This window comes from Pseudomonas fluorescens (assembly GCF_900636825.1).
Taxonomy (GTDB): Bacteria; Pseudomonadota; Gammaproteobacteria; order Pseudomonadales; family Pseudomonadaceae; genus Aquipseudomonas; species Aquipseudomonas fluorescens_BG.
Map to the genome: position 1 here is coordinate 5,122,843 of NZ_LR134318.1, position 230,686 is coordinate 5,353,528.

The window sequence follows — 230,686 nt, forward strand, 5'->3', positions numbered from 1 at the left end:
TGCAGCCGAGCAAGGCGTACGCCACCACCAGCGCCGCGCCGCAGAACAGCGTGAACGGCGTCAGCCAGTCCAGTGAGCCGCCGGCAAATTGCCGGTTGACCACCGGCAGACCATCGATGAATGCACCGAGCGCCACGCCTTGAAAGAATGTCGCGGCGACCGAGCCACCGATGAACGCCTTGTCCCACAAGTGGCGTTTTTCATCCTTGGCCTTGAAGCGGAACTCGAAGGCCACACCGCGAAAGATCAGGCCCATCAGCATGAAGATCAGCGGCAGGTACAACGCCGAGAGCACCACCGAATAAGCCAGCGGGAAAGCACCGAACAAGGCCGCGCCCCCCAGCACCAGCCAGGTTTCGTTGCCGTCCCAGACCGGGGCGACGGTGTTCATCATCACGTCGCGGTCGACTTTGCCGGGAACGAACGGAAAAAGAATCCCGATCCCCAGATCGAAGCCGTCCATGACCACATACATCATGATGCCGAAGATGATAATCACGGCCCAGATCAGCGGAAGATCAATACCCATGAGTTAAATCTCCTTGGTCAAGCGAGTGTTGTCTTCGTGCTCGCCCTCGGCCGGATCGTCGGCCGCGGACAACGGACGTGCCGGTGTACGTTTCTTGCCTGGACCACCGCTCGGCGTTTGCGTGCCTTCGCTGATCTTCGGCCCTTTGCGCACCAGGCGCATCATGTACCCGAGCCCTGCACCGAACAGCGCGAAGTACACCACCACGAACATGATCAGGGTGATGCTCATCTGCATGAAGCTGTGGTTGGAAGACGCGTCCGCGGTGCGCATCAGCCCGTAAACCACCCAAGGCTGACGGCCGATTTCGGTAGTGAACCAACCGGCGAGAATCGCGATCAGCCCGGACGGCCCCATCCACAACGCCAAGTGCAGGAACGCTCGCGAGGTGTACAGCGCGTCACGCTTGCGCAGCCACAGGCTCCACAAACCGGTGAAGATCATCAGGAAACCCAGGCCGACCATGATCCGGAAGGACCAGAACACGATGGTCGAATTCGGCCGGTCTTCAGGCGGGAACTCCTTGAGCGCCGGCACTTGCTTGTCCAGCGAGTGAGTGAGGATCAGGCTGCCCAAGTACGGAATTTCCACGGCGAACTTGGTGCGCTCTTCTTTCATGTCCGGCCAGCCGAACAGGATCAGCGGCGTCGCTTCGTCGCCATGGTTTTCCCAATGGCCTTCAATCGCAGCGATCTTGGCCGGCTGATGCTTGAGTGTATTGAGACCGTGAAAGTCGCCGATGACCGCCTGGATCGGCGCGACAATCAGCGCCATCCACATTGCCATCGACAGCATGGTGCGGATGGCCGGGTTGTCTTTGCCGCGCAGCAAGTGCCACGCCGCCGAAGAGCCGACGAAGAATGCCGTCGCGACGAACGCGGCCGTGGCCATGTGCATCAGCCGATACGGGAACGACGGGTTGAAGATGATCGCCAGCCAATCAGTAGGAATCACCTGACCGTTAACGATTTCGAAGCCCTGTGGCGTCTGCATCCAGCTGTTGGAGGCGAGAATCCAGAAAGTCGAAATCAGCGTACCGATCGCCACCATCACCGTGGAAAAGAAATGCAGACCGCGTCCGACCTTGTTCCAGCCGAACAGCATCACGCCAAGGAAACCGGCCTCGAGGAAGAACGCTGTGAGCACTTCATAGGTCAGCAGCGGCCCGGTGACAGCGCCGGCGAAGTCGGAGAAACGGCTCCAGTTGGTACCGAACTGATACGCCATGACCAAGCCGGATACCACGCCCATGCCGAAGTTGACGGCAAAGATCTTCGACCAGAAATGATAGAGGTCACGGTAGGTGTCGTTACGGGTTTTCAGCCACAGGCCTTCGAGTACCGCCAGGTAACTCGCCAGGCCGATGGTAATGGCCGGGAACAGGATGTGGAACGAGATAGTGAACGCGAACTGAATTCGGGCGAGATCGAGAGCCTCTAAACCGAACATATGGCTTCCTCTGTCAGGTAATACGGGTGGCGGACCCGGAGGCCTGCACCACTGCCCCCACGGATATGGAGTGCGGCGAATTCGGATTCGTTCTTTTTTTACAACCATCGCAACGCAGGGAGTCTGGCCAAATGGCCGTCAGATCAGTTCCGGTAAAGGCTTTGATCTGGATCAAGCAACGTTGAAAGAGTAGTCCCATTTTTACCGATGAACTGCGTGGTCGTTTGCCGCGTGACAAGTTGCCTCATAGCTCAAAGAGCGCTGTGGCGCACGTCCCTGTGGCGAGGGAGCTTGCTCCCGCTAGACGGAGGAGTCGTTTTAAAACCTCCCGCCTCGGTCAAGCGGGGAGCGCTTCGCACTCCAGCGGGAGCAAGCTCCCTCGCCACAGTATTGAGACGCGCATGGATCGTTGCCTGGCTGACTGAAATTTTTGTCATAGCAATTTCCTGTTACAGACTGGTGATAATCTTCCGGTTTCCTCGCCCAAGACCTGCCTTCAGATGCCCAATCAAGAGCCCCTGCTGTTACGTCACCACCGCCCCTTCCTCGCGTTCTGGATGGCCCGAATCTTTACCGCCAGCGGATTCCAGATGCTCACCGTGGCGATTGGCTGGAATCTCTACCAACTGACCGGCAACGTTCTCGATCTGGGGCTGGTGGGTCTGGTGGAGTTCGCGCCACGTGTGCTGTTCATGCTGCACACCGGACACGTCGCCGACCGCTATGACCGGCGCCGAGTCGCGGCGATCTGCCAATCGCTGCAGGCGTTGATCGCACTGGCCCTGGCGATCGGCAGCGCCACCGACCACGTCACCCGCGAGATGATTTTCATCCTCGCGTTCCTGCTCGGCGCGGCGCGTTCATTCGAAATGCCGACCACTCAGGCATTGTTGCCAAGCATCGTTCCCAGCGCGCTGTTTCCGCGTGCCGTCGCCGCCGCGCAATCAGCGCAGCAGTCAGCAACCATCGTCGCTCCGGCGCTCGGCGGCTTGCTCTATGCATTTGGCAGCGTCTGGGTTTACGGCCCGACAGTGCTCCTTTATGTGATCGCCTGCACGCTGATGCTCAACCTGCCTGCGCGTCAAACGCCGCTGAACAAAGGCAAAGCCACGCTGGACTCGCTGCTCGCCGGGATTCGCTTCATCCGCAGCCGCCCGGACATTCTCGGGGCGATTTCGCTGGACCTGTTTGCAGTGCTGCTCGGCGGCGCCACGGCGCTGCTGCCGGTGTTTGCCAAGGATATTCTGCTCACTGGCCCATGGGGACTGGGGCTGTTGCGCTCGGCGCCGGCCGTCGGAGCATTATTAATGTCACTGTTTCTCGCCCGTTTCGCCGTTGAACGCAACGTCGGCCGAGTGATGTTTACGGCCGTCGGCATCTTCGGCGTCGCTACCATCGCGTTCGGTCTGTCGACCTCGTTCTGGTTCTCGCTGGCGGTGCTGGTGGTCCTCGGTGCGGCGGACATGATCAGCATGGTCATCCGCGCGTCCTTCGTACAACTGGAAACTCCAGACGAAATGCGCGGCCGGGTCAGCGCCGTGAACGGCCTGTTCATCGGCGCCTCGAACCAGCTGGGCGAATTCGAATCCGGCGTCACTGCGCACTGGTTCGGCACCGTGCCAGCAGTGGTCATGGGCGGAATTGGCACGCTGGTCGTAACCGGAACGTGGATCAAATTGTTCCCGACCCTCGCGAATCGGGATCGGATGCATGTGCCGGTGGAAGAGAAGGTCTGAAACTCGTCACGAATACAGCTCTCCCGCCATTCGTGTCCGCAACGCCTTCCCGCCAAGTTGCTCGACCAGGGTCAAGGCAAAATCCAACGCTGCGCCCGAGCCTTGGGCAGTGATGCAGTTGCCATCGATTACCACCGGTTGATCGACAAACGTACAGCCGGACAATTGGTGGCTGGCGCTGGGCAGGCAGGTCATGCGCCGTTGGCGCAAGACGCCCGACGCTTGCAGGGCGATTGCCGGGGATTCGGCGATGCCAGCGAACAGACGCCCGGCGCTGGCTTGATCCTTGAGCAGTTGTTGCAGCGGCTGGTGCGCCGCCAGGTGTTGTGAACCGACGGCGCCGCCGGGCAGCACGATCAGGTCGAAGGCCTGCGCCAGCACGTCGACCAGCATGCCGTCGGCGGTCAAACGCGTGCCGCGGGCGCAAGTGAGCATGCGGCGGCCTTCGATGCTGGCGGCGACGACCTCAATGCCGGCGCGGCGCAGCACGTCGATCAGGGTCACGCTTTGCAAGTCATCGATGCCCTCGGCGAGGGTAATCAGGGCTCTAGAGGTCATGGGCGTTTTCCGCTGAGTGATACTTCAAGCGTAGTCAGCTTCACCCGAATCGCGCAGCGCCAGCCGTTACTTGATGTAAAGCTGCGTCGAAAGCGTATTGCGCGGGGCGGTCATCGAAGTGTTGCTGAAGCTGAAAGTACCTTCCTGCTTGCCCGCCAGATCGAAGGTATAAAGAGACCCGACGGTTTTGCTGCCAGGCGTGCATTCGGTGAGATTGCCGTTATCAAACGCACACACCGGCGCTCGAGTGCCATTCACTTCGAAGCCATCCAGGGCTGCGCGCGGCTGGTTCTGGCCATAGCCGACTTCCAGCACATAGACCCTGATGCTCGGTCCACTGTGATTGCACTGGGTTTGCGGCTGGTTATCGGCGATGTCTTCCAGGCCGCAGGACGGCGACTGCACTTTGATGACCTTCACTTGAGTCAACGGCGGCGCCGACGCCGCCAACGCAGGGAGCGCCGCCATCGACGCTGCGATCAATCCGAAAACTTTCATCCCACCGTTGCGCATGCGTGCCCACTCCGAAAAATCAGCGCGCAGTATGGCGCAGTTGGCGCTGGCGCAAAACTTCGCCGACGATCGATACCAACATCCGCCAAATTCCTCACGCGGCTGGTATGATGCGCGGCTTTTTCCGACCCACGACAATTTTCCAGGCGCTTGCGACGGTCTGTGCTTTGCTGTTGAGGTCGATACATTCACGGCGCCACGCGCGCCACGGGGAGCAGACATGCTGGAAAGGCTGTTTCAACTCAAGGCACACAACACCAACGTGCGCACCGAAATTCTCGCGGGCGTCACGACGTTTTTGGCCATGGCCTACATTCTGTTCGTCAACCCGAGCATTCTCGGTGAGACCGGCATGGACAAGGGCGCAGTGTTTGTCGCGACCTGTCTGGCTGCCGCGATCGGCTCAACGATCATGGGACTGATCGCCAACTACCCGATTGCCCTCGCGCCCGGCATGGGTTTGAACGCCTTTTTCACCTACACCGTGGTGCTGCACATGGGCCACACCTGGCAAGTGGCGCTGGGTGCGGTGTTTATTTCGGCGGTGTGCTTTTTCCTGCTGTCGATCTTCCGCATTCGTGAATGGATCATCAACAGCATCCCGCTACCGCTGCGCTCGGCGATTGCTGCCGGTATCGGTCTGTTTCTCGCGCTGATCGCCTTGCACAATGCCGGGATCGTGGTGAGCAACCCGGCGACCATGGTCGGCCTCGGCGACCTGAAAGCGCCGGCACCTATTCTCGCCACACTTGGTTTCGCGCTGATCGTCGCGCTGGAAGCCTTGAAAGTACGCGGCGCGGTGCTGATCGGCATTCTGGCGGTGACCATCATTTCCATTGCCTTGGGTTTCACCCCGTTCGGCGGCATTACCTCGATGCCACCTTCGCTGGCCCCGACCTTCATGCAGCTCGATATTAAAGGTGCGCTCGACATCGGTCTGGTGAGTGTGATTTTCGCTTTCCTGTTCGTCGACCTGTTCGACAATTCCGGCACCCTGATTGGCGTTGCCAAGCGCGCCGGGCTGATGGGCAAGGATGGCCACATGCCGAAAATGGGCCGCGCATTGATTGCCGACAGCACCGCAGCCATGGCCGGTTCGCTGCTGGGCACCTCGACCACCACCAGCTACATCGAATCCGCTGCTGGCGTCAGTGCCGGCGGCCGTACCGGTCTGACGGCAATTGTCGTGGCCATCCTGTTCCTGCTGGCGTTGTTTTTCTCGCCACTGGCGGCCAGCGTTCCGGCGTTCGCCACCGCGCCCGCATTGCTGTTCGTCGCGGTGTTGATGACGTCGGGCCTGGCGGAAATAGACTGGGACGACATCACCGTCGCCGCGCCGGTCGTGGTAACCACACTGGCGATGCCATTCACGTATTCGATCGCCAACGGCATCGCGTTCGGCTTCATTGCCTGGACCGCCATCAAGCTGCTGTCCGGCCGCGCCCGTGAGCTGAACCCGGCACTGGTGATTCTGTCGATTCTGTTTGTGATCAAGTTGGGTTGGTTCAACGCATGACTTTCGATTCCCAGGCTTACGCCGAGCAACTCGAAGCCAAGGTCACGCGCTTGCGTGATCTGCTGGCGCCGTTCGATGCACCGCAGCCGAGCGTATTCGACTCGCCGCTGCAGAACTTCCGTCTGCGTGCCGAATTCCGCCTGTGGCGCGAGGGCGGCGATCGGCATTACGCGATGTTCGCTCAGGATGACAAGCGCACGCCGATTCTGATCGAAGAATTTCCGATCGCCAGCCTGCGCATCAATCAATTGATGCCGCAGCTGAAGGCGGCATGGCAGGCCAGTTCGGCGCTGAGCCACAAGCTGTTTCAAGTCGAATTCCTGACCACATTGTCGGGCGACGCCATGATCACCCTGTGCTATCACCGGCCGCTGGACGAGCACTGGCATGCAGCGGCTGCGAAACTGGCAGCGGACCTCGGCGTCAGCATCATCGGTCGCTCGAAGGGCAAGCGCGAAGTACTCGGTCTCGATTACGTGGTTGAGAAGCTCGAAGTCGGCGGTCGCACATTCAGCTATCGCCAGCCGGAAGGCGCATTCACCCAGCCGAACGGCACGGTGAACCAGAAGATGTTGAACTGGGCGTACGAAGCGCTGGGCGATCGCAGCGATGATCTGCTTGAGCTGTATTGCGGCAACGGCAACTTCACCCTGCCCCTCGCTACCCGCGTGCGCAAAGTGCTGGCCACCGAAATCAGCAAGACCTCGGTCAACGCGGCATTGAGCAACCTCAGCGAAAACGCGGTGGATAACGTCACGCTGGTATGTTTGTCGGCCGAAGAGCTGACCGAAGCGCTCAACGAAGTGCGCCCGTTCCGTCGCCTGCAAGGCATCGACCTGAAGAGCTACGAATTCGGCAGCGTTTTCGTCGACCCGCCACGCGCGGGCATGGATCCCGACACCTGCGAGCTGACCCGCCGCTTCGACAATATCCTCTACATTTCCTGCAATCCGGAAACCCTCGCGGCGAACATCGCCCAATTGCACGACACGCACCGCATCACGAAGTGCGCGTTGTTCGATCAGTTTCCGTGGACCCATCACATGGAATCGGGTGTGTTGCTGAGCCGGCGATGAGTGCATAGCTCCGATACGAAAAAGCCGTCGCGATTGACGGCTTTTTTGTGGGTGCTCGAATAGATCGTCCGAACGCGGCCCGAACCTGCGGCAGCTCCTACAGGGAAACGCATTCTCATGTAGGAGCTGCCGCAGGCTGCGATCTTTTACTCTGTGCGATTACCGAACATAAAACGCCCGCGCCATTTTTGTTCAATTGACCATGGTAACCATCTAGTACATTTTATCTCCACAGGCTGAAACACTCGGCCAAAGCCAAAAACAATAAGTGGAGTTACCCCTCATGCCCCCTATCGTTCTGGTGCTCAACGGCCCGAACCTGAACCTGCTCGGCACCCGCGAGCCGGCGACTTATGGTCACGAAACCCTGGCCGATATTTCTGCGTTGTGCGGTCGCGCTGCCGAGGAATTCGGCCTGGCGGTAGAGTTTCGCCAGACCAACCACGAAGGCGAACTGCTCGACTGGATCCACGCCGCACGCGGTCGTTGCGCCGGCATCGTGATCAATCCGGCGGCGTGGACGCACACGTCGGTGGCGATTCGTGATGCGCTGGTGGCCAGTGAGTTGCCGGTGATCGAAGTGCACCTGTCCAACGTCCACGCCCGCGAGGCCTTCCGTCATCACTCGTTTGTCTCGGCGATTGCCACGGCAGTGATGTGCGGGTTCGGCAGCCATGGCTATCGCCTCGCACTGGAACATTTTGCGCAGCGGCTGAAGGGGTGATTCGTATGGCTCGCTCCAAAGTAATACTCGCCGGGCTGATCGGCGCTGGCATCCAGGCTTCACGCACGCCGGCGCTGCATGAACACGAAGGCGATGCCCAGGGCATGCGTTACCTGTATCGATTGATCGATCTCGATCAACTGAAGCTGGACCCCACCGCCCTGCCCGATCTGCTACTGGCCGCGGAGCGGATGAACTACACCGGCCTGAACATCACGTTCCCATGCAAACAGGCAATCATTCCGCTGCTCGATGAACTGTCACCGGAAGCCGAAGGCATCGGCGCGGTGAACACCGTGGTATTGAAGGACGGCAAACGCGTCGGCCACAACACCGACTGCCTGGGTTTTGCCGAAGGTTTTCGCCGTGGCCTGAAGGATGCAGCCCGCGAGCGCGTGGTCCAGATGGGCGCCGGCGGCGCAGGCGCGGCAGTGGCCCACGCGTTGTTGAGCGAAGGCGTACGGCAATTGACGATTTTCGATGTCGACCGCGAGCGCGCTGAGAGTCTGGCAAACAATCTCAATCAGCATTTCGGTCATGGCCGCGCAATGGCCGGGCGGGATTTGCCGGGCGCCATGAATCAGGCTGATGGGCTGGTCAACACCACACCAATGGGCATGGCCAAACTACCGGGGATGCCGGTGCCGGTCGAGTTGTTGCGCAAGGAGTTGTGGGTGGCGGAGATTGTGTACTTTCCGCTGGAAACCGAGCTGTTGCGTAACGCGCGGGCATTGGGTTGCCGGACGCTGGACGGCGGCAACATGGCAGTGTTCCAGGCGGTGAAGGCATTTGAATTATTCAGTGGCGTAGCGCCGGATGCACAGCGGATGCTCGCGCATTTTCAGAGCATGAATGGTTAAGAGCCAAAGATCGCAGCCTGCGGCAGCTCCTACAAGAGAGCTGTGCAGGAGCTGCCGAAGGCTGCGATCTTTGGAATGTCAGGCCTGCAGGTAACGCAACACTGACTCGCAAATCATCTCGCGATGCCGTTCCTTGATGCTTTCGTCCGGCAGATCGATCTGGAAAATCTCGCCGAATGTGTGCCGGTTCGACACGCGGTAGAAGCAGAACGAGCTGATCAACAAATGCACGTCCAGCGCATCAAGCCCCGAACGGAACACACCTTCTTCAGCACCACGACGCAAGATCTCGCCAAGTGAATCGAGGATGGTGTTGTTCATCGCCTTGATTGCATCGGAACGCTTGACGAATTCGGCGTTATGGATGTTTTCGATACAGACGATGCGCACGAAATCGACGTTGCGATCGTGGTGATCGAACGTGAATTCGACCAGCCGCCGAATCGCCACCACCGGCGTCAGTTCGGCCAGATGCAGACGATTCTCGGTGTTGCGAATATCACCGTAGAGCTTCTCCAGCACCTCGACGTACAACTGCTCCTTGCTGCCGAAGTAGTAATAGATCATGCGCTTGGACGTGTGGATGCGCTCAGCGATCGCGTCGACGCGCGCACCCGACAGACCTTGCTGGACGAACTCTACGATCGCCTCCTGCAAGATGTTCTCGCGGGTTTTTTCCGGGTTGTTCTTGCGACTCTTGCGCGGCTCAGCGGCGGAAACTTCAGTCGCTGCAGGAAGTTCTGAATTCATCGTCATTGCGGGCTCACGGCCATCACTGCACAGGCGGCGATTATGGGCCGCGCAGCACAGTGAAGGAAGCTGCTCAGCCCGTGTTTAATCGCGCGTTTACGAATTTCCTACAACTTCGCCTGGCGCACTGCGCCGCTGCGTGATTTGGCCATCGCAGCCAAACGCACCGCCACGTTGGCCGCGCCGTAACCGGCATAGCCGTTCTTGCGCTGGATGATCTCGAAGAAGAACCGCCCTTCGAACGGCTCGGTGTACACGTGAAACAGCTCGCCACCCTGCGCATCACGGTCGTAGAGCACGTTGTAATACGCCAATTCGCTGAGGAACTCATCGTCAAAATCGAAACGCGCGGCAAGGTCGTCGTAATAGTTGAGCGGAATGTCCAGCAGCGGTACGCCGGCCTCCTTGGCGCGACTGACTTCGGCGAATATGTCATCACAATCGAAGGCGATGTGATGCACTCCCGAGCCACGATAACTCGACAACGCATGGGAAATCGCGGTGTTGCGGTTCTCGGAGATATTCAGCGGCAGGCGGATCGAACTGTCGCGGCTGCGCAGTGCGCGACTCTTCACCAGACCGTATGGGTCAGGCAGCACCACTTCGTCATCGGCCTCGAAATCCAGCAGGCTTTTATAGAACAGCACCCAACTGTCGAGGCTGTCGGCCGGCAGCGCCATGGCCATGTGGTCGATGCGTTTGAGGCCGCCACGGGCCGGCGCATCCGCCAGCAGATTGAAATCGGTGCCGTAGACATCGGCCTGCTCATCGACCAGATAAATCAGGCTGCCGTCGGGTGCGCGCACGGCTGCCAGTTCCAGTTCGTTGGGTCCGACCAATCCGCGATACGGTTGACCTTTATAAGCAACTGCGCGGGCCAGCGCGCTGGCACTGTCCTTGACCCGCACAGCCGTGGCGCACAGCGACGGGCCGTGAGCCTCGAAAAAACTGTGCGCAAATGAATACGGTTCGGAATTGAGGATCAGGTTGATATCACCCTGACGCAGCAAGCTCACGCTCTTGGAACGATGCTGCCCAGCCTTGACGAAGCCTAGTCGCTCCAGCCAGTTCGAGAGTTTGGCACCGAGACTTTCATCAACGGCAAACTCGAGAAATTCAACGCCGTTGTATTCGCTGGCCTTCGGTGTTTCGAAGAGGATTTCGCGATTGGCCACAGGCTGGGTTTCCTGCTCCAGACGCTGGCGCGTCTTTTCCTCCAGATACAGCAGCGAACGCAAACCGTCAGCCGCATTCGCCCGGGGTGGCGCGGCGCGGAAACCGTCGTTAAAGATCTCCAGCGACAGCGGCCCGGTATAACCGCTCTGGATGATCGGTGCGAGGAAGCCCGGCAAATCGAACTCGCCCTGCCCCGGGAAGCAGCGGAAGTGCCGACTCCACTCCAGCACATCCATCTGCAGAATCGGCGCGTCGGCCATTTGCACGAAGAAGATCTTGTCGCCGGGAATCTCAGCGATCGCACGGGGATCGCCTTTCAATGACAGGGTATGAAAGCTGTCGAGCAGCACGCCCAGGCTCGGATGATCAGCCTGGCGCACGATGTCCCAGACCTGTTGATAAGTGTTCACGTGCCGGCCCCACGCCAGCGCTTCGTAGCCAATGCGCAAGCCGCGCGCACCGGCGCGTTCGGCCAGCAGGCGCAGATCATCGACTAGAATTTGTTGATCGCCGACGCTGTCCGCCGAAGCGTTGCTGCAGACCAGCACCAGGTCGGTGCCCAGTTCCTGCATCAGATCGAACTTGCGCTCGGCGCGCTCAAGATTGCGCGCGAGGCGATCACGGCGGCAGCCTTCGAAATCGCGGAACGGCTGGAACAGGGTGATGGCGATCCCGAGATCGGCGCACATCTGTTTAATTTCTCGCGGGCTGCCGTCGTAGTACAGGAGGTCATTTTCGAAAATCTCCACCCCGTCGAACCCGGCGGCGGCAATGGCTTCGAGCTTTTCCGGCAGGGTGCCGCTCAAGGAAACGGTGGCGATGGAACGCTGCATGATGAACTCCCGGACTGCGCCGCTTTAGTGTAGGAGCTGCCGAAGGCTGCGATCTCTTGATCTTGAAAAACAAAGATCGCAGCCTGCGGCAGCTCCTACACGGGATGGGTTTTTATAGTGAGGAAATTATTGGCTGCATCGAACGCGGCAGCAATTTAAAGTGTACTACCCGGTTAGTTTTGCGTGCGATTATCGAACACAATGGCGGTTTGGCGAATTGACGATTTTTCGTCCACTGCCCAACATCGACCGCACATTGAGTCCGGATCTGAACCACCGGTCGCAGCGTGCAATAAAAAAAGCACACCAAATAACAAATCCAAAAACGGGTGGAACACATGATTCCTTCACAGACTTCCCGCATGGCTCCGGCCATGAGCACTGCCACGGGTGGCATCGGCGCCAAGATCCGCGGCGCCATGGCTGTTGGCAAGACCCGTTGGGGCATGCTGGCGCTGGTGTTTTTCGCCACAACCCTGAACTACATCGACCGCGCCGCCCTCGGCGTCATGCAGCCCATCCTCGCCAAGGAAATGAGCTGGACGGCGATGGATTACGCCAACATCAATTTCTGGTTTCAGGTCGGCTACGCGATCGGTTTCGTCCTGCAAGGACGCTTGATCGACCGGGTCGGCGTCAAACGCGTGTTCTTCTGCGCCGTGCTGCTGTGGAGCCTGGCCACCGGCGCCCACGGTCTGGCGACATCGGCGGTCGGTTTCATGGCTTGCCGGTTCATCCTCGGCCTGACCGAAGCGGCGAATTACCCGGCCTGCGTGAAAACCACGCGCCTGTGGTTCCCGGCCGGTGAACGCGCGGTCGCCACCGGCATCTTCAACGCCGGCACCAACGTCGGCGCCATGTTCACGCCAATGCTGCTGCCGCTGGTGCTGCACGTGTGGGGATGGCAGGCAGCGTTCCTGTGCATGTCGGCGCTGGGCGGGATCTGGCTGCTGTTCTGGGGCTTGAAGTATTTCAACCCGGAAGACCACCCGACCGTCAAACAATCGGAGCTCGACTACATCCAGCAGGAAGTCGAACCGGAACAGGCCCGCGTGCCGTTCTCGAAAATCCTGCGGATGCGCGGCACCTGGGCCTTTGCCCTCGCCTACTCGCTGACCGCGCCGGTGTTCTGGTTCTACCTGTACTGGCTGCCGCCGTTCCTCAATCAGCAATACAACCTGGGCATCAATGTCACTCAGATGGGTATCCCGCTGATCATCATCTACGTCACGGCTGACTTCGGCAGTGTCGGTGGCGGGATTCTGTCTTCGTTCCTGATCGGTCGCGGGATGAATTCGATCAAGGCGCGGCTGCTGTCGATGTTCCTGTTCGCCTGCTGCATCATCGGCGTGGTCATGGCTGCTGGCTCGGCCAATCTGTGGGTCGCCGTTGCTGCAATTTCCCTGGCCATCGGTGCGCATCAGGCGTGGACCGCGAACATCTGGAGCCTGGTGATGGATTACACGCCCAAACACATGATGAGCACGGTGTTCGGTTTCGGCGGTATGTGCGCGGCGATCGGCGGGATGTTCATGACCCAGATCGTCGGCCATATCCTGACCGTCACCAACAACAACTACACCGTGTTGTTCACCCTGATTCCGGCGATGTATTTCCTCGCGCTGACCTGGATGTACTTCATGGCTCCGCGCAAGATTCCGACTGTTACTGAATAATCTGCCCCCACAACCGTATGTGGGAACTGCCAACACGCCAGTTCCCACATGCGTTCCCCGACTTTATAAATCCACGAATCAACAAACTATAGACATCAACGCGTCTATCAAAAAAAGTTTGTACCTAACCATTAGACAACTATCACGCCGCACCTCAACAACTTGCACTTACACATTAGTACGCCAGCGCCATCACCTTTGAGTTATTCATATATATGGCGACTTCGCCAATTACTCAAAGGAGCAACACTCATGTTATGGAATAAAGCCAAACCGAGCGATAACGTTAGCGACGAGCGAAAAAACAAAGGTGTCTACAATGCGACCGGCGCCGCTCTGGCCGGCGGGCTGACGCTGTCGCTGCTTGCCGCGCTGGGTGTTAAATGGAACGACAAGCAACCCAACGAACAACAAACCATTGAGGCAGTTCAAGAACACGCCGCTGCGCTTGAATCGTTGAAAATGAAAGACCCGCACCGGATTTTCGTTCAGCAAATACTTGGCAGCACGGAAGCGACGTGGAGCAAAACCTTCGAATTTAATAACCTGGAATATATCCCCCCCAAGTTAATCCTGATTGATGAGCCAACTTCCACGCCTTGTGGCACCACCAACGACTTGGCATATTGCCCGCCGAATCAGACAATCTATATAAATCTGTCGCGACTTGGGAGTATAGGAAAACAGGGTGGCACGTCTTCAGAGCCTAGCGATTTTGCCCAAGCCTTTGTCATCGCCCATGAAGTCGGCCACCATGTTCAGAATCTGCTCGGTACGACCAAAGAGGTTGACGACGCAGAGCAATCAGGACAAGACGTCAAGGGCAGGAATGGGATACGGGTGCGTAAGGAGCTGCAGGCCGATTGCTTTGCCGGAGTCTGGGCGCGCAATGCAGAAGCTCATATCAAATGGCTGGAGCCCACTGATCTTGGGGAAGCAGTAAAAGCCGCTCGACTCTTGGGTAATGACGCGACCCACGGCACCGGAGAACAGCGCAGCAGATGGTTCATGAAGGCCTTCAACGCAGGCGCATCCAACGCCTGCGACACCTTCGGGGCACAAGCACTTTAACCTGGGCCGTTTGCTGACCACGTCCTGGTCATTTGTCACCAGACGAAACGTGACCTCAGCGGCGGCTCTGCTGCCACGCTGCCGCCAGACCGCTGCAACAGATCACTGCGATGCCGATGATGGTCAACAGGCTCGGCGTGTGATTAAACAGCAACCAGCCCAACAACCCCGCAAAAACAATCTGGCAATAGCCGAACGGCGCCAACAGCGCTGGTGCGGCATGGCGAAAAGCCTGGGTCAGAAACAGGTGGGCGGTCATCCCGCAACTGCCCAGCGCGAGCATCAGCCCGACGTGAGTCAGCGTCGGCACCTGCCAGAAGAACGGCACCAGCGCACTCATCACCAGCGTATTGCACAACCCGGCGAAAAAATTACTGGTGGTCGGGCTGTCGACGTTCGCCAGCTTGCGCGTCAGCAACTGGTAGAAACAGAAAAACAGCGCGGAACAAAATGGCAACAAAACTGCCGGGGTAAACAACTCCCCGCCCGGGTGGACGATGATCAGCACGCCGATGAAGCCGCAGATCACCGCGATCCATTGGCCACGTGTCACCCGCTCCTTGAGCAGCGGCACCGACAATGCCGTCACCAGCACCGGCGCAAGAAAGTTGACCGCCGTGGCTTCTGCCAACGGGATGTACAGCAGCGCCGTGGTGAAAAACAAGCTGGTGCCGAGCAGGCAAAGCGCGCGGGCCAACTGCCACAACGGCCGCTTGGTCCGCAGGACGCGCAAGCCCGATTTCGGCAGGAAAATCCCCGCCATCAGCAGCGTGTGCACCACATAACGCGCCCAAACCACCATCATGATCGGATAAAAACCAGAGAGATATTTCGACAGTGCGTCGTGACTGGAGAACAGGAAGGTTGCCACGACAATCAGCAAGATCCCCTTGAAGGGTTGATTGACACCGGAGAGCGGAGTGCTGACGGTCATCGGATTTCCTTGTGTTGCCAAAAAAGAACAAAAATCGTCGCGGGCAAGCCTCGATCCGGGTGTGCTTTAGAATGGACTCTCCGGCAATAATTTAGAACCCGGTTCCAGAATCATAAAAGCCCTGCATAACAAAACCGTGCGAACACCGCCCATTTTATCGACAACAAAAATCCTGTAGGAGCTGCCGAAGGCTGCGATCTTTTGATTCTTATTAGAAGCAAGATCTAAAGATCGCAGCCTTCGGCAGCTCCTACAGTGGATTGGGGTGAATCAGATGAATAGCTCGGAAGCCAGACTTGCCGCTGATAATTCGTCGGCGAACTCAAGCAACAATGGCGCCAGCTCATGCAGGCGCGCCCCCGGCATTCGCGCACTCGGCCCGGCAATACTGAGTACCCCGATCACCCGGCCATCGGCAGGATGTTTTACCACTGCGGCGATCGCCGACGTTCCCACCGCCGAGCTTTCTTCGACACAGGCATAACCTTGTTCACGCGCGAGGCGCAGGCGTTCAAGCAGTTCGATATTGGTGCGCGGCGCATTGGGCCCGATGCCCACCGGCACTTCCGCCGCCTGACGCTCGACCAGAGACAACGCTTCGGCGTCGCTCATGCACGCCAGCCACGCATGCCCGGAGGCGGTGTAGAACAGCGGCGCATCGCGGCCCATGTCGGGGTCATAACGCAGACCGGTGCGCGCGCCCTGCGCCTTGGCGATCCAGGTCTGGCGGTCGCCATCGATCACGCCCAGGCGCACCAGCTCGCCGGTTTCCTCAGCCAGCCGATCAAGCACCGGCTGCACGATATCCGCGCCGCTGCTCGACAAATACTGAAAGCCCATCGCGACCAGTTTGGTCGACAAGTGATAGCGCAAGGTCTCCGGGTTCTGGCGCACGTAACCCAGCCGCACAAGCTCGGCGAGCAGGCGATGGGTCGCGCTTTTCGGGATCTGCAGTTGTTCGGCCAGGGTCTGCAGCGGCAGCCCGCGCGGATCACTGGTGAGGGTTTCCAGCACGCTGAAAACCCGTTCGATTTGACTGCCGGCCATGGACGCATTCCAGAAAGGTTTCAGCGATTCTAGAAGACATCCTTTGCAAAGCAAAATCTGGAACTGCCTTAAAGATCCACAGCCGTGTCTGCCGCAAGACAACTGCCGAACCCATTGGCGACGCAGCGCTATAGTCCGGGGCAACCGCGTGGTTCAATGCCCGCCCGGTGATCGAACTGTCACGCCCATGCAAGTGTCTGACGACCGGACTGGCGCCGCATCCCCGCACCAGCAACACTCATCACCACGCTGCTCCTAACCGGTAAAAACGAGGATTCCCACATGCTATGGAAAAAAGGCCGACGCAGTGACAACGTCGTCGATGCACGTGGTGATGACGCCGGTGGCGGCGGCATGCGCTTCGGCGGTGGCAAGGGATTGAGCCTGGGCGCGATCCTGTTGATCGTCGGCATCGGCTGGATCACCGGGCAGGACCCGATGCAGATCCTCGGCCAGCTCACCGGGCAAATGGAACAATCGGCACCGACCTCGCAAACCCGTCAGGCGCCGCCCGCGAACGATGAGCAGGCGGAATTCGTTCGCTCTATCCTGGGCGACACCGAAGACACCTGGGGCGCAATTTTCCAGCAGGCCGGGCGTCAATATAAAGACCCGACGCTGGTGCTGTTCAGCAACCGGGTCAATTCCGCCTGCGGTCTGGCGACCTCGGCAACCGGCCCGTTCTATTGCCCGGCGGACCAGAAAGTCTATCTCGACATGGCGTTCTTTCAGGAAATGGCCCAGCGCTTCAGAGCGGCCGGCGACTTCGCCCAGGCTTACGTGATTGCGCACGAAGTCGGCCACCACGTACAGACGCTGCTCGGCGTCTCGGCGAAAATCCAGGCAGCCCGCCAGCAGGGTCGGCAGATGGAAGGTGACGGTGGCTTGCTGGTGCGCCAGGAATTGCAGGCCGACTGCCTGGCCGGCGTCTGGGCCTATAGCGCGCAAAAGCGTCTGAACTGGCTGGAACCGGGTGATATTGAAGAGGCCTTGAACGCAGCCAACGCCATCGGTGATGATCGCCTGCAACAACAGGGTCAGGGCCGGGTCGTTCCGGACTCGTTTACCCACGGTACGTCGGCGCAAAGGGTGCGCTGGTTCAAAACCGGATTCGCGCAGGGCCAGGTCGGCCAGTGCGACACCTTCGCGGCGAAAAATCTGTAAATGCATAAATGGCTTTTGGCGTTACTGATCGTTGGCAGCACCGCGCACGCCGCAGGTGTCGATGCGATCAGCCCCGGTCGTTTGCAACTCAAGGCCGGGGAAATGGCGGTGGGTATTGGCCCCGCGCCAGAAAAAATCGAGCGCGTGCTGATCGTCGTTCATGGCCGGTTGCGCAACTCGGAAACCTATCGCAAAAGCGCCGAGAGCGCCGCCGAATTAGCCGGACAAAGCGCGCACACCCTGGTGATTGCGCCGCAGTTCCTCAATGAAAGCGATGTCGCGCTGTACTCGCTCCCCGCCACGGTGCTGCGCTGGCAAGGCGACGAGTGGATGGGCGGCGGCTTATCCACAGGGCCGAATCCGTTGAGTTCCTACGCCGCGCTCGATGAGATCGTCGCGCGGATCAGTGATCGCAAACAGTTTCCGGACGTGAAGCAGATCGTAATGTTCGGCCATTCCGGCGGCGGTCAGGTGGTGCAGCGTTACGCCCTGCTCGCCAAGGATCAGCCGGCGCTGAAAGCCAATGGCATTCGCCTGCGCTACGTGGTGGCGAATCCGTCGTCATACGCCTATTTCAATGAACAACGGCCCGTGGCGTTCGATCACGCCAAATGTGTGGGATTCAATCGCTGGAAATACGGCATGGCCGATCTGCCGGTGTACGCCGGGGGGCAGACACCGTTGCAGCTTGAGAGCAGTTACGTTAAGCGCGAGGTGATTTATCTGCTCGGCCAGCAGGACATTGATCCGCAGCATCCGGCGCTCGATAAAGGCTGTGAAGCCGAGGCTCAAGGCGCGTATCGCCTGGAGCGTGGGAAGTTTTACTTCGGCTATTTACTGCGCCGGCATCCGGAAGGGGTGAATCAGCGGCTGGTGGAAGTGCCCGGGGTTGGGCATGAAGGCGACGGGATGCTGACCTCGGCAGAGGGCCAAAAGGTTTTGTTTTATTAGACACAAGCAAAAGATCGCAGCCTGCGGCAGCTCCTACACAGGACTATGGTAGGAGCTGCCGCAGGCTGCGATCTTTTGCTGTTAATCCGAGAGTATCCGCCGTAATTCGACACAATCGCGCGCGTGCCAATCGGTCAACTCCGGCCACGGGTTGTCCGGCAGATTCACCAGCACCGTCCGCGCCCCCGCCGCTCGCCCGCAATCCAGATCAAAGCGGTAGTCGCCGACCATCACCATGTCACTGGCGGATACCTGCCAGGCTTCTGCCAGTTTGAGCAAGCCGCCCGGATGCGGTTTGGGCGGTGCTTCATCGCGACCCAGTATGTCCTCGACCGCAAAGCAGTCAGCCAGGCCAATCGCCTCCAGCGTGACATGCGCCAATTCCCGCGCGTTGCGGGTCAGGATGCCGAGGCGATAACCGCGCGCGTGCAGATTGCGCACCAGTTCCACCGCTCCACTGGCCGGCGTGGAACCCAGCGCCAGATCTCGCTCATGCTCCAGCAGCCAGGCATGTTTGGCCGCCGCTTCATCCGCCGGCAACGCAGCGAGATGGGTGAGAATGTCGTCCTCCGGCGGAATCGCCAGCGCCACGCGAATCGCCGCAAAATCATGCACGGCGACAGTCAGCGTGCCGTCCATGTCGAATACCCAGTGCCGCACATCCTTGAGGCTCATGCCCAATCCTTGCGATGGCGAATCAAACCTTCCTGGGTCACCGAGGCAACCAGTTGCCCGGCGCGGTTGTACACGCTGCCGCGGGAGAAGCCCCGCGAATTGCCGGCCCACGGGCTGTCCATCGCGTAGAGCAACCAGTCATCGGCGCGCAGATCATTGTGGAACCACAACGCGTGATCGAGGCTGGCGACCTGCATGTCTTTCTGCCAGACCGATTTGCCGTGAGGCAGCATCGAAGTGGTCAGCAGGCCGAAGTCGGACGCGTAGGCCAGCAAGTATTTGTGCAAGGCCGGTATATCGGCCAACGCACCGTCAGCGCGGAACCAAACGTATTTCACCGGATCGGCAGGTTGCGGGTTGTACGGATCTTTTTCGGTAACCGGGCGTACTTCGATCGGTTTCGGGCACAGCAGTTTTTCGCGCATGTGTTCCGGAATCAGATGCGCACGTTGCTGCGTCAATTCCAGTTCCGATGGCAGATTTTCCGGGCCGACCACCACTGGCATCTGGCTCTGATGTTCAAAGCCTGCTTCGTCGTACTGGAACGAAGCGCTGCAGGTGAAAATCGGATGACCCTTCTGGATCGCCGTGACGCGGCGGGTGCTGAAACTGCCGCCATCGCGCACCCGGTCAACCGAGTACACCACCGGCAACTTCGCGTCACCCGGCCGCAGGAAATAACCGTGCATGGAATGCACATGACGCGCCTCTTCCACCGTCTGACTGGCCGCCGACAGCGACTGGCCAAGCACCTGACCGCCGAACAACTGACGGAAACCCAGATCCTGGCTGCGGCCGCGGAACAGGTTTTCTTCAATTGGTTCCAGGGTCAGCAGGTCGACCAGATCTTCCAACACTTGGCTCATTCAGACTTTCCTCACATAAAGCTGTGCCGCGCAGTCTGGCTGCGGCGCACGATTCTGTTTTTGGCACGGGCCAATACGATGGCGGCCATTGTAAACGTCCGTGCCGGCTTATCCATGCAAGGTTTGCAACCATTGTTCGCGGCTGATGCGGTACAGCACATGTCTTCTCAGCGGGTGATCGACGGCAAGTCTGGGATGATCGAAATCATCTGCCGGATCGTGATGCATGCCGATTGCCTGCATGACTTTTTCCGAAGGCAAATTGGATTGCGCAGTAAACGAGACGATTTCCTGCAACGCCAACTGATCAAAGCCGCAACGCAGAGCCGTCCACGCCGCTTCACTGGCGTAGCCAAAGCCCCAATGTTCGCGGGCCAGACGCCAGCCGATTTCCACCGCCGGGGTGAACGGCGCATCGAAGCCGACCACGCCGAGCCCGGTAAACCCGATGAATTCGCCGGTGTCCTTGCGCTCCAGCGCCCACAAACCAAAACCGTGCTCGGCGAAATGCCCGCGCACGCGACCGATCACCGACGCGCTTTCCAAACGGCTCAAGGTCGCCGGAAAGTAGCGCATCACCTGCGGATCGGCGCACATCGCCGCAAATGCCGGCAAATCTTCGTCCTGCCACTGACGCATCAGCAACCGTGCGCTTTGCAGTTCCAGTATCGGCTCCATCGTGCCCCTCCATTTCCATGCCGCCAGTCTACATCGCTGGTAGGATCGTCGATTCTTTCCGACAGTTCCTGCCTGAATTCGCCATGCCCTTACCGCTGATCTACCACGAAGACTACAGCCCCGAATTTCCAGCGGATCACCGCTTCCCGATGGACAAGTTTCGTCTGCTGCGCGATCACCTCATTGACAGCGGCCTGACCCGCGATGCCGATCTGCTGCGACCCGAGATCTGCCCCAACGATATCCTCGCCCTCGCTCATGACCGCCGCTATATCGAACGCTACATGAGCGGCGAGTTGTCGCGCGAAGACCAGCGGCGTCTTGGTCTGCCATGGAATGAGGCACTGGCGCGACGCACGGTGCGCGCGGTCGGCGGTTCGATTCTGGCAGCCGAGAAAGCCCTCGAACACGGCTTGGCCTGTCACTTGGCCGGTGGCACGCACCATGCGCATTACGATTATCCGGCGGGGTTCTGCATCTTCAATGACCTGGCGATCATCAGCCAATACCTGCTGCAAAGCGGCCGCGTGAATCGCGTGCTGATCTTCGATTGTGACGTGCATCAGGGCGACGGCACCGCGCGGATTCTGCATGACACGCCGGAGGCCATTACCGTTTCCCTGCACTGCGAGAAAAATTTTCCCGCACGCAAGGCGCAAAGTGACTGGGACATCCCGCTGCCGAAGGGCATGGGCGATGTCGGTTATTTGCAGGTGGTCGATGACACACTCAATTATCTGCTGCCGCTGTATCAACCGGATCTGGTGCTGTACGACGCCGGTGTCGACGTGCACAAGGACGACGCCCTCGGTTATCTGCAATTGACCGACGAAGGCGTCGCCGCGCGCGATGAACGGGTCATGCGCCACTGTGTGGGCCGCGATATTCCGGTGGTCGGGGTGATTGGCGGCGGCTACAGCAAGGACCGTCACGCCCTCGCCCGCCGCCACGGCATTCTTCATCACAGCGCGCAGCGGGTGTGGGATTCACACGGCTGTCACTGAAACATGCTGCGTTATCCACAATTCCAGTGGAACTGCCTCTGGATAAACCGTAGGAGCCGCCGAAGGCTACGATCTTTTGATCTTGCGGTAAAATCCACGGCAAAGATCGCAGCCTTCGGCAGCTCCTACCAAGGGCTCGGCTGTTAGAATGCGCGGCTTGTCCCGCCATACCGCAGCGCATGCCCATGACCCAGAATTCCGCTCCCGCCAACACCCACGTCGCCATCATCGGCGCAGGCCCTGCCGGCCTGATGGCCGCTGAAGTGCTGAGCCAGGCCGGAATCCGCGTCGATCTTTACGACGGCATGCCCTCTGTAGGCCGCAAGTTTTTGCTGGCCGGGGTCGGCGGCATGAACATCACCCATTCCGAAGCCTACCCGGCGTTTCTCTCTCGTTACGCTGAACGCGCCCCGCAAATCGCCCCGCTCCTGCGTGCGTTCGATGCCGATGCGTTGTGCCAATGGATTCACGAACTCGGCATCGAGACCTTCATCGGCAGTTCCGGCCGCGTGTTCCCCACCGACATGAAAGCCGCCCCGCTGTTGCGCGCATGGCTCAAGCGATTGCGCGACAGCGGCGTGGTTATCCACACCCGCCATCGCTGGCTCGGCTGGGATGCACACGGCGCTCTACGCATCGCCAGCCCGGAAGGGGAAATAACCGTCAGCCCCGACGCCACATTGCTCGCCCTCGGCGGCGGCAGTTGGTCGCGCCTGGGCTCGGATGGTGCGTGGATGTTGCCGCTGGAGCAGCGCGGCGTGGATCTGGCGCCACTGCAGCCGAGCAATTGCGGCTTCGAGGTGCAAGGCTGGAGCGAATTGATGGTGAGCAAATTTGCCGGTGCGCCGCTGAAAAACATCGCCATCGGTTTGAACGACGATGTTCCACGTTTGGGTGAGTGCATCATTACTGCAACAGGAATCGAAGGCAGTCTGATCTATGCACTGTCAGCGCCGATTCGCGAGGCGATCAATCGATACGGTGCCGCGGTCGTTCACATTGATCTCCTGCCCGGCCGACCTGTGGATAAGTTGCAGGCGGCACTGAGCAAACCACGCGGCTCGCGTTCGATGGCCAAGCATCTGCACAGTCAGGTGGGCATTGATGGCGTTAAAGCGGCGTTATTACGCGAGCTGACCGATGCCGAGACATTTGCCGATCCGGCACTGCTGGCCCGAGCGATCAAAGCGCTGCCGTTGACTCTGGTGAAAACCCGGCCACTGGATGAGGCGATCAGCAGCGCCGGCGGCGTGAGGTTCGAAGCGATGGATGAGCGTTTGATGCTCAAGGCGCTGCCCGGGGTTTTCTGCGCGGGAGAAATGCTTGATTGGGAAGCGCCGACGGGCGGCTATTTGCTGACCGGATGTTTCGCCAGCGGCCGGGCGGCGGGGTTGGGGATGCTGCAATGGCTCAAACACAAAACCCTGTAGGAGCGGACGAGGCTGCGATCTTTTGATCTTCAAAAAAAATCAAAAGATCGCAGCGTTCCGCAGCTCCTACGGGGAAACGCATTCCCAATGTGGGAGCGAGCCTGCTCGCGAAGGCGCCATTACAGACGCCACATCAAATCAAGGTTTGCGTTTACGCGGCCCCGTGTTGAACACCGGGACTTTGCGCACTGGCTTGATCGATGGCTCCGGCGCCTGTGTTTCGCCGCTGTCCACCCACTTGCCGAGATTGCGCTTGCCGCCACCGCCCGAGGTTTTCGGCTTCTTCGGTTTCTTCGGCTTCTTGATCACCTGACCGCTGGCATCGGTGTCCGGCACTCGGTGTTCAGGCTCGAAGTCCGGCTCATTCTCGCGCTTCAGCGTCTGGCGCGTGAGCATCTCGATGGCCGACAGCATGTTCACCTCATCGGCACACACCAGCGAAATCGCCTCGCCGGTGGCGCCCGCGCGCCCGGTCCGGCCGATGCGGTGAATGTAATCCTCGGCGACGATCGGCAAATCGAAATTGACTACCAGCGGCAGGTCTTCGATATCCAGACCACGGGCGGCAACGTCGGTCGCCACCAGAATCTGCACTTCGCTGAGTTTGAAACGATCCAGCGCACGCTGACGGGTCGCTTGTGGCTTGTCGCCATGAATGCCATCGGCATTCACACCCAGGCCCTGAAGTTTTTCAACCAGCGCATCGACACCGTTGCGGGTCTTGGCGAATACCAGCACTTGCTTCCACTTGTTCTTGCGCATCAGGTGCACGAACAGTTCGGCCTTGCGCTTCTTGTCCACCGTGACGATCCATTGCTTGACGGTGTTGGCAGCGACGTTGCGCGGGCTGACTTCGACGCTCAAAGGATCATTGAGCATCTGCCCGGCAAGCAGGCGAATGTCATCGGAAAAGGTCGCGGAAAACAACAGCGTCTGGCGCTTTTTCGGCAGCATGCGGTAAATGTTCGCCAGTTCTTCGGAGAAGCCCAGGTCGAGCATGCGATCGGCTTCATCCAGCACCAGCGTTTGCAGCTGATTGAGTTTCAGCGCGTTCTGGCGGAACAGGTCGATCAAACGACCGGGCGTGGCAACAAGCACATCGACGCCGCCGCGCAGCTTCATCATCTGCGGGTTGATGCTGACACCGCCGTACACCGCATAAGTGCGCAGCGGCAGGTTTTCCGCGTACTGGCGCACGGCTTCGTGGACCTGCTCGGCCAGTTCGCGAGTCGGCACCAGAATCAGCGCACGCGCCGAGTTGGCGCTGACTTTCGGCCCTTCCATGGCCAGCAACTGCAACAGCGGCAAGGCGAAACCAGCGGTCTTGCCGGTGCCGGTCTGGGCCGCTGCCATCAGGTCGCGACCGGCCAGCACCGCCGGAATGGCTTGCGCCTGAACCGGCGTCGGGGTCTGGTAGCCGAGCGTCTCGAGGGAGCGCAGCAAGGGTTCGATCAGGCCAAGGGTGGCGAAAGTCATGGGAGTACCGTAGGAAAAAATGACGCGGGGATGCAATGCCGCGCAGTTTACCCTAATTCGTACGCGCTTCCGTGGGAACGGCTTTCGCCTCTTCGACCGGAAGCTGCGCCGGCCGGCGCCACTGCGGCAGGCTGATCAGCAGCACGGCGCTGATGATCACCAGCATCGCCAGTGCTTCTTCGATGCCGATGGTCTCGCCGACAAACACCACGCCCAGCAGCACCGCCACCGCGGGATTGACGTAGGCATAGCTGGTCGCCGCCGCCGGGCGCACATGCTTGAGCAGATACATATAGGAATTGAAGGCGATGATCGAGCCAAAGAAAATCAGATAGGCCAGCGCCAGCCACCCTTCGAGCGGCGGCATCGCTTGCAGGTGCTCGCCGCTCAGCGCACTGCCGAGCAGCAAGACCACGCCGCCAACAAGCATTTCTAGCGCGCTGGCCATCGCTCCCGCCGGCAATGGCAGGTATTTGCTCCACACCGAGCCGAACGCCCAGCTCGCCGCCGCGAAAATCAGCAACATCGCACCGAGCGGGCTCGATTGCAGGTTGGAACCCATGTTCAGCATGGCGATGCCGATAATCCCCAGCGCGACACCGGCCCATTCGAGACGGGTATTACGCGCGCCCCAGAAATAGCCGAACAACAAGGTGAACAGTGGCACCGTCGCCACCGCCAGCGCAGCGACACCCGAGGCTACGCCGGTGTGCTCGGCCAAGCTGACCGCGCCATTCCCAAAACTGAGCAGCAGAATGCCGACCAGCCCCGCCGCTTTCCACTGCGCCCAGGTCGGCGCCGGAGCCCCGCGCCAGCGCAGCCAGGCGTACATCAGGCTGCCAGCAATGACAAAGCGAACTCCGGCCAGCAACAGCGGCGGCCAATACTCCACACCGATGCGAATCACCAGATAGGTAGATCCCCAAATCACGTACAACGCAAAAAACGCGGCGATCAACGGCAGGGAAAAACGGCGCAAGGCAGGCATGGGCAGCTCGACAGTCAGATTTCTGTGGACGGCTTATTCTAGAAAGGCTGTCACGCAAAAATAAGTTACAAAACCTGTTTATCGCGCCGGTACACTTTTGAAAATCAGCCTTGAACAAATGTGGGAGCCAGCCCTGCTGGCGATTGCGGTGTGTCAGCCAATATATCCATCGACTGGTACTCCATGATCGCGAGCAGGCTCACTCCCACCAAGGTTCATTGTTTTGCCACAGATCAGCGATAACGCTGCAAATGCTCACCCACTTTGGCGGCGGGGACTTTCTGCAACTTGCACAGCAGGTCGTGATTCAACTCGCGCACCCCATGCTTACCCCGCAGCTCATCCGCCAGATGCGCCATCAGGTTGGCCGCCATCTCGGCATCGGCCATGGCCCGGTGAGCCTGGCCGGTGTGCGGCAGGCGTGCAAAGGATGTGAGCGTGCCGAGCTTGTGATTCGGCGCCGCTGGCATCAGCCGTCGCGCCAGCAGTAGCGAACAGGCAAAGTTCTGCAGACGTGTACGTTTGATCCGGCCCAGTTCGAAATCCCAGAACTTCTGGTCGAACGAGGCGTTATGCGCGAGCAATGGCGTGCAGCCGACGAATTCGTTGACCTCTTCCATCACCCGCTCGGCCGGCGGCGCGGTGCGCAGCATGGCGTTGCTGATGCCGGTCAGTTGCTCGATGAACGCGGGGACGCGCACGCCGGCGTTCATCAGGCTTTGGTAACGTTCGACGATGCGGCCGTTTTCCAGCATCACCACGGCGATTTCCGTGGCGCGGCAACTGCTGTTCGGCGACAGGCCGGTGGTTTCAAAGTCGATGACTGCAATGCGTTCCAAACCGGTTCAACTCCGTACAAATCAATTGTTCAGCTTAATTCTTCAGTAGCAGCGCGCCTTCAATCGGCACATAACGGCTGGCAGCGCGAATCAGCGAATTGGCGGTGAGGCCGGGCACTCCATAAGCGACCGCTTGTACGCCGTGTTTGCTGATGATGCGTTCGAGCAGCATGTCGAAATCACCGTCGCCAGAGGCCAGGACAATTTCGTCGACGTGATCGGCGGCGTCCATGATATCCAGTGTGATACCCACATCCCAATCGCCCTTGGCCGAGCCGTCACTGCGTTGGATATAGGGCTTGAGCTTCACCGTGAACCCGAGATTGCGCAGGATCTGCTGGAACTGCTGCTGCTTGCTGTCGCCACGGTCGATCGCGTAGGCATAGGCCTCGACGATCTGCCCCTCCTTGCTGATGTCCGCCCACAACGCTGCGTAATTGAAGTGGCAACCATAGGCCTGACGCACGGTGTAGTAGAGGTTCTGCACATCGGCGAACACTGCGATTTTTTTCACCGGAGTTCCTGTGAGCGCGCAAGCGCACGAAGCGGGATCAGGCGATCAGGCCCGAAAAAGACGCTCAGTATGCCAGTAAAAAGCAGTATGGCGAGGGAGCAGGCGCCCTCGCCATAACGTCGATGCTGACCATTGGTCAGACGAAGGAGTCGTCGTCATCGAAGAACGATGAGTTCTCACTGCTATAGTCGGTGTCGGTAAATCCGCCTTGATCGTTGCCATAAGTGTCGTTGCCGGCAAGATGCTCATCGCCCCAGCCGTTGTTGCTCTGGTCTGCAACTTGCGCCGGTTCTTCTTTGATCACCTCGACGATTTCTTCCGGCTGCTGGTTGTGATGGAACAGGCTGCCGATGCCCTGCGCCAGCATCACGCCACCGGCCACACCTGCGGCGGTTTTCAGCGCGCCACCCAGGAAGCTGTTGCCCGCCGCCGGGGCCGCTTGCTGCGCATAGTTGGGCGGCGCAGCACCAAAGTTCTGCTGCGGCGCGGGCGCGTTGAAGTTCTGCTGCGGTGCCGGTTCACGCCAGCCGCCGGTGGATGCCGGCGCCGCGCTCTGGCTCGATGCCGGGCGCGAGCTGCCACCACCAAAGATGCTCGACAGAAAACCACCGCCACCGCTCGCTGCGGGTGCGCCGCTTTGCGCCTTGGCCGCTTGCAATTCGGCCTGCAGGCGCTGGACTTGCTGGGTCAGTTGCTTGTTCTGTTCGTCGAGGCTTTTGAGCGCGGCCTCTTGCACCAGAATCGCCTGGGTCATGAAATAACCCGCCGCCGGTTGGCGTGCCAGGTGTTCCTTGATCCGCGTCTCGGCCTGCGCGTCGCGCGGGGCTGCCTCCGTTTCGGCCTGTTGCAGCCGGGAAAACAGTCCGTCGATCAGGGTTTGCTCTTCGCTGTTCATGGCGACCTCGTAGATTGCCGGGGAAAAACATTGCCCTCGCCCACAGTGGACAAGGTGCTCTCGTGTAATGGAGACGGTGACAGGATGTTTCAACGACCTTTACCGAATGTTTACGTTTGTGTCGGGGCCAGCGTCATCGGTTAAAGTGAGCCACTGTTTTCAAACTGCGATACCAACTGATGAATGCCTTCGAAGTGCTGCGCGACTCTCTGTATTTTTTCAAACGCCATTTGGTCAGCATCGTGCAGTTGTGCCTGCCTCTGGTGATCTTCGAAGCCGTGCTGCTGCAACTGGTCGATCAGAACAGCGATCCGGACAGTTTTTCCTCCGTCAGCGTGATCGTCGGCCTGCTGGTGTATCCGCTATATACCGCCGCGCTGATCCTGTTTCTTGACGCCCGCACCCGTGGCGAGGCGCCGCGAACCCTTGATCTGCTGGCAATGTCGGCGCGGCTGTGGCCGCGTTTCGCCTTGCTGACCGCGCTCAATACGCTACTGATCCTGCTCGGTCTGTCGCTGTATTTCCTGCCCGGTCTAATGCTGATGGTGATGCTCGCGTTCGGCGAATACCTGCTGGTACTGCGTGGCCTCGGGCCTTTGCAGGCGATGAAGGAAAGCCTGCGGCTGACCCGCGGGCATTTCTGGCGGATCCTGCTGTGCATTTTGTGTGTGATGACGCCGTTATGGCTGCTCAAAGGCGCGACGCTGGCGGCGTATCCAGAGCCGCAGAACCCGGTGATCGCCGTGTTGATCGACAGCGCTCACAGCTTCCTGCAACTGTTCACCAGTGTGGTCCTGTTCCGGCTTTTCATGCTCATCAGCGAATCGCCTGACAAACGTGACAGAGCGGTCTGACACGGCAGCGCTTGGGCTTCGCGTCTGCCGTCAGGTATGCTCGGAGCCACTTTTTGTAACGCTATAAGTCGAGCCATGACCCGCCTACTGCGCTACACCGTTGTGCTTTTGCTGCTCGCCATCGCCCTGATCGGCGTGTTGATCTACAGCCTGACCTGGCGCCCCGACGCGCGCGAAACCTTGCCGGTCAGTTGCACCGGCACGCCGCCGACGCTGATGCCGGGTCAGGCGCTGAAAGTCATGACCTGGAACGTGCAATATCTCGCCGGCAAACGGTATGTGTTCTGGAATGACCTGGCCCAGGGTGAAGACGAGGCACCAACGGCGGAAGACATGGCCTTCAGCCTCGACGAAGTGGCGCGGGTGATCCGCGATGAGCAGCCCGATGTGGTGCTATTGCAGGAACTGGACGACGGCGCCAAGGCCAGCGACTACCAGAACCAGCTCAAATTGTTGCAGGAACGGGTCGCCGATCTTTATCCGTGCAGCGCCAGCGCGTTCGACTGGAAAGCCGAGTTCGTCCCCGATCCGCATATTTTCGGCAGTGTCGGCCAGCAACTGGCGACGCTCAGCCGCTACCGCATCGAACACGCTGAACGTCTGCAGCTGCCGGCGGCGCCCGGCAACATCATCACTCGTCAGTTCCAGCGCAAAGACGCGTTGCTAGCGACCAAACTGCCGCTCAGCGACGGCGGTCAACTCACCGTGTTCAACACTCATCTGCAGCGCCCGCGCCAACCGGATGAGACCTTGCAGGCGCAGGTGGCTGCGGTCGCCAAGGTCCTCGATAAATACGAAAGCCAGGGCCTGCCGTGGTTGATCGGCGGTGACTTCAATCTGCTGCCGCTGGGCCAATATCGGCGTTTGCCGGCCGAACGGCGTACGCCCTATGCCGCCGACAGCGAGCTGCATCTGCTGTGGGACAAATACCCGATGATCCCGACCAACAACGAGGCCAGCGGCATCGACCGCGCGCAGTGGCTGACCCACTACCCCAACGATCCCGGCCTCAATGGTCCGGATCGCACGGTCGACTATCTGTTCCACAGCCCGAAGATCAAAAGGCTGCAAGCGCGGGTGCGACAGGACGATACCCTGCGCATCTCCGACCATCTGCCGGTGATCGCCCGCTTCCTCCTGCCCGCCGCTCCCTGATCAATACGGCTCCCACGGGAATCTGATTTGCTCATGCCGGTGCGGACGGCGATCTTCAGGTACCGCGCGGCTTGGCCCGTGCGGTGGCCTCGGCGACCAGTGGATCGTCCGGCCAGTAATGTTTCGGATAGCGCCCCTTCAGATCCTTTTTCACCTCGGCGTAAGTGCTGCGCCAGAAGTTCGCCAGATCCTGCGTGACCTGCACTGGCCGCCGCGCCGGTGACAGCAAATGCAGCTTGACCACTTGGCGCCCGCCAGCAATTCGCGGCGTATCCGCCCACCCGAACAGCTCTTGCAAACGCACGGCGAGAATCGGTGGATATTCGCTGTAATCCAGACGGATCGACGACCCCGACGGCACGCTCAGATGATGCGGCGCCAGTTCATCGAGCTTTTGCGGCAACGGCCATGGCAGCAGATTGCGAACGATGCTCGACAGGTCAAGATTGGCGAAATGACTCAGTCGCGAGACTTTGCCCAGATAGGGCATCAGCCAATCTTCGAGGGTGTTGAGCAGCGTTGCGTCGCTGACATCCGGCCACTGGCTTTCAGCTTGCGACGCCAATTCCAACTGCCGCAACAGCGCCACCCGTGCCTGCCACTGGCGCAGTTCCGGCGTCCACGGCAGCAGCTCCAGGCCTTTGCGTCGCACCAGATTGACCAGCGCCTGACTGCGAGCATTGTCGTCGAGGCCGGTCAACGGTTCACGGCTGATGATCAGCTCGCCGACCTTGCGCTGACGTTCGGCGCGCAGCACGCCTTCGCGCTCGTCCCAGTCCAGTTGATCGACGCTGCGCACTTGTTCGGCAAGTACCGAATCGAACAGCGCCGGGTCAAAATCCGCCGCCAGATAAATCCGCTCTTCACGCTGGCCCTGACGACTGCCGAGATCAGCGATGACGATCCACGGCTCTTTCATCAGGCTGTCGGCCTCAGCGAACAGCGCTGCACGACCGTTGGCCAGGCGATATTCAGCGCCACCGGCGCGGCGTTGTTGTGCGACCCGGTCCGGATAGGCCAGCGCCAACAGGGCACCGAGCCAACGCGGATGCTCGGGATCGCTGACCGGTTCGCTCGCCTTGCCGCGAAGATAACCGCGGTATTGCCGCGCCAGTTGCCGGGCGCGCTGCACGCCGCCCTGCGCACCACGGGCGGCGCGCTCTGTGCCGGAGAGCAGGGCCAGGCGACTGTGCAGATCGGCGCCGGCGCCACGCAAAATGTCGCGTTCACCGAGCAGCGCAGCGACGTCGCACGCCATGTTCGCCAGGCCCAGCGCCTGACCGCGCAGCAATAGATGACCGATGCGCGGATGCGCCGGCAATTCGGCCATGGCCTGACCGTGAGCAGTCAGCGCTTCGCCTTCCAGCGCGCCGAGGCGCTGCAACAAATCCTGCGCCTGGGCATAAGCCGCCGCTGGCGGAATATCAAGCCAGACCAGTTCACCCGGCGTTACGCCCCAACGCCCCAGTTGCAGGGCGAGGCTGGCGAGGTCTGCCGAGAGTATTTCCGCACTGCCATAAGCAGCCAATTGCTCGTGCTGATCCTGCGACCACAGGCGATAACAAACACCCGGCTCCAGTCGCCCGGCCCGGCCCGCCCGCTGGGTGGCACTGGCCTTGGAAATTCGTTGAGTGTCGAGCCGCGTCATGCCGCTGCCGGGGTCGAAACGCGGCACCCGCGCCAGCCCGGCGTCGATCACCACGCGCACGCCGTTGATGGTCAGACTGGTCTCGGCGATGTTGGTCGCCAGCACCACTTTGCGCTGACCGGACGGCGGCGGATCAATCGCCGCGCGTTGTGCGTTGAGGTCGAGTTCGCCGTGCAACGGACACAGCAACACATCGCTGCGCTCGCCGATGGCATCGGACAGTTGTTGATGCACGCGACGGATTTCCGCCTGTCCCGGCAGGAACACCAGCAGGCTACCGGTTTCATCGTGCAGCGCTTCGAGTACCGTTTGCGTGACACGTTGGTCGATATATTCGCCGGGCTGAAACGGCCGCCCCCAGCGCATCGTCACGGGATACATGCGGCCTTCGCTGCGCAGGATTGGCGCGTCGTCGAGCAGGCCAGCCAGACGTTCGCCCTCCAGCGTCGCCGACATCAGCAAAATCTTCAGCGGCTGTTCAGCGCGAAACAGCTCGCGACCGTTCAGACTGAGCGCCAGCGCCAGATCAGCATCGAGGCTGCGTTCGTGGAATTCATCGAAGATCAGCAAGCCCACGCCTTCCAGCGCCGGGTCGTCCTGCAAGCGCCGGGTGAGAATGCCTTCGGTGACCACTTCGATACGTGTGTTGGGGCCGACCTTGCTGTCGAGGCGGATACGGTAACCGACGGTTTCACCGACCTGCTCGCCCAGCTCGCTGGCCAGGCGCTCCGCCGCTGCCCGCGCGGCCAGGCGGCGCGGCTCGAGCATCAGAATGGTCTGCCCGGCCAGCCACGCTTCGTTGAGCAAGGCCAAGGGCACGCGGGTGGTCTTGCCCGCGCCGGGCGGTGCTTCGAGCACGGCTTCATCGCGTGACGCGAGGGCTTCACGCAGGGCGGGTAAAACATCGTCGATCGGCAAAGAAATCATGCTGGCTCCCAAACAGAGGGGCGAGTATAACGGCGAACTGCCGGGCGTTTGTCAGGGTCTTAATTGCAGATGACGACGCTTCGTTTTCAATGAGACTCAGGAGATTTTGCATGCGCTTACCTTTTCGCCTGATCGGCGGTGTTCTGGTCGCGACCCTGCTCACGCAGATCACGGCGTGCGGTTCGATTTTCTATCCGGACCGTCGCGGTCAGATCGACGGCAAGATCGACCCGGCGGTTGCCGCGCTCGACGCCGTCGGCTTGCTGTTCTACATCATTCCCGGCCTGATCGCGTTTGCCGTCGACTTCGCCACTGGCGCGATCTATTTCGAACCGGGTCACACCGCGCAGATCGATCCGGCCAAGCTCCAGCAAGCCATTGGCGCTGACGGTCAGGTTGATAATCAAAAGTTGCAAACGATTCTTGAAAGCGAACTGGGCAAAGCTGCCGTTGAAATAAATAAGGCGCTGGATGACCCGCGCCTGATTCAGCATAAGGGCAGCACTCAGCAACTGGCGATGTTCGGTCTGCAACCGGCCGCCTGAACAAGGATTTTCAATGACCGCTAACACCGAACATGCGCGCCTGTTACGGCTGGCGACCCGCGCCTCGGTAGCGGTGGCGTGCACGCTGATCGTCGCCAAAGCCATCGCCTGGTGGCTGGGCGGCTCGGTGAGCATGCTCGCCGGCCTTACCGATTCGGCGCTGGATGGCGTCACCTCGATGCTCAATCTGCTGGCGGTGCATTACGCGTTGCGCCCGGCCGATGACGATCATCGTTATGGCCACGGCAAGGCGGAATCGCTGGCGGGCATGGCGCAGGCATTGTTCATCGGTGGCAGCGCGGTGTTGATCGCGTTGCAGGCGTATGAGCGGCTCCACGATCCACAACCTCTTGGAGCACCCTGGCTGAGCATCGGCGTGATCGTCTTCTCGCTGCTGCTGACTGCGGCATTGCTGATGCTGCAACATAGGGTGATCAAACAGACCGGTTCCAATGCGGTGCGCGCCGACTCGCTGCACTACCGCTCGGACATGCTGCTCAATGGCAGCATTCTGGTTGCGCTGATTCTGGCCGGGCTGGGTTTTGCGCAACTGGACGCGTGGTTCGGCCTGGGAATCGCCGCTTACATTCTGTGGAGTGCGATCCAGATCGCCCGGGAAAGCTTTTCGGTATTGATGGATGAAGAACTGCCGACCGACGTCAGCCAGCACATGCTCGAGTTGGCGTGCAGCGTGCCCGGCGTATTGGGCGCGCATGACCTGCGCACGCGCATCTCGGGCAATCACTGGTTTGTGCAGTTGCATCTGGAGCTGCCTGGCGAACTGACCCTGTCGGTGGCCCATGGCATCAGCGATCAGGCCGCCGATGCCATTCACAAAGCCTACCCGCGAGCCGAAGTGCTGGTGCACGCTGACCCGGTAAAAGCAGCTACAAGTCGCGAGCCTCAAGCTTCAAGCTTGTAACTCAAAACTCGCAGCTCGCCGCTGCTTTTATCTGACCTGATAACCGCGGCTGCTCAGGCAGTTGCCCTGAGCCTGTCGATACGACTGAACCACTTCGGGCGCTGGTTGATAAGTCGCGGTGCGCGGGTCGAAACCGCTTTGCTGCACGGCGTATTGGTAGCACTGATAACCGTCCTGCTGCACCTGTTCCGGCGACTGACCGTTGGCCGGATAGGCTTCAACGTCATAGCCCTGAGCTTGCGGCTGCGGCTGTTGCTGAACTGGCGGCTCGACCACGACGTAATCCTGCGTCGCCTCTTGATAGGCGTAATAAGAGCCGGCAGCGAGGAACAACAGCGAGCCACCGATCCAAACTTCACGAGCATAATCGGGCAAATACTGAATGCGAATCCCCCGCGGCGGCTGCACGACGATGTAGCGCGGGCCTTGCGGGCGATACCAGTAGCCGCCGGAGTAAAAATAATCCTGCCCGCGGTAAGGCACGCGATAGTCGCGATCCGGGAAGCGGTCGATCACATGGCCCGGACGATATTGCGGGCCGGGGCCCCAGCCGTTGCCGTGGCCGTCCGGACGTCCCGGCCAGCGATTGTCATCGGGACGGTGCTGCGTCTGCCATTGCTGATTGTGGTAACCATTTTGCGGACGCTCGTCACGGTAATAGCCCTGACGCGGTTCCTGGGTCTGGTGCACGGTGTCGGGTCGTGGCTGGATCGGTAGGCTGTTGGCCGGCAGTTGCGGCGGCGGTGGCGGCTGGCGCACCGGATTGGGATTATAGGCAGGGCGATTCTGATCACGATCCCGCGACCGGCCATTGTCATTGTCGTTGTGTTCGAACTGACGGCTGTTGTCGCCACGAATGATCTCGTTGTTTTGCGGACCCCGGCCACCGCCATCGGGGCCACGATTGTGCGGCTCATCGGCAAGCGCTTGCGCGCTGATACTTGCACACAGCAAACCAACACCGGCCAGACGCCAGATGCGCGACTTCATGCTTTTCCTCACTGAGGCCTGTTGATAAGAGCGGCCTGTCACTAAGACCGGAAGCCATACGTCCGGTTCTGCAACAGGTTATCAGTCGCGCGACTTATTTATTGAGATCGCCAGATGAAATTGCGAGCAAGAAAAAAGGGAGACCCGTCGGCCTCCCTTCTAGAGAACTTCGTCCTGGCTCGACGCTTTTGACGTCGGCTCACCTCACGCCGTCTTCTGGACAGTGTGCAGCTCGGGGGCCGGCTCAGCCCCGGTGGGGGTGGCGGCCGCGGCAGGCCGGATTGGGCGGGCCGCGTGGACTGTGTTACCGAGCAGTGATTCTGGTGATAAGAATAGGCCTGAGACCGCGACAGAGGATTGCGAAGATTGCTGAAATAAACACCACTTGCGCAATTTTTAACCCTGGATAGATAATCCGCCGCAATAGTTACAATAAAGGACTGACTGATGAGCAAACTCGACCGTTACGACCTGAGTATTTTGGCGGAATTGCAGCGCGACGCCCGCATCTCCAACCAGGAGCTGGCCGAGCGCATCGGTCTGTCGCCCTCGCCTTGCTCGCGCCGGGTCAAGCAATTGGAAGACGATGGCTATATATCGCGGCAGGTGGCATTGCTTGATCGCAAGATGCTTGGCCTGAGCCTGACAGCGTATGTCCTGATCGGCATGGATCGGCACACACCAGAGCGTTTCGAGAACTTCGAAGCGGCAATTCGCACGCTGCCGCAGGTGTTGGAATGCAGTCTGGTGACGGGGGTGGATGCGGACTATCAGTTGAAGGTGGTGGTGCCTGATATGGACCACTATCAGAAATTGCTGCTGGGGCATCTGACCCGGATCGAAGGGGTCACCAGTGTCCGCTCGAGTTTTGTGCTGAATCAGGTTCTAAACAGCACCGAACTCCCCCTCACCCATCTGCGCAGCTGAACATCGCCCCCCTGTAGGAGCTGCCGAAGGCTGCGATCTTTTGATTCTGTTTTTAAGAGATCAAGATCAAAAGATCGCAGCCTTCGGCAGCTCCTGCACAACGCGTGGCACACCGACTCAGGTCAATGCCTCGCATTGCGCCGCTGGCGTATACTCGCCGCGCCCTTTTAGTCGCGCGCGCGTCGGAGATAGCCAATGGATCCAGCATTACTTGAAGAGTGGATGATGACCGGTCTGGTCAGCATCCTGATCATTTTCATGGGCTTCATCGTCTGGGATCTGGCGAAGAAGTCCAAGGCGGGGCGTTTCGGCTCGTTCATTCTGTTCTTCGTGCTGGGGCTGGGCGTGGCCGCGTTCATCATCAAGAGTGTGGTGATCGGCCTGATCGAATCCGGCGCTTTATAGGCGCGCCGGCACTTCCTGCCACTGGCCCTGATCAAGCCCGTCGATCGTCCAGTCGCCGATCCTGACACGCACCAGACGCAACGTCGGCAGCCCGACGGCCGCGGTCATGCGGCGTACCTGCCGGTTACGCCCTTCGCGAATCACCAGTTCCAGCCAGCTCGTCGGCACGCTTTTGCGAAAGCGCACCGGCGGATTGCGTGGCCACAATTGCGGCTCATCCAGGTGCCGCGCTTCAGCGGGCAAGGTCATGCCGTCATTCAGTTCGACGCCGTCGCGCAGGCGCTGCAATTGTTCGGCAGTCGGCTCGCCTTCCACCTGCACCCAATACGTTTTCGCCAGTTTGTGTTTCGGATCGGCAATGCGCGCTTGCAGTTGGCCGTCGTTGGTCAACAGCAGCAAGCCTTCGCTATCGCGATCAAGGCGTCCGGCCGGATAAATGCCCGGCACATCGATGTAATCCTTGAGCGTCGCCCGCCCTTCGCCGTCGCTGAATTGCGTCAGCACATCGAACGGTTTGTTGAACAGAATGAGTTTCGGCTCGGCCGGCGGCGCTTTCGCGACACGGCGTGGGGACGAAGATTGCGGCTTCACACCGGGACGGCGCGAAGGGGGACGCGGGGGACGAGACATGGCGGAAGGAACATCTAACGGTCAGGGCTGACAATGCTAGTAGCCTGACCGTTAAATGACCATCAACAAATCAACGGAACGGCGGCTCGTCGAAGCTGCGCAGTTTGCGCGAGTGCAGCGAATTGAGTTCGGTGCGCAGCAGATCCACTGCCTCGATGCCGATCTTCAAGTGCTGGCTGACCGCGCGCTCGTAGAAGGCGTTGGCCGAGCCCGGCAGCTTGATTTCACTGTGCAGCGGTTTGTCGGATACGCAGAGCAACGTGCCGTACGGCACCCGCAAGCGATAACCCTGCGCGGCAATCGTGCCGCTTTCCATGTCCACTGCCACCGCGCGCGACAGGTTGATCAACGGCCGTTCCTGGGCCCAGCGCAGTTCCCAGTTACGGTCGTCGTAGGTCAACACGGTGCCGGTGCGCAGACGTTTTTTCAGGTCATCGCCCTTCTCGCCAGTGACATTCGCCGCCGCCTGTTGCAGCGCCAGCTGCACTTCGGCCAGTGCGGGGATCGGAATGTTCGGCGGCACCACGCGGTCAAGGATGCCATCGCGACGCATGTAGGCGTGAGCCAGCACGTAATCGCCGATGGTTTGCGACTGACGCAAGCCACCGCAGTGACCGATCATCAGCCAGCAGTGCGGGCGCAAAACGGCCAGGTGATCGGTAATGTTCTTCGCGTTGGAGGGGCCGACGCCAATATTCACCAGCGTCACACCGTGCCCGTCATTGGCGATCAGGTGATAGGCCGGCATCTGATAACGGTGCCAGACCACCCCGGCGGCAATCGCCGAGGCTTCGCCGTGATCCATGCTCTTTTCGATGATCACGTTGCCCGGCAACACCATGCGCACGAAACGCGGGTCGCGGCGCAACTGCTCCAGGCCATGCACGATGAACTGGTCGACGTAGCGGTGGTAGTTGGTCAGCAGAATCCACGGCTGCACATGACGCCAGTCGCTACCGGTGTAATGCACCAGACGGCGCAGGGAGAAATCCACGCGCGCGGCGTCGAACAGCGCCAGCGGCAGCGGATCGGTGTTTTCCCAATCGTAGAGACCGTCGGCGATGCCATCGGTGGCGGCGGACAGGTCGGTACTCGGGAACACTCGCGCCAGCACGGCGGCGGTGACGCCGGAACCGGCCAGCTCATCGCCCTGCTCGACTACGTATGGGTAAGGAATGTTCTGCTGGCTGACGCCGACTTCAACGGTCACGGTGAAGTCGTGCATCAACGGCGTCAGTTGCTCGAGCAGGTATTTGCGAAACGCCGCCGGGTGGGTGACGGTGACGCTGTAAGTGCCGGGCAGTTGCACCTTGGCATACGCGCGGGTGGTTTGCGGGACTTCACCCTGGCAGTGATAGGTCAGTCGCAGTTCGGGATAACGAAACAGAGCACGCTGCGCTGCGTCAGGTTCGACGCGATCCTTGAGGTAACGCTTGAGCGCCGAATTCAGCGCAGTGGTGGCCCGCTCATGCAGCTCGGCCAGACGATCCACGGCTTGTTCGGCGGTTTGAACAACGATAAACGCTTCGGTCACGATCAGCTTCCTGTGTTCTGACTTGCAGAGCTTCATCTTGCCTGCATCGTGAGCGCACGGGAACAGTGGCATGTTGGCAACCGCACAATATCTGCATCACCTGCGATCCCTGTAGGAGCTGCCGAAGGCTGCGATCTTTTGATCTGATAAACAGCAAGATCAAAAGATCGCAGCCTTCGGCAGCTCCTACACGGGATTTGTGAGAGGGTCAGAAACCTTGCGGGGTTGAGCGGGCGACGAGGGCTTCAATGTCGAGGCCGCGCGGCAACGCACCGTAGACTCGCCCGCCACCGCTCAGACGGCTGGCAATGAACGCGTCACTGACTGCCGAGTTGCCTGCTTCCAGCAATAGTCTGGCCTGCAAACCGAGAGCAATATCTTCGGTCAACTGCCGCGCCCGATATTGAATGTCGCCGGTGTCCTTGAACTGCGCCTGCAACCGTTGAATATGTGCGGCCAAACGCTTGTCGCCATGGCCATCACCCAATTCGCTGAACAGCACATCCAGCACGCCAGGCTCTTTAGACAGTGCGCGCAGCACATCGAGACACTGCACATTGCCCGAACCTTCCCACGTCGAGTTGACCGGCGCTTCGCGGTACAGGCGCGGCAAAATGCTGTCCTCGACATAGCCGGCGCCGCCCATGCATTCGGCGGCTTCGTTGATCATTCCCGGTGCGCGCTTGCAGATCCAGTATTTGCCCACCGCTGTCACCAACCTGGCAAACTGCGCTTCATGCCGATCATTTAGGTGATCCAGCGCCTTGCCCATGCGCAGACTCAGGGCCAACGCGGCTTCGCTTTCCAACGCCAGATCGGCCAATACGTTTTGCATCAACGGCTGCTCGCTGAGCAGTTTGCCGCCGACCTTGCGGTGCGCGCAGTGGTGGCTGGCCTGGGTCAGCGCCTGGCGCATCAGCGCGCTGGAACCGACCATGCAATCGAAGCGGGTCATCGCGACCATCTCGATAATCGTCGGCACGCCGCGCCCTTCTTCGCCGACCATCCACGCCAGCGCGCCGCGGAACTCCACTTCGCTGGAGGCGTTGGACTGGTTGCCGAGCTTGTTTTTCAGGCGCTGGATGTAGAACTGATTGCGTGTGTCATCCGGGCGATGGCGCGGCAGCAGAAAGCAGCTCAAGCCCTTGTCGGTCTGCGCCAGGGTGAGAAAGGCATCGCACATCGGCGCCGAACAGAACCACTTGTGCCCAACCAGCTCATAAGCCTGACCGGGGCCACTGGCGCCGACCGGATAAGCCTTGGTGGTGTTGGCGCGCACGTCGGTGCCGCCCTGCTTCTCGGTCATGGCCATGCCGATGGTCACGCCAGCCTTGTGCGCCATGCCGACGTTGCGCGGATCGTACTGAGTGGCGAGGACTTTCGGCAGCCACTGTTCGGCCAACTCCGGCTGCAAACGCAGGGCTGGCACGCTGGCGAACGTCATCGTCAGCGGACAACCGCTACCGGCCTCGGCCTGGCTGTGCAGATAGGTCATCGACGCGCGGGCAACATGCGCGCCGTCCTGCGGTTGTGCCCACGGCAGCGAAGTCAGGCCGTGTTCGATCGCGGTGCGCATCAGCTCGTGATAAGCCGGGTGAAACTCGACCAGATCGATGCGATGGCCATAGCGGTCGTGGCTGGCGAACGTCGGTTTGTTCTGGTTGGCGAGAAACCCCTCCTCCATCAACGGCCCACCGGCCAAAGCCCCGTAAGCATCAATTCGCGACTCGGCCCAACCGGCACCAAAGCGCCGCGACCATTCCTGCAGCGGCAAGTCGATGCGGTACAGGTTGGTGCCGTCCAGTGACGGTGGCTGGTTACTGACTTCGTGGGTTTCGGCGAACTGATGCAGGTTCATGACGGGGCTCCTTGAATCAACCGGAGAACCAGTTAAGCACCGGCCCACGGTTGATCAAAGTGTCATAGGCGCCGATTTTGCGGCGCTTTTACCCTATCAGCAGGCGAGGACTCGCCGTTCCAGCGCGGACTGAAGATCTTCGAATTTCACTGGCTTGTTCAGATAATCAACGGCGATGCCAGGGGCGCCGAGCTCTCGATCGCCGGTCAACGCCAGCATGAACACTGGCAGATTGGCGCACCCCGGCAACGCGTGGATCTGGCAACACAGCGACGCACCTTCATGGCTCGGCAGCTGGCAATCGATCAGCACCGCGTCAACGGTTTCTCGGCACAGACAGTCAAGCGCCGCCGCGCCGTTGTCAGCGGTGCGCACGCGGAACCCCAGTTTGAGCAACATGCCGCGCATCACCAGTTGATTGACGCTGTTGTCGTCCACCAGCAACACCGTGCAATCCTGCGGTGCGCGCGCGATGTCACGGCTCGGCGCCGGGCCGGGCGCAGTTTCAGTAGCCGGCAGTTCGAACTCGACATCGAGCTGGAAACGACTGCCATGCCCCGGCTCTGAGCGATGGGTCAGTTTGCCGCCGAGCAATTCCACCAACTGTCGGCAAATCGCCAGGCCCACGCCCAGACCGCCGTACTCGCGCGTCATCGAACCGTCGAGCTGGAAGAACCGCTGATACATCGTCGCTTCGCCAAGATCGGTAAAGCCGATGCCGGTGTCGATCACTGCAAAGGACAGCGCCAGCCGATTGCCGGTCGACGGTTTGCCGGTGACGCGCAAAGCGAGGCCGCCGACGCGAGTGAATTTGATCGCGTTGTCGAGCAGGCATTCCAGACATTGCGCGAGTTTGCCGCTGTCGCCGTACAAGCGATCCGGCAGGGTTGGCAGCACGTCGACCTTGAAGTCCAGCGACTTGCTCGCCGCGTTGCCGTCGAACTGCACGCGTAACGCCTCGACCACCGCCCGCAGGCTGAAACTGCCCGGCGCGTCCTTGAGCTTGCCGGCCTGCAGTTCGGTGAGGGTGAGAATGCCATTGACCATGCGCATCATGTCGCGGGCGGAACCGGCGGCGGTCTGGTGGTACTGCTCCAGTTCGGGATCCAGCTCGACGGTCTGCATCAGCTCCAGAGAACCGATCACACCGTTCATGGGCGTGCGCAATTCATGGGTCAGGGTCGCGAGGAACTCGTCTTTGAGTTTGTTGCTGTGCGCCAATTGCTGGTTGAGCACCTCGAGTTTCTGCCCGGCATCGTAGAGCGTCTGCGCCTGCTGTTCGCGCATCGCATTGATGCGGTCGGCCAGCGCCAGCGACAACAGCGCCACTTCAATCGCCGAACCGATCTGGCTGGCGTACATGGTCAGGAACACGTTCGGCAACAGGCCCAGCACCATCAGCGTATTGACGATGCCGCCGAGCAAGAACGCCGACCAGGCAATGATGAAATAACGCGCGACGCGCAAGCCGCGCCACCAGGCCTGAATCCCGGCGGCAAAAATCACCACGGTGAAGGTCAGGGCGAGCGTCGTCGCCAGGCGCAGGGCCAGGGCGTAACTGGTCATCAGCGACAGGCCGATCACCAGCGCACTGAACACGATCAGGCCGATCAGCAAACGATCCAGCCAGCGGCTGTGGGTTTTCGTCTGCAGGAAACTACGGGCGAACTGGCTGCCGAACAGGCCGGCGCAACCGATGAAAAACGGCGTTGCGGCGTTGGCCCACCACGGGTTGTCGGGCCAGAAATATTCAACTGCCGCACCGTTGACCGACAGTTGATAAAGGCCGAACGAGCCAATGTAAAAGATGTAATAGAGGTAGCTGGTGTCGCGCACGCTCAGATAGATGAACAGGTTGTAGACCAGCATCCCCAACAACACGCCGTAGATGATGCCGAGCACATACAGGCGCACGGGTTGATCTTCAAGGTACGCGGTACTCGACCATAAGGTCACCGGTGCCTGGATCGAGCCTTGACTGGCCAGACGCAGGTAGATGGTTTGTCGTTGGTCCGGGTCGAAGGGCAGATCGAACAAGTAGTTGTTCTGGCGGATTTCGCGGCTGGCGAACGGCCAGGCATCGCCGGTCTGGCGGGCGAGGCGGTAATTGCCGTCGGCATCGGCCAGGTACAGGTCGAGATGATCGAGCGGCGGGTACGCGAGTTCCAGCAGCCAGGTGCGCTGGGCGGCGGGATTGCTCGGGCGATAATGCAGGTCGATCTTCAGCCAGAACGCCGAGCGTGAATAACCGGCATTCAGCGTGGCTTTATCGTGAGCCTGGAAGTGACCTGCGGCGGCTTGCGCACGTACATCGGCAATGCTCGCCTGACCGCTCGGGTCTTCGAACACTTGCAGCGATCGGCCCAGCGGCAGGCTCTGAGTGAATTCGTCGAACTCGACGGCGCTCGCCATGAGGGGCAAGCAGAACAGCAACATCAGCAAATAGCGCATTGAAGCCCCAGCGTGGCTCGTCCGGTTGTGTCAGGAAGCCCCCCATTCCTTTTGAGTAGACGTAAACCGGTATTACCTGTGATTGTTTGGATCCAGCCTAGCATAGCCGTTGATGGCCATTGAGCACCATGGAAATTTTTCCTACAAGGGCTCTAGAACGGGCGTTCCAGAGCAAAGCACCGAGCTAGAGCTGTTGGATCGGTCAGGTTGGGCTTTTGTGGCGAGGGAGCTTGCTCCCGCTGGGCTGCGAAGCGGTCCCATTCGTTTTATAACGCCCACACTACACGTACAGGTCTTGCGACTGCTGCGCAGCCGAGCGGGAGCAAGCCCCCTCGCCACAAGGATAGGCGCAGTGTCGGACAATCTTCTGGTTAACGCTTTCAGGACTGAACCCGCAAATCAGCTTTGGTGGTAAGCTCGCGCACCATGAATATCTACAGCTCCCGCCCCGTTGTCCTCTGTCTCTCCGGCCACGACCCCAGTGGTGGCGCCGGCTTGCAGGCAGATATCGAAGCCCTGCTCGCGCAGGGTTGCCATGCGGCTCCGGCCGTCACCGCCCTGACCGTGCAAGACACCGTCAACGTCACCGATTTCCGCGTCCTCGACCGTGAGTGGGTGTTGGCTCAGGCCAACGCCGTGCTCAACGACTCCGAAGTCGCAGCGGTGAAACTGGGCATGCTCGGTTCGCTGGAGATGGTCGACACTGTTGTCGAACTGCTGTCCGCGCACCCGCATTTGCCGGTGGTCTGCGACCCGGTGCTGCGCGCCGGTGGCGGCGGACGCCTGGGCAAAGATGAAGTCGGTTATGCGATGCGCGAGCGTTTGCTGCCATTGTCGATCATCGCCACCCCTAACCTGCCTGAAGCACGCATTCTCGCTGAACTGCCCGAAGGCACCGCGGACGAGTGCGCGGAAAAACTCCTGCCTTTCGTCAAGAACCTGCTGATCACCGGCGGCCATGGCGACGAAACTGAAATCCACAACCGCGTGTACAGCCGCGATGGTCTGCGTGAAACCTTTATCTGTCAGCGTCTGCCGGGTAGCTATCACGGCTCCGGTTGCACACTGGCCAGCGCTTTGGCCGGGCGTCTGGCACAAGGTGAACACTTGGCCAGCGCGGTGCGCAGTGCATTGGATTACACCTGGCGCACCCTGCGCGATGCCGAACAACTGGGCAAAGGCCAGTTTGTTCCGCGTCGCCTGCCGCTGGATTTCTGCTCGTAACGTCGTGAGGTCTGCCCGATGAAACTACGTGGCCTGTATGCCATTACCGACAGCGAACTGCTGGCCGGCAAGTTTCTGTCTTATGTGGAGGCGGCGCTGGAAGGCGGCGTCACCCTGCTGCAATACCGCGACAAAAGCAGCGATGAGGCCCGCCGTCTGCGCGAGGCCGAAGCGCTGCGCAACCTGTGCGAGCGCTATAGAACGCAGTTGATCATCAACGATGACGCCGAACTGGCCGCACGCCTCAACGTTGGCGTGCATCTGGGGCAGACGGACGGCCCGTTGTCGCCGACCCGCGCCCTGCTCGGCTCGAAAGCGATCATCGGCTCCACCTGCCATGCGCAAGTCACCCTCGCCGAACAAGCCGCCAGAGAAGGCGCGAGCTACGTCGCTTTCGGCCGCTTCTTCAATTCCAATACCAAGCCCGGCGCGCCGACGTGCAGTCTGGATCTGCTCGACGAAGCCAGGCAAAAGCTGCACTTGCCGATCTGCGCGATTGGCGGCATTACCCTCGATAACGCCGCACCACTGGTGGCCCATGGGGTCGATCTGCTCGCGGTGGTCCACGGCTTGTTTGGTGCCGACAGCACCGCCGAAGTGACCCGCCGCGCCCGCGCGTTCAACGAATTGTTCAAATCCTGAAGATTGAGAGCCCGATCATGTCTCGTTCCGAAACCCTGTTTGCCAACGCCCAGAAACACATTCCCGGTGGCGTGAACTCGCCAGTGCGCGCGTTCAAGAGCGTTGGCGGCACGCCGCTGTTTTTCAAGCACGCCGAAGGCGCCTACGTCACTGACGAAGACGACAAGCGTTATGTCGATTACGTGGGTTCGTGGGGCCCGATGATCCTCGGCCATAGCCATCCTGACGTGCTGGATGCCGTGCGCAATCAATTGCAACACGGCCTGTCGTACGGCGCGCCGACCGCGATGGAAACCGAGATGGCCGATCTGGTCTGCTCGCTGGTGCCATCGATGGACATGGTGCGCATGGTCAGCTCCGGGACCGAAGCGACCATGAGTGCGATCCGTCTGGCCCGTGGTTACACCGGCCGCGACAGCATCATCAAATTCGAAGGCTGCTACCACGGCCACTCCGACAGTCTGCTGGTCAAGGCCGGTTCGGGCGCCCTGACCCAAGGCGTACCGAGTTCGGCCGGTGTGCCAGCGGCGTTCGCCAAACACACGCTGACGTTGCCGTTCAACGACATCGACGCGGTCGAACAGATGCTCGCCGAAGTGGGTCAGGACGTGGCGTGCATCATTGTTGAACCGGTGGCCGGCAACATGAACTGCGTGCCGCCGGCGCCTGGCTTCCTCGAAGGCTTGCGTTCGCTGTGCGACAAACATGGCGTGGTGTTGATTTTCGACGAAGTGATGACCGGTTTCCGCGTCGCCCTCGGCGGTGCCCAGGCTCACTACGGGGTCAATCCTGACCTGACCACGTTCGGCAAGATCATCGGCGGCGGCATGCCGGTCGGCTGTTTCGGCGGCAAGCGCGAGATCATGCAGCGCATCGCGCCGCTGGGCCCGGTGTATCAGGCCGGCACGCTCTCGGGTAACCCGCTGGCCATGGCCGCTGGCTTGACCACCCTGCGCCTGATCAGCCGTCCGGGTTTCCACGCCGAGCTGACCGACTACACCACCCGCCTGCTCGACGGTCTGCAACAACGCGCCGATGCCGCGGGCATTCCGTTCGTGACCACTCAGGCGGGCGGCATGTTCGGTCTGTACTTCAGCGGCGCCGACGACATCGTCACTTTCGACGATGTGATGGCCAGCGACGCTGCGTTGTTCGGGCGCTTCTTCCACTTGATGCTGGAAGGTGGCGTGTACCTGGCACCGAGCGCTTTCGAAGCAGGTTTCACCTCGATCGCCCACGGTGATGCCGAGTTGAAATTGACGCTGGACGCTGCCGAGCGCGCCTTCGCTGCATTGAAGTAATCGCCCCACCGCTGACGTTGGCTATCGCCAGCGTCAGCATTCGCCTATATTCCCGCGGTTTTTCCCACGCATTCGCCAAAATCCTGCGCAAAGTGGGCGCTATATTCCCCGCGCAGCAGAAAAACGAGTAAAGACTTTGTAAGGTTGGCCCTGCTTATTTCATAATGCGCGCTTATTGGATCCCTCGACGGGTCCGCGTGCCCTTCAGAGGTAAGTCGATTCCCATGAACCGCACCGGCCGCATCCTTGCCTTGGGCTGCCTGTTGCTCCTTCAGCCCCTGCTCGCGCATGCACAAGCAGGCGGCAACTCGTTGTTGATCCCGGCGATGGGTCGTTGCACCCTCAATACTCAGCCGCAAGACGTCACGCAGGCACTGGCCGCCTGCCAGAAAGCGGCGGACGAAGGGGATGCGCAAGCGCAATACGAGTTGGGTGAGTTCTACTACGACGGCAAGAATGCGCCGCGCGACCTCAATCAAGCCCTGAGCTATTTCGAAAAAGCCTCGCTGCAAGGCCATGCGCAGGCGCAATTCAAACTCGGCACGATGTTCTTCCACGGCGAAGGCGTACAAGCCAATAATATTCAGGCGTACATCGTGCTGAAGATGGCCGCGGTCAACGGCGCCGAAGACGCACTGGACACCGCCGACGAAGTCTCCGAGACGATGTCCCGCGAAGACCTCGAAACCGCGACTCAAGTGCTCGGGCAGATTTTCCGCAAATACTTGATGGAACTGCAGAGCGCCGATGGGCGTACGCCGTTCTCGCCACTGCCCTGATTGCTTGTAGCGATGGGCGCGAATCGGTCTTGAGGCTTACTTCTCAGGCATCGGCATCGGGAACGGCATCACATTGCCGACCGCGCCGCGGGCTTCGCTGATTTTTGGTGTACCCAGACGTTCCACTTCGTCGATACGCACAATCGAGTGCATCGGCACAAAGCTGCGCACCACGCCTTCGAACTGCGCCTTGAGCTTTTCTTCGCTCGGATCAACGACCATTTGCGTGCGCTCGCCAAAGACGAATTCTTCCACTTCCAGGAAACCCCACAGATCACTTTGATAGATCTGCTTGGCGTACATTTCGAACACCTGTCCCTGGTTGAGGAAAATCACCTTGTAGATTGGAGCTTCGCGTTTGGTCATGGCGGGCGGATAACATCGGGGTAAAAATGAGGGCGCGAACTATAGCATAGCCATCGGACGCGCAGCGGTAGGAACCTGAGGGCTTGTTCCCTATAATGCGCGGTTCTTTGAATCACGTGATGACTCTATTCCATGGCCAAGAAGCTCTATATCGAAACCCACGGTTGCCAGATGAACGAGTACGACAGCTCGCGCATGGTCGATCTGCTGGGCGAACATCAGGCCCTGGAAGTCACCGCCCGCGCCGAAGATGCCGACGTGATTCTGCTCAATACCTGCTCGATCCGCGAGCGGGCCCAGGATCGCGTGTATTCGCAACTGGGTCGCTGGCGCGAACTGAAACTGGCCAACCCGGAAATGGTGATTGCCGTCGGCGGTTGCGTCGCCAGTCAGGAAGGCGCGGCGATCCGTGATCGCGCGCCGTACGTCGACGTAGTCTTCGGCCCGCAGACCCTGCACCGCCTGCCGGAAATGATCGACGCCGCACGCATCACCAGGCTGCCGCAAGTTGACGTCTCGTTTCCGGAAATCGAAAAGTTCGACCACTTGCCTGAACCGCGCATCGACGGCCCGAGCGCGTACGTGTCGGTAATGGAAGGTTGCAGCAAGTACTGCACGTTCTGCGTGGTGCCTTATACCCGCGGCGAAGAAGTCAGCCGGCCATTCGACGACGTGATCGCCGAAGTCATCCATCTCGCCGAAAACGGCGTGCGTGAAGTGACCTTGCTCGGGCAGAACGTCAACGGCTATCGCGGCACCACCCACGACGGTCGCCTCGCGGATCTGGCGGAATTGATCCGCGTCGTGGCGGCAATCGATGGCATCGACCGCATTCGCTACACCACTTCGCACCCGCTGGAATTCTCGGACAGCCTGATCCAGGCTCACGCCGACGTCCCGGAACTGGTCAAGCACCTGCATTTGCCGGTGCAATCGGGTTCTGACCGAATTCTCGCAGCGATGAAGCGCAACCACACGGCGCTCGAGTACAAATCCAAGCTGCGCAAACTGCGCGCCGCGGTGCCGGGGATCTGCATCAGCTCGGACTTCATTGTCGGCTTCCCCGGCGAGACCGAGAAAGACTTCGAACAGACCATGAAGCTGATTGCCGACGTCGGCTTCGACTTCTCCTACTCGTTCGTCTACAGCCAGCGCCCGGGCACCCCGGCCGCGGACCTTGCCGACGACACGCCGGAAGAATTGAAAAAAGAGCGACTGAACGCGCTGCAACATCGCTTGAATCAGCAGGGATTCGAGATCAGCCGACAAATGGTCGGTTCGATCCAGCGCATCCTCGTCACCGATTACTCGAAGAAAGACCCTGGCGAACTGCAGGGGCGCACCGAGAACAACCGTATCGTCAATTTCCGCTGCGACAATCCAACGCTGATCGGCCAGTTCGCCGACGTGCACATCGATGCGGCGCAACCGCACTCGCTGCGTGGCTCGCTGATTCAATAAATGAAAAGATCGCAGCCTTCGGCAGCTCCTACAAGTTCACTTTCCGCTGTAGGAGCTGCCGAAGGCTGCGATCTTGACGGTCACGACGTCAGGAATATTTAAGAGCTTTCGCACCCACGCCTCTGGCGTTATCCTTGATTTCATCTCAATTGCCCCAGGGCGGCTAAATACGACCTTGAACGCACCCATAGAACCACATCGTTTTATCCTCGAGCCGTTTGAGGCTCGCCGCTTCGCCAATCTGTGCGGGCAATTCGACGAGCATCTGCGCTTGATCGAACAGCGCCTGGCCATCGAGATCCGCAATCGCGGAAACCAGTTCGAGCTGATCGGCGACCCCAAACTCACCACGTCTGCGGAAAACCTGCTGCGCCGCCTGTACCGGGAAACCAAAGGTACCGAGCTGTCGCCGGACATGGTCCACCTGTTCCTGCAGGAATCGGCTGGCGAAGACCTCGACAACCCCGCCCCCGCCGAACCAACCGTAGCCCTGCGCACGAAAAAAGGCATGATTCGCCCACGCGGCTTGAATCAGCAGCGCTACGTGAAGGAAATCCTCGGCAACGACATCAACTTCGGCATCGGTCCGGCCGGTACCGGCAAGACCTACCTGGCCGTGGCATGTGCGGTCGATGCCCTTGAGCGCGAGCAGATCCGCCGCATCCTGCTGGTGCGTCCAGCGGTTGAAGCGGGTGAGAAACTCGGCTTTCTGCCAGGCGACTTGTCACAGAAGATCGACCCGTACCTGCGCCCGCTGTACGACGCGCTGTACGAGATGCTCGGCTTCGAATATGTGGCCAAGCTGATCGAACGTCAGGTGATCGAAGTTGCGCCACTGGCCTACATGCGCGGGCGCACACTGAACAACAGCTTCATCATTCTCGACGAAAGCCAGAACACTACCGTCGAACAGATGAAGATGTTCCTCACGCGGATCGGTTTTGGCTCCACTGCGGTGATCACCGGTGACATCACGCAGGTCGACCTGCCGCGTGGCACCAAGTCCGGTTTGCACCATGTGATCGAAGTGCTCAAAGACGTGCCGGGCATCAGCTTCACGCATTTCCAGCCCAAAGACGTGGTGCGCCATCCTTTGGTGCAGCGGATTGTCGAAGCGTACGAGCGCTTTGAAAGCCGCGCCGATGCACCCAAGGATACCCCGCGCGATGCTTGAGCTAGACCTGCAGGTTGCTACCGAAGCGTCCGCGCCCGCTGAGGCCGATTTTCGCCGGTGGTGTGAACTGGCGCTGCGCCAACGCACCGCCGATTCGGAAATGACCATTCGACTGGTCGACGAAGAAGAAGGCCGCGAGCTGAATCACACCTGGCGCCACAAGGATTACGCGACTAACGTCCTGTCATTCCCCGCCGAAGTGCCCGATGAGTTTCTCGATATCCCATTGCTCGGCGATCTGGTGATCTGCGTGGCCGTGGTTGAGCGCGAAGCCGCCGAACAAGGCAAGGAACTAAAGGCCCACTGGGCACATCTGGTCATTCACGGCTGCTTGCATCTGCTCGGTTATGACCATATAGATGACGACGAAGCCGAGGAAATGGAAGCGCTGGAACGCGAGTTGCTTGCCGAACTGGGCTATCCCGATCCGTACGCGGACGACGACACCGAACCATCCCCTATCGTTACAACAAAGGATTCAGAGTAATCGCTATGAGCGAAGATCGATCGAGCAACGGGCAGAAGTCATGGCTGGGTAAACTGACCCAGGCTTTTGCCCACGAGCCGAAGAACCGTCAGGAGCTCCTCGAGCTGCTGCGTGATGCACATCAGAACAAACTGCTGGACAGCGAAGCGCTGGCCATCGTCGAAGGCGCCATTCAGGTGGCTGACCTGCAAGTACGCGACATCATGGTGCCGCGTTCGCAGATGATCAGCATCAAGGCAACCCAGACACCCCGTGAATTCCTCCCGGCCGTGGTCGATTCGGCCCACTCGCGCTATCCGGTCATCGGCGAAAGCCATGACGACGTCATGGGCGTGCTGCTGGCCAAGGATCTGCTGCCGCTGATCCTCAAGGAGAACGGCGACAGCTTCAACATCAAGGATCTGCTGCGCCCGGCCACGTTCGTGCCGGAGTCCAAGCGCCTGAACGTATTGCTGCGTGAGTTCCGCGCCAACCATAACCACATGGCCATCGTCATCGACGAATACGGCGGTGTGGCCGGCCTGGTGACCATTGAAGACGTGCTGGAACAGATCGTTGGCGACATCGAAGACGAGCACGACGTCGAAGAAGACAGCTACATCAAGCCGCTGCCAAGTGGCGACTTCCTGATCAAGGCGCTGACGCCGATCGAGAACTTCAACGAGTTCTTCGACAGCGAATTTTCCGACGACGAGTTCGATACTGTCGGCGGTCTGGTGATGAGCGCGTTCGGGCACTTGCCAAAGCGCAACGAAATCACTGAAATCGGCGCCTATCGTTTCCGCATCCTGAACGCCGACAGCCGTCGGATTCACTTGCTGCGACTGACACCTATCGCCCGGTAAATTTAAGGACTGAAATGCGCTGGACAACCCGCCCCGGCTGGCCCGGTAACCTGCTGGCCGTGGCGGCCGGTGCAATCACCACGTTCGCTCTGGCACCTTTCAACATCTGGCCGCTGGCTTTGCTGGCGGTCGGCTTGTTCTATGCCGGTTTGCGTGAGCTGAGTCCGCGCCAGGCGCTGGGCCGTGGCTGGTGTTTCGGTTTCGGGCTGTTTGGCGCCGGCACCAGCTGGATCTATTACAGCATTCATCACTTCGGCGGCGCTTCGGTGCTGCTGGCCGGTTTCCTGATGCTGCTGTTTACCGCAGCAATTGCCTGGTTCTTTGCCCTGCCCGCGTGGCTCTGGGCGCGCTGGTTGCGCCGCAACGAAGCGCCGCTGGCCGATGCCCTCGCCTTCGCCGCGCTGTGGGTCGCGCAGGAAATGTTTCGCGGCTGGTTCCTCACCGGGTTCCCTTGGCTGTATTCCGGTTACAGCCAGCTCGACGGCCCGTTGGCCGGGCTCGCCCCGGTCGGCGGTATGTGGCTGGTCTCGTTCGTGCTCGCGTTGACCGCTGCGCTGATCTACAACGCGCCGCGCCTTTTGCAAACACGCCGCACAGGTTTTGTCGTCGCCGGCCTGGTGCTGTTGATCGGGCCGTGGGCGGCGGGTATCGCGCTCAAGGGCCACGCCTGGACCAGCCCTTCGGGCGCGCCGCTGAGCGTGGCGGCGATTCAGGGCAACGTTGCGCAAAGCATGAAATGGGATCCGGCCGAACTCAACGCGCAGCTCGCGTTGTACCGCGATTTGAGTTTCCGTTCCAAACCGGTCGATCTGCTGATCTGGCCGGAAACTGCCGTGCCGGTGCTCAAGGAGTCCGCCGAAGGTTACCTGCGCATGATGGGCAACTTCGCTGCCGAGCGTAAATCGGCGCTGATCACCGGCGTGCCGATCCGCCAGACCGTGCATCAGGAACGGCGCTTCTTCAACGGCATTACCGTGGTCGGCGAAGGCGATGGGACTTATCTCAAGCAGAAACTGGTGCCATTCGGCGAATACGTGCCGCTGCAGGACATCCTGCGCGGATTGATCGCGTTCTTCGACTTGCCGATGTCCGACTTCGCCCGAGGCCCCGCCGATCAGGCACTGCTGCAAGCCAAGGGTTATCAGATTGCGCCGTTCATCTGCTACGAGGTGGTGTATCCCGACTTCGCCGCCGGTCTGTCGGCGCGCAGTGATTTGCTGCTGACGATCAGTAACGACACTTGGTTCGGCACCTCGATTGGCCCGCTGCAGCATCTGCAAATGGCGCAGATGCGTGCGCTTGAAGCCGGTCGCTGGATGATTCGCGCGACCAACAACGGCGTCACCGGGCTGATCAACCCCTATGGGCAGATTACCGAGCAGATTCCGCAATTCGAACAGGGGGTCTTGTACGGTGAGGTGGTGCCGATGCACAACCTGACGCCGTATCTGCAATGGCGTTCGTGGCCGCTGATGATTGTCTGCTTGCTGCTGTTTGGCTGGGCGCTGATGGCGAGCCGGATGTCGAAAACCCTTTAGAAGCAAAAGATCGCAGCCTTCGGCAGCTCCTACACGGCGAATCTGTAGGAGCTGCCGCAGGCTCCGATCTTTTGATCTTCAACGGTAAAACAGCGAATACCCCACCTGCCCCACCGCTTCATTGAGCAATTGCCCGCTCTGCCAGATGGATTTGAACTCCGGCAACCAGCCACCAAACGGTCTCGCATTATCAGTGCCCAAAAAGCCCACCGGCGCCGGCACCACTTCTAACCCCGCCTGCTGAAAACTCCAGACCGAGCGCGGCATGTGCCACGCCTGCGTTACCACGACGACGCGTTTGATCCCCTGCGGCAACAATATATCGGCGCTGAATTTGGCGTTTTCCCACGTGGTCCGGCTCTCGCCTTCCTGCCAGCGCACCATCACGCCGAAATCGTCGCGCAATGAATCCGCCATCAGCTTGGCCTCGGTCGGCGGCGTGCCGTAATGCAGGCCTCCGCTGGTCAGAATCGGCAAGCCGGAAGCCTTCGCCAGTCGCGCTGCGTATCGCTGACGCTCAAGGCCTACGCCGGTAGGCTGATCATCGCCCCACGCCAGATCTCCGCGTTCGCGCCCCGAGCCCAGCACCACAATTGCGTCGGCGCGTTGTGCCAGCGTCGCCCATTCCTCGCGGGCCAGCGGCGCCTCGCGCTCCAGAGCCTTGGCGCTCCATTGCACGACCACCGGCAAGCTCATCAGCCAGAACCCGCCCAGGCCCACGGCAAAACACACGCGGGCCAGGCGCGGCCGCGAACGGCGCAGCCACCATGCGGCCAGCAACAGCAGCAAAAGAATGCCCGGCGGCAATAAAAGTTGTTTGATGAAATATCGAAAGGGCATCGGGCATCTCCACAGATGCCCGAAGCCTAAGAGTGTTAATCAAGGGTTACAACCAATAGGCGGGATCCTGTTGAAAAAGATCCGGTTCATGACCTGCCATGCGTTACTTGGCCTGCACAGAGCGGAACTTGCCGGTGTCTCTGCGCGGCGCCTTGTCCTTGAGCCAGATGACCTTGGCCGAATGCGCTGCATCGAGCTGCTTCACGGCTTGTGACAGGCAGCCCTGCGTTTCACGTTCACTGCGATCCAGATAGGCCTTGACCAGTTTGAACTCGGCGGGGCTCAAGCCACGCAATTCCAGTTCCAGGGGGCGCTCGTCGCGCAGCCGGTCAGCGGTTTTTACAGCGTCCAGAGCCATGCCCAGACGATCGATCAACCTTTCGTACAACTCGGGTTTAGTCACGTTTTTTTTCCGTTGCTCCACCATCCCTCACCTCATTGAAGATAAGACCCACTCCCCAATAAGAGCTTAGCTTCGCTGCACAAACCGGCGATACGCCGCGACCAACGGCCCCCCATGCATATATTGCGGCGTATGTAGCTGTAATCAGGGTTTCCCTAGGCCAAGCGCGGTCATGTATGCTACGGCGCTTCCTGTAATTCCACTTCCAGCTCGTCCGGGCCACCCCGGAACCTGCGTTGAAGAGGATTAGGCCACCCCTATCCAGTACAAAAGTAGCCATGCACGAACAATATCAGCCCCGTGAAATCGAAGCCGCCGCCCAGTCGTTCTGGGACGAGCAAAAGTCCTTTGAAGTCAGTGAACAGCCAGGCAAGGAAACCTACTACTGCCTGTCGATGTTCCCTTACCCCAGCGGCAAGCTACACATGGGGCACGTGCGTAACTACACCATCGGCGACGTGATCTCCCGCTACCAGCGCATGCAAGGCAAGAATGTTCTGCAACCGATGGGTTGGGACGCTTTCGGCATGCCGGCGGAAAACGCCGCGATGAAGAACAACGTGGCTCCGGCGAAGTGGACCTACGAAAACATCGCCTACATGAAGTCGCAATTGCGCAGCCTTGGGCTGGCAGTCGACTGGTCGCGTGAAGTCACGACTTGCAAGCCGGATTACTACCGCTGGGAACAATGGCTGTTCACTCGCCTGTTCGAAAAAGGCGTGATCTACAAGAAAAGCGGCACCGTGAACTGGGATCCGGTCGATCAGACCGTTCTGGCCAACGAGCAGGTGATCGATGGTCGCGGCTGGCGCTCCGGCGCGCTGATCGAAAAGCGCGAAATCCCGATGTATTACTTCAAGATCACCGCCTACGCGGATGAGCTGCTGGAGAGCCTCGACGAGCTGACTGGCTGGCCTGAGCAGGTCAAGACCATGCAGCGCAACTGGATCGGCAAGTCTCGTGGCATGGAAGTGCAGTTCCCGTACAACGTCGATTCGATCGGCGAAGCCGGCACCCTTAAGGTCTTCACCACCCGTCCGGACACCCTGATGGGCGCGACCTATGTCGCCGTCGCGGCCGAACATCCGCTGGCCACCCTCGCCGCGAAAAACAACCCTGAGTTGCAAGCGTTCATCGCTGAATGCAAAGGCGGCAGCGTCGCTGAAGCTGACGTCGCCACGCAAGAGAAGAAAGGCCTGCCAACCGGCCTGTTCGTCGAGCACCCGTTGACCGGTGAAAAACTGCCGGTGTGGGTCGCCAACTACGTGCTGATGCATTACGGCGACGGCGCGGTAATGGCTGTGCCAGCCCACGATGAGCGCGATTTCGAATTCGCCCACAAGTACAACCTGCCGGTGAAATCGGTGGTGCGCACCAGTTCCGGCGAGACCAACCCGGCCCCGTGGCAAGATGCCTACGGCGAGCACGGCACGCTGATCAACTCCGGCGAGTTCGACGGCCTCGACTTCGCCGGCGCGTTCGACGCCATGGAAGTAGCCCTGATCAAGAAAGAGTTCGGCGCTTCGCGCACCCAGTTCCGCCTGCGCGACTGGGGCATCAGCCGCCAGCGCTACTGGGGCTGCCCGATCCCGATCATCCACTGCGATACCTGCGGTGACGTGCCGGTACCGGAAGATCAACTGCCCGTGGTTTTGCCGGAAGACGTGGTGCCGGACGGCGCCGGTTCGCCATTGGCACGCATGCCCGAATTCTACGAATGCAGCTGCCCGAAATGCGGCGCGCCGGCCAAGCGTGAAACCGACACCATGGACACCTTCGTCGAGTCGTCTTGGTATTACGCCCGCTACGCCTCGCCGCACTTCACCGGCGGCCTGGTGGAAAAATCCGCAGCCGACCATTGGTTGCCGGTAGATCAGTACATCGGCGGTATCGAACACGCCATTCTGCACCTGCTGTATGCGCGCTTCTTCCACAAGTTGATGCGCGACGAAGGCCTGGTCAGCTCGAACGAGCCGTTCAAGAACCTGCTGACCCAAGGCATGGTGATTGCTGAGACCTACTATCGCCGCGAAGCCAACGGTGCCTACACCTGGTTCAACCCGGCGGACGTGGAACTGGAGCGCGACAGCAAAGCCAAGGTGATCAGTGCCAAGCTGAAGACCGATGGTTTGCCGGTGGAAATCGGCGGCACCGAAAAAATGGCCAAGTCGAAGAACAACGGCGTCGATCCACAGTCGATGATCGATCAGTTCGGCGCTGATACCTGCCGCCTGTTCATGATGTTCGCTTCGCCACCTGACATGAGCGCTGAATGGTCGGACTCCGGCGTCGAGGGCTCGCACCGCTTCCTCAAGCGCGTCTGGCGCCTGGCGCAAGCCCACGTTACCCAAAGCTTGCCGGGGAAACTGGACATCGCCGCGTTGACCGACGCGCAAAAAGCCGTGCGCCGTGCGATTCATCTGGCGATCAAACAGGCGAGCCACGACGTCGGCCAAAACCACAAATTCAACACAGCCATTGCCCAAGTGATGACGCTGATGAATGTGCTCGAAAAAGCCGCCCAAGGCACCGAACAGGACCGCGCATTGCTGCACGAAGGTCTGGAAGCGGTGACCTTGCTGTTGGCGCCGATCACCCCGCACATCAGCCACGAATTGTGGAAGCAGTTGGGCCACGCCGATGCGGTGATCGACGCTGGCTGGCCGGCGGTGGACGAAAGTGCGCTGGTGCAAGACAGCCTGACACTGGTCATCCAGGTCAATGGCAAGTTGCGTGGTCAGATCGAAATGCCGGCCAGCGCGACCCGCGAGGAAATCGAAGCCGCCGCCCGCGTCAACGAAAACGTACTGCGTTTCGTCGACGGCCTGACTATTCGCAAAGTGATCGTGGTGCCGGGCAAACTGGTCAACATCGTCGCCAGCTAAATTGGATTGGGCGTCAGGTCTGCCTGGCGCCCTGTAAAAACCTTTCGGGCCGCAAGGCCGGCCCACATGGTTTCAAGGGGAGCAACACAATGATCAAACGCAATCTGCTGGTGATGGGCCTCGCTGTTCTGCTGAGCGCCTGCGGTTTCCAGCTGCGCGGCACCGGCACCACCGAACTGACGATCAAGGAACTCGACCTGAGCGCCCGCAATGCCTACGGCGAGACCGTCACGCAACTGCGCCAGGTGCTTGAGTCCAGCGGCGTCAAGGTCTACAGCGGTGCGCCGTACAAACTGTTTCTGGCTGACGAGCAGGAAAGCCAGCGCATCCTCAGCTACGCCGGCGCTGGTCGTACGGGTGAATACCAGGTCAACACTGTCCTGAGCTATGACATTCGTGGCGAAAACAATCTGCCGCTGCTGAGCGACAAGCTCGAAGTGCAGAAGGTGTTCATTCACGACGGCAACAACCTTGTCGGCTCCGATCAAGAAGCCAACGACGCCCGTCGCGAAACCCGTCGTGAGCTGGTTCAACGCATGATGCTGCGCCTGCAGCAACTGACGCCGGGCCAACTGCAGCAGCTGCAGGAAGCGGCCAATGCCCGCGCCAAGGCTGACGCCGACGCGCTGGAAGCGGCGCAAAAAGCTGAAGCGGAAACCCCGCGTCAGTCCCCGCTCGAAGTGCCACAGCAGTAAGACGTTCGGGGCGCTCCGGCGCCCCGTTCGGTATTCCTTATGAAGCTCGCTCCCGCCCAACTCACCAAACACCTGCAAGGTGCCCTCGGCCCGGTCTACATCATCAGTGGCGATGACCCACTGTTATGTCAGGAAGCGGCCGATGCAATCCGCAGCGCTGCTCGCCAGCAGGGTTTTGACGAACGCCAGGTTTTCGCCGCCGACGCCAATTTCGATTGGGGCACGCTGTTGCAGGCCGGCGCGAGCATGTCGTTGTTCGCGGAAAAACGTCTGCTGGAATTGCGTCTGCCCTCGGGCAAGCCGGGTGACAAAGGCGCCGCCGCGTTCATCGAATACTGCTCGCGCCCCGCGGAAGATACGGTGCTGCTGATCAGCCTGCCCAAGCTCGATGGCAGCGCGCAGAAAACCAAGTGGGGCAAGGCCCTGGTCGAAGGCCAGCACACTCAGTTCATCCAGATCTGGCCAGTGGATGCCAACCAGCTGCCGAGCTGGATTCGTCAACGTCTGTCGCAGGCCGGGTTGTCGGCCAGCCAGGACGCCGTCGAACTGATCGCCGCCCGCGTTGAGGGCAACTTGCTCGCTGCCGCGCAGGAGATCGAAAAGCTCAAGCTGATGGCCGAAGGTGGCCAGATCACCGTTGAAACCGTGCAGGCGGCCGTTGCCGACAGTGCGCGTTTTGATGTGTTCGGGCTGACCGACGCGGTACTCAACGGTGAACCCGCCCACGCCTTGCGCATGCTCGAAGGTCTGCGCGGCGAAGGGGTGGAACCGCCAGTGATTCTCTGGGCCCTGGCGCGGGAGTTGCGCCTGCTGGCCAACATCTCGTTGCAGTACAGCCAGGGCACGCCGCTGGACAAGTGCTTCAGTCAGGCGAAACCGCCGGTCTGGGACAAGCGCAAACCACTGATGAGCAAAGCCCTGCAACGCTACTCGGCGCAACGCTGGGCGCAATTGTTGCTCGAAGCCCAGCGCATCGATGCGCAGATCAAAGGCCAGGCGGCGGGCTCGCCGTGGATGAGCCTGAGTCGACTGGCGTTGTTGATGGCTGGCCAGCGTCTTTCTCTGCCTGCCGAATAACATCAAAAGATCGCAGCGTGCCGCAGCTCCTACACCGATCCCTGTAGGAGCTGCGGCACGCTGCGATCCTTTGATCTTGTTTTCCTACAAACACTGCCCATATTTGTCCTATAGACAGATACACAACATCGGCAGATTATTGCCCCGCAAAATTCACTCACTCGAGAGAACCCTCATGAGCAAAAAACCAGCGAAGCATGGTCCAAACAAGGCCAAATCCATCGTCGCCCAACCCTTGTTCCGCAGTCGTCAGGAACGACCAAACAAGGGCAAAGGCAGCTACCGCCGCGAAGCCTTCCAGTCTGACAGCTGGGAGGCTTCTTACTTTCTGGCTGCCTGAAGCACAGCACCCCCCGGTCATGTTAAGGTCTGCACCTGATCCGCATCCCCTGGAACCGTGCATGCCCTTTAGTCTTTCCCGTCGTTGGCCAGTTCGCCAACTGATCGCTGCCTCCAGCTTCATTCTGCTTGTCGCCTGCGCGGAAAAACCGACCGCCGCCGACGCGCAACCCCTTCAAGCCGCCCCTGTCGCCACGGCCCCAGCGATCATCCCGCCGGTAGTGCCGTCCGCAGACCCTCTCGATATCCAGCCCACGCAGACCTTCGCCGAATGGCAGGCGGGTTTCCGCAAGGATGCGCTGGCCGCCGGAATCCGCGCAGACCTGTTTGACCAGGCCTTCGCCAACGTCAGCTTTGATGCCAGTGTGATTCGCGCCGACCGCAGTCAGCCGGAATTTTCCCGCCCGGTGTGGGAATACCTCGATGGCGCGCTGTCGCCGTTGCGGGTGCGTAAAGGCCAGGCATTGATCAATCAGTACGCCGACATTCTGCAAAGCATCGAGCAGCGATATGGCGTCGATCGCCAAGCGCTGGTGTCGGTTTGGGGCATGGAAAGCAACTTTGGCCAGTTCCAGGGCAGCAAGTCGGTGATCAATTCACTGGCCACTCTGGCCTATGAAGGGCGGCGTCCTGGCTTTGCCCATGCACAACTGATCGCTGCCCTGCAGATCCTGCAACAGGGCGATATCACGCCGGAGAAAATGCTCGGTTCCTGGGCTGGTGCCATGGGCCAGACGCAGTTCATTCCGACCACTTACAACACCCACGCAGTGGACTTTGACGGTGACGGTCGACGCGATATCTGGGGCAGCCCGGCCGATGCGCTCGCATCCACTGCGCATTATTTGCAAAGCTCTGGCTGGCAGCGCGGCCAGCCGTGGGGCTTTGAAGTGCAACTGCCCGGCAGCTTCGATTACACGCTGGCTGACGGCGCAATTCGCAAGAGCGTTGCCGAATGGCGGCAACTGGGCGTGATCATGCCGAACGGCGGTCAAGTCCCGGCGGGCTCGGAGCAATTGTCTGCTGCCCTGCTGCTACCCGCGGGTTATCGCGGGCCGGCCTTCCTGATCCTCGATAACTTCCGGGCGATTCTCAAGTACAACAATTCGTCGTCGTATGCGTTGGCGGTGAGCCTGTTGTCGGAGCGCTTCAGCGGCGCGGGCATGATCGGCGGGACCTGGCCGAAGGACGACTTGCCGCTGAGTCGCACCGAGCGCATTGAGTTGCAAAGCTTGCTCAGCCAGCGCAATTACGACGCGGGCACGGCAGACGGCATTATCGGCGCCAACACACGCAAGGCGATCCGCAGCGCGCAGCAGGCGCTGGGCTGGCCGGCGGATGGGTATCCGACGCACAAGTTGCTGGAAAGCCTGCGCTCGCAATAAAGCCAAAATCAAAAGATCGCAGCGTGCCGCAGCGCCTACATGTATCCGGTGTAGGAGCTGCGGCACGCTGCGATCTTTTTTGTTTTATCGGGTTACCACATCCTGCTCCAGCATCAGCTCCTGCTTCCCGGCATCCAGCCGCACCAGCGCGCCCAGAGGCAGCGTCAGGTTCGGATCGCAATGGCCACTGCGCCAGCCGGACACCACCGGGATCCGCAACGGCTCGAATGTCTGCTTGAGCAAGCGGTTCAGCGCAGCCACATCCACGCCCGCAATATCCCCTACCAACACCCCACGCAATTTGGCCAGCTTGCCGGCCAGACGCATTTGGGTCAGCAGGCGATCGATGCGATACAGCGGCTCGTTGATGTCTTCGATAAACAGAATCACCCCTTCGACATCAATCTCATACGGCGTACCCAAGGTCGCGGCGATCATTGCCAGGTTTCCGCCGAGCAATCGCCCGTGAGCGATGCCGGGCTCAACCGTGGTCAAGGGATAAGCCACCGGATGGCTCAGCACACTCCCCGTCTTCAATTGTCCGCGCAGCATGGCGAAGAACGAGGTGACAGTCGGCGGCTCTTTGTCGCCGAGCAAATCGGCATTGAGCAACGGGCCATGAAAAGTCACGAACCCGGCGTAACGGCTGATCGCCAAGTGCAACGCCGTGATGTCGCTGTAACCGACAAACGGCTTGGCATTGCGGCTCAGCAAGTCATAGTCGATGCGGTCCAGTAATCGCGGCGTGCCGTAGCCACCGCGCAGGCAAATGATCGCATCGACTTCGGGATCGGCGAACGCCGCATGCAGATCGCGCAGACGTACCTCGTCACTGCCAGCCAGATAACCATTGGCTTCGTAGACACCGGGAAACACTTTCAACCGATAGCCCCGGCCGCGCATCCATTGCATCGCCTTGTCGGTGTCCAGGGAACCGGGGCCGGCGGGTGCTATGACGCCGATCAGCCCTTCCGAGGGCAGCGCGGGCACGGCTCGGTGCGGACAAAGTGTGTGGGTGGGTCGAACGGTCATCCTTGGATCTCCCTGTGAGTCATGCGCACACAGTAGTCAGGAACGCGGGTAAACAGAAGAGGTCGGCTACACCGCATTCAGCAGGAAAAATCTGCATCGAATGTAAGACGGGCAAAAAAATGCCCACCGGGCGCTAAATCCTCGGCGGGCATTTTTTATCCAGCGCTGAATCAGGAACCCAGCAGCTCAGCCTTGACGAGCTTCGCCTGCTCATCGGCATGGTACGAAGAACGCACCAAAGGGCCGGAAGCGACGTTTTTGAAGCCCATCTTGTAACCTTCTTCGGCGAACCAGGCGAAGGTGTCCGGGTGCACGAAACGCTGCACCGGCAAGTGGCTGCGCGACGGTTGCAGGTATTGACCGAGGGTCAGCATGTCGATGTCGTGTTCGCGCATGCGCTTCATGACTTCGATGACTTCCTCGTCGGTCTCGCCCAGACCCAGCATCAGACCGGATTTGGTCGGAATGTGCGGCATCATCTGCTTGAAACGTTGCAGCAGGGTCAGCGACCACTGGTAATCCGAACCCGGACGCGCAGCCTTGTACAAGCGCGGTACGGTTTCCAGGTTGTGGTTGAACACATCCGGCGGCTCGGCCGCGGTGATTTCCAAGGCGATGTCCATGCGGCCGCGGTAATCCGGAACCAGGGTTTCCAGCTGCACGTTCGGCGACAGTTTGCGGATTTCACGGATGCAGTCGGCAAAGTGCTGAGCACCGCCGTCACGCAGGTCGTCGCGGTCAACCGAAGTAATCACCACGTACTTGAGCTTCAGGTCGGCGATGGCAATGGCCAGGCTTTCCGGCTCATTGACGTCCAGTGGCTTCGGACGACCGTGGCCGACGTCGCAGAACGGGCAGCGACGGGTGCAGATGTCGCCCATGATCATGAAGGTGGCGGTGCCGCCGGAGAAGCATTCACCCAGGTTCGGGCAGGACGCTTCTTCGCAGACACTGTGCAGCTTGTGTTTGCGCAACAGGCTCTTGATCCGGTCGACTTCCGGCGACACCGGGATGCGTACGCGAATCCAGTCGGGTTTCTTCGGCAGCTCGGTAGTGGGGATGATCTTGACCGGGATGCGTGCAACCTTCTCGGCGCCGCGCAGCTTGACGCCGGCTTCGACCTTGGGACGCGGGGCCGGGCGCTCGGTCACGTCGAGCGTCGGGATCATGGTTTGCACTGCATCAGTAGTCATATCAGTCGATTCCGCCCGTAAGGGTCGTCTGCTCAGCATAGTCGAGGTGTTTGACGAGCTGCGCGCGCAGCCGGGCACTTACCTCGGCAAATTCAATCGATCCTGCGTGATCGCTCAGCTGGGTCATCGCCAGCCCGGCATAGCCGCAGGGATTAATCCGTCGAAACGGTTCCAGGTTCATATCCACGTTCAGGGCCAGGCCATGAAAGGAACAACCGTGGCGAATGCGCAAACCCAGAGAAGCGATTTTTGCTCCATCGACGTAAACGCCGGGAGCGTCTGGCTTGGCGGCGGCGGTAACGCCGTAGCTGGCCAGCAGTTCAATCAGGCAGGCTTCCATGCGGCTGACCAGATCGCGCACGCCGAAACCCAGCTTGCGCACATCCAGCAACAGGTAGGCCACCAGTTGGCCGGGGCCATGATAAGTCACTTGGCCGCCGCGATCGACCTGCACCACCGGAATATCGCCTGGCAACAGCAGATGTTCGGCCTTGCCGGCCTGGCCCTGAGTGAACACCGGCGGGTGCTCGACGAGCCAGATTTCATCGGCTGCAGCGCTGCCGCGTTCGTTGGTAAAGCGTTGCATGGCATGCCAGACCGGCTCGTAAGCCATCTGGCCAAGCTCGCGAAAGCCCAGCGTGCCGTGCATCACAACACCATGTGCACGAAGCCGGTCGCCCGCAGTTCGCTGTTGATGTTGTACAGCTGATCCTGATCGGTGGCGACGATGTGCAGCTGAATGGTGGTGTACTTGCCAGTGCTGCTTTGACGCTCGTCGATGCGCTCATCGTTGATGGTCGCGTGTTTCTTGACGATTTCAATGATCTGGTCTTTGCGACCGACGCCCGTATCGCTGATCACCTTGACGGGATAATCCGTTACAGGGAATTCGATCTTCGGCGCCTTTACTTCGGTATCGGTCATGGCGTAACGGCCTCTTAAGCCGTGGTAACGCACATGGCCCCGCACCGGATCGGGGCGGGGCCATGCAGGTCAACACTAAATCAGTTGAACAAGCCGTAGAAGAATAGACGGATGCTATCCCACATGCGGCGGAAGATACCACCCTCCTCGACGCCATCCAGAGCGATCAGGTCAGCGCTGTGCACAACCTTGTCTTCCAGTTTGACTTCGACTTTACCGATCACGTCGCCCTTGGCGATTGGCGCAACCAGTTGCGGGTTCATGGTCATGCTCGCAGCAAGTTTTTTCAGCTGGCCTTTCGGCAGAGTCATGGTCAGGTCTTGCGCCAGGCCGGCCTTGACTTGATTGGTGGTGCCTTTCCAGACCGGGGCCTGCGCCAGCTCGGTGCCCTTCTGATAGAAGGTCTGGGTTTCGAAGAAGCGGAAACCGTAGGTCAGCAGCTTCTGGGTTTCAGCGGCGCGGGCCACTTCGCTGTTGGTGCCGAACACCACCGCGATCAGGCGCTGGCCGTCACGGACAGCGGAAGACACCATGCAGTAACCGGCTTCGTCGGTGTGACCGGTTTTCAGACCGTCAACGGTCTTGTCGCGCCACAGCAGCAGGTTGCGGTTAGGCTGTTTGATGCCGTTCCAGAAGAATTCCTTCTGCGAGTAGATCGCATAGTGAGCAGGGTCTTCGTGGATGATCGCACGGGCCAGAATCGCCATGTCATGGGCCGACGAGTAGTGCTCAGGGTTTGGCAGACCGGTCGGGTTCATGAAGTGGGTGTTGGTCATGCCCAGTTCGGTGACGGTCTTGTTCATCAGGTCGGCGAACGCGTCTTCGCTGCCGGCGATGTGTTCGGACAGGGCGACGCTGGCGTCGTTACCGGACTGAATGATAATGCCGTGCAGCAGATCGCTGACAGTGACCTGCGAGCCGACCTTGATGAACATCCGCGAACCGCCGGTGCGCCAGGCGTTTTCGCTGACGGTCACCGGATCGTTTTCACCGATCTGGCCACGACGGATTTCCAGAGTCGCGATGTAAGCGGTCATCAGCTTGGTCAGGCTGGCCGGTGGCAGGCGCTGATCGCCGTTGTTTTCGACCAGCACGTTGCCGCTGCTGGCATCCATCAGCACGTAGGCTTTGGCGGCCAGTTGTGGTGGCGACGGCATCATCTCGGCCGCAAAGGCGGCTGGCGAGAGGAGCAGCGGGACTAGCAGACACAGGCGTTTGGCAAAGGTGGTGATGTTCATCCGTCTCTCGAAATCGCTAATGGAAACTTGCCCGAAGGCAAAACTTATTCAGACAGCCTTCTAACGGGCCATCGCGGGTTCAGTTGCTCACTCCAGTCACCCTTGCCGGGCTTTTGTTCTTCGACGAGCCAACAACCTGGTTCACCCCCCAATCGCTGGTGAACCGTCAATCAAGGTCTACGTGTTACTTACTCGGTTACAACGCTCGGCGAGCCAAGGTTGGCCAGACGCACGCTGTTCTGCACCTGGGCGATTTCACCCGGCGAGCCGATCGGCCCCAGGCGAACCCGGTGCAGGGTCTGCTGATTGCGCACGATCGAGCTGATGAACACCGGAGCGCTCACCATCCCGCTGAGCTTCGACCTCAGCAGTTCTGCAGCGTCCGGGTTGGCGAACGCGCCCACCTGCAGATACTGGCCAGACGCTGGTGCAGAAGCGTTTTTTTTTGCATCGATCTGCACCGGCACGACGGCCGCGGCGTGTTGCTGCGGCGGCGGCGTCCATTGCTCGACGGTGCCGGCCGACGCCGTGATCACCGGAGCGCTATTTTGCGCTACTTGCGGCTCGTTGAGCATCAGCGGCGCCGGACGCCCCTTGGCCGCCCACCACTGCTGCGGATCAATGCCTTCGACCTTGACCCGCGCGGTGCCGGTTTCGGCATAGCCGAGTTTTTTTGCCGCAGCGTATGACAAATCGATGATGCGATCGGAGTAGAACGGCCCACGGTCGTTGACCCGCAGGATCACAGTCTTGTTGTTGTCCAGGTTGGTCACCCGAACGTAACTCGGCAGTGGCAAGGTCTTGTGCGCGGCACTCATGCCATACAAATCGTAGACCTCGCCATTGGCGGTGTTCTGGCCATGGAATTTGGTCCCGTACCAGGACGCCGTGCCGGATGCGACATAGGTCTTGGATTCCTGCAACGGGAAATAAGTCTTGCCCAGCACCGTGTACGGGTTGGCCTTGTAGGCTCCGGTGTGCAGGGTCGGCGTGGCGTCAGGGATACGCGACACATCGACGTCCCACCACGGCGCGCCATCTTTGTGGGCGCGATTGATGTCCAGGCCCGGCTGCGCGCGCACAGCGGTCGAGGAAGTCTTCTGGGTCGGCGAACGGCTGGTGGAGCAACTGGCGACCAGCACTGCCAACGCAGCGAATGCCACCAGCTTCAGGGGTTTACTGTTAGGCAATGCCTGCATTACTTGACGCCCCGTGCTTGTACCAGCTGTTCAGACAGTTGATGTACGGCCATGGCGTACATCACGCTGCGGTTATAACGCGTGATTGCGTAAAAATTCTTCAGGCCCATCCAGTATTCAGGGCCGTTGTCGCCTTCGAGGCGAAATGCCGTAACCGGCATATCATCGCGCAGCGCATCATGACTTGACCAGCCCAGCGCCCGCAACTCTCCCGCCGTCTTAACCGGTTCGATGCCAGTGGTCAAACCCTCATCGACCTGCTCGCCACGCACATCGGCGCGACTGACCACCGGTTCGCCGGCGACCCAGCCGTGCTGTTTGAAATAGCTCGCAACGCTGCCGATCGCATCGTCCGGGTTGTTCCAGATATTGATGTGACCGTCACCGTCGAAATCCACCGCATAGGCGCGAAAGCTGCTCGGCATGAATTGCGGCAAGCCCATCGCCCCGGCATACGAACCCTTGAGGGTCAACGGATCGACCTGCTCTTCGCGGGCGAGCAAGAGGAACTCACGCAGCTCCTTGCGGAAAAATTCGGCACGCGGAGGATAGTCGAAACCCAGCGTGGACAATGCATCGATCACCCGGTAATTACCGGTATTACGTCCGAAAAAGGTTTCGACGCCGATGATCGACACAATGACTTGTGCCGGTACGCCGTATTCCTGCTCGGCACGGGCCAGTGTCGCCTCGTGCTGACGCCAGAAATCCACCCCGCGAGCGATGCGCGCGTCAGTGATGAACATCGGGCGATATTCTTTCCACTGCTTCACGCGTTCGGCGGGCCGGGAAATGGCATCGAGTATCGCCTGCTTGCGTTCAGCCTCGCGAAACACCGCCATCAATTGTTCGCCGGCGAAACCGTAGTCGCGGGTCATTTCACCGACGAACTCGGCCACCTGGGGTGAGCCTTCGTATTCGCCGGCCAGCGCTTCCTGCATGCTGCCCAGGAGGCCCATCAGGCCTACCACTGGCGCGCATCGAGTCGCCCAGCCACGCATTACTTGCATTGCACTCTTCACCTTATTCAAACCTGTGCGATCCACTTGCGATGGGTATGGATCGACATCAAAACCCCAAACGCTGACAGCAGCGTCACCAGCGAAGTTCCTCCGTAGCTAATGAACGGCAACGGCACCCCTACGACCGGTAACAGGCCACTGACCATACCGATGTTGACGAAAACGTAAACAAAAAACGTCATGGTCAAGGCACCGGCGAGCAATTTGCCGAACAGCGTTTGCGCCTGAGCGGTGATCACCAGGCCCCGGCCAATCAAGAGGAGGTAGATCAGCAACAAGGCGCAGATGCCCACTAGGCCGAACTCTTCGCCGAGCACGGCAATGATGAAGTCGGTGTGGCTTTCCGGGAGAAAGTCCAGGTGCGACTGGGTGCCAAGCAGCCAGCCTTTGCCGAAAACGCCGCCGGAACCGATTGCGGCTTTCGACTGGATGATGTTCCAGCCCGTGCCGAGCGGATCGCTTTCCGGATCGAGAAAAGTCAACACGCGCTGCTTCTGGTAGTCGTGCATGACGAAGAACCACATGGCCACCGACACCGGCACGGCCGCCGCCAGCACGCTGACGATCCAGCGCCAGCGCAGCCCGCCCATGAACAGGACGAAGGCGCCACCGGCGAGGATCAGCAATGAGGTACCGAGATCCGGCTGACGCACGATCAGAATGAACGGCACGCCAATCAACATCAGGCTGATGCCGACGTGCTTGAGTTGTGGCGGCAAGGTGCGTTTGGATAAGTACCAGGCGATCGTCGCCGGCATCAGGATCTTCATGAATTCCGAGGGCTGGAAGCGGATCACCCCGGGTATGTTGATCCAGCGCGTGGCGCCCATGGCGTTGTGGCCCATGATGTCGACGACGATCAGCAGCACCACCCCTATTACATAACCGAGCGGCACCCACCGTGCCATGAAGCGCGGTTCGAGCTGGGCGATGACAATCATCGCCACCAGGCCAATACCGAACGACGTGGCCTGCTTGCCGAGCAGATCCCAGCTTTTGCCGCTGGCCGAATACAGCACGAACAGGCTGCCGGCAGCGAGAATCAGCAGCAGGATCAACAGCGGGCCATCGATGTGCAGTCTTTGCAGCAACGTCGCGCGGCGACGCATCACATCCTCACTGGAGAGCATGCGATCAAAATTATTCATCACGGGCCGTAGCCTCCGCAGTGATAGGGCTGGCGTATTCGGCCTTCAGCCGTCCCTCCGGATCGAGTAGCCAGGCGTCCATGACCTGACGCACCACCGGCGCGGCGACACCGGAACCGGATTCACCGTTCTCGACCATCACCGACACGACGATTTTCGGGTCGTCGGCCGGGGCGAAGCCTACGAACAAGGCGTGGTCGCGGTGACGCTCCTGAACCTTGGAGCGGTCGTATTTCTCGCCCTGCTTGATCGCCACCACCTGCGCCGTACCGGATTTGCCAGCGATGCGGTATTGCGCGCCGATCGCCGCTTTGCGCGCGGTTCCGCGGGCGCCGTGCATCACTTGCTGCATGCCATGGTTGACCTTGGTCCAGTCGGACGGATCGCGCAGAACAATGTTCGGCATCGGATTTTCGTCGACCGGCTTCACGCCTTCGAGGGATTTGGCCAGGTGCGGCCGATTCCATACGCCTTTGTTGGCAACCAGAGCCGTGGCCTGGGCCAGTTGCAGCGGCGTCGATTGCATGTAGCCCTGGCCGATCCCGAGGATCAGGGTTTCGCCAGGGAACCACGCCTGTTTGCGCGTCGCCCGCTTCCATTCGCGGGACGGCATCAGGCCCGGGGATTCTTCGAACATATCCAGCGAGACCTTCTGGCCGATGCCGAATTTGTTCATGTAGGCCGACAGCCGATCGATGCCAAGCTTGTGCGCCAGGTCATAGAAGTAGGTGTCGTTGGAACGCATGATCGCCGTGTCGAGGTCGACGAAGCCGTCACCTGTGCGGTTCCAGTTCCGGTACTTGTGATCGTAGTTGGGCAGCATGTAGTAGCCCGGGTCGAACACTCGGCTGGAGGCCGTGACCACGCCCGAATCCAGACCGGCAATTGCCACCGCCGGTTTGATCGTCGAACCCGGCGGATACAGCCCGCGCAGTACGCGGTTGAACAGCGGCCGGTCGATGGAATCGCGCAATTCGGCGTAGGCCTTGAAGCTGATACCGGTGACGAACAGGTTCGGGTCGAAGCTCGGCTGACTGACCATCGCCAGCACTTCGCCGGTCTTCGGATCGAGCGCCACCACCGCGCCGCGCCGCCCGCCAAGCGCGGCCTCGGCGGCTTCCTGCAACTTGATGTCCAGACTGAGAACGATGTCCTTGCCGGGAATCGGATCGGTGCGCTTGAGCACGCGCAACACGCGTCCACGGGCGTTGGTCTCGACTTCCTCGTAACCGACCTGACCGTGCAATTCCGGCTCGTAGAAACGCTCGATGCCGGTTTTGCCGATGTGGTGGGTGCCGCTGTAGTTGACCGGATCGAGGCTCTTGAGCTCCTTCTCGTTGATCCGCCCCATGTAACCGACCGAGTGCGCAAAATGCGCGCCTTGCGGGTAGTGACGAACCAGCTGCGCGACCACCTCCACGCCGGGCAGACGGAACTGGTTCACGGCAATGCGGGCGATCTGCTCTTCGCTCAACTCGAACAGGATCGGCACTGGCTCGAAAGGCCGGCGCCCCTGACGCATGCGCTTCTCGAAGATCACCCGGTCCTCGGGCGTCAGCTCCAGCACTTCGACGATAACGTCGAGCACCTGCTGCCAGTCGCCGGAACGCTCGCGGGTCATGCTCAGGCTGAAGCTGGGACGGTTATCCGCCACGACCACGCCGTTGCGGTCGAAAATCAGCCCGCGCGTCGGCGGAATCGGCTGCACGTGGACGCGGTTGTTCTCGGACAGGGTCGAGTGGTACTCGTACTGAATCACCTGCAAGTAATACAGCCGCGCGATCAGCACGCCGATCAGCATCACGATCACAATCGCACCGAACACGACGCGGCTGCGCACCAGACGTGCGTCCTTTTCGTGGTCCTTGATGCGGATCGGCTGAGACATGAGGGCTGGATTACTTGTGGTAAGGGTGACCGGACAGCACGGTCCAGGCACGATACAACTGTTCGCCGATCAGGATTCGCACCAGCGGGTGCGGCAAGGTCAGCGGCGACAACGACCAGCGCTGGTCGGCGCGGGCACACACTTCCGGCGCCAGCCCTTCCGGGCCACCGACCATGAAGTTGACCGTACGCGAATCAAGACGCCAGCGGTCGAGCTCGACCGCCAGCTGTTCGGTACTCCAGGGTTTGCCGTGGACTTCCAGCGTGACGATCCGCTCGTTCGGCCCGACCTTGGCCAGCATGGCTTCGCCTTCCTGGCGGATGAATCGGGCCACGTCGGCATTCTTGCCACGGGTATTGAGCGGTATTTCCACCAGTTCCAGCGCCAGCTCGGACGGAAGACGCTTGGCATACTCATGCCAGCCTTCTTCCACCCACTTGGGCATGCGTGAACCGACGGCGATCAGGCGCAGTCGCACAGCAATCCCTTACAGCTGGTCTTTGTTGAGCTTGGTGAAATGCTCGTGGGTGTTTTCCGGGCTGTGGTGTTTGGCATCTGCCGCACGGCTTTGCTCGGCACCGGCCCACAGACGTTCCAGATCGTAGAACTGACGGGCCGAGGCCGTCATCATGTGCACGATCACCAGATCAAGGTCGAGCAGCACCCAGTCGCTGTCGCCCTTGCCTTCTTCGCCGAGCGGCTTGGCGCCCTGCTTCTTAACTTCTTCGCGAACCTTGTCGAGCATTGCGTTGATCTGGCGGTTGGAGGTACCGGTGGCGATGATCATGTAGTCAGTGATGCTTTGCTTGTCGCGAACATCAATGACCTGGATGTCCTGGGCCTTGACGTCTTCCAGGGCTGCCTTGGCCAGTTCGACCAGTTGCGCGCCGGTGAGCGGCTCGTTGGTGTTGACCGGCTCCGGCAGCGGCGCGCTCTTGAACGTGCCTTTGCGCTTTACTTTGGTTTGGTCTTTGTCAGTCATATAAAACTCGTTTTGCTCATGTATTCGGCGGCTTGGGGATACGTGGATTCGTATCAGTGAAGCACGCCTTGTTCAGTTCGACGCACGGTACAGACCGTGCGCATCGATGTAGGCCAGGACCGCGTCGGGCACCAGGAAACGTACCGACTTACCGCTGGCCAGCAGTTGACGGATCTGGGTGGCGGAAACCGCGAGCGGTGTCTGCCAGACGAATGCAATCTGTCCGCTCGGCCCCTTCAGGGCCAGCGGGTCGCTCACCGAACGCGCTGCCAGCAGGTTGCGCAAGGCATCCGGCGGTTCGCTGTCGGCGTCCGGGCGCTGTAGCACCAGGATATGGCAATGCTGGAGCAACTCTTCCCAGCGATGCCAAGTGGGCAGGCCGCAAAATGCGTCCCAGCCCAAAAGCAGAAAAACCTGGGTATCTGCGGCCAGTTCGGCGCGCATCAACTCCAGGGTATCAATGGTGTAAGACGGCTTGTCCCGCTGCAATTCGCGGGCGTCCACCACCAGCGGCGGCACTCCGGCCACCGCGCACTCGACCATCGCCAGCCGATCCTGCGCCGACACTTGCGGCGTGCCGCGATGCGGTGGCCGCGCGCTCGGCGTCAGTCGCAGCTCATCGAGCGCCAGCGCTTCGGCGACTTCCAGCGCGCCACGCAGATGGCCGATATGCACCGGGTCGAACGTGCCGCCCAACACGCCAATGCGTTGCGGACGGGACTCGCTGTCGGTGTGCGGCGCTATCAGGTCGAGGTCGCTCAAGTCAAACCGTCGCCTGGCCGCGCAACTGGCCATCGCCGACCACGATGTACTTCTCGCAGGTCAGCCCTTCAAGCCCCACCGGGCCGCGGGCGTGCAGCTTATCAGTAGAAATGCCGATCTCGGCACCCAAACCGTATTCAAATCCGTCGGCAAAGCATGTCGGCGTGTTGATCATCACCGAGGCCGAGTCGACTTCCGCGACAAAGCGCCGGGTGTCGGCGAGGTTTTCGCTGACGATCGAGTCGGTGTGATGAGAGCCATAATGGTTGATGTGTTCGATAGCCTGATCCAGCCCGTCGACCACGCGGATCGACAGAATCGGCGCCAGATACTCGGTGCTCCAGTCGTCCTCCGTGGCCGCGACGGCGTCGATGATCGCCCGGGTACGCTCGCAGCCACGCAGCTCGACGCCTTTCTCGCGGAACCGGGCAGCCATGGCCGGGAGGAAAACCTTTGCCACCGCTTGATCGACCAGCAACGTTTCCATCGCGCCGCAGATGCCGTAGCGATAGGTCTTGGCGTTGAAGGCAATCCGCTCGGCCTTCGGCAGATCGGCGTCTGCGCTAACGTACACGTGACAGATGCCGTCCAGATGTTTGATCACCGGTACGCGGGCGTCGCGGCTGATGCGCTCGATCAGACCACGGCCACCGCGCGGGACAATCACGTCGATGTATTCAGGCATGGTGATCATCGCACCGACGGCGGCACGGTCGGTGGTTTCGACTACTTGCACCACGGCGGCGGGCAACTCGGCTTCGGCCAGACCGCGCTGAATGCATGCGGCAATCGCGCGATTGGAATGAATCGCCTCGGAGCCACCGCGCAGGATCGTCGCATTGCCCGACTTCAGGCACAGACTTGCCGCATCGATGGTCACATTCGGACGGGATTCATAGATGATTCCGATCACGCCCAGCGGCACGCGCATCTTGCCGACCTGAATGCCCGACGGACGGAAACTCATGTCGCGGATCGAACCGACCGGATCAGGCAATGCAGCCACCTGACGCAAGCCGACGATCATGCCGTCGATACGCGCCGGAGTCAGTTCCAGACGCTCCAGCAAAGCCGGCTCAAGGCCATTGGCGCGACCGTTGGCCAGATCCTGTTCATTGGCTGCGGCGAGCTCGGCACGTGCAGCGTCCAGAGCATTGGCAGCAGCCTGCAACGCGCGATTCTTCTGCGCAGTGCTGGCACGGCCGATGACCCGGGAGGCTTCACGGGCGGCGCGACCCAATCGGGTCATGTAGTCAAGAACGGACTCAGTCATGGTCTGCTGGGGTCTTGGCAAAGAGGAAAGCGGCAGATTATAGCTGTCGCGTCCCGCGACTAACAGCGGTGACGGGCGGATGGTCGAAATCAGCTGCGATTGGCCATCGTTCAGCCGTAATTAAGCTCAGCGTTGGTATCATCACGGCCTCTTGAGCCTGGATAAACCTTGCCCATCATGACCAACGTGCCTCTTCATTCGACCCCTGCGCGCCTGCCCGTGGGCCTGCCGGACAGTTTTTTCGAGCGTGACGCCCAGGTCCTGGCCAAGGATCTGCTCGGCAAAGTCATCCGCCACCGGGTCGGCGAGCTGTGGCTGAGCGCGCGAATCATCGAAACCGAAGCGTATTACTTTGCCGAGAAAGGCAGTCACGCCTCGCTTGGCTACACAGAAAAACGTAAGGCTTTGTTTCTGGATGGCGGGCACATTTATATGTATTACGCCCGTGGCGGCGATTCGCTGAACTTCAGCGCGCAGGGTCCGGGCAATGCCGTGCTGATCAAATCGGCTTATCCATGGGTCGATGAAGTCAGCGGCCCGGCGAGCCTTGCGCAGATGCTGCTGAACAATCCCGATGCTCAGGGGCGGCCGCGGCCGACGCAAAAGTTGTGCGCCGGGCAAACGTTATTGTGCAAAGCGCTGGGTTTGAAAGTTCCGATGTGGGATGCCAAACGTTTCGATCATGAATTGCTGTTGGTGGAGGACACAGGGCCGGCGCCCGCGCACATCATTCAAACTACTCGGCTGGGCATTCCCCTCGGTCGGGACGAACATCTGCTGTACCGCTTCGTCGACGCCGCGTATGCACAATGGTGCACGCGGAACCCGCTGCGACGGGGTCAGGTCGAAGGCCGGGATTATCTCCTTCTGTAAATTCTTACTCCTGTAGGAGCTGCCGCAGGCTGCGATCTTTTGATTCTGCTTTAAAGAAACAAGATCAAAACATCGCAGCCTGCGGCAGCTCCTGCACAGGGCTCATCATTGGTTTGGAGTTTTTGGTATGGGCCCATGGCTCGATAGCGTGACCGGTTGGCTGGCAGCCAATCCGCAGTGGCTGGCCGCAGCGGTGTTCATCGTCGCGTGCGTGGAATGTCTGGCAATCGCCGGGCTGATCGTGCCGGGCACGGTGCTGCTGTTTGCCGTGGCGGTTCTGGCCGGCAGCGGCGCATTGTCATTGAGCGAAACCTTGCTGCTGGGTTTCCTTGGCGGCATCCTCGGCGATCTGATTTCGTACTTTCTCGGCCGACATTTCCATCAGAACATCCGCCGCCTGCCCGGTTTGCGCCATCACCCGGAATGGATGGCCGGCGCGGAAAGCTATTTCCAGCGTTACGGCATCGCCAGCCTGCTGGTGGGGCGCTTCATTGGCCCGTTGCGGCCGATGCTGCCGATGGTCGCCGGCATGTGCGACATGCCCTTCCCGCGTTTTGCCGCGGTCAGCCTGTTGGCCGCCGCGGGCTGGAGCCTGGCCTATCTGCTGCCGGGCTGGGCGACCGGCGCGGCGTTTCGCCTGCCATTGCCGGAGGGGTTCTGGCTGGAGGCCGGGATCGTCGCCGCCAGCATTGCAGTGATGGTCGGCTTGAGCGTCAACAGCAGCGTACGCCGCCATCGTCGCGCGACGATCTGGATCAGCAGCATGAGCCTGTTGATCCTGATCGGTCTGTTCATCGGCTACCCCTACCTGACCGCGCTGGACAAAGGGGTGATGGCCCTGGTGCAGGAACATCGCCAGCCGGCGCTGGATGAAATCGCCGTGACGCTGACCCTCATTGGCGAATTCCGCATCATGCTGCTCTTCAGCGCTCTGCTTGTGCTGCTCCTGCTGCTGTGCAAGCAGTGGCGCCAGGCAGCGTTCGCGTGCGCCACGCTGCTGGTCACCGCGATGGCGAATACCACCACCAAATATTTCTTCGCCCGGGTGCGACCGGAAGTTCTTACCGAACCGCTGACCAGTTACAGCATGCCCAGCGGCCATGCTTCCGGCGCCTTCGCGCTGTTTCTGACGCTGGCGGTACTGGCCGGGCGCGGGCAACCGCCACGCATGCGTCTGACCTGGCTGCTGATCGGCTGCATTCCGGCGCTGGCGATTGCATTGTCGCGGGTCTACCTTGGCGCGCACTGGCCGACCGACGTGTTGGCCGGGGCGATGCTCGCCGCGTGTGTCTGCGCCGCAAGCCTGTGGCTCAGCCAACGCCAGACGCCCCTCAATGCCATGCCAGTGAAAGTCTGGTGGCTGGTACTGCCGGTTCTCGTCGCGCTGTTCAGTTTCTTTGTGTTGCGCCACTTGCCGCATGTGATGACGCGATACGCTTATTGAACACGCTTTTGGCAGCGGCGTTCACCCGTGTGGGCGGCGCCGTCACGCGCTGCCATCTGCGGCTTTCTGTACGATTTTCACAACAAATTTCCTGATTTCATTTTTGTGTATGTAGTCGCCTTTTGCGTTATCGACGGCACTGAAAGTCGGCGTTTCCAGGGTTTTACTCAGAAACAGACACTCTCCCGTGCGCTTGCTCCTCAAGCGAGCGTAAAAAATGCTCGCTCCGATCGGCAGATTAACGAGCGCATCATTATCCTGGTGCAGTAATTTGAAATAGTCAGGCGCAGTGTCTTGGGCAACATATAACTCGCCAGTGCGCTCATCGACATTCAAATGCCAGCCATTATAAATACCCTCTGCGCTGACTTTGATAATGTATTCACTTCCAACCGGATTGAAACGCAACAATAACGCTTTGTCATCATCATGATCAGCCAATGTCACCAACGTTGAAATCGCTGGATCAGCCAAGTGCGCCTCAATATCAAGCCTCTGTCCAAGTGTCAGACGAGAAAACTTCTTTCTCGCTCTGAGGCGTTGTTCGTTCAACACCAAAGCACGCCCTTGCAGATACAACTTCGCGGTAAATTCATGAACTATTGTGGACATACGAAACCTGCGTTCTGGTTAATCTGATTTCGCCAAAATGGTTGCTCAAACCGCTACAACCGACAGAGGCGCCACCGCAGGGATCCCCGAGCTATCTTTGCCGGCGAGCTTCACGCGTTTGCGCTTGCGTCGCTCCAGCACGGCCAGATCCGCACATTCACTGGCTTTACGCACATGGCGCTCGTCGTTACTGTCGCCACTGGCGAACTTCATCATGAACTTACTGACAATATCATCCCAAAAAGCCCATTCATCCTCATATAAAGTCATCGCTAATTCCTTTTTACAATCAAGTTTGTTCTGTTGGCGCAGGCCACACTACAGTCGCCCTCACAAAGAAAACAACTATTGCTCGTCGCTCCATTCATACAAAAATTGACAACACAACTGGCAAAACAAAAACGGCGGAACAACACCGCATGCACATGCGACATTAGCCAACACCATTTCCGCCATAACACTCACGGATGAGAGCGCTAAATTGTCAAAGCCATTTATTCAACGCCACGCACAGACTGATCCCAATGACCCGGTACGGATCACCGATTCAGAACCTGACGACTTGTCCGGCGACAGCGAGGGCGCTGTCACGGATATTGCGGACGCCACCGTCAAACCGGTTTTGACTGCAAAGACCCCGAGCCTTGAAGACCTCGACAGCCTGTTCGGCCCCCTGCGATTCGGCGAGTGTACGGTGACGCGCAAAGAACTCGTCGCCATGGGCGCGACCCTTGATGGCAAGGAAATCACCGCGGCCAACACTTACGTTGCGAGCCCCGACCAAAGCTTTATCGACGCACTTGAATTTGATCCCGCCAGGGTCAAACAGCGCCTGATGTCAGTGGCAAGCGCAGACGCCGAACTTGTCGCAAGTTTGCTGTACGAGGTCGCCACCCACCGGTCAGCTGACGCCGCAACCTTGTTTTCCCCAGCCAAAGAAGGCTCTTTGGATGTGGGCATGGACAGGATCGGGAAAAGATTGAGCTCGGTGCAGCGCCTGGAAATAACTCACTCACCTCTGTCCGAGCAACTTCCAGACTGGGTGGACCAGGCCAAGAGCCGCACCATGAATGTAGTGGGCGTCGGCATGCAACTGTATGGCCTCTACAGCGCTTATCGAGGCGCGATTGAAGCACTCAAGCAAGGTGATCTCGGCGAGGTGGGGATCAACCTCGGCGGGGCCGGCGCGGAAATCACGTCGATCGGGGTCGAGTACGCGTTGGTCAAAACCGGCGAGCAAATGATCCGTCAGGGTTCGCAGAATCTGGACCTGTTCAGCAAAACCTCTTCGGGCAAGTGGCTGGCACGCAGCGCCGGGCTGGTCGCAGCGGCGCTGACCCTGCCCTTTGATATCTACACGGCTATCAAGTCATTTAACGACGCGGCCAAAACGGAAGGGAAAAAAGCTCAGGATCTGTACGTGACTGGCGGCCTGAGCGTGGCGAGTGGCGGCATCTCGCTCGCCTTGGGGATCGCCGCCCTGATGGGCCTCAAGTTTGCAGGTCCCATCGGCCTCGTGGCAGCGGGGCTGATGATTGCCGGCGCGACCATTTATCAAGCGGTTCGGGTGGTGGATGATATCGATGACTACATCGAACTGACGGTTGGCGAACGTTGGCGCGCGGGGTGGCTGGCGTTCTGGAGCATGGAGCAGGACGCTGAACTGATGGACCGTTTCAACGCAGCCAAAACCTACAGCGATTATGAAAAACTGCTCAAGAAGAGAAGCCTGGGCTGGCTGAAAAAAGAGTTCAAGGAACGCTTCGAAGCGGTCTACATCGGCCGCTTCGATGTAACGACCCAGCAAAGGGAAATTCACCGACTCGAATGGGCCGAAGGCGAGAAACCCTTTGATACTGTGAACAAGCCGATCATCAAGGAAACTGACGACATACTTTCCGCCTGGGATGGCCTGCCGGATGACAACGACCGCGTGGTGTCGGACCAGCGCGATGCGAAAAAAGGCGTGTTCTGGCAGCTCGGAGATGGCAATGATCTGATCATGGGTGTGGGGGACCAGCCCAACCACTTCAGCCTCGGTGCGGGGAAAAAGTACCTGACCGGCGGCAACAAGGACGACGCGTTTGTGTTCCAGTCCGCCGCCCAGACGCTACAGGCCGCATACAAAGAGGAACCCGGAACTCTGAAAGGAGGGCAAGGGACTGATCTGCTGTGGTTGCAGGGCAAGCACCAACACATTGATCACGGCGCCAATCCCACGCCCTATCTCGGTTATTCGATCGACCTTGCACAACAGAAAATCGAATTGATCCCCACCGACAGCACCACCAAACCGGTGTTGTTCGCGAATATCGAATCCATCGAAAAAGTCGAAACACTGGCCGGCGCGCAGAACAAAGTGATTGGTAGCGAGCAAGCGGATGTGATTGCGGCGAACGGCGACGACGGGGTCGACGCGGGCGCCGGCAACGACCATATCAGCCTGCGTGGCAATCACGTTGCAGCCGTTGGCGGCGCCGGTCTCGACACCTATCACCTGCACAAGGCAAGCCGGCGGATTTCCATCGCTGAAGACGGCAAGGATGAAAGCATCGTGTATCTGGGGGTGCCCATGGAGTTCGTGCAGCGCTGGACAGTTCAGGGCGAAACCCTGGTGATCCACTCATTGCGCGACCATCAACGCGCCTCGCCCCAACGGGAAGTGATCATCAAGAATGTTTACCAAACCCTCGGCAAACAACGTTCGTTGCACAACGCCAAGTGGGTATTCATTACTGCGGATGGCTATTACCTGCAGCCTGATTGGCCGACGGAAATCACTGGCACCGCGGATGTCACGCTCAAAGTGCTGGTCATCGTACCCGGTACCGCAAAAGCCGCGCCCGTCCTGCTCAACGGCAGCCGTACCGTTGAGCATGGCGCCCCGGAGACCTTCTATTGTCTGGATCGTGGAACGAAGCCCCGTCAGTTGCGCATCAATCAATCCGCTCAGGAACGACAGTGCACAATTTTCGCTGACTTCGACAGCAGCGAGATCAAAGCAGTCGAAGCCTCTTACACAGTGAGCGTGAAAAAAGGCATCAACACCGTCCTCGACTACAAGAGCCTTTCCTTCAAGTTAACGTTCGCCGAGGGGCTGTTATTCATCCATGAACCAATGGTGCAAGCCGCGCAGAACCCAGCGGACATGGGCGGCGGAATCATGGCATCGGGTTGGAAACTGCTCTGTGATATCACCCTGGTAATGCGCGACGGCGTGTCCTACTCCCTGGACTTCCCTCGTACCAACGTTCGCGAAGACGCGCGCAATCCCGGATACAGACTCATTCAGAGCCTTGGCTCACTGCGTCCGCGAGGGGGACGTTATATCTGCGCCAAACCCGTCACTACGCGATACGAACTGAAAGCAACAGCGCAAAGAATCGATCTGGCCGCGAGCGAATATCGCTCGATCCTGCATTTCGAAGGGCGCTCGAATACTTACGATCTTTACCCCTCGAAAAATGTTTCGCTGCAACTGTCTACCCATGAAGGCAGCGCAGCGTCTTCAACCTGGAACATCTACACGCAAAACGTCGATGAACGAATTTATCGCCAGGAAATTGCGCTCAACAAGAATCTATTGGAAATCGGCAGCGTTCATGTGCAGCTTCCAGATAGCGAAAACCCCGAACTTCCACTCGAAACGCTATACGTGATGCTTACTTCCGGCGTCACTTACAAAATCCATACGCTGTTCAACTGGATCGAACTGTTTGCCATCGACGCCTCGGCTTACGCGTCGGTCGCCGATGTCATTGCAGAGATTCAACAACACAAAAAATTCGAGTCGAATCAGGTATTCGAAGACACCAGAGTCCTGATTCAGAACATCCAAATGCAGTCCTCGACAGTGGGCGACATTTATTACATTGCCGATACCGATACCTGGGAGCTGGACAGCGATCCTGCTCAAATCATAAACACCGACGACCTGATGATTACGCCCAGATCAAACGCAGATTCGACTGAGATCGATCTGAAACCTGTCAAGGAATGACAACATGCGCCAGAAAACGAACAGCTCTCCCCCGAGAGTCGACATCCTGGATCCTCAAACACCGCGGATACCTGACGCCGAAGTGCCGCTGTTTCGACTGCCGGACATTCTGCCCGTCACAGCGGTTCAGAAGCTGGACACCGGCCCCGCTAAGCCCGTGGAATCGAGCGGCCAGCGCGGCGATGAACGCGGCGTAATTTCCGCCGTGGCCATCACCGACTCTGCCGTAATCACCGGCATCGGCGCGTCCCCAGCGACGGTGCACGGGTTGACCGACTACTTGCTCAAACCCGCCATGCTGCGCGGCATGCAGCCCGCTGACCCGGAGGGCTTCCGCTATGTGGTCGGACGCAAGTTTGCCGATGTGAAAGGCATTGGCACGGTGCACATCGAGTTCGACGCCAGCATCAACGCTCATCGGGCCAGCGACCTCTATAAACGGTTGCCGCCAGGGGTGGTGCTGTTCAAAAACCCGGGTGAAGCAACGTGGAGCCCGATTCCGGTGGTGCAGCACGCCAACCCGTTGAAACGGCCGCTGACACCCGAGGGCGAGGCCTCGACCGGCTCGCCAGCGAAACGACCGGTATCTGTCCCCGAGCCAGTGCCCGAGCCGCCTGTCAACGCGATCGAGGCACACGGTCTATTACTCGACGGTCCGTTCAAATCGCTGTATCCCGAACAAACCCCAGAAGAGCGGGCAGAACGCCTACGCGGCTTCAATCTGTCGCCCCGCCAACACGCCCGATTGCTGACTGACCTGAGCGCTCACCTGCAACTTCCAGCATGGCTCGAAACCCACAGGCTGCAGTCCATCGACCCAGACCATCCCGCGCGATTCGAGCACATGCGCAAGGACATCGAGCCGCTGCTCATTGCCTTGAGAAACGACAAGCATTGGGATAACGCTGACATCCAAAACAGTGTCAGCCGAGAGTTTTATGAGGCGTTCCTAAGCAGCGTCGGTTATTTGCGCAATACCCACGGCAACCTCTACCGCACGGATATCCCAGGGGTTTTCCGCGCCGATGACCGCACGCCGTTCGAACTTGCGCTGGACGGCAGAATACTGCCGCGCATGAAGCATCCCAAGGGCGCGACAACTGACATCCCGATCAGCAGCACGGTGAGCCTGAAATTGCTCAGCGATTACAACACCGCTCCCGATCCGGAATACCTTTTGTATAACACCCAGCATGATCGGCGTCCCGGCAGGCGACCTGACGAAATGGACGACACTGAGGTTGACGCGTCGTTCGATGATGACAGTCCCTATGAAACCATCCGCCACGAACAGAAACTCGTCTTCAACTACGCGATCGACACCCGCGGGATGGAAGTTGTGCTGAACGAAGAGAATCGTTACTTCAATCGCCATGACAGGCAGCAAGGCGCTTGGCTGCCGGATGACTCGCTTGAAGCGCATGTTTCCGTTGCCAAGGATCGGGGCATCGACAGCGCGCGCCTATGGCTGCTCGATTCCAGTCTCACTCGGGCGGCAAAAATAGATGACCTTGCCGAGATGGCCGGTGATCAGGCGCAATCGATCACCGACCGCACCCACGCCGGGGCGCGCAACATGGACGAGTACGATCGGTTGATCAGCGCCGCCGCCAGCGCGGGCAAACCCGTTCTGCAACTTGCCGGTGAGGCATTTTCCAACGATATCGCCTGGCCCCGGTAACGGCTGCCAGCCTTATCAGGTGAACAACTCGCCCTGCAGTTCGTCGAGCAGCGCCTGGATCGCATCAAGGCGCTGCTGCGGATCGTCGAGTTGCAGCAGGTCGATCTTGTCTTCCTCGGCAAACGGCAGCAGGTACGCCAACTGGTTCGCCAGCGACTGTTGGCCTGCTGCGTCGGTGCCCATGTTCAACGCCTCGACCATCGGGTGTTCGGCCAAGGCCTTGAGCAGCGCGACCAGATCAGCATCTTCTTCCTGCAGCGGTTGTTCGGGTTCGTCATCGAGCCAGTCGACCTCAGCGACCAGCAACTGATCGCGCTGCACTTCGGTGCGCAGCACCTCAAAGCGGCGCCCGCCCTGCACGCGGATTCCCAGCAAACCGTTGTCCTGTTGCTGAAAATCGGTGATCCGCGCTTCGCAGCCCACCAGTGCAAAACCTTCCGGCGCCACCCCGACTTCGCTGCCCTCGAGGATGCACACCACACCGAAACCGACGCCCTGTTTCATGCAGCGGCCGATCATGTCGAGGTAGCGTGCTTCGAAGATCTGCAAGTCGAGGTTGCAGCCGGGAAACAGCACTGTGTTCAGCGGGAAAAGCGGCAGACTCATAGACATTTCCTTACACCACCATCGACACCGCCAACGGCAGGAACACCGCCGTGGCCACGCCCATCAGACTCATTGCCAGCGCGGCAAACGCGCCGCACTCATCGTTTTCCTGCATCGCCACGGCCGTGCCAACTGCGTGGGCGGTCATGCCCAACGCCATGCCGCGCGCTTCGGGGCTGTGCACGCCGAGGCGGGTCAACAGCGCCGGACCGAAGATCGCCCCGATCACCCCGGTGATCAGCACGAACACCGCTGCCAGCGCCGCTACTCCACCGATCTGCTCGGCCACCAGCATCGCAATCGGCGAGGTCACCGACTTCGGCGCCATGGTCATCAGAATCATGTGATCGGCACCAAACCACCAGCCCAGCGCCACACCCATTCCGGTTGCGACCACCCCGCCTATCACCAGCGTAGTAAAAATCGGCCAGAACAATTGACGGATGCGTCGCAGATTCAAGTAAAGCGGCACCGCCAACGCGACCGTGGCCGGGCCGAGCAGGATGCTGAGGATCTCGGTGCTTTTGCGGTATTCGGCGTACGTCAGGCCACAACCGAGCAACACACCAATCACCAACAACATGGAGACCAGCACCGGTTGCAGAAAGATCCAGCGGGTTTTCTCGAATGCCGCCAGCACCAGTTGATAGGCGCCAAGGGTGATGCCAATGCCGAACAGCGGATGATGAATCACCGACGCCCACGCACCTTGCCAGTCGAACAGCATCAGGATTCCTCCGACCGAGGCGCATGGCGCTTGATCAGACGCTGCATCAGCACCCCCGCAAAGGCCATCGACAGGATCAGCGACAGCACCAGCGCGCCGACGATCGCCCAGAAATCCGCGGCGATCGCTGTCGCGTAAACCATCACGCCCACCGCCGGCGGCACCAGCAGCAGCGGCAGATAACGCAGCAGACTGCCCGCCGCCTGGTTCAGCGGTTCCCCGACCTCACCGCGCACGATCAGGAAGACCAGCAACAGCAGCAAGCCGACAATCGGCCCCGGCAGTATGGGCAACAGCAAATGGTTGAGCGCCGTGCCGAGCAATTGAAACAGCACTAGCAGGGTCAGGCCACGTAGCAACATCCGACATCTCCGTCTTGTATTTCACCCAGCAGGGGCCCGGCATTATAAGCATGCCTGCGCTATGGATCGGCATTCGCCAAAAGCATGGTCGGTTGACCGGAGCAAATCGCCATGATGATCTACAGTGGTTCGCAGGGCGGTCAAACCCGCCACCAGAAAAACTATAAAACCGATGAACCCAAGGAGAGTCTCAATGCCCTATGTTCCCGTTGCAGAGCTCAAAGATTATGTCGGCAAGGAACTCGGACGTTCCGAATGGCTCACCATCGATCAAGAGCGCATCAACCTGTTCGCTGAAGCCACCGGTGATTTTCAGTTCATTCACGTCGATCCGGTCAAAGCCGCGCAAACGCCGTTTGGCAGCACGATTGCCCATGGTTTTCTGTCGCTGTCGCTGATGCCGAAACTGATGGAAGACATCCTCGTGCTGCCGGAAGGCGTGAAGATGGTCGTCAACTATGGCCTGGACAGCGTGCGTTTCATCCAGCCGGTGAAGGTCAATTCGAAGGTTCGCCTCAAGGTCGACCTCGGCGAAGTGACCGAGAAAAAACCCGGTCAATGGCTGCTCAAAGCCACCGCAACGCTGGAGATAGAAGGCTCGGACAAACCCGCCTATATCGCCGAGCCGCTGTCGCTCTGCTTCGTCTGATCGTTCTGGATGCGAAGCAGCGCACGCTGTTTCGCGTCACGTCTCTATATATGCGACGCATAGCTGCGGCATACTCGGTCGCCTAATTGCCCGGATCCCGCTATGCGCTCAATCGCTCGTCTTGCACCCCTTGCCCTGACCCTGATGCTCACCGCTTGCGGCGACGGCGAATCGCTGTTGCCGCCGGATGCGCGCCTGCCGGACGGCGGACGCTATCGCGGGGAACTGGTCGATGGTTTGCTGCAAGGTCAGGGCCGCGTCGACTACCCCAATGGCAGTTGGTATGCCGGGCAGTTCGACAAGGGCCAATGGCACGGGCAAGGCGAATGGCATGGCAGCAACGGCGAGGTTTATCGCGGCCAGTTCCAGCAAGGCCTGTTCGAAGGCCAAGGCAGCCTGACCACCAGCGCCAGCAGTTACACCGGCGGTTTCAAGCAGGGCCGACGCGACGGTGAAGGCACTCTGAAAGAAAACGGCATGACCTATCGCGGCGAATTCAAGGCTGACCAGTATTCCGGGCTCGGCCGTCTGGAAATGGACGACGGCAGCTCTTATCAAGGCCAGTTCGCCCATGGCAAACCCAACGGCGAAGGCCAGCGCGGCGATGCCAGCGGCAATTCTTTCAGCGGCCACTTCGTCAACGGTCAGCTGGAAGGCAACGGCACCTTCAGCAGCGCCGATGGCGACATCTATGTCGGCGGTTTCAAGAACAATCAACTGCACGGCAAGGGCCGCTACGAAAACGCTGACGGCGACGTCTGGCTTGGCCAGTTCAAAGAAGGCGCGCTGACCGGCAAGGGCGAACTGATCGGCGCCGACGGCAGCCATTTCGTTGGCACGTTCAGCGACTGGCGCTTCAGCGGTCAGGGTCGCTTGAACCTGGCCGATGGCAGCTTCTATGTTGGCGGTTTCGACAACGACAGTTACTCCGGACCCGGCACGCTGGTGTTGACCGACGGTAGCGTGATGAGCGGCAGCTGGATCAACGGCCAGCGCGTGCGCGATGCCGACGGCAAGTTATTGCCCGACACTCTCGAAATCGGCTTGCTCGCCCAAGGTCGCTTGCTCGACGACGCATTGGCGGCGATCCCCGCTTCGACTCCGGCGGTCGAGCTGTACACCCTGACCCTCGGTGGTGACGGCAAGCAAAGCGTGTTTCTGCGCGAATCTGATTTCGTCGCCAATATGCTCCATACACGCTTCGGCGCCCACGGCCAGATTCGCCTGGTCAACCACCGCGATCATCTCGGCGACCGGCCGATGGCTACCCGCGAGAACCTGCGCCGCGCCGCGCAAACTCTCGCCGAACGCAGCGGCCCGGAAGATTTGCTGTTCATCTACCTGACCAGCCACGGCACCGCCGAACACGAACTGGTACTCGATCAGCCGCGCATGGAACTGGCCGACCTACCGGCAGACGAACTTGCCGCCGTGCTGGCGCCGCTGAAGAACCGCGACAAGATCATCGTCATTTCCGCCTGCTATTCCGGCGGCTTCCTGCCCGTTTTGAAAGACGAACGTACGCTGATCATGACCGCCTCGCGGGCGGATCGGGTGTCGTTCGGCTGTTCGGAAGAAGCCAACTTCACTTACTTCGGCGATGCGCTGTTCGCTCAGGCGCTGAACCAGACCGACGATCTCGAGCAAGCCTTCAAGCTGGCCAAGGCCACCGTCGCCGAACGCGAACTCGCCGACGGTTTCGAAGCTTCCGAGCCGCAGATCTGGGCGCCGAAAACCGTGCTCTCACACTGGCAGCTGCTGCGTAAACAGCAAGCCCGAAAAGCATTGCAAAGCACCGCATTGAACGACGGGGCGACAAAAGGCAACTAAGCTGAACAGTATCAAGGGAGAGACACTATGTACTTGACGCCTCAGCACGTATTGCTTGCCGGAGCCACCGGATTGACCGGTGAACATCTGCTCGACCGTTTGCTCAATGAGCCAACGATTACCCGTGTCCTCGCCCCTTCGCGCCGGCCGCTGGCCGAGCATCCGCATCTGGAAAACCCGGTCGGCGACCCGCAGGTGTTTCTGCCGCAGCTCAGCGGTCGGGTCGATATCGCCTACTGCTGCCTCGGCACCACGATCAAGCAGGCAGGTTCCGAAGAAGCGTTTCGTGCGGTGGACCTGGACATGGTCGTGGCGTTCGCCAAGCGTGCGCGGGAAATGGGCGCACGGCACCTGATCGTGATCAGTGCGATTGGCGCCGACCCGAAATCGTCGGTTTTCTACAACCGGGTCAAAGGCGAAATGGAACAGGCCCTGCGCGCGCAGGACTGGCCACAACTGACCATCTGCCGGCCTTCGCTGTTGTTGGGCGAGCGCATCGAACCGCGGCTGGCCGAGCAACTGGCCGGGCCGTTATCGAAGCTGATTCCCGGCAAATACCGCGGCATCGAAGCCTGCCAGTTGGCTCGGGCGATGTGGCGGCTGGCGCTGGAAGAACAGGATGGCGTGCGGGTGATCGAGTCGGACGAGCTGAGGAAGTTGGGCAAATAATCTTGCGGTGGCTGGGCTGGCCTCTTCGCGGGCAAGCCCGCTCCCACAGTGTTCGTCTGCGACCATAGTTTTGTGAACGACATAGAAATCTGTGGGAGCGTGGCTTGCCCGCGAATGGAGTGCGCAGCACTCCCCTACAATCCACCGGTCGCCTGAAAACTCACGCCAATCACCGTGAGCAAAGACAGCGGCAACAACAGCGTATCAAGCAATGCACTGGCAGGCAGATCCACGCCCGGATAGCGCGGCGCTTCGGCACCGAACCGATCCATCGCGCAACAGCCGCCATTCAACGCATACAGGTCCAGCCGCGTTCCCGAATACACCACCGGTGCGCCCGGCTTCGCCGCGTCCAGTGTCCGCGCCGTGGCGCACCCGGCCAATATCACCATCAGGCCCAGCAACAGCAGCTTATTCATCGCTGCTCAGGTGATGCTCGCCCCAGCGCGGCAACATGTCCTGCGGGATGCCCAACAGATTGAGGATCCGCGCAACGACGAAGTCGATCAGATCATCGATGGTCTGCGGCTGATGATAAAAGCCTGGCGACGCCGGCAGGATCGTCACGCCCATGTTCGACAACTTGAGCATGTGTTCCAGGTGAATGCTCGAATACGGCGCTTCGCGCGGCACCAGAATCAACTGACGGCGCTCCTTCAGCGTGACGTCGGCGGCGCGCTCGATCAGGTTGTTGCAGGCCCCCGTCGCGATCGCCGACAGCGTGCCGGTGGAACACGGCACCACCACCATCGCCGCTGGCGCGCCCGAGCCGGAAGCCACCGGCGACATCCAGTCTTCCTTGCCGTACACACGAATCTGCCCGGCGGCCGCGCCGGTATATTCGGTGAGGAACGCCTGCATCATCTGCGGCTTGGGCGGCAGCGTTACATCGGTCTCGGTGGCCATCACCAATTGCGCAGCCTTGGAGATGAGAAAGTGCACTTCGCGATCTTCACGCACCAGGCAATCGAGCAGGCGCAAGCCGTATTGCGCGCCGGACGCGCCGGTCATCGCCAGCGTGATGCGTTCCGGGCCATTGCTGTCGAAACGAGTACTCATTGCAGCGCCTCGGCGAGTTTGCCGTGCAGGCCGCCAAAGCCGCCGTTGCTCATGATCACTACGTGAGTGCCGGGCTGCGCCTGGCTTTTCACGCGCTCGATAATGCCTTCCAGCGAATCGCTGACAATCGACGGCACTGTGCACAATGCAGCAGTCGCGCCAAGGTCCCAGCCAAGGTTTGCCGGGGCATACCAGATGACCTGGTCGGCATCGACCACGCTGTCTGGCAAACCATCACGGTGCGCGCCGAGCTTCATCGAATTGGAGCGCGGTTCGATGATCGCGATCAGTGGCGCATCGCCGATGCGTTTGCGCAAGCCATCGAGGGTGGTGGCGATGGCAGTCGGGTGGTGGGCGAAGTCGTCGTAAATGGTAATGCCGCGTACTTCAGCGACTTTCTCCATGCGGCGCTTGACGTTCTTGAACGCGCTCAGACCGGCGATGCCCATCGACGGCACCACGCCGACGTGACGCGCAGCGGCCAGAGCAGCCAAGGCGTTGGCGACGTTGTGCTGACCCGTCAACTCCCACTCGACGGTGCCTTGCGCCACGCCTTCGAACATCACTTCAAACGCCGAACCGTCCTCGCTGAGCAATTTGACCTGCCACTGACCGCCGGCACCGGTGGTTTGCACCGGTGTCCAGCAACCCATCTCGATGACGCGCTGCAACGCCGGTTCGGTAGTCGGATGGATGACCAGGCCTTCGCTCGGGATGGTGCGCACCAAATGATGGAACTGACGTTCGATCGCTGGCAGATCGGGGAAGATGTCCGCGTGATCGAACTCAAGGTTGTTGAGGATCGCGGTACGCGGGCGGTAGTGGACGAATTTCGAGCGTTTGTCGAAGAATGCACTGTCGTACTCGTCGGCTTCGATCACGAAGAACGGCGTGTCGCCCAAGCGCGCAGACACCGAGAAGTTCTGCGGCACGCCGCCGATCAGGAACCCCGGGCTCATGCCGGCGTGTTCCAGCACCCAGGCGAGCATGCTGCTGGTGGTGGTTTTACCGTGCGTACCGGCCACCGCCAACACCCAGCGACCTTGCAGCACGTGGTCAGCCAGCCACTGCGGGCCGGAAACGTACGGCAAGCCTTTGTTCAGTACATATTCCACCGCCGGGTTGCCACGGGACATGGCATTGCCGATCACCACCAGATCAGGTGCCGGATCGAGCTGCGCCGGGTCATAACCCTGTGTCAGCTGAATGCCCTGAGCTTCGAGCTGCGTGCTCATCGGCGGGTAGACGTTGGCGTCGGAGCCGGTCACGTGATGGCCCAGCTCTTTGGCCAACACCGCCATCGAGCCCATGAAAGTCCCGCAGATACCCAGAATATGAATGTGCATAGTCGACCTCGTAAAACATGGCCGCAGGTTAGCGTAGGGCGGGGGAAATGGCACTCTTTAGCTGACTCGAATACTCCCGGTCCATCAACTGTAGGAGCTGACGAGTGCAACGAGGCTGCGATCATTTGATCTTATAAAGAACAAGATCAAAAGATCGCAGCCTGCGGCAGCTCCTACAGGGGAATTCATGCGATTCGGGCGATCCCGTGTTTGCGCAGCTTTCTGTACAGCGTATTGCGGCTGACGCCGAGCTGCTGCGCTGTGTGGGTCATATGCCAGCGCGTCTGCTCAAGCGCATTGAGCAATGCGAGGCGCTCGGCGTCGTCCAGAGGCTGGGCGGCAATCTGCGCAGGCGTAACCGCCGGCCGCACCTGCCGAATCATCGCTGGCAAATCCTCAATTCTCACCCGCCCGTCATCACACAATGCGGCCAGCGTACGCAGGACATTGCGCAACTGCCGCACATTTCCCGGCCAGTTGAACGCCAACAACGCCTGCCACGCCTTCTCTTCGATCAGGATCGTTGCACCGCCGGCCTCCTCAGCCAAAAGAAAATCCAGCAACTGCGATTTATCACTGCGCTCACGCAACGCCGGCAACGCCACTTCCAACCCATTCAAGCGGTAATACAAATCCTCACGGAAGCTGCCGCTCTCGACCCGCTCCAGCAAATTGCGGTGGGTGGCACTGATGATGCGCACGTTGACCGCTTCGGGCTCACCCCCAATCGGCACCACCTGCCGGTCCTCCAACACCCGCAGCAAGCGCGTCTGCAGCGCCAGCGGCATGTCGCCGATTTCATCGAGAAACAGCGTGCCGCCATCGGCCTGCTGCAACTTGCCGCGCATGCCGTCCTTGCGCGCGCCGGTAAAACTGCCACCGCGATAGCCGAACAATTCACTTTCGATCAGGCTTTCCGGAATCGCTGCGCAATTGAGCGCAACGAACGCTTTGCCGGCGCGCTGGCTGGCCTGATGCACAGCCTTGGCGAACGCCTCTTTGCCCGAGCCGGTTTCGCCATTGATCAACAGCGGCACGTCGCGCTCGAACACGCGCAGGGCTTTGCGGAACTCGGCCTGCAATGCTTCATCACCGAGGCAGATGCCAGACAGGCCCGGCGTAGGCGTTGCGCTCGACGCTGGAATAATCGCTGTCGGCTTGCGCGTTTCGCCGCGCAACACGGCAAACAAATGCCGGCCATCACGGGTGCGCAACGGCCAACTGGCGCTGGCATTGGCGCTGGCACGACCCAGCAATTCGTCAAGCGAGCAATCGAAGAACGTCTCTACCGGTTTACCCAGCAAGCCGCCACGAATATGCCCCAGCAGATTCAGCGCACTCTGGTTGACCGCGCTGATCCGCCCTTCGCCGTCAAATGCCAGCAATCCCTCGCTGAACAAGCCGACGGACTCGGCCTGCAGATGAAAACGCAGCAACCATTGATTATCGAAACAGCGCAGGAAGTAGCAGCTTTCGATCATCTTCGCCGACAGATTGACCAGCGCCATGGTGTGAAACTGGCTCTGCCGCGAAACCTCGGGGCGCGCCGAGGACACATCGAGTACGGCGAGCAATTCGCCATGCGGATCGAACACTGGGCTTGCCGAGCAGGTCAGCCCGGTATGGCGACCGCGGAAGTGTTCTTCCTGATGAATCGTCAGCGCCTGGCGCTCGACCAGACAGGTGCCGATGCCGTTGGTGCCTTCGCAGGCTTCGCTCCAGTCGGCGCCGAGCCAGAGCCCGGCGCGTTCGAAAATCTTCCGTTCCGCGGGCGCGGTGACGCAATTGAGGATCACCCCGCGCGCGTCAGTCAGCAGCACCGCGTGGCCGGCGCCAGAGAGTTGTTGATGCAGGCTGCTCATTTCGGTGCCGGCGATTTGCAGCACCTGTTGCAGACGCTCGCGGCTTTCCAGCACGCGGCCGTGTTCAAGCACGGTCGGCGCCATCGTCACTGACGGGTCGAGGTGATAGTCCTCAAGGCAACGCAGCCAGGAACGCGCGATCGACGGATCGGCACCAGGACCGTGCAGGTGCGGTTTGCCCTGAGTGACGGTGAGAACCTGGCGGGCATGGCGACTCAAGTGGTTGTCGTGCATTTCTTATTGTTCTCCCCGAAAGGTCGACGCAAACCTGTGTAGGAGCTGCCGCAGGCTCGGGCCGCGATCGGACGATCTTTTGATCTTGATTTTGATCTTGAAAAACAAAATCAAAAGATCGCAGCCTGCGGCAGCTCCTACAGGGATTGCTGTTGGCTGAGGATCCCTCAGCCAACCGCGCATTGCAATGCTGGCAAGACCGCCCGGTCACGCGTTGTGCCGAAAGCGGTACAAACTGTCAACTTCGCTGTACCGCAACCGCGACAGCCTCAGCCCATTCGTCCGACAAAACCTCGCCAAGGTCTTGATTTGCCTGACCCGCACGGCAGTGGCCCGGCCCTTGCTCTACGCTTATAGCAAGCGCACTTGCGCGTTTCTCTAATAAGTACAAAGCCAAGGAGAACATCATCATGCGTTACGCTCACCCCGGTACTGAAGGCGCCAAGGTTTCGTTCAAAAGCAAGTACGGTAACTACATCGGCGGCGAGTTCGTCGCGCCTGTGAAAGGTCAGTACTTCACCAATACCTCGCCAGTGAATGGCCAGCCAATTGCCGAATTCCCTCGTTCCACTGCCGAAGACATCGACAAGGCGCTGGACGCCGCCCACGCCGCCGCAGATGCCTGGGGCGCAACCTCCGTGCAGGCGCGCTCGCTGATCTTGCTGAAAATCGCCGACCGTATCGAAGAAAACCTAGAGCTGCTGGCCATCACTGAAACCTGGGACAACGGCAAAGCCATCCGCGAAACCCTCAACGCCGACATCCCGCTGGCCGCCGACCATTTCCGCTACTTCGCCGGTTGCCTGCGCGCTCAGGAAGGCAGCGCTGCGGAAATCGACGGCAACACCGTGGCTTATCACATCCATGAACCGCTGGGCGTGGTCGGGCAGATCATTCCGTGGAACTTCCCGCTGCTGATGGCCGCGTGGAAACTCGCACCAGCGCTGGCCGCCGGTAACTGCGTGGTACTCAAGCCTGCCGAGCAAACGCCGCTGGGCATCTGCGTGCTGATGGAGCTGATCGGCGACCTGCTGCCACCGGGCGTGCTCAATGTCGTACAAGGTTTCGGCAAAGAAGCCGGCGAAGCCCTCGCCACCAGCAAACGTATCGCCAAGATTGCTTTCACCGGCTCTACCCCGGTTGGCTCGCACATCATGAAATGCGCGGCGGAAAACATCATTCCCTCCACCGTCGAGCTGGGCGGCAAGTCGCCGAACATCTTTTTCGAAGACATCATGCAGGCCGAGCCGAGCTTCATCGAGAAAGCCGCCGAAGGTCTGGTGCTGGCGTTCTTCAACCAGGGCGAAGTCTGCACCTGCCCTTCCCGCGCCTTGGTGCAGGAATCGATCTACGACGAATTCATGCAGGCGGTGATGAAGAAAGTCAGCCAGATCAAACGTGGCGATCCGCTCGACACCGACACCATGGTCGGCGCCCAGGCATCCGAGCAGCAATTCGACAAAATCCTCTCCTATCTGGAAATCGCCAAGGGCGAAGGCGCCGAGCTGCTGACGGGCGGCAAGGTGGAAAAACTCGAAGGCAGCCTGGCCACCGGTTATTACATCCAGCCGACCCTGCTCAAGGGCACCAACAAGATGCGCGTGTTTCAGGAAGAAATCTTCGGCCCGGTGGTGAGCATCACCACATTCAAGGACGAAGCCGAAGCCCTGGCGATTGCCAACGACACCGAGTTCGGCCTTGGCGCCGGTCTGTGGACCCGCGACATCAACCGCGCCTACCGCATGGGCCGGGCGATCAAGGCCGGTCGCGTATGGACCAACTGCTATCACCTGTACCCGGCGCATGCCGCGTTTGGCGGTTACAAAAAATCCGGCGTCGGGCGTGAGACGCACAAGATGATGCTCGACCATTATCAGCAGACCAAGAATCTGTTGGTGAGCTACGACATCAATCCGTTGGGGTTCTTCTAAGCGAATGGGGCGCTGCAGTGATTGCTGCAACGCCCCCTATATAGCTTTCGCGAGCAGGCTCGCTCTCACAGGGGACTTGTCGTCCCATGCAATTCCCTGTGGGAGCGAGCCTGCTCGCGAAATCTCTGTGCCATTCAACCCAATGGCTTGGCTGTAGCCGGGCCAATAAAACAATAAGAAAGGTGCACCCTATGCCAAGCGAATCCCCGGCCGGCGCTCCGGCGACCGGCTCCTCCGTCGACTTCGAAAAAGTCGGCAGCGATTACTTCCAGCAACGCGAACTGAAAAAAGGCGCCGCCGGCTGGGTCCTGCTGGTCGGTCTCGGCGTCGCGTATGTGATTTCCGGCGACTACGCCGGCTGGAACTTCGGCCTCGCCCAGGGTGGCTGGGGCGGTATGTTTCTCGCCACGCTGCTGATGGCGACCATGTACCTGTGCATGTGTTTTTCCCTCGCCGAACTGTCGTCGATGATTCCCACCGCTGGCGGCGGCTACGGTTTCGCCCGCAGTGCTTTCGGGCCTTGGGGCGGGTTTCTTACCGGCACGGCGATTCTGATCGAATACGCCATCGCCCCCGCCGCCATCGCAGTCTTCATCGGCGCCTATTGCGAATCGCTGTTCGGTATTGGCGGCTGGGTGATCTATCTGGCGTTCTACATCATCTTCATCGCCATCCATATCTTCGGCGTCGGCGAAGCGCTCAAGCTGATGTTCATCATCACTGCCGTCGCCGCCCTGGCACTGGGGGTGTTTCTAGTGGCGATGGTGCCGCACTTCGACGTTGCCAATCTGCTCGACATCCCGGTAACCACTGCGGTCGGCGCCAGTCCGTTTCTGCCGTTCGGCTACGTCGGCGTGTGGGCGGCGATTCCCTATGCGATCTGGTTTTTCCTCGCCGTCGAAGGTGTGCCGCTCGCCGCCGAAGAAACCAAAAACCCCAAGCGTGACCTGCCGCGGGGGCTGATTGGCGCGATGCTGGTGCTGCTGATGTTCGCCCTGCTGATCCTTATCGTCGGCCCGGGCGGTGCGGGCGCCAATTCGCTGCTGACTTCCGGCAATCCGCTGGTCGAAGCGCTGAGCAAGGCCTACGGCGGCTCGACGTGGATGGGCAGCTTCGTCAACCTTGTGGGCCTGGCCGGTTTGATTGCCAGTTTCTTCTCGATCATCTACGCGTACTCGCGGCAGATCTTCGCGCTGTCGCGGGCCGGTTACCTGCCGCGCAAATTGTCCCAGACCAACAAGAGCAAGGCCCCGGTGCTGGCGCTGGTAATTCCCGGGATTATCGGCTTCGGTCTGTCGCTGACCGGCCAGGGCGACTTGCTGATTCTGGTGGCCGTGTTCGGCGCGACCATTTCCTACGTGCTGATGATGGCCGCACACATCACCCTGCGCATCCGTCGCCCCAAAATGGACCGGCCGTATCGCACGCCGGGCGGCATCTTCACTTCGGGTGTGGCGCTGGTGCTGGCCTGCATCGCGGTGGTGGCGGGCTTCCTCGTCGATCCGCGGGTGGTGATTGGCGCCGCTATCATCTATGGAGTGTTAATTGCTTACTTTGCCTTCTACAGTCGGCATCACTTGGTAGCGGGCACGCCGGAAGAGGAATTCGCGGCGATTCAGAAAGCTGAAGAAGCCTTGCACTGATTGTCGAAAACCACGGCGCAGAGCAGTTCTGCGCCGTCATGGAGAACGCTGAATGGCCAGTTTTGCTCACACGGTCGGCGCGCAGACCTACCGCTTCGACAGCCTCAAAGACGTCATGGCCAAGGCCAGTCCGGCACGTTCGGGAGACTTTCTTGCCGAGATTGCCGCGCTAAATGACGGCGAGCGAGTGGCCGCGCAAATGGCCCTGGCTGACATTCCGCTCACGCATTTCCTGCAGGAAGCGCTGATTCCCTACGAAGCCGATGAAGTTACTCGGCTGATCATCGACACCCACGACCAGCAGGCCTTCGCGGTGGTCAGCCACCTGACGGTGGGCGGTTTCCGCGACTGGCTGCTTAGCGACGCGGCAGATGAAACCAGCCTGCGCGCCCTCGCCCCCGGCCTGACACCGGAAATGGTTGCCGCCGTGTCGAAGATCATGCGCGTGCAGGATCTGGTGCTGGTCGCGCAGAAAATTCGCGTCGTGACCAAGTTTCGCGGCACCCTCGGTTTGCGCGGGCGCCTGTCGACCCGCCTGCAACCCAACCACCCGACCGACGAACCGTCCGGCATCGCCGCGAGCATTCTCGACGGCCTGCTGTACGGCAACGGCGATGCGATGATCGGCGTCAACCCGGCCACCGACAGCATCGCGTCGATCTGCGCCATGCTGGAGATGCTCGACGCGATCATTCAGCGCTACGACATTCCCACCCAGGCCTGCGTGCTGACCCACGTCACCACTTCGATTGAGGCGATCAACCGCGGCGTGCCGCTGGATCTGGTGTTCCAGTCGATTGCGGGCACCGAAGCGGCCAACGCAAGCTTCGGCATCAACCTCAACGTGTTGCAGGAAGGTTACGACGCCGGGCTGAGCCTGAAGCGCGGCACGCTCGGGCAGAACCTGATGTATTTCGAAACCGGTCAGGGCAGCGCGCTGTCGGCCAACGCCCACCACGGCGTCGATCAACAGACCTGCGAGACAAGAGCCTACGCCGTGGCGCGACATTTCAAGCCGTTCCTGGTGAATACCGTCGTAGGATTTATCGGCCCCGAATACCTCTACAACGGCAAACAGATCATCCGTGCCGGCCTCGAAGACCATTTTTGCGGCAAGTTGCTCGGCGTGCCGATGGGCTGCGATATCTGCTACACCAACCACGCCGAAGCCGATCAGGACGACATGGACACCCTGCTGACGCTGCTCGGGGTCGCTGGCATCAATTTCATCATGGGCATTCCCGGCTCCGACGACATCATGCTCAATTACCAGACCACTTCATTCCACGACGCCCTCTACGCCCGCCAGACCCTGGGCCTGAAACCAGCGCCGGAGTTCGAGCAATGGTTGGCGAACATGGGCATCTTCACTCAGGCGGACGGCAAGGTTCGCTTCGGTAACAACCTGCCGCCGGCCTTCCGTCAGGCCTTGGCGCACTTGGGATGAGTCTTATGAAAAAACCACCGGTCGATCCGCAAAACCCGTGGCTGGAACTGCGCCGCCTGACGCCGGCGCGCATTGCGTTGGGCAGAACCGGCACCAGTTTGCCGACCCAGGCACAACTGGATTTTCAATTCGCCCACGCACAAGCGCGCGATGCCGTGCATCTGGCGTTTGATCACGCCGGGCTTGGCGCGCAATTGAGTGAGCGCGGCCGCGAAAGCCTGCTGCTGCACAGTGCGGCGCAGGATCGAAACAGCTACCTGCAGCGCCCGGATCTGGGGCGCAAACTCAGCGACGAATCTGCGCAAACCCTGCGTGATTACGCGACAGCGCATCCGGGCGGGGTTGATCTGGTCATCGTTGTGGCCGACGGGCTGTCGGCGCTGGCGGTGCATCGCCATACCCTGCCGTTTCTGACGCGCCTGGAAGAACAAATGAATGGCGACGGTTGGTCGTTGGCGCCGGTGGTATTGGTCGAACAGGGTCGCGTCGCCATCGGTGATGAAATCGGCCAACTGCTCGGGGCGCAAATGGTGGTGATGCTGATCGGCGAGCGCCCGGGCCTCAGTTCGCCGGACAGCCTCGGGCTGTATTTCACCTACGCGCCGAAAATCGGCCTGACTGATGCTTTTCGCAATTGCATTTCCAATGTGCGGCTCGAAGGGCTGAGCTACGGCATGGCGGCGCATCGCTTGCTGTACCTGATGCGCGAGGCCTGTCGTCGGCAGTTGTCGGGGGTCAATTTGAAGGACGAAGCCCAGCTTCATACGCTGGAGTCGCACGAGGGTGTCGACATGAAAGGTAATTTCCTACTCGATCCGCCCCCAGCCTGAACCGTTTCCGCATTGCCTTTCCAAGCAGGTTTCAGGCAGGATCGATGCACGGCCGCCCGGGTTTCCCATCGCCGTCAGAGCAGTTGATGACAGCCACTTGAAGACGAGACCTATCATGCGGATTATTCAAGCGACCCTCGAACATCTGGATTTGCTGACCCCGTTGTTCGTCAAATATCGCGAGTTCTACGGTTCCCTGCCTTACCCGGATTCCTCCCGTGCGTTTCTCGAAAAACGCCTGCGCCGCAAAGAGTCGGTGATCTATCTGGCGCTGGCCGATGATGACGACAAGAAGTTGATGGGTTTTTGCCAGCTCTACCCGAGCTTCTCCTCGCTGTCGCTCAAGCGCGTGTGGATTCTCAACGATATCTACGTCGCCGAAGATGCGCGCCGCCAATTGGTGGCCGACAACCTCATCCGCACCGCGAAGAAAATGGCCAAGGAAACCCAGGCGGTGCGCATGCGCGTATCGACCAGCAGCAATAACGAAGTCGCGCAGAAAACCTACGAATCGATCGGGTTCAAGGAAGACACCGAGTTCAAGAATTACGTGTTGCCGATCAGCGACGAGCTTTAAACCCAAAAGATCGCAGCCTTTGGCAGCTCCTACAGCGGGACGCGTTCCAATTGTAGGAGCTGCCGAAGGCTGCGATCTTTTGAGGGCTGACAATTGTTCACACCATGACATTCCCCGCTACAAAACCGGCGCGCTTTTCAGCGGTCAGACCGTATAATCCCGTTCTTTCCGGCTTGTAAGAAAAACTACACCCCGCTGTAGGCTTACACGAAGTCATCCGCACAGGCCTGTCGAATCGGGCTGTCATACAGGTGCCCCCATGGATTTCAATCCGCTCGACCTTATCCTGCATCTCGATGTGTACCTCGATTTGCTGGTGACCAACTATGGGCCATGGATCTACGCCATCCTGTTTCTGGTGATCTTCTGTGAAACCGGCCTGGTAGTGATGCCGTTCCTGCCGGGCGATTCGTTGTTGTTCATTGCTGGCGCCGTTGCGGCCGGCGGCGGGATGGACCCGGTCTTGCTGGCGGGCCTGCTGATGCTGGCGGCGATCATGGGCGACAGCACCAACTATGTAATCGGACGCACGGCCGGGGAACGGTTGTTCAGCAACCCGAACTCGAAAATCTTCCGTCGCGACTATCTGCAGAAAACCCACGACTTCTACGACAAGCACGGCGGCAAAACCGTGACCCTTGCGCGCTTCCTGCCGATCATTCGCACCTTCGCACCGTTCGTTGCCGGTGTCGCACGGATGCCGTACCCACGTTTCTTCGGCTTCAGTGTGCTGGGCACCATTCTCTGGGTCGGCGGACTGGTCACGTTGGGTTACTTCTTCGGCAACGTACCGTTCATCAAGAAAAATCTTTCGCTACTGGTCGTGGCGATCATCCTGCTGTCGCTGGTGCCGATGATTCTTGGCGTGGTCCGCAGCCGCTTCGGCGGCACCAAAGCCCAATCGCACTAAGCTGATGTGGTCGCTGAGCGGCTGGCGTCGCCGGCGCATCCTCGCCAGATACCCGATTGCCGACGACATGTGGCAACGGGTGCGTCATCACCTGTCTTTCCTCGACGGCATCAGCGCGACCGAAGACCAGTGGTTGCGCGAAGCCTGCGTGCTGTTTCTCGAGGAAAAACACCTGACCGCCCTGCCCGGCGTCGATCTGCATCAGGAACAGCGCCTGCTGCTCGCCGCCCAGGCGCAGTTGCCGCTACTCAATCTCGGCGATTTGAACTGGTATCAGGGTTTTCACGAAATTGTGCTGTATCCCGACGATTTCGTCAGTCCGCAACGCCATCGCGATGCCAGCGGCGTCGTGCATGAATGGGACGGTGAGCACAGCGGCGAAGCCTGGCAACAGGGGCCGGTGATTCTCGCCTGGCCCGGTGTCCTGGCGAGCGGCGGCTGGGAAGGCTACAACCTGGTGATCCACGAATTGGCGCACAAGCTCGACATGCTCAACGGCGACGCCAATGGTCTACCGCCGTTGCACACGGACATGCGCGTCAGCGAGTGGGCCGCGGTGATGCAGGCCGCTTACGACGATCTTAACCGCCAACTTGACCACGATCCCGACGCCGAAACCGCCATCGATCCCTATGCCGCCGAGAACCCGGCCGAATTCTTCGCCGTGACCAGTGAATACTTCTTCAGCGCCCCGGATCTGCTGCACGAGGCTTATCCACAAGTCTACTTGCAACTGCAGCTTTTCTACCGGCAGGATCCATTGGGCAGACTGCGGCAACTTCAGGTCACAGACCCGGTCTATCAGGCGCACGACTAAGTTCTGCACGACTTCTGGTACGTGGCGTCGGCGTAGGAATGTGCCTATAATCGCCGCCACTTTTTGGTCAATCCGGCCAAGTGTTTTTGGTCAACTACGGGGGCAACGCCCAATGAGCTACAGCAAGATTCCGGCTGGCAAAGACCTGCCGAACGACATCTACGTCGCGATCGAGATTCCGGCCAACCACGCGCCGATCAAATACGAAATCGACAAAGACAGCGATTGCCTGTTCGTTGACCGTTTCATGGCCACCCCAATGTTCTACCCGGCCAACTACGGTTACATCCCGAACACTCTGGCTGACGACGGTGACCCCCTCGACGTGCTGGTCGTGACCCCTTACCCGGTTGCGCCAGGTTCGGTGATCCGCGCCCGTCCGGTCGGCATCCTGAACATGACCGACGACGGCGGCGGCGATGCCAAAGTCATCGCAGTGCCACACGACAAGCTGTCCCAGCTGTACGTCGACGTGAAGGAATACACTGACCTGCCGCCGCTGCTGATCCAGCAGATCGAGCACTTCTTCGCGAACTACAAAGATCTCGAAAAAGGCAAATGGGTCAAGATCGAAGGCTGGGCCGGTGCAGACGCCGCCCGCGAAGCGATCACCAAGTCGGTTGCTGCCTACAAAGGCTAAGCCTCTGCAACCTGCGTGATGCTTGAAGAAAACCCCGGTTGATCCGGGGTTTTTTGCGCGCTGAAAATGCCGCCTTAAACAATGCGTTTATAGCGGACTACAGAAAAGTTTTAACCTGTGTAATTTCCCACAAGACCGTCTTACATCCGGTCGCAAAATACAGGCGTTTTTTGAACGCCCGGTTTATTCAAACCGCTCTAGCTCGGCCGTAGACTCCGTGTTTATGAGAAAGAACACTAGCGGTCCACGATTCAAGGCACTCCTGGAAGCAGCGAATATCTCGACCACGGGTTTCGCAAAGTTCTGGGGCACGGAAGCCCAAAACGTTCATAACTGGTACACCCGCGGCGTACCGGCCTATCGACTGGAAGAGGTCGCGCGCCTGCTGTCCGTCAACAGCGATTGGCTGAAAACCGGCGAAGGCTGCAAAGAGTTGCCAAGCCTCAACGCGCCTGCGAGCAACGGTGACACCTTCGACGCCCAAGCCATACGCGGCGTCTACACCGTCATCGACCCAAACGACATCAATCTGGCGTTCTTCAAGGAAACACCGCTCAACGACGGCGGCGGCAAAACCCATGTCATCCAGGATTCCGAGCAGTCCATCCGGCTACCGCGCAGCCAACTCGATCAACTGGAAGTTCGCCACGGCGATGCCATCTGCGCGCATATGATCGGCAACAGCATGGCCGAACGCATCGAAGACGGCTCCGTCGTCGCCATCGACCGCGGCCTGACCCAGGTCGTCGACGGCGAAATCTACGCCATCGAACATGACGGCATGCTGCGCATCAAATACCTGCACCGTATGCCCGGCAACGGCCTGCGCCTGCGCAGCCACAACAGCGCCGAATACCCGGACGAAGTCTTCCACCCTGCGCAGATCGAAGCGCAGAGGATCCACATATTGGGGTGGGTGTTCTGGTGGTCGACTTTGAGCAAGCGGCGGCCAGTGGTGCCGTTTTTGTAATTTTTTCCGCTGAGCTCAGGCTTTGCGGCAAAACTCAATGTGGGAGCGAGCCTGCTCGCGAACGGGCCCGAAAGTCAGGACAAACCCCTGATTTTTCCCCGTCAGTCGCTCTAAACCGCACTCCGCGCTGGGAATTCCAGGCAAACTTCAGTATCCTGCGCCCCACATTTGCGCATCGACCCGCTCCCGCGGCTCAGATGACGCCCGACGCGGCAGACCAAAGTCTGACCAAGTCCCACAGCCGGACGCAGATCCGGATGTACATTTTGAAGGCTGTCGCGGTTTACCAAAAATAAACCAAGCCAGTCCCCGAGAAGCCGGCCACAAGCCGGCTTTTTAATGCCTGAAGGGAATGGAACAGGCTGAGCAGACGCCGCCAAGGGCACGAAGGAAAGTTTGGAAAGTCACAACGCGTACAAGGAAGTCAAAACATGCAACTGGCATCACGCTACACACCTTTCAGATTCACCACCTTCATCGCGGCTTTAGGTTTTAGCCTCTCCGGCTGCGTCGGGGCCATCGTGGCTTTGCCCCAAAAAAACACACAAAGAACTGACGAATACAAAGCTGTAAGCGCTCGCTCGATGCCCCCAGCGGTCACCCGAACCGTGCAGTCAACGCCCACCCGTGAGTGGTGCGGCATCACCGTTTGGGCACTGATCATTCCTGTGCCGTTGAAACTGCCCGTGTGTTCGTCGTACTCCGAAGAATTTTTCGGACGTGACGCGTCTGGCAATGAAATCGTTTTGCTCTATGCAAAACAAACGGTACCGTCGCCGTTCTACGCCTGCGGCCCGTTAATGGTGCTGGGGCCGATTGTTCATGGCTATCAGGGCAATGCGCTTTGCGGGGTCTTTCCAAACTAGCCGGGACTCACGGATAACTAAACGCCTTCACCAACGTCAACTCCCCCACCGCTCGCATCGGCACCAGAAACGTCTCCATCTTCTCGCTCGGCGTGCCTTCCTCGGTAATTACCGTGATCTGCGCGGTAGTCAGCGCTTGCACCGGCTCATCCCCACTCTCGTCGTCCCCGCGATATCCGCCGCCGTAGTAATTCACATACACCAGATATTGCCCTTTGATCGGCGCGGGCATGGCGGCGATTTCCGGGCCGTAGCCGGTGGTGACGTCGACGTCGAGTGCAGCGCCGTTGGCGGCGCTGCGGTTGCCGTACCAGATGTGAGCGCCGTCGGGGGTGATCAGGTGCAAATCGAGGTCGGTGCCGTCGCTGTCCCAAGCCAGCAGAACGCGCAGCTTCGCCGGGGTCGCGCCGCCTCGAGCATTGAGGAATTGCGTGCGATGGCGTTGCTGGCCATCGGGGCTGCGGACTTCGACGCTGTTGCTGCCGTTAGGGAAGGAAAATGGACGGTCGAAGCGCCCGGCGGGGTCGATTTTCAGCGGCATGCTCACGCCGTTGACGATCAGGCGACCGGGCTCGTTATTTTTCGGCACGGCTTTGATCTGGCCGCTGATCCGCGCGGTGTTGGCCTGGCCGAGCGGGGTGTTGACCGACGAGGCCGGGTAGTTGACGGTCTGGCTGAAGCTTTCGCCCTCGCCTTCGGGCGCGCCGCTGCGCCAGCCGCCGACCGGGGTGTCGAGTTTGACGCTGTCGGCAGCCATCGACGGCGATAACGCGGTCAACGTGCAGAGCAGCAGCAAGACCTGTGGATAACGGAGTGTCATGGTCTACTCCAGCAAAAGGTGACGGGCGAGCCCTTCGATGTAGGTTTCATCCTGGCCATTGGGATGTGCTTCAAAGGCCAAGTGCAGATATTCGTGGGTCAGGTCGAGGCGATCCTGCAGGGTCAGCACGCCGCGCACGTAAATGCGCTGGCGTTCGCGGTCGACGAAAGGCCGGCCGAAGGCCAGTTTGCAGACGGCGAACGTGCTGACTTCGTTGTAGCCGGTTTCGCTTTCGAGCTTCGGACGCCAGCCGCGTCGCTGCTTTTCCAGCCAGTCCTGCGCGGCGGGCAATGCTTCGCAGGAGGCGACCGGGTTATCCCAGCGGCTGAGACTGGCGCGCGGATAGGCGTGCAGCAGAATCGCGTCATAGCGTTGACCGGCGTTGGCTTGGGCGACGGCTTGCTGCCAGGCGAGTTTGTCCGGGCCGGGTTGTTCGGAGTGATAGGTAACGGTGCTGCCGGCCAAGACCAGATCCGCTGTCCACGCCGCGATATTGCGGGACTCAGCCGAGGCTGGGCGCGGGGCGACGCGCTGGCGATTGCTGCTGTCATCGATGCTCAGACAGTCGCCATTACGCGTGGCGTTCTGCAACAGATAGGTGCGGATGGCGATGGCAAGCGCTTTGGCCGCTTCGACGGGTTCGGGTTTGGCTTCGCGTTCGAGCACGCGGGCAACGTATTGTTCGCGATCGAGTCGGGCGACGAGTTTGCCGTTGAGCAGGAACAGTTCGCCGTCGCTGTGGATATCCAGCGCATTGCCGTTGGCGAATTCGACGCGATAGTCGCCATTCAAAGGCCCAGACGTGACATCGCGATCACCGGCCAGAACTTTCAAAACCGGGTATTTCGAGAACAGTCCCACTTCAACACAGCGCCCCGCATCCAATGGCCACGCCGTCGGCAGTACGCTGGCCAAAGCCTGGCCGTAATGCCGCAACACCATTTGACTGGTACCGCGCCCACCCGCCCAGATCGGCGCGCCATCAACGGTCCACCCGGCAAAACCACCCTGACGCGACTGCGCATCCTGATCACCGAGCCAGCTCCAGGTTTTTACCCGCAGACGCCCGCCCAGCTCGCCGACGACATTACCGTCCGCTGCGTTCAGCACGACATCGAGCAGCACGCGCCGCAGTTGCTCTTGCGCGGGCATCGATGCCAGAACTCTGAGCAATTCGGCAACGGGTACTCTGGTGGCCGGTTGTACCGACGGCAAATTCAGCAACCAGTCCGGCGCCTGCCGAGTCTGCCAATACCCGCGCCAGTCCGCCGCGGCAATGCCCAACCGCGCCGGTTCGAAATACAAGCCGCAGGATTTCACCAAGGCCTGATCACGCTCGATCCTGCCGCCCGCGGTGCAGCAATAAACTTCTTCCTTGGACTGGCCGCGGCATTCGTACGCAGATTCCCGAGCCCCGGTATCCACCAGCCATGCGTAAACAAACAATTTCCACAAACTGCCCAACGGCGCATCCAGCGACGCTGGCAATGGCTCACGAGCGACCAATTGCATTTGATTCAACGTCAGCAACTGGTCGTTGTAAGCCACGCGCAACGGCTCGTCCTGCGCTGCTGCCAGCGCGGGCATCATAACTATCAGCAGCCACAGCAGCGGCCGGCGCATGTCAGTTGACCGTGACCTGACCAAGGGCGGCTTTCGCTTCCTGAGCCTGATGTTGCGGCGCGTAAACCTGCTTGAAGCGCGCCGGCGGCAAGTTGAATTGGCCTTTTTGTGAGAAGCGCACCAGATGGCGCAAGCGCAGCTCACCGCTCAGGGCATCCACCGGCACCGCGTAGGCCAGTTGCCCCGGTTCAAACCTGGCTTTTTCCAGCGCAGTCGGTTCAGTGCCGTCCTTGCCCTGCAACTTGATGCCCCACGTCGTGCGCTCGACATCCGCACCCGGTGGCAGCGGCACTTCGAGCATGCCGTAGCGCAGCGGCTTCGGCGCTTTGCTGGTGAGGATCACTTCGTCCAGATAAAGGCTGTCGCTGGACAGCGGCTTGCTGCCGACCGGCTCGAGTTTGAAGGTGAACGCTTCATCGCCCGGCACCAATCGCGACAGACGCCGGGTGATGGTCACGGCCATTGGATCGATCGAAGGTTGTTGAGTCTGGAAGCTCAGCGCGGCCCGCAGCGGTCGCTCTTGCGTGCCTGACACGGTCAACACGCTCGGCACCGGCGTCGCGCCTTGCCATGTCCAGTACATTTCGCCGCTGGCGCCGTGGTTTTTCTTCCAGCCTTCGCCCGGCGTCAGCGCGATGGTCGGCGATGCCTGGGCGATGCTGCGTTGCAGCCAAGTCAGCGCCAGCGCACGTTCCAGCGTCGATTGTTGCGGCAGCAGACGTTGCAACAACGTCGTCGCGCGCGCCTGATCGAACGGCTGCAACGACAGGTACAGCGCTTCCACGAAGGGCTGCGAACTGACTGCCAGCCGCTGTTGCGCGGCGCCCAATTGACGATTGAACGCATCCGGCAAAGCGACTTTCGACTGCGCCGCTAACGAAGCGGTCAACACCCGCGCCGCCGCCAGACCCAGCGCCGAATCCGGATCGCTCATCACCAGACTGTCCTGGCCATTATCGAGCAAGCTCTCGGCGCTGCCCTCACCGGCCTTGGCCAGATCGTCGATCAAACCGCTTAGCAATGTGTTTACAGGCAACTGCATCTGTCTGGCGAACGACAGAATCAGCGCCCGTTGCAGCAGCGGCGTGTTCGGCGCCTGTTTGGCGTAAACCTCCAGCACCCGCTGCCAATGCTCCGGCGGCAAGGTCAACTCGAGCACGCGACTGGCGTTCCAGTCGGCGTAATAGGCATACGCGGTGAGAAACGCATCCGGCTCGCCGTCGTAGCCCCACCAGGTGAAGCTCGCCGACGGCCCGGCCATTTGCACCAGCCGCAGGCGGCTGTTCTGCATGATCAGGCGCAAGCGATCGCGAATCTGCGAATTCGAGGCCAGCGATGGATAAGCGATGCTCAGCGGCAGCAAACGACTGGCAGTCTGTTCGACGCCGCCGTACGGGTAGCTGAGCAGATCATCAAGGGCGGAACGGAACAGCGCTTGCGGACTGTCGTCCAGGCGCAGGCGGATATCCGTGGCATCCGCCGGCAGCGTCAACGGCGTATCGCCGCTGGCAACGTCGAGGCTTTGCGTTTGAGTGATTTGCCAGCCATCCCCGGTCGCGCTTAGACGCACGGCCAAGGCATCGGCGACTTTGCCGTCCTGCACCAGCTCTGCCGTCCACTCGCCCGAAGCCAAGGCGAACGGCGGAATCGGCAGGTAATTGATGCCGCTGTTCAATGTCACCGGCAGCCGCTGCTCGGCGCCAGCATAGTGTGTCACCAGTTCAGCCTTCACCGGTTTCGCACCCTGGCTGAAGGCGAATACGCCCAGTTGCGGCTGGTCGCCCTTGCGGAATTTGCTCGGCCCGCTCCACTTCAGGTACAGCGGTTTCTCCGAACGGACGAACTGTTTTTTCTGCCCGACATGACCGTCATCGGCGATGGCGCGGGCGGTTATGCGCCAGCGGGTCAGCGAGTCCGGCATCTTGAAGGTGAAACGCGTCTTGCCGTCCGCGTTGGTCAGCAGTTCTGGCTGCCACGCGGCGGTATCGACGTCTTCACGACGCGGGCGTTCGAGCACTTTCACACCGCGTTCGCTGCGATTGGCCTTGCCCGGCGCGCCGGGGCTGCCTGGCAACGCCACGTCATAACTGATGAACGACAGGCTGGCGCTGGTACGTACGTTGTTACGGCGCGGATGATAGAAGAACTGGTCAATGGTCGGCGCGACTTCCGGTTGCAGCGCGTAAACCATTTCATCGACCACGCTAACCGTCAGGTGGGCAGGCACTGCCTTGCCGGCGAACTGCGTGGTGAGGTCAACCGTGACCGTGTCGCCCGGCAGGTACACTGCTTTGTCCGTGCTGATCGCCACGTCGATTTGCGGCGCGACCACCTTGATACCGGCGTTCTGGAAACTGTACTGACCGCCCTTGGTGTAGAGGACGGAGAAGGTCAGGTTTGGCGCGAAGTTGTCCTTCACCGGAATGCGCGCGCGATATTGGGTATCGCTGAGTTTTTCCAGCTTCAGCCAGTCGCCGCCCTTGGCCAGCAGCGCAGTGGCTTCAACTTTGTCGCGCTCCAGCGACAGCAGTGCATCGCTGACCGGCTCGGGGAAAGTGATCAGCGCCAGCGCTTCATCGCCGGCCCTGTATTCGGTCTTGTCGAGGACGATTTCCACCGTTCCCGGCACCGCTTTCACACCGTCGCCAGTGACCGAATGCCCGGTGGCGCCGAGGACGCGGCCGTGTTGATCCTTCAGCGTCAGGTTGTAGGTGCCCGGACGCTCGAACGCCAGGCTGAACCCTTTGTCCGTGGCCGCAAGTTTGCCTTCGCCGGTACTTTGATCTTCAAGGCGCACCCAGCCATAACTGCTCGGTTTCACCGCTTGGCTTTGCTCAGCGCCGCCGTCGTTGGCGTAGCTGAACGCGACCGTGTCACCCACCGCGCTGAAACGTTGCGGCGCGCTCAGGCGAAAACTCGCCGCGCCACGATCGATAAGAATTTCCTTAGTGGTCTTGACCCGATAGGCCGCGCCGTCGCTGGCGAAGACGGTGAGCATGTAGCGGCTCGGTTTGTCGGCGGCTGGCAGGTCGAGGCTGGCATTGCCCTTGCTGTCGGTGGTCAGTTCGGTGCTGGTCAGCTCCACCGGGAATTGCCCGAGGTATTGCAGTTCGTTGTCGACCATCGACAGTTGCTGGGCGCGCAGGCTCAGGTTCAATTTGGCATTGGCCACTGGCTTACCGTCCGGGTAAAGCAACACCAGACTGCCTTTCACCGGTTCGCCGGTGCGGTAATCCTGCTTGGCCAGATTCAGCGAAATTTCAAAATGCGGCTTGATGTACTCAGCCACACGGAAGGCGCTGCTGTAGGCCTGATCCTTATAGTTGAAACGGATTTCGTAACCACCGGCGACGGCGTTGTCCGGCAACTGGAAGCGGCCCTGAGTACCGGCCTTGGAATCGAGCTTGAGGTCGAGGGTTTGCAGTTCGGTTCCGGTGGCATCCAGTACGCTGACGCTGACATCCGCCGCACCCGGCAGCACCGAATCCCGCGCATTCTTGAACTCGCGACCAACGATTTTCAGCGAAACCCAATCGCCCGGACGATACAGCGGCCGGTCGGTGAAGGCATAAAGTTTGGTGTCGTAGATTTCGCTGTCGTAATAGAAGTTTTCAGAGACGAATACGCCGCCCTCATCGTCCTCGCCAATGACAAAAGAACGCTCGGGGCTGACATGTTTCAGACGCAGCAAACCGTCGACATCGGTGGCACCGCTGCTCATCACGCCGAGTCCGTCCGTCCACAGCACATTGACCTTCGGTACCGAACTGCCTTCATGCTTGCGCGCCGCCCAAACGAGCAACTCATCACCGGCAATCTTGCTTACCGCGACGGTGTTTGAAACGAAAACCATAGTGGTCGCGCGGTATTTGCCGATCAGTGCTTCGACCAGATACAGCCCCGGCTTCAAATTGCCCAGCGGGATATAAACGTTGCCCGGCGCGACGCTGACAAAATCACTGGATGACCCGGCCAGATCGACCCCGGCCGGCGGCTGGATCGGTTTGGCCTGCCACAGCGGATAACGGAACTGGCTGACCACCGGCAGACCGGGAATCAGCGCAAATTGCGGCTGCGCATCGTACGGCGTTGGCGCGGCGATGGCATCGCCCATCTTCAGCTCCGGCACTTCTTCGGTGACCTGCTTGCGCGACTCGTAAGAAAACGCACGCTGCATCACCCGCCGGGATTTGCGATACCAGTTATCCCACAGATACGCGAGGGTGTTGGACAGGCCTTCGCCCTTGAACTGGCCGTCGCTGACCACGCGGTGCAGGTTCTTCTGACGTTTGAGGAAGTCCAGCGGCTTGTCGATGCGGTACACCCGAATATCGGCGCCACCGTACGGTTCCATGCGAAAACGACGGTAGTCACGGCCCGGCGCTTCGAGGCGCACCATCGCCTGTTCGTCGCTGGCAAAACTGCTGTCGGCCAACAGGAAAAAGCTCTCACCGGACACCGGCGTGTAATTGCTCGGCTCGACCGAGTCTTCGGCGCTGACGGTCGCTATTGGCAGCAACAGCGCGAACAGCAAAGGAATTCGGGAGCAGATACGCAACATGCGGGCACCGGTCATTGGGTGAGAAAGTTCAGTCGATAGACGCCGATGAAGTTGGGGTTGGCTGCGTCGGGTATCCATCGGGTGTCCTTCCATGTCATGAGTTGCTGCAGGCTTGCCGATCGCATGCCGTTGTCAGTCGGAGTGGTGGTGCCGGTGTGATAGGCGATGTAGCGGCCCATCCAGATCATCAGGTGCTGGTCGTCGCCCTGATCGAAAAACATCAGGTCACCCGGCCGCGCCTGCGACACGTCGCGGCCGACCAGGTGGCTATTGAACTGAATCAATTTGATTGCGTTGACGTACGGCCCGATCTTGCCGCCGCCCTGCTGCCACTGTTGAGCAAGCTTGCGTTGCTCGTCGCTGAGCGCCAGCTCCGGCGGCAGATAACGGTTGGACAGGCCATTGCTGCGCAGCCACTTGTCGTCATGGACTTTCAGCGCTTCATTGGCCGCAAACCGCACCAGCCCGGCGCAGTCCTGCTGATACCAGCGCGGGCTCGGGCCTTGGCTGAGCTGTTCCTGAGCAATGCGCACGAACCAGGCGCGGAACACCTGGGATTGCGCCGGATCGAGTGCCGGCGCTTCAATCGCGCGGGCACCTGCGCTCAGCAACAGCGCGAGCAGGCCAAGGCTGCGGATCAACGCGGTCACAGCGCTTTCCATTCCAGCGGCAGCCATTGCCAGTGGCCGTCAGGCTCGCTGCCTTCGGGCAGGGTCAGGGCATATTTGCCATAGCCACCGAGGGTGCGCAGTTTCGGCATCAGGTACGTTTGCGCAGCGTTGTAAAACACCGGCTCCATGTCCTGCGGCAGGCTATCAAGGGTTTCGCGCTGCATCAGTTGCGCCAGCGCATCCGGACCGAAATAGATCGGCATCAGCACATCTTTGGGCAGCACGTCAGCCATCGGCGGGAAGCGTTTGTCGAGGGTGCCGAGCGCCTTGTCGACCAGTTTGTCGTCGAGGGAAAACAGCAACGTGGAGCCGTGACGGGCCAGGGCAACTTTCATGAAGGCCTTGCCGGAAATCGCGTCCGGATTTTCTGCAGTTTTCGCTGCATACGGGCCGAAACTGGAACTGACCTGACGCTGCCAGACGTGGCTCTGGCCTTCCTGTTTCTCGATCACCGGGAAGACATTTTCGGCGACATTGGATTCGAATGCTCCGACCATCGAGCCGAACAGCTTGCCAAGATCGCCGTCCAGTTTGCTGTTGTCTTCATCTTTGAGGCTGGCGACCAGCAAAGGTGTGTACAGCCGCGAGTCGGCGTACCAGCACAGGCCGGCCGCGCCAGCGACGTGTTCGGTGAGGGTCTGCGCTACAGTTTCTTCAGCGCCGAGCTTCATCAATATCGGCTTCTGCGGCTCGGCCGCCACCGGCAGCGTCACACACGCGCTCGCCCCTAGCGGCATCGCTTGCCAGACCGGTTTGAAATCGAAGTCCGGCTGGTTTTCCAGTTCATCCATGGCCAGATAGCTGTGCCAGCCGTTGTCGTCCATGTCGAAACGCAGTCCGGCGAAATTCGGGATGAAGCGCTGATAGCCCATGGCGACGACGCTGGCATTCACCGACAGACGTTGCCTGATTTCCGGCGCTTTCGCCGCCAGACCGAACGCTTCGGGAAACAGTTTTTCGCCGTTAAGCAACGCCGCCAGCGCTTGCGGTGAGACGTGGCCGGACTCTTGCGAGACGCCGCTCTCCGGATCGTAGTACTTGGCCGGGTTGGACAGCACCACCAGTTTGTCGCCGCGCGATGCGAACAGCAGCGATTTACTGGCGTTATAGCTGAGCTGATACAGCGGCACTTCGTCCCCGCCCACCTTGAGGCTGCCGAAGACGCTGAGTTGCGTGTCATCCAGCGCGACTTTTGCCAAGGGCTCAAGCAGCTTGGCCAACCCGCCGCGATCCATGACCAGCAGAAAATCTTTCAAGCGACCATCGGCGTCACGCCAAAGTGCGACGTCGGCCGGCTGATCGAAAAGCTCTTCGATCAGGCTGTCTTGCAGCTTGAGGTCATGTTCGTAAATGATCCGGCGCAGGCTGCCGATCAGGCCAAGGCGGTCGGCGTGGGTTTCGTAATAGAAGACGAAATCCTCAGTGAGCGTGGCCTTGAGGAACGGCACGGTCAGCAGGTCCTTGGGCAACTGGCTCAGCGAGCGGGTTTCGAGCAATGCATCCGGACGGCTGAGGCCAAGTTTGTCACTGGCCAGCTCCGCCAGCGGTGCCTTCGGCTTGAGCAGCAGCCAGCCGAAACCGCCCGCCACACCGGCCACCAGGCACAGGCCCAGCAGCACCAGCGGCAAGCGCCGCGAGGGTTTGGCCGCAGTCGTCGCGGCGGGCGTAGTCACAGTGTTATCGCTCATGTTCACAACATCCGAGTTCATCCGTGGCGGGATGCTTAATAATTGAAAGTCTTGACCAGCAGCAGATCACCGATTGCCCGCAGGGGCACGATGAAGGTTTCGCGTTTTTCGTCGACGGTGTTTTCGTTGAGCACCAGAGTGATTTGCGAGATGATCACCTCGTTCTGGTTGCTGGTCTCCTCGAAGTTATAGCCGCCGTTGCCGAAGTTGCCCCAATAGTTGACGTAAACCAGATAGGTACCATGCAAGGGTGCAGTCATGGTGAACATTTCCGGCCCGGGGCCATCGACGCCATCCGGATCGAGGCCGCCACCGTTGCTCAGCGCCGGACGTGCCCAGAACGCATGCTGGCCGTCAGGCGTGACGATATGCAGATCAAGTTCGGCTTTCGGATCGTCCCAGCCCAGGACAAGACGAATCCGCGCCGGCGTGCGTAGATTGTTGGCTTCATAAAACTGCACGCGCTTGAGCGACTGGCCTTCGGCGCTGATTACTTCGACGCTGTTGGAGCCGGCGCCGAATGCGTAAGGCCGGGCGAAACGACCCTGATCGTCGGTGTACAGGTTCAATGGATTGCCGTTAACGGCGAGGCTGTGCGGCGGACGCATGGGCCCGAGAGCCTTGAGCTGGCCCTGGATCATCGTACGATTGCGCTGGATGCCGCGATCGATCGGCGGCGTCGGGTAGGCGACCTGCGGATTTTCCGAGCGGTCGAGCAAACCGTGATAACGCCAGCCGCCGACCGGCTCAGACAAGTCCGCACTCGGCGCCGCCCACAGCGCAGGCGCGCAGGCGAGGCCGATCAGCAGCAAAAGAAATGAACGCATGTGACGCCTCCTGCCATGCCTTGAACGAAACCTTGCACCCGATCCTCGGCGCTTCACAGCGATGAACTGCGTTCCGTTTGATAGACCCGAGACTGTCGGGTCGTAGAAGCCGCGAAGATTAGCGATTCGGCAGTTTTTTAACAATCGGAGACAGGTGCGATTGCTGTAGGAATGACGCCTTTTGAGTAGACGGTGAGCCGAATAGCCGGCATATTCGGCTCACCCAGTGAGCCGAATAGCTTATTTATTCGGCTCACGCTTGCAGGAAAGAACCGATGACCGCGCACTGGATCTGGCAACAACCCGATTGGCCCGACTTCAACTGGCAGGCCGAGCGCCTCGCACCGCTGCTGCGCGAGTGCGTACAGACGCAAGGCAGACTCATGGGCATGGCCAGCTCGGCTAGCGATTCGATAAGCGCGCAGAGCGAACTCGATGCGTTGCTACAGAACATCGTGACCTCTTCCGCCATCGAAGGTGAGCAACTGAATGTCGGCTCCGTGCGCTCTTCGCTGGCCCGACGCCTGGGTCTGGAACGGGTTGATAGCGAGAGCGTCAGCCAGCGTAGCGAAGGGTTGGCGCAGTTGCTGCTCGATGCCACCCACGGCTTCGACAAACCGCTGACGCTTGCCCGATTGCTGGAATGGCACACATGGCTGTTCCCGGCCGAAGAAGCGACGTTCAGCGCCCGGCCCATGTTCGTCGGTTCTTTGCGCGGCGACGAACCGATGCAGGTGGTATCCGGGCGACTCGACCGTCCAACGGTGCACTTCGAGGCCCCACCGCGCCAAGGGTTGGAACAGCAACTCGAGCGATTTTTGAGCTGGTTCGAAACCAGCCGCGATCAGCTTTCCCTGGATCCGCTGTTACGCGCAGGCATCGCTCATTTCTGGTTTGTCACCCTGCACCCATTCGATGACGGCAATGGGCGTCTGACTCGCACCATTACCGATCTTGCATTGGCTCAAGGCGAAGCGCAGGCGATCCGTTTTTACGCGATGTCCACCAGCATTCTCGAGGATCGAGCCGGCTATTACCGAATCCTGGAATCCAGTCAAAGGGCCACGCTCGATATCACCGAATGGCTGAGCTGGTTTTTGCAGACTCTGCTGCGCAGCCTCCAGCAAGCCATTACTCGGATCGACTCGGTATTGGGCAAAACCCGCTTCTGGCAGGCGCACCGCGAATCCGATCTTTCCACGGAGCAGATCAAAGTGCTCAATCGCTTGCTTGATGGCGGTGAGCGCGGTTTCGAACAGGGCGTCAGCGCAGGGCAATACCAGGCCGTTGCGAAAGTGTCGAAAGCCACCGCAACCCGACATCTCGCGCAATTGCTGGAGAAAGGCTGTTTGCAACGGTTGCCAGGCGGCGGACGCAGCACGCGTTACAAAATCAATTACCCGAACTGAACCACACAGAGCCCGCTGGACCGCTCAACAGGCCCGATCTAACCGGTTGAACTGTCAAATTGCGGTGGCTGGTTTGGGGTTGCTGCGCAACCCAGCGGGAGCAAGCTCCCTCGCCACTGTGATACGGGGCGACAGCAGCACCCTCATTTGCCCATACCCCCCCTATCTGCTAGTGTCGCGCCGGTTTAACGTCTACCGGAAATTGCCGCCATGGCCCGCAAAAAAGCTGCACTGGATTTCGAACAATCCCTCGCCGACCTGCAAACACTGGTCGAGCGTCTGGAGAACGGTGAATTGTCGCTGGAAGACTCGCTGACCGCTTTCGAGCAGGGCATCGGCCTGACCCGTGACTGCCAGGCAGCGCTGGCGCAGGCCGAGCAGAAGGTGCAGGTGCTGCTGGAGCGCGATGGCGAACTCGCCGAGGAACCCTTCGACGCGGAACAGCCAGAATGATTGCGGCGTATACGGCGACCAGCCAGGCCCGGGTCAATGCGGCGCTGGAAACCCTGTTCGATGCGCCGCTGCCGGAATTGGCGCGCCTCTACGAGGCCATGCGTTACAGCGTGATGAACGGCGGCAAACGTGTTCGCCCGCTGCTGGCCTACGCCGCATGCGAGGCGCTCGGCGGCAAGGCCGAACAGGCCAACGGTGCGGCCTGCGCCGTTGAACTGATTCATGCCTATTCGCTGGTTCACGATGATTTGCCGGCGATGGACGACGACGATCTGCGTCGCGGCCAGCCGACCACGCACAAAAAATTCGATGAAGCCTGCGCCATTCTTGCAGGCGACGGCTTGCAGAGCCTGGCCTTCAGTGCCCTGCTCGACCCGCGCCTGAGCGATTGCGCCAGCGACATCCGCCTGCACATGGTCACCGCGCTCGCTCAAGCAGCAGGCCCGGCGGGCATGGTCGGTGGTCAAGCCATCGATCTCGGTTCGGTGGGCCTCAAACTTGATCAGAAAGCCCTCGAACAGATGCACCGGCACAAGACTGGCGCGCTGATTGAAGTCAGCGTCAAACTCGGCGCACTGGCCAGCGGCCGCGCTCAACCCGGTGAGCTACAGGCGTTGCAGACTTACGCACAGGCCATCGGTCTGGCGTTTCAGGTGCAGGACGACATCCTCGACGTCGAAAGCGATACCGCCACCCTCGGCAAACGCCAGGGCGCCGACATCGCTCGTGACAAACCAACTTATCCGGCCCTGCTCGGCCTTGACGCGGCCAAGACCTATGCGCTGGAACTGCGCGATCAGGCGCTGCACGCCCTGCGACCGTTTGACGCGGCGGCCGAGCCTTTGCGCGAGCTGGCCCGGTATATCGTCGAGCGCCGCAACTGACGGCGAATCCGCCAAAAAAGACCAACGCGTGGGCAGGGGCCGATGCATCAGGTAAACTGCCGCATCTTCTATACCTATAACGATTCGCCTGATGCCCACGACGTTTCATGAGATTCCCCGCAAGCGCCCGACCACGCCCCTGCTCGACCGCGCGAACACGCCGGACGGCCTGCGCCGGTTAGGCGAAGCCGAGCTGGAAACCCTGGCCGATGAGTTGCGCCTGGAATTGCTCTACACGGTCGGCCAGACCGGTGGGCATTTCGGTGCCGGCCTGGGCGTGATCGAGCTGACCATCGCGTTGCATTACGTCTTCGACACCCCGGACGACCGGTTGCTGTGGGACGTGGGTCATCAGGCGTATCCGCACAAGATCCTCACCGGTCGCCGCGAGCGCATGGCTAGCCTGCGGCAGAAGGACGGCATCGCTGCCTTCCCGCGCCGCTCCGAGAGCGAATACGACACCTTTGGCGTCGGTCACTCCAGCACCTCGATCAGCGCCGCGCTGGGCATGGCCATCGCCGCCCGCCTGCAGGACAGCGATCGCAAAGCCATTGCAGTCATTGGTGACGGCGCGCTGACCGCCGGCATGGCGTTCGAGGCGCTGAACCATGCGCCCGAAGTCAATGCCAACATGCTGGTGATCCTCAACGACAACGATATGTCGATCTCGCGCAATGTCGGCGGGCTGTCGAATTATCTGGCGAAGATTCTTTCCAGCCGCACCTACGCGAGCATGCGCGAGGGCAGCAAGAAAGTCCTCTCGCGCCTGCCCGGCGCATGGGAAATCGCCCGGCGCACTGAAGAATATGCCAAGGGCATGCTGGTCCCCGGCACGCTGTTCGAAGAACTGGGCTGGAATTACATCGGCCCGATTGACGGCCACGACCTGCCGACCCTGATTGCGACGCTGCGCAACATGCGCGATCTCAAAGGCCCGCAGTTCCTGCATATCGTCACCAAGAAAGGCAAAGGCTTCGCCCCGGCGGAGGTCGACCCGATCGGTTACCACGCGATCACCAAGCTGGAACCACTGGACGCACCGGCCGCTGCGCCGCAAAAGGTTGGCGGGCCGAAGTATTCCGCGGTGTTCGGCGATTGGCTATGCGACATGGCTGCAGCCGATCCACGTCTGGTCGGGATCACCCCGGCGATGAAGGAAGGCTCGGATCTGGTCGCTTTCAGCGAGCGTTTCCCCGAGCGTTATTTCGACGTGGCGATTGCCGAGCAGCACGCAGTGACCTTCGCTGCCGGCATGGCTTGCGAAGGCGCGAAACCGGTGGTGGCGATCTATTCGACGTTCCTGCAACGCGGTTACGACCAGCTGGTTCATGACGTGGCAGTGCAGAACCTCGACGTGCTGTTCGCCATCGACCGCGCAGGCCTGGTCGGCGAAGACGGCCCGACCCATGCCGGCAGCTTCGATCTGTCGTACCTGCGCTGCATTCCGGGCATGGTCATCATGACCCCGAGCGACGAAAACGAACTGCGCAAAATGCTCACCACCGGCCACCTCTACAACGGCCCGGCGGCAGTGCGCTACCCACGCGGCAGCGGCCCGAATGCGATCATCGACAAGGATCTCGAGCCGATTGAAATCGGCAAGGGCATCGTCCGTCGTCAAGGCAGCAAAGTCGCGATGCTGGTGTTCGGCGTGCAACTGACCGAAGCGTTGAAAGTCGCCGAGAAACTTGACGCTACCGTGGTCGACATGCGCTTCGTCAAACCACTGGATGAAGATCTGGTGCGCGAGATCGCCGGCAGTCACGAGTTGCTGGTGACGATCGAGGAAAACGCGATCATGGGCGGCGCCGGTGGCGCAGTCAGCGAATTCCTCGCCCGCGAGAATATCCTCAAGTCGATGCTGCATCTGGGCTTGCCGGATGTTTACGTCGAACACGCAAAACCGGCGCAAATGCTCGCCGAGTGCGGACTGGATGAGGCCGGAATCGAAGCGTCGATTCGCCAGCGTCTGGCATTGCTCGACCAATAAACGCAATACCCTTGTGGGAGCGAGCCTGCTCGCGAAAGCGGACTGTCAGTCAAAGACGAACTGGCTGATACACCGCCTTCGCGAGCAGGCTCGCTCCCACATTTGATTTGTGTACACCTGAAACTCCCGTTGGACTGTCCATGAACCTCTCGCGCCTCGCCCTGCCCTTCCTCCTGTTGCCAACCGCCAACGCCCTTGCCGACACCTTCGAGCGTGATCAGGCACTGAAGCTGCCGGATGTGCTGATCTCGGCCAACCGTCAGGTCGAAGCGCGCAATGACAGCAGCGCCGCCAATACCGTATTTACCCGCGAAGACATTGACCGCCTGCAACCGAGCGACGTGCCCGATCTGCTGCGCCGCGTGCCCGGCGTGCAGGTGGCACAAACCGGCGGGCGTGGCAGTTTGCCGGGCATTTATATTCGCGGCACGCAATCGGCGCAAAGTCTGGTTCTGGTCGACGGGCAGCGCATCGGCAACTCGACCTCGGGCGACAGTAATCTGCAGCACCTGAACATTGAACAGATCGAACGCGTGGAAGTATTGCGCGGCTCGCGTTCGGTGATTTACGGCAGCGATGCGATTGGCGGGGTGATCCAGATTTTCACCCGGCGCGGCGGTGAACGAGGCTTGCAGCCGCGCCTGCACCTCGGCTTCGGCAGTCAGCAGACATGGGAACGCAGCCTCGGTTTGGCCGGGGGCGACGAGAAAACCCGGTTCAACCTCGGCGCCAGCCTCGACGAAACGGCCGGGATCGATCGCACCCACGACTCGTATCCGAGCGACAGCGATCATGATGCTTACCGCAACAAATCCGTCAGACTGAGCCTCAGCCATGCGCTGACCGACGATATTGAACTCGGCGCCAATCTGCTGGACAACCGTGGCAAAAGCGAGTTCGACAACCCGTTCGGCCGCTTCGACATGAACACTTTCGAGTCGGTGCAGCAGCAGCCGTACAGCGACTTCGATGTCAGCAGCGTCAGCAGTTATGTCGATGCCCGGGTCAACGATCTGTGGAAAACCCGCGTCGAATTCGGCCACAGCGAGAATCGGGAAAAAACCTTCGACAAGCTCAGCGATGAACGCACGGTATTCAACACCTACCGCGATTCAGTGAACTGGCAGAACGACCTGACGGTGGACGCACGCAACAGTCTGATTCTGGGCGGCGACTGGTACGAAGACCGGGTCAACAGCAGCACCGCGTTCGATGAGGACAGCCGCTGGAACCGCGCCGCGTTCATCCAGCATCGTTATCAGGCAGACAGTTTTTCCACCGAACTGGGCCTGCGTCACGACGACAACCAGCAGTTCGGTAGCCAGAACACCTGGAGCGGCACCTTCACGTTACCGTTGAATCCGGACAACGACGTGCTGCTCAGCTACAGCGAGGGCTTCCGTGCGCCGACCTTCAACGATCTGTACTACCCGGACTTCAGCAACCCGAGCCTGAAACCGGAAACCTCGAAAAGCTATGAGTTGCAGTGGCGCAGTCAGTTGAGCGACAGCAGCCGCCTGGAAGCTTCGATCTACCGCACCGACCTGGAAGACGCGATCATCTTCGGCAGCAACTCACGCCCGGAGAACGTCGCATCGGCACGGATCAACGGTTTTGAAGCGGCGCTGAAGCAGGAACTGTTCGGTTGGCAGAGCAGTGTTGGCGTGGCGATTATCGATCCGCGCGATCGCGATACCGGGCACACACTGGCACGCCGGGCGCGGCGAACGGTGAGCTGGGACGTCGACCGGCAGTTCGATCGCCTCGGTCTCGGCGCGAGTTGGCAGGCGGTCAGCGGCAGTTATGACGATCTGAATAATCAGCAGCCTTTGGGCGGTTATGCATTGTTCGGATTGCGCGGCAGTTGGGCGCTGAACCGCGAGATCAAGCTGGATCTGAAGGTGGATAACGTGCTGGACAAGGGATACAGCCGGGCGAATTACAGTTATGACGGCAGCCAGTATGGTTATCGCGAGGAAGGTCGGGCGTGGATGTTCGGCATCACCTGGACCCCGGAAATTCGCTGAGATCCAATGCAGGAGCTGCCGAAGGCTGCGATCTTCTGACCTTGCTTTTGAAGGGCGCCAGAGCGCTGAAGATCAAAATCAGAAGATCGCAGCCTTCGGCAGCTCCTACAAGGTTCACCTGTCCGGCGCGAGCAATTGGCAGAGTTTGGCGGTGGCGCTAATCATCTGCCCGCTCGGTCGCTCAAGGCCTTTGTCAGTGACCAATAGCAGTCCGCCCTGCCTGATTGCCGCAACCTGCGGCCAGACCTTCCACGCACCCAGCTGCGCCTGATCACCGGCGACAATCACCTCGGGATCACGCTGTAACACCGCCTCGATGCTCACCTGTGGCGCGGGCAGATTCAGATCAGCAAACACGTTGCGCGCGCCGCACACCGCCAGCGCGTCGCTGATGATCTGCCCGCCCCCGACGGTGAATAGCGGCTTGTCCCAGACCTGATAGAACACCCGCAATGGTTCGTCCCGGTGATAGCGCTGGCGCAGGCCGGCCAGTTGTTCGCGCAGATCCGTCGCCAGTTTTTCCCCGCGCTCAGGTCTACCCAATTGCTGCGCAATCAGTTCGATCTGCTTGGTGAGTTGTGCCAGCGAATGCGGTTCGGCGACGAAGGTGGGAATGTTCAAGCGTTTGAGCTGATCACGTTGGCCCACACTGACACTTCCTGGCCAGAGCAACAGCAAGTCCGGGTTTAGACTGAGCAAGCGCTCCATGTCGAGCTGGCCGTAGCGGCCCACGGAAGGAACATGGGCAATTGCCGCCGGCCGCTCGCCAGCATCCAGCACCCCGACCAACAGGTCTGCCGAGTCCAGCTCAACAACGATTTCCGAAAGAGACGGTGCAAGACTGACCACCCGCAAAGCGGCCAGCGTCTGGCTGCTCAGGGCGAGCAGCGCAATTGCCAACCACAGGCGACGCATCAGCCGAGTTGACGCGGGATACGGTATAGGTAAAACAGCACGGCGGTGGACAGCGCCAGCAGCATCAGCGGCACAGCTTCAAGGCCGACGAATACCGCCAGCGCGCCAATCCACGCTGGCAACGCTGCCGCGAGAAACGCCGCGCGACGGCGTGCTGCAAGGGCAATCCATGCGCCGGGTTCTTCAGGTGTATCGAGGGATTTTTGCGTGGCGATCAATGCGTGTTTGTAGCGGCCAAAAAACTTCAGACTGACAAACATCGAAGCGACCCCGGCAATGAACAAGGGCATCGCCAGCGCCGGCAGCAGGCCTTGACCTTCACCGAACAGCGCGTTCAGCACGAACAGCGGCACCAGTGCCAGCGCCAGGTATTTCCACCAGTCGACCGACAGTCGCCGCCGCACCTGGCCACGGGTCACGCGCGGTCGACCTCGCCCTGATGCTCGTTGCCCATCATGTGGTCGAGCTTGCTCGCCTTGGTGGCCAGATACAGTTTGTTGTGCGGGTTATGCCCGGTATGCAGCGGCACGCGTTCAGCGACGAGGATGCCCATGTCGGTCAAGGCTTTGACCTTGCGCGGGTTGTTGGTCATCAGCCGCAGGGATTTCACGCCCAAGTGTTCGAGCATCGGCAGGCACATGGCGTAGTCGCGCTGATCGGCAGCAAAACCCAGACGCTCATTGGCTTCAACGGTGTCGGCGCCGCCGTCTTGCAATTCGTAGGCGCGGATCTTGTTCAGCAGACCGATGCCGCGCCCTTCCTGCCGCAGATACAGCAGCACGCCACGGCCTTCGCGAGCGATCGCCTGCAGTGCGGCTTCCAGTTGCGAGCCGCAGTCACAGCGCTGGCTGAACAAGGCGTCGCCAGTCAGGCATTCGGAGTGCAGGCGGCCAAGGACTGGAGCACCGTCGGCAATTTCACCGAGGCTCAGCACGACATGCTCACGCCCGGTGCTCTCATCGAGAAAGCCGTGCATGGTGAATTGCGCAAAAGGCGTTGGCAGCTTGGAAGCGGCGACGAAGACGACAGGCACCGATGTGCTCCTGATCTATAAGACTGAAAATTCGCAGGCGGGCATTGTAACAGCAGGTTCCTGCAGACGCTTAGGCTGAATTATCGGGCATAACCATCAAAAAGTTTGATGACCAGCCCGCCAGCGTCAGTCCCGGTAGGAGCTGTCGAGTGAAACGAGGCTGCGATCTTTTTTGAGATCAAGATCAAAAGATCGCAGCGTTCCGCAGCTCCTACAAGGATTTGCGTTGGGCTTCAGTTTGCGTCAAACGGATACGGCTGCTGCCACTTCCCGAAGATCGGCTTCAGCTCGCCGCTCTTCACCAGTTCCGCCATACGCCGGTCATACAGCGCCATCAATGCACGAGCCTGTGGTGTATCAGCGAAACCGAGAAACATCGGCAGTTCCGCCAGATGCGAATAACGGTACTGCGCCGGATCCGCCGCGTCGCGCACAACGGCTTCGACCTCCGTCAGCGCATCAATGTAGTAATCCGCCCGCCCCTGTTTGAGCATCGAGAGGATTCCGCTGCGGCGCTCGATCTGGTTGAAGCGCTTGATGTTCGGCAGATAGTTTTCGTAGCGGTAGCCGCGCACCCAGGCCAGGCGATATTTGCCCAAAGTCGCCTGGGTCGCCGGCGGGCTACTGGCCAGGCCCAGCGCGTAAATATGGTCGGAATCGAAATTCCACTGCGGGTACAACACGTGCTCGGCTTCGTCGCGGTAGGAGCCGACCAGCGCGTCGACTTCCTTCAATTGCACCAGACCGATCGAGCGAGTGTACGGCACGGTGCGAATGTCCAGCTTCACCCCGGCCGGCTCGAAAACCTTGCGCAACACGTCCCAGGCCAGGCCATGGCCGTCGGCGGCGGTGTAGTCTTCCCAGTCTTCGCTGGCCAGATGGATGACTGCAGGAGTCGGCGCGGCTTCCTGCGCATGGGCGAACGTGCCCAGCAGAGCCAAAATCAACATCGCCAACCCGCGCCGCACCATCCCTTGCTTCCTCAGTTGAATCGAATCAGGCGAAAACCCACACCAACCCCTGCATCGCCAGCCAGGCGAATACACCCGCCAGCACATCGTCGAGCATGATGCCGACGCCGCCGTGCACATGCTTGTCGATCCAGCGAATCGGCCACGGCTTGAGAATATCGAAGAAGCGAAACACGAGGAAACCCGCGAGCAACCAATACCAGCCTTCCGGCACCAGCCAGAGGGTGATCCACATCCCGACCATTTCGTCCCAGACAATGCCTTCGTGGTCGTGGACCCGCAAATCGTCAGCCACTTTGCCGCACAGCCAGAAGCCGAACAGCATGGTGATGCCTAGCATCAGCCAGTAGCCCCAGTCGGGCAGCATCTGCCACAACGGAATGAAGGGCAGTGCAACCAACGAACCCCAGGTGCCTGGTGCTTTTGGCAAGGTGCCGGAACCAAAGCCGAACGCCAGAAAATGCCAGGGATTGCGCCAGACCGACGGCGGAACGAATTCGGCCGGAACCTGCTTCGGGTGATCTGTCACGGTGTCTCCTGAAAATGTTGATAACCCCGGACTTGGGGCGTGATGTCGTGCCCGTCGCGATCCAGCAGTGCAACGCCCTCGCCTTGCGTCACGCGACCAATTACATGGATCGGCCAGCCATCGGCCAGCAGCGCTGGCAACTCGGCGGACGGCAAGCTGAACGCCAGCACGTAATCATCGCCACCGCTCAATCCCGCACGTTCGGCGCCGCGTTGCCCGAGGAACGCGACTAATGCATCCGACAACGGTACACGCTCGCGTTCAATCTCAAGTCGTACCTGAGATGCCAGGGCGATGTGGCCGCAATCGGCGAGCAGGCCGTCCGAGATGTCGAGCGCCGATGTGGCTTTGCCGCGCAGCGCCTGACCGAGCGCGAGTTGCGGCTGTGGCGACCAGTAGTGATCGAGCAATGGCTGGGCAACCTCAGGCGCGGCATCGCGCTGACCGAGCACCAGCGGCAAGGCACCGGCAGCATTGCCCAGTTCGCCGCCAACGCAGAGCAGATCGCCGGGCCGCGCGCCGCTGCGGGTCAACGCCTGGCCAGCAGGGACGCGGCCAAACACGGTGACCGTCAGGCTCAACGGCCCGCGCGTGGTGTCGCCGCCGACCAGCGCCACGCCGCAGCTGTTGGCCATGCGGTTCAAACCACGGGCATAGGCTTGCAGCCAATCGGCGGTGACCGTCGGCAGCGTCAGGGCCAGGGTAAAGGCAACGGGTGCGGCGCCCATGGCGGCCAGATCGCTGACCGCGACGGCCAGCGAGCGCTGGCCGAGCAGAAACGGATCGCAGGGGTCGGCGAAATGCACACCGGCCACCAGCGTATCGGTGGAAACTGCCAGCTGTTCCCCTGCGGGAACCGCCAGCAAGGCGCAGTCATCGCCAATGCCCAGAGCAACGCCTTCGCCGCCCTGCGCACAAGGCGCGGCGGCGAAGAAATTGCGGATCAGCTCAAACTCGCCCATGGCTGACAAGAAGTGCTCAAGCGCCGATCAGCGCTTGAACGCCTTCACTTCAGCTTCACGCAGGCGCGGGGCCAGCTTGTCGAGCACGCCGTTGACGAACTTGTGGCCGTCGGTCGAACCGAACACCTTGGCCAGCTCGATACCTTCGTTGATCACAACGCGGTACGGCACGTCGATGCGCTTGAGCAGTTCCCAGGTCGACAGGCGCAGAACCGCCAGTTCAACCGGGTCCAGCTCTTCGATCGCCAGGTCCAGGCACGGCGTCAGCGCGCTGTCGATTTCGGTCTTGAATTGCGGAACCCCGTGGAGGATCTCGCGGAAGTAAGCACCATCGACATCGCTGAAATCGTTATCAACGCGAAACTGCGCTTCGATCTCGTTCAGCGATTGCCGGGCCATGTGCCACTGGTACAGCGCTTGAGTCGCGAGCTGACGGGCTTCGCGACGCTTGACGCTTTTCGAGGGCTTGCCGGCATCCGCAGGTTTCGGATCGCGCGGGTTGAAACGATCGCTATCGTCGGTAATCACTTGGCCTCCAACTGCGCCAGCAGGCTGACCATTTCCAGAGCGGACAGGGCAGCTTCGGCACCTTTGTTACCGGCCTTGGTGCCGGAACGCTCGATGGCTTGCTCGATGGAGTCCACGGTCAGGACGCCGAATGCCACCGGCACGCCGAACTCCATGGAGACCTGGGCCAGGCCTTTGGTGCATTCGCCAGCCACGTATTCGAAGTGCGGAGTACCGCCACGAATGACTGCGCCGAGGGCGATGATGGCTGCGAATTCGCCTTTTTGAGCGACTTTCTGCGCAACCAGCGGGATTTCGAAGGCGCCCGGTGCGCGAATGATGGTGATGTCGCTTTCGCTCACGCCGTGGCGAACCAGGGCATCAACGGCACCGCTGACCAGGCTTTCAACGACAAAGCTGTTGAAACGGCCCACTACCAGAGCGTAGCGGCCTTTAGGGGCGATGAAGGTACCTTCGATGGTCTTCAGGGTCATTCGTCAGTTCTCTTAAAGAGCCGGGACGCGCTTGCTACGCGTCCCTCAGTGATTTATTTGCCGCGAATCGGAGTCCGGAAACGACCGGTCATTATTCGGAGGGCACGTATTCTACAACTTCCAGATCGAAACCGGATATCGCATTAAATTTCATCGGTGCGCTCATCAGACGCATTTTGCGTACACCGAGGTCGCGCAGGATCTGCGAACCGGCACCGACAATGCTGTAGGTGGTCGGTTTTTTCGGCGCGGCTTGCTCGCCGGTTTCGCGGATATGCGCCAGCAGCACGTCGCCATCGAGCGGGTGGCCGAGCAACAACACCACGCCGCTACCCGCCTCGGCGACCGCAGCCATGGCGGCGCGCAAGCTCCAGCGCCCCGGTTGCTTGACCATCAGCAGGTCGCGCAGCGGGTCCATGTTATGCACGCGAACCAGCGTCGGCTCTTCAGCGCAGACAGTGCCCAAGGTCAGCGCCATGTGCACGTCGCCTTCCACCGAATCACGATAGGTCACCAGGTTGAATTGGCCCAGTTCACTGTCCAGCGGCTGCTCCGCAATCCGCTGAACGGTACGTTCATGGATCATCCGGTAGTGAATCAAATCCGCGATGGTGCCGATCTTGATGTTGTGTTCGGCGGCAAAAGCTTCCAGTTCAGCGCGACGGGACATCGTGCCGTCGTCATTCATCACTTCGCAGATCACGCCGCTCGGCTCGAAACCGGCCATGCGTGCCAGGTCGCAAGCGGCTTCGGTGTGACCGGCGCGAGCGAGGGTGCCGCCGGCCTGGGCCATCAGCGGGAAGATGTGGCCCGGGCTGACGATGTCTTCAGCCTTGGCGTCTTTCGCGGCAGCCGCTTGCACGGTGCGCGCGCGGTCAGCGGCGGAAATGCCGGTGGTCACGCCTTCGGCCGCTTCGATCGATACGGTGAACTTGGTGCCGAAACCGGAACCGTTGCGCGGCGCCATCAGTGGCAGCTTCAACAGTTCGCAACGCTCGCGGCTCATGGGCATGCAGATCAGGCCACGGGCGTGCTTGGCCATGAAGTTGATGTGCTCGGCCTGGCAGCACTCGGCGGCCATGATCAGGTCGCCTTCATTCTCGCGGTCTTCGTCATCCATGAGGATGACCATCTTGCCTTGGCGGATGTCTTCAACCAGTTCTTCGATGCTATTGAGCGCCACAAGGCACCCCCCTTCTTTTAAATTCAACTTCAGGATTTGAGGTAGCCGTTCTGGGCCAGAAAGCTTTCGGTGATGGTGCTGCCGGCCGTCTTCTCTGCAGCCTTGTCACCCAACAGCAAACGCTCCAGATAGCGTGCCAGCAAATCGACTTCCAGATTCACCCGGCGACCTGGCTTGTACGAGGCCATGATGGTTTCGCTCAGGGTGTGCGGGATGATCGTCAGCATGAATTCGGCGCCGTCGACTTCGTTCACGGTCAGGCTGGTGCCGTCGACGGTGATCGAGCCTTTGTGGGCGATGTACTTGGCCAGTTCTTTCGGCGCGCGGATGCGAAATTCCACGGCGCGGGCGTTGTCGCTGCGCGAGACGATTTCGCCGACGCCGTCGACGTGGCCGCTGACCAGATGTCCACCGAGACGGGTGGTCGGGGTCAGGGCTTTCTCCAGATTGACCGGGCTGCCGCTTTTCAGGTCGTTCATGGCGGTACAGTCCAGCGTTTCGCGGCTGACGTCGGCAGCAAAGCCGTCGCCTGGCAGCTCGACGGCAGTCAGGCACACGCCGTTGACTGCAATGCTGTCGCCGAGTTTGACATCGCTCAGGTCCAGCTTGCCGGTTGCGACGTGAACCCGCACATCACCACCCTTTGGGGTCAGTGCGCGGATACTGCCGATGGATTCGATGATGCCGGTGAACATGGGGTTCTCCTTGAGAACTGAGCCAGCGTACTAACGATGGCCGGGAATTATACGCTCGCCGCTGGCACAGGAATGGCAGTGACTCGCCAGTCATCGCCGACGGCGCGAATTTCAGTGATTTTCAGCTCGGGAGCATCCTTCATATAGCTCAGCGGCCAGTCCAGTAACGGACGCGCCGTAGAACCGAGGAACTTGCCGGCGATGAAAATCACAAACTCGTCGACCAGACCGAGCTGAGCAAAAGCCCCCGCCAATCGCGGACCGGCTTCGACCAGCACCTCGTTGACGCCACGGTTGGCCAGTTCGACCAGCAACCGGTGCAGATCGACCTGCCCGTCACTGCCTGGCACGATCAGGCACTCCGGGCCATGGGCGTATTGTTCTTCGATCGCGACACAGGTTGCGACCAGCGCCGGCCCGGCCTTGAAGAACGGCGCGTCCAACGGCACTCGCAAACGCCCGTCGACCAGCACGCGCAGTGGCGGACGGCTCATGGCCAGAGCAGTTTGCCCGGCATCCAGGCCCAGCTCTTCGGCGCGAACAGTCAACCGCGCACCGTCGGCCAGCACCGTGTCGGCGCCGGTCAGCACCACCGCGGCCTGAGCACGTAGACGCTGGACCGCCGAACGCGCCGCCGGACCAGTGATCCATTGGCTCTCGCCGCTTTCCATCGCGGTGCGACCGTCGAGGCTCATGGCCAACTTGACTCGCACAAACGGCAAGCCGTGCTCCATCCGCTTGAGAAAACCCTGGTTGAGCTGGCGCGCTTCGCCTTCCAGCACACCGCTCGCGGTGGCTATGCCGGCATCAGCCAGGCGCTGCAAACCACGTCCTGCGACTTGCGGGTTCGGATCGCGCATCGCCGCCACGACGCGGGCAACGCCGGCATTCACCAGCGCATCCGCGCACGGCGGCGTGCGCCCGTGGTGGCTGCAGGGTTCGAGGGTGACGTACGCCGTGGCGCCGCGCGCCAGTTCACCGGCGGCGCGCAGGGCGTGGACTTCGGCATGCGGTTCACCAGCGCGCTCATGCCAGCCTTCGCCGACAATCTGTCCGTCACGTACCACTACACAACCGACCCGAGGATTGGGATGCGTGGTGTAGTGACCCTTGCGTGCCAGTTCCAGGGCGCGGGCCATGAAATGGGCGTCGAGTATCGCCTGCTCGGCGGCGGTCATTCTTTCACCGGTTCGCGGGCGAGGCGGTCGATCTCTTCGCGGAACTCGTTGAGGTCCTGGAAGCGCTTGTACACGGATGCGAAACGGATATAGGCGACTTCATCGAGCTTTTGCAGTTCGGCCATCACCAGTTCGCCGACCACGAGGGATTTGACCTCGCGCTCGCCGGTGGCGCGCAGCTTGTGCTTGATGTGAACCAGAGAGGATTCGAGGCGCTCTACGCTGACCGGACGTTTCTCCAACGCACGCTGCATGCCGGCGCGGAGTTTTTCTTCGTCGAACGGTTGGCGGCTGCCGTCGGTTTTGATCAGGCGCGGCAACACCAGTTCGGCCGTCTCGAACGTCGTGAAACGTTCGCCGCAGGCCAGGCATTCACGCCGGCGGCGCACCTGTTCGCCCTCGGCGACCAGACGCGAGTCGATGACCTTGGTGTCGTTGGCACCGCAGAAGGGACAGTGCATGGTGGCTGGCAACAAAAAAAGGGAGGGCCATGGTAGCGCATCCCGGTGGCAAGACAAGCCATAGGGTTTGCGGTATACAGAACAGCATGATCGTTTGATCCATGGATTTCATTTTGCCGGAGCTTCCAATGCCGTTACGTCCGCTCGTTCTGCTCAGTCTTTTCAGCCTGCTGGTGGCTTGTGGCAGCGACGCGCCCAAGCCGCAACCGCCGACGCCAGGCCCGGCGCCACAGCAGGCGCAGAAAAAAGCCAAAGAGGCTGCCGAGCTTGGCCCGCTGCCGGCGTACCAACGAGAACTGAGCGGCACCCTGCAAGGCGTGCCGGCCGGTGCCGAGGTCGAGCTGGCGCTGTTGGTGATCGATGACAAGGATCGTCCGCAACAGTTGCTCGCCAGTTCCAGCCTGATCGGCAACAACCAGATTCTGCCCTTCCGCCTGCGTTTCAACCCTGAAACCTTTCCGGTCGGTGCGCGAGTTGAATTGCGTGGTCGCGCCAGCCAGTCCGGCCAGTTGATTCTGCATCTGCCGTCGCAAACCATCACCCAGCCGACCACTCAGGCGCTGGGCCAGCTGCAATTTGTCAAAGCACCATGAATCCACCGCTCCACCTGCAACGGGCTTTGGCTGAATTGCTCGGCGACGCCAGACTGAAAATCTGCCCATTACCGGACACCGATTTACAGTTGTGGCTGATCGACGGCGACAACATGGCGCGCGAATTCAGTCAGGAAGAAATCCAGCGCATTCTGCACGAGCCGCCATACTGGGGTTTCTGCTGGGCCAGCGGTCTTGCGGTGGCGCGCTATCTGGAGCAGTTCCCCGAATGGGTGCGCGGCAAGCGCGTGCTGGATTTCGGCGCTGGCTCGGGAATTGCCGGCATCGCGGCGGTGAAGGCCGGGGCGCTGGAGGTGGTGGCTTGCGATCTCGATCCGCTGGCGATTGCCGCGTGCCGGGCGAATGCCGAGCTCAACGATGTGCAGATGAGCTACTCGACGGATTTCTTTGCCGAGGCTGATCGCTTTGATCTGATTCTGGTGGCGGACGTGCTGTATGACCGGGCGAATCTGCCGCTACTTGATGAGTTTCTCAGTCGAGGCCGCGAGGCGTTGGTGGCGGATTCGCGGGTGCGGGATTTTCGCCATCCGTTGTATGAACGGATCGAGATGCTGGAGGCGATGACACTTCCCGATCTGGCCGAGCCCGAAGAATTCAGACACGTCAGCCTCTATCACGCGCGACGTGATTGACGCCGCCAAAAGATTGCAGCCTTCGGCAGCTCCCACTCTCGATCGCGTACCCCTGTAGGAGCTGCCGAAGGCTGCGATCTTTTGCGCCACCCCTTATAGTGCGGTCATTGACGCTTAGAGAGACTCCCCATGACTCAGCAAACGCCTCACATCTTCGACGCCACCACTGCCGATTTCGACCAGTCGGTGATCGAGGCCTCTTTCAACAAACCGGTGCTGGTGGATTTCTGGGCCGAGTGGTGTGCGCCATGCAAGGCGTTAATGCCGATGCTGCAAGGCATCGCCGAGAGCTATCAGGGCGCGTTGCTGCTGGCCAAGGTCAATTGCGACATCGAGCAGGACATCGTCGCCCGTTTCGGCATTCGCAGCCTGCCGACCGTGGTGCTGTTCAAGGACGGTCAACCGGTCGACGGCTTTGCTGGCGCACAACCGGAATCCGCCGTGCGCGCATTGCTCGAACCGCATGTGCAGATGCCGCCACCGGCCGCTGCCGATCCGTTCGAGCAGGCGCAGGCGTTGTTCGATGACGGGCGCTTTGCCGATGCTGAAGCGGCTTTGGTGGCGATGCTCAATGAAGACAACACCAACGCCAAGGCGCTGATCCTTTACGCACGCTGCCTGACCGAACGCGGTGAGCTGGGCGAAGCGCAAGCCGTGCTCGACGCGGTCAAGAGTGACGAACACAAAGCCGCACTGGCCGGGGCCAAAGCGCAGATTCAGTTTCTCGGCATGGCGCGCGACCTGCCGGACGCCGCCGATCTGAAAAGCCGTCTGGCGCAAAACCCGCAGGACGACGAGGCGGTGTTCCAACTGGCGATCCAGCAATTGGCGCGTCAGCAATACGAAGCGGCACTGGATGCTTTGCTCAAACTGTTCATCCGCAATCGCAGCTATGGCGAGGGCTTGCCACACAAGACTTTGCTGCAGGTGTTTGAGCTGCTGGGCAATGATCATCCGTTGGTGACGGCGTATCGCCGCAAAATGTTTGCGGCGCTTTATTAAGATCAAAAGATCGCAGCCTGCGGCAGCTCCTACACGGGATCCTGTTCACCGCGCATTTTGCGGATGAACGCTGAACCTGTAGGAGCTGCCGCAGGCTGCGATCTTTAGCGGTTCACTCGATCCAGCTGTAAAGCGGCGTATCCCCGCCACTCACCACTTTCACATCCGCGCTATGACGCAAACGCACCAGCAAGCGCTTGCCCGCCACCGCATTACCCGTCAGCCCTTCAAGCTGATCGAGCAGGTCCGGCCCGCTAAGCTGCCCGGCCTTGCGCAACAGATCCTTCGCCACCTGCCACAAAGCATCGTCCTGGTTCAGCGATTTCGCCGCTGGCGCTGACGCTTGTGCTTCGGCTTGAGCGATCGGCGCCTGGGCATTCAGCGCAGCTCCGAGCTTCGTCCAGTCGCTGTCATCGAGTTCCACTGTCAAATCCACCGGCACCGCGCCGACCGTTCCGCGTATCCGCAACATCGAGTTCGCTCCTGCATATTTCTGAACTGCATGCTCCCACGGGACTTGTGTAACGCCAAGCGCACGGGCAAACTCTGCGGACTTTCGTTATAAGATTACATAACAAACTGTTCACTTTACTTTCCGGAGCCCACCATGCGTCGTCTGCTGCTCGCTTTGCCGTTTGCCCTGTTGCCGCTGGCCATCGCCCATGCCGCCGATGAGCATGACCACGATCACGACCATGAACACGGCAGCCTCGGTGCGCACGAACATGGTGTCGGCCGTCTGAACGCCGCGCTCGACGGTCAGACTCTGGAACTGGAGCTGGAAAGCCCGGCGATGAACCTGGTTGGTTTCGAACACGCGGCGACAACGGACGCCGACAAGGCCAAAGTCGCCGCAGTCCGTGCGCAGCTTGAGAAACCCCTGTCGCTGTTCAGTCTGCCGGCCGCTGCCGTTTGCAAAGTAACCCGCCAGGAACTGGAAAGCCCGCTGTTCGGCGACAAGCCCGACGCCGACGATCACGACGAAGACGAAGCAGACAAGGACGGGCACGAGCATCATCACGACCACAGCGAAATCCACGCGCATTACCAATTCAACTGTGCCACTCCGGGCGCGCTGAAAACGCTGGATCTGGCCAACATCTTCCAGACCTTCCCGGCGACGCAGAAAATTCAGGTACAACTGATTAGCGCGAATGGCCAGCAAGGCACTGAAGTGACGGCCAAAGCTGCAGCCCTGAAATTCTGATGACACCGAAAATCCCCTGTAGGAGCTGTCGAGTGAAACGAGGCTGCGATCTTTTGATTGTAAAAAAACAAGATCAAAAGATCGCAGCCTTCGGCAGCTCCTACAGGGTTACGTGTACACATTTGAAATTGGTGTCATGACCCAAGCACTCATCGAACTCTCCGACCTGGGCTTCAACTGGCCCGGTCACCCGACGCTGCTGGACATCCCGGCGTTTCGCCTCGAGCCCGGTGAGACCCTGTTCCTCAAAGGCCCCAGCGGCAGTGGCAAGACCACCCTGCTCGGCTTGCTCGGCGGTGTGCAGAAACCCGTTCGCGGCAGCATTCGCCTGCTCGGCCAGGAATTGACAGAACTCTCCGCCGGTGCCCGCGATACCTTCCGCGTCGATCACACCGGTTACATTTTTCAGCAGTTCAATTTGCTGCCGTTTCTCTCGGTGCGCGAGAACGTCGAATTGCCCTGCCACTTCTCCAGGCTGCGCGCGCAACGGGCGAAACAGCGTCATGGCAGTGTGGATCAAGCCGCCGCCACCCTGCTCGCTCACTTGGGGCTGAAGGATGAAAGCCTCCTCAGCCGCCGCGCCGATTCGCTATCGATCGGCCAACAGCAGCGCGTTGCTGCGGCCCGCGCCTTGATCGGCCAACCGGAACTGGTGATCGCCGATGAACCAACCTCGGCGCTGGATTACGATGCACGGGAAAACTTCATTCGCCTGCTGTTTGCCGAATGCCGCGAAGCCGGATCGAGTCTGCTGTTTGTCAGTCACGACCAAAGTCTGGCGCCGCTGTTCGACCGCCACTTGCCCCTGGCCGAACTCAATCGCGCCGCCAAATCTGCCGAGGTCTGAGATGTATCTGTTTCGTCTGGCCATGGCCAGCCTGGCCAACCGCCGCTTCACCGCGCTGCTCACCGCGTTTGCCATCGCCCTGTCGGTGTGCCTGTTGCTGGCCGTCGAGCGCGTGCGCACCGAAGCCAAAGCCAGTTTCGCCAGCACCATCAGCGGCACTGACCTGATCGTTGGCGCCCGCTCCGGTTCGGTGAATCTGCTGTTGTATTCGGTGTTCCGCATCGGCAACGCCACCAACAACATCCGCTGGGACAGCTTCGAGCACTTCGCCAGCAATCCGAAAGTGAAGTGGGCGATCCCGATGTCCCTCGGCGATTCCCATCGCGGTTATCGCGTGATGGGCACCACCGAAGCCTACTTCGAACACTACCAGTATGGCCGCCAGCAACATCTGGCGTTGGCCGATGGTCGCGCGTTTGCGACAGATCCATTTGAAGTGGTACTCGGCGCCGAAGTCGCCGAAGCGCTGCATTACAAGCTCGGTGACAAACTGGTGCTCGCCCACGGCGTCGCGGCGATCAGCCTGGTCAAGCACGATGACAAACCGTTTACCGTAGTCGGCATTCTGCAGCGCACCGGCACGCCGGTAGACCGCACGTTGCACATCAGCCTCGGCGGCATGGAGGCGATTCACATCGACTGGCACAACGGCGTGCCGGCGCGGGGCAACGGACGGATCAGCGCCGATCAAGCGCGCAACATGGACCTGACACCGCAAGCAATCACCGCGTTCATGCTCGGCCTCAACAGCAAGATTTCGACCTTTGCGCTGCAACGCGAGATCAATGAATTCCGTGGCGAGCCGATGCTGGCGATCCTGCCGGGGGTGGCGCTGCAGGAGCTGTGGAGCCTGATGAGCACGGCCGAGAAAGCCTTGTTCGTGGTCTCGCTGTTCGTCGTGCTGACCGGGTTGATCGGCATGCTCACGGCGATTCTCACCAGCCTTAACGAGCGCCGCCGAGAGATGGCGATTCTGCGATCAGTGGGCGCTCGGCCGTGGCACATCGCGAGCCTGCTGGTGCTCGAGGCGTTCGCACTGGCGCTGACCGGGGTGATCGCCGGGCTGGCGTTGCTGTACATCGGCATCGCGGCTGCGCAAGGTTATGTGCAGGCCAATTACGGCTTGTATCTGCCGCTGGCATGGCCAAGCGAGTATGAATGGACGCTGCTCGGTGGCATTCTGGCGGCCGCGCTGCTGATGGGCAGCGTGCCGGCCTGGCGGGCGTATCGCCAATCGTTGGCCGATGGCCTGTCGATCCGTTTATGAGGACGTTTACCATGCCCCGCGCCCTGCTTGCGCTGCTGATGCTGGTTGCCCTGCCCGTATGGGCCGCAGCGCCGAAAGACCTCACATGGTCGGAGATGATTCCGCCGGACGCTGCGCCGGAATTGCCGAACATGGCCCCGCTGCACGATCTGTCGAAGATGGGCGACGCGCTGTCCGCCGAATCCGCGCCGGCAGCGAAGCAGGATTTGCCGAATGCGCCGGTGGTGCAGAGTCTCGACGGGCAAAACATTCGTCTGCCGGGTTACATCGTGCCGCTGGAAGTCAGCGAAGAAGGCCGTACCACGGATTTCTTGCTGGTGCCTTATTTCGGCGCCTGCATTCACGTGCCGCCACCGCCATCGAACCAGATCGTGCATGTGAAAAGCGAGTTGGGCGTGAAGCTTGATGAGTTGTATCAGCCGTACTGGGTCGAGGGACCGTTGCAGGTCAAGGCATCGAGCAGCGAGCTGGCGGATGCCGGGTATCAGATGGAGGCGGACAAGATTTATGCGTATGAGCTGCCGGAGTAATCTCCGGTAGATTTCAAGATCAAAAGATCAAAAGATCAAAAGATCAAAAGATCAAAAGATCAAAAGATCAAAAGATCAAAAGATCAAAAGATCGCAGCCTTCGGCAGCTCCTACAGTTTGGACTGACCCCAAAATGTTGGACGGTCTACTGCCACATGCCCACGGACTGAGCCCTGTATTCCCAGGGCTCAGTCCACCAAGCTTTGATTTGATCCGGTCATGATTGTAGTAAGTGATGTACTCGTCCAGCCCTGCATTTAGCTCTTCTAGGTTTTCGAAGCGCTTGAGGTAAAAAAACTCGGACTTCAAGGTACCGAAAAAACTCTCCATTGCCGCATTGTCGAGACAGTTTCCCTTACGTGACATGCTCTGCTTTATGCCGCGTTGCTTCAGTGCATGTTGATAACGAGGTTGCTGATATTGCCAACCCTGGTCGGAGTGAAGCAGCAGATGACTCGCACCTCGCAGACATTCAAAGGCCTTTTCCAGCATTCCGGTCACCAAGGCGAAGCACGGGCGCTGGGCCGTTTCATAGGCGATAATTTCGCCGTTGTACAAGTCCATTACCGGCGACAGATAGAGCTTCCTTGATCCGACTTTGAACTCGGTGACGTCTGTTACCCACTTCTGATTAGGCCGTTGCGCGAAGAAATTACGCTCCAGAAGATTCGCCGCGATGGTTCCAACTTGCCCCTTGTAGGATCGATACTTTTTGGGACGCACCAAGGATTTAAGGCCCATGCGGTCCATTAGGCGCTGAATCATTTTTTCACTGACCGACTCTTTCTTTTGCAGCGCCAAAGCGATGCGGCGATAGCCAAATCGCCCTTCGTGCTGATCGTAGAGGTCTCGAATCTTCGTTTTCAGCGAGGCATATTTATCAGGTTTCTGAAGGGCGCTGACCTGGTAATAGAACGTGCTGCGGGCCAGGTTGGCTAACTTGAGCAGACCGTGCAGAGGAAACCTGGATCTTAACGCCATCACGGAGATGGTTTTTTCCCGGGGCGACTCATCTTCGAAACCTCCCTTACCTCTTTGAGCTTTTTTAGGTAAGCGTTCTCCATACGTAGGTATTCGAGTTCGGCCTTCAGTTGTTCTCGGCTCTTTAAATCGTCGTCCACGGGTTGGGAGTGATCAGGGACAGGCGTTTTTCTAGACATGACAACAGCCTTTTTTCTATTGGGTACGATCAGGGCAGGAAGACCGCCACTGTAGTACTGCCGTTCCCAAATGCCTACCTGCGAGGACTGCCCAAGCCCAAACCGTGCCGCGGCTTCCCGATGTGAGAGGCGCTCTTTTTGCATGCATTGGATGACTGAGCGTTTGAACGCCGCGCTGTAATGGCGACTATGAGATTGCAGGCCAGCGCTGCCTCGAGCCCGATAGGTGGCGACCCAGCGCCGAAGCAGGCTGCAGTCGATCAAATAGCGGTGAGCTATCTTGCGAAAGCCTTCATTGCCATTGAGGTAAGCCTCAATGGCCGTAATTTTGAACTGAAGCGAAAACTTGCCCATGGAAAACACCACCAAAAGTTAGGTTGGTGTCCAACTTTTTGGGTGCAGTCCAGTTGAAAATGCGATCCCATGTAGGAGCTGCCGAAGGCTCGGGCCGCGATCGGACGATCTTTTAGGGCCATCACTGTTTCATTGAGCTGAGTCAAAACACCGTATCAGACGGCTTCGTACCCTAGGGCATCGAATATTTTCATGTCTTACGGAGCCCCCATGAACAAGTCCTTGCTCAGCGCCTCGCTGTTTGCCCTCGCGCTCGCAGCCCCGCTCGCCCACGCCCATGAGGCCGGTGATATTCTCATCCGCGCCGGCGCGATCACCGTCAATCCCAAGGCCAACAGCTCCAGCGTCAAGGTCGATCAGGGGCCGTTGAGCGGCGCCAATCTGGGCGGCAAAGCGACCATGAGCAGCGACACGCAACTGGGGCTGAACTTCGCCTACATGCTCACCAACCACGTCGGGCTCGAATTGCTCGCAGCCACCCCGTTCGAGCATGACGTGAAGCTCAAAGGCACCGCCCTGCCGGCCGCCAACGGCAAGCTCGGCACGCTGAAACATTTGCCGCCCACCCTCAGCGTTGTCTACTACCCGCTCGATTCGAAGTCGGCGTTCCAACCGTATATCGGCGGCGGCATCAACTACACCTGGATCTACGACGAACACGTGGGCAGCGAAGCCCAGTCCAATGGCTTCAGCAATTTCAAGGCGAAAAATTCCTGGGGTCTGGCCTGGCAGGTGGGCGCCGACTACATGATTACCGACAACATCATGCTTAACGCCCAGGTGCGTTACATCGACATCGATACTCGCGCGACAGTGGAGAACAACGCCGTCGCACCTGGCACCCGCGCACGGGTAAATGTCGATGTCGATCCGTTCATCTACATGGTCGGTCTGGGCTATAAGTTCTAAGTCGTTTTTTTACTGAACGTTCACGTGGTGGTGAATGAGGCTTGGTGGCGGGCAGGCACAGACCTGACGACGACCGTACGCAGTTGATCGGGGGATAACGTTCCCTCGCCACAGGGATAGCGATATTCCGGCCGTGAAAAAGGCGCCTGTTGAAAGGCGCCTTTTTCATTTGGTGCTGAGTCATGTGGGGCGTTGGAGACCCGGGCCCCTCATCGGAACGCCGCCCGCCCAGCCCTCTCCCGGGGGAGAGGGAGCCGATTTGTGTGTTGTTCAAAACCTGAGTTCGACTGGGTATCGCAAGTCGGCGTACTTCTCACAAACACCTCAGTCAGTTCCCTCTCCCCCTGGGAGAGGGGCTTAGCGCCCGAGCAAGCGCGCCAACCCGACACTCATCGGCGTCTGCGGCGGCATTTCAAAGCGTTGCAACAAGCGTCGGTTGTCAGCCCGCGAATGGCGAATATCACCCGAACGCGCCGGCCCGTAGCTCACGGGCGGCAACTCACCGACCACCGATTTCAACGCTTCGAGCATCTGCTTCAGACTCATCGCCTGATTCCAGCCAACATTGACCGCGCCTACCTGCACGTCAGGCTTTTGCAGCGCCTGCACCAGCAAATCGACCAGATCACCGACATAGAGGAAATCACGAGTCTGCTCGCCATCGCCAAACACGGTGATCGGCAAACCTTTCGACGCGCGTTCGCTGAAGATGCTGATCACCCCGGAATACGGCGAGGACGGATCCTGGCGTGGGCCGAAGATGTTGAAGAAGCGAAAAATCGCCGGTTCCAGGCCATGCTGGCGACGGTAGAAATCGAAGTATTGCTCACCGGCCAGTTTGTCCGAGGCATAGGGTGTCAGCGGGGCTTTTGGCGTGTCTTCATCAATCGACTCGCCCTCGCCATTGTTGCCGTACACCGCCGCGCTGGAGGCATACACCACGCGCTTGACCCCGGCCAAACGCATGGCCTCGCAGACATTCAGGGTGCCGATGAAATTGCTCTGATGGGTCTTCACCGGATCATCCACCGACGCTTGCACCGAGGCAACCGCGGCCAGGTGCGCCACTGCGCTGCAACCTTGCATCGCCTGTGCGACGAGCGCGGCATCGGCAACATCGCCGACCATCAACTCAACCCGAGGATTGTCCAGCGGCAGATTGCTGCGTTTGCCGGTCGACAGGTCATCGAGGATCCTCACCGAATGCCCCTTGGCAAGCAAGGCGTCGGTCAGATGCGAGCCAATGAAGCCGGCACCGCCGGTGATTAAAACAGGGCCATTAGCCATGACGATAGAACCTATCCAGTAAAGCCGGGAGCGCGGCACGCCAGGCACGCGGCTTGATCCCGAAGGTGTGCAGAATTTTCTTGCAGGCCAGCACCGCATGCTGCGGCTCTTCGGCGGCGTCGGGTCGTGCGGCGTGGGCCTGCGCGGTCGGCGCTTCGATGGCGAGCGCGTGCAGGCTGCGGGCCTCGGTCAGAATCGCCTGGCCCAGCGCCAGCGGCGTGGTCGCTTCATGGCCGGCGTAGTGATAAGTGCCCCACAGCGGCGCGGCGCAATCGAGTTGCTTGAGTACCGAGATGATCACCCGTGCCGCGTCGTCGACCGGCGTCGGATTGCCACGGCGGTCGTCGGCCAGGAGTAACTCTTCCGGTTGTTCGGCGCGGGCGAGGAAGCGTCCGAGGGTGCCATCGGCACTGTCGTCGAGGAGCCAGCCGAACCGCAGCAACACATGCTGCGGGCAGGTCGCGCGGACGCTTTGTTCGATCCGCCACAACGCCTGACCGCGCAGGCCCAACGGCACCGGCTCGTCTTTTTCGCTGTAGGCGGTGGCGCGTGAGCCGTCGAATACTCGGTAACTGGAAGGCTGCACCAAAACGATGTTGTGGTGCTGGCACAGTTCGGCGAGACGTTCGATCGCGCGTTCCTGCCCGGCCATACGACTTTCACTGACGGCTTCGGCCTGGAACCAGTCGAAATAGTAGGCGAGGTTGATCAACGCGTCGGGGCGGGTGTCGTCGAGCAATTGCGTCAGGCTCGCGGCATCCCAGCCATTTTCGGGCGGGCGGGGGGCGAGGAAACCGATGTCTTCCTCTGCACCGAGGCGAATCAGCGCCTGCCCAAGGGCATTTCCGCCGCCCAGTAACATAAGGCGCATTCGCATAGAGTCAGCAGGCCCAGTCTGATTGGAACGATGGCTTGAGCGACAGGATATGTGGACCCGTCGCCGATCATTGCCGGAATCGTTGCATTTTGCGGGTTTAGTGCGCAACCGTCATCCGTAAAGTGTACATCCCAAGGATTTGTGCTGTGGCATCTGGCCCCATCGCTGGCAAGCCAGCTCCCACAGGGTTCAGTGCTGACCACAAATTCTGTGAACCACCGCAGTCCTTGTGGGAGCTGGCTCGCCAGCGATGAGGCCGAGTCAGACAGCCGAGATCCTGAGCGGTACTTGCATCTTCCCCCCTGCGCCCGCATAACTTAAGCCATGAATCTGCCCCTCCCCGCCAACAGCGCCCTGGCAGGCTTTCACCCCGCCGTCAGCGCCTGGTTCAGCCAGACCTTCCCGGCAGTCACTGCCGCGCAGGCCCGTGCCTGGCCGCTGATTCGCCAGCGCCGCTCGACCTTGATCGCCGCGCCCACCGGCTCCGGCAAAACCCTCACCGCGTTCCTCGCCGTGCTCGACGATCTCGTCCACAGAGGCCTGGAACACCCCGACGGCCTGCCCGCCGAAACGCTGGTGGTCTACGTCTCGCCGCTGAAAGCGCTGTCCAACGACATCCAGATCAACCTGCAGAATCCGCTGGCCGGGATCACCGCACAATTGCGCGATATGGGCTTGCCGGAGCTGACGATCACCACCGCCGTGCGCACCGGTGACACGCCGCAGAAAGAACGTGCGGCCATGCGCAAGACCGCGCCACACATTCTGGTGACCACGCCGGAATCGCTGTACGTGCTGCTCGGCTCTGAATCCGGGCGCAAGATGCTCAGCACCACGCGCACGGTAATCATCGACGAAATCCATTCCATCGCCGCCGGCAAACGCGGCAGTCATCTGGCCCTGAGCCTCGAGCGGCTGCAAGCGTTGTGCGCCGAACCACTGACCCGCATCGGGCTGTCCGCCACGCAAAAACCGGTCGAGGCCGTGGCGCAATTTCTGGTCGGTCATGAGCGCTGCTGCGACATTGTCGACATCGGTCACGCCCGGCCACGGGATCTGGGCATTGAGGTGCCGCGCGTGCCGTTGTCGGCGGTCATGGCCAACGATGTCTGGCAGCTGGTTTACGATCGCCTCGCCGAGCTCGCTCGCGAGCACCGCACCACGCTGATTTTCGTCAATACCCGACGCCTGGCCGAACGCTTGAGTCGGCACCTGAGCGAACGCCTCGGCAAACACGCTGTGGCGGCGCACCACGGCAGCCTCGCCAAAGAATTTCGCCTGGATGCCGAACAACGGCTCAAGCGCGGCGAGTTGCAGGTGTTGATCGCTACCGCATCGCTGGAACTGGGCATCGATATCGGCGAAGTCGACCTGGTCTGCCAGATCAGTTCGCCGCGCTCGATTGCCGCATTTCTGCAGCGGGTCGGGCGATCCGGCCACCAGGTCGGCGGTACGCCCAAGGGCCGGTTGTTCGCCACCACCCGCGACGATCTGATCGAGTGCACCGCGCTGCTCGACTGCGTGCGCCGTGGCGAACTCGACACTTTGCACATTCCCCAAGCACCGCTGGATGTGCTGGCGCAGCAGATCATCGCCGAGGTCAGTTGCCAGGAATGGCCGGAGGACGCTTTGCTGACGATGTTCCGCAAAGCCTCGCCCTATCGCGACCTCGACGAAAAACACTATCAAGCCCTGCTGGCGATGCTCGCCGAAGGCTACAACGGTCGCCAGGGCATCCGTAGCGCCTACCTGCACCGCGACGCCGTCAGCCGCACTCTGCGCGGCCGACGGGGTTCGCAACTGACCGCGGTGACCAGCGGCGGCACCATCCCCGACAATGCCGATTACAGCGTGCTGCTGGAGCCGCAAGGCCTGAACATCGGCAGCGTCAACGAAGACTTCGCGGTGGAAAGCATTGCCGGTGACGTGTTCCAGCTCGGCAATACCTCGTACCGCATTCTGCGGGTCGAGAGCGGCAAAGTGCGTGTCGAAGATGCGCACGGCCAGCCACCGACCATCCCGTTCTGGCTCGGCGAGGCGCCGGGACGTAGCGATGAGTTGTCGTTCGCCGTGGCGCGTCTGCAAGCGCAACTGGATGAGTTGCTCAGCGCCAGCCCCGGCGATCTGCAACCGGCGCTCGACTGGCTGACGCAGACCCTCGGCCTCAACCGCGCCAGCGCCGAGCAACTGGTCGAATACCTCGCCCGCGCGCGGCAAACCCTCGGCGCGCTGCCCTCGCAAGACACGCTGCTGATGGAGCGCTTTTTCGACGAGTCCGGCGGCACGCAACTGATCATCCACACGCCGTTCGGCAGCCGCATCAACCGCGCTTGGGGCCTGGCCTTGCGCAAGCGGTTTTGCCGCACTTTCAACTTCGAATTGCAGGCCGCCGCCAGCGAAGATGCGATCGTGCTCTCGCTGTCGACCAGCCACAGCTTTGAACTCGATGAAATCTGGCGCTACCTGCACAGCAACAGCGCCGAACACACGCTGATTCAAGCGGTGCTCGACGCGCCGCTGTTCGGCGTACGCTGGCGCTGGAATGCCGGTGTTGCGCTGGCGTTGCCGCGTTTTGCCGGCGGGCGCAAAGTGGCGCCGCAGTTGCAGCGCATGAAAAGCGAAGACTTGATCGCCAGTGTCTTTCCCGATCAGATCGCCTGCCTGGAAAACCTCGCCGGTGAGCGCGAGATCCCTGAGCATCCGCTGATCGAGCAAACCCTTGACGATTGCCTGCACGAAGCGATGGACAGCGAAGGCTGGCTCAATCTGCTGCGGCGCATGGAACGTGGCGAGGTACGTTTGATCAGCCGCGACTTGCCGGCCCCTTCGCCGCTCGCCGCAGAAATCCTCAGCGCCCGGCCTTACACCTTTCTCGACGACGCGCCGCTGGAAGAACGCCGCACTCAAGCGGTACTCAACCGACGCTGGAGCGATCCGCAGTCGACGGACGATCTCGGTGCACTGGACGCGGACGCGATTGCCGCCGTACGCGAAGAGGCCTGGCCACGGCCGAACGCTGCGGATGAAATGCATGAGGCGCTGATGAGTCTGGGGTGCATCAGCGAGGCCGAGGTCCAAGCAAACGAAGGCTGGGCAGAATGGCTGCAGACGCTCGTCAGCAGCGGTCGCGCGTGTCGTTTGCAGATTACTCGCGGTCACGCCGTGTGGCTGGCCCGCGAACGTCTGACGTGCCTGCAAGCGCTTTATCCACAGGGCGAATTGCAGCCCGAGGTGGAGGCATTGCCAGGATTTGATGAAGCGTGGACGTTCGATGAGGCGCTGATCGAAGTGTTGCGTGCGCGGCTCGGTGCGTTCGGCCCGCTGCCGTTAGCGGCCATCGCCGAGCCGCTGGCGTTGCCGACCACCCAGGTCAATCAAGCCCTCGCCCGACTGGAGGGCGAAGGCTATGTGCTGCGCGGCCAGTTCACGCCGCAACTCAACATCGAGGAATGGTGCGAACGGCATTTGCTCGCGCGCATTCACCGCTACACGGTCAAGCGTCTGCGGCGAGAAATCGAACCGGTGGCGCTGCAGGACTTCATGCGTTTCCTGTTCGACTGGCAACACCTGACACCCGCCACGCAGGGACGGGGCAGCGCGGTGCTGCCGGCGATTGTCGGCCAGTTCGAAGGCTACGCCGCCGCAGCCTCGGCGTGGGACAGCGACATTCTGCCGGCGCGCCTCAAGGATTATTCACCGAGCTGGCTGGACGACCTGTGCCGCAACGGCAAACTGGTATGGACGCGCCTCAGCGCCCGGCAAAAAGTCAGCGGCACGGCGCTGCGCAGCACGCCGATCGTGTTGCTGCCGCGCGGTCAGGTCGGGCTGTGGAGCGCTTTGGCCGAACAGACACCCGTGAGCGAACTGTCGCCGAAAACCCAAAAAGTCTTTGAAGCCTTGAGTCAGCATGGCGCGCTGTTTTTCGATGAGCTGATTCATGAGGCGCGTCTGCTGCGCAGCGAATTGGAAATCGCCTTGCAGGAACTGGTCGGCGCCGGCCTGGTGAACGCCGACAGCTTTGCCGGCCTGCGCGCGCTGATCACGCCGGCGAGCAAGCGCACGCAGCGCAGCAGTCGGCGCGGGCGCGGCGCTTTTATCGGCGGCATGGACGATGCCGGGCGTTGGGCGTTGCTGCGCCGGGGTTCGTCAGTGGCGACGGCCGAGACACTGGAGCACGTCGCCATGACTCTGCTGCGCCGCTATGGCGTGGTGTTCTGGCGTTTGCTTGAGCGCGAGGCGGACTGGCTACCAAGTTGGCGCGAACTGCTGCGCACGTTTCATCGGCTGGAGGCACGCGGCGAGATTCGCGGCGGGCGTTTCGTGAGCGGTTTGGCAGGGGAACAATTTGCCTTGCCTGAAGCGATTCCATTATTGCGCGAAGTGCGACGGCGGCCGACCGACGGCAGCCTGGTGGCGGTGTGCGGGGTGGATCCGTTGAATCTGGCCGGCACTTTATTGCCGGGTGCGAAGGTCCCGGCGCTGGTGAGTAATCGGCTGGTGTACCGCGATGGGATTCCGGCGGCGGCGCTGATTGCCGGCAAGCAGCACATATGGATGGAGCTGGATCAGGTGGACCTGGAGCAGATAAGCCGGAAATTGATCCGCCATTAATGTCGGTCGATCTGGCGTCTTCGCGAGCAGGCTCGCTCCCACAGGGATAACGCGGTCGAAATGTGGGAGCGAGCCTGCTCGCGAAGACGCCGGCCCTCTCAGCACAAATCAACTTTAGGTCCGAGATTCCTGCGGCAACACAACCGGCGAATGCTCCGGCTCCACCTGCCCCTCTTGCTGACGCTTCGGCAACAACACCTGCTGTGGATAAGTCTGCGCAAAATGCACATTCGCGGTGTTATCCACAAGCTTTTTCAAGCGCTGGTTGAACGCCCGGCTCACGGCATACTGCCCGCCCGATACCGTACGGAATTGCGCCGTCAGCACCACGCCGTTCAAATCCATCTTGTCCACGCCAAACACATCCAGTGGTCCCTGCAGGTTGTATTTGAGGAATGGGTCTTCGCGGATCGAGTCGCCGGCTTCGCGGATCAATTCAATGGCCTTGTCGACATCAGTGTCATAGGTGAACTGCACCGAGAAAAACGCAAAGGCGAACTGCCGCGATTGGTTGGTCACTGCCTTGATCTGGCCGAACGGCACCGAGTGCACAAAGCCCTTGCCGTCACGCAGACGCAAGGTGCGGATTGTCAGGCCTTCGACCGTGCCGGCATGGCCGGAGTCGAGCACCACCCAGTCCCCGATCGACAGCGTGTCTTCGATGATGATGAACAACCCGGTAATCACGTCCTGAACCAGTTGCTGGGAACCGAAACCGATGGCCAGACCGACCACCCCGGCACCAGCCAGCAGCGGTGCGACGTTGATACCGAGGTTGGCCATGGTGGTGATCGCGCAAATCACCACAAGGATGATTTTGATCGCGTTGCGCAGCAGCGGCAGAATGGTTTTCACCCGTGTGCTGGGCTGGCGCGCGGCGCGCTTGGTGAGCGGCGGTTTCAGCGCTTCCTGGATCGCCGTGTCGAGCACTACCCACAGCAGCCACGTCACGAGGAAGATCAGGCCGATGCTGCTCAAGGCATTGCTGATCGCGCGGCCGACAGTGCTGCTCTGGGCGAAATCAAGCAACGAAACGCCCCAGATCCGCCCGAGAATATCAATGAACACAATCGCGATGACGATGCGCAGCAACGCATGCAGCAGGCTGAGAAAGCGCTCTTTGTAGGCACTGCTGCGCTGGATCGCTTCCGCCTTGCGTGACTTGAACAAATGCTGCAACACGGTGCTGAGAAACACCGTGGCGATCAGCAGCACCGTGGTGAACAGCGCGCAGCGCAGGGCTTTCTGGTTGTCTTCGCCGATGCCGATCAGACTGACCGCCGACACCAGCACCATCAGCACGATTGGCCAATACCACAACCCGGAAAAAATCCGCAGCGACTCCTGCAACGACGGCTGTTTCAAACGCTGAACCAGCGGCCGGTTGCGAATCAGATGCGCCACTGGCCGACGCAAACGAATCACCAGCAAACCGAAAATCACCGAGGCGATCAGACCGGTGAACACCGCCACGCTACTGGTGATATTGCCGCCCAACTGCCGAGCGATCTGCGGGCTGGTCAAGGCATCACTGAGGGCAGCGAGAAAGCCAATGAGGAACAACGGCCGCGGGCAGTATTCACGAATGATCCGCGCGGCCGTGCGCTTGTGGCCGACGTTGAACATCACCACCACGCACAACAACATCGAGGTGGAAAATATGCCGCTGCTGGTGGCATAGGCCAGACACAACGCCAGCGCCCGACCGACCGAGCCTTGCAGAAAATGGCTGACGTATAGCGTCAGCGGCAGACAGATCAACGCCGGAACGGTGTACGGCAGCACGTAGCCGAGCAGATCCTGGCTGCGCTGTCGGGTGCGCAGCCAGCGGCCCTTGCGCAGACGCTTGGCCAGCAGGCTGCCGAGCACCGTCAGTACCGCGAAGCTGCCAAGCCATACGCCTGACAGCGTGAGGAAATCCCCAGCCACGCTCCAGCCCGAGCGGTTCGACGGCTGCTTGACCAGACGGTCGACCTCATCGGCAGCGCGATCGGCCCGCAAGCGCCAGGCATCGACCAAATGTTCATTGAGATCGAGTTTGTCCTGTACGTCGTCGATACTCGAACTGATCGCCCCAAGCAGGCCGCCCTGCACGATCGGTTCCGGTTCGGCGGGTTTTTCCTCGGTGGCTGGAACACCCGGCAGCGCAGCGGCCTGCACTGAATTGACGCCGAAGCACAGCAGCGCTCCCAGCAGAATGGCGATCCTGAACTTGCGCAAAACTCCGATCTCCCGTGACTGAACCTTGTTAGGAACTGATCGGTAAATGCCCGGCAAGTTCAAGAGCCCCTCACCCCAGCCCTCTCCCCGAGGGAGAGGGAGCCGACCGAGTTGCATGACCAACCTCACCAACTGCACGTCTTGAGTCGAACTCAAGTCTGAAGTCGATGCAGATCTGCTCCCTTTCCCCCTCTCCCCCTGGAGAGGGAGCCGACCGAGCTGCATGACCAACCTCACCAACTGCACGTCTTGAGTCGAACTCAAGTCTGAAGTCGATTCGGATCTGCTCCCTTTCCCCCTCTCCCCCTGGAGAGGGAGCCGACCGAGCTGCATGACCAACCTCGCCAACTGCACGTCTTGAGTCGAACTCAAGTCTGAAGACGATGCAGATCTGCTCCCTTTCCCCCTCGCCCCTTGGAGAGGGAGCCGACCTAGTTGCATGACCAACCTCACCACCTGCACGTCTTGAGTCGAACTCAAGTCTGAAGACGATGCAGATCTGCTCCCTTTCCCCCTCGCCCCTTTGGGGGAGAGGGTTGGGGTGAGGGGGAAAGCTCTTGATCTTCGCTTCACCCGCGACCGTCCGTAACGCCGCCGAAACTTTCCCGTGCGCCGCGCAGTCATCACAAAACACAGGCAACACGAGGACTTCATCGGGAGGGTGAAATGGCAGCGATTCACATCGGTATTTCCGGCTGGCGCTACGAACCGTGGCGCGGGGACTTCTACCCGAAGGGGCTGGCGCAAAAGCGCGAATTGCAGTTCGCTTCACGGGCGGTCAACAGCATCGAAATCAATGGATCGTTCTACGCCCTGCAACGCCCCGAACGTTACGCCCAGTGGTACGCCGAAACCCCCGATGACTTCGTTTTCAGCGTCAAGGCTCCGCGCTTCATCACCCACGTGCGGCGCTTGCGCGAAATCGAAAAGCCGCTGGCGAATTTTTTCGCGTCAGGCGTTCTGGAATTGAAGGAAAAACTCGGGCCGATCCTTTGGCAGTTTCCACCGAACTTCAAATTCGAGGCCGAGCGCTTCGACCAGTTTCTCGCGCAACTGCCACGCGACACCCAAGCAGCCGCCGCCCTCGCCCGCCAGCACGACGCGCATCTGCCCGGTCACGCCAGCGTCAAAGCCTGGCGCAAAAAGCCGCTGCGTCACGCGGTGGAAATTCGCCATGAAAGCTTCATCGACCCGGAGTTCGTACGCTTGTTGAAACGCCACAACACCGCACTCGTCGTCGCCGACACCGCCGGTAAATGGCCGTACCGCGAAGACCTCACCAGCGACTTTGTCTACGTGCGCCTGCACGGTGCCGAAGAGCTTTACGCCAGCGGCTATTCCGATGCTGCGCTCAAGCGCTGGGCCGAGCGCATTGACGCCTGGCACCACGGCGGGCAGCCGAAAGACGCGCACCTGATCGCCCCGCGCTTGAAGCCGCGGGCGCGCAAATCCCGGGAAGTGTTTTGCTATTTCGACAACGACATCAAGGTCCGCGCGCCCTACGACGCGCGTGATCTGCTGCATCGTTTTGATCTGGACAAAGACCTCGCCACCGCGCCCGGCGAACCCGCTGGTGAAGGAGTGCTGGCATGAGCATTCCCGAACCGGTCGGTTTTACCGATGAAGGCTCCGTGGTCGCGCCGTCGGTGCGCACGTTCACGGTGCTGACGGTCAACACCCACAAGGGGTTCACCGCGCTCAACCGGCGCTTCATCCTGCCGGAACTGCGCGAAGCGGTGCGCAGCGTAGCGGCGGATGTGGTGTTTTTGCAGGAAGTGCACGGCACCCACGAACACCATCCCAAGCGCTTCACCAATTGGCCGACGATGCCGCAGTACGAATTCCTCGCCGACAGCCTCTGGCCGCAGTTCGCCTATGGGCGTAATGCGGTGTACCCGGAGGGCGATCACGGCAATGCGTTGCTGTCGAAATTCCAGATCATCCGCCACGACAATCTCGACGTATCGATCAGCGGCCATGAAAACCGAGGGCTGCTGCATTGTGTGCTGCGCCTGCCCGGTGACGGCGCCGAGGTTCACGCGATCTGTGTGCATCTGGGCCTGCGCGAAAGCCATCGCAACGCGCAGCTCGATCTGCTCATGCAACGCCTCGCCGAGCTGCCCGACGACGCGCCCGTGATTGTCGCCGGCGATTTCAACGACTGGCGCCAGCGCGCCGATGCGCAACTCAAGCCTTGCGGTCTGCGTGAAGTGTTCGCCGAACATCACGGCAAACCGGCGCGCAGTTTTCCCGCGCGTCTGCCAGCGCTGCGGCTCGATCGCATCTACGTGCGCAACCTCAAAGCCAGCCGGCCGAAAGTTTTGACTAACCGGCCCTGGTCTCACCTTTCCGACCACGCACCGTTATCGGTGGAGATTGAACTATGAACAGTGCGCCACTGGAAAAAACCACGGTGGAACCCGTCACAATGAACCCGCCGGTACGCGAGCCAGGACACGTCGATGTCGAATACCAATGGCACGGTAACAACCGCGTAGAGCTGCTGGAAAACGGTGAGGAATACTTCCCGCGCGTGTTCGAAGCGATGCGGGCGGCCAAGAGTGAGATTCTGCTGGAGACTTTCATTGTCTTCGAAGACAAGGTCGGCGCCGAGCTGCAACAGATCCTGATCGAAGCCGCGCAGCGTGGTGTACGCACCACGGTCAGCCTCGACGGTTTCGGCTGCGGCGAGCTGAGCACCGCTTATCTGTCGGCGCTGAGCGACGCCGGCGTGCATCTGCAAATCTTCGATCCGGCGCCGAAACACCTGGGCATCCGCACCAACTGGTTCCGCCGCCTGCATCGCAAGATCGTGGTGGTCGACGGCTTGATTGCGTTCATTGGCGGGATCAATTTTTCCGGCGATCACCTGGCCGACTTCGGCCCCGAAGCCAAGCAGGATTACTCGGTGGAAATCCAGGGGCCGGTCGTTGCTGACATCCACCATTTCGCCCTGCTGCAAAGCGGTCGCCCCGGACGCGCGCGGTTCTGGTGGCAGCGCCGCCGCCAGCGTCTGGCGGAAATGGCCTTCACCGATCATGACGGGCAAGTAAGACTGGTGTTCCGCGACAACGATCAACACAACACCGATATCGAAGATGTCTATTTGCAGGTGCTGCGCAAGGCCAAGCGCCGGGTGATCATTGCCAATGCGTATTTCTTTCCCGGCTACCGCCTGCTCCGTGAAATCCGTAATGCGGCCCGGCGTGGGGTTGATGTGCGGCTGATCCTACAAGGTCAGCCCGACATGCTGGTGGCCAAACTGGCGGCGCGCATGACTTACGATTATCTGCTGCGCGCCGGCGTGCAGATTCATGAATACTGCGAGCGGCCGCTGCACGGTAAAGTCGCGCTGGTCGACGATGACTGGAGCACGGTGGGTTCGAGCAATCTCGACCCGCTGAGCCTGTCGCTGAACCTGGAAGCCAACGTGCTGATCCGCGACCGCGCCTTCAACCAGCATCTTTACGAACGTCTCGAAGATCTCAGCCAGAATCACTGCAAAGCCATGGACGCCAAGCTGTTGCCGCGCGGTCGGATCTGGCACATGACCGTAGGCTTCTTGGTGTTTCACTTTCTGCGGCACTTCCCGGCGATGGCCGGTTGGCTGCCAGCGCATAAACCGCGTCTGAAGCCTTTCCGAGGTGCGCGTCCATGAGCCATTCCGAAGCCCATTCCAACAGTCATTCGGCACAGGCAGCGCCGTCCAAATGGAGCCGCTGGAAGCGGCCGCTGACCATTCTGTTTTTCCTCGCGCTGATCGTATTGCTGACGATGTTCGCCACGCGTATCGAATGGGCCGAGGTGCTGGAGACGCTTGCCGATTTCAAGGTGCGAACGCTGATCATCGCCGCGAGCGTAACGCTGTTGAGTTTTCTGGTGTATGCCAGTTTTGATTTGATGGGCCGCACTTATATTCGTCAGGATCTGACTTGGAAGCAGATTCTGCCGGTCGGCATTATCAGCTACGCGTTCAACCTCAATCTCAGCGCTTGGGTCGGCGGGATTGCCATGCGCTATCGGCTGTATTCGCGCCTGGGCGTGAGCAAAGGCAACATCGCCAAGATTCTCGGCCTGAGCCTGGCGACCAACTGGTTCGGCTACATGACCATCGCCGGCGTGGTGTTCAGCAGCGGTCTGGTGCGCATGCCACCGGGGTGGAAACTCAGCAGTGATGCGCTGCAACTGGTTGGCGTGTTGTTGCTGTTGATCAGCGCGGGTTATCTGGCGGCGTGCCAGTTTTCCAAGCGTCGCGAGTGGGCGATTCGCGGCGTGGAAATCAACCTGCCATCGCTGCGCATGGCGGTATTGCAGTTGCTGCTGGGGGCGTTGAACTGGTCATTGATGGCGGCCGTCATCTTCACCCTGCTGCCGAGCAAACTGGATTATCCGTTGGTTCTCGGCGTGTTGTTGATCAGCGCGATTGCCGGGGTCATCACGCATATTCCGGCGGGGCTGGGAGTACTCGAAGCGGTATTTGTGGCGCTGCTGCAGCACGAAGCATCGCGCGGCAGTCTGGTCGCCGGCCTGCTGGCCTATCGGGCAATTTATTTTCTGTTGCCGCTGCTGATCACGCTGGTGATGTATCTGGTGGTGGAGGCCAAGGCCAAGGCGCTGCGGATCGAGAAAAAACCTTCCTGAGCATTGCAGCGAGACTGATGGCGCCATCGCCAGCAGGGCTAGCTCCCACAGGTTGGAACACATTCCCCCTGTGGGAGCTAGCCCTGCTGGCGAAAGCGCCGGTACAGGCGACAGATCATCTGGACTGGATGATGCTCAACCTCTCACCCACCACCATCTCGGTAATCCAGTCCACCAGTATTGAGGTGTAGGCCTGCTGCGACACCGGATCACTCAATGCGTGATCCGCGCCATCGATAATGCGGTGCGTCAGCGAGTGAGTCTGCTGACACGCGGCGCGATAGCTCATGATCGTCGCGTGGGGCACAAAGTCGTCGGTTTCCGATTCCACCAGCAACACATCCCCGGTGAATTGCGAGCAGGCATGCAACGCGCGATTGCTGTCAGCGCGGACTAGAGCGCCGCGATAATCACGCAGATCGGCCTTGTCCAGATCACGCTTGGGCGTGTGCCATTGCTCGTCGCGGTACAACGCCGGCACGCGCAGTGCCAGCCAGCGCACCGGGCGCAATGAGGTGAGGATCGACGCGAGGTAGCCGCCGTAACTGGTGCCAACCACGGCAATCGCCGAGGTGTCGAGCGCCGGGTGCGCGAGCAAGCGGTCATAGGCGGCGAGCAAATCACGCAGATTGTCTTCGCGGGTGACGCGGGTCAGCGGAATTCCGGTGCCGCCGGTATGCCCGCGCAAGTCGAAGGTCAGGCACACACAACCGAGCCCGGCGATGCCTTTGGCCCGTTCCAGATCACGTTCCTGACTGCCGCCCCAGCCGTGGACAAACAACACCCCCGGCACTTTCGATTTGGGACTGAGGAACGTCCCGCTCATCTGTTCATCATCAATGTCGATTTGAATGCTTTCGCTTCTAGCCGTCATAGGATTTGACCGTTACGTATTTGAGAAGGAAGTCGCTGTTTTCTGCCGGTCCACGGTACACCTCAATGGCGTCCGCCGGCAGCGGCTGATCGGTATAGGTTTCCACCGAAGAGACGCGAATCGCTGGCATCCCCGGGTCGTTGACGAAGCTTTGCAGCGCGGCGACTTCGGCGCTGCTCGCGCCGCCCATGCGCCAGGATTGTTCGAGGACGCCGCTGCGGCGCTTGCCGCTGCTGTCCAGGCCCTGAGCGATGTCGTAATTGCGGCGCGAAGCGTAGAAACGCGGATAAGCTTCATCCGCGGCCTGATCGAAGACTTGCGCTTGCTCGATCGCCAGACGCACATCGTCGGGCTGTTCCAGCGCCAGCAGTTGCTCGTACCCGCCCTGCACCACCAGCAGGTTCGAGCCACCGTAAACCTCTTCGCCGTGACCATCTTGGGTCAAATATTGATCGCCACAGTAGCTCAGCACTTTGTCGCCGATGAACGACTGGCCCACGCTGTGGGTAACGACATCGCGCAGATCCTGTTCCAGCACGACGCCTTCGCTGAACTGTTGAGCCATGTCGGGGCGGGCGAGGATTTCGTCGAACGCATCGAGGCTTTTGATCACCTCTTGGCCGCGACCGGCGCAGGCGTGGACCGGCTTCAAGCGAATCGGCCCGCTGTACAACAGATGCTCGGCAGCTGGACGGGCATCTTCCAGTGCGAAAACGCTGAGCCCGTCGAGTACGACATTGCGCACCCGTTCGGAAAACAGCGGTGACCAGCCCTGCGGTGCGCGTGCCTGATGACTGCGCAAGCCATGGCTGATCGCTTTGGTGCAGATGAAGTCGTGTTCGACGTACCCGCCCCACAAGTCATCGGGACCGGTGATTCCCAGCGCTTGTGCATTGGCGGCGCCGACAATGGTTTGAGTCGGCAGCAGATACAGGTCGCGGCCCTGATGTTTGGCCGGGTCGTAACTGCCGCCGAATTTCCAGCCGAGGATTTGCGCCAGCCAGCGCGCGAGTGCCTTGTTGGTCTGCACTTCATGCTGCGGCGCGTCGCCGCGCACCGAGTGCGCGACAACCAGTTTCTTGCGAGATGTCGGGGTCATGCGTTCCCCTTTATTCATTCAGTGAATTCAACAAACAGAATTGCAGAGATCAGGCCAAGCGTTCATCTATGGCAAACACCCGGTAATCGGGCGGTTGCTGCGACGGTACTGGCACCGCGCCTGTTTCAATCTGCACGACTGAGCTCAAATTTCCGGCAAATTGCACGATCCCACGTCCTGAGTTAAATCCTGTGGGAGCTGGCTTGCCAGCGATGAGGGAATACCTGTCACATCGATGCTGGCTGACCCGCCGCCATCGCTGGCAAGCCAGCTCCCACAGAATCACTGCGGGACTTGAGCTTAGCGCGTCAGCCCAAACCGGCCGCGATAATCACTCGGCGCCAGCCCGGTAATCTTCTTGAAGATCGCGCGAAACGCACCGGGATCCTGGTAGCCCACGGTCCAGGCGATGTGATCGATGGTGCCATTGGTAAATTCGAGCATTTCCCGCGCCTTGCCAACGCGCAGATGCTGGCAGTATTCGGTCGGTTTCAAACCGGTGGCGGCACGGAATCGACGCAGAAACGTGCGCTCCTCCAGGCCCGCTCGCTCGGCCATCGCCGTCAGCGACACATCCGTTGCCCCGGTGCTTTGCAGCCAGTGCTGGACTTTGAGAATCGCCGCGTCGCCGTGGCCGAGGATCGGCGCGAAATTGCTGCCGCATTCACTGGCGCTGTCACTGTGCTCCATCACCAGAAAACGCGCGGTGGCGGTGGCGATACTCGGGCCGAGCAAGCGATCGACCAGGCGCAACCCCAATTCCGACCACGCCATCAGCCCGGCCGTGGTGATCAAATCGCCGTCGTCGACAATCGGCGTGTCCGCCTTGAGCCGGATGTGCGGATAACGCTCGGCGAACGCTTGGGCCGAAGTCCAGTGGGTAGTGGCGCTGCGACCGTCGAGCAGGCCGCTTTCGGCAAGCATCAACGAGCCCACGCAGACGCCGCCAAGTGTCGCGCCGCGCGCATGCTGATCCCGCAACCATTGCGCCAGACTGGCCGGCATCTGCGCTGCATCGAAACCGCCGAGGGATGGTGGAATCAGCACGGCCAGCAAAGCGGCGGCGGCGCCGGGATGGCTGGCGTAGACCTGCGCCGGCAATTGCTCGCCCTCGGCCTGCCAGTGACTGACCCGCAACAACGGCAAATGCACGGCCTGATACTCGGCGGCAATCCGGTTGGCCACCGCGAACAGATCGGTCAAACCGTGCACCGCCGCCAGTTGCGCGCCGGGATAGATCAGCACGCCCAACTCAGCGGTGGCGGCTTTTTCTGCGGCCATTGTCAGTTTTCCCCTGTCTATTGTCGGTGCGGCCAATCCTCGAATGGTCGGCCAGCGCCAATACTGCAGCCACATCCAATCACTGTCTCGAGGACACACCATGGCCAAGCAAGCGCTCATCGTAGTCGATATCCAGAACGACTACTTCCCCCAAGGCAAGTGGCCGCTGGCCGGCGCCGACGCCACTGCCGACAATGCCGCTCGATTGATCGCCGCGTTCCGTGAGGCAGGTGACTCGGTGGTGCACATTCGCCACGAATTCACTTCCGAGGATGCGCCGTTTTTCACCCCCGGCTCCGAAGGCGCCAAATTGCACCCGAAGGTTCTGAATCGCAACGACGAACCCGTGGTGCTCAAGCACTTCGTCAACTCGTTTCGCGAAACCGAACTGCAGTCGATTCTGGATGAGCAAGGGATCAAGGAACTGGTCGTGGTCGGCAGCATGAGTCATATGTGCGTCGACGGTATCACCCGCGCGGCGGCGGATATGGGTTATGGCGTGACCGTGATTCACGATGCCTGCGCCAGCCGCGATCTGGAATTCAACGGCCTGACCGTGCCGGCGGCGCATGTGCATGCGGCATTCATGTCAGCGCTGGGCTTTGCCTACGCCAGCGTGGTTTCCACTGACGAGTTCCTGCGCAGCAACGCCTAGCAACAACTGCCGATCCCCATGGCCCGCCGTGTTGCGGGCCTTTTTGCGTGTGCGATGAAAATCTCACGCGTGAGTCATTGATGGCACTTTGCATTGGTTGTAGTGTGGCCCACGCGTGAGACGCTCATAACCGGATTCCAGCCAATGACAAGCCGCTCTAACGCGAATGCCGCAGCAGCCCCCAAGGGCGAGCGCGCGAAAGCATCCGCGAAAAAACCGCCGAGCTTTTATATGAAGCAGATGCGCGCGGGCCTGGCGGCTGCCGGTTACGTGAAACACGAAACTTGGGTGCTTCCCGAAAACCGAAGCTTGCTCAAGCAAATGGAGCAACAGCTACGCCAACCGATTCTGGCTGGCTCTTTCATGTCGGAGAATTACATGAGCGCAGGCAACAACTGGACTATCGATAGCCTCTTCAACGCCCTCAAGGCACTGGATGAGGTAGCTTCGCAAGAGATCACGCTGTCTCTGATCCAGAGCTCCGAACCCAGCATCAAGCTGGAGATGAACGAATTCGGCGGTCTGCCGATTCACATCGCCCTGGCCGGTCAGCAGATCATCGTCGACACCGTGCTGGTGGACATCGAATCGATCACCGACGTTAACGCCTTCAACGATGCCGTTCTGCGCAGCCGCGAAATGTTCCCGCTGTCGTCGATCGGCATCGAGTCGATGCCAAACGGCCAGACCGTTTACAACATGTTCGGCGCCCTCAGCGCCGACTCGAGCCTGACCAACGTGGTCACCGAGGTCAAGACCCTGGTCGACAACGTGCAGCGCGCCAGTGAAGCCTTCGAACACTTCTTCAAGTAATCAACAGGGAATATCCAATGACTCAGTCCATCTGGAGCAAGTTGTTCACCGCACTGCGCGGCGGCGCCAATGAAGTCGGCGAAGCGATCGTCGACCAACAGGCCCTGCGCATCCTCGATCAGGAAATCCGCGACGCCGACACCGCGCTGGCGAACGCCCGTCGCGAACTGGTCACCATCATGGCCAAACACAAACTGGCTGCCGATCGCGTGAGCGAATACGACGCCAAGATCAAGGATCTGGAAGCCAAGGCAGTTTCGGCCCTGAATGCGGGCCGTGAAGACCTGGCGCTGGAAGTCGCGGAAGCGATCTCGACCCTGACCAACGACCTCGATGCCGAGAAGAAGCTGAGCGACGAATTCGGTGCCTACGCTGCCAACATGCGCAAAGACATCAGCAAAGCCGAGTCGCGAATCAAAAGCCTGCGCCAGCAAGTGGACATGGCCAAAGCCCGGGAAAGCGTGCAGAAGGCACAGGTCAGCGCCTCGATTGCCAGCGGCGGCGCCAATGGCAAACTGGAAACCGCTGTCGGTACGCTCAACCGCCTGCAGGCCAAGCAACAACAACGCGCGGCCGAGCTGAGCGCGGCGGACGAACTGGCGGATGCATCGACCGGCAATGACCTGGATCGCAAACTGCGTGACGCCGGCATCACGCCGAACGAAGGCAGCGCCAATGCGATTCTCGAGCGCCTGAAGCAAAAGTCCGCGCAGTAACACTGCAATTTGCTCTGTGTAGGAGCTGCCGCAGGCTGCGATCTTTTGATCTTGTCTTTTAAAAGCAAAAGATCGCAGCCTGCGGCAGCTCCTACAACATTTCACTTTGCCTGCTCGTTCCCCGCGCAGCCCGGTACACTAGCGCCACTTTTTTTGCCGACGAAATTTCCACCCGCCTCAAGGAACGAAACCCATGGGATGGTTTAAAGATTTGCTGGGCACCAGTAACTGGCAAACCGCTGCACCCACGCCAACCGCTGTCACCGGCCCGCTCGGCATGGCGCAAGGCAAAGGCGTGCGATTCGATTCGACGCTGGCACTGCTGCTCGACGGCTCGACCTCGGTGCGCGTGCCCTTCGATCAGGCGATCTGGAGCGCCGGTTGGGTTGACCTCGGCCAGTCCAACAAACTGCACCGCTATTACATGAACGACGAGGATTTCTGGCTTCAAATCCACGTCACCGGTGAAGACCAGATCGAGTCGGTCACCCTGTTCAACTACCTCAGTTACGTGACCGTCAACAGCGACGCCGAATTGCAGCGCCTGGCCGGCCCGAACAGTCTGATCGGGCTGCCGGACTATACCCATGAAGGTGTTCAATTCACCCGCGAATGGGGCACTGAACAAGGCCAGACCGAACTCGTGCCGATGACCGAGCAGGTGATCAACCCAGACGAAAGCTACACCATCGAACACCGCTCGATGCTTTACGCGCGCGATACCGGCTTGACCGATCGCCGCGAATTGCTGCTGTTCTCCGTCGAACAGGACGAAGAAGGCACCGTCAGCCTGAGCACCTCACTGGGTATCTCGCTGTACACGACTGATTTGAGCGCCATCTGAAAAGGAAGTTTTTCATGCTGGAAGTGCTGGCCGTTTCCCTGAACAAGACCGCTCTGGTCGGTTTCGTCGTCTACCTGATCGGCGCCGTGCTGCTGTTCATGCTGTTTCAGTTCGTCTACACCCGCCTCACGCCGCACAAGGAATTCGAGCTGATCCGCTCCGGCAATATTGCCGCCGCCATTGCCCTCTCCGGCGCGATCGTCGGCTTCGCAATTCCGGCGAGCAACGTAATCGCCTTTTCGGTAAACGTGATCGACTTCGTGCTCTGGGCGGTGATTGCGGCGGTCGTGCAATTGCTGGCCTTTCTCGCTACAGGCCTGGTTCTCAAAGGCACTTCCGAGCGTATCGCCAAGGGTGAAATCGCCTCCGGCATTTACGTCGCGGCGGTGGCAATCAGCGTCGGCATGCTCAACGCCGCGTGCATGACCCCGTCCAACTGACCGGCAGGAAGCCTCGATGAAACGCAGTAAATACGTTCAGTTGTCCCTCGCTGCCTCCGTTGCCTTGGCCATCTCCGGCGAAGCCGCGGCGCTGGATCAGCAGCGTGGCTTTCAAAGTGTGGAGCAGTGCGTCGACGCCGAAGTGGCTGCCGATGTCTGCTCGAACGCCTACGTCGCCGCCCTCACCGAACACCGGCGCATGGCCCCGACGTACGATGACAAGGCACAGTGCGACGCCGACTTTACCGCCGATTGGTGCCAGAAAAACGCCTCAGGCCAATTCGTGCCGAAACTGAGCGGGTTCAAAATCCAGCCGAACGCCGAAGCGCCGCAAGATCTCGACGCCCTCGCCGATGCGCAAATGCCCGCCGGTGACGTCAACGCCGCGCAGGCTGCACCAGCGTCGACACACTCTTCGGGCAGTTCCACCAGCGGGTTGCTTACAGGCTGGCTGATTGGCAACGCGATGAGCAACAACTCGAATCGCACGGTGTATCGCGATCGCGACACCCGCCAGACCTACAACACCTCGACGCAGTACCGCAAAGTCGAATCGGCCCCGGTTACGCGCAGCCAGCCTGACTATCAGAGCACCAAGAGCAAACCGGTCAATGTCGCTTCCTCGACTTCCCGTGGCGGGTTCGGCAGCCAGTCGAGCGCGCGCAGCGGCTGGGGTGGCTGGGGCAGCAGCTCCGGGCGCTCGAGTAGCTGAGCATGAAAAAGATCTTCTGCGCCGAGCGCCCCGACTGGAAACAGACCGCCGAAAGCCTTGGCTTCATGTTTCACACCATCGACGACGAGCCTTACTGGGACGAAAGCGCCTATTACCAGTTCACGCTGGCGCAGATTGAAAACGATCTCGAGGACCCGACCACCGAACTGCACGAGATGTGCATGGATCTGGTCAACCGCGTAATACGTAGCGAAGAATTGCTCGACCGCTTGAGCATTCCAGCTTCGTACTACGACATGATCCGAATGTCCTGGCTGGAAGGTCATCCGCATCTGTACGGGCGCATGGACTTTTCCTACAGCGGCAACGGCCCGGCAAAGTTGCTCGAGCTTAACTACGACACGCCGACCAGCCTCTACGAAGCGGCGGCGTTCCAGTGGGGCTGGCTCGAACAGAGCATCGAACGCGGCACCCTGCCGCGTCATGCCGACCAGTTCAACAGCATCGACACCAAGCTGCATCAGGCCTTCGCCGAGTTGCAGCTGAAGCGGCCGTTTTATTTCGCCTCGATGAAAGACTCGGCAGAAGACAAAGGCACCACCGATTACCTGCGGCTGATCGCTGAAAAGGTCGGTATCGAATCGCGGCACATCGACATCGAAGACATTGGCCTGACGGCTGAGGGACGCTTTGTCGATCTGCAGGATCGCTGGATCCCCCATCTATTCAAGCTGCATGCCTGGGAGTTCATCTTCCATGAACCGTTCGGCGCGGCGATTGCCGATTGCGACACGCAGTTTTTTGAACCGGCGTGGAAAGCGATCCTGTCGAACAAAGGCGTACTGCCGTTGCTCTGGGACATGCACCAGGGCCATCCGAACCTGCTGGCGAGCCATCTCGATCCCAATCCGACCAGCGCTGTTGCCAAAGGCTGGGTGCGCAAGCCGTACTTTTCCCGGGAAGGCGCCAACATCGAACTGCAGACGGCGGAGGGTCTGATCGTCAAAGAGGACGGGCCTTACACCGATGCGCCGTTCATCCTCCAGGAATTTGCGCCGCTGCCTAAGTTTGGCGACAGCTACACCCTGATTGGCTCGTGGGTGATTGGTGATCAGGCAGCGGGGATCGGGGTGCGCGAGGATAATAGTCTGATCACCAAGGATTCGAGCCGGTTTTTGCCGCACCTGATCCTCGACTGAAACAATTCCCCCTGTAGGAGCTGACGAGTGAAACGAGGCTGCGATCTTTTGATCTTCAGAAACAACGTCAAAAGATCACAGCCTCGTTTCACTCGTCAGCTCCTACAGGTGATAGAGGGCGCGGTGATATTGCGGCACAAAAAAGGCCCGTCGTTTAAGCGACGGGCCTTTTTCATTTAAAGCGATTACAGCGGCAAATCAGAATGGGATATCGTCATCAAAGCTGTCGAAGTCCGGGGCCGGTTGCGGTGCGGCCTGCTGCGGAGCCGGGGCCGAACGCTGTTGCGGAGCCGACTGCTGCGGACGCGGTGCCTGCTGGCGCGGCGCTGGAGCGGACTGCTGATAGTTGTTGCCACCGCCTTGTTGGTCGCCCTGTTGTGGACGGCCGCCGAGCAATTGCATGGTGCCTTGCATGTCGACCACGATTTCGGTGGTGTAACGCTTGATACCGTCTTTTTCCCACTCGCGGGTCTGCAGCTTGCCTTCGATGTAGACCTGCGAACCTTTACGCAGATATTCGCCGGCAATCTCCGCGACCTTGCCGAACATCGACACACGGTGCCACTCGGTCTTCTCGACCTTCTGACCGGTTTGCTTGTCGGTCCACTGTTCGCTGGTTGCCAGACTCAGGTTGGTCACGGCGTTACCGTTAGGCAGGTAGCGAACTTCGGGATCCTGGCCGCAAGTGCCGACCAATATGACTTTGTTAACCCCACGGGCCATAACGTTCTCCTAGGCGTCGCAAGCAGCCCCGGCCGGGTTGTTCACCAGGCGTTCGAGGGTGTCGCGATCCACTAATTCTTTGTCCAGTTTGATGTAAACAGCCGCCTCATCGGCAACTATCACTGCATCGGTTACCCCTACGAGGGCCTTGAGGCGCTCGACCAGACCCGCTTCGCGGATCGCCTCGGGCGACAACGGCAAGCGCAGGCTCGTCACGTAGGGAGGTTCGCGCATGGTAACAGCAAAGGCCAGCCAAAGTGCAGCCAGCCCGGCACATCCAAGGAACACAACCGACAGACCGCCATGCTGAAACAACCAGCCGCCGAGTATCCCGCCGAGTGCCGAACCGAGGAACTGGCTGGTGGAATACACGCCCATGGCCGTGCCCTTCCCGCCCGCCGGCGAAACCTTGCTGATCAGCGACGGCAACGAAGCCTCCAGCAGATTGAACGCAGTGAAGAACACCACCGTGCCGATCACCAGAGCCCGCAAGCTGTCACCGAACTGCCAGAAGAATAGCTCAGTCAGCATCAGCGTCATGACGGCGCCGAGCAAAACTCGTTTCATTTTGCGTCGCTTCTCGCCATAGATGATGAACGGGATCATGGCGAAGAACGAAATCAGCAGCGCCGTGAGATAGACCCACCAGTGCTGCTCCTTGGGCAAGCCGGCTTTTTCTACCAACGCCAGCGGCAAGGCCACGAAGCTCGACATCAACATGGCATGTAACACAAAGATGCCCAGATCGAGTCGCAGCAGGTCAGGGTGCTTGAGCGTCGGCATCAGTGCCTGACGCGCCACGCCGGATTCGCGGTGAGTCAGCGGCCCGGTGGATTTCGGCACCATGAACATCACGATCACGATGCCCACCAGGGCCATGCCACCCGTGGCGAGGAACAGTCCCGACAAACCGAATGCGCGTGTCAGCAAAGGCCCGACTACCATCGCCACGGCGAACGACAGCCCAATCGTCATGCCGATCATGGCCATCGCTTTGGTGCGGTGCTGCTCGCGAGTCAAATCGGAAAGCAAAGCCATGACCGCCGCCGAAATCGCGCCGGCCCCTTGCAGGATTCGGCCGGCGATCACGCCCCAGATCGAATCGGCCTGAGAGGCCAGCACGCTGCCCAGGGCAAAGATGATCAGCCCGAGGTAAATCACCGGCCGGCGACCGATACGATCGGAAATGACCCCGAACGGGATCTGGAAAATCGCCTGAGTCAGACCGTAAGCGCCAATCGCCAGCCCGATCAGGGCCGGGGTCGCTCCCGCCAGATCCATTCCATAGGTCGCCAACACCGGCAACACCATGAACATGCCCAGCATACGGAAGGCGAACACCAGTGCCAGACCGCTCGCCGCGCGGGTCTCGCTGCCACTCATGCGTTCGCTGTGGGGATCGTGCATGGAAAAACCTCGTGTGAACCGGCGGCGATTCTACCAGTCCCATCGGAAGACGGGGTAGATCGCGACGCTATGACGCGTATAGATGAAACTCTCTTCATGAAAGGCAAAAAGCCCTTCGTTTGATAGTGTGCATCCATCCAGTATTTGGCCGTATACTCCTACGTTTTCGATGCCCGCCAAGCGAGGCCACTTTGGACAAGATCCTGATACGTGGGGCCCGTACCCACAACCTGAAGAACATCGACCTGACCCTGCCACGGGACAAACTGATCGTCATCACCGGCCTGTCCGGATCCGGCAAGTCATCCTTGGCGTTCGACACGCTGTATGCCGAAGGCCAGCGCCGCTATGTCGAATCGCTGTCGGCCTATGCTCGCCAGTTCTTGTCGATGATGGAAAAACCTGACGTCGACACCATCGAAGGCCTGTCGCCGGCGATCTCCATCGAACAGAAGTCGACGTCGCACAACCCGCGTTCCACGGTCGGCACCATCACCGAAATCTACGACTACCTGCGCCTGCTCTATGCCCGCGTCGGTACGCCGCGCTGCCCGGATCACGACATTCCGCTGGAAGCGCAGACCGTCAGCCAGATGGTCGATCTGGTGCTCGCGCAGCCGGAAGGCAGCAAGCTGATGCTGCTGGCCCCGGTGATCCGCGAGCGCAAGGGTGAACACCTGTCGGTCTTCGAAGAGCTGCGTGCGCAAGGTTTCGTCCGCGCTCGGGTCAACGGGCGCATCTGCGAACTCGACGAATTGCCGAAGCTGGATAAACAGAAGAAGCATTCGATCGACGTTATCGTCGACCGCTTCAAGGTTCGCGCCGATCTTCAGCAACGTCTGGCCGAGTCTTTCGAGACCGCGCTGAAACTGGCCGACGGCATCGCGCTGGTCGCGCCGATGGATGATGAGCCGGGCGAAGAGATGATCTTCTCCGCGCGCTTTGCCTGCCCGATTTGCGGTCACGCGATCAGTGAGCTGGAGCCAAAGCTGTTTTCCTTCAACAATCCGGCCGGCGCCTGCCCGACATGCGATGGTCTGGGGGTGAAGCAGTTCTTCGACATCAAGCGGCTGGTCAATGGCGAGCTGACTCTGGCCGAGGGCGCGATTCGCGGTTGGGACCGACGCAACGTCTATTACTTCCAGATGCTCGGCTCGCTGGCGTCGCACTATAAGTTCAGCCTGGAAAAACCTTTCAATGAACTGACCGCTGAGCAGCAGAAACAGATCCTGCACGGCAGCGGTTCGCAGAACGTCGATTTCAAGTACCTTAACGACCGTGGCGATATCGTCAAACGCTCGCATCCGTTCGAAGGCATCGTGCCGAACCTGGAGCGGCGTTACCGCGAAACCGAATCGGCGAGCGTGCGCGAAGAGCTGGCGAAATTCCTCAGCCATCAGGCCTGCCCGGATTGCCGGGGGACTCGTCTGCGTCGCGAAGCGCGGCACGTGTGGGTCGGCGAGAAGACCCTGCCGGCGGTGACCAATCTGCCAATCGGCGATGCTTGCGTCTACTTCGGCGAGCTGAAGATGACCGGACGGCGCGGCGAAATCGCCGACAAGATTCTCAAGGAAATCCGCGAGCGCCTGCAGTTCCTCGTCAATGTCGGGCTGGACTACTTGTCGCTGGATCGCAGCGCCGACACCTTGTCCGGTGGCGAGGCGCAGCGGATTCGCCTGGCCAGTCAGATTGGTGCTGGCCTGGTCGGCGTTCTGTATATCCTCGATGAGCCCTCCATCGGCTTGCACCAGCGCGATAACGATCGGCTGCTCGGCACGCTCAAGCACCTGCGCGATATCGGCAATACGGTGATTGTGGTCGAGCACGACGAAGACGCGATTCGCCTGGCTGACTACGTGGTGGATATCGGCCCGGGTGCCGGCGTGCATGGCGGGCAGATCGTCGCCGAGGGCACACCGGCCGAAGTCATGGCGCATCCCGATTCGCTGACCGGCAAATACCTGTCGGGGCGGGTGAAAATCGAAGTGCCGGCCAAACGTACGCCGCGCAACAAGAAGCTGACGCTGTCGCTCAAAGGTGCGCGTGGAAACAATTTGCGCAATGTCGACCTGGAAATCCCGATTGGCCTGTTGACCTGTGTGACTGGTGTATCCGGCTCGGGCAAATCGACGCTGATCAATAACACGCTGTTCCCGCTGAGCGCCACGGCACTCAATGGTGCAACCACGCTGGAAGCGGCCGCGCACGACAGCATCAAAGGTCTGGAACATCTCGACAAAGTTGTCGATATCGACCAGAGCCCGATCGGACGTACGCCGCGCTCCAACCCGGCGACGTATACCGGCCTGTTCACGCCGATTCGAGAGCTGTTCGCCGGCGTTCCCGAGTCGCGCTCGCGTGGTTACGGCCCGGGACGTTTCTCGTTCAACGTCAAGGGCGGTCGTTGCGAGGCTTGTCAGGGCGATGGCCTGATCAAAGTAGAGATGCACTTCTTGCCGGACATCTATGTTCCATGCGACGTGTGCAAGAGCAAGCGTTACAACCGCGAAACCCTCGAGATCAAATACAAGGGCAAGAGCATCCACGAAACCCTCGAAATGACGATCGAGGAAGCGCGGGTATTCTTCGACGCGGTCCCTGCACTGGCGCGCAAGCTGCAAACGCTGATGGATGTGGGTTTGTCGTACATCAAGCTTGGGCAATCGGCGACAACGTTGTCCGGCGGTGAGGCGCAACGGGTCAAGCTGTCCCGCGAGCTGTCCAAGCGCGACACTGGCAAAACCCTGTACATCCTCGATGAGCCGACTACCGGTCTGCACTTCGCGGATATCCAGCAATTGCTCGACGTGCTGCATCGCCTGCGCGACCACGGCAACACCGTGGTGGTGATCGAACACAACCTCGACGTGATCAAGACGGCGGACTGGCTGGTCGATCTCGGGCCTGAAGGCGGTTCCAAAGGCGGGCAGATCATCGCCACCGGCACGCCCGAGCAAGTGGCCGAGATGAAGCAGTCTCACACCGGCCACTACCTCAAGCCGTTGCTGATCCGCGATCGGGCTTAAACGCCAGGCATGAAAAAGCCCCTGTCATTGTTGAAATGACAGGGGCTTTTTTTTGTCGCGTTTGCAATCAGGAAGCGTGGGATTGCAGGTAGTTCTCGAGACCGATCAGCTTGATCAGGCCCAGCTGCTTTTCCAGCCAGTAGGTGTGATCTTCTTCGGTGTCGTTCAGCTGTACGCGCAGAATCTCGCGGCTGACGTAATCCTTGTGCTGTTCGCACAGCTCGATGCCTTTGCACAGGGCTGCACGGACTTTGTATTCGAGACGCAGATCCGCTTCGAGCATTTCCGGCACCGTAGTGCCGACATCCAGATCATCGGGACGCATGCGCGGCGTGCCTTCCAGCATCAGAATCCGGCGCATCAATGCATCAGCATGTCCGGCTTCTTCTTCCATCTCGTGGTTGATTCGCTCGTAGAGCTTGGTAAACCCCCAGTCCTCATACATCCGCGAATGAACAAAATATTGATCACGCGCGGCCAATTCGCCGGTCAGCAACGTGTTGAGGTAATCGATTACGTCTGGGTGGCCTTGCATCGCCCTACATCTCCCTGCTTGAAAGTCTGTAGTTTGAACCAACCTGACCGGAAGGTCACCCGCCTTACGCAATAAAAGTGAAGATATTCCGAGAAAAGCAGGCTAAATAACGCAAAAACCGCCCAAATGAGGGCGGTTCTGCTTCTCGTTTAGACTTTGTTAAGCTGTACGTTGAGCAGCTTTGCGATTGCTTCTCCATACGCCGGATCGGCTTTATAGAAATGCTGCAACTGGCGATCGACGACGTCGCTCGAAACACCTGCCATTGCACCCGCGATGTTGCTTACCAACAGCGCTTTCTGGTCGTCGCTCATCAAGCGGAACAGCGCGCCAGCTTGGCTGTAGTAGTCGGTGTCTTCCCGGTGATCATACCGATCCGCAGCACCATTCAAGGCCAATGCAGGCTCAGCGTAATGCGGAGCTTGTTTCGGCGACTCGATGTAGCTGTTCGGCTCGTAGTTAGGCGCTGCACCACCGTTGCTGCCAAATGCCATCGAGCCATCGCGCTGATAAGTGTTCACCGGGCTACGTGGCGCATTCACCGGCAGTTGCTGGTGATTGGTGCCTACGCGGTACCGATGCGCGTCGGCGTAAGCGAACACGCGACCTTGCAGCATACGGTCTGGCGACAAACCTACGCCCGGTACCATGTTGCTCGGGCCAAATGCGGCTTGCTCGACTTCAGCGAAGTAGTTGAGCGGGTTACGGTTCAGTTCCAGCTCGCCAACTTCGATCAGGGGGAATTCTTTTTGCGACCAGGTTTTGGTCACGTCGAACGGGTTCTCGTAATGGGCTGCTGCTTGCGCTTCGGTCATGATCTGGATGCATACGCGCCATTTCGGGAAATCACCGCGCTCGATGGCCTCGAACAGATCGCGCTGGGCGTAATCCGGATCGGTGCCTGCCAGGCGAGCTGCGTCGGCCGGCGCGAGATTCTTGATCCCCTGCAGAGTCTTGTAGTGCCATTTCACCCAGTGACGTTCGCCCTTGGCGTTGAGCAGGCTGTACGTATGGCTGCCGAAACCGTGCATGTGACGATAACCGTCAGGAATGCCGCGATCAGAGAACAGAATGGTGACCTGGTGCAGCGCCTCAGGCGAATGCGACCAGAAGTCCCACATCATCTGCGCACTTTTCAGATTGCTTTGCGGCAGACGTTTTTGCGTGTGAATGAAGTCAGGAAACTTCAGCGGGTCCCGAATGAAAAACACTGGCGTGTTGTTGCCAACGATGTCCCAGTTGCCTTCTTCGGTGTAGAACTTCAGGGCGAAACCACGCGGATCGCGCTCGGTATCTGCCGAACCGCGCTCACCGCCCACGGTGGAAAAGCGCAGGAACGTCGGGGTCTGTTTACCGACCGTCTCGAATAACTTGGCGCTGGTGTACTCGGTGATGTCACGCGTCACCGTAAAGGTGCCGTACGCACCCGAACCTTTGGCATGCACGCGGCGCTCCGGAATGTTTTCACGATTGAAATGCGCGAGCTTCTCGAGCAGATGGAAATCGTCGAGCAGCAGCGGACCGCGAGGACCGGCGGAGCGAGAATTCTGGTTATCAGCGACTGGCGCGCCACTGGCGGTTGTTAGCGTTTTCATCTGGCTCATGCGGTCTTCTTCCTCTTTCAGTCTTGAACTGCCGGCTATCGGGCTTGGTGGAAAGTATTGATCATCGACATGACTGTCACAAATTCATTAACTTGCGAATATCGATAGATAAAATCTAATTACCTTCCCTTGTGCATAGTGGCATTTCAACTGTGTCGGAAACTTGTACGGACGACGCATTTATTACGGGCACAAAAAACCGGGCACTAGGCCCGGTTTTTTGTTTCAGACTGACGTCTTACTCGGCAGATACAGCTTCGCCGGCAGTAGCACGATCAACCAACTCGACGTACGCCATAGGCGCGTTGTCGCCAGCGCGGAAACCGCACTTGAGGATGCGCAGGTAGCCACCCTCACGGGTAGCGTAACGCTTGCCCAGGTCGTTGAAGAGCTTACCAACGATAGCTTTCGAACGAGTACGGTCGAAAGCCAGACGGCGGTTAGCCAGGCTATCTGTCTTGGCCAGAGTGATCAGCGGCTCGGCAACGCGGCGCAGTTCTTTGGCTTTTGGCAGAGTAGTTTTGATCAGCTCGTGCTCGAACAGCGACACCGCCATGTTTTGGAACATGGCCTTGCGGTGCGAGCTGGTGCGGCTCAGGTGACGACCACTTTTACGATGACGCATGGTTCATTCCTTACCAAACACAACGTTCGGTGATTACGACGATCAGGCAGTCGCCTTGTCGTCCTTCTTAAGACTTGCAGGCGGCCAGTTGTCGAGGCGCATGCCGAGGGACAGACCGCGGGAGGCCAGAACGTCCTTGATTTCAGTCAAGGATTTCTTGCCCAGGTTCGGAGTCTTCAACAGCTCTACTTCGGTACGCTGAATCAGGTCGCCGATGTAGTAGATGTTTTCCGCCTTAAGGCAGTTAGCCGAACGTACAGTCAGTTCCAGATCGTCAACCGGGCGAAGCAGGATCGGATCGATCTCGTCTTCCTGCTCGACAACCACTGGCTCACTGTCACCTTTGAGGTCGACGAACGCAGCCAACTGCTGTTGCAGAATGGTTGCAGCGCGGCGGATAGCCTCTTCAGGATCCAGAGTACCGTTGGTTTCCAGATCAATAACCAGCTTGTCCAGGTTGGTGCGCTGCTCGACACGGGCGTTTTCCACCACGTATGCGATACGGCGAACCGGGCTGAACGAAGAGTCAAGCTGCAAGCGACCGATGCTGCGGCTTTCGTCTTCATCGCTCTGACGCGAGTCGGCTGGTTCATAACCACGACCACGAGCTACAGTGAGCTTCATGTTCAGGGCGCCGTTAGACGCCAGGTTAGCGATTACGTGATCGGGGTTAACGATCTCGACATCATGATCCAGCTGAATATCGGCAGCGGTAACCACCCCCGAACCCTTCTTCGACAAGGTCAGCGTAACTTCGTCACGACCGTGCAGCTTGATAGCCAGACCTTTAAGGTTCAACAGGATTTCAATTACGTCTTCCTGTACACCTTCGATGGCGCTGTACTCGTGGAGCACACCGTCAATCTCGGCCTCGACTACTGCGCAGCCGGGCATTGAGGACAACAGGATGCGTCGCAGCGCGTTGCCCAGGGTGTGGCCAAAACCACGCTCGAGAGGCTCGAGAGTGATCTTGGCGCGGGTTGGACTGACAACCTGCACATCAATATGGCGGGGTGTCAGGAACTCATTTACCGAAATCTGCATGGATGCACCTATTTTCTAGCCCTTACTTGGAGTAGAGCTCGACAATCAGGCTTTCGTTGATGTCGGCGGACAGATCACTGCGAGCAGGAACGTTCTTGAAAACGCCCGACTTCTTCTCAGTGTCTACTTCTACCCATTCTACGCGGCCACGTTGGGCACACAGATCGAGAGCTTGGACAATGCGAAGTTGGTTTTTTGCTTTCTCGCGAACTGCAACCACGTCACCAGCACGAACCTGATACGACGGAACGTTTACGGTCTGACCGTTAACGCTGATCGACTTGTGCGATACCAGCTGACGGGATTCGGCACGAGTCGAACCAAAGCCCATACGGTATACAACGTTGTCCAGACGGCATTCGAGCAGTTGCAGCAGGTTTTCACCGGTTGCACCTTTCTTGCCAGCAGCTTCTTTGTAGTAGCCGCTGAACTGACGCTCGAGAACGCCGTAGATACGACGGACCTTCTGCTTTTCACGCAGTTGGGTGCCGTAATCGGACTGGCGACCGCGGCGTTGGCCGTGGATACCAGGTGCTGCTTCAATGTTGCACTTCGATTCGATCGCGCGCACGCCGCTCTTCAGGAAGAGATCGGTGCCTTCGCGACGAGCGAGTTTGCATTTTGGACCAATGTAACGAGCCATTCTTTACAATCTCCTGGATTACACGCGGCGCTTCTTCGGCGGACGGCACCCGTTGTGCGGGATTGGCGTCACGTCGGTGATGCTGGCGATCTTGTAGCCACAGCCGTTCAAAGCGCGGACTGCGGATTCACGACCTGGACCTGGACCCTTGACGTTGACGTCGAGGTTTTTCAGGCCGTATTCCAGCGCAGCTTGACCAGCACGCTCAGCAGCTACTTGAGCAGCGAACGGGGTGGACTTGCGGGAACCGCGGAAACCCGAACCACCGGAGGTAGCCCAGGAAAGAGCGTTACCTTGACGGTCGGTAATGGTCACGATGGTGTTGTTAAAAGATGCATGGATGTGGGCGATGCCATCAACCACTGTCTTTTTAACTTTTTTACGAGGACGAGCAGCAGGTTTTGCCATGATTAAATTCCTGTCGATTCGCTGGGGCGATTACTTGCGGATCGGCTTACGCGGACCTTTACGGGTACGCGCGTTGGTCTTGGTACGCTGACCGCGCACTGGAAGACCGCGACGATGACGCAGACCGCGATAGCAACCGAGGTCCATCAAGCGCTTGATTTTCATGTTGATTTCGCGACGCAGGTCACCTTCAGTGGTGAACTTCGCCACTTCGCCACGCAGCTGTTCAATTTGCTCGTCGCTCAGATCTTTGATCTTTGCGGCTGGGTTTACCCCAGTCTCTGCACAGATCTTCTGTGCAGTTGTGCGACCAACACCATAGATGTAGGTCAGCGAGATAACAGTATGCTTGTTATCTGGAATGTTAACGCCTGCAATACGGGCCATTCAGTGGGACTCCAATTGACAGCTACCTACGCCCCGGAAGCCAAGAAATAGGGCGCGAGATAATATCGCTGTAATAACAAATAATCAACCCGGTAGCGCACTAGCTACCGGGCTTGAAGCACAATCACACTCAGCCTTGGCGCTGTTTGTGACGCGGTTCCGCGCTGCAAATTACTCGAACAACACCTTCGCGGCGAATAATCTTGCAGTTACGGCACAGCTTTTTCACCGATGCACGAACTTTCATCACCAACTCCTCGAACCTTATGGGTACTCAGCGCAACATGCCGCTGCCGTAACCCTTCAGGTTGGCTTTCTTCATCAGGGATTCGTACTGGTGCGAAACGAGGTGCGATTGTACTTGGGACATGAAGTCCATCACAACCACGACCACGATCAGCAACGAGGTCCCGCCAAGGTAGAACGGAACGTTTGCCGCAACCACCAGGAACTGGGGCAACAGACACACGGCCGTCATGTATAGAGCACCGAACAGGGTCAAACGAGTCAGAACGCCATCAATGTAGCGTGCAGACTGCTCACCCGGACGGATACCCGGAATAAAGGCACCGGACTTCTTCAGGTTTTCCGCTACATCTTTCGGATTGAACATCAACGCCGTATAGAAGAAGCAGAAGAAAATAATCCCTGCACTAAACAGCAGAATATTCAACGGCTGACCAGGAGCGATCGACTGCGAGATGTCCTGCAGCCAGCCCATACCTTCAGACTGACCAAACCAGGTACCCAACGAAGCCGGGAACAGCAAGATGCTGCTCGCGAAAATGGCCGGAATAACACCGGCCATGTTCACCTTCAGCGGCAAGTGGCTGGTCTGCGCAGCGAAGACCTTACGGCCCTGCTGACGCTTGGCGTAGTGAACAGCAATACGACGCTGACCACGCTCAATGAACACCACGAAACCGATAATCGCTACTGCCAGCAAACCGATGGCAACCAGGGCGAAGATATTGATATCACCCTGACGCGCAGACTCGAAAGACTGCCCGATTGCTCTCGGAAGACCGGCGACGATACCTGCGAATATCAACATCGAGATACCGTTGCCAACACCACGCTCAGTAATCTGCTCACCCAGCCACATCATGAACATCGCACCAGCCACAAACGTGGATACCGCGACGAAATGGAAGCCAAAGTCACCAGTGAACGAAACGCCCTGCCCTGCCAGACCAATGGACATGCCAATTGCCTGAACAAGAGCTAGGACGACAGTGCCGTAGCGGGTGTACTGAGCGATCTTGCGACGCCCAGCTTCACCTTCCTTCTTCAACTGTTCCAGCTGCGGGCTGACGGCGGTCATCAGTTGCATGATGATCGATGCCGAGATGTACGGCATGATCCCCAATGCAAAGATGCTCATCCGTTCCAGCGCACCGCCGGAGAACATGTTGAACAAGCTAAGAATGGTCCCCTCATTCTGTCGAAACAGGTCTGCAAGTCGGTCCGGGTTGATACCTGGAACCGGGATGTGTGCGCCTATTCGGTAGACGATAATCGCCAGGAACAGAAAACGCAGACGAGCCCAGAGTTCAGACATACCGCCTTTGCCGAGCGCAGAGAGAGCACCTTGCTTAGCCATTTATTCCTCGAACTTGCCGCCAGCTGCTTCGATAGCCGAACGCGCACCTTTGGTGGCGCCGATTCCCTTGCCGATAGTGACAGCGCGAGTCACTTCACCGGACAGCATGATTTTCACACGCTGTACGTTGACGTTGATCACGTTGGCATCTTTCAGGGACTGCACAGTGACGATGTCGCCTTCCACTTTAGCCAGCTCGGACAGACGCACTTCTGCGCGGTCCATGGCTTTCAGGGAAACGAAACCGAATTTCGGCAGGCGACGATGCAGCGGCTGTTGACCGCCTTCAAAGCCTGGAGCAATGGTGCCACCGGAGCGGGAGGTTTGACCTTTGTGGCCGCGGCCACCAGTCTTACCCAAACCGCTACCGATACCACGGCCCGGACGATGCTTTTCGCGACGGGAACCCGGCGCTGGACTCAGATCATTGAGTTTCATCGATTAACCCTCGACACGCAGCATGTAGTAAGCCTTGTTGATCATCCCGCGATTCTCGGGAGTATCCTGGACTTCTACAGTGTGACCGATGCGACGCAGACCCAGACCCTTAACGCACAGTTTGTGATTAGGGATGCGGCCGGTCATGCTTTTGATCAACGTTACTTTAACGGTAGCCATGATCAGAAGATCTCCTTCACAGTCAGGCCACGCTTCGCAGCGATGGACTCAGGAGATTGCATAGCCTTCAGACCCTTGAAAGTGGCGTGAACCACGTTTACCGGGTTAGTCGAGCCATAGCACTTGGCCAGAACGTTCTGAACGCCAGCAACTTCGAGGACAGCACGCATAGCGCCGCCAGCGATGATACCGGTACCTTCAGAAGCAGGCTGCATGTACACCTTCGAAGCGCCGTGACCGGACTTCATTGCGTACTGCAGAGTGGTGCCGTTCAGGTCAACTTGAATCATGTTACGGCGAGCAGCTTCCATTGCCTTCTGGATCGCAGCAGGCACTTCACGTGACTTGCCACGGCCGAAGCCAACACGCCCTTTACCATCACCTACCACGGTCAACGCGGTGAAAGTGAAGATACGGCCGCCTTTAACGGTTTTGGCTACGCGGTTAACTTGAACCAGCTTCTCGATGTAGCCTTCGTCGCGCTTTTGGTCGTTATTTGACATAACTTAGAACTCCAGCCCAGCTTCACGAGCAGCATCAGCCAGCGCTTTAACGCGGCCGTGATACTTGAAGCCAGAGCGGTCGAAAGCCACTTGCGAGACGCCAGCGGCCTTAGCACGCGTAGCGACCAGCTGGCCAACCTTTGTGGCCGCGTCGATGTTGCCGGTGGCACCATCACGCAGTTCTTTATCCAAAGTCGAGGCACTTGCCAGGACTTTGTTGCCGTCGGCCGAGATGACCTGGGCGTAGATGTGCTGCGACGAGCGGAACACGCAGAGACGCACGACTTCGAGTTCGTGCATTTTCAGGCGTGCTTTGCGAGCGCGACGCAGTCGAGTAACTTTTTTGTCGGTCATTTGCTATGCCCTACTTCTTCTTGGCTTCTTTACGACGGACGACTTCGTCCGCGTAGCGCACACCTTTGCCTTTGTACGGCTCTGGTGGACGGAAGTCGCGGATCTCAGCAGCCACTTGACCTACCAGCTGCTTGTCGATGCCCTTGATCAGGATATCGGTCTGGCTAGGTGTCTCAGCGGTGATGCCTTCCGGCAGTTCGTAATCCACTGGGTGCGAGAAGCCAAGGGCAAGGTTCAGAACCGTGCCTTTTGCTTGCGCTTTGTAACCAACACCGACCAGCTGGAGCTTACGCTCGAAGCCTTGGCTAACGCCTTGGACCATGTTGTTTACCAACGCACGCGTGGTACCGGCCATTGCGCGAGTTTGTTGATCGCCATTGCGAGCAGCGAAACGCAGCTCACCAGCTTCTTCAACAATCTCAACGGACGAATGGATGTTCAGTTCAAGAGTGCCCTTGGCACCCTTCACCGAAAGCTGTTGGCCTGCGAATTTGACTTCGACACCGGCTGGCAGCTTAACGGGGTTCTTAGCGACGCGAGACATGCTTATCCCCCCTTAGAACACAGTGCAAAGAACTTCGCCGCCGACACCGGCAGCGCGCGCAGCACGATCCGTCATCACACCTTTGTTGGTGGAGACGATAGACACGCCAAGACCGCCACGAACTTTCGGCAGATCTTCAACGGACTTGTACTGACGCAGGCCTGGACGACTAACGCGCTTCACTTCTTCGATAACCGGACGGCCTTCGAAGTACTTCAGCGAGATGGACAACGACGGCTTAGCGTCGGTGGTGATCTGAAAATCCGCGATGTAACCTTCGTCCTTCAGGACTTTTGCTACAGCAGCCTTCAACGTGGAAGACGGCATGCTTACGACAGACTTTTCAGCCATCTGGGCATTACGGATTCGAGTTAGCATGTCCGCTAACGGGTCCTGCATACTCATGGGCTAGACGCTCCTAATACAAAAAAATTAGCCTTGCGGCTACTACTTGTCGCCGAGAACTTCCGGGCATGAAAAACACGGGCTCAGGCGAGCCGGTCATTCTAGACACACCCCAGAAATGAATCAAGCCCCAAAAGGGGCTTGATTCAGATTCAAGGTCACCGATGGTCAGGTTCTTGCGAACCCGAACATCAAGACTTTGACAGCGATTACCAGCTGGCTTTAACCAGACCTGGAACGTCACCACGCATTGCGGCTTCACGCAGCTTGTTACGGCCAAGGCCGAACTTGCGATAAACGCCGTGCGGACGACCAGTCAGGCGGCAACGGTTACGCATGCGCGAAGCGCTTGCGTCACGTGGTTGCTTCTGCAGAGCTACGGTAGCTTCCCAACGCGCTTCTGGACTTGCGTTCAGATCGACGATGATAGCTTTCAGCGCTGCACGCTTGGTGGCGTACTTGGCAACAGTGAGCTGACGCTTCAGCTCACGGTTTTTCATGCTCATCTTAGCCATTTTCCTACTCCAATCAGTTGCGGAACGGGAATTTGAAAGCACGCAGCAGAGCGCGGCCTTCATCATCGTTCTTGGCAGTGGTGGTCAGGGTAATGTCCAGACCGCGGAGAGCATCGATCTTGTCGTAGTCGATTTCCGGGAAAATGATCTGCTCTTTCACGCCCATGCTGTAGTTACCACGACCATCGAAGGACTTGGCATTCAGGCCGCGGAAGTCGCGAACCCGAGGCAGGGAGATCGACAGCAGACGATCCAGGAACTCGTACATACGCTCACGGCGCAGAGTCACTTTGACACCGATCGGCCATCCTTCGCGGACTTTGAAGCCAGCGATGGATTTACGAGCGTAGGTCACAACGACTTTTTGGCCGGTGATCTTTTCCAGGTCAGCAACAGCGTGCTCGATGACTTTTTTGTCACCGACCGCTTCGCCCAGACCCATGTTCAGGGTGATTTTTGTAACGCGTGGAACTTCCATCACGTTCGAAAGCTTAAGTTCTTCCTTAAGCTTCGGTGCGATTTCCTTCCAGTAAATCTCTTTTAGTCGTGCCATGGTCTTCTACCTAGCAGTGTTCAAGCATCAACCGCTTTTTGGGTCGACTTGAAGACACGAATTTTCTTGCCGTCTTCTACTTTGAAACCAACGCGGTCAGCCTTGTTGGTTTCGCCGTTGAAAATGGCGACGTTAGAAGCGTCCAGTGGAGCTTCTTTTTCGACGATACCGCCTTGCACGCCCGACATCGGGTTAGGCTTGGTATGACGCTTGACCAGGTTCAGACCGCTGATAACCAGACGGTTATTAGCAAGAACCTTGAGCACCTTACCGCGCTTACCTTTGTCTTTGCCGGCGATCACGATGATCTCGTCGTCACGACGAATCTTTTGCATGTCGGATCTCCTTACAGCACTTCTGGGGCGAGCGAGACGATCTTCATGAACTTCTCAGTACGAAGTTCACGGGTCACTGGCCCAAAGATACGGGTGCCGATCGGCTCTTGCTTGTTGTTCAGAAGAACAGCAGCGTTGCCATCAAAGCGGATAATGGAGCCATCAGCACGACGTACGCCGTGACGAGTGCGGACTACAACAGCAGTCATCACTTGGCCTTTTTTCACTTTACCGCGAGGAATTGCTTCCTTAACGGTAACTTTGATGATGTCACCGATACCAGCGTAACGACGATGGGAGCCACCAAGCACCTTGATGCACATAACGCGGCGAGCGCCGCTGTTATCGGCCACATCGAGCATGGATTGAGTCTGAATCATATAATTTCTCCGACCCCTAGCCCTTAGACTTCCACAGCGCGTTCGAGAACATCAACCAGCGCCCAAGACTTGGTCTTGGCCATCGGACGAGTTTCACGAATAGTGACTTTGTCGCCGATGTGGCACTGATTGGTTTCGTCGTGCGCGTGCAGCTTAGTCGAACGCTTAACGTATTTACCGTAGATCGGGTGCTTTACGCGACGCTCGATCAGAACGGTGATGGTTTTGTCCATCTTGTCGCTGACAACACGGCCAGTCAGCGTACGGACAGTTTTTTCGGCTTCAGCCATGATCACTTACCTGCCTGCTGGTTGAGCACAGTCTTCACGCGAGCGATGTCACGCTTAACTTGCGAGAGCAGATGAGACTGCCCCAACTGGCCAGTTGCTTTCTGCATACGCAGATTGAACTGGTCGCGCAGCAAGCCGAGCAGTTGCTCGTTCAGCTGCTGTGCGGATTTTTCACGAAGTTCATTCGCTTTCATCACATCACCGTCCGTTTAACAAAGGCGGTGGCGAGCGGCAGCTTTGCAGCAGCCAGGGCAAAAGCCTCACGCGCCAGCTCTTCAGAAACACCCTCGATTTCATACAGGACTTTGCCTGGCTGAATCTGGGCAACCCAGTACTCCACACTACCCTTACCTTTACCCATACGAACTTCGAGGGGCTTTTTGGAAATAGGCTTGTCCGGGAATACACGGATCCAGATCTTGCCGCCACGTTTAACGTGACGGGTCAGTGCACGACGCGCTGACTCGATCTGACGAGCGGTGAGACGACCACGAGCTACAGACTTCAGCGCGAACTCGCCGAAGCTGACTTTGCTACCGCGCTGAGCCAGACCACGGTTGTGGCCTGTCATCTGCTTGCGGAACTTCGTACGCTTAGGTTGCAACATTTGGCGTACCCCTTACTTAGCAGCTTTTTTACGAGGCGCTGGTGCTTGTGGCTTCAGCTCTTCTTGGCGACCACCAATTACTTCGCCTTTGAAGATCCAAACCTTTACACCGATCACACCGTAAGTGGTGTGAGCTTCGTAGTTGGCATAGTCGATGTCGGCACGCAGGGTGTGCAATGGCACACGACCTTCGCGATACCATTCAGTACGTGCGATTTCAGCACCGCCGAGACGACCGCTCACTTGGATTTTGATGCCTTTGGCACCAATGCGCATGGCGTTCTGAACTGCGCGCTTCATAGCGCGACGGAACATTACACGGCGCTCCAGCTGCTGAGCTACGCTCTGCGCAACCAGCATACCGTCGAGCTCCGGCTTGCGGATCTCTTCGATATTGATGTGCACAGGCACACCCATTTGCTTGGTCAGGTCCTGACGCAGTTTCTCAACATCTTCACCTTTCTTCCCGATAACGATACCTGGACGAGCGGTGTGGATGGTGATACGTGCAGTTTGGGCCGGACGATGGATATCGATACGGCTTACGGACGCGCTTTTTAGTTTGTCTTGGAGATACTCACGCACTTTCAGATCTGCGAACAAGTAGTCCGCATAAGTCCGACCGTCTGCGTACCAGACGGAGGTGTGCTCCTTGACGATTCCCAGGCGAATGCCAATGGGATGTACTTTCTGACCCATCTCTTCGACTCCGTTACTTGTCAGCAACCTTGACAGTGATATGGCAAGACCGCTTGACGATGCGATCAGCACGGCCTTTGGCACGTGGCATGATGCGCTTCAGCGAACGCCCTTCGTTGACGAAAACGGTGCTGACCTTCAGGTCATCAACGTCTGCGCCTTCGTTATGCTCGGCGTTGGCTACGGCCGACTCCAGCACTTTCTTCATGATCTCGGCGGCTTTCTTACTGCTGAAAGCCAACAAGTTGAGCGCTTCGCCCACCTTCTTCCCGCGGATCTGGTCGGCGACCAAGCGGGCTTTCTGGGCGGAGATTCGAGCGCCCGACAACTTAGCGGCTACTTCCATTTCCTAACCCCTTAACGCTTGGCTTTCTTGTCAGCCACGTGCCCGCGATAGTTGCGGGTACCGGCGAACTCGCCCAGTTTGTGGCCGACCATGTCTTCGTTAACGAGAACTGGGACGTGCTGACGACCGTTGTGTACTGCGATGGTCAGACCGACCATTTGTGGCAGGATCATCGAACGACGCGACCAAGTCTTAATTGGTTTGCGATCGTTCTTTTCCGCCGCCACTTCGATCTTCTTCAGTAGGTGAAGATCAATAAAAGGACCTTTTTTCAGAGAACGTGGCACTGTCGTATCCCTCTATTTACTTGCGACGACGGACGATCATTTTGTCGGTACGCTTATTACCACGAGTCTTCGCGCCCTTAGTCGGGAAGCCCCATGGCGATACCGGATGACGACCACCAGAGGTACGACCTTCACCACCACCATGTGGGTGGTCAACCGGGTTCATGGCAACACCACGAACGGTTGGGCGAACGCCACGCCAGCGCTTGGCACCAGCTTTACCCAGCGAACGCAGGCTGTGCTCGGAGTTCGAGACTTCGCCCAGGGTCGCACGGCATTCAGCCAGGACTTTACGCATTTCACCGGAACGCAGACGCAGGGTCACGTAGACACCTTCACGAGCGATCAGCTGAGCCGAAGCACCAGCGGAACGAGCGATCTGTGCACCTTTACCTGGCTTCAATTCGATGCCGTGTACGGTAGAACCCACTGGAATGTTGCGCAGCTGCAGAGCGTTGCCTGGCTTGATTGGAGCCAGAGCGCCCGCGATCAGCTGGTCGCCAGCACTCACGCCTTTAGGGGCGATGATGTAGCGGCGCTCGCCGTCTGCGTAGCAGAGCAGTGCGATGTGAGCAGTACGGTTTGGATCGTATTCGATACGCTCGACAGTGGCGACGATGCCATCTTTGTCGTTGCGACGGAAATCGACCATACGATAATGCTGCTTATGACCACCACCGATGTGACGCGTGGTAATACGGCCATTGTTGTTACGACCACCAGTCTTCGATTTTTTCTCGAGCAGCGGTGCGTGAGGAGCGCCTTTATGCAGCTCCTGGTTGACCACCTTGACCACAAAACGGCGGCCAGGGGAAGTCGGTTTGCATTTAACGATTGCCATGATGCACCCCTTCCTTACTCAGCACTGCTGCTGAAATCGAGATCTTGGCCTGGCTGAAGGGAGATAACTGCCTTCTTCCAGTCATTACGCTTGCCCAGACCGCGAGCAGTGCGCTTGCTCTTACCCAGAACATTCAGGGTAGTGACGCGCTCTACTTTCACGCTGAACAGGCTTTCGACGGCCTTCTTGATTTCCAGCTTGGTTGCGTCAGTAGCAACCTTGAAAACGAACTGGCCTTTCTTGTCTGCCAGAACCGTAGCCTTCTCGGAAACGTGCGGGCCAAGCAGAACTTTAAATACGCGTTCCTGGTTCATCCCAGCAGCTCCTCGAATTTCTTCACGGCCGACACGGTGATCAACACCTTGTCGTATGCGATCAGACTAACTGGATCGGAACCTTGAACGTCACGTACATCTACGTGCGGCAGGTTACGAGCAGCCAGGTACAGGTTCTGATCAACAGCATCCGACACGATCAAAACGTCGGTCAGGCTCATGTTGTTCAGCTTGCCCAGCAGATCTTTGGTTTTCGGAGTTTCAACAGCGAAATCCTGAACCACGACCAGACGATCAGTACGCACCAGCTCAGCAAGGATGGAACGCATTGCTGCGCGATACATCTTCTTGTTCAGCTTCTGAGAGTGATCCTGTGGACGTGCTGCAAAAGTGGTACCGCCGCCACGCCAGATTGGGCTACGGATAGTACCGGCACGAGCACGGCCAGTACCTTTCTGACGCCATGGGCGCTTGCCGCCACCACGAACGTCGGAACGGGTCTTTTGCTGCTTGGTACCTTGACGGCCGCCGGCCATGTAGGCCACGACTGCTTGGTGAACCAGCGTCTCGTTGAACTCGCCGCCAAATGTCAGTTCGGAAACTTCGATCGCTTGAGCGTCATTTACATTTAATTGCATGTCAGCTTCCCCTTAACCGCGAGCCTTGGCTGCTGGACGTACAACCAGGTTGCCGCCAGTAGCGCCAGGAACAGCACCCTTGACCAACAACAGATTGCGTTCAGCGTCCACGCGCACTACTTCCAGGGACTGCACGGTCACGCGCTCAGCGCCCATATGACCGGACATTTTTTTGCCCTTGAATACACGACCAGGAGTCTGGCACTGGCCGATAGAGCCTGGGACGCGGTGGGATACGGAGTTACCGTGGGTGTTATCTTGCCCGCGGAAATTCCAACGCTTGATCGTACCCTGGAAGCCTTTACCCTTGGACTGACCGGTTACGTCAACCAGTTGGCCAGCGGCGAAGATTTCAGCGTTGATCAGATCGCCAGCCTGGTACTCGCCTTCTTCAAGACGGAATTCCATGGTGGTGCGACCAGCGGCAACGTTCGCTTTAGCGAAGTGGCCAGCTTGAGCTGCTGTTACACGCGAAGCACGACGCTCGCCGACAGTGACTTGCACTGCACGATAGCCATCGGTCTCTTCAGTTTTGAACTGGGTGACGCGATTCGGCTCGATCTCAATGACCGTGACCGGAATGGAGACACCTTCTTCGGTGAAAATACGGGTCATACCGCATTTACGACCGACTACACCAATAGTCATGTTGTAAACCTCATGAGTGTACGGGGCTTTCACCCGCTATGGCCGCCCATTTCAGAGCGTTACACGACTAAGACCGAGTCTTAGCCGAGGCTGATCTGCACTTCCACACCGGCCGCAAGATCAAGCTTCATAAGTGCATCAACGGTTTTATCCGTTGGCTGGACGATGTCCAGAACGCGCTTATGAGTGCGGATCTCGTACTGGTCACGCGCGTCTTTGTTGACGTGCGGAGAAACCAGAACGGTGAACCGCTCTTTACGGGTAGGCAGTGGAATTGGACCACGCACTTGAGCACCAGTACGTTTCGCGGTTTCCACGATTTCCTGGGTTGATTGGTCGATCAGGCGATGGTCAAAAGCCTTCAACCTGATACGGATTTGCTGATTTTGCATTGGATTTCAGACTCCGGCTGCTATTCCCACCGAGCGCAATACGCCCGTTAAAAGGAGGCGCAATTCTATAGACGCCCCAGATAGGTGTCAACCCAATAAAAAAGCCCCCGCTGAGCGGGGGCTTTTTCAATTCATCAAACAGACTCTATAAAAGAGATTACTCGATGATTTTGGCTACGACGCCAGCGCCGACGGTACGACCGCCTTCACGGATAGCGAAACGCAGACCGTCTTCCATCGCGATGGTTTTGATCAGGGTAACAGTCATCTGAATGTTGTCACCTGGCATTACCATTTCAACGCCTTCTGGCAGCTCGCAGTTACCAGTCACGTCAGTAGTACGGAAGTAGAACTGTGGACGGTAGCCTTTGAAGAACGGAGTGTGACGGCCGCCTTCTTCCTTGCTCAGAACGTAAACCTCTGCGGTGAACTTGGTGTGCGGCTTAACCGAACCCGGCTTAACCAGTACCTGGCCACGCTCAACGTCGTCACGCTTGGTACCACGCAGCAGAACGCCGCAGTTCTCGCCAGCACGACCTTCGTCGAGCAGTTTGCGGAACATTTCAACACCAGTGCAGGTGCTGACAGTGGTGTCACGCAGACCAACGATTTCCAGCGGATCCTGAACGCGAACGATACCGCGCTCGATACGACCAGTCACAACAGTACCGCGACCCGAGATCGAGAATACGTCTTCGATTGGCATCAGGAACGGCTTGTCGATCATACGAACTGGTTCTGGGATGTAGGCATCCAGAGTTTCAACCAGCTTCTTGACGGCAGTGGTGCCCATCTCGTTGTCGTCTTTGCCTTCCAGCGCCATACGAGCCGAACCGATGATGATTGGAGTGTCATCGCCCGGGAAGTCGTAGGTGGACAGCAGGTCGCGAACTTCCATCTCAACCAGTTCCAGCAGCTCTGCGTCGTCTACCAGGTCAGCCTTGTTCAGGAAGACCACGATGTACGGAACGCCAACCTGACGGGACAGCAGGATGTGCTCACGGGTTTGTGGCATCGGACCATCAGCGGCCGAGCAAACCAGAATAGCGCCGTCCATTTGAGCAGCACCGGTGATCATGTTCTTCACATAGTCAGCGTGACCTGGGCAGTCAACGTGAGCGTAGTGACGGATCTTCGAGTTGTACTCAACGTGTGCGGTGTTGATGGTGATACCGCGAGCTTTCTCTTCTGGAGCGCTGTCGATCTTGTCGAAGTCAACGATTGCGGAACCGAAAACTTCGGAGCAAACGCGAGTCAGAGCAGCAGTCAGAGTGGTTTTACCGTGGTCAACGTGACCAATGGTGCCAACGTTGACGTGCGGTAGGGAACGATCAAATTTTTCTTTAGCCACGACAATTAACTCCTAGCCTAAAGGGGCTGAATCAGCCTTGTTTTTTGGTTACGGATTCGACGATGTGCGACGGAGCCGTATCGTATTTTTTGAATTCCATAGAGTAGCTTGCGCGACCCTGGGACATGGAACGAACGTCGGTCGCATAACCGAACATCTCACCCAGTGGAACCTCGGCACGGATAACCTTGCCGGACACTGTGTCTTCCATACCCTGGATCATGCCGCGACGACGGTTAAGGTCGCCCATCACATCACCCATATAGTCTTCAGGCGTAACAACCTCTACCGCCATGATCGGCTCGAGCAACTCACCACCGCCCTTCTGGGCCAGTTGCTTGGTCGCCATGGAGGCAGCCACTTTAAACGCCATCTCGTTGGAGTCGACGTCGTGGTAAGAACCATCGAACACGGTAGCCTTCAGGCCGATCAGCGGATAGCCGGCAACAACGCCGTTCTTCATCTGCTCTTCGATACCCTTCTGGATAGCCGGGATGTATTCCTTAGGAACCACACCACCTACAACTTCGTTCACGAATTGCAGACCTTCCTGACCTTCGTCAGCAGGAGCAAAACGGATCCAGCAGTGACCGAACTGGCCGCGACCACCGGATTGACGAACGAACTTGCCTTCGATTTCACAATTCTTCGTGATGCGCTCACGATACGAAACCTGAGGCTTGCCGATGTTGGCTTCGACGTTGAACTCACGGCGCATCCGGTCAACCAGGATGTCCAGGTGCAGCTCGCCCATGCCGGAGATGATCGTCTGACCAGTCTCTTCATCAGTTTTAACGCGGAAAGACGGGTCTTCCTGAGCAAGTTTGCCCAGAGCGATACCCATTTTTTCCTGGTCATCCTTGGTCTTAGGCTCTACGGCAACCGAAATAACCGGCTCCGGGAAGTCCATACGAACCAGGATGATTGGCTTGTCAGCGTTGCAGAGGGTTTCACCAGTGGTGACGTCCTTCATGCCGATCAGGGCCGCGATGTCGCCAGCGCGCACTTCCTTGATCTCTTCACGGGCGTTTGCGTGCATTTGCACCATACGACCCACGCGCTCTTTCTTGCCTTTGACCGAGTTGATCACGCCGTCGCCGGAGTTCAACACGCCCGAGTAAACGCGGACGAAGGTCAGAGTACCCACGAATGGGTCGGTAGCGATCTTGAACGCCAGAGCCGCGAAAGGCTCGTTGTCGTCTGCATGACGCTCCATCTCTTCTTCCTCGTTATCAGGGTTGGAACCCTTGATAGCAGGAATGTCGGTCGGAGCTGGCAGGTAGTCGATAACGGCGTCGAGAACCAGGGGAACGCCCTTGTTCTTGAACGAAGAACCGCAAACGGCCAGAACGATTTCGCCGGCGATAGTACGCTGACGCAAAGCAGCCTTGATCTCTTCGATCGACAGCTCTTCGCCTTCCAGGTACTTGTTCATCAGCTCTTCGTTGGCTTCGGCAGCAGCTTCAACCATGTTGTTGCGCCACTCTTCGGCCAGCTCTTGCAGCTCAGCAGGAATGTCCTTGCGAACAGGGACCATACCTTTGTCAGAGTCGTTCCAGTACACAGCTTGCATGTTGATCAGATCGATCTGACCCTGGAAGTTGTCTTCGGAACCGATAGCCAACTGGATCGGCACCGGAGTGTGACCCAGACGCTGCTTGATCTGACCGATCACGCGCAGGAAGTTGGCGCCGGCACGGTCCATCTTGTTTACGTAAACAAGACGTGGAACGCCGTACTTGTTGGCTTGACGCCATACGGTTTCCGACTGCGGCTCAACACCCGAAGTACCACAGAACACAACAACAGCGCCGTCGAGTACGCGCAGGGAACGTTCAACTTCAATGGTGAAGTCCACGTGGCCTGGGGTATCGATTACGTTGAAGCGGTGCTCGTCCTTGTACTGCTTCTCGGAACCTTTCCAGAAGGCGGTAATGGCAGCAGAAGTAATGGTAATACCACGCTCCTGCTCCTGAACCATCCAGTCTGTGGTCGCGGCGCCATCATGCACCTCGCCCATTTTGTGACTTTTGCCGGTGTAAAACAGTACGCGCTCGGTGGTGGTGGTTTTACCAGCATCCACGTGAGCGACGATACCGATGTTACGGTAGCGGCTAATCGGAGTAGTACGAGCCATAAAGCCCTCGCAAAATTAGTGAAGCTAAAATTAGAAGCGGTAGTGCGAGAAAGCTTTGTTGGCTTCGGCCATACGGTGCACGTCTTCACGCTTCTTAACAGCAGCACCTTTACCTTCAGCAGCATCCAGCAGTTCGCCAGCCAAACGCAGAGCCATAGACTTCTCGCCGCGCTTACGGGCGAAGTCTACCAACCAGCGCATTGCCAGAGCGTTACGACGGGAAGGACGAACCTCGACCGGAACCTGGTAAGTAGCACCACCAACGCGGCGCGACTTCACTTCGACCAGCGGAGCGATGGCGTCGAGTGCTTTTTCGAAGAGTTCCAGGGGATCGGTGCCAGCCTTACGGGCCGCAACGGTTTCCAGGGCACCATAAACGATACGCTCGGCAACGGCTTTCTTGCCGCTTTCCATAACGTGGTTCATGAATTTGGCGAGGATCTGGCTTCCGTATTTCGGATCGTCCAGAATCTCACGCTTTGCTGCTACGCGACGTCTTGGCATGATAAGCCCTCAAGCGGTCTTCAGGTTAGCTCGGGACAGATCCAGAGGATGCGTGCCCGACCTTACTCTTATCGACTCAATAAAATAAAAATCTGCAAAACGACCGATTACTTCGGACGCTTGGTACCGTACTTCGAACGACCCTGGTTACGGCCTTTAACGCCGGAAGTATCCAAGGAGCCGCGAACGGTGTGGTAACGAACACCTGGCAAGTCTTTTACACGACCGCCGCGGATCAATACCACGCTGTGCTCTTGCAGGTTGTGACCTTCACCGCCGATGTACGAGGAAACCTCGAAACCGTTGGTCAGGCGCACACGGCATACTTTACGCAGTGCCGAGTTAGGTTTTTTCGGCGTGGTGGTGTACACACGGGTGCACACGCCACGACGTTGCGGGCAGTTCTGCAGCGCAGGTACGTCGGATTTCTCGACGATACGCTTACGCGGCTGACGTACCAGCTGGTTGATAGTTGCCATCTACTAGCTCCACTGTTGTCTTGCGACGCTATTGTCTTGCAAGAAAAGCAAAATGGCAGGAACGAATTCCCGCCAAATTTAGGGGATCAAGAGTCTAAAGAGGATCTTGTCCCCAGTCAAGGCAAGGCCCCGACCTCCCCGCCCCTCGAACCTCGACAAAATGTCTCGATTCGATGAACGGAGCGATCAGGGCCTTACGCTCATTTATCGCAGAACTCAGCTACCGCTCGAGTTCAGCGCTTCGGTCAGTGCAGCTTCCACTTCACTGGCGCTTACGCGCAACGGTTTGTCAGCATCACGGCGACGCTTGCGCTCGCTGTGATAAGCCAGACCGGTACCAGCCGGGATCAGACGACCCACGACCACGTTTTCTTTCAGGCCGCGCAGATAATCGCGCTTGCCGGTGACTGCCGCTTCGGTCAGTACACGGGTGGTTTCCTGGAAGGAAGCCGCCGAGATGAACGATTCGGTGGACAACGACGCCTTGGTGATACCCAGCAGAACGCGAGTGAACTTGGAGACAAACTTGTCTTCCGCGCCCAGACGCTCGTTCTCTACCAGTACGTGAGTCAGTTCCATCTGGTCGCCCTTGATGAAGCTGGAATCGCCGGACTCGGAGATCTCAACTTTACGCAGCATCTGACGCAGAATGGTCTCGATGTGCTTGTCGTTGATCTTCACGCCTTGCAGACGATAAACGTCCTGGATCTCGTTGACGATGTACTTGGCCAGCGCGCTTACACCCAGCAGACGCAGGATGTCATGCGGATCGCTTGGACCGTCGGAGATAACTTCGCCGCGGTTTACCTGTTCGCCTTCGAAGACGTTCAGGTGACGCCACTTCGGAATCAGCTCTTCGTACGGATCGCTACCGTCGTTCGGGGTGATAACCAGACGGCGCTTGCCTTTGGTCTCTTTACCGAACGCGATGGTGCCGCTGACTTCAGCCAGAATCGACGCCTCTTTCGGGCGACGGGCTTCGAACAAGTCGGCAACACGCGGCAGACCACCGGTGATGTCACGGGTTTTCGAAGTTTCTTGCGGGATACGAGCGATAACATCACCGATCGCAATCTTCGCACCGTCGGCCACACCGACCAGGGCGTTGGCTGGCAGGAAGTACTGAGCGATAACGTCAGTGCCTGGCAGCAACAGATCCTTGCCGTTGTCGTCGACCATCTTCACTGCTGGACGAATTTCTTTGCCCGCAGCCGGACGATCTTTCGCGTCGAGTACTTCAATGTTGGTCATACCGGTCAATTCGTCAGTCTGACGCTTGATCGTGATGCCTTCTTCCATGCCCACGTAGGTCACGGTACCTTTCATTTCGGTAACGATCGGGTGAGTGTGCGGATCCCACTTGGCCACGATTGCGCCAGCGTCGACCTTGTCACCTTCTTTCACCGAAATCACAGCACCGTACGGCAGCTTGTAACGCTCGCGCTCACGGCCGAAATCGTCAGCGATTGCCAGCTCACCGGAACGGGACACAGCAACCAGGTGACCGTCCACTCGCTCCACGTGCTTCAAATTGTGCAGACGAACGGTACCGCCATTTTTCACCTGAACGCTGTCCGCAGCGGAAGTACGGCTTGCCGCACCACCGATGTGGAACGTACGCATCGTCAGCTGGGTACCCGGCTCACCGATGGACTGGGCAGCGATAACGCCGACCGCTTCACCGATGTTCACCTGGTGACCACGAGCCAGATCACGGCCGTAGCACTTGGCGCAGATGCCGTAGCGGGTTTCACAGCTGATCGGCGAACGCACGATCACTTCGTCAATGCTGTTCAGCTCGATGAACTCGACCCACTTCTCGTCAACCAGAGTGCCGGCAGGAACGATAACGTCCTCGGTACCCGGCTTGAATACGTCACGGGCGATAACACGACCCAATACGCGCTCACCCAACGGCTCTACAACGTCACCGCCTTCAATGTGCGGAGTCATCAGCAGACCGTGTTCGGTACCGCAATCGATCTCGGTTACAACCAGATCCTGCGCCACGTCTACCAGACGACGAGTCAGGTAACCGGAGTTCGCAGTTTTCAACGCGGTATCCGCCAGACCTTTACGAGCACCGTGAGTCGAGATGAAGTACTGAAGTACGCTCAAACCTTCACGGAAGTTCGCAGTAATCGGCGTTTCAATGATGGAACCATCCGGCTTGGCCATCAGACCACGCATACCGGCCAGCTGACGAATCTGTGCTGCGGAACCCCGCGCACCCGAGTCGGCCATCATGTACATCGAGTTGAAAGACTCTTGATCGACTTCGTCGCCGTGACGGTCGATGACCTTCTCTTTCGAGAGGTTAGCCATCATCGCCTTGGAAACTTCATCGTTCGCTTTCGACCAAAGGTCGATCACTTTGTTGTACTTCTCGCCCTGGGTTACCAGGCCGGAGGCGTACTGGCTCTCGATCTCTTTCACTTCGTCGGTGGCTGCACCGATGATGCGGGCTTTTTCATCCGGGATAACGAAGTCGTTAACACCGATGGAAACGCCGGAGATGGTCGAGTAAGCGAAACCGGTGTACATCAACTGGTCAGCGAAGATCACGGTCTCTTTCAGACCAACCACGCGGTAGCACTGGTTGATCAGCTTGGAGATCGCCTTTTTCTTCATCGGCAGGTTGACGACGTCGTACGACAGACCTTTTGGCACAACCTGGAACAGCAGCGCACGGCCGACAGTAGTGTCGACGATACGGGTGCCGCTTACGCTGTTGCCGTCACGGTCGTTGACGGTTTCGTTGATACGAACCTTGACCTTGGCGTGCAGTGCGGCTTCGCCAGCACGGAACACACGGTCAACTTCCTGCAGATCCGCAAATACACGACCTTCGCCTTTGGCGTTGATCGCTTCACGAGTCATGTAGTACAGACCCAATACAACGTCCTGCGACGGAACGATGATTGGCTCACCGTTGGCTGGCGACAGAATGTTGTTGGTCGACATCATCAACGCACGCGCTTCGAGCTGGGCTTCCAGCGTCAGCGGTACGTGCACGGCCATTTGGTCGCCGTCGAAGTCGGCGTTGTACGCGGCGCAGACCAGAGGGTGCAGCTGGATAGCCTTACCTTCGATCAGTACCGGTTCAAACGCCTGGATACCCAGACGGTGAAGGGTCGGTGCACGGTTGAGCAGGACCGGGTGTTCGCGAATCACTTCAGCGAGAACGTCCCAAACCTCTGGCAGCTCGCGCTCGACCATTTTCTTGGCCGCTTTGATGGTAGTCGCGAGACCACGCATTTCGAGCTTGCCGAAAATGAACGGTTTGAACAGCTCGAGAGCCATCTTCTTCGGCAGACCGCACTGGTGCAGACGCAGGGTCGGGCCTACGGTAATTACCGAACGACCGGAGTAGTCAACACGCTTACCGAGCAAGTTCTGACGGAAACGACCCTGCTTACCCTTGATCATGTCAGCCAGGGATTTCAGAGGACGCTTGTTCGAACCAGTGATAGCGCGACCACGACGACCGTTGTCGAGCAACGCATCGACAGCTTCCTGCAACATACGCTTTTCGTTGCGCACGATGATGTCCGGAGCGGACAGATCCAGCAGGCGCTTCAAACGGTTGTTACGGTTGATCACTCGACGATACAGATCGTTGAGGTCGGACGTCGCGAAACGACCGCCGTCCAGCGGAACAAGTGGACGCAGATCTGGCGGCAGAACCGGCAGAACGGTCAGTACCATCCACTCTGGCAGGTTGCCGGAACCCTGGAAGGCTTCCATCAACTTCAGACGCTTGGACAGCTTCTTGATCTTGGTTTCCGAGTTGGTTTGCGGAATCTCTTCGCGCAGACGGCCAATCTCGTGCTCCAGGTCGATAGCGTGCAGCAGTTCGCGGACAGCTTCAGCACCCATGCGGGCGTCGAAGTCATCACCGAACTCTTCCAGCGCTTCGAAGTACTGCTCGTCGTTCAGCAGCTGACCTTTTTCAAGGGTGGTCATGCCTGGATCGATAACGACATAGCTCTCGAAGTAGAGAACACGTTCGATATCACGCAGGGTCATGTCCATCAGCAAGCCGATACGGGACGGCAGCGATTTCAGGAACCAGATGTGGGCAACTGGCGAAGCCAGTTCGATGTGCGCCATGCGCTCACGACGAACCTTGGCCAGCGCGACTTCAACGCCGCACTTCTCGCAGATCACACCACGGTGCTTCAAGCGCTTGTACTTACCGCACAGGCACTCGTAATCCTTTACCGGGCCAAAGATCTTGGCGCAGAACAGACCGTCACGCTCAGGTTTGAACGTACGGTAGTTGATGGTTTCCGGCTTTTTAACTTCACCGAACGACCACGAGCGGATCATCTCCGGCGAGGCCAATCCGATACGGATGGCGTCGAACTCTTCGACTTGACCCTGGTTTTTCAGCAAATTCAGTAGGTCTTTCAAGGCCTTTCCTCCTGGCGGAGCAAAGAGCGGGCAATCCTGCCCCGCTCTCGATTCGCGTCACGTGTTATTCGGTTTCCAGATCGATATCGATGCCGAGGGAACGAATTTCCTTGATCAACACGTTGAAGGACTCGGGCATGCCCGGCTCCATACGGTGATCGCCATCCACGATGTTTTTGTACATCTTGGTACGGCCGTTCACATCGTCCGACTTCACTGTGAGCATTTCTTGCAGAGTGTAAGCAGCACCGTATGCTTCCAGTGCCCAGACCTCCATCTCCCCGAAACGCTGACCACCGAACTGCGCCTTACCACCCAGCGGCTGCTGGGTAACCAGGCTGTAAGAACCGGTAGAACGCGCGTGCATCTTGTCGTCTACCAAGTGGTTCAGCTTCAGCATGTACATGTAGCCAACGGTAACTGGACGCTCGAACTTGTTGCCGGTACGGCCGTCGGTCAGCTGCATCTGGCCACTTTCCGGCAGGTCTGCCAGTTTCAGCATGGCCTTGATTTCGCTTTCCTTGGCGCCGTCGAACACTGGAGTGGCCATTGGAACGCCGCCACGCAGGTTATTCGCCAGATCCAGGATTTCCTGATCGGAGAAGCTATCCAGATCTTCGTTGCGACCACCGATCTGGTTGTAGATCTCGTCCAGGAAAGTACGCAGTTCAGCGACTTTACGCTGCTCTTCGACCATCCGGTTGATCTTCTCGCCCAGACCTTTAGCCGCGAGGCCCAGGTGAGTTTCGAGGATCTGACCAACGTTCATACGCGAAGGTACGCCCAGCGGGTTGAGGACCACGTCGACCGGGGTGCCATTGGCGTCGTGCGGCATGTCTTCAACCGGCATGATCACCGAGACCACACCTTTGTTACCGTGACGACCGGCCATCTTGTCGCCCGGCTGGATGCGGCGACGGATTGCCAGGTAAACCTTGACGATTTTCAGCACGCCTGGAGCCAGGTCATCGCCCTGCTGCAGTTTGCGCTTCTTGTCTTCGAACTTGTCGTCCAGCAGACGGCGACGATCAACGATGTAGGCCTGAGCCTTCTCGAGCTGCTCGTTCAGAGCGTCTTCAGCCATGCGCAGTTTGAACCACTGGCCGTGCTCGAGACCGTCGAGTACTTCGTCGGTGATGTCCTGACCTTTCTTCAGACCGGCGCCGCCTTCGGCCTTGTGGCCTACCAGAGCGGAACGCAGACGTTCGAAAGTAGCGCCTTCAACGATACGGAACTCTTCGTTCAGATCCTTGCGGATCTCGTCCAGCTGGGACTTCTCGATCGAGAGAGCACGAGCGTCACGCTCAACGCCGTCACGAGTGAAGACCTGCACGTCAATGACAGTACCTTTGGTGCCGGTTGGCACGCGCAGGGAAGTGTCTTTAACGTCGCTGGCTTTCTCACCGAAGATTGCACGCAGCAGTTTTTCTTCCGGAGTCAGTTGGGTCTCGCCTTTCGGAGTGACCTTGCCGACCAGGATGTCGCCTGCGCCTACTTCAGCACCTACGTAAACGATACCGGCTTCGTCCAGCTTGTTCAGTGCGGCTTCACCCACGTTCGGGATGTCCGCAGTGATTTCCTCTGGGCCAAGCTTGGTGTCACGGGCCACACAGGTCAGTTCCTGAATGTGGATCGTGGTGAAGCGGTCTTCCTGAACTACACGCTCGGACAGGCAGATGGAGTCTTCGAAGTTGAAGCCGTTCCATGCCATGAACGCGATGCGCATGTTCTGACCCAGTGCCAGTTCACCCATGTCGGTGGACGGGCCGTCGGCCATGATGTCGCTACGCTGAACGCGATCGCCTTTACGCACCAGCGGACGCTGGTTGATGCAGGTGTTCTGGTTCGAACGGGTGTACTTGGTCAGGTTATAGATGTCGACACCGGCTTCACCGGTTTCAACTTCATCATCAGCAACGCGAACCACGATACGGCTGGCGTCGACGGAGTCGATCACGCCGCCACGACGAGCCACGACGCAAACGCCGGAGTCACGGGCTACGTTACGCTCCATGCCGGTACCTACCAGCGGCTTGTCAGCGCGCAGGGTTGGTACAGCTTGACGCTGCATGTTCGAACCCATCAACGCACGGTTGGCGTCGTCGTGCTCGAGGAACGGAATCAGCGACGCCGCAACCGAAACTACCTGCTTCGGCGAAACGTCCATCAGGGTGACTTCTTCAGGCGCCTTGACGGTGAACTCGTTCAGGTGACGTACGGCTACCAGCTCGTCGATCAGGACTTTCTGTTCGTTCATGGTCGCCGAAGCCTGCGCGATCACATGATCGGCTTCTTCAATAGCGGACAGGAAAACGATCTCATCGGTGACCACACCCTCTTTCACCACGCGGTACGGGCTTTCCAGGAAGCCGTACTGGTTGGTGCGAGCGTAAGCAGCCAGGGAGTTGATCAGACCGATGTTCGGACCTTCCGGCGTTTCGATCGGGCATACACGACCGTAGTGAGTCGGGTGTACGTCACGGACTTCAAAGCCTGCGCGCTCACGAGTCAGACCGCCAGGGCCGAGTGCAGAAACACGACGCTTGTGAGTGATCTCGGACAGCGGGTTGTTCTGGTCCATGAACTGCGAGAGCTGGCTGGAACCGAAGAACTCTTTCACCGCCGCAGCCACTGGCTTGGCGTTGATCAGGTCTTGCGGCATCAGGCCTTCGCTTTCTGCCATCGACAGACGCTCTTTGACCGCACGCTCAACACGCACCAGGCCAACGCGGAACTGGTTCTCGGCCATTTCGCCTACGCAGCGAACACGACGGTTACCCAGGTGGTCGATGTCATCGACGATGCCTTTACCGTTACGGATGTCGACCAGAGTCTTCAGTACCGCGACGATATCTTCCTTGCACAGCACGCCCGAACCTTCGATCTCGGTACGACCGATACGACGGTTGAACTTCATCCGGCCGACCGCAGACAGGTCATAACGCTCAGGGCTGAAGAACAGGTTGTTGAACAGGGTTTCGGCAGCGTCTTTGGTTGGCGGCTCGCCTGGACGCATCATGCGATAGATCTCGACCAGCGCTTCCAATTGGTTGCTGGTGGAGTCGATCTTCAGCGTGTCGGAGATAAACGGACCGCAGTCGATGTCGTTGGTGTACAGAGTTTCGATGCGAACAACGCCCGACTTGGCAATTTTGGCCAGGACTTCAGTGTTCAGCTCGGTGTTGCACTCTGCCAGGATCTCGCCAGTAGCCGGGTGCACGATGACCTTGGCGGTAGTGCGGCCGAGGACGTAATCCAGTGGCACGTCCAGAGTCTTGATACCGGCTTTTTCGATCTGGTTGATGTGGCGCGCGGTAATACGGCGGCCCGCTTCAACGATGACCTTGCCCTTCTCGTCCTGAATATCCAGAACCGCAATTTCACCACGCAGACGCGAAGCAATCAGTTCCAGGCTGAGGGTTTCGCCGCTCAGGTGGAAAACGTTGGTGGTGTAGAAAGCGTCCAGCACTTCTTCAGTGGTGTAGCCGAGCGCGCGCAGCAGTACCGATGCCGGCAGCTTGCGACGACGGTCGATACGTACAAATACGCAGTCTTTCGGGTCGAACTCGAAATCCAACCACGAACCGCGGTAAGGAATGATCCGCGCGGAGTACAACAGTTTGCCGGAGCTATGCGTCTTGCCGCGGTCGTGATCGAAGAACACGCCCGGGGAACGGTGCAGCTGGGAAACGATTACACGCTCGGTACCGTTGATTACAAAGGTACCGTTCTCAGTCATCAGGGGAATTTCACCCATGTAGACTTCTTGCTCTTTGATGTCCTTGATCGCTTTGTTCGACGATTCTTTGTCGAAAATGATCAGGCGCACTTTTACCCGCAAAGGTACGGCGAAAGTTACACCGCGCAATACGCATTCTTTGACATCAAATGCCGGTTCGCCCAGGCGATAACCGACGTACTCCAGCGCAGCATTGCCGGAGTAGCTGATGATCGGGAAAACGGATTTGAAGGCCGCATGCAGGCCCACGTCGCGGAACTGATCTTTAGTCGCTCCCGCTTGCAAGAATTCACGATACGAATCCAGCTGGATGGCCAGGAGGTACGGCACATCCATGACGTCCGGCAACTTGCTAAAGTCCTTGCGGATACGTTTTTTCTCAGTATATGAGTAAGCCATCAGCGTTCCCCAGCTTGGTCACCTGCTTGTTTGGCCCCTCCCGACGGGAGCAGCCAGAAAATCGTGCAAACCCCATGGTTTGCGCCACCGCATCGGGTGGTTACAGCGCCATTACCGGCACCGACCCAGTCGGCTGCCAATAACGGAAAAAGGCCGGTGGCAAGAGCCACCAGCCATCAGCCTGTCGCTTGACGCTCGGGCTGGAGGAGCAAAGTCGATGCTTACTTCAGCTCGACTTTAGCGCCTGCTTCTTCCAGCTTCTTCTTGGCGTCTTCAGCCGCTTCTTTCGAAACGCCTTCAGCTACAACCTGAGGAGCGCCGTCTACTTTCTCTTTGGCTTCTTTCAGGCCCAGACCAGTCAGTTCACGAACTGCCTTGATCACGTTAACCTTCTTCTCGCCAGCTTCCAGCAGAACAACGTTGAACTCGGTTTGCTCTTCAACAACAGCGGCAGCAGCAGCTGGACCAGCCGAAGCAGCAGCAGCGGTAACGCCGAAGGTTTCTTCCATCGCTTTGATCAGCTCAACGATTTCCACTACGGATTTCTGGCCGATTGCTTCGATGATTTGTTCGTTAGTCAGAGACATGACTCAATTCCTGAATTGGGGGACGGCCTACGCGACCATCGAAATAAACAAAAAACGCGAGAAGTTGACGAGCCTTAGGCTGCAGCAGCTTCTTTCTGGTCGCGAATTGCCGCCAGAGTACGAGCCAATTTGCTGGTAGCGCCTTGAATCACGCTCATCAGCTGAGAAATTGCTTCGTCACGGGTCGGCAGAGTTGCCAGTACGTCGATCTGATTAGCTGCGAGGAACTTGCCCTCGAACGCAGCTGCCTTGATCTCGAACTTGTCCTGACCCTTGGCGAACTCTTTGAAGATACGGGCAGCAGCGCCCGGATGTTCGTTGGAGAAAGCGATCAGGGTCGGGCCGGTGAACACGTCGTTGAGGACACTGTATTCAGTGTCAGCAACAGCGCGCTTGAGCAAGGTGTTACGCACAACACGTACGTAAACGCCAGCTTCACGAGCCTCTTTACGGAGTCCGGTCATTGCGCCTACTGTTACGCCACGGGCATCAACCACGACAGCGGACAGAGCGACTTTGGCAGCCTCGTTGACTTCAGCGACGATGGCCTTCTTGTCTTCGAGATTAATTGCCACGGGTTTAACTCCTGCTTGTTACCGTTTCACTCGGTCGAAACCGAATGTCGTTTTGGTGTCTGATTCGGTAAGGAACCGGGAGCACCATCTGCGTAGGCTTGAGGTTTAAGGCTTGCGCCGCCTACGGTCTTGGATAGCCCCCGCCAGGCAGGGACCCCAATTTTTCAATTGGCGCGGATAACCGCGCCAACTTTTGTCTTACGCGTCCAGCGAGCTCTGGTCGATGACCAGACCTGGGCCCATAGTGGTGCTCAGGGTAACGCGCTTGACGTAAATGCCTTTCGAGGAAGCTGGCTTGATACGCTTCAGATCAGCGATCAGGGCTTCAACGTTTTCCTTCAGCTTGACGGCGTCGAAGCCCATCTTGCCAACGGAAGTGTGGATGATGCCGTTTTTGTCGGTGCGATAACGAACCTGACCAGCCTTGGCGTTTTTAACCGCGTTAGCCACGTCCGGAGTCACGGTGCCGACTTTAGGGTTAGGCATCAGGCCACGTGGACCGAGGATCTGACCCAACTGACCCACAACGCGCATCGCATCCGGGGATGCAATTACTACGTCATAGTTCAGGTCGCCGCCTTTCATTTCGGCAGCCAGATCGTCCATACCTACACGGTCAGCGCCGGCAGCCAGAGCGGCCTCAGCAGCTGGACCCTGAGTGAACACAGCAACGCGAACGGTCTTGCCAGTGCCGTGTGGCAGCACGGTAGCGCTACGAACAACCTGGTCGGACTTACGCGGGTCTACACCCAGGTTTACAGCAACGTCGAACGACTCGCTGAACTTGACAGTCGACAGCTCAGCCAGCAGAGCAGCGGCATCTGCAATGTTGTAGGCCTTGCCTGCTTCGATTTTGCCGGCGATAGCCTTTTGACGCTTGGTCAGCTTAGCCATTACACACCCTCCACGTTAAGGCCCATGCTACGAGCAGAACCGGCGATAGTACGCACGGCTGCATCCATATCAGCTGCAGTCAGATCCGCGTTTTTGGTTTTCGCGATTTCTTCCAGCTGAGCACGAGTAACAGTGCCAACCTTAACGGTGTTCGGACGAGCGGAACCGCTGGTCAGACCGGCCGCCTTCTTCAGCAGAACCGAAGCAGGGGTGGATTTGGTTTCAAAAGTGAAGCTACGGTCGCTGTAGACAGTGATGATCACTGGAGTCGGCAGACCTGCTTCAAGACCCTGGGTACGGGCGTTGAAAGCCTTGCAGAATTCCATGATGTTCACGCCGTGCTGACCCAGAGCAGGACCAACAGGTGGGCTTGGGTTAGCCTGAGCGGCCTTCACTTGCAGCTTGATGTAAGCGGTAATCTTCTTGGCCATGAGGCACTCCAATTACGGGTTCGAACGCCTCGAAAGGCTCCCCGGTTACTTGCGCGTATATCCCAGTGACGACAAAACCCCACAGCCTTTGGCTGCGGGGTTGGGATGCTTGCTCAGCTAGACCTTTTCGACCTGACTGAACTCTAACTCTACCGGAGTAGAGCGACCGAAAATTGTCACCGCCACCTGGACGCGACTCTTCTCGTAATTAACTTCTTCGACGGTGCCATTGAAATCAGCGAATGGACCATCAGTGACACGAACCATTTCGCCCGGCTCAAACAGAGTCTTGGGCTTCGGCTTGTCGCTACCATCAGCAACACGACGCAGAATGGCTTCCGCCTCTTTGTCCGTGATAGGCGCAGGCTTATCGGCAGTACCGCCAATGAACCCCATCACCCGAGGAGTATCCTTGACCAAGTGCCAAGTCCCCTCATTCATATCCATCTGTACCAGCACGTAACCTGGGAAGAACTTGCGTTCACTTTTGCGCTTCTGGCCATTACGCATTTCAACCACTTCTTCAGTGGGAACCAGAATTTCGCCGAAGCCATCTTCCATGCCAGCCAGCTTTACGCGCTCAATCAGCGAGCGCATGACATGCTTCTCGTAACCCGAGTAAGCATGCACAACGTACCAACGCTTAGCCACGGGACACCCTTAGCCGACAATCAAGGAAACAAGCCAACCGAGCAGGGAATCAAGCCCCCACAGCAGCAACGCCATAACCAGCACAACAGCCACCACAATCAGTGTGGTCTGCGTGGTTTCTTGGCGAGTTGGCCACACGACTTTACGAATCTCGGTGCGAGCTTCCTTAACCAGTACAAAGAAAGACTTGCCCTTCGCAGTCTGCAGGCCTACAAAGGCAGCTACAGCAGCAATGACAAGCAAAGCGAGTACACGGTACAGGATCGGCGAAGCAGAGTAATACTGATTGCCAACAACGCCAACAACCACTAAAGCGACAACTACAAGCCACTTGAGCAGATCGAAGCGAGAGCCTTGAGCTTCAGCTTTAGGAGTCATCTATGAAGATCCTGTGAAAAGAAAGCCAGACACACTGAGTGAATCTGGCAGGTCAGGAGGGAATCGAACCCCCAACCTACGGTTTTGGAGACCGTCGCTCTGCCAATTGAGCTACTGACCTAAAACAAAATCAGGCCGACCATTATGCCGGCCCGAAAAATACATTACAACTATTTACTCGATGATTTTGGCTACGACGCCAGCGCCGACGGTACGACCGCCTTCACGGATAGCGAAACGCAGACCGTCTTCCATCGCGATGGTTTTGATCAGGGTAACAGTCATCTGAATGTTGTCACCTGGCATTACCATTTCAACGCCTTCTGGCAGCTCGCAGTTACCAGTCACGTCAGTAGTACGGAAGTAGAACTGTGGACGGTAGCCTTTGAAGAACGGAGTGTGACGACCGCCTTCTTCCTTGCTCAGAACGTAAACTTCTGCAGTGAACTTGGTGTGCGGCTTAACCGAACCCGGCTTAACCAGTACCTGACCACGCTCAACGTCGTCACGCTTGGTACCACGCAGCAGAACGCCGCAGTTCTCGCCAGCACGACCTTCGTCGAGCAGTTTGCGGAACATTTCAACACCAGTGCAGGTGCTGACGGTGGTGTCGCGCAGACCAACGATTTCCAGCGGATCCTGAACGCGAACGATACCGCGCTCGATACGACCAGTCACAACAGTACCGCGACCCGAGATCGAGAATACGTCTTCGATTGGCATCAGGAATGGCTTGTCGATCATACGAACTGGTTCTGGGATGTAGGCATCCAGAGTTTCAACCAGCTTCTTGACGGCAGTGGTGCCCATCTCGTTGTCGTCTTTGCCTTCCAGCGCCATACGAGCCGAACCGATGATGATTGGAGTGTCATCGCCCGGGAAGTCGTAGGTGGACAGCAGGTCGCGAACTTCCATCTCAACCAGTTCCAGCAGCTCTGCGTCGTCTACCAGGTCAGCCTTGTTCAGGAAGACCACGATGTACGGAACGCCAACCTGACGGGACAGCAGGATGTGCTCACGGGTTTGCGGCATCGGACCATCAGCGGCCGAGCAAACCAGAATAGCGCCGTCCATTTGAGCAGCACCGGTGATCATGTTCTTCACATAGTCAGCGTGACCTGGGCAGTCAACGTGAGCGTAGTGACGGATCTTCGAGTTGTACTCAACGTGTGCGGTGTTGATGGTGATACCGCGAGCTTTCTCTTCTGGAGCGCTGTCGATCTTGTCGAAGTCAACGATTGCGGAACCGAAAACTTCGGAGCAAACGCGAGTCAGAGCAGCAGTCAGAGTGGTTTTACCGTGGTCAACGTGACCAATGGTCCCAACGTTGACGTGGGGCAGGGAACGATCAAATTTTTCCTTAGCCATCGATATCACCCTCAACAGAAGAATTAGACAAACAATATCAACCATTAAAACAAAGGCAGATATTTTCATATCTGCCTTGTTATATGGAGCTCTTGAGCGGATTTGAACCGCTGACCTCACCCTTACCAAGGGTGTGCTCTACCAACTGAGCTACAAGAGCGAAACACTTTGCACGACCTGCAAACATGGAGCGGGTAGCGGGAATCGAACCCGCATCATCAGCTTGGAAGGCTGAGGTTCTACCACTAAACTATACCCGCGGAGCCTGCAGCTCACGCTTAAATCTGGTGGAGGGAGAAGGATTCGAACCTTCGAAGTCGTAGACGTCAGATTTACAGTCTGATCCCTTTGGCCGCTCGGGAACCCCTCCTAATCAGGCCGGCATTCTATACTATGCCAAACCCCTGTCAAGCATTTTCTCATTTAAAAACCTGAGGTTAGCTGCATTGACATCACTTCACTTTGATTCCCTATTTAGGTCTTCGCTGTGGAGCGGGCGCCATTCTATGCAAACTATTCAGCCGGTGCAACCCCTTCGCACAGCATTATTTTATGTTTTAACTCATTGAATTCGTTAGAAAGGTTTTGCAGCTGCGCATCGCCCAGCAAACGCTGGCCCGAAGGCGCGACAGACAACCAATAGCCAGCACCCGAAGCATCTTTGGAGGAAGATTGGACCTCGACCCCCATACCGGTGAGACGCTGCCGAAGCGCTGTAATTGACTCCTGGCTGGCGAACCCACCGAGAAATAAACACTCTTTACGGCCAGCGCCCCGCGGCTCGCGAACACCTTCATTTGCTTCGCTCAGCAGGCGAATATCCTGCTGAGAGCCTCGATATAAACTGAGGGGCGTTACATCCTTGGCCCGCAAGGGCGCCTCCTGCTGATGCCAGACATAATAAAAAACGTTGAGAACAAGGAGCAGAAGGAACAACCAACGCATACAAACCTCAGGGAAAGGGACACGCCATAGCCAACCCTACAAATACCAGATCCGGGACCACCTTCGCCTCAGGCGCGATGTCCGCGACCAAGCCGGCGTCACCGCCAGTTACGAAAACGGTGAAATCAGCGCCCCAATACGATTTCGCCATCTCCAGCTGGGTCATCACGAAACCTCGCAACATCAACAAACACCCACGCTCTACCGCCTCGACGGTGGTACGTCCAGGCGCGCTATCTGCAAGTGCACGCTCAGCCGCGATGTCGCCGTAACGGATTTTGCGCGTATGAGTCCGCAACTGATTTCGCATCAATGGCATTCCAGGGCATATGAAGCCTCCCAGATGCTCGCCGTTAGCAGCAATATAATCTGCAGTTACCGCCGTACCAAAGTCGAGCACCAGACAAGCGCTGCTCGATGCCAAATGAAACCCGCCGAGCATCGCCAGCCATCTATCGAGCCCTAAGCGCTCGTAATCTTCGTAACCGTTTCTTACACCGGCCATTTCACGAGCAGATTTCGCGCACACCACCGAAACACCGAACTCACGCTCGATGACATCAATCAACTCGCCAGTTTCTTCCGCAGTCCTGACACTCACCACACGACACTTGCGCAGCGCGATCCCTTCAATTCCTTTCAAACTTTCAAGCAACGCCAGATCAGAGTCGACCACTCCCTCAGCACACAAAGCCTTGGCAGCAGCATCCAATACTCGCCACTTGATAAAACTGTTGCCACAGTCGAGCTCAAGAATCATCACGCAACCTCAAACTGAGCTCACCGCCACTGAAGATTTTTTCCATTCCATCCACCATCAGACGCAGCGCACCCTGACAATCAATTCCAAGGACCACACCATCTATATGATTGGAACCCGCAATGAGCGATACGGATCGACCTTGCCACAAATGGTTCGCTTCCCATTCCACCTGAAGGCTTGAAAACCCTTCCATCTGATGGCGCTGAATGTAACTGCTTAATTGCTTGCTCAGCTCCATGACCAAGGCGTTGCGATCAATGCTGACGCTCGACTCGAGCCGAATCGATGTCCATTGCTGGTCGACTTCATCCGCCTTCTGCATATTCACATTGACGCCTATCCCTAACACTACATGGCAAACGTCAGCCGGATCACCTACGAGCTCAAGCAGAATGCCGGCGATTTTTTTGTCACCTACTAAAACATCGTTTGGCCACTTTAATCCGGCAGCCGACACACCGAAATTTCGAAGTGCCTGAAGAACAGCCAACCCCACGACCAGGCTCAAGCCTTCAAGCTGACGCATTCCGCCATCAATACGCAGGACGAGACTGTAATAGAGATTTTCCGCAAAGGGGCTCACCCACTTCCGCCCTCTACGACCACGGCCAGAGATCTGCCGCTCAGCAAGCACCAAAAATGGCGCGGATTCACCTCGGGCAACAGCGCGCAACGCCTCTGCGTTCGTCGAGTCGACCGATTGAAGAACTGCCACCGGCCAACCTGGCGTAGCTGAAGATATTGCTTGAGAGTCGAGTAGCAGCAATGGCGCAGCTAGTTGATAGCCTCGCCCCCGAACTTTATGAATGGACAGGCCAAGCTCAGCCTCGAGGTGCTGAAGCTGTTTCCACACTGCACTTCGACTTATTCCCAGGGCAGCCCCCAGATCCTGACCAGAATGGAAACGACCATCCTTAAGGAGATTCACCAACGTCAACATGCAGGTCTCGCCTCACAATGAGGCCCGCATGATAGCCATGACCCGGGCCGTTGCATAGAAATCAAGCAGACGCTTTTTCGCGGGCAAAACAAAACCCCAACTGCTTTCGCAATTGGGGTTTCGGAATTTAATCTTGACGATGACCTACTCTCACATGGGGAAACCCCACACTACCATCGGCGATGCATCGTTTCACTGCTGAGTTCGGGATGGGATCAGGTGGTTCCAACGCTCTATGGTCGTCAAGAAATTCGGGTACCGAACCGTGGCCAGCTGGCCTCGCTTCAGCAAATCGGGTATGTGACAGCTAGGTGTTTGTGCGTTTCGAACTTTCGGTTCGTTTCGTCTTCACACACCGCAATCTGGTTGCTCTGGTTTACAGAGCCGACGCAAATTGCTTGGGTGTTATATGGTCAAGCCTCACGGGCAATTAGTATTGGTTAGCTCAACGCCTCACAGCGCTTACACACCCAACCTATCAACGTCGTAGTCTTCGACGGCCCTTCAGGGAACTCAAGGTTCCAGTGAGATCTCATCTTGAGGCAAGTTTCCCGCTTAGATGCTTTCAGCGGTTATCTTTCCCGAACATAGCTACCCGGCAATGCCACTGGCGTGACAACCGGAACACCAGAGGTTCGTCCACTCCGGTCCTCTCGTACTAGGAGCAGCCCCTCTCAAATCTCAAACGTCCACGGCAGATAGGGACCGAACTGTCTCACGACGTTCTAAACCCAGCTCGCGTACCACTTTAAATGGCGAACAGCCATACCCTTGGGACCGGCTTCAGCCCCAGGATGTGATGAGCCGACATCGAGGTGCCAAACACCGCCGTCGATATGAACTCTTGGGCGGTATCAGCCTGTTATCCCCGGAGTACCTTTTATCCGTTGAGCGATGGCCCTTCCATACAGAACCACCGGATCACTAAGACCTACTTTCGTACCTGCTCGACGTGTCTGTCTCGCAGTCAAGCGCGCTTTTGCCTTTATACTCTACGACCGATTTCCGACCGGTCTGAGCGCACCTTCGTACTCCTCCGTTACTCTTTAGGAGGAGACCGCCCCAGTCAAACTACCCACCATACACTGTCCTCGATCCGGATAACGGACCTGAGTTAGAACCTCAAAGTTGCCAGGGTGGTATTTCAAGGATGGCTCCACGCGAACTGGCGTCCACGCTTCAAAGCCTCCCACCTATCCTACACAAGCAAATTCAAAGTCCAGTGCAAAGCTATAGTAAAGGTTCACGGGGTCTTTCCGTCTAGCCGCGGATACACTGCATCTTCACAGCGATTTCAATTTCACTGAGTCTCGGGTGGAGACAGCGCCGCCATCGTTACGCCATTCGTGCAGGTCGGAACTTACCCGACAAGGAATTTCGCTACCTTAGGACCGTTATAGTTACGGCCGCCGTTTACCGGGGCTTCGATCAAGAGCTTCGCGTTAGCTAACCCCATCAATTAACCTTCCGGCACCGGGCAGGCGTCACACCCTATACGTCCACTTTCGTGTTTGCAGAGTGCTGTGTTTTTAATAAACAGTCGCAGCGGCCTGGTATCTTCGACCGGCATGAGCTTACGGAGCAAGTCCTTCACCCTCACCGGCGCACCTTCTCCCGAAGTTACGGTGCCATTTTGCCTAGTTCCTTCACCCGAGTTCTCTCAAGCGCCTTGGTATTCTCTACCCAACCACCTGTGTCGGTTTGGGGTACGGTTCCTGGTTACCTGAAGCTTAGAAGCTTTTCTTGGAAGCATGGCATCAACCACTTCGTCACCCAAAGGGTAACTCGTCATCAGCTCTCGGCCTTAAGATCCCGGATTTACCTAAGATCTCAGCCTACCACCTTAAACTTGGACAACCAACGCCAAGCTGGCCTAGCCTTCTCCGTCCCTCCATCGCAATAACCAGAAGTACAGGAATATTAACCTGTTTTCCATCGACTACGCTTTTCAGCCTCGCCTTAGGGACCGACTAACCCTGCGTCGATTAACGTTGCGCAGGAAACCTTGGTCTTTCGGCGTGGGTGTTTTTCACACCCATTGTCGTTACTCATGTCAGCATTCGCACTTCTGATACCTCCAGCAAGCTTCTCAACTCACCTTCACAGGCTTACAGAACGCTCCTCTACCGCATCACCCGAAGGTGATACCCGTAGCTTCGGTGTATGGTTTGAGCCCCGTTACATCTTCCGCGCAGGCCGACTCGACTAGTGAGCTATTACGCTTTCTTTAAAGGGTGGCTGCTTCTAAGCCAACCTCCTAGCTGTCTAAGCCTTCCCACATCGTTTCCCACTTAACCATAACTTTGGGACCTTAGCTGACGGTCTGGGTTGTTTCCCTTTTCACGACGGACGTTAGCACCCGCCGTGTGTCTCCCATGCTCGGCACTTGTAGGTATTCGGAGTTTGCATCGGTTTGGTAAGTCGGGATGACCCCCTAGCCGAAACAGTGCTCTACCCCCTACAGTGATACATGAGGCGCTACCTAAATAGCTTTCGAGGAGAACCAGCTATCTCCGAGCTTGATTAGCCTTTCACTCCGATCCACAGGTCATCCGCTAACTTTTCAACGGTAGTCGGTTCGGTCCTCCAGTTAGTGTTACCCAACCTTCAACCTGCCCATGGATAGATCGCCCGGTTTCGGGTCTATTCCCAGCGACTAGACGCCCTATTAAGACTCGCTTTCGCTACGCCTCCCCTATTCGGTTAAGCTCGCCACTGAAAATAAGTCGCTGACCCATTATACAAAAGGTACGCAGTCACAGAACAAAGTCTGCTCCCACTGCTTGTACGCATACGGTTTCAGGATCTATTTCACTCCCCTCTCCGGGGTTCTTTTCGCCTTTCCCTCACGGTACTAGTTCACTATCGGTCAGTCAGTAGTATTTAGCCTTGGAGGATGGTCCCCCCATATTCAGACAAAGTTTCTCGTGCTCCGTCCTACTCGATTTCATGACCAAGAGATTTTCGCGTACAGGGCTATCACCCACTATGGCCGCACTTTCCAGAGCGTTCCGCTAATCTCAAAGCCACTTAAGGGCTAGTCCCCGTTCGCTCGCCACTACTAAGGGAATCTCGGTTGATTTCTTTTCCTCAGGGTACTTAGATGTTTCAGTTCCCCTGGTTCGCCTCTTGCACCTATGTATTCAGTACAAGATAACCATCTTATGATGGCTGGGTTCCCCCATTCAGACATCTCCGGATCAAAGTCTGTTTGCCGACTCCCCGAAGCTTTTCGCAGGCTACCACGTCTTTCATCGCCTCTGACTGCCAAGGCATCCACCGTATGCGCTTCTTCACTTGACCATATAACCCCAAGCAATCTGGTTATACTGTGAAGACGACATTCGCCGAAAATTCGAATTTCTCAACTAAGAGAACTCACAAATTTTACCTTAGCCTGATCCGTTACCAGTGAAAGTAACGTCCAGTCTATCTTTCTATCACATACCCAAATTTTTAAAGAACAATCTAGTCAAAGACTAGAAATCAACATTCACCATCACACTGATGGAATGCTCATTTCTAAGCTTTATACAAGAGAAGCAGTAGTGGTGGAGCCAAGCGGGATCGAACCGCTGACCTCCTGCGTGCAAGGCAGGCGCTCTCCCAGCTGAGCTATGGCCCCGTATTTCTACAGGCGTTTCCCACACAAAATTGGTGGGTCTGGGCAGATTCGAACTGCCGACCTCACCCTTATCAGGGGTGCGCTCTAACCAACTGAGCTACAGACCCAATTTCGGGCTGCTTCTATCGTCTTCTTCAATGAATCAAGCAATTCGTGTGGGAGCTCATGGAGCAGCTGATGTCGTCGATTAAGGAGGTGATCCAGCCGCAGGTTCCCCTACGGCTACCTTGTTACGACTTCACCCCAGTCATGAATCACACCGTGGTAACCGTCCTCCCGAAGGTTAGACTAGCTACTTCTGGTGCAACCCACTCCCATGGTGTGACGGGCGGTGTGTACAAGGCCCGGGAACGTATTCACCGTGACATTCTGATTCACGATTACTAGCGATTCCGACTTCACGCAGTCGAGTTGCAGACTGCGATCCGGACTACGATCGGTTTTATGGGATTAGCTCCACCTCGCGGCTTGGCAACCCTTTGTACCGACCATTGTAGCACGTGTGTAGCCCAGGCCGTAAGGGCCATGATGACTTGACGTCATCCCCACCTTCCTCCGGTTTGTCACCGGCAGTCTCCTTAGAGTGCCCACCATAACGTGCTGGTAACTAAGGACAAGGGTTGCGCTCGTTACGGGACTTAACCCAACATCTCACGACACGAGCTGACGACAGCCATGCAGCACCTGTCTCAATGTTCCCGAAGGCACCCATCCATCTCTGGAAAGTTCATTGGATGTCAAGGCCTGGTAAGGTTCTTCGCGTTGCTTCGAATTAAACCACATGCTCCACCGCTTGTGCGGGCCCCCGTCAATTCATTTGAGTTTTAACCTTGCGGCCGTACTCCCCAGGCGGTCAACTTAATGCGTTAGCTGCGCCACTAAGAGCTCAAGGCTCCCAACGGCTAGTTGACATCGTTTACGGCGTGGACTACCAGGGTATCTAATCCTGTTTGCTCCCCACGCTTTCGCACCTCAGTGTCAGTATCAGTCCAGGTGGTCGCCTTCGCCACTGGTGTTCCTTCCTATATCTACGCATTTCACCGCTACACAGGAAATTCCACCACCCTCTACCATACTCTAGCTCGCCAGTTTTGGATGCAGTTCCCAGGTTGAGCCCGGGGATTTCACATTCAACTTAACGAACCACCTACGCGCGCTTTACGCCCAGTAATTCCGATTAACGCTTGCACCCTCTGTATTACCGCGGCTGCTGGCACAGAGTTAGCCGGTGCTTATTCTGTCGGTAACGTCAAAACAGCAAAGTATTAATTTACTGCCCTTCCTCCCAACTTAAAGTGCTTTACAATCCGAAGACCTTCTTCACACACGCGGCATGGCTGGATCAGGCTTTCGCCCATTGTCCAATATTCCCCACTGCTGCCTCCCGTAGGAGTCTGGACCGTGTCTCAGTTCCAGTGTGACTGATCATCCTCTCAGACCAGTTACGGATCGTCGCCTTGGTGAGCCATTACCTCACCAACTAGCTAATCCGACCTAGGCTCATCTGATAGCGCAAGGCCCGAAGGTCCCCTGCTTTCTCCCGTAGGACGTATGCGGTATTAGCGTTCCTTTCGAAACGTTGTCCCCCACTACCAGGCAGATTCCTAGGCATTACTCACCCGTCCGCCGCTGAATCCAGGAGCAAGCTCCTTTCATCCGCTCGACTTGCATGTGTTAGGCCTGCCGCCAGCGTTCAATCTGAGCCATGATCAAACTCTTCAGTTCAAACATCTTTGGGTTTTTAAGAAACCCTAAACTTGGCTCAGCAATCGTTGGTTACATCTTTGATTTCTCGCGGAGTAACTTGTGATGCTGATAATCTTGTTGACTATCAGTCTGACTCCACAAGCACCCACACGAATTGCTTGATTCAGTTGTTAAAGAGCGGTTGGTTAAGATCTTTCGTCTCAACCGAGGCGCGCATTCTACAGCAGCGTCATTTGCTGTCAAGTGATTATTTTCAGAAGTTTTCGAAGAATTCTTCAACAACTTCAACCACTTGCGCTTCCGATCTCTCGTCAGCGGGAGGCGAATTCTACAGCGTTACACGCTGCTGTCAACACCTCTTTTTCAACTTCCTTCTGGCTTCGATGAACTGAAGCAACTTGCTGCCGAAAACTTCATAACTCATTGAATCTCAAGGAGTTTTCCGTTTCGACTGCGCCGGAAGTGGGGCGAATTATAGACATCTGGAATTCGCCGTCAACCTTTATCTTCAAGTTTATTCGGCTTTCAACGAGATACGTGCAAAAGCCTTCTTGCCAGCCTGACAAACATGAGTCGCGCCCAGTACGCATATAAAGGAGCGATCAACCACTTCACCGTCAACGCGAACACTCCCAGCAGCCAACAGATCACGCGCTGCCGCAGAGTTCTTCACCAAGCCCGCTTTATTAAGAACAGCGGCGATCGGCATATCTTCAGCCGAAACCAGCTCGATCTCTGGCAAATCATCCGGCAGCTCACCATCCTTCATCCGGTTACCCGCTCCGCGATGAGCATTCGCAGCAGCTTCTTTGCCATGGAAACGAGCAACGATCTCCTCGGCGAGTTTGATCTTGATGTCGCGCGGATTCGCGCCAGCTTCCACATCAGCGCGGAAAGCGTTGATCTCTTCCATCGTACGGAAGCTGAGCAATTCGAAGTACCGCCACATCAGCGCATCTGGAATCGAAACCAGCTTGCTGTACATGACACCCGGCGCTTCCTGAATACCGACATAGTTGCCCAACGACTTGGACATCTTCTTCACGCCATCCAGACCTTCAAGCAACGGCATGGTCAGAATGCACTGGGCCTCTTGCCCATAACCGCGCTGCAGCTCACGCCCCATCAGCAAGTTGAATTTCTGGTCGGTACCGCCCAGCTCGACATCTGCACGCAAAGCCACAGAGTCATAGCCCTGAACCAGCGGATAAAGGAACTCGTGAATCGCGATGGGTTGATTGGTGGTATAGCGCTTATCGAAGTCATCACGCTCAAGCATGCGCGCGACGGTGTACTGGGAAGTCAAACGAATGAAATCCGCCGGACCCATCTGATCCATCCAGGTGGAGTTGAACGCAACTTCGGTTTTCGCCGGATCAAGAATTTTGAAAACCTGAGTTTTGTATGTCTCGGCGTTTTCCAGAACCTGTTCGCGAGTCAGCGGAGGACGAGTGGCGCTCTTGCCGCTCGGATCACCGATCATCCCGGTGAAGTCACCGATAAGGAAGATCACCTGATGCCCCAGCTCCTGGAACTGGCGCAGCTTATTAATAAGCACGGTATGACCCAGGTGCAGATCGGGAGCGGTCGGATCGAAACCAGCCTTGATACGCAGCGGCTGGCCGCGCTTGAGCTTCTCGATCAGCTCGGACTCGACCAACAGTTCTTCCGCACCACGTTTAATCAGCGCTAGCTGCTCTTCAACCGACTTCATAACAGACCCGCAAGGCTCAGATTCAAAGGGAACCAACCATACAAGATCGCGCACCAATTACAAGTTTTGCCCGGCGCACGGACACCAATCCACAGACGCGATGTCTGTGGACTTGCTTCAGCGATGATTTGGTTATATTTTATACAGTTATTTCATCTTCATCATGTCATTCATCTTTTCCAATTCATCATTTTTCAAAGTCAAAATTACCTATGACCACAGAACCGTCTAAAGCGCCTCCGCTTTACCCGAAGACCCACCTGCTCGCCGCAAGTGGAATCGCCGCCCTTCTCAGCCTGGCACTCCTGGTATTCCCTTCCAGTGATGTTGAAGCCAAAAAGACGACCCTGAGCCTGGAACTGGAAAGTCCTGCTGAACAACTGACACAAGATCAAGACGCTGCAGACGCGGCTCAAGCCACAAACGAGCCGGTCACTTCACCATTCGCGCAAATCGAAAACGCAGACGAAAGCCCTGCACAAACGGCCGAAACCGCGCCGATCCCCGCGCCGGCCGCAGAAAAGGCCAAGGCGCCTGGCCACCGCGAGGTCGTAGTTGCCAAGGGCGATACGCTATCGACTTTGTTCGAAAAAGTCGGGCTCCCGGCCGCTTCGGTTCATGAAGTGCTGGCCAGCGATAAGCAGGCCAAGCAGTTCAGCCAACTCAAGCACGGTCAGAAGCTCGAATTCGAACTGACTCCCGACGGCCAGTTGACCAGCCTGCATACGAAGGTGAGCGATGTCGAAACCATCACCCTGTCCAGGAATGACAAGGGTTATGCATTCAACCGGATTACCGCCAAACCGACCGTTCGCACCGCCTATGTCCATGGCGTCATCAATAGCTCGCTCTCGCAATCTGCCGCGCGCGCAGGCCTTTCCCACAGCCTGACCATGGATATGGCCAGCGTGTTTGGCTACGACGTCGACTTCGCTCAGGACATCCGCCAAGGCGACGAATTCGACGTTATCTATGAACAGAAAGTAGTGAACGGCAAAGCTGTCGGCACTGGCCCGATCCTGTCCGCACGTTTTACCAACCGCGGCAAGACCTACACCGCTGTGCGTTACACCAACAAACAAGGCAACAGCAGCTATTACACGGCTGACGGCAACAGCATGCGCAAGGCGTTTATCCGTACGCCGGTGGACTTCGCCCGTATCAGCTCCAAATTCTCCATGGGCCGCAAACATCCGATCCTCAACAAGATCCGCGCCCACAAAGGTGTCGATTACGCTGCACCGCGCGGCACGCCAATCAAGGCTGCCGGTGACGGTAAGGTGCTGCTGGCCGGGCGTCGCGGCGGTTATGGCAATACTGTGATCATCCAGCACGGCAATACCTACCGTACGCTTTACGGCCACATGCAAGGTTTCGCCAAAGGTGTGAAAACCGGCGGGAACGTCAAGCAAGGTCAGGTTATCGGCTACATCGGCACCACCGGGCTGTCGACCGGCCCGCATTTGCACTATGAGTTCCAGGTGAACGGCGTACACGTCGATCCGCTGGGCCAGAAGTTGCCGATGGCCGACCCTATCGCCAAGTCCGAGCGCGCTCGCTTCCTGGCGCAGAGCCAACCGCTGATGGCACGCATGGATCAAGAAAAGGCCACCATGCTGGCTTCGAGCAAGCGTTAAGCCATGGCCCTTTATATCGGTGTGATGTCTGGAACCAGCCTCGACGGACTGGACATCGCGCTGATCGACCAGACTTCGGCGATCAAGCTGATCGCCACCAACTACATTCCCATGCCTGAATCCCTGCGCGCCGAACTGCTTGCCTTGTGCGCCAGCGGCCCGGACGAGATCGCCCGTTCGGCCATTGCCCAGCAACACTGGGTCGAACTCGCCGCCTCCGGCATTCAGGCCCTTCTCACTCAACAACAGCTCAAACCCGACGCCATCCGCGCAATCGGCAGCCATGGACAGACCATTCGCCACGAACCGTCGCGCGGCTTCACGGTGCAAATCGGTAACCCCGCCCTGCTGACTGAATTGACGGGTATCACCGTGGTCAGTGACTTCCGCAGCCGCGATGTCGCCGCCGGTGGGCAAGGCGCACCACTGGTGCCAGCTTTTCACGAGGCTTTGTTTGAAGAGCGTACCGGCAATCAGGCGGTTTTGAACGTAGGCGGATTCAGCAATCTCAGCCTGATCGAGGCGAACAAACCTGTAGCCGGTTTCGACTGCGGCCCTGGGAATGTTCTGATGGATGCGTGGATTCATCGGCAACGCGGTGAACACTACGATCGTAATGGCGACTGGGCGAAAACAGGCTCGGTTGAGCCGGCGCTGCTCAAAGCACTGCTCAGTGACGCCTTCTTCGTCACCAAAGGCCCGAAAAGTACCGGTCGTGAGGTATTCAATCTGGCTTGGCTGGAACAGCATCTTTCCCGGCTGCCAGCCTTCCCGGCGGAAAACGTACAGGCCACGCTGCTTGAACTGACCGCCCTGACCATCGTCGAGTCATTGCAGAGCGCACAAACTGATACTCGGGAGCTGCTGGTCTGTGGCGGCGGTGCTCATAACGCCACGCTCATGACGCGCCTTGCGCAGCGACTGCCCAATACAAAAGTCGCCAGCACAGCCACCCATGGCGTTGACCCAGACTGGGTAGAAGCCATGGCTTTCGCCTGGCTCGCCCATTGTTGCCTCGAAGGCATCGCGGCCAACCGCCCAAGCGTCACCGGCGCTCGCGGCCTGCGGGTGCTCGGCGCGATTTACCCGGCATAATCTCCACACACAAAAACGCCGCAGAACCGTAAAGCTCTGCGGCGTTTTTGTGTGTGGAGCGAAAAGCGATCAGATCGAGAATGAAGACCCGCAACCACAGGTGGTGGTAGCGTTCGGGTTCTTGATCACGAAGCGCGAACCTTCCAGACCCTCCTGATAATCCACTTCAGCACCCGCCAGGTACTGGAAGCTCATCGGATCAACCACCAGACTTACGCCTTCGCGCTCGACAATGGTGTCGTCCTCGGCTACATCTTCATCGAAGGTGAAACCGTATTGAAACCCTGAACAACCGCCGCCCGTAACGAATACGCGCAGCTTCAAGCGATCATTCCCCTCTTCATCGACCAGGCTCTTCACCTTGTGCGCGGCACCGTGGGTGAATTGCAAAGCCGTGGGGGTGAAGGATTCGACGCTCATGCTGACTCTCTCCCGGCGTTACGCCGCCATAATGCGTGATGACGCGCATTATCCGCTTGTCCTAGAAAATTGGTCAACTATTAGAGGAGCAGCGGCAAGCTTCAAGCGGTGAGCTTAAAGCTTGCGGGTTATGACTGGTGGCTGCCGTTAAGGAAGCATGCCTGCGTGCGACAACCCAAACCGCTCATCCAGACCGAACAGAATGTTCATGTTCTGCACGGCCTGGCCCGATGCGCCTTTGACCAGGTTGTCGATCACCGACAACACCACCACCAGATCACCATCCTGCGGACGGTGAACCGCGATGCGGCAGACATTGGCGCCACGCACACTGCGGGTTTCCGGATGGCTGCCCGCAGGCATCACATCGACGAACGGCTCGTTGGCATAGCGCTTCTCGAACAGCGCCTGCAGGTCCACCGAGCGATCGACCACGGTCGCATAAAGCGTCGAGTGAATACCGCGGATCATCGGAGTGAGATGCGGAACGAAGGTCAGCCCCACATCTTTACCGGCTGCGCGACGCAGGCCCTGGCGAATCTCCGGCAGGTGGCGATGACCTTTTACTGCGTAGGCCTTCATGCTTTCCGACGTCTCGGAGTACAGCGATCCTACAGCCGCACCACGTCCGGCACCGCTCACACCGGATTTGCAGTCGGCGATCAGACGCGAAGCATCGGCCAGACCAGCTTCAAGCAATGGCAGGAAACCCAGCTGCGTAGCGGTCGGGTAGCAACCCGGTACGGCAATCAGGCGCGCTTGCTTGATTTGCTCGCGATTGACCTCTGGCAAACCGTAAACAGCTTCGTCCAACAGTTCCGGCGCGCCATGCGGCTGGCCGTACCACTTGGCCCATTCTTCAGCGTCCTGCAGACGGAAGTCGGCCGACAGGTCGATCACCTTGGTGCCCGCGGCCAGCAACTCGCCGGCCAATGCATGGGCAACGCCATGCGGGGTGGCGAAAAAGACGACGTCGCAAGCACCCAGGGTTTTGACGTCCGGTACGCTGAATGCCAGATTGTCGTAATGGCCGCGCAGGTTCGGGTACATATCAGCCACGGCCAGACCGGCCTCGGATCGGGAAGTGATGACAACCACTTCTGCTTGCGGATGCTGTGCCAACAGACGCAGCAGTTCGACACCGGTGTAACCCGTGCCGCCGACGATACCGACCTTGACCATAAACCTGCCCTCAACGAACCCACTGGAAAGCCGTCGATAATAGGGGCCGCGCGCGCCTGCGACAACCGTCAAGGTGACGCGCGGACGCACAAGCCTCTACTATCTGGGCTTACCGTGAACCTGGGATAACTAAAATGCTCTATCTATGGATCAAAGCTTTCCACATCGTCGCCATCGTTTGCTGGTTTGCCGGTCTGTTTTACCTGCCACGACTGTTTGTCTATCACGCGCAAAGCGAAGACACGATCAGCAAGGAGCGTTTCAGCCTGATGGAGCGCAAGCTGTATCGCGGCATCATGGGGCCGTCGATGATCGCCACGCTGATCTTCGGTGGCTGGCTGATCTACCTCAACCCGGGCATCTTCAGCATGGGCGGCTGGATCCACGCCAAACTGACTCTGGTCGTATTGCTGATCGGCTACCACCATATGTGCGGCGCACAGGTCAAACGCTTCGCCCGTGGCGAAAACACCCGCAGCCATGTCTTTTATCGCTGGTTCAATGAAGTCCCGGTTCTGATATTGCTGGCTATCGTAATTCTGGTCGTGGTCAAGCCGTTCTAACTTCAACAACTACAGTCTTTGGGGTGTTTATCATGTCGCTGCCTGATCTGCTCGAACAACGTTTGCGCCTGCCGGTGGTGGCAGCACCGATGTTCCTGATTTCCAACCCGGAACTGGTGCTTGCCTGCTGTCGCAATGGCATCGTCGGCAGCTTCCCGGCGCTGAATCAGCGTGAAAGCAGCGGCTTCAAAGCCTGGCTGGAAGAGATCGAGGCGGGGCTGGCGACCTTGCAGGACCCCGCACCGTATGCGGTCAACCTGATCGTACACAACAGCAACCCGCGCTTGCAGGCGGATCTGGATATCTGTGTCGAACACCAAGTGCCGATCGTCATCACCAGCCTCGGTGCGGTGAAGGAGTTGGTCGATGCGGTGCATAGCTATGGCGGCCTGGTCTTTCATGACGTGACCACTCGCCGGCATGCCGAGAAGGCCGCCGAGGCCGGCGTGGATGGGTTGATCGCGGTTGCAGCCGGCGCCGGAGGCCATGCTGGCACCTGGAGTCCGTTCGCGTTGATAGCCGAGATTCGCGAATTCTTCGACAAGACGTTATTGCTTGCAGGATGTTTGAACCACGGCCACGAGATTCTCGCTGCTCAGCTGCTCGGTGCGGATTTAGCCTACTTCGGTACGCGATTTATCGGCACCTCTGAAAGTCATGCGCCTGACGCATACAAGGAGATGCTCCTGACAGCCAAGGCCGCGGACATCATTCATACTCCAGCGGTGTCGGGTGTTCCGGCCAGTTTTATGCGCCAAAGCCTGCAAGCCGCCGGTTTCGACCTCGCCGCACTCCAAGGCAAGGGCGAAGTGAATTTTGGCGACAAGCTCAAGCCGATCAACGATGAAGCCAAAGCCTGGAAGACCGTGTGGTCGGCAGGCCAGGGCGTGGGGCAAATCGACGATCTGCCGAGCGTAGATCAGTTGGTCGCACGCCTGGACGCTGAGTATCGTCAGGCCCAAGCGCGCGCTGCTCAGCTGCCTGCACGCTGGCCACGCTGAAAAACCCGGCCAGTCTCGAGCAGACTGGCCATACACTGCTGACCTTCAAACCCAATCGCGACAAGGATGCCTCGGCCATGAGTGACCCCCGCTACAAGATTGTCTTCGACGGCGCTTTACAGCCAGGTGTCGATATCACGACTGCCAAGCTCAATCTGGCGAACCTTTTCAAAAGCGACGTGGCTGCCATCGAGCGCCTGTTCAATGGCAGCGTCGTCGCACTCAAGCGTGATCTCTCCCATAGCGACGCGCAGACGTATTTGCAGGCCCTGAACAAAACCGGAATCGACGCGCGCATTGAAAACGAAACCGCGATCGAGCTGAGTCTCGCGGATGTCCGTGAACACGCGCCTGCGGTGGCAGAGCCGGACTCGCCTTATGCGCCACCCCGCGCCAGCGTAGGCGAGAATCTTCCGCCCTTCGCCACGCTCAAGCCGTTCAGTGTCGAAGGCCGGATCGGTCGCCTGCGCTTTTTGGCATGGACCATGGTTCTCAGCCTGGTGACATTGCCGATTGTTGGCATATTCGCTCTGATCGCTTTGGGTCTGGTCAGCGGCGACTCAACCACTGGCCTGATCATCGGCGGCATATTCGCGTGCTTTCTGTTCATCGGTTTTTTCATCGTCAGCGTTCTGTTCAGTGTCCAACGCCTGCACGATATCGGCTGGTCGGGCTGGCTGTGGCTGTTGAATCTGGTGCCGTTCGTGGGCGGTTTCTTCCCGCTGGTGATCATGGTGGTGCCCGGCAATACCGGCGCCAATCGTTATGGCCCGCCGCCTCCGCCGAACAGCACAGCGGTCAAAGTGCTGTGCTCACTGTGGATTGTCTTCTTCGTGCTGATTTTCGCCGGTGGAATACTCGGTGGCTTCTCCGCAGTCCAGCAGGAGTACGAAAGCAACCTCGAAAGCAGCTACGAAAGCGGCTCGGTGACCACTGATGAGGTTGAGGTCGAAGTCGAACCGCCAGCGATTTCCGCCGACGATGCAGCCGAAGCCGCGCAACCCCCTGTAGACTCTGCGAAAGAATGAACAGCGCTCCCCGCCGTGACACCCGCGTCGTCGGCGCGGAGCTGTTGCGATGGAGAATTGCATGACCCGTTACGCTCTGATCACTGGCGCTTCCAGCGGCATAGGCCTGGCCATGGCTGAAGCGCTGGCCCGGCGTGGCCGCAGCCTGATTCTGGTGGCGCGCCAACGTGATCAGCTGGAAAGCATTGCGATAGAGTTGACGCAACGTTTCGGCGTTGAAGTGCTGTTTCGCGCCTGCGATCTGGGTGAGCCGTTGCGCTTGTCCGGCTTTCTGCTGGAACTGGAAGAAGGTGACCGACAGATCGATTTATTGGTGAACTGCGCAGGCATCGGCACTTGTGGCCCGTTTCTGGCGCAGGACTGGATGACCGAGCAGGACCTGATCGAAGTCAATATCCTCGCCCTGACCCGCTTGTGCCACGCGATCGGTAACAGCATGGCGTTGCAAGGTGGCGGGCAGATTCTCAACGTCGCCTCCGTTGCCGCATTCAATCCTGGGCCGTGGATGAGCACTTACTTCGCGAGCAAGGCTTATGTCTTGCACTTTTCCGAAGCGCTACGGGTGGAGCTGAAGAAATGCGCGGTAAAAGTCTCGGTGCTCTGCCCCGGCCCGACTCGTACCGCGTTCTTCCGCACCGCACAGCTGAACACTGAAAAACTTGATGACAGCAACTTGCTGATGAGTCCCGAGGAAGTTGCGCTTTACACCGTGCGCGCCCTCGACAAGAACCGCGCGATCATCATTCCGGGACGTCGCAATCGTTGGCTGACGTTTCTGCCGCGCCTGGGTTCGCGCTGGCTCAACCGCACCATCGTCGGCATGGTCAACAAAGCTTACTGCCCGCGCTGAAGAATCACGATTCAACGCGATACATTCGAAGCAGCTTTAACAACGGAGAAAACAGCAGTGGATACTCTGTTCACCAAGATCATCAACCGGGAGATCCCGGCGAAGATCATCTACGAGGACGACCAGGTTCTGGCGTTCCACGACATCGCACCGCAGGCACCGGTCCATTTTCTGGTGATCCCGAAGAAACCGGTACGCACCCTCAATGATCTGACCGAAGACGACAAGGCTCTGGCCGGGCATATCCTGTTCACCGCGCAACGTCTGGCACTGGAACTGGGTTGCGAGGAAGGCTTTCGCGTGGTGATGAATTGCAATGAAATGGGTGGGCAAACTGTCTATCACATTCATATGCACGTGCTCGGTCAGCGCCAGATGACCTGGCCGCCGGGCTAAGGCTCACCGACCAGGCCTGCGGTTTGTCACCTGTAGGAGCCGCCGAAGGCTGCGATCTTTTGATCTTCGAGGTAGCAAAAAAAGATCAAAAGATCGCAGCCTTCGGCAGCTCCTACATAAAGAAAACCCCGTACATCAAGTACAGCAAGCGCATCAAGCGTGCCGAATGACCTAGCGCAAACCTTCCCCGGCCGATTCGGTTAAACTGGCGGTCGAGATTTTTCCCGGAGGTCAGCATGACTACCCAACGTCACTACTCGCCAATCGACCGACTGCTGCTGCAAGCCGATGCTGCGATGCGCACTCTTCTGCCTTTCAGTGGGCAGCCGTACCGTCCGTCGCCGGCGATTCTGCAGCCGGAAACGCAGCTGAGCGATGAGGACACCCGCCACGTCGCGGGGCTGATGCGAATCAACCATACCGGCGAGGTCTGTGCCCAGGCGTTGTATCAGGGCCAGGCGCTGACCGCCAAGTTGCCGCAAGTGCGGGCGGCCATGGAACATGCAGCCGAGGAAGAAATCGATCACCTGGTCTGGTGCGAACAGCGCATTCACCAGTTGGGCAGTCATACCAGTATCCTGAATCCGCTGTTTTACGGGATGTCGTTCGGCATCGGCGCCGTCGCCGGGCTGATCAGCGACAAAGTCAGCCTGGGTTTCGTCGCGGCAACCGAGCATCAAGTGTGCAAACATCTGAATGAACATCTGGAGCAATTGCCGGCCGAGGACGAGAAGTCCCGCGCGATCCTTGAGCAGATGCGCATTGATGAAGAACATCATGCGGAGAGTGCGCTGGATGCGGGCGGCTTTCGTTTTCCGGCACCCGTGAAGTTCGGGATGAGTATTCTGGCCAAGGTGATGACCAAGAGTACTTATCGGATTTGAGATGTGCATCGCCCGACAGGGCCCCATCGCTGGCAAGCCAGCTCCCACAGGGTTCTGTATTCCAGCAATAAAAAAGGCGACCGCCGTGAGACAGTCGCCTTTTTTGTGTGCGCGGAAATCTTAGGTCGGCATGTTGCGCGCGTAGAAGATTTCGAGCATTTCGTGCTTCACACGATCGGTCACCTGAGCGCGCTGCTCCGGCGACAGGTTGCTGGTGGCGTCGCCGAACAGGTAGTTGTCCAGTTCGAAGTTCTTCAGCAGCATTTTGGTGTGGAACAGGTTTTCCTGATACACGTTGACGTCGGTCATCTGGTACGCGTCGCGGGTGTCTTCGGACAGGTAGTTCTGGATCGAATTGATTTCGTGGTCGATGAAGTGCTTGTTGCCTTCAACGTCACGGGTGAAGCCGCGCACACGATAATCCACGGTCACGATGTCCGAATCGAACTGGTGAATGAGGAAATTGAGCGCTTTAAGCGGTGAAATGACACCACAGGTCGATACGTCGATGTCCACACGGAAGGTGGCAATACCGTCATCCGGATGGATTTCCGGGTAGGTGTGCACCGTGATATGGCTCTTGTCGAGGTGGGCCAGAATAATTTCGGGCAACGGGCCCGGCGATTCTTCGATCTGGCTGTCAGTCGGGGTTACTGGCTCTTCAGAAATCAGAATCGTGACGCTGGCGCCCTGAGGTTCGTAGTCCTGACTGGCAATGTTCAGGATGTTGGCACCAATGATCTCGACAACTTCTGTGAGAATCTGCGTCAGGCGTTTCGCGTTGTACTCTTGATTGATGTACTCGACGTAAGCCTGCTGGTCTTGCGGGGTCTCCGCGTAGCAGATGTCATAGATGTTGAAGCTCAAGGTCTTTGTCAGGTTATTGAACCCGTGGAGCTTGAGTTTGCTTTTCACCGTTAAAAACTCTCTATGTATGCGGCGCAGCCGCGTGATCAAGCATGCCCGTCAAGTGCGAACAACGCACCTGCGTAGGACGGTTAACACCTCTTCGCGATGGCGATTTTGGTTGTCTGTTCAGGCGGATGACCCGTCGGATGACCGATCACTGCCCTGAAAAAAGTGGCGCATTATGCAGACGTCAGCGGGGGATCGCCAGAGTCTGCACTGCTTTTATGATAGTTGAATGTCGGTTCAACCGAGTTCGACGATTTCGTAGTCATGGGTGATCGCCACGCCGGCGGCGCCGAGCATGATCGACGCCGAGCAATATTTCTCCGCGGACAGTTCGATGGCGCGCTTGACTTGAGCTTCCTTCAAGCCACGACCTTTCACCACGAAATGCATATGGATCTTGGTGAATACCTTGGGATCTTCGGTCGCACGTTCGGCTTCGAGGAACGCTTCACAGCTTTCAACGGCCTGACGGGACTTCTTCAAGATGCTGACCACGTCGAAATTGCTGCAACCACCTACACCGAGCAGAAGCATCTCCATCGGGCGAACACCCAGATTTCGACCACCAGCGTCTGGCGGCCCGTCCATGACCACAACATGACCGCTGCCGGATTCGCCGAGGAACATGGCTTCGCCAGCCCATTGGATGCGTGCCTTCATCGCCCAGACTCCACTGTAAAAAAAGGGTCGCCAGCTTAGCACAGCGATTTGTCCCGACAGGAGCGACGTCCTAGGACGAACACCTTGAGGCTGTAGGTAATTTCTCGAATTCTCGACGAAGTGTCTGGTAAGCTGGCGCCAATTCGCTGGCGCCCATTCGTCAGCCCTGTAGCGACCGCCTTCAGCGCCTCATAAAAACTCAAACATCACCGTGCAGTCTTTTCGGGATACAACCATGGTTGCTATTACCCCCACACCCAAAATCAAGAACCTCGACAAGCTGTTGATGCATTGCCAGCGCCGTCGCCACGCGGCCAAGAGCAACATCATTTGTGCCGGTGATCGTTCCGATACCCTGTTTTTCATTATCAAAGGTTCGGTCACCATCCTGATTGAAGACGATGATGGCCGCGAGATGATCATCGCTTACCTGAACGCAGGGGACTTCTTCGGCGAGCTGGGCCTGTTCGAGCAGGCCGGCCAGGAACAGGAACGCAGCGCCTGGGTGCGGGCCAAGGTCGAATGCGAAACCGCGGAAATCAGTTACGCCAAATTCCGCGAATTGTCGCAGCAGGATCCGGACATTCTTTACGTCCTCAGCGGACAAATCGCACAACGTCTGCGCAACACCACGCGCAAGGTTGGCGATCTGGCGTTTTTCGATGTCACCGGTCGAGTCGCCCGTTGCCTGCTGGAGTTATGCAAACAACCGGATGCGATGACTCATCCGGACGGCATGCAGATCAAAGTGACCCGTCAGGAGATCGGCCGGATTGTCGGTTGCTCGCGGGAGATGGTTGGTCGTGTGCTCAAGGATCTGGAAGAACGCAACCTGGTCGACGTCAAAGGCAAGACCATGGTGGTCTTCGGTACGCGCTAGGCCCAAGATTTCAGGCGCTGTAGATGCGCGCCAGCATCATTCGAAATAATTCCTCGAGACGCGCCAATGCCTGGGGCGCGTTGAATTTCTCATGCAGAGCGATATGACTTTGAGCTCTGACCCGTTGCTCCAGCCCGCAGGCTTGATTGAAACGATTGACCGCGGCGACCATCGATTCGCGTTCGTCATCCAGCAGCATCGCACCGTGCACCAGGCCGACCGGACGTTGCCCGCCCTGGCTCTGGCGCCAGCGCTGGGCGGTGCCGACCATCTTGCGGCCGTCGAGGTTGACGTTGAAGCGCCCGTCGCAAAATGCACCGTCGATTTCGCCGACTGACGACGTCCCGCCCAACTCATCCAGCAACTGACAGATCGGATCGCACAAACGACGGTAGCCGGTTTCGATACGGTTCAGATCGCCCTCGCTGCGAGGTGGCGCGTAGACCAGCGCGATATTGACGGTCGAAGCCGATTGCGGCACCGGCTCGCCGCCGGTTTCGCGCAGCAGCACCGGCCAGCCAGCAGCAGCGGAGACTTCGCATGCGTGTTCGAAACCGGGTAGGCGATTGAGCCGGCGCGGCATGACCAGCGCGCGGTCGGTGGGTTGCCAGAACAGCAGGCCGAATTCCGCGTCGCCGGCGCAGACCGAGGCCAACAAGTCCTGTTCGGCTTGCAGACCGGATTCGATGGTCAGGGGGGTTGGCAGCGACATGGCGGGCTCCGGCAGACGTAACATCTCGAGAGAATTCAAAGGCCCCTTCGGGAGCAGGCTCGCTCCAACGTTGGAATGGGGTTCCTGTGGGAGCGAGCCTGCTCGCGAAAAGGTCGACTCGGTCCGAAGGGAAATCAGTCGAGGGTCGAACCGCTTACTACCGGACCACCACGCTCCGGGAAGAACAGACGCTGCAGCTCAATGCCCGGGTTCTCTGCGCGCATGAACGCTTCGCCGACCAGGAACGCATACACATCATTGATTTCCATCAGTTCGACATCGGCGCGGTTGAGGATGCCGCTCTCGGCAATCACCAGGCGATCGCGCGGAATGCGCGGCAGCAGGTCGAGAGTGGTTTCCAGGCTGACCTCAAACGTATGCAGGTTACGGTTGTTGACCCCTACCAACGGTGTGTCGAGGGTTTTCAACGCGCGCTCCAGTTCATCGCCGTCGTGCACTTCAACCAACACGTCGAGGCCGACGCCTTTGGCCACCGCGGCCAGCTCGGCCATTTTCACGTCATCCAGTGCAGAGACGATCAGCAGCACACAATCGGCGCCCAACGCGCGGGCCTCGACGATCTGGTACGGATCGATCATGAAGTCCTTGCGGATCACCGGCAGGCTGCATGCCGCGCGAGCCTGTTGCAAATACGCGTCGGCGCCCTGGAAATAGTCGATATCGGTCAACACGGAAAGACAGGTCGCCCCGCCCTTCTCATAGCTTTTGGCGAGTTCAGCCGGGACAAAATCCTCGCGGATAACACCTTTGCTCGGCGAGGCCTTTTTGATTTCGGCAATCACGCCAGGCTGCTTCTGCTTTGCTTGCGTGAGCAAAGCCTGAGCAAAACCGCGAGGTGCATCGGCCGCCTTGGCCAGACTTTCCAGCTCGCCCAGGCTGACGCGGGCGCTACGCTCGGCGACTTCCTGAACCTTGCGGGCGAGAATTTTTTCCAGAACCGTCGGTACACTCATCCCTCATTCTCCACTTTGAATACCGCGGTAAAGGCACCCAGCTCCTCGAGTTTTTCCCGAGCGAGGCCAGTGTGCAAAGCGTCGTGCGCAAGCTCCACGCCCTGTTTCAGACTGCTGGCCAGGTCAGCGGCGTACAGCGCAGCACCGGCGTTGAGCACAATCATTTCGGCCGCTTTCTGGCCGTTCTCGGTCTTGCGCTTGCCGAGCGCGTCACGTATCAACGCCAGCGACGCTTCCGGGCCTTCAACCGACAGACCGTGCAGGCTCTGGCTCTTCATGCCCAGATCTTCCGGCTCGACCCAATATTCAGTGATTTCGTTGTTCTTCAGCTCGGCGACAAAGGTCGGCGCGGCGAGGCTGAATTCGTCCAGACCGTCTTTTGAATGCACCACCAGCACATGCTTGCTGCCCAGGCGCTGCAAGACTTCCGCCAATGGCCGGCACAGCGCCTGAGTGAACACTCCCACGACCTGATGTTTTACACCGGCCGGATTCGTAAGCGGGCCGAGCATATTGAATAGCGTACGCAGGCCGAGATCGCGACGTGGGCCGGCGGCGTACTTCATGGCTTTGTGGTGGGTCTGAGCGAACATGAAACCGATGCCGACATTGTCGATGCAACGTGCGACCTGCACTGGCGTCAGGTTCAGATAAATGCCGGCGGCTTCCAGCAAATCAGCGCTGCCGCTCTTGCCCGACACTGCACGGTTGCCATGCTTGGCCACAGTGCAGCCAGCCGCCGCGACGACAAACGACGAGGCCGTCGACACGTTGAAGATGTTTGCACCGTCACCGCCAGTGCCGACCACATCAACTACGCCGTCGAGGGTTTTCAGCTCGACCTGATCGGCCAGCTCGCGCATTACCGACACCGCGCCGACGATTTCGTCGATGCTCTCGCTTTTCATGCGCATGGCCATCATGAACGCGCCGATCTGCGCATCGCTGCATTGGCCGGTCATGATTTCGCGCATCACATCGCGCATTTCATCGGTGCTGAGGTCGAGGTGTTCGACGATACGGCTCAGGGCTGTCTTGATATTCATGCAAAGTCCTTAGCGCGTGCCGCCGGTTTGTTTGAGGAAGTTGGCAAATAATTCATGGCCCTGTTCGGTGAGGATCGACTCGGGGTGGAACTGAACACCTTCGATATTCAGGGTCTTGTGACGCAAGCCCATGATTTCGTCGACCGAACCGTCATCATGCTGCGTCCACGCGGTCAGCTCCAGGCAGTCCGGCAAACTCTCGTGTTTGACGATGAGCGAGTGATAGCGGGTGACGGTCAACGGATGATTGAGGCCGGCAAACACGCCCTTGTCCTCATGGAATACCGGGCTAGTCTTACCGTGCATGACCTGACGGGCACGCACCACATCGCCGCCGAACGCCTGGCCGATTGATTGGTGACCGAGGCAGACGCCAAGAATCGGCAGCTTGCCGGCGAAGTGTTTGATCGCTTCGATGGAAATGCCGGCTTCGGTGGGAGTGCAAGGGCCTGGCGAAACCACGATGCGCTCAGGGTTGAGCGCTTCGATTTCAGCAATGCTCAATTCATCGTTGCGCACGACCTTGACCTCGGCGCCCAGCTCGCCGAGGTATTGCACAACGTTGTAAGTAAAGGAGTCGTAGTTGTCGATCATCAGCAACATGGCGTTTCGAACCTCTTGAATTCCGACTTGGAAACAGCCTTCAGATGACTTGCCCGCAGGGCGCTGCGCGATGTCGGACGCAGGAAGACGCGTCGGCACAGCGGCATTTCAAACAGGCAAGGAAGGCAAAGCGATACAGATCCGGCCAGGCCGGCAGAATGATTCAGGCGCGCCAACGCCAGCGGGCGTGTGCCTTGATGACTTGATCCAGAAGTTTGCTGGTGATCAACACGGGGAAGGTCTCGTTCATACGTTTCCGCACAGTAACTTAGCTGGGCGGAGCGTGCAATATGGCCGGGGCCTTGGGGGGAAAATCCAAGCGAGGATTCACGACCGATGGCAAAAGGCCGAAAGTTTTTGGTACTGTCGTTTCGTTCACCTACAACAATAAATAAACGGACTTGCTCATGATCAGACAGACGTTATTTGTACCGCTGGCCAGTTGCTTGCTGGCACTGGCCTGCGCCCAAGCCAATGCCGCACCCAATCCATACTCGAACTTCGTGGTCTTCGGCGACAGCCTCAACGACGCCGGCACCTTCACCGACACAGGCGGCCCGGCGGGCTCCACCGAGCGCTACACCAACCGCACCGGGCCCTCGTATCAGGACGGCAGCGGTGAAGTCTATTCCTTGAACTCCACACAGTTGCTCGGGGGGCGACTGGGTTTCACTGCGGATCAAACCGCCTCCTCCAGTTCCGCCGTGCGCGCCGAAAACGGTCAGCCAGACGGCAACAACTGGGCGGTCGGCGGCTATCGCACTGACCAGATTCTCGACTCGATCACCACACAGTCGGTCACGGGCGAGCGCACCCGCGCGGGTTACTTGCCGTCGAACGGCTTTCGCGCCGACCCGAATGCGCTCTATTACATCTCCGGTGGCGGCAACGACTTCCTGCAGGGCCGCATTCTCAGCCTGCCCCAGGCGAATGCGGCTGCCGATCGGCTGGCCGACAGCGTGCAGACCCTGCAAACCGCAGGCGCCAAATACGTGATGGTCTGGCTGCTGCCCGACGTCGGCCTGACCCCGGCCCTCAACGGCACGCCACTGCAGGCATTCAGCAGCACCCTCGCCAATAAGTTCAACAGCCAGTTGGTGACACGCCTGCAAGGCATCAACGCCGAAGTCATTCCGTTGAATATTCCGGTGCTGCTCTCAGAGGTCTTCGCCGACCCAGGGCGCTTCGGCCTGGCCACCGACCAGAACCTCACCGCGACCTGTTTCAGCGGCAGCGGTTGTACGGAAAACGCCCGTTACGGCATCAACAGCGCCACGCCGGATCCGACCAAGCTGATCTACAACGACGGCGTGCACCCGACCGAATCCGGACAGAAACTGATCGCCGATTACGCCTACTCGCTGCTGGCGGCGCCGTGGGAATTGAGCCTCCTGCCGGAAATGGCCCACGGCACGGTGCGCGCGCATCAGGATGAATTGCGTAACCAGTGGCAGGCCGATTGGGAGAACTGGCAAGCAGTCGGCCAATGGCGCGCGATTGTCTCGGCGGGCGGTCAGCATCTGGATGTCGACAGCCAAAGCAGCGGCGCCAGCGCCGATGGCAGCGGTTACAACCTCAATGTCGGCGGCAGCTATCGTCTGAACGAGGCTTGGCGGGTGGGCGTCGCAGCAGGTCTGTACCGGCAAAACCTTGAGGCCGGCCACAACGACTCGGACTATAAACTCAACAGTTACATGGCGACCGCGTTTGCCCAGTTCCAACAGAATCGCTGGTGGGCGGATGCCGCGCTGACCGGCGGCAAACTCGACTACGACAACCTCAAGCGCAAGTTCGACCTCGGCGCCAGCGAGGGTGCGGAGAAAGGTGATACCGACGGCAATCTGTGGGCATTCAGCACCCGTATTGGCTATGACATCGCCCAGCCGGGCAGCCAATGGCACCTGTCGCCATTTGTCAGCGCTGATTACGCCAGCGTTGATGTCGATGGCTACTCCGAAAAGAGCAACCGCGCCACCGCACTGACTTTCGATGACCAGTCCCGCGATTCGAAACGGCTGGGCCTGGGTCTTCAGGGCAAGTACAACTTCACCGCGCAAACCCAGGTGTATGGGGAATACGCCCACGAGCGTGAGTACGAAGACGATGTGCAAAAGGTCAACATCGCGCTCAACACGCTGCCGGCCAATGACTTCACTCTTGAAGGCTACACACCGGCCAGCCACCTGAACCGCGTGAGTCTGGGCGTGAGTCACAAGCTGACAGCGGATCTGGCGTTGCGCGGTGGTTATACCTTGCGCAAGGATGATGACTTTACCCAGCAAGGGGTGAATGTTGGCGTTGTGCTGGATTTTTAAGCGCTAGATCAAAAGATCGCAGCCTACGGCAGCTCCTACAGGGGTTGGTGCAGGTTACAAAAAAAGCGGCGCCCTCGCAGGCGCCGCTTTTTTATTGCCTGGACACAAAACCAAATGTGGGAGTGAGCCTGCTCGCGATTGCGGAATTACATTCAACAGATTTGTTGACTGACCCACCGCTATCGCGAGCAGGCTCACTCCTACATAAGCAGTCAAAAGATCGCAGCCTTCGGCAGCTCCTACAGGGGGCTGTGTGGGCTCAGGTTTGCGGGGTTTGTTCGGCCAGGGCCACGGCGCGGAACATCGCGCGGCGCTTGTTCAGGGTTTCTTCCCATTCCAGCGCCGGCACCGAGTCGGCGACGATGCCGCCACCGGCTTGGACGTGCAGCTCGCCGTTCTTGATCACCGCGGTGCGGATCGCGATGGCGGTGTCCATGTTGCCGTTCCAGGCGAAGTAACCGACCGCGCCACCGTATACGCCACGTTTGACCGGCTCGAGTTCGTCGATGATTTCCATCGCGCGAATCTTCGGTGCGCCGGACAACGTGCCCGCCGGCAGAATCGCCCGCAACGCATCCATCGCCGTCAGCCCGGCTTTCAACTGGCCGGTGACGTTGGAGACGATGTGCATCACGTTGGAATAACGCTCGATGACCATCTTCTCGGTGAGCTTCACTGAACCGATTTCCGAGACGCGTCCGGTGTCGTTACGCCCCAGATCGATCAGCATCAAGTGCTCGGCGATCTCTTTGTCATCCGACAGCAAGTCTTCTTCCAGCGCCACGTCGGCTTCTTCCGTCGCGCCACGTGGGCGCGTGCCGGCGATCGGGCGCACGGTGATCATGTTGTCTTCGACCCGCACCAGCACTTCCGGCGAACTGCCGACAACGTGGAAATCGCCGAAGTTGAAGAAGTACATGTACGGCGTCGGGTTGAAGCAACGCAGGGCGCGGTACAAATCGATCGGCGCAGCCTTGAAGTCGATCGACATGCGCTGCGACGGAACCACCTGCATGCAATCGCCGGCGAGGATGTATTCCTTGATGGTGTCGACGGCTTTTTCGTAATCGTTCTGAGTGAAACTCGAACGGAACACCGGATCGGCCGCTTGCTGCTTGCTGAAATCCAGGCCACGACGCGGGGTGATCGGCTGACGCAGTTGCTCGAGCAGTTCCTGCAGACGCGCCTGACCTTGCTCGAAGGCATCGGCCTGGGCCGGGTCGGCGAGCACGATCGCGTGCATCTTGCCGGCGAGGTTGTCGAACACCACAACGGCGTCAGAGACCATCAGCAGAATGTCCGGCACACCCAGTGGATCCGGATTCGGGCACTTGCCCAGACGCTTCTCGACATAGCGCACGCAGTCGTAACCGAAGTAACCGACCAGGCCACCGTTGAAGCGCGGCAGGCCGGCAATGGTCGGCACGTTGTAGCGCGCCTTGAAGGTTTCGACGAAGGCCAGCGGGTCTTCAACATCGTGGCTTTCGGTTTCAACGCCATCAACGGTAATGCTCACATGATGGTCGTGAACCCGCAGCACGGTGCGGCACGGCAGGCCGATGATCGAGTAACGGCCCCACTTCTCGCCGCCCTGCACCGATTCGAGCAGGTAGGAATTGGGCTGGTCGGCCAGTTTCAGGTAGATCGACAGCGGTGTGTCGAAGTCGGCCAGGGTTTCGCAGGCCAACGGAATGCGGTTATAGCCGTCAGCGGCCAGACGCAGGAATTCTTCGCGGATCATAAGGTGCCTCGTGGTGTGAGGGGCAAATCAGTCAGGTATGCAAACGCGCCGGCAGGCCGGCCAGAAACAAGTCAGGCGCGCCAACGCCAGCGGGCCAGGGCCTTGATGACTTTCATCCAGAGTTTGCGAGTGACCACCACGATGGCGTTTCCAGAAGAGGATGGAGAAGCGTCGGGCAACGTTATCCCACCGGCAAGATCCAGGCAACCGGGAATTAGTTTGCGCAAATCGTCGATCACCAATGCCGGCGATTCCTCGGCAATCGGCCGGCCATGGTTGTAGCCGTAGCTCAGCGCAACACACTTGACCCCCGCCGCTTTCGCCGCCTGCACATCGCTGCGCGAGTCGCCGACGAACAACGATTGCGAGGCCGGAATGTTGGCCATTTTCATCACGAAAAACAGCGCCGCCGGGTCAGGCTTTTTCTGCGGCAGGGTATCGCCGCCGATGATCCACTTGAAATAGCGACCGATTTTCATCTGATCCAACAGCGGTGCGACGAAGCGCTCAGGCTTGTTGGTGATCAGCGCCATGGCCACGCCCTGCTTGTGCAGCCACTTGAGGGTGTCGCGTACGCCGGGATAGACCACGGTCAGCTCATGGCTGGCACCGTAGGCTTCCATGAAGATGTCCAGCGCGCGCTCGGCTTCGGCATCGTTCACTTGGGAATCATCGATGCCACCCGCCAAGGCCCGACGCACCAATACCGGTGCGCCGTTACCCACCCATTCGCGCACCGCATCGATACCCGCCGGCGGACGGCCGAGGGTGAGCAGCATGGTGTCCACCGCCGCTGCCAGGTCTGGAACCGAGTCGATCAGCGTGCCATCCAGATCGAACATCACCAGCCGTGGCAGTTTGCCCGGGAACAGCTGCTCAAATCCGCTCATGGGCGGGCCAGCGCCAGTTCGGAACGCATCTTGTCGATGACTTCCTGATAGTTCGGCGCGTTGAAGATCGCCGAGCCGGCGACAAAAGTGTCAGCACCGGCCGCAGCTATTTCGCGGATGTTGTTGACGTTGACGCCGCCATCGATTTCCAAGCGGATGTCGCGACCCGAAGCGTCGATGATCGCCCGTGCTTCACGCAATTTGTCGAGGGTGCCGGGGATGAACTTCTGTCCGCCGAAGCCTGGGTTGACGCTCATCAGCAAAACCATGTCGACCTTGTCGATCACATACTTGAGCACGTCCAGCGGGGTCGCCGGGTTGAACACCAGACCGGACTTGCAACCGCCCTCGCGGATCAACTGCAGCGAGCGATCGACGTGCAGCGTGGCTTCCGGGTGGAAGGTGATGTAGGTCGCGCCAGCCTCGATGAAGTCGCCGACGATGCGATCCACCGGGCTGACCATCAAGTGTGCATCGATCGGCGCGGTAACGCCGTACTTGCGCAGCGCCGCGCAGACCATCGGGCCGATGGTCAGGTTGGGCACGTAGTGGTTGTCCATGACGTCGAAGTGGACGAAGTCGGCGCCAGCGGCCAGAACGTTGTCCACTTCCTCGCCGAGGCGGGCGAAGTCGGCGGAGAGAATCGACGGAGCAATTACGAAGGGCTGCATGACGCACCTTTTCTGAGCTAAATCACGATGGCGCGCATTGTATACCTCAAGTTTCCGCGCGCGCACCGGGACTGCGATGATTGGGTTGTGCCATGAGCCCGAAGCGAGCGTGCATCAGTAGGCGGCGCGGTAGATCTTCTCGATGTCGACGGCGCTGAGTTTGCGCGGGTTGTTGCGCATCAGACGCTCGATGCCGGCGGCCTCGACGGCCATGGCCGGGATCGCGTCTTCGGGCACGCCAAAACTGCGCAGCCCGGCGGGAATTTCCACCGCTGCGCACAGATCGCTCATGGCCTGCACGGCTTTGTCCGCGGCTTCGCTGGCACTCAGATGCGCGGTCTTCACGCCCATGGCTTCGGCAATATCCTGCATGCGTTCGACGCAGGCCATTTTGTTCCAGTTCATCACGTAGGGCAGCAGCAAGGCATTGCTCACACCATGGGCAATGTTGAAGCGCCCGCCCAGCGGATACGCCAGCGCGTGCACCGCGCCAACCCCGGCATTGCCGAACGCCATGCCGGCCATCAGGCTGGCGGTGGCCATATCTTCGCGCGCTTGCAGGTTGGCACCGTTGGCGTAGGCCTTGGGCAGGGCTTTGGCGATCAGCTTGATGGCGCCGATGGCCAGCGAGTCGGTGATCGGCGAGGCATTCACCGACAGATAGGATTCGATCGCGTGCACCAATGCATCGACGCCACTGGCGGCGGTGACGCTGCGCGGGCAGGTCAGCGTCATTTGCGGGCTGACCAGCGCCACGTCGGGCAATAGATAGTCGCTGACGATGCCCTTCTTCAGTTGCGCGACCTTGTCGGAAAGAATCGCCACGTTAGTGACTTCTGAGCCAGTGCCGGCAGTGGTCGGGATGGCGATCAACGGCGGGCCTTTGCGTGGCACCTGATCGACGCCGAACAGATCCTCCAGTGCGCCGTGGTAACCGGCGTATGCGGCGACACTTTTGGCGATGTCGATAGCGCTACCGCCACCGAGGCCGATCAAACCGTCATGCCCGCCGTCGCGGTACACGCGCATGCAGTCTTCGACGATGGCGATTTCCGGGTCTGGCAGCACGCGGTCGAAAATCTCGTAATCGCGACCACCGAGTTGCACCAGCGCCAGTTCCACAGTGCCGGATTTAACCAGCGCGGCGTCGGTGACGATCAGCGGGTTGTCGATATCAAGGCGCGTGAGCTCAGCGGCCAGTTGCTCGATGGCTGCGGCCCCCGTGATGAGTTTATGAGCGATTTTGAACTGGGACAGACTCATGGTGCGCAGCCTCTTATAGATGTGGGAGCTGGGCACAAGATTAGCTGGGGATTTGGGGTTGTCTGCTATTCAGGTCATGAATGACCAACGACTATCTCCTGTAGGCGCTGCGGAAGGCTGCGATCTTTTGATTTTGGTCTTAAAAAAACAAAGATCAACAGATCGCAGCCTTCGGCAGCTCCTACATGAAGTTGGCGTCAGACCTGGGCGGTGCGCAGTTTTTCGCTGCGCCCGCGCAGCCATTCCAGGGTCAGCAGCAGGATGACCGAGAAGGCAATCAGCAACGTCGCCGCCGCCGCAATCGTCGGGCTGAGGTTCTCGCGAATCCCGCTGAACATCTGCCGAGGCAATGTCGCCTGCTCAGGCCCCGCAAGAAACAGCGTCACCACCACCTCATCAAACGAAGTCGCAAAGGCAAACAGCGCGCCGGAAATTACCCCTGGCGCAATCAACGGCAATGTCACCCGGCGGAACGCGGTCAATGGCGAAGCGCCCAGGCTGGCTGCCGCACGCACCAGATTGTGATTGAAGCCCTGCAGCGTCGCCGAAACCGTGATAATCACAAACGGCACACCCAACACCGCGTGCACGACAATCAGCGAGAAGAAGCTGTTGCCCAGGCCCAGCGGCGCGAAAAACAGATAACTCGCTACGCCGATGATCACCACCGGCACCACCATCGGTGAAATCACCAGCGCCATCACCAACGCCTTGCCGGGAAAATCGCCACGGGTCAGGCCGATCGCCGCCAGGGTGCCGAAGATCATCGCCAGCACGGTCGCGGCCGGGGCAACGATGATGCTGTTCTTCAGCGCGCGCATCCACTCCGCCGAGGCGAAGAAATCGTGATACCACTGCAGCGAGAAGCCTTGCAGCGGATAGACCAGGAAACTGCCCGAATTGAACGACAGCGGAATGATCACCAGCACCGGCAGAATCAGGAACAACAGAATCAGGCCGCAGAGAATCCGCAGGCTGTAGAACCACACCCGTTCGATGGGCGACATATAAGGACTCAGCATTTCGAATTCCCCTTAGCTCAGGCGCAGGCGACTGGCGCCCACCAGCCAGCTGTAAATCAGATAAAGCACCACGGTCGCCAACAGCAACAGTCCGCCCAGTGCAGTGGCCATGCCCCAGTTGATGCTGGTGTTGGTGTAGAAGGCGACGAAGTAGCTGACCATCTGGTCGTTCGGGCTGCCGAGCAGCGCCGGGGTGATGTAGTAGCCGATGGCGAGGATGAACACCAACAGACACCCGGCGCCGACACCCGCGTAGGTCTGCGGAAAGTACACCCGCCAGAAACTGGCGAACGGATGGCAGCCGAGGGAAATCGCCGCGCGCATGTAGGTCGGCGAGATGCCTTTCATCACGCTGTAGATCGGCAGAATCATGAACGGCAACAGGATGTGAACCATCGAGATGTATACGCCGGTGCGGTTGAACACCAGTTCCAGTGGCTTATCGATAATGCCCATGGCCAGCAACGCACTGTTGATCAGGCCGCCGGATTGCAACAGCACGATCCACGCGGCAACCCGCACCAGAATCGATGTCCAGAAAGGCAGCAGCACCAGAATCATCAGCAGGTTGCTTTGCCGCGACGGCAGGTTCGCCAGCAGGTAGGCCAGTGGATAAGCAAGTACCAGGCAAATCACGGTGATGACCAGGCCCATCCAGAAGGTGCGGGCAAAAATATCCAGATAGATCGCCTGATCCGGGGTGGCCGGGGCGATTTCACCGAGGTCGTCGATGCGATGATCGACCGATGCGAGCAGGTAATAAGGCGTGATGCTGCTGGTGTTGCGTTTGACTGCTTGCCAATAGGCCGGGTCGCCCCAGCGTTCGTCGAGACCTTCCAAGGCTTCTTTATATGATGTCGGTTCGCTGGCGAATGGCAGCGCCCGGGCGGTTTTGGTCAGCAGGCTGCGATAGCCGGCCAACTCCATGTTCAAGCGCTTGGACAGATCGCCCAGCGTCTGGTTTTTGCGCGCTTCGGCGAGGTCTTCGCTGGCGGCCTTGTAGACC

219 protein-coding genes, 6 tRNA genes, 3 rRNA genes and 1 pseudogene (2 of these 229 running past the window's edge) are annotated in these 230,686 nt (G+C 59.1%); 84 read left to right on the forward strand and 145 right to left on the reverse strand.

Annotation, left to right across the window (positions count from 1 at the left end):
• On the reverse strand, positions 1-529 hold the 5' portion of the coding sequence (gene cydB / locus EL257_RS23345; RefSeq protein WP_126366570.1) for a cytochrome d ubiquinol oxidase subunit II. The gene continues 479 nt to the left of window position 1, outside the view; 529 of the gene's 1,008 nt are visible here — the first part of the coding sequence; the start codon lies at positions 527-529; its stop codon lies beyond the left edge, outside the window.
• A 3-nt stretch (positions 530-532) separates the two neighbouring features.
• Complete coding sequence (locus EL257_RS23350) at positions 533-1,978, reverse strand: cytochrome ubiquinol oxidase subunit I (RefSeq protein WP_126366572.1); 1,446 nt, start codon at positions 1,976-1,978, stop codon at positions 533-535.
• 500 nt (positions 1,979-2,478) lie between these two features.
• Here EL257_RS23350 and EL257_RS23355 point away from each other — a divergent pair, with 500 nt between their 5' ends.
• Entirely contained in the window at positions 2,479-3,714 is a 1,236-nt protein-coding gene (locus EL257_RS23355) for an MFS transporter (protein WP_126366574.1), read from the forward strand.
• Between the two features lie 6 nt (positions 3,715-3,720).
• On the opposite strand, the gene EL257_RS23360 is transcribed toward EL257_RS23355, so the two are convergent.
• Together EL257_RS23360 and EL257_RS23365 are read right to left on the reverse strand one after the other, a co-directional pair.
• Complete coding sequence (locus EL257_RS23360) at positions 3,721-4,272, reverse strand: DJ-1 family glyoxalase III (protein ID WP_126366576.1); 552 nt, start codon at positions 4,270-4,272, stop codon at positions 3,721-3,723.
• A 66-nt stretch (positions 4,273-4,338) separates the two neighbouring features.
• A complete protein-coding gene (locus EL257_RS23365; protein ID WP_126366578.1) occupies positions 4,339-4,785 on the reverse strand; it encodes a DUF4879 domain-containing protein in 447 nt (148 codons plus the stop codon).
• A gap of 220 nt (positions 4,786-5,005) precedes the next feature.
• Here EL257_RS23365 and EL257_RS23370 point away from each other — a divergent pair, with 220 nt between their 5' ends.
• From EL257_RS23370 to EL257_RS23385, 4 genes are all read left to right on the forward strand, one after another.
• On the forward strand, positions 5,006-6,301 hold the full coding sequence (locus EL257_RS23370) for an NCS2 family permease (protein ID WP_126366580.1): 1,296 nt from the start codon (positions 5,006-5,008) through the stop codon (positions 6,299-6,301).
• On the forward strand, positions 6,298-7,377 hold the full coding sequence (gene trmA / locus EL257_RS23375) for a tRNA (uridine(54)-C5)-methyltransferase TrmA (protein WP_126366582.1): 1,080 nt from the start codon (positions 6,298-6,300) through the stop codon (positions 7,375-7,377). The genes EL257_RS23370 and trmA overlap by 4 nt, the downstream gene beginning before the upstream one ends.
• A 283-nt stretch (positions 7,378-7,660) precedes the next feature.
• Positions 7,661-8,101, forward strand: a complete 441-nt coding sequence (gene aroQ / locus EL257_RS23380) for a type II 3-dehydroquinate dehydratase (RefSeq protein WP_126366584.1) — start codon at positions 7,661-7,663, stop codon at positions 8,099-8,101.
• A 5-nt stretch (positions 8,102-8,106) separates the two neighbouring features.
• On the forward strand, positions 8,107-8,961 hold the full coding sequence (locus tag EL257_RS23385; protein WP_126366586.1) for a shikimate dehydrogenase: 855 nt from the start codon (positions 8,107-8,109) through the stop codon (positions 8,959-8,961).
• Between the two features lie 78 nt (positions 8,962-9,039).
• Here EL257_RS23385 and EL257_RS23390 read toward each other — a convergent pair whose 3' ends face one another.
• Both EL257_RS23390 and quiC read right to left on the reverse strand, forming a co-directional pair.
• Entirely contained in the window at positions 9,040-9,717 is a 678-nt protein-coding gene (locus EL257_RS23390) for a TetR family transcriptional regulator (RefSeq protein WP_126366588.1), read from the reverse strand.
• A 101-nt stretch (positions 9,718-9,818) separates the two neighbouring features.
• Positions 9,819-11,720, reverse strand: a complete 1,902-nt coding sequence (quiC, locus tag EL257_RS23395; protein WP_126366590.1) for a 3-dehydroshikimate dehydratase QuiC — start codon at positions 11,718-11,720, stop codon at positions 9,819-9,821.
• Between the two features lie 338 nt (positions 11,721-12,058).
• On the opposite strand from quiC, the gene EL257_RS23400 reads away from it, so the two are divergent.
• Both EL257_RS23400 and EL257_RS23405 read left to right on the forward strand, forming a co-directional pair.
• A complete protein-coding gene (locus EL257_RS23400; RefSeq protein WP_126366592.1) occupies positions 12,059-13,396 on the forward strand; it encodes an MFS transporter in 1,338 nt (445 codons plus the stop codon).
• A gap of 252 nt (positions 13,397-13,648) precedes the next feature.
• Complete coding sequence (locus EL257_RS23405) at positions 13,649-14,467, forward strand: neutral zinc metallopeptidase (RefSeq protein WP_126366595.1); 819 nt, start codon at positions 13,649-13,651, stop codon at positions 14,465-14,467.
• Positions 14,468-14,522: 55 nt separating this feature from the next.
• Here EL257_RS23405 and EL257_RS23410 read toward each other — a convergent pair whose 3' ends face one another.
• Together EL257_RS23410 and EL257_RS23420 are read right to left on the reverse strand one after the other, a co-directional pair.
• The gene (locus tag EL257_RS23410) at positions 14,523-15,401 is read right to left on the reverse strand and encodes a DMT family transporter (protein ID WP_126366597.1); all 879 of its coding nucleotides are present in this window, start codon (positions 15,399-15,401) and stop codon (positions 14,523-14,525) included.
• Between the two features lie 270 nt (positions 15,402-15,671).
• Positions 15,672-16,448 (reverse strand): IclR family transcriptional regulator, encoded by a 777-nt coding sequence (locus tag EL257_RS23420; protein WP_126366599.1) that lies wholly within the window; start codon positions 16,446-16,448, stop codon positions 15,672-15,674.
• A 282-nt stretch (positions 16,449-16,730) separates the two neighbouring features.
• Here EL257_RS23420 and EL257_RS23425 point away from each other — a divergent pair, with 282 nt between their 5' ends.
• Together EL257_RS23425 and EL257_RS23430 are read left to right on the forward strand one after the other, a co-directional pair.
• Entirely contained in the window at positions 16,731-17,612 is an 882-nt protein-coding gene (locus EL257_RS23425; RefSeq protein ID WP_126366601.1) for a neutral zinc metallopeptidase, read from the forward strand.
• On the forward strand, positions 17,613-18,563 hold the full coding sequence (locus EL257_RS23430) for an alpha/beta hydrolase (protein ID WP_126366603.1): 951 nt from the start codon (positions 17,613-17,615) through the stop codon (positions 18,561-18,563).
• Between the two features lie 81 nt (positions 18,564-18,644).
• Here the strand turns inward: EL257_RS23430 and EL257_RS23435 are convergent, their stop codons facing one another.
• The 3 genes from EL257_RS23435 to EL257_RS23445 form a co-directional block, all read right to left on the reverse strand.
• On the reverse strand, positions 18,645-19,238 hold the full coding sequence (locus EL257_RS23435; RefSeq protein WP_126366605.1) for an HAD family hydrolase: 594 nt from the start codon (positions 19,236-19,238) through the stop codon (positions 18,645-18,647).
• Complete coding sequence (gene tesB / locus EL257_RS23440; RefSeq protein ID WP_003228466.1) at positions 19,235-20,104, reverse strand: acyl-CoA thioesterase II; 870 nt, start codon at positions 20,102-20,104, stop codon at positions 19,235-19,237. Before tesB ends, EL257_RS23435 begins: the two co-directional genes overlap by 4 nt.
• Before the next feature lie 108 nt (positions 20,105-20,212).
• Positions 20,213-20,782: a GNAT family N-acetyltransferase gene (locus EL257_RS23445; protein ID WP_126366607.1), complete on the reverse strand. Its 570-nt coding sequence runs from the start codon at positions 20,780-20,782 to the stop codon at positions 20,213-20,215.
• 83 nt (positions 20,783-20,865) lie between these two features.
• Here EL257_RS23445 and EL257_RS23450 point away from each other — a divergent pair, with 83 nt between their 5' ends.
• Together EL257_RS23450 and EL257_RS23455 are read left to right on the forward strand one after the other, a co-directional pair.
• The gene (locus EL257_RS23450) at positions 20,866-21,786 is read left to right on the forward strand and encodes a histone deacetylase (protein WP_126366609.1); all 921 of its coding nucleotides are present in this window, start codon (positions 20,866-20,868) and stop codon (positions 21,784-21,786) included.
• A gap of 185 nt (positions 21,787-21,971) precedes the next feature.
• On the forward strand, positions 21,972-23,216 hold the full coding sequence (locus tag EL257_RS23455) for a TIGR03862 family flavoprotein (protein WP_126366611.1): 1,245 nt from the start codon (positions 21,972-21,974) through the stop codon (positions 23,214-23,216).
• 138 nt (positions 23,217-23,354) lie between these two features.
• Here the strand turns inward: EL257_RS23455 and EL257_RS23460 are convergent, their stop codons facing one another.
• The 5 genes from EL257_RS23460 to EL257_RS23480 form a co-directional block, all read right to left on the reverse strand.
• Entirely contained in the window at positions 23,355-24,692 is a 1,338-nt protein-coding gene (locus EL257_RS23460; protein WP_126366613.1) for a DEAD/DEAH box helicase, read from the reverse strand.
• 52 nt (positions 24,693-24,744) lie between these two features.
• Entirely contained in the window at positions 24,745-25,680 is a 936-nt protein-coding gene (gene yedA, locus EL257_RS23465; protein ID WP_126366615.1) for a drug/metabolite exporter YedA, read from the reverse strand.
• A 233-nt stretch (positions 25,681-25,913) separates the two neighbouring features.
• A complete protein-coding gene (locus EL257_RS23470) occupies positions 25,914-26,519 on the reverse strand; it encodes a PolC-type DNA polymerase III (RefSeq protein ID WP_126366617.1) in 606 nt (201 codons plus the stop codon).
• 34 nt (positions 26,520-26,553) lie between these two features.
• Positions 26,554-27,033 (reverse strand): NYN domain-containing protein, encoded by a 480-nt coding sequence (locus EL257_RS23475; RefSeq protein WP_126366619.1) that lies wholly within the window; start codon positions 27,031-27,033, stop codon positions 26,554-26,556.
• A 136-nt stretch (positions 27,034-27,169) separates the two neighbouring features.
• Positions 27,170-27,928, reverse strand: a complete 759-nt coding sequence (locus EL257_RS23480) for a DUF2076 domain-containing protein (protein ID WP_126366621.1) — start codon at positions 27,926-27,928, stop codon at positions 27,170-27,172.
• Positions 27,929-28,107: 179 nt separating this feature from the next.
• Between EL257_RS23480 and EL257_RS23485 the strand changes: the two genes are divergently transcribed.
• Together EL257_RS23485 and EL257_RS23490 are read left to right on the forward strand one after the other, a co-directional pair.
• A complete protein-coding gene (locus EL257_RS23485; RefSeq protein WP_126366622.1) occupies positions 28,108-28,782 on the forward strand; it encodes a YciC family protein in 675 nt (224 codons plus the stop codon).
• Positions 28,783-28,857: 75 nt separating this feature from the next.
• Positions 28,858-29,937 carry an endonuclease/exonuclease/phosphatase family protein gene (locus tag EL257_RS23490; RefSeq protein ID WP_126366624.1) on the forward strand — a complete coding sequence of 360 codons (1,080 nt, stop codon included), beginning with the start codon at positions 28,858-28,860 and terminating at the stop codon, positions 29,935-29,937.
• 55 nt (positions 29,938-29,992) lie between these two features.
• Here EL257_RS23490 and hrpB read toward each other — a convergent pair whose 3' ends face one another.
• The gene (hrpB, locus tag EL257_RS23495; RefSeq protein WP_126366626.1) at positions 29,993-32,512 is read right to left on the reverse strand and encodes an ATP-dependent helicase HrpB; all 2,520 of its coding nucleotides are present in this window, start codon (positions 32,510-32,512) and stop codon (positions 29,993-29,995) included.
• 110 nt (positions 32,513-32,622) lie between these two features.
• Between hrpB and EL257_RS23500 the strand changes: the two genes are divergently transcribed.
• Positions 32,623-33,057, forward strand: coding sequence for a polyribonucleotide nucleotidyltransferase (locus EL257_RS23500; RefSeq protein WP_126366628.1), 435 nt, complete (start codon positions 32,623-32,625; stop codon positions 33,055-33,057).
• Between the two features lie 13 nt (positions 33,058-33,070).
• The gene (locus EL257_RS23505; RefSeq protein WP_126366630.1) at positions 33,071-33,979 is read left to right on the forward strand and encodes a cation diffusion facilitator family transporter; all 909 of its coding nucleotides are present in this window, start codon (positions 33,071-33,073) and stop codon (positions 33,977-33,979) included.
• Positions 33,980-34,006: 27 nt separating this feature from the next.
• Here EL257_RS23505 and EL257_RS23510 read toward each other — a convergent pair whose 3' ends face one another.
• The gene (locus EL257_RS23510; RefSeq protein WP_126366632.1) at positions 34,007-34,969 is read right to left on the reverse strand and encodes a DUF6515 family protein; all 963 of its coding nucleotides are present in this window, start codon (positions 34,967-34,969) and stop codon (positions 34,007-34,009) included.
• Positions 34,970-35,416: 447 nt separating this feature from the next.
• Here EL257_RS23510 and EL257_RS23515 point away from each other — a divergent pair, with 447 nt between their 5' ends.
• Together EL257_RS23515 and EL257_RS23520 are read left to right on the forward strand one after the other, a co-directional pair.
• Positions 35,417-35,896, forward strand: a complete 480-nt coding sequence (locus EL257_RS23515) for an Lrp/AsnC family transcriptional regulator (RefSeq protein ID WP_007909658.1) — start codon at positions 35,417-35,419, stop codon at positions 35,894-35,896.
• Between the two features lie 195 nt (positions 35,897-36,091).
• Entirely contained in the window at positions 36,092-36,301 is a 210-nt protein-coding gene (locus EL257_RS23520) for a DUF2788 domain-containing protein (protein ID WP_007909655.1), read from the forward strand.
• Here the strand turns inward: EL257_RS23520 and EL257_RS23525 are convergent.
• From EL257_RS23525 to EL257_RS23540, 4 genes are all read right to left on the reverse strand, one after another.
• Positions 36,296-36,931 carry a pseudouridine synthase gene (locus EL257_RS23525; protein ID WP_126366634.1) on the reverse strand — a complete coding sequence of 212 codons (636 nt, stop codon included), beginning with the start codon at positions 36,929-36,931 and terminating at the stop codon, positions 36,296-36,298. The genes EL257_RS23520 and EL257_RS23525 overlap by 6 nt on opposite strands.
• 70 nt (positions 36,932-37,001) lie before the next feature.
• Complete coding sequence (gene amn / locus EL257_RS23530; protein ID WP_172604580.1) at positions 37,002-38,501, reverse strand: AMP nucleosidase; 1,500 nt, start codon at positions 38,499-38,501, stop codon at positions 37,002-37,004.
• A gap of 172 nt (positions 38,502-38,673) precedes the next feature.
• A complete protein-coding gene (locus tag EL257_RS23535; RefSeq protein ID WP_126366638.1) occupies positions 38,674-40,323 on the reverse strand; it encodes an acyl-CoA dehydrogenase family protein in 1,650 nt (549 codons plus the stop codon).
• A 96-nt stretch (positions 40,324-40,419) separates the two neighbouring features.
• Positions 40,420-42,774, reverse strand: coding sequence for a hybrid sensor histidine kinase/response regulator (locus EL257_RS23540; RefSeq protein WP_126366640.1), 2,355 nt, complete (start codon positions 42,772-42,774; stop codon positions 40,420-40,422).
• Between the two features lie 426 nt (positions 42,775-43,200).
• On the opposite strand from EL257_RS23540, the gene EL257_RS23545 reads away from it, so the two are divergent.
• From EL257_RS23545 to EL257_RS23560, 4 genes are all read left to right on the forward strand, one after another.
• Positions 43,201-43,998 (forward strand): hydroxymethylpyrimidine/phosphomethylpyrimidine kinase, encoded by a 798-nt coding sequence (locus tag EL257_RS23545; RefSeq protein ID WP_007909650.1) that lies wholly within the window; start codon positions 43,201-43,203, stop codon positions 43,996-43,998.
• Positions 43,999-44,016: 18 nt separating this feature from the next.
• The gene (thiE, locus tag EL257_RS23550) at positions 44,017-44,640 is read left to right on the forward strand and encodes a thiamine phosphate synthase (protein ID WP_126366642.1); all 624 of its coding nucleotides are present in this window, start codon (positions 44,017-44,019) and stop codon (positions 44,638-44,640) included.
• Positions 44,641-44,657: 17 nt separating this feature from the next.
• A complete protein-coding gene (gene hemL / locus EL257_RS23555) occupies positions 44,658-45,941 on the forward strand; it encodes a glutamate-1-semialdehyde 2,1-aminomutase (RefSeq protein ID WP_126366644.1) in 1,284 nt (427 codons plus the stop codon).
• 224 nt (positions 45,942-46,165) lie between these two features.
• Complete coding sequence (locus tag EL257_RS23560; protein ID WP_126366645.1) at positions 46,166-46,720, forward strand: tetratricopeptide repeat protein; 555 nt, start codon at positions 46,166-46,168, stop codon at positions 46,718-46,720.
• A gap of 36 nt (positions 46,721-46,756) precedes the next feature.
• Here the strand turns inward: EL257_RS23560 and EL257_RS23565 are convergent, their stop codons facing one another.
• Entirely contained in the window at positions 46,757-47,086 is a 330-nt protein-coding gene (locus EL257_RS23565; RefSeq protein WP_016773045.1) for a DUF1820 family protein, read from the reverse strand.
• A gap of 132 nt (positions 47,087-47,218) precedes the next feature.
• On the opposite strand from EL257_RS23565, the gene miaB reads away from it, so the two are divergent.
• From miaB to lnt, 5 genes are all read left to right on the forward strand, one after another.
• Entirely contained in the window at positions 47,219-48,547 is a 1,329-nt protein-coding gene (gene miaB / locus EL257_RS23570) for a tRNA (N6-isopentenyl adenosine(37)-C2)-methylthiotransferase MiaB (RefSeq protein ID WP_126366647.1), read from the forward strand.
• Positions 48,548-48,722: 175 nt separating this feature from the next.
• Positions 48,723-49,721 carry a PhoH family protein gene (locus tag EL257_RS23575; RefSeq protein WP_126366649.1) on the forward strand — a complete coding sequence of 333 codons (999 nt, stop codon included), beginning with the start codon at positions 48,723-48,725 and terminating at the stop codon, positions 49,719-49,721.
• Entirely contained in the window at positions 49,714-50,208 is a 495-nt protein-coding gene (gene ybeY, locus EL257_RS23580; RefSeq protein WP_126366651.1) for an rRNA maturation RNase YbeY, read from the forward strand. The genes EL257_RS23575 and ybeY overlap by 8 nt, the downstream gene beginning before the upstream one ends.
• A 5-nt stretch (positions 50,209-50,213) precedes the next feature.
• Positions 50,214-51,053: an HlyC/CorC family transporter gene (locus tag EL257_RS23585; RefSeq protein WP_007909641.1), complete on the forward strand. Its 840-nt coding sequence runs from the start codon at positions 50,214-50,216 to the stop codon at positions 51,051-51,053.
• Between the two features lie 14 nt (positions 51,054-51,067).
• Complete coding sequence (gene lnt / locus EL257_RS23590; RefSeq protein WP_126366653.1) at positions 51,068-52,591, forward strand: apolipoprotein N-acyltransferase; 1,524 nt, start codon at positions 51,068-51,070, stop codon at positions 52,589-52,591.
• Positions 52,592-52,669: 78 nt separating this feature from the next.
• Here lnt and EL257_RS23595 read toward each other — a convergent pair whose 3' ends face one another.
• Positions 52,670-53,431, reverse strand: coding sequence for a YdcF family protein (locus EL257_RS23595; protein ID WP_126366655.1), 762 nt, complete (start codon positions 53,429-53,431; stop codon positions 52,670-52,672).
• Positions 53,432-53,534: 103 nt separating this feature from the next.
• On the reverse strand, positions 53,535-53,858 hold the full coding sequence (locus EL257_RS23600; protein ID WP_126366657.1) for a hypothetical protein: 324 nt from the start codon (positions 53,856-53,858) through the stop codon (positions 53,535-53,537).
• A 254-nt stretch (positions 53,859-54,112) separates the two neighbouring features.
• Between EL257_RS23600 and leuS the strand changes: the two genes are divergently transcribed.
• The 5 genes from leuS to EL257_RS23625 all read left to right on the forward strand — a co-directional run bounded on the left by leuS (position 54,113) and on the right by EL257_RS23625 (position 60,215).
• A complete protein-coding gene (leuS, locus tag EL257_RS23605) occupies positions 54,113-56,719 on the forward strand; it encodes a leucine--tRNA ligase (protein ID WP_126366659.1) in 2,607 nt (868 codons plus the stop codon).
• Positions 56,720-56,808: 89 nt separating this feature from the next.
• A complete protein-coding gene (gene lptE / locus EL257_RS23610; protein WP_126366661.1) occupies positions 56,809-57,414 on the forward strand; it encodes an LPS assembly lipoprotein LptE in 606 nt (201 codons plus the stop codon).
• 39 nt (positions 57,415-57,453) lie between these two features.
• Complete coding sequence (holA, locus tag EL257_RS23615; protein WP_126366663.1) at positions 57,454-58,491, forward strand: DNA polymerase III subunit delta; 1,038 nt, start codon at positions 57,454-57,456, stop codon at positions 58,489-58,491.
• 175 nt (positions 58,492-58,666) lie between these two features.
• Positions 58,667-58,831 (forward strand): alternative ribosome rescue factor ArfA, encoded by a 165-nt coding sequence (gene arfA, locus EL257_RS23620; RefSeq protein WP_126366665.1) that lies wholly within the window; start codon positions 58,667-58,669, stop codon positions 58,829-58,831.
• A 61-nt stretch (positions 58,832-58,892) separates the two neighbouring features.
• Positions 58,893-60,215, forward strand: coding sequence for a lytic murein transglycosylase (locus tag EL257_RS23625; RefSeq protein ID WP_126366667.1), 1,323 nt, complete (start codon positions 58,893-58,895; stop codon positions 60,213-60,215).
• Positions 60,216-60,299: 84 nt separating this feature from the next.
• Here the strand turns inward: EL257_RS23625 and EL257_RS23630 are convergent, their stop codons facing one another.
• From EL257_RS23630 to EL257_RS23690, 13 genes are all read right to left on the reverse strand, one after another.
• The gene (locus EL257_RS23630; RefSeq protein ID WP_126366669.1) at positions 60,300-61,247 is read right to left on the reverse strand and encodes a S66 peptidase family protein; all 948 of its coding nucleotides are present in this window, start codon (positions 61,245-61,247) and stop codon (positions 60,300-60,302) included.
• A gap of 170 nt (positions 61,248-61,417) precedes the next feature.
• Entirely contained in the window at positions 61,418-62,416 is a 999-nt protein-coding gene (gene lipA / locus EL257_RS23635; RefSeq protein WP_160768663.1) for a lipoyl synthase, read from the reverse strand.
• Positions 62,417-62,441: 25 nt separating this feature from the next.
• Positions 62,442-63,089, reverse strand: coding sequence for a lipoyl(octanoyl) transferase LipB (gene lipB, locus EL257_RS23640; RefSeq protein ID WP_042610579.1), 648 nt, complete (start codon positions 63,087-63,089; stop codon positions 62,442-62,444).
• Entirely contained in the window at positions 63,089-63,364 is a 276-nt protein-coding gene (locus EL257_RS23645; RefSeq protein WP_093098020.1) for a DUF493 domain-containing protein, read from the reverse strand. Before EL257_RS23645 ends, lipB begins: the two co-directional genes overlap by 1 nt.
• An 80-nt stretch (positions 63,365-63,444) precedes the next feature.
• A complete protein-coding gene (locus EL257_RS23650; protein WP_126366671.1) occupies positions 63,445-64,602 on the reverse strand; it encodes a D-alanyl-D-alanine carboxypeptidase family protein in 1,158 nt (385 codons plus the stop codon).
• Between the two features lie 188 nt (positions 64,603-64,790).
• Positions 64,791-65,801, reverse strand: coding sequence for a septal ring lytic transglycosylase RlpA family protein (locus EL257_RS23655; RefSeq protein ID WP_126366673.1), 1,011 nt, complete (start codon positions 65,799-65,801; stop codon positions 64,791-64,793).
• Complete coding sequence (mltB, locus tag EL257_RS23660; protein WP_126366675.1) at positions 65,801-66,811, reverse strand: lytic murein transglycosylase B; 1,011 nt, start codon at positions 66,809-66,811, stop codon at positions 65,801-65,803. Before mltB ends, EL257_RS23655 begins: the two co-directional genes overlap by 1 nt.
• A 17-nt stretch (positions 66,812-66,828) precedes the next feature.
• Entirely contained in the window at positions 66,829-67,932 is a 1,104-nt protein-coding gene (gene rodA, locus EL257_RS23665) for a rod shape-determining protein RodA (RefSeq protein WP_172604581.1), read from the reverse strand.
• 31 nt (positions 67,933-67,963) lie between these two features.
• Positions 67,964-69,859, reverse strand: coding sequence for a penicillin-binding protein 2 (gene mrdA, locus EL257_RS23670; RefSeq protein ID WP_126366679.1), 1,896 nt, complete (start codon positions 69,857-69,859; stop codon positions 67,964-67,966).
• Between the two features lie 10 nt (positions 69,860-69,869).
• The gene (gene rlmH, locus EL257_RS23675) at positions 69,870-70,337 is read right to left on the reverse strand and encodes a 23S rRNA (pseudouridine(1915)-N(3))-methyltransferase RlmH (RefSeq protein ID WP_003185785.1); all 468 of its coding nucleotides are present in this window, start codon (positions 70,335-70,337) and stop codon (positions 69,870-69,872) included.
• Between the two features lie 9 nt (positions 70,338-70,346).
• Positions 70,347-70,841, reverse strand: a complete 495-nt coding sequence (gene rsfS / locus EL257_RS23680) for a ribosome silencing factor (protein WP_126366681.1) — start codon at positions 70,839-70,841, stop codon at positions 70,347-70,349.
• Between the two features lie 72 nt (positions 70,842-70,913).
• Complete coding sequence (gene nadD / locus EL257_RS23685; RefSeq protein WP_126366683.1) at positions 70,914-71,636, reverse strand: nicotinate-nucleotide adenylyltransferase; 723 nt, start codon at positions 71,634-71,636, stop codon at positions 70,914-70,916.
• Entirely contained in the window at positions 71,605-72,876 is a 1,272-nt protein-coding gene (locus EL257_RS23690; RefSeq protein ID WP_126366685.1) for a glutamate-5-semialdehyde dehydrogenase, read from the reverse strand. The genes nadD and EL257_RS23690 overlap by 32 nt, the downstream gene beginning before the upstream one ends.
• Before the next feature lie 177 nt (positions 72,877-73,053).
• Between EL257_RS23690 and EL257_RS23695 the strand changes: the two genes are divergently transcribed.
• Both EL257_RS23695 and EL257_RS23705 read left to right on the forward strand, forming a co-directional pair.
• Positions 73,054-73,749: a DNA-3-methyladenine glycosylase gene (locus EL257_RS23695; protein ID WP_126368246.1), complete on the forward strand. Its 696-nt coding sequence runs from the start codon at positions 73,054-73,056 to the stop codon at positions 73,747-73,749.
• 127 nt (positions 73,750-73,876) lie between these two features.
• Entirely contained in the window at positions 73,877-75,193 is a 1,317-nt protein-coding gene (locus tag EL257_RS23705) for a bifunctional DedA family/phosphatase PAP2 family protein (protein ID WP_126366687.1), read from the forward strand.
• Positions 75,194-75,235: 42 nt separating this feature from the next.
• Here EL257_RS23705 and EL257_RS23710 read toward each other — a convergent pair whose 3' ends face one another.
• Both EL257_RS23710 and EL257_RS23715 read right to left on the reverse strand, forming a co-directional pair.
• On the reverse strand, positions 75,236-75,805 hold the full coding sequence (locus EL257_RS23710; RefSeq protein ID WP_126366689.1) for a hypothetical protein: 570 nt from the start codon (positions 75,803-75,805) through the stop codon (positions 75,236-75,238).
• A gap of 45 nt (positions 75,806-75,850) precedes the next feature.
• Positions 75,851-76,075, reverse strand: a complete 225-nt coding sequence (locus tag EL257_RS23715; RefSeq protein WP_126366691.1) for a hypothetical protein — start codon at positions 76,073-76,075, stop codon at positions 75,851-75,853.
• A gap of 211 nt (positions 76,076-76,286) precedes the next feature.
• On the opposite strand from EL257_RS23715, the gene EL257_RS23720 reads away from it, so the two are divergent.
• Positions 76,287-79,805, forward strand: coding sequence for a calcium-binding protein (locus tag EL257_RS23720; protein ID WP_126366693.1), 3,519 nt, complete (start codon positions 76,287-76,289; stop codon positions 79,803-79,805).
• A 4-nt stretch (positions 79,806-79,809) separates the two neighbouring features.
• Positions 79,810-81,486: a hypothetical protein gene (locus EL257_RS23725; protein ID WP_126366695.1), complete on the forward strand. Its 1,677-nt coding sequence runs from the start codon at positions 79,810-79,812 to the stop codon at positions 81,484-81,486.
• Between the two features lie 15 nt (positions 81,487-81,501).
• Here EL257_RS23725 and EL257_RS23730 read toward each other — a convergent pair whose 3' ends face one another.
• Genes EL257_RS23730 through EL257_RS23740 form a run of 3 tightly spaced genes read right to left on the reverse strand, consistent with a single transcriptional unit; the run spans position 81,502 to position 83,181 of the window.
• The gene (locus tag EL257_RS23730; RefSeq protein ID WP_126366697.1) at positions 81,502-82,092 is read right to left on the reverse strand and encodes an LON peptidase substrate-binding domain-containing protein; all 591 of its coding nucleotides are present in this window, start codon (positions 82,090-82,092) and stop codon (positions 81,502-81,504) included.
• Positions 82,093-82,102: 10 nt separating this feature from the next.
• On the reverse strand, positions 82,103-82,819 hold the full coding sequence (locus EL257_RS23735) for an LrgB family protein (RefSeq protein WP_126366699.1): 717 nt from the start codon (positions 82,817-82,819) through the stop codon (positions 82,103-82,105).
• Positions 82,819-83,181, reverse strand: coding sequence for a CidA/LrgA family protein (locus EL257_RS23740; protein ID WP_126366701.1), 363 nt, complete (start codon positions 83,179-83,181; stop codon positions 82,819-82,821). Before EL257_RS23740 ends, EL257_RS23735 begins: the two co-directional genes overlap by 1 nt.
• 193 nt (positions 83,182-83,374) lie before the next feature.
• Here EL257_RS23740 and EL257_RS23745 point away from each other — a divergent pair, with 193 nt between their 5' ends.
• The 3 genes from EL257_RS23745 (at position 83,375) to EL257_RS23755 (ending at position 86,329) form a co-directional block, all read left to right on the forward strand.
• Positions 83,375-83,830, forward strand: coding sequence for a MaoC family dehydratase (locus EL257_RS23745; RefSeq protein WP_126366703.1), 456 nt, complete (start codon positions 83,375-83,377; stop codon positions 83,828-83,830).
• A 102-nt stretch (positions 83,831-83,932) separates the two neighbouring features.
• Positions 83,933-85,660, forward strand: coding sequence for a C13 family peptidase (locus EL257_RS23750; protein WP_126366705.1), 1,728 nt, complete (start codon positions 83,933-83,935; stop codon positions 85,658-85,660).
• A gap of 27 nt (positions 85,661-85,687) precedes the next feature.
• The gene (locus tag EL257_RS23755; RefSeq protein ID WP_126366731.1) at positions 85,688-86,329 is read left to right on the forward strand and encodes an oxidoreductase; all 642 of its coding nucleotides are present in this window, start codon (positions 85,688-85,690) and stop codon (positions 86,327-86,329) included.
• Positions 86,330-86,463: 134 nt separating this feature from the next.
• Here the strand turns inward: EL257_RS23755 and EL257_RS23760 are convergent, their stop codons facing one another.
• The 4 genes from EL257_RS23760 to EL257_RS23775 form a co-directional block, all read right to left on the reverse strand.
• Positions 86,464-86,748 carry a YceK/YidQ family lipoprotein gene (locus EL257_RS23760; RefSeq protein ID WP_126366733.1) on the reverse strand — a complete coding sequence of 95 codons (285 nt, stop codon included), beginning with the start codon at positions 86,746-86,748 and terminating at the stop codon, positions 86,464-86,466.
• A complete protein-coding gene (gene ubiX / locus EL257_RS23765; protein ID WP_126366735.1) occupies positions 86,741-87,388 on the reverse strand; it encodes a flavin prenyltransferase UbiX in 648 nt (215 codons plus the stop codon). The genes EL257_RS23760 and ubiX overlap by 8 nt, the downstream gene beginning before the upstream one ends.
• Complete coding sequence (gene mpl, locus EL257_RS23770; RefSeq protein WP_126366737.1) at positions 87,385-88,734, reverse strand: UDP-N-acetylmuramate:L-alanyl-gamma-D-glutamyl-meso-diaminopimelate ligase; 1,350 nt, start codon at positions 88,732-88,734, stop codon at positions 87,385-87,387. The genes ubiX and mpl overlap by 4 nt, the downstream gene beginning before the upstream one ends.
• 185 nt (positions 88,735-88,919) lie before the next feature.
• Positions 88,920-90,830, reverse strand: a complete 1,911-nt coding sequence (locus EL257_RS23775) for a sigma-54-dependent Fis family transcriptional regulator (protein ID WP_126366739.1) — start codon at positions 90,828-90,830, stop codon at positions 88,920-88,922.
• Between the two features lie 410 nt (positions 90,831-91,240).
• On the opposite strand from EL257_RS23775, the gene EL257_RS23780 reads away from it, so the two are divergent.
• The 10 genes from EL257_RS23780 to EL257_RS23825 all read left to right on the forward strand — a co-directional run bounded on the left by EL257_RS23780 (position 91,241) and on the right by EL257_RS23825 (position 101,461).
• Positions 91,241-92,761, forward strand: a complete 1,521-nt coding sequence (locus EL257_RS23780) for an aldehyde dehydrogenase family protein (protein WP_123448265.1) — start codon at positions 91,241-91,243, stop codon at positions 92,759-92,761.
• Between the two features lie 191 nt (positions 92,762-92,952).
• Positions 92,953-94,404, forward strand: a complete 1,452-nt coding sequence (gene eat / locus EL257_RS23785; RefSeq protein WP_126366741.1) for an ethanolamine permease — start codon at positions 92,953-92,955, stop codon at positions 94,402-94,404.
• Positions 94,405-94,456: 52 nt separating this feature from the next.
• Positions 94,457-95,851 carry an ethanolamine ammonia-lyase subunit EutB gene (locus tag EL257_RS23790; protein WP_126366743.1) on the forward strand — a complete coding sequence of 465 codons (1,395 nt, stop codon included), beginning with the start codon at positions 94,457-94,459 and terminating at the stop codon, positions 95,849-95,851.
• A 5-nt stretch (positions 95,852-95,856) separates the two neighbouring features.
• On the forward strand, positions 95,857-96,681 hold the full coding sequence (gene eutC, locus EL257_RS23795; RefSeq protein WP_126366745.1) for an ethanolamine ammonia-lyase subunit EutC: 825 nt from the start codon (positions 95,857-95,859) through the stop codon (positions 96,679-96,681).
• A gap of 115 nt (positions 96,682-96,796) precedes the next feature.
• Complete coding sequence (locus tag EL257_RS23800; RefSeq protein WP_003228592.1) at positions 96,797-97,258, forward strand: GNAT family N-acetyltransferase; 462 nt, start codon at positions 96,797-96,799, stop codon at positions 97,256-97,258.
• A gap of 259 nt (positions 97,259-97,517) precedes the next feature.
• A complete protein-coding gene (locus EL257_RS23805; RefSeq protein ID WP_126366748.1) occupies positions 97,518-98,168 on the forward strand; it encodes a DedA family protein in 651 nt (216 codons plus the stop codon).
• Positions 98,169-98,172: 4 nt separating this feature from the next.
• Positions 98,173-98,985, forward strand: a complete 813-nt coding sequence (locus EL257_RS23810; protein ID WP_126366750.1) for a zinc-dependent peptidase — start codon at positions 98,173-98,175, stop codon at positions 98,983-98,985.
• Between the two features lie 112 nt (positions 98,986-99,097).
• Complete coding sequence (gene ppa / locus EL257_RS23815) at positions 99,098-99,625, forward strand: inorganic diphosphatase (protein WP_003205933.1); 528 nt, start codon at positions 99,098-99,100, stop codon at positions 99,623-99,625.
• A gap of 223 nt (positions 99,626-99,848) precedes the next feature.
• Positions 99,849-100,595 (forward strand): S24 family peptidase, encoded by a 747-nt coding sequence (locus EL257_RS23820; RefSeq protein WP_126366752.1) that lies wholly within the window; start codon positions 99,849-99,851, stop codon positions 100,593-100,595.
• A 431-nt stretch (positions 100,596-101,026) separates the two neighbouring features.
• A complete protein-coding gene (locus EL257_RS23825; RefSeq protein WP_126366754.1) occupies positions 101,027-101,461 on the forward strand; it encodes a hypothetical protein in 435 nt (144 codons plus the stop codon).
• A gap of 7 nt (positions 101,462-101,468) precedes the next feature.
• Here the strand turns inward: EL257_RS23825 and EL257_RS23830 are convergent, their stop codons facing one another.
• From EL257_RS23830 to EL257_RS23855, 6 genes are read right to left on the reverse strand one after another with little or no spacing between them, the layout of a single operon-like run.
• Entirely contained in the window at positions 101,469-102,281 is an 813-nt protein-coding gene (locus EL257_RS23830) for a YfaP family protein (protein WP_126366756.1), read from the reverse strand.
• Between the two features lie 3 nt (positions 102,282-102,284).
• Positions 102,285-103,904, reverse strand: a complete 1,620-nt coding sequence (locus EL257_RS23835) for a DUF2300 domain-containing protein (protein ID WP_126366758.1) — start codon at positions 103,902-103,904, stop codon at positions 102,285-102,287.
• A gap of 1 nt (position 103,905) precedes the next feature.
• On the reverse strand, positions 103,906-108,480 hold the full coding sequence (locus tag EL257_RS23840; protein ID WP_126366760.1) for an alpha-2-macroglobulin family protein: 4,575 nt from the start codon (positions 108,478-108,480) through the stop codon (positions 103,906-103,908).
• Complete coding sequence (locus tag EL257_RS23845; protein ID WP_126368248.1) at positions 108,477-109,127, reverse strand: DUF1175 domain-containing protein; 651 nt, start codon at positions 109,125-109,127, stop codon at positions 108,477-108,479. The genes EL257_RS23840 and EL257_RS23845 overlap by 4 nt, the downstream gene beginning before the upstream one ends.
• Positions 109,112-110,824, reverse strand: a complete 1,713-nt coding sequence (locus EL257_RS23850; protein WP_126366763.1) for a DUF2138 domain-containing protein — start codon at positions 110,822-110,824, stop codon at positions 109,112-109,114. Before EL257_RS23850 ends, EL257_RS23845 begins: the two co-directional genes overlap by 16 nt.
• Before the next feature lie 35 nt (positions 110,825-110,859).
• A complete protein-coding gene (locus tag EL257_RS23855) occupies positions 110,860-111,651 on the reverse strand; it encodes a YfaP family protein (protein ID WP_126366765.1) in 792 nt (263 codons plus the stop codon).
• Between the two features lie 275 nt (positions 111,652-111,926).
• Between EL257_RS23855 and EL257_RS23860 the strand changes: the two genes are divergently transcribed.
• The 5 genes from EL257_RS23860 (at position 111,927) to EL257_RS23880 (ending at position 118,414) form a co-directional block, all read left to right on the forward strand.
• Positions 111,927-113,060: a Fic family protein gene (locus tag EL257_RS23860; protein WP_126366767.1), complete on the forward strand. Its 1,134-nt coding sequence runs from the start codon at positions 111,927-111,929 to the stop codon at positions 113,058-113,060.
• 210 nt (positions 113,061-113,270) lie between these two features.
• A complete protein-coding gene (locus EL257_RS23865; protein WP_003228627.1) occupies positions 113,271-113,513 on the forward strand; it encodes an exodeoxyribonuclease VII small subunit in 243 nt (80 codons plus the stop codon).
• Positions 113,510-114,397, forward strand: coding sequence for a (2E,6E)-farnesyl diphosphate synthase (ispA, locus tag EL257_RS23870; RefSeq protein WP_126366769.1), 888 nt, complete (start codon positions 113,510-113,512; stop codon positions 114,395-114,397). The genes EL257_RS23865 and ispA overlap by 4 nt, the downstream gene beginning before the upstream one ends.
• A gap of 91 nt (positions 114,398-114,488) precedes the next feature.
• Positions 114,489-116,387 carry a 1-deoxy-D-xylulose-5-phosphate synthase gene (dxs, locus tag EL257_RS23875; RefSeq protein ID WP_126366772.1) on the forward strand — a complete coding sequence of 633 codons (1,899 nt, stop codon included), beginning with the start codon at positions 114,489-114,491 and terminating at the stop codon, positions 116,385-116,387.
• A 140-nt stretch (positions 116,388-116,527) separates the two neighbouring features.
• Complete coding sequence (locus EL257_RS23880; RefSeq protein WP_126366774.1) at positions 116,528-118,414, forward strand: TonB-dependent receptor domain-containing protein; 1,887 nt, start codon at positions 116,528-116,530, stop codon at positions 118,412-118,414.
• Positions 118,415-118,528: 114 nt separating this feature from the next.
• On the opposite strand, the gene EL257_RS23885 is transcribed toward EL257_RS23880, so the two are convergent.
• From EL257_RS23885 to nrdR, 12 genes are all read right to left on the reverse strand, one after another.
• Entirely contained in the window at positions 118,529-119,329 is an 801-nt protein-coding gene (locus EL257_RS23885; RefSeq protein WP_126366776.1) for a cobalamin-binding protein, read from the reverse strand.
• Positions 119,329-119,748: an MFS transporter gene (locus tag EL257_RS23890; RefSeq protein ID WP_126366778.1), complete on the reverse strand. Its 420-nt coding sequence runs from the start codon at positions 119,746-119,748 to the stop codon at positions 119,329-119,331. Before EL257_RS23890 ends, EL257_RS23885 begins: the two co-directional genes overlap by 1 nt.
• Positions 119,745-120,362 carry a GTP cyclohydrolase II gene (gene ribA / locus EL257_RS23895; RefSeq protein ID WP_126366780.1) on the reverse strand — a complete coding sequence of 206 codons (618 nt, stop codon included), beginning with the start codon at positions 120,360-120,362 and terminating at the stop codon, positions 119,745-119,747. The genes EL257_RS23890 and ribA overlap by 4 nt, the downstream gene beginning before the upstream one ends.
• 233 nt (positions 120,363-120,595) lie before the next feature.
• On the reverse strand, positions 120,596-121,333 hold the full coding sequence (locus EL257_RS23900; protein ID WP_126366782.1) for a substrate-binding periplasmic protein: 738 nt from the start codon (positions 121,331-121,333) through the stop codon (positions 120,596-120,598).
• Between the two features lie 25 nt (positions 121,334-121,358).
• A complete protein-coding gene (locus EL257_RS23905) occupies positions 121,359-121,862 on the reverse strand; it encodes a phosphatidylglycerophosphatase A (RefSeq protein WP_039761886.1) in 504 nt (167 codons plus the stop codon).
• Positions 121,859-122,824, reverse strand: coding sequence for a thiamine-phosphate kinase (thiL, locus tag EL257_RS23910; protein WP_126368250.1), 966 nt, complete (start codon positions 122,822-122,824; stop codon positions 121,859-121,861). The genes EL257_RS23905 and thiL overlap by 4 nt, the downstream gene beginning before the upstream one ends.
• Positions 122,825-122,851: 27 nt before the next feature.
• Positions 122,852-123,352, reverse strand: coding sequence for a transcription antitermination factor NusB (nusB, locus tag EL257_RS23915; RefSeq protein WP_126366784.1), 501 nt, complete (start codon positions 123,350-123,352; stop codon positions 122,852-122,854).
• Positions 123,349-123,825, reverse strand: a complete 477-nt coding sequence (gene ribE, locus EL257_RS23920) for a 6,7-dimethyl-8-ribityllumazine synthase (protein ID WP_003228649.1) — start codon at positions 123,823-123,825, stop codon at positions 123,349-123,351. Before ribE ends, nusB begins: the two co-directional genes overlap by 4 nt.
• Before the next feature lie 91 nt (positions 123,826-123,916).
• A complete protein-coding gene (gene ribBA / locus EL257_RS23925) occupies positions 123,917-125,008 on the reverse strand; it encodes a bifunctional 3,4-dihydroxy-2-butanone-4-phosphate synthase/GTP cyclohydrolase II (protein ID WP_039761895.1) in 1,092 nt (363 codons plus the stop codon).
• Positions 125,009-125,037: 29 nt separating this feature from the next.
• Positions 125,038-125,703 carry a riboflavin synthase gene (locus tag EL257_RS23930; protein ID WP_126366786.1) on the reverse strand — a complete coding sequence of 222 codons (666 nt, stop codon included), beginning with the start codon at positions 125,701-125,703 and terminating at the stop codon, positions 125,038-125,040.
• A gap of 47 nt (positions 125,704-125,750) precedes the next feature.
• Positions 125,751-126,881: a bifunctional diaminohydroxyphosphoribosylaminopyrimidine deaminase/5-amino-6-(5-phosphoribosylamino)uracil reductase RibD gene (gene ribD, locus EL257_RS23935; RefSeq protein WP_126366788.1), complete on the reverse strand. Its 1,131-nt coding sequence runs from the start codon at positions 126,879-126,881 to the stop codon at positions 125,751-125,753.
• Positions 126,878-127,342: a transcriptional regulator NrdR gene (gene nrdR / locus EL257_RS23940; protein WP_007910946.1), complete on the reverse strand. Its 465-nt coding sequence runs from the start codon at positions 127,340-127,342 to the stop codon at positions 126,878-126,880. Before nrdR ends, ribD begins: the two co-directional genes overlap by 4 nt.
• Positions 127,343-127,470: 128 nt before the next feature.
• Between nrdR and EL257_RS23945 the strand changes: the two genes are divergently transcribed.
• The 3 genes from EL257_RS23945 to trxA all read left to right on the forward strand — a co-directional run bounded on the left by EL257_RS23945 (position 127,471) and on the right by trxA (position 129,590).
• Positions 127,471-127,935: a YbaY family lipoprotein gene (locus tag EL257_RS23945; RefSeq protein ID WP_126366790.1), complete on the forward strand. Its 465-nt coding sequence runs from the start codon at positions 127,471-127,473 to the stop codon at positions 127,933-127,935.
• The gene (locus tag EL257_RS23950) at positions 127,932-128,588 is read left to right on the forward strand and encodes a class I SAM-dependent methyltransferase (protein WP_126366792.1); all 657 of its coding nucleotides are present in this window, start codon (positions 127,932-127,934) and stop codon (positions 128,586-128,588) included. Before EL257_RS23945 ends, EL257_RS23950 begins: the two co-directional genes overlap by 4 nt.
• Before the next feature lie 129 nt (positions 128,589-128,717).
• Positions 128,718-129,590, forward strand: a complete 873-nt coding sequence (trxA, locus tag EL257_RS23955) for a thioredoxin (RefSeq protein WP_126366794.1) — start codon at positions 128,718-128,720, stop codon at positions 129,588-129,590.
• Between the two features lie 112 nt (positions 129,591-129,702).
• Here the strand turns inward: trxA and EL257_RS23960 are convergent, their stop codons facing one another.
• On the reverse strand, positions 129,703-130,062 hold the full coding sequence (locus EL257_RS23960; protein WP_126366796.1) for a hypothetical protein: 360 nt from the start codon (positions 130,060-130,062) through the stop codon (positions 129,703-129,705).
• A 135-nt stretch (positions 130,063-130,197) separates the two neighbouring features.
• Between EL257_RS23960 and EL257_RS23965 the strand changes: the two genes are divergently transcribed.
• The 4 genes from EL257_RS23965 to EL257_RS23980 all read left to right on the forward strand — a co-directional run bounded on the left by EL257_RS23965 (position 130,198) and on the right by EL257_RS23980 (position 133,441).
• Positions 130,198-130,797, forward strand: coding sequence for a DUF2796 domain-containing protein (locus EL257_RS23965; RefSeq protein WP_126366798.1), 600 nt, complete (start codon positions 130,198-130,200; stop codon positions 130,795-130,797).
• A gap of 136 nt (positions 130,798-130,933) precedes the next feature.
• A complete protein-coding gene (locus tag EL257_RS23970) occupies positions 130,934-131,644 on the forward strand; it encodes an ABC transporter ATP-binding protein (protein WP_126366800.1) in 711 nt (236 codons plus the stop codon).
• A gap of 1 nt (position 131,645) precedes the next feature.
• Positions 131,646-132,911, forward strand: coding sequence for an ABC transporter permease (locus EL257_RS23975; protein WP_126366802.1), 1,266 nt, complete (start codon positions 131,646-131,648; stop codon positions 132,909-132,911).
• Between the two features lie 11 nt (positions 132,912-132,922).
• Positions 132,923-133,441 carry a DUF3299 domain-containing protein gene (locus tag EL257_RS23980; RefSeq protein WP_126366804.1) on the forward strand — a complete coding sequence of 173 codons (519 nt, stop codon included), beginning with the start codon at positions 132,923-132,925 and terminating at the stop codon, positions 133,439-133,441.
• Positions 133,442-133,586: 145 nt separating this feature from the next.
• Here the strand turns inward: EL257_RS23980 and EL257_RS23985 are convergent.
• Positions 133,587-134,955: pseudogene (locus EL257_RS23985) on the reverse strand (IS3 family transposase).
• A 210-nt stretch (positions 134,956-135,165) separates the two neighbouring features.
• Here EL257_RS23985 and EL257_RS23990 point away from each other — a divergent pair.
• Complete coding sequence (locus EL257_RS23990; RefSeq protein WP_126366806.1) at positions 135,166-135,864, forward strand: OmpW/AlkL family protein; 699 nt, start codon at positions 135,166-135,168, stop codon at positions 135,862-135,864.
• A gap of 357 nt (positions 135,865-136,221) precedes the next feature.
• Here EL257_RS23990 and EL257_RS23995 read toward each other — a convergent pair whose 3' ends face one another.
• Positions 136,222-137,151, reverse strand: coding sequence for an NAD-dependent epimerase/dehydratase family protein (locus EL257_RS23995; RefSeq protein WP_126366808.1), 930 nt, complete (start codon positions 137,149-137,151; stop codon positions 136,222-136,224).
• The gene (locus tag EL257_RS24000) at positions 137,144-138,028 is read right to left on the reverse strand and encodes a sugar nucleotide-binding protein (RefSeq protein WP_126366810.1); all 885 of its coding nucleotides are present in this window, start codon (positions 138,026-138,028) and stop codon (positions 137,144-137,146) included. Before EL257_RS24000 ends, EL257_RS23995 begins: the two co-directional genes overlap by 8 nt.
• Positions 138,029-138,352: 324 nt before the next feature.
• On the opposite strand from EL257_RS24000, the gene EL257_RS24005 reads away from it, so the two are divergent.
• Entirely contained in the window at positions 138,353-142,639 is a 4,287-nt protein-coding gene (locus EL257_RS24005; protein ID WP_126366812.1) for a DEAD/DEAH box helicase, read from the forward strand.
• Positions 142,640-142,753: 114 nt separating this feature from the next.
• On the opposite strand, the gene EL257_RS24010 is transcribed toward EL257_RS24005, so the two are convergent.
• Complete coding sequence (locus tag EL257_RS24010) at positions 142,754-144,859, reverse strand: mechanosensitive ion channel family protein (protein ID WP_126366814.1); 2,106 nt, start codon at positions 144,857-144,859, stop codon at positions 142,754-142,756.
• Positions 144,860-145,525: 666 nt separating this feature from the next.
• On the opposite strand from EL257_RS24010, the gene EL257_RS24015 reads away from it, so the two are divergent.
• Genes EL257_RS24015 through EL257_RS24030 form a run of 4 tightly spaced genes read left to right on the forward strand, consistent with a single transcriptional unit; the run spans position 145,526 to position 149,500 of the window.
• Complete coding sequence (locus EL257_RS24015) at positions 145,526-146,452, forward strand: DUF72 domain-containing protein (protein ID WP_126366816.1); 927 nt, start codon at positions 145,526-145,528, stop codon at positions 146,450-146,452.
• Positions 146,449-147,246, forward strand: a complete 798-nt coding sequence (locus EL257_RS24020) for an endonuclease/exonuclease/phosphatase family protein (protein WP_126366818.1) — start codon at positions 146,449-146,451, stop codon at positions 147,244-147,246. The genes EL257_RS24015 and EL257_RS24020 overlap by 4 nt, the downstream gene beginning before the upstream one ends.
• Entirely contained in the window at positions 147,243-148,517 is a 1,275-nt protein-coding gene (gene clsB / locus EL257_RS24025) for a cardiolipin synthase ClsB (RefSeq protein ID WP_126366820.1), read from the forward strand. The genes EL257_RS24020 and clsB overlap by 4 nt, the downstream gene beginning before the upstream one ends.
• Positions 148,514-149,500 (forward strand): lysylphosphatidylglycerol synthase domain-containing protein, encoded by a 987-nt coding sequence (locus EL257_RS24030; protein WP_126366822.1) that lies wholly within the window; start codon positions 148,514-148,516, stop codon positions 149,498-149,500. Before clsB ends, EL257_RS24030 begins: the two co-directional genes overlap by 4 nt.
• Before the next feature lie 115 nt (positions 149,501-149,615).
• Here the strand turns inward: EL257_RS24030 and EL257_RS24035 are convergent, their stop codons facing one another.
• From EL257_RS24035 to EL257_RS24045, 3 genes are all read right to left on the reverse strand, one after another.
• Positions 149,616-150,374 carry an alpha/beta hydrolase family protein gene (locus tag EL257_RS24035; RefSeq protein ID WP_126366825.1) on the reverse strand — a complete coding sequence of 253 codons (759 nt, stop codon included), beginning with the start codon at positions 150,372-150,374 and terminating at the stop codon, positions 149,616-149,618.
• Entirely contained in the window at positions 150,364-151,473 is a 1,110-nt protein-coding gene (locus tag EL257_RS24040; RefSeq protein WP_126366827.1) for a DUF3182 family protein, read from the reverse strand. The genes EL257_RS24035 and EL257_RS24040 overlap by 11 nt, the downstream gene beginning before the upstream one ends.
• Before the next feature lie 300 nt (positions 151,474-151,773).
• Complete coding sequence (locus EL257_RS24045) at positions 151,774-152,754, reverse strand: GlxA family transcriptional regulator (protein WP_126366829.1); 981 nt, start codon at positions 152,752-152,754, stop codon at positions 151,774-151,776.
• A gap of 100 nt (positions 152,755-152,854) precedes the next feature.
• Here EL257_RS24045 and EL257_RS24050 point away from each other — a divergent pair, with 100 nt between their 5' ends.
• From EL257_RS24050 to EL257_RS24085, 7 genes are all read left to right on the forward strand, one after another.
• Entirely contained in the window at positions 152,855-153,409 is a 555-nt protein-coding gene (locus EL257_RS24050; RefSeq protein WP_126366831.1) for a cysteine hydrolase family protein, read from the forward strand.
• A 231-nt stretch (positions 153,410-153,640) separates the two neighbouring features.
• A complete protein-coding gene (locus tag EL257_RS24055; RefSeq protein ID WP_232013045.1) occupies positions 153,641-154,222 on the forward strand; it encodes a YjfI family protein in 582 nt (193 codons plus the stop codon).
• A 17-nt stretch (positions 154,223-154,239) separates the two neighbouring features.
• Entirely contained in the window at positions 154,240-154,938 is a 699-nt protein-coding gene (locus EL257_RS24060; RefSeq protein ID WP_126366835.1) for a PspA/IM30 family protein, read from the forward strand.
• A 193-nt stretch (positions 154,939-155,131) separates the two neighbouring features.
• Complete coding sequence (locus EL257_RS24070; RefSeq protein WP_126366837.1) at positions 155,132-155,782, forward strand: DUF2491 family protein; 651 nt, start codon at positions 155,132-155,134, stop codon at positions 155,780-155,782.
• Between the two features lie 14 nt (positions 155,783-155,796).
• On the forward strand, positions 155,797-156,222 hold the full coding sequence (locus EL257_RS24075) for a DUF350 domain-containing protein (protein WP_126366839.1): 426 nt from the start codon (positions 155,797-155,799) through the stop codon (positions 156,220-156,222).
• 16 nt (positions 156,223-156,238) lie between these two features.
• Positions 156,239-156,934, forward strand: coding sequence for a DUF1190 domain-containing protein (locus EL257_RS24080; protein ID WP_126366841.1), 696 nt, complete (start codon positions 156,239-156,241; stop codon positions 156,932-156,934).
• A 2-nt stretch (positions 156,935-156,936) separates the two neighbouring features.
• Positions 156,937-158,094 (forward strand): glutathionylspermidine synthase family protein, encoded by a 1,158-nt coding sequence (locus EL257_RS24085; protein WP_126366843.1) that lies wholly within the window; start codon positions 156,937-156,939, stop codon positions 158,092-158,094.
• A gap of 198 nt (positions 158,095-158,292) precedes the next feature.
• Here EL257_RS24085 and EL257_RS24090 read toward each other — a convergent pair whose 3' ends face one another.
• The gene (locus tag EL257_RS24090; protein ID WP_008081898.1) at positions 158,293-158,817 is read right to left on the reverse strand and encodes a single-stranded DNA-binding protein; all 525 of its coding nucleotides are present in this window, start codon (positions 158,815-158,817) and stop codon (positions 158,293-158,295) included.
• 9 nt (positions 158,818-158,826) lie between these two features.
• The gene (locus EL257_RS24095) at positions 158,827-160,224 is read right to left on the reverse strand and encodes an MFS transporter (protein ID WP_126366845.1); all 1,398 of its coding nucleotides are present in this window, start codon (positions 160,222-160,224) and stop codon (positions 158,827-158,829) included.
• Between the two features lie 191 nt (positions 160,225-160,415).
• Here EL257_RS24095 and uvrA point away from each other — a divergent pair, with 191 nt between their 5' ends.
• Positions 160,416-163,250, forward strand: coding sequence for an excinuclease ABC subunit UvrA (gene uvrA, locus EL257_RS24100; RefSeq protein ID WP_126366847.1), 2,835 nt, complete (start codon positions 160,416-160,418; stop codon positions 163,248-163,250).
• A gap of 67 nt (positions 163,251-163,317) precedes the next feature.
• Here the strand turns inward: uvrA and bfr are convergent, their stop codons facing one another.
• From bfr to tyrS, 56 genes are all read right to left on the reverse strand, one after another.
• Entirely contained in the window at positions 163,318-163,785 is a 468-nt protein-coding gene (gene bfr / locus EL257_RS24105) for a bacterioferritin (RefSeq protein WP_016983567.1), read from the reverse strand.
• Between the two features lie 149 nt (positions 163,786-163,934).
• A complete protein-coding gene (locus EL257_RS24110) occupies positions 163,935-165,389 on the reverse strand; it encodes a catalase (RefSeq protein WP_126366849.1) in 1,455 nt (484 codons plus the stop codon).
• Positions 165,390-165,627: 238 nt separating this feature from the next.
• Positions 165,628-166,014: a 50S ribosomal protein L17 gene (gene rplQ, locus EL257_RS24115; RefSeq protein WP_003176402.1), complete on the reverse strand. Its 387-nt coding sequence runs from the start codon at positions 166,012-166,014 to the stop codon at positions 165,628-165,630.
• Positions 166,015-166,056: 42 nt separating this feature from the next.
• Positions 166,057-167,058, reverse strand: coding sequence for a DNA-directed RNA polymerase subunit alpha (locus tag EL257_RS24120; protein ID WP_003186012.1), 1,002 nt, complete (start codon positions 167,056-167,058; stop codon positions 166,057-166,059).
• Between the two features lie 22 nt (positions 167,059-167,080).
• On the reverse strand, positions 167,081-167,701 hold the full coding sequence (rpsD, locus tag EL257_RS24125; protein WP_003176404.1) for a 30S ribosomal protein S4: 621 nt from the start codon (positions 167,699-167,701) through the stop codon (positions 167,081-167,083).
• Positions 167,702-167,719: 18 nt separating this feature from the next.
• Positions 167,720-168,109, reverse strand: coding sequence for a 30S ribosomal protein S11 (gene rpsK / locus EL257_RS24130; protein ID WP_002555466.1), 390 nt, complete (start codon positions 168,107-168,109; stop codon positions 167,720-167,722).
• A 30-nt stretch (positions 168,110-168,139) separates the two neighbouring features.
• On the reverse strand, positions 168,140-168,496 hold the full coding sequence (gene rpsM, locus EL257_RS24135) for a 30S ribosomal protein S13 (RefSeq protein ID WP_009045849.1): 357 nt from the start codon (positions 168,494-168,496) through the stop codon (positions 168,140-168,142).
• A gap of 130 nt (positions 168,497-168,626) precedes the next feature.
• A complete protein-coding gene (rpmJ, locus tag EL257_RS24140; protein WP_002555468.1) occupies positions 168,627-168,743 on the reverse strand; it encodes a 50S ribosomal protein L36 in 117 nt (38 codons plus the stop codon).
• A 27-nt stretch (positions 168,744-168,770) separates the two neighbouring features.
• Positions 168,771-170,099 carry a preprotein translocase subunit SecY gene (secY, locus tag EL257_RS24145; RefSeq protein ID WP_008073883.1) on the reverse strand — a complete coding sequence of 443 codons (1,329 nt, stop codon included), beginning with the start codon at positions 170,097-170,099 and terminating at the stop codon, positions 168,771-168,773.
• Positions 170,100-170,537, reverse strand: coding sequence for a 50S ribosomal protein L15 (gene rplO / locus EL257_RS24150; protein WP_042561340.1), 438 nt, complete (start codon positions 170,535-170,537; stop codon positions 170,100-170,102).
• A gap of 3 nt (positions 170,538-170,540) precedes the next feature.
• Positions 170,541-170,717, reverse strand: a complete 177-nt coding sequence (gene rpmD, locus EL257_RS24155; RefSeq protein ID WP_003176408.1) for a 50S ribosomal protein L30 — start codon at positions 170,715-170,717, stop codon at positions 170,541-170,543.
• 2 nt (positions 170,718-170,719) lie between these two features.
• A complete protein-coding gene (gene rpsE, locus EL257_RS24160; RefSeq protein ID WP_064392263.1) occupies positions 170,720-171,220 on the reverse strand; it encodes a 30S ribosomal protein S5 in 501 nt (166 codons plus the stop codon).
• Between the two features lie 3 nt (positions 171,221-171,223).
• Complete coding sequence (gene rplR / locus EL257_RS24165) at positions 171,224-171,574, reverse strand: 50S ribosomal protein L18 (protein WP_003186037.1); 351 nt, start codon at positions 171,572-171,574, stop codon at positions 171,224-171,226.
• A gap of 10 nt (positions 171,575-171,584) precedes the next feature.
• Positions 171,585-172,118 (reverse strand): 50S ribosomal protein L6, encoded by a 534-nt coding sequence (rplF, locus tag EL257_RS24170; protein ID WP_003176412.1) that lies wholly within the window; start codon positions 172,116-172,118, stop codon positions 171,585-171,587.
• A gap of 12 nt (positions 172,119-172,130) precedes the next feature.
• Positions 172,131-172,523, reverse strand: coding sequence for a 30S ribosomal protein S8 (rpsH, locus tag EL257_RS24175; protein ID WP_016772944.1), 393 nt, complete (start codon positions 172,521-172,523; stop codon positions 172,131-172,133).
• Positions 172,524-172,732: 209 nt separating this feature from the next.
• The gene (gene rpsN, locus EL257_RS24180) at positions 172,733-173,038 is read right to left on the reverse strand and encodes a 30S ribosomal protein S14 (RefSeq protein ID WP_126366851.1); all 306 of its coding nucleotides are present in this window, start codon (positions 173,036-173,038) and stop codon (positions 172,733-172,735) included.
• 13 nt (positions 173,039-173,051) lie between these two features.
• Positions 173,052-173,591: a 50S ribosomal protein L5 gene (gene rplE / locus EL257_RS24185; RefSeq protein WP_003176415.1), complete on the reverse strand. Its 540-nt coding sequence runs from the start codon at positions 173,589-173,591 to the stop codon at positions 173,052-173,054.
• A 20-nt stretch (positions 173,592-173,611) separates the two neighbouring features.
• Positions 173,612-173,926: a 50S ribosomal protein L24 gene (gene rplX, locus EL257_RS24190; RefSeq protein ID WP_008081905.1), complete on the reverse strand. Its 315-nt coding sequence runs from the start codon at positions 173,924-173,926 to the stop codon at positions 173,612-173,614.
• Between the two features lie 11 nt (positions 173,927-173,937).
• Positions 173,938-174,306, reverse strand: coding sequence for a 50S ribosomal protein L14 (rplN, locus tag EL257_RS24195; RefSeq protein ID WP_002555479.1), 369 nt, complete (start codon positions 174,304-174,306; stop codon positions 173,938-173,940).
• Between the two features lie 23 nt (positions 174,307-174,329).
• A complete protein-coding gene (gene rpsQ / locus EL257_RS24200; protein ID WP_003194644.1) occupies positions 174,330-174,596 on the reverse strand; it encodes a 30S ribosomal protein S17 in 267 nt (88 codons plus the stop codon).
• A 2-nt stretch (positions 174,597-174,598) separates the two neighbouring features.
• A complete protein-coding gene (rpmC, locus tag EL257_RS24205) occupies positions 174,599-174,790 on the reverse strand; it encodes a 50S ribosomal protein L29 (RefSeq protein ID WP_002555481.1) in 192 nt (63 codons plus the stop codon).
• Positions 174,790-175,203, reverse strand: coding sequence for a 50S ribosomal protein L16 (gene rplP, locus EL257_RS24210; RefSeq protein WP_007896757.1), 414 nt, complete (start codon positions 175,201-175,203; stop codon positions 174,790-174,792). The genes rpmC and rplP overlap by 1 nt, the downstream gene beginning before the upstream one ends.
• A gap of 12 nt (positions 175,204-175,215) precedes the next feature.
• Positions 175,216-175,902, reverse strand: coding sequence for a 30S ribosomal protein S3 (gene rpsC / locus EL257_RS24215; RefSeq protein ID WP_003176422.1), 687 nt, complete (start codon positions 175,900-175,902; stop codon positions 175,216-175,218).
• 13 nt (positions 175,903-175,915) lie between these two features.
• Complete coding sequence (rplV, locus tag EL257_RS24220; protein WP_003103908.1) at positions 175,916-176,248, reverse strand: 50S ribosomal protein L22; 333 nt, start codon at positions 176,246-176,248, stop codon at positions 175,916-175,918.
• Positions 176,249-176,259: 11 nt separating this feature from the next.
• Positions 176,260-176,535, reverse strand: coding sequence for a 30S ribosomal protein S19 (gene rpsS, locus EL257_RS24225; protein WP_011336172.1), 276 nt, complete (start codon positions 176,533-176,535; stop codon positions 176,260-176,262).
• Between the two features lie 16 nt (positions 176,536-176,551).
• Positions 176,552-177,376 (reverse strand): 50S ribosomal protein L2, encoded by an 825-nt coding sequence (rplB, locus tag EL257_RS24230; RefSeq protein WP_003228734.1) that lies wholly within the window; start codon positions 177,374-177,376, stop codon positions 176,552-176,554.
• Positions 177,377-177,390: 14 nt separating this feature from the next.
• Positions 177,391-177,690: a 50S ribosomal protein L23 gene (rplW, locus tag EL257_RS24235; RefSeq protein ID WP_002555488.1), complete on the reverse strand. Its 300-nt coding sequence runs from the start codon at positions 177,688-177,690 to the stop codon at positions 177,391-177,393.
• On the reverse strand, positions 177,687-178,289 hold the full coding sequence (gene rplD, locus EL257_RS24240) for a 50S ribosomal protein L4 (RefSeq protein WP_007918468.1): 603 nt from the start codon (positions 178,287-178,289) through the stop codon (positions 177,687-177,689). Before rplD ends, rplW begins: the two co-directional genes overlap by 4 nt.
• Positions 178,290-178,301: 12 nt before the next feature.
• Positions 178,302-178,937, reverse strand: a complete 636-nt coding sequence (rplC, locus tag EL257_RS24245) for a 50S ribosomal protein L3 (protein WP_003228738.1) — start codon at positions 178,935-178,937, stop codon at positions 178,302-178,304.
• An 80-nt stretch (positions 178,938-179,017) separates the two neighbouring features.
• The gene (gene rpsJ, locus EL257_RS24250; protein ID WP_003186070.1) at positions 179,018-179,329 is read right to left on the reverse strand and encodes a 30S ribosomal protein S10; all 312 of its coding nucleotides are present in this window, start codon (positions 179,327-179,329) and stop codon (positions 179,018-179,020) included.
• A 157-nt stretch (positions 179,330-179,486) separates the two neighbouring features.
• Positions 179,487-180,680: an elongation factor Tu gene (gene tuf / locus EL257_RS24255; protein WP_126366853.1), complete on the reverse strand. Its 1,194-nt coding sequence runs from the start codon at positions 180,678-180,680 to the stop codon at positions 179,487-179,489.
• Positions 180,681-180,711: 31 nt separating this feature from the next.
• Positions 180,712-182,817, reverse strand: coding sequence for an elongation factor G (fusA, locus tag EL257_RS24260; protein WP_126366855.1), 2,106 nt, complete (start codon positions 182,815-182,817; stop codon positions 180,712-180,714).
• 30 nt (positions 182,818-182,847) lie between these two features.
• Entirely contained in the window at positions 182,848-183,321 is a 474-nt protein-coding gene (gene rpsG, locus EL257_RS24265; RefSeq protein WP_016772941.1) for a 30S ribosomal protein S7, read from the reverse strand.
• Between the two features lie 107 nt (positions 183,322-183,428).
• On the reverse strand, positions 183,429-183,800 hold the full coding sequence (rpsL, locus tag EL257_RS24270; protein WP_003186084.1) for a 30S ribosomal protein S12: 372 nt from the start codon (positions 183,798-183,800) through the stop codon (positions 183,429-183,431).
• 216 nt (positions 183,801-184,016) lie between these two features.
• Positions 184,017-188,216: a DNA-directed RNA polymerase subunit beta' gene (gene rpoC / locus EL257_RS24275; protein WP_126366857.1), complete on the reverse strand. Its 4,200-nt coding sequence runs from the start codon at positions 188,214-188,216 to the stop codon at positions 184,017-184,019.
• A gap of 64 nt (positions 188,217-188,280) precedes the next feature.
• On the reverse strand, positions 188,281-192,354 hold the full coding sequence (rpoB, locus tag EL257_RS24280; RefSeq protein ID WP_126366859.1) for a DNA-directed RNA polymerase subunit beta: 4,074 nt from the start codon (positions 192,352-192,354) through the stop codon (positions 188,281-188,283).
• Positions 192,355-192,575: 221 nt separating this feature from the next.
• Positions 192,576-192,941: a 50S ribosomal protein L7/L12 gene (gene rplL, locus EL257_RS24285; protein ID WP_003228750.1), complete on the reverse strand. Its 366-nt coding sequence runs from the start codon at positions 192,939-192,941 to the stop codon at positions 192,576-192,578.
• 74 nt (positions 192,942-193,015) lie between these two features.
• Positions 193,016-193,516, reverse strand: coding sequence for a 50S ribosomal protein L10 (gene rplJ, locus EL257_RS24290; RefSeq protein WP_003228752.1), 501 nt, complete (start codon positions 193,514-193,516; stop codon positions 193,016-193,018).
• Positions 193,517-193,714: 198 nt separating this feature from the next.
• Positions 193,715-194,410 (reverse strand): 50S ribosomal protein L1, encoded by a 696-nt coding sequence (gene rplA, locus EL257_RS24295; protein ID WP_126366861.1) that lies wholly within the window; start codon positions 194,408-194,410, stop codon positions 193,715-193,717.
• Positions 194,410-194,841: a 50S ribosomal protein L11 gene (gene rplK, locus EL257_RS24300; protein ID WP_003228756.1), complete on the reverse strand. Its 432-nt coding sequence runs from the start codon at positions 194,839-194,841 to the stop codon at positions 194,410-194,412. Before rplK ends, rplA begins: the two co-directional genes overlap by 1 nt.
• Before the next feature lie 117 nt (positions 194,842-194,958).
• Entirely contained in the window at positions 194,959-195,492 is a 534-nt protein-coding gene (gene nusG, locus EL257_RS24305) for a transcription termination/antitermination protein NusG (protein WP_126366863.1), read from the reverse strand.
• A 9-nt stretch (positions 195,493-195,501) separates the two neighbouring features.
• Positions 195,502-195,870 (reverse strand): preprotein translocase subunit SecE, encoded by a 369-nt coding sequence (secE, locus tag EL257_RS24310; protein WP_007916493.1) that lies wholly within the window; start codon positions 195,868-195,870, stop codon positions 195,502-195,504.
• A gap of 45 nt (positions 195,871-195,915) precedes the next feature.
• A tRNA-Trp gene (locus tag EL257_RS24315) sits at positions 195,916-195,991 on the reverse strand.
• A 53-nt stretch (positions 195,992-196,044) separates the two neighbouring features.
• Positions 196,045-197,238, reverse strand: coding sequence for an elongation factor Tu (gene tuf, locus EL257_RS24320; RefSeq protein WP_126366853.1), 1,194 nt, complete (start codon positions 197,236-197,238; stop codon positions 196,045-196,047).
• 84 nt (positions 197,239-197,322) lie between these two features.
• Positions 197,323-197,398, reverse strand: a tRNA-Thr gene (locus tag EL257_RS24325).
• A 26-nt stretch (positions 197,399-197,424) separates the two neighbouring features.
• Positions 197,425-197,498, reverse strand: a tRNA-Gly gene (locus tag EL257_RS24330).
• 25 nt (positions 197,499-197,523) lie between these two features.
• Positions 197,524-197,608: transfer RNA gene (locus EL257_RS24335), tRNA-Tyr, on the reverse strand.
• 143 nt (positions 197,609-197,751) lie between these two features.
• Positions 197,752-198,183, reverse strand: a complete 432-nt coding sequence (locus EL257_RS24340; protein WP_126366865.1) for a hypothetical protein — start codon at positions 198,181-198,183, stop codon at positions 197,752-197,754.
• A 7-nt stretch (positions 198,184-198,190) separates the two neighbouring features.
• Positions 198,191-198,943 carry a pantothenate kinase gene (locus EL257_RS24345; RefSeq protein ID WP_126366867.1) on the reverse strand — a complete coding sequence of 251 codons (753 nt, stop codon included), beginning with the start codon at positions 198,941-198,943 and terminating at the stop codon, positions 198,191-198,193.
• Positions 198,933-199,886 carry a bifunctional biotin--[acetyl-CoA-carboxylase] ligase/biotin operon repressor BirA gene (birA, locus tag EL257_RS24350; protein WP_126366869.1) on the reverse strand — a complete coding sequence of 318 codons (954 nt, stop codon included), beginning with the start codon at positions 199,884-199,886 and terminating at the stop codon, positions 198,933-198,935. Before birA ends, EL257_RS24345 begins: the two co-directional genes overlap by 11 nt.
• Before the next feature lie 131 nt (positions 199,887-200,017).
• Positions 200,018-200,133, reverse strand: a 5S ribosomal RNA gene (gene rrf / locus EL257_RS24355).
• Between the two features lie 162 nt (positions 200,134-200,295).
• A 23S ribosomal RNA gene (locus EL257_RS24360) occupies positions 200,296-203,189 on the reverse strand.
• Positions 203,190-203,435: 246 nt separating this feature from the next.
• Positions 203,436-203,511: transfer RNA gene (locus tag EL257_RS24365), tRNA-Ala, on the reverse strand.
• Positions 203,512-203,541: 30 nt separating this feature from the next.
• Positions 203,542-203,618: transfer RNA gene (locus EL257_RS24370), tRNA-Ile, on the reverse strand.
• 81 nt (positions 203,619-203,699) lie between these two features.
• Positions 203,700-205,236, reverse strand: a 16S ribosomal RNA gene (locus EL257_RS24375).
• Together the 16S, 23S and 5S rRNA genes with 2 tRNA genes alongside form the textbook arrangement of a ribosomal RNA operon.
• A gap of 496 nt (positions 205,237-205,732) precedes the next feature.
• The gene (tyrS, locus tag EL257_RS24385) at positions 205,733-206,932 is read right to left on the reverse strand and encodes a tyrosine--tRNA ligase (RefSeq protein WP_126368253.1); all 1,200 of its coding nucleotides are present in this window, start codon (positions 206,930-206,932) and stop codon (positions 205,733-205,735) included.
• Between the two features lie 212 nt (positions 206,933-207,144).
• Here tyrS and EL257_RS24395 point away from each other — a divergent pair, with 212 nt between their 5' ends.
• Both EL257_RS24395 and EL257_RS24400 read left to right on the forward strand, forming a co-directional pair.
• Positions 207,145-208,569, forward strand: coding sequence for a peptidoglycan DD-metalloendopeptidase family protein (locus EL257_RS24395; protein WP_126366871.1), 1,425 nt, complete (start codon positions 207,145-207,147; stop codon positions 208,567-208,569).
• Between the two features lie 3 nt (positions 208,570-208,572).
• Positions 208,573-209,664, forward strand: a complete 1,092-nt coding sequence (locus EL257_RS24400) for an anhydro-N-acetylmuramic acid kinase (protein WP_126366873.1) — start codon at positions 208,573-208,575, stop codon at positions 209,662-209,664.
• 69 nt (positions 209,665-209,733) lie between these two features.
• On the opposite strand, the gene erpA is transcribed toward EL257_RS24400, so the two are convergent.
• Together erpA and argC are read right to left on the reverse strand one after the other, a co-directional pair.
• Entirely contained in the window at positions 209,734-210,084 is a 351-nt protein-coding gene (gene erpA / locus EL257_RS24405; protein WP_008077999.1) for an iron-sulfur cluster insertion protein ErpA, read from the reverse strand.
• A gap of 147 nt (positions 210,085-210,231) precedes the next feature.
• Complete coding sequence (gene argC / locus EL257_RS24410; RefSeq protein WP_126366875.1) at positions 210,232-211,266, reverse strand: N-acetyl-gamma-glutamyl-phosphate reductase; 1,035 nt, start codon at positions 211,264-211,266, stop codon at positions 210,232-210,234.
• A gap of 134 nt (positions 211,267-211,400) precedes the next feature.
• On the opposite strand from argC, the gene hemJ reads away from it, so the two are divergent.
• The 6 genes from hemJ to coq7 all read left to right on the forward strand — a co-directional run bounded on the left by hemJ (position 211,401) and on the right by coq7 (position 215,988).
• Positions 211,401-211,829 (forward strand): protoporphyrinogen oxidase HemJ, encoded by a 429-nt coding sequence (hemJ, locus tag EL257_RS24415; protein ID WP_126366877.1) that lies wholly within the window; start codon positions 211,401-211,403, stop codon positions 211,827-211,829.
• Between the two features lie 32 nt (positions 211,830-211,861).
• On the forward strand, positions 211,862-212,830 hold the full coding sequence (locus EL257_RS24420) for an NAD(P)H-dependent flavin oxidoreductase (protein WP_126366879.1): 969 nt from the start codon (positions 211,862-211,864) through the stop codon (positions 212,828-212,830).
• Between the two features lie 77 nt (positions 212,831-212,907).
• Positions 212,908-213,858: a DUF805 domain-containing protein gene (locus tag EL257_RS24425; protein ID WP_126366881.1), complete on the forward strand. Its 951-nt coding sequence runs from the start codon at positions 212,908-212,910 to the stop codon at positions 213,856-213,858.
• Between the two features lie 61 nt (positions 213,859-213,919).
• On the forward strand, positions 213,920-214,708 hold the full coding sequence (locus EL257_RS24430) for an SDR family NAD(P)-dependent oxidoreductase (RefSeq protein ID WP_126366883.1): 789 nt from the start codon (positions 213,920-213,922) through the stop codon (positions 214,706-214,708).
• Between the two features lie 57 nt (positions 214,709-214,765).
• A complete protein-coding gene (locus EL257_RS24435; RefSeq protein ID WP_126366885.1) occupies positions 214,766-215,104 on the forward strand; it encodes a histidine triad nucleotide-binding protein in 339 nt (112 codons plus the stop codon).
• Between the two features lie 236 nt (positions 215,105-215,340).
• On the forward strand, positions 215,341-215,988 hold the full coding sequence (gene coq7 / locus EL257_RS24440) for a 2-polyprenyl-3-methyl-6-methoxy-1,4-benzoquinone monooxygenase (RefSeq protein ID WP_126366887.1): 648 nt from the start codon (positions 215,341-215,343) through the stop codon (positions 215,986-215,988).
• 120 nt (positions 215,989-216,108) lie between these two features.
• Here the strand turns inward: coq7 and speD are convergent, their stop codons facing one another.
• Positions 216,109-216,903 carry an adenosylmethionine decarboxylase gene (gene speD / locus EL257_RS24445; protein ID WP_024014530.1) on the reverse strand — a complete coding sequence of 265 codons (795 nt, stop codon included), beginning with the start codon at positions 216,901-216,903 and terminating at the stop codon, positions 216,109-216,111.
• A gap of 237 nt (positions 216,904-217,140) precedes the next feature.
• Positions 217,141-217,563 (reverse strand): OsmC family protein, encoded by a 423-nt coding sequence (locus EL257_RS24450; protein ID WP_003228794.1) that lies wholly within the window; start codon positions 217,561-217,563, stop codon positions 217,141-217,143.
• Positions 217,564-217,798: 235 nt separating this feature from the next.
• Between EL257_RS24450 and crp the strand changes: the two genes are divergently transcribed.
• Positions 217,799-218,443 (forward strand): cAMP-activated global transcriptional regulator CRP, encoded by a 645-nt coding sequence (crp, locus tag EL257_RS24455; RefSeq protein WP_126366890.1) that lies wholly within the window; start codon positions 217,799-217,801, stop codon positions 218,441-218,443.
• A gap of 10 nt (positions 218,444-218,453) precedes the next feature.
• Here crp and EL257_RS24460 read toward each other — a convergent pair whose 3' ends face one another.
• The 4 genes from EL257_RS24460 to EL257_RS24475 form a co-directional block, all read right to left on the reverse strand.
• On the reverse strand, positions 218,454-219,155 hold the full coding sequence (locus EL257_RS24460) for a lipoate--protein ligase family protein (RefSeq protein WP_126366892.1): 702 nt from the start codon (positions 219,153-219,155) through the stop codon (positions 218,454-218,456).
• A gap of 134 nt (positions 219,156-219,289) precedes the next feature.
• Complete coding sequence (trpC, locus tag EL257_RS24465) at positions 219,290-220,129, reverse strand: indole-3-glycerol phosphate synthase TrpC (RefSeq protein WP_126366894.1); 840 nt, start codon at positions 220,127-220,129, stop codon at positions 219,290-219,292.
• Positions 220,126-221,175, reverse strand: coding sequence for an anthranilate phosphoribosyltransferase (gene trpD / locus EL257_RS24470; RefSeq protein ID WP_126366896.1), 1,050 nt, complete (start codon positions 221,173-221,175; stop codon positions 220,126-220,128). The genes trpC and trpD overlap by 4 nt, the downstream gene beginning before the upstream one ends.
• A gap of 9 nt (positions 221,176-221,184) precedes the next feature.
• Complete coding sequence (locus EL257_RS24475) at positions 221,185-221,778, reverse strand: aminodeoxychorismate/anthranilate synthase component II (protein WP_126366897.1); 594 nt, start codon at positions 221,776-221,778, stop codon at positions 221,185-221,187.
• Positions 221,779-222,185: 407 nt separating this feature from the next.
• On the opposite strand from EL257_RS24475, the gene estP reads away from it, so the two are divergent.
• A complete protein-coding gene (estP, locus tag EL257_RS24480) occupies positions 222,186-224,093 on the forward strand; it encodes an esterase EstP (protein WP_126366899.1) in 1,908 nt (635 codons plus the stop codon).
• A 259-nt stretch (positions 224,094-224,352) separates the two neighbouring features.
• Here the strand turns inward: estP and trpE are convergent, their stop codons facing one another.
• The 6 genes from trpE to EL257_RS24510 all read right to left on the reverse strand — a co-directional run.
• Positions 224,353-225,834: an anthranilate synthase component I gene (trpE, locus tag EL257_RS24485; protein ID WP_126366901.1), complete on the reverse strand. Its 1,482-nt coding sequence runs from the start codon at positions 225,832-225,834 to the stop codon at positions 224,353-224,355.
• Between the two features lie 71 nt (positions 225,835-225,905).
• Entirely contained in the window at positions 225,906-226,724 is an 819-nt protein-coding gene (locus EL257_RS24490; protein WP_126366903.1) for a phosphoglycolate phosphatase, read from the reverse strand.
• Complete coding sequence (rpe, locus tag EL257_RS24495; protein WP_007918813.1) at positions 226,721-227,395, reverse strand: ribulose-phosphate 3-epimerase; 675 nt, start codon at positions 227,393-227,395, stop codon at positions 226,721-226,723. The genes EL257_RS24490 and rpe overlap by 4 nt, the downstream gene beginning before the upstream one ends.
• A 114-nt stretch (positions 227,396-227,509) precedes the next feature.
• Positions 227,510-228,658 (reverse strand): iron-containing alcohol dehydrogenase, encoded by a 1,149-nt coding sequence (locus EL257_RS24500; protein ID WP_126366905.1) that lies wholly within the window; start codon positions 228,656-228,658, stop codon positions 227,510-227,512.
• Positions 228,659-228,855: 197 nt separating this feature from the next.
• Positions 228,856-229,680 carry an ABC transporter permease gene (locus EL257_RS24505; protein WP_008084123.1) on the reverse strand — a complete coding sequence of 275 codons (825 nt, stop codon included), beginning with the start codon at positions 229,678-229,680 and terminating at the stop codon, positions 228,856-228,858.
• A 12-nt stretch (positions 229,681-229,692) separates the two neighbouring features.
• Positions 229,693-230,686, reverse strand: the 3' portion of a protein-coding gene (locus tag EL257_RS24510) for an ABC transporter permease (protein WP_126366907.1). Its footprint extends 254 nt past the window's final position; 994 of the gene's 1,248 nt are visible here — the last part of the coding sequence; the start codon falls outside the window, past its right edge — the gene reads right to left on this strand; it ends in the stop codon at positions 229,693-229,695.

Bases quoted from the DNA above. Each gene is read 5' to 3' on its own strand.
- mpl (WP_126366737.1), bottom strand. From the start codon at position 88,734: ATGCACATTCATATTCTGGGTATCTGCGGGACTTTCATGGGCTCGATG.
- holA (WP_126366663.1), top strand. From the start codon at position 57,454: ATGAAGCTCGCTCCCGCCCAACTCACCAAACACCTGCAAGGTGCCCTC.
- ybeY (WP_126366651.1), top strand. From the start codon at position 49,714: ATGCTTGAGCTAGACCTGCAGGTTGCTACCGAAGCGTCCGCGCCCGCT.
- EL257_RS23365 (WP_126366578.1), bottom strand. From the start codon at position 4,785: ATGCGCAACGGTGGGATGAAAGTTTTCGGATTGATCGCAGCGTCGATG.
- EL257_RS23800 (WP_003228592.1), top strand. From the start codon at position 96,797: ATGCGGATTATTCAAGCGACCCTCGAACATCTGGATTTGCTGACCCCG.
- miaB (WP_126366647.1), top strand. From the start codon at position 47,219: ATGGCCAAGAAGCTCTATATCGAAACCCACGGTTGCCAGATGAACGAG.
- ppa (WP_003205933.1), top strand. From the start codon at position 99,098: ATGAGCTACAGCAAGATTCCGGCTGGCAAAGACCTGCCGAACGACATC.
- rplV (WP_003103908.1), bottom strand. From the start codon at position 176,248: ATGGAAGTAGCCGCTAAGTTGTCGGGCGCTCGAATCTCCGCCCAGAAA.
- EL257_RS24020 (WP_126366818.1), top strand. From the start codon at position 146,449: ATGAGCATTCCCGAACCGGTCGGTTTTACCGATGAAGGCTCCGTGGTC.
- ribE (WP_003228649.1), bottom strand. From the start codon at position 123,825: ATGACCCTGAAGACCATCGAAGGTACCTTCATCGCCCCTAAAGGCCGC.
- EL257_RS24060 (WP_126366835.1), top strand. From the start codon at position 154,240: ATGACTCAGTCCATCTGGAGCAAGTTGTTCACCGCACTGCGCGGCGGC.
- ribD (WP_126366788.1), bottom strand. From the start codon at position 126,881: ATGACCGCCGCCGAGCAGGCGATACTCGACGCCCATTTCATGGCCCGC.
- EL257_RS24490 (WP_126366903.1), bottom strand. From the start codon at position 226,724: ATGAGCGGATTTGAGCAGCTGTTCCCGGGCAAACTGCCACGGCTGGTG.
- rpsN (WP_126366851.1), bottom strand. From the start codon at position 173,038: ATGGCTAAGATGAGCATGAAAAACCGTGAGCTGAAGCGTCAGCTCACT.
- rpsG (WP_016772941.1), bottom strand. From the start codon at position 183,321: ATGCCAAGACGTCGCGTAGCAGCAAAGCGTGAGATTCTGGACGATCCG.
- trmA (WP_126366582.1), top strand. From the start codon at position 6,298: ATGACTTTCGATTCCCAGGCTTACGCCGAGCAACTCGAAGCCAAGGTC.
- EL257_RS24420 (WP_126366879.1), top strand. From the start codon at position 211,862: ATGTCGCTGCCTGATCTGCTCGAACAACGTTTGCGCCTGCCGGTGGTG.
- EL257_RS24340 (WP_126366865.1), bottom strand. From the start codon at position 198,183: ATGCGTTGGTTGTTCCTTCTGCTCCTTGTTCTCAACGTTTTTTATTAT.
- lnt (WP_126366653.1), top strand. From the start codon at position 51,068: ATGCGCTGGACAACCCGCCCCGGCTGGCCCGGTAACCTGCTGGCCGTG.
- EL257_RS23385 (WP_126366586.1), top strand. From the start codon at position 8,107: ATGGCTCGCTCCAAAGTAATACTCGCCGGGCTGATCGGCGCTGGCATC.
- EL257_RS23480 (WP_126366621.1), bottom strand. From the start codon at position 27,928: ATGAACAGCGAAGAGCAAACCCTGATCGACGGACTGTTTTCCCGGCTG.
- rplL (WP_003228750.1), bottom strand. From the start codon at position 192,941: ATGTCTCTGACTAACGAACAAATCATCGAAGCAATCGGCCAGAAATCC.
- EL257_RS23790 (WP_126366743.1), top strand. From the start codon at position 94,457: ATGGCCAGTTTTGCTCACACGGTCGGCGCGCAGACCTACCGCTTCGAC.
- thiL (WP_126368250.1), bottom strand. From the start codon at position 122,824: ATGGGCGAGTTTGAGCTGATCCGCAATTTCTTCGCCGCCGCGCCTTGT.
- EL257_RS23830 (WP_126366756.1), bottom strand. From the start codon at position 102,281: ATGACACTCCGTTATCCACAGGTCTTGCTGCTGCTCTGCACGTTGACC.
- leuS (WP_126366659.1), top strand. From the start codon at position 54,113: ATGCACGAACAATATCAGCCCCGTGAAATCGAAGCCGCCGCCCAGTCG.
- argC (WP_126366875.1), bottom strand. From the start codon at position 211,266: ATGGTCAAGGTCGGTATCGTCGGCGGCACGGGTTACACCGGTGTCGAA.
- hemJ (WP_126366877.1), top strand. From the start codon at position 211,401: ATGCTCTATCTATGGATCAAAGCTTTCCACATCGTCGCCATCGTTTGC.
- EL257_RS23995 (WP_126366808.1), bottom strand. From the start codon at position 137,151: ATGGCTAATGGCCCTGTTTTAATCACCGGCGGTGCCGGCTTCATTGGC.
- lipA (WP_160768663.1), bottom strand. From the start codon at position 62,416: ATGATCCCGACGCTCGACGTGACCGAGCGCCCGGCCCCGCGTCCCAAG.
- EL257_RS23775 (WP_126366739.1), bottom strand. From the start codon at position 90,830: ATGCACGACAACCACTTGAGTCGCCATGCCCGCCAGGTTCTCACCGTC.
- EL257_RS23705 (WP_126366687.1), top strand. From the start codon at position 73,877: ATGGGCCCATGGCTCGATAGCGTGACCGGTTGGCTGGCAGCCAATCCG.
- rplF (WP_003176412.1), bottom strand. From the start codon at position 172,118: ATGTCTCGCGTCGCTAAGAACCCCGTTAAGCTGCCAGCCGGTGTCGAA.
- EL257_RS23945 (WP_126366790.1), top strand. From the start codon at position 127,471: ATGCCGTTACGTCCGCTCGTTCTGCTCAGTCTTTTCAGCCTGCTGGTG.
- EL257_RS24040 (WP_126366827.1), bottom strand. From the start codon at position 151,473: ATGACCCCGACATCTCGCAAGAAACTGGTTGTCGCGCACTCGGTGCGC.
- EL257_RS23430 (WP_126366603.1), top strand. From the start codon at position 17,613: ATGCATAAATGGCTTTTGGCGTTACTGATCGTTGGCAGCACCGCGCAC.
- tesB (WP_003228466.1), bottom strand. From the start codon at position 20,104: ATGAGCCAAGTGTTGGAAGATCTGGTCGACCTGCTGACCCTGGAACCA.
- rpsC (WP_003176422.1), bottom strand. From the start codon at position 175,902: ATGGGTCAGAAAGTACATCCCATTGGCATTCGCCTGGGAATCGTCAAG.
- EL257_RS23500 (WP_126366628.1), top strand. From the start codon at position 32,623: ATGCGCTTACCTTTTCGCCTGATCGGCGGTGTTCTGGTCGCGACCCTG.
- amn (WP_172604580.1), bottom strand. From the start codon at position 38,501: ATGAAGCTCTGCAAGTCAGAACACAGGAAGCTGATCGTGACCGAAGCG.
- EL257_RS23805 (WP_126366748.1), top strand. From the start codon at position 97,518: ATGGATTTCAATCCGCTCGACCTTATCCTGCATCTCGATGTGTACCTC.
- rplP (WP_007896757.1), bottom strand. From the start codon at position 175,203: ATGTTGCAACCTAAGCGTACGAAGTTCCGCAAGCAGATGACAGGCCAC.
- EL257_RS23970 (WP_126366800.1), top strand. From the start codon at position 130,934: ATGACCCAAGCACTCATCGAACTCTCCGACCTGGGCTTCAACTGGCCC.
- EL257_RS24430 (WP_126366883.1), top strand. From the start codon at position 213,920: ATGACCCGTTACGCTCTGATCACTGGCGCTTCCAGCGGCATAGGCCTG.
- EL257_RS23540 (WP_126366640.1), bottom strand. From the start codon at position 42,774: ATGCGCTATTTGCTGATGTTGCTGTTCTGCTTGCCCCTCATGGCGAGC.
- trxA (WP_126366794.1), top strand. From the start codon at position 128,718: ATGACTCAGCAAACGCCTCACATCTTCGACGCCACCACTGCCGATTTC.
- EL257_RS23435 (WP_126366605.1), bottom strand. From the start codon at position 19,238: ATGAGCCTCAAGGATGTGCGGCACTGGGTATTCGACATGGACGGCACG.
- EL257_RS24400 (WP_126366873.1), top strand. From the start codon at position 208,573: ATGGCCCTTTATATCGGTGTGATGTCTGGAACCAGCCTCGACGGACTG.
- EL257_RS23855 (WP_126366765.1), bottom strand. From the start codon at position 111,651: ATGCGTTCATTTCTTTTGCTGCTGATCGGCCTCGCCTGCGCGCCTGCG.
- EL257_RS23990 (WP_126366806.1), top strand. From the start codon at position 135,166: ATGAACAAGTCCTTGCTCAGCGCCTCGCTGTTTGCCCTCGCGCTCGCA.
- EL257_RS23625 (WP_126366667.1), top strand. From the start codon at position 58,893: ATGCCCTTTAGTCTTTCCCGTCGTTGGCCAGTTCGCCAACTGATCGCT.
- EL257_RS23425 (WP_126366601.1), top strand. From the start codon at position 16,731: ATGCTATGGAAAAAAGGCCGACGCAGTGACAACGTCGTCGATGCACGT.
- EL257_RS23750 (WP_126366705.1), top strand. From the start codon at position 83,933: ATGCGCTCAATCGCTCGTCTTGCACCCCTTGCCCTGACCCTGATGCTC.
- EL257_RS24000 (WP_126366810.1), bottom strand. From the start codon at position 138,028: ATGCGAATGCGCCTTATGTTACTGGGCGGCGGAAATGCCCTTGGGCAG.
- EL257_RS23525 (WP_126366634.1), bottom strand. From the start codon at position 36,931: ATGTCTCGTCCCCCGCGTCCCCCTTCGCGCCGTCCCGGTGTGAAGCCG.
- trpD (WP_126366896.1), bottom strand. From the start codon at position 221,175: ATGAATATCAAGACAGCCCTGAGCCGTATCGTCGAACACCTCGACCTC.
- eat (WP_126366741.1), top strand. From the start codon at position 92,953: ATGCCAAGCGAATCCCCGGCCGGCGCTCCGGCGACCGGCTCCTCCGTC.
- rpsJ (WP_003186070.1), bottom strand. From the start codon at position 179,329: ATGCAAAATCAGCAAATCCGTATCAGGTTGAAGGCTTTTGACCATCGC.
- EL257_RS23840 (WP_126366760.1), bottom strand. From the start codon at position 108,480: ATGACCGGTGCCCGCATGTTGCGTATCTGCTCCCGAATTCCTTTGCTG.
- EL257_RS23975 (WP_126366802.1), top strand. From the start codon at position 131,646: ATGTATCTGTTTCGTCTGGCCATGGCCAGCCTGGCCAACCGCCGCTTC.
- hrpB (WP_126366626.1), bottom strand. From the start codon at position 32,512: ATGATTTCTTTGCCGATCGACGATGTTTTACCCGCCCTGCGTGAAGCC.
- EL257_RS23645 (WP_093098020.1), bottom strand. From the start codon at position 63,364: ATGACCGATACCGAAGTAAAGGCGCCGAAGATCGAATTCCCTGTAACG.
- EL257_RS23535 (WP_126366638.1), bottom strand. From the start codon at position 40,323: ATGAACCTGCATCAGTTCGCCGAAACCCACGAAGTCAGTAACCAGCCA.
- bfr (WP_016983567.1), bottom strand. From the start codon at position 163,785: ATGCAAGGCCACCCAGACGTAATCGATTACCTCAACACGTTGCTGACC.
- yedA (WP_126366615.1), bottom strand. From the start codon at position 25,680: ATGCCTGCCTTGCGCCGTTTTTCCCTGCCGTTGATCGCCGCGTTTTTT.
- birA (WP_126366869.1), bottom strand. From the start codon at position 199,886: ATGTTGACGTTGGTGAATCTCCTTAAGGATGGTCGTTTCCATTCTGGT.
- rplR (WP_003186037.1), bottom strand. From the start codon at position 171,574: ATGACCGACAAAAAAGTTACTCGACTGCGTCGCGCTCGCAAAGCACGC.
- EL257_RS23600 (WP_126366657.1), bottom strand. From the start codon at position 53,858: ATGGTGGAGCAACGGAAAAAAAACGTGACTAAACCCGAGTTGTACGAA.
- EL257_RS23510 (WP_126366632.1), bottom strand. From the start codon at position 34,969: ATGAAGTCGCGCATCTGGCGTCTGGCCGGTGTTGGTTTGCTGTGTGCA.
- EL257_RS23460 (WP_126366613.1), bottom strand. From the start codon at position 24,692: ATGACTTTCGCCACCCTTGGCCTGATCGAACCCTTGCTGCGCTCCCTC.
- EL257_RS24075 (WP_126366839.1), top strand. From the start codon at position 155,797: ATGCTGGAAGTGCTGGCCGTTTCCCTGAACAAGACCGCTCTGGTCGGT.
- EL257_RS23355 (WP_126366574.1), top strand. From the start codon at position 2,479: ATGCCCAATCAAGAGCCCCTGCTGTTACGTCACCACCGCCCCTTCCTC.
- EL257_RS23715 (WP_126366691.1), bottom strand. From the start codon at position 76,075: ATGACTTTATATGAGGATGAATGGGCTTTTTGGGATGATATTGTCAGT.
- EL257_RS23420 (WP_126366599.1), bottom strand. From the start codon at position 16,448: ATGGCCGGCAGTCAAATCGAACGGGTTTTCAGCGTGCTGGAAACCCTC.
- aroQ (WP_126366584.1), top strand. From the start codon at position 7,661: ATGCCCCCTATCGTTCTGGTGCTCAACGGCCCGAACCTGAACCTGCTC.
- EL257_RS24030 (WP_126366822.1), top strand. From the start codon at position 148,514: ATGAGCCATTCCGAAGCCCATTCCAACAGTCATTCGGCACAGGCAGCG.
- rplN (WP_002555479.1), bottom strand. From the start codon at position 174,306: ATGATTCAGACTCAATCCATGCTCGATGTGGCCGATAACAGCGGCGCT.
- EL257_RS23835 (WP_126366758.1), bottom strand. From the start codon at position 103,904: ATGCGCCGGCCGCTGCTGTGGCTGCTGATAGTTATGATGCCCGCGCTG.
- rpsQ (WP_003194644.1), bottom strand. From the start codon at position 174,596: ATGGCTGAAGCCGAAAAAACTGTCCGTACGCTGACTGGCCGTGTTGTC.
- EL257_RS23655 (WP_126366673.1), bottom strand. From the start codon at position 65,801: ATGCAGGCATTGCCTAACAGTAAACCCCTGAAGCTGGTGGCATTCGCT.
- EL257_RS23545 (WP_007909650.1), top strand. From the start codon at position 43,201: ATGAATATCTACAGCTCCCGCCCCGTTGTCCTCTGTCTCTCCGGCCAC.
- EL257_RS24005 (WP_126366812.1), top strand. From the start codon at position 138,353: ATGAATCTGCCCCTCCCCGCCAACAGCGCCCTGGCAGGCTTTCACCCC.
- rpmD (WP_003176408.1), bottom strand. From the start codon at position 170,717: ATGGCTACCGTTAAAGTAACGTTGATCAAAAGCATGACCGGCCGCATC.
- EL257_RS24120 (WP_003186012.1), bottom strand. From the start codon at position 167,058: ATGCAGATTTCGGTAAATGAGTTCCTGACACCCCGCCATATTGATGTG.
- rpsM (WP_009045849.1), bottom strand. From the start codon at position 168,496: ATGGCCCGTATTGCAGGCGTTAACATTCCAGATAACAAGCATACTGTT.
- EL257_RS23565 (WP_016773045.1), bottom strand. From the start codon at position 47,086: ATGACCAAACGCGAAGCTCCAATCTACAAGGTGATTTTCCTCAACCAG.
- EL257_RS24055 (WP_232013045.1), top strand. From the start codon at position 153,641: ATGAAGCAGATGCGCGCGGGCCTGGCGGCTGCCGGTTACGTGAAACAC.
- EL257_RS23710 (WP_126366689.1), bottom strand. From the start codon at position 75,805: ATGTCCACAATAGTTCATGAATTTACCGCGAAGTTGTATCTGCAAGGG.
- EL257_RS23845 (WP_126368248.1), bottom strand. From the start codon at position 109,127: ATGGAAAGCGCTGTGACCGCGTTGATCCGCAGCCTTGGCCTGCTCGCG.
- EL257_RS23740 (WP_126366701.1), bottom strand. From the start codon at position 83,181: ATGTTGCTACGTGGCCTGACCCTGCTAGTGCTGTTTCAATTGCTCGGC.
- rpsE (WP_064392263.1), bottom strand. From the start codon at position 171,220: ATGTCAAATAACGACCAAAAGCGCGACGAAGGCTACATCGAGAAGCTG.
- tuf (WP_126366853.1), bottom strand. From the start codon at position 197,238: ATGGCTAAGGAAAAATTTGATCGTTCCCTGCCCCACGTCAACGTTGGG.
- EL257_RS23885 (WP_126366776.1), bottom strand. From the start codon at position 119,329: ATGCGTCGCCTGTGGTTGGCAATTGCGCTGCTCGCCCTGAGCAGCCAG.
- EL257_RS24070 (WP_126366837.1), top strand. From the start codon at position 155,132: ATGGGATGGTTTAAAGATTTGCTGGGCACCAGTAACTGGCAAACCGCT.
- fusA (WP_126366855.1), bottom strand. From the start codon at position 182,817: ATGGCTCGTACTACTCCGATTAGCCGCTACCGTAACATCGGTATCGTC.
- EL257_RS23865 (WP_003228627.1), top strand. From the start codon at position 113,271: ATGGCCCGCAAAAAAGCTGCACTGGATTTCGAACAATCCCTCGCCGAC.
- EL257_RS23405 (WP_126366595.1), top strand. From the start codon at position 13,649: ATGTTATGGAATAAAGCCAAACCGAGCGATAACGTTAGCGACGAGCGA.
- EL257_RS24110 (WP_126366849.1), bottom strand. From the start codon at position 165,389: ATGAGCCAGATGAAAACGCTAACAACCGCCAGTGGCGCGCCAGTCGCT.
- dxs (WP_126366772.1), top strand. From the start codon at position 114,489: ATGCCCACGACGTTTCATGAGATTCCCCGCAAGCGCCCGACCACGCCC.
- EL257_RS23520 (WP_007909655.1), top strand. From the start codon at position 36,092: ATGGATCCAGCATTACTTGAAGAGTGGATGATGACCGGTCTGGTCAGC.
- secE (WP_007916493.1), bottom strand. From the start codon at position 195,870: ATGACTCCTAAAGCTGAAGCTCAAGGCTCTCGCTTCGATCTGCTCAAG.
- trpC (WP_126366894.1), bottom strand. From the start codon at position 220,129: ATGAGTGTACCGACGGTTCTGGAAAAAATTCTCGCCCGCAAGGTTCAG.
- EL257_RS23880 (WP_126366774.1), top strand. From the start codon at position 116,528: ATGAACCTCTCGCGCCTCGCCCTGCCCTTCCTCCTGTTGCCAACCGCC.
- secY (WP_008073883.1), bottom strand. From the start codon at position 170,099: ATGGCTAAGCAAGGTGCTCTCTCTGCGCTCGGCAAAGGCGGTATGTCT.
- EL257_RS24425 (WP_126366881.1), top strand. From the start codon at position 212,908: ATGAGTGACCCCCGCTACAAGATTGTCTTCGACGGCGCTTTACAGCCA.
- lptE (WP_126366661.1), top strand. From the start codon at position 56,809: ATGATCAAACGCAATCTGCTGGTGATGGGCCTCGCTGTTCTGCTGAGC.
- EL257_RS23825 (WP_126366754.1), top strand. From the start codon at position 101,027: ATGCAACTGGCATCACGCTACACACCTTTCAGATTCACCACCTTCATC.
- hemL (WP_126366644.1), top strand. From the start codon at position 44,658: ATGTCTCGTTCCGAAACCCTGTTTGCCAACGCCCAGAAACACATTCCC.
- trpE (WP_126366901.1), bottom strand. From the start codon at position 225,834: ATGATCCGCGAAGAATTCCTGCGTCTGGCCGCTGACGGCTATAACCGC.
- EL257_RS23820 (WP_126366752.1), top strand. From the start codon at position 99,849: ATGAGAAAGAACACTAGCGGTCCACGATTCAAGGCACTCCTGGAAGCA.
- EL257_RS23725 (WP_126366695.1), top strand. From the start codon at position 79,810: ATGCGCCAGAAAACGAACAGCTCTCCCCCGAGAGTCGACATCCTGGAT.
- rplO (WP_042561340.1), bottom strand. From the start codon at position 170,537: ATGAAACTCAATGATCTGAGTCCAGCGCCGGGTTCCCGTCGCGAAAAG.
- EL257_RS23455 (WP_126366611.1), top strand. From the start codon at position 21,972: ATGACCCAGAATTCCGCTCCCGCCAACACCCACGTCGCCATCATCGGC.
- estP (WP_126366899.1), top strand. From the start codon at position 222,186: ATGATCAGACAGACGTTATTTGTACCGCTGGCCAGTTGCTTGCTGGCA.
- rplE (WP_003176415.1), bottom strand. From the start codon at position 173,591: ATGGCACGACTAAAAGAGATTTACTGGAAGGAAATCGCACCGAAGCTT.
- mrdA (WP_126366679.1), bottom strand. From the start codon at position 69,859: ATGTCTCAGCCGATCCGCATCAAGGACCACGAAAAGGACGCACGTCTG.
- rsfS (WP_126366681.1), bottom strand. From the start codon at position 70,841: ATGACTGACAAAGACCAAACCAAAGTAAAGCGCAAAGGCACGTTCAAG.
- EL257_RS24505 (WP_008084123.1), bottom strand. From the start codon at position 229,680: ATGCTGAGTCCTTATATGTCGCCCATCGAACGGGTGTGGTTCTACAGC.
- EL257_RS23450 (WP_126366609.1), top strand. From the start codon at position 20,866: ATGCCCTTACCGCTGATCTACCACGAAGACTACAGCCCCGAATTTCCA.
- EL257_RS23965 (WP_126366798.1), top strand. From the start codon at position 130,198: ATGCGTCGTCTGCTGCTCGCTTTGCCGTTTGCCCTGTTGCCGCTGGCC.
- EL257_RS23410 (WP_126366597.1), bottom strand. From the start codon at position 15,401: ATGACCGTCAGCACTCCGCTCTCCGGTGTCAATCAACCCTTCAAGGGG.
- EL257_RS23515 (WP_007909658.1), top strand. From the start codon at position 35,417: ATGAGCAAACTCGACCGTTACGACCTGAGTATTTTGGCGGAATTGCAG.
- tyrS (WP_126368253.1), bottom strand. From the start codon at position 206,932: ATGAAGTCGGTTGAAGAGCAGCTAGCGCTGATTAAACGTGGTGCGGAA.
- EL257_RS23585 (WP_007909641.1), top strand. From the start codon at position 50,214: ATGAGCGAAGATCGATCGAGCAACGGGCAGAAGTCATGGCTGGGTAAA.
- EL257_RS24395 (WP_126366871.1), top strand. From the start codon at position 207,145: ATGACCACAGAACCGTCTAAAGCGCCTCCGCTTTACCCGAAGACCCAC.
- EL257_RS24050 (WP_126366831.1), top strand. From the start codon at position 152,855: ATGGCCAAGCAAGCGCTCATCGTAGTCGATATCCAGAACGACTACTTC.
- EL257_RS23390 (WP_126366588.1), bottom strand. From the start codon at position 9,717: ATGACGATGAATTCAGAACTTCCTGCAGCGACTGAAGTTTCCGCCGCT.
- EL257_RS24085 (WP_126366843.1), top strand. From the start codon at position 156,937: ATGAAAAAGATCTTCTGCGCCGAGCGCCCCGACTGGAAACAGACCGCC.
- rplA (WP_126366861.1), bottom strand. From the start codon at position 194,410: ATGGCTAAGCTGACCAAGCGTCAAAAGGCTATCGCCGGCAAAATCGAA.
- EL257_RS24500 (WP_126366905.1), bottom strand. From the start codon at position 228,658: ATGAGTCTGTCCCAGTTCAAAATCGCTCATAAACTCATCACGGGGGCC.
- erpA (WP_008077999.1), bottom strand. From the start codon at position 210,084: ATGAGCGTCGAATCCTTCACCCCCACGGCTTTGCAATTCACCCACGGT.
- EL257_RS23735 (WP_126366699.1), bottom strand. From the start codon at position 82,819: ATGCTGTTCGACTGGCAAGGTGCGTGGGCGTCGGTGATTCATCATCCG.
- rpsL (WP_003186084.1), bottom strand. From the start codon at position 183,800: ATGGCAACTATCAACCAGCTGGTACGTCAGCCGCGTAAGCGTATCGTC.
- EL257_RS23505 (WP_126366630.1), top strand. From the start codon at position 33,071: ATGACCGCTAACACCGAACATGCGCGCCTGTTACGGCTGGCGACCCGC.
- EL257_RS23650 (WP_126366671.1), bottom strand. From the start codon at position 64,602: ATGAACATCACCACCTTTGCCAAACGCCTGTGTCTGCTAGTCCCGCTG.
- rplC (WP_003228738.1), bottom strand. From the start codon at position 178,937: ATGACTATTGGTGTAGTCGGTCGTAAATGCGGTATGACCCGTATTTTC.
- rpoB (WP_126366859.1), bottom strand. From the start codon at position 192,354: ATGGCTTACTCATATACTGAGAAAAAACGTATCCGCAAGGACTTTAGC.
- thiE (WP_126366642.1), top strand. From the start codon at position 44,017: ATGAAACTACGTGGCCTGTATGCCATTACCGACAGCGAACTGCTGGCC.
- rpe (WP_007918813.1), bottom strand. From the start codon at position 227,395: ATGCAGCCCTTCGTAATTGCTCCGTCGATTCTCTCCGCCGACTTCGCC.
- EL257_RS24345 (WP_126366867.1), bottom strand. From the start codon at position 198,943: ATGATTCTTGAGCTCGACTGTGGCAACAGTTTTATCAAGTGGCGAGTA.
- EL257_RS23950 (WP_126366792.1), top strand. From the start codon at position 127,932: ATGAATCCACCGCTCCACCTGCAACGGGCTTTGGCTGAATTGCTCGGC.
- rplQ (WP_003176402.1), bottom strand. From the start codon at position 166,014: ATGCGTCATCGTAAAAGTGGTCGTCACCTGAGCCGCACCAGCTCGCAC.
- EL257_RS24035 (WP_126366825.1), bottom strand. From the start codon at position 150,374: ATGACGGCTAGAAGCGAAAGCATTCAAATCGACATTGATGATGAACAG.
- EL257_RS24450 (WP_003228794.1), bottom strand. From the start codon at position 217,563: ATGAAGGCACGCATCCAATGGGCTGGCGAAGCCATGTTCCTCGGCGAA.
- rpsK (WP_002555466.1), bottom strand. From the start codon at position 168,109: ATGGCAAAACCTGCTGCTCGTCCTCGTAAAAAAGTTAAAAAGACAGTG.
- EL257_RS23755 (WP_126366731.1), top strand. From the start codon at position 85,688: ATGTACTTGACGCCTCAGCACGTATTGCTTGCCGGAGCCACCGGATTG.
- EL257_RS24460 (WP_126366892.1), bottom strand. From the start codon at position 219,155: ATGTCGCTGCCAACCCCCCTGACCATCGAATCCGGTCTGCAAGCCGAA.
- eutC (WP_126366745.1), top strand. From the start codon at position 95,857: ATGAAAAAACCACCGGTCGATCCGCAAAACCCGTGGCTGGAACTGCGC.
- rplB (WP_003228734.1), bottom strand. From the start codon at position 177,376: ATGGCAATCGTTAAATGCAAACCGACTTCCCCTGGCCGCCGTTTTGTG.
- EL257_RS23560 (WP_126366645.1), top strand. From the start codon at position 46,166: ATGAACCGCACCGGCCGCATCCTTGCCTTGGGCTGCCTGTTGCTCCTT.
- EL257_RS23485 (WP_126366622.1), top strand. From the start codon at position 28,108: ATGAATGCCTTCGAAGTGCTGCGCGACTCTCTGTATTTTTTCAAACGC.
- lipB (WP_042610579.1), bottom strand. From the start codon at position 63,089: ATGCACGGCACGCTGGGCTTTCGCGAGCTTGGCCAGATGGCTTACGAG.
- EL257_RS24080 (WP_126366841.1), top strand. From the start codon at position 156,239: ATGAAACGCAGTAAATACGTTCAGTTGTCCCTCGCTGCCTCCGTTGCC.
- EL257_RS23690 (WP_126366685.1), bottom strand. From the start codon at position 72,876: ATGACTGAGTCCGTTCTTGACTACATGACCCGATTGGGTCGCGCCGCC.
- crp (WP_126366890.1), top strand. From the start codon at position 217,799: ATGGTTGCTATTACCCCCACACCCAAAATCAAGAACCTCGACAAGCTG.
- coq7 (WP_126366887.1), top strand. From the start codon at position 215,341: ATGACTACCCAACGTCACTACTCGCCAATCGACCGACTGCTGCTGCAA.
- ispA (WP_126366769.1), top strand. From the start codon at position 113,510: ATGATTGCGGCGTATACGGCGACCAGCCAGGCCCGGGTCAATGCGGCG.
- rodA (WP_172604581.1), bottom strand. From the start codon at position 67,932: ATGCGTCGCCGCGCGACGTTGCTGCAAAGACTGCACATCGATGGCCCG.
- EL257_RS24095 (WP_126366845.1), bottom strand. From the start codon at position 160,224: ATGCACGATCCCCACAGCGAACGCATGAGTGGCAGCGAGACCCGCGCG.
- clsB (WP_126366820.1), top strand. From the start codon at position 147,243: ATGAACAGTGCGCCACTGGAAAAAACCACGGTGGAACCCGTCACAATG.
- rplK (WP_003228756.1), bottom strand. From the start codon at position 194,841: ATGGCCAAGAAGATTACCGCTTACATCAAGCTGCAAGTGAAGGCCGCT.
- mltB (WP_126366675.1), bottom strand. From the start codon at position 66,811: ATGCAAGTAATGCGTGGCTGGGCGACTCGATGCGCGCCAGTGGTAGGC.
- EL257_RS23360 (WP_126366576.1), bottom strand. From the start codon at position 4,272: ATGACCTCTAGAGCCCTGATTACCCTCGCCGAGGGCATCGATGACTTG.
- EL257_RS23850 (WP_126366763.1), bottom strand. From the start codon at position 110,824: ATGAGCGATAACACTGTGACTACGCCCGCCGCGACGACTGCGGCCAAA.
- arfA (WP_126366665.1), top strand. From the start codon at position 58,667: ATGAGCAAAAAACCAGCGAAGCATGGTCCAAACAAGGCCAAATCCATC.
- rpmJ (WP_002555468.1), bottom strand. From the start codon at position 168,743: ATGAAAGTTCGTGCATCGGTGAAAAAGCTGTGCCGTAACTGCAAGATT.
- EL257_RS23960 (WP_126366796.1), bottom strand. From the start codon at position 130,062: ATGTTGCGGATACGCGGAACGGTCGGCGCGGTGCCGGTGGATTTGACA.
- nadD (WP_126366683.1), bottom strand. From the start codon at position 71,636: ATGGCCAGTTGCGCGGCCAGGCGACGGTTTGACTTGAGCGACCTCGAC.
- ubiX (WP_126366735.1), bottom strand. From the start codon at position 87,388: ATGAGTACTCGTTTCGACAGCAATGGCCCGGAACGCATCACGCTGGCG.
- EL257_RS23900 (WP_126366782.1), bottom strand. From the start codon at position 121,333: ATGGTGCGGCGCGGGTTGGCGATGTTGATTTTGGCTCTGCTGGGCACG.
- EL257_RS23490 (WP_126366624.1), top strand. From the start codon at position 28,858: ATGACCCGCCTACTGCGCTACACCGTTGTGCTTTTGCTGCTCGCCATC.
- rpmC (WP_002555481.1), bottom strand. From the start codon at position 174,790: ATGAAAGCGAATGAACTTCGTGAAAAATCCGCACAGCAGCTGAACGAG.
- EL257_RS24090 (WP_008081898.1), bottom strand. From the start codon at position 158,817: ATGGCCCGTGGGGTTAACAAAGTCATATTGGTCGGCACTTGCGGCCAG.
- EL257_RS24015 (WP_126366816.1), top strand. From the start codon at position 145,526: ATGGCAGCGATTCACATCGGTATTTCCGGCTGGCGCTACGAACCGTGG.
- EL257_RS23350 (WP_126366572.1), bottom strand. From the start codon at position 1,978: ATGTTCGGTTTAGAGGCTCTCGATCTCGCCCGAATTCAGTTCGCGTTC.
- EL257_RS23370 (WP_126366580.1), top strand. From the start codon at position 5,006: ATGCTGGAAAGGCTGTTTCAACTCAAGGCACACAACACCAACGTGCGC.
- EL257_RS23400 (WP_126366592.1), top strand. From the start codon at position 12,059: ATGATTCCTTCACAGACTTCCCGCATGGCTCCGGCCATGAGCACTGCC.
- EL257_RS23810 (WP_126366750.1), top strand. From the start codon at position 98,173: ATGTGGTCGCTGAGCGGCTGGCGTCGCCGGCGCATCCTCGCCAGATAC.
- EL257_RS23630 (WP_126366669.1), bottom strand. From the start codon at position 61,247: ATGACCGTTCGACCCACCCACACACTTTGTCCGCACCGAGCCGTGCCC.
- rplD (WP_007918468.1), bottom strand. From the start codon at position 178,289: ATGCAATTAAATGTAAATGACGCTCAAGCGATCGAAGTTTCCGAACTG.
- EL257_RS23930 (WP_126366786.1), bottom strand. From the start codon at position 125,703: ATGTTCACCGGCATCATCGAATCCATCGGCAGTATCCGCGCACTGACC.
- rpsH (WP_016772944.1), bottom strand. From the start codon at position 172,523: ATGAGTATGCAGGACCCGTTAGCGGACATGCTAACTCGAATCCGTAAT.
- EL257_RS24475 (WP_126366897.1), bottom strand. From the start codon at position 221,778: ATGTTGCTGATGATCGACAACTACGACTCCTTTACTTACAACGTTGTG.
- EL257_RS23760 (WP_126366733.1), bottom strand. From the start codon at position 86,748: ATGAATAAGCTGCTGTTGCTGGGCCTGATGGTGATATTGGCCGGGTGC.
- EL257_RS23780 (WP_123448265.1), top strand. From the start codon at position 91,241: ATGCGTTACGCTCACCCCGGTACTGAAGGCGCCAAGGTTTCGTTCAAA.
- EL257_RS24045 (WP_126366829.1), bottom strand. From the start codon at position 152,754: ATGGCCGCAGAAAAAGCCGCCACCGCTGAGTTGGGCGTGCTGATCTAT.
- EL257_RS23445 (WP_126366607.1), bottom strand. From the start codon at position 20,782: ATGGAGCCGATACTGGAACTGCAAAGCGCACGGTTGCTGATGCGTCAG.
- rpsD (WP_003176404.1), bottom strand. From the start codon at position 167,701: ATGGCTCGTTACATTGGTCCAAAATGCAAACTCGCTCGTCGCGAAGGC.
- EL257_RS23730 (WP_126366697.1), bottom strand. From the start codon at position 82,092: ATGAGTCTGCCGCTTTTCCCGCTGAACACAGTGCTGTTTCCCGGCTGC.
- EL257_RS23595 (WP_126366655.1), bottom strand. From the start codon at position 53,431: ATGCCCTTTCGATATTTCATCAAACAACTTTTATTGCCGCCGGGCATT.
- rplW (WP_002555488.1), bottom strand. From the start codon at position 177,690: ATGAACCAGGAACGCGTATTTAAAGTTCTGCTTGGCCCGCACGTTTCC.
- quiC (WP_126366590.1), bottom strand. From the start codon at position 11,720: ATGCAGCGTTCCATCGCCACCGTTTCCTTGAGCGGCACCCTGCCGGAA.
- rplX (WP_008081905.1), bottom strand. From the start codon at position 173,926: ATGCAAAAGATTCGTCGTGACGACGAGATCATCGTGATCGCCGGCAAA.
- EL257_RS23695 (WP_126368246.1), top strand. From the start codon at position 73,054: ATGACCAACGTGCCTCTTCATTCGACCCCTGCGCGCCTGCCCGTGGGC.
- EL257_RS23745 (WP_126366703.1), top strand. From the start codon at position 83,375: ATGCCCTATGTTCCCGTTGCAGAGCTCAAAGATTATGTCGGCAAGGAA.
- nrdR (WP_007910946.1), bottom strand. From the start codon at position 127,342: ATGCACTGTCCCTTCTGCGGTGCCAACGACACCAAGGTCATCGACTCG.
- EL257_RS23980 (WP_126366804.1), top strand. From the start codon at position 132,923: ATGCCCCGCGCCCTGCTTGCGCTGCTGATGCTGGTTGCCCTGCCCGTA.
- EL257_RS23860 (WP_126366767.1), top strand. From the start codon at position 111,927: ATGACCGCGCACTGGATCTGGCAACAACCCGATTGGCCCGACTTCAAC.